Origin of the sequence: Streptomyces bauhiniae (assembly GCF_004784475.1) — a bacterium.
GTDB classification, from domain to species: domain Bacteria; phylum Actinomycetota; class Actinomycetes; order Streptomycetales; family Streptomycetaceae; genus Streptomyces; species Streptomyces seoulensis.
The window spans coordinates 1-230,686 of record NZ_SRRT01000006.1 but is presented as its reverse complement, the minus strand read 5'-3'; the positions used below and the strand labels follow the sequence as shown (position 1 = coordinate 230,686).

At 71.0% G+C, this 230,686-nt stretch carries 198 protein-coding genes, 15 tRNA genes, 1 other RNA gene and 1 riboswitch (1 of these 215 cut by a window edge); of the genes, 100 read left to right on the top strand and 114 right to left on the bottom strand.

The genetic code is table 11. The annotated features are described in order from the left end of the window. Positions 1-1,133 carry the final stretch of an nSTAND1 domain-containing NTPase gene (locus tag E5083_RS20830; protein WP_135787218.1) on the top strand. Its footprint begins 2,911 nt before the window's first position, so the window shows 1,133 of its 4,044 coding nt (coding positions 2,912-4,044); the start codon falls outside the window, past its left edge; it ends in the stop codon at positions 1,131-1,133. Between the two features lie 217 nt (positions 1,134-1,350). On the opposite strand, the gene E5083_RS20825 is transcribed toward E5083_RS20830, so the two are convergent. The 9 genes from E5083_RS20825 to dnaA all read right to left on the bottom strand — a co-directional run bounded on the left by E5083_RS20825 (position 1,351) and on the right by dnaA (position 14,753). Beyond that, positions 1,351-1,424 (bottom strand) — tRNA-Ile (locus tag E5083_RS20825). Between the two features lie 110 nt (positions 1,425-1,534). Beyond that, on the bottom strand, positions 1,535-2,236 hold the full coding sequence (locus E5083_RS20820; protein ID WP_135787217.1) for a DUF3566 domain-containing protein: 702 nt from the start codon (positions 2,234-2,236) through the stop codon (positions 1,535-1,537). 17 nt (positions 2,237-2,253) lie between these two features. Next, on the bottom strand, positions 2,254-4,866 hold the full coding sequence (gene gyrA, locus E5083_RS20815) for a DNA gyrase subunit A (RefSeq protein ID WP_425276738.1): 2,613 nt from the start codon (positions 4,864-4,866) through the stop codon (positions 2,254-2,256). Between the two features lie 43 nt (positions 4,867-4,909). Beyond that, positions 4,910-6,976: a DNA topoisomerase (ATP-hydrolyzing) subunit B gene (gene gyrB, locus E5083_RS20810; protein WP_135787216.1), complete on the bottom strand. Its 2,067-nt coding sequence runs from the start codon at positions 6,974-6,976 to the stop codon at positions 4,910-4,912. Between the two features lie 382 nt (positions 6,977-7,358). Beyond that, positions 7,359-7,895, bottom strand: a complete 537-nt coding sequence (locus E5083_RS20805; RefSeq protein ID WP_135787215.1) for a DciA family protein — start codon at positions 7,893-7,895, stop codon at positions 7,359-7,361. Next, the gene (gene recF / locus E5083_RS20800) at positions 7,892-9,013 is read right to left on the bottom strand and encodes a DNA replication/repair protein RecF (RefSeq protein ID WP_135787214.1); all 1,122 of its coding nucleotides are present in this window, start codon (positions 9,011-9,013) and stop codon (positions 7,892-7,894) included. The genes E5083_RS20805 and recF overlap by 4 nt, the downstream gene beginning before the upstream one ends. A gap of 72 nt (positions 9,014-9,085) precedes the next feature. Continuing rightward, positions 9,086-9,964, bottom strand: coding sequence for a phosphogluconate dehydrogenase (NAD(+)-dependent, decarboxylating) (gene gnd, locus E5083_RS20795; protein ID WP_086690353.1), 879 nt, complete (start codon positions 9,962-9,964; stop codon positions 9,086-9,088). 156 nt (positions 9,965-10,120) lie between these two features. Further along, the gene (gene dnaN, locus E5083_RS20790) at positions 10,121-11,251 is read right to left on the bottom strand and encodes a DNA polymerase III subunit beta (protein WP_135787213.1); all 1,131 of its coding nucleotides are present in this window, start codon (positions 11,249-11,251) and stop codon (positions 10,121-10,123) included. Between the two features lie 1,570 nt (positions 11,252-12,821). After that, positions 12,822-14,753 (bottom strand): chromosomal replication initiator protein DnaA, encoded by a 1,932-nt coding sequence (dnaA, locus tag E5083_RS20780; RefSeq protein ID WP_244317618.1) that lies wholly within the window; start codon positions 14,751-14,753, stop codon positions 12,822-12,824. A 435-nt stretch (positions 14,754-15,188) separates the two neighbouring features. Here dnaA and rpmH point away from each other — a divergent pair, with 435 nt between their 5' ends. From rpmH to E5083_RS20730, 9 genes are all read left to right on the top strand, one after another. Then, a complete protein-coding gene (gene rpmH / locus E5083_RS20770; RefSeq protein ID WP_003975051.1) occupies positions 15,189-15,326 on the top strand; it encodes a 50S ribosomal protein L34 in 138 nt (45 codons plus the stop codon). Between the two features lie 21 nt (positions 15,327-15,347). Further along, positions 15,348-15,719, top strand: coding sequence for a ribonuclease P protein component (gene rnpA / locus E5083_RS20765; RefSeq protein WP_078872991.1), 372 nt, complete (start codon positions 15,348-15,350; stop codon positions 15,717-15,719). Beyond that, a complete protein-coding gene (yidD, locus tag E5083_RS20760; protein WP_030806014.1) occupies positions 15,716-16,078 on the top strand; it encodes a membrane protein insertion efficiency factor YidD in 363 nt (120 codons plus the stop codon). The genes rnpA and yidD overlap by 4 nt, the downstream gene beginning before the upstream one ends. A 3-nt stretch (positions 16,079-16,081) precedes the next feature. Beyond that, positions 16,082-17,374 carry a membrane protein insertase YidC gene (yidC, locus tag E5083_RS20755; RefSeq protein WP_135787211.1) on the top strand — a complete coding sequence of 431 codons (1,293 nt, stop codon included), beginning with the start codon at positions 16,082-16,084 and terminating at the stop codon, positions 17,372-17,374. Between the two features lie 15 nt (positions 17,375-17,389). After that, positions 17,390-17,902, top strand: a complete 513-nt coding sequence (locus E5083_RS20750; RefSeq protein WP_086691986.1) for a Jag family protein — start codon at positions 17,390-17,392, stop codon at positions 17,900-17,902. Positions 17,903-18,019: 117 nt separating this feature from the next. Beyond that, entirely contained in the window at positions 18,020-18,736 is a 717-nt protein-coding gene (gene rsmG / locus E5083_RS20745; protein ID WP_135787210.1) for a 16S rRNA (guanine(527)-N(7))-methyltransferase RsmG, read from the top strand. Positions 18,737-19,031: 295 nt separating this feature from the next. After that, positions 19,032-20,105, top strand: coding sequence for a ParA family protein (locus tag E5083_RS20740; protein WP_135787209.1), 1,074 nt, complete (start codon positions 19,032-19,034; stop codon positions 20,103-20,105). Next, positions 20,102-21,196 carry a ParB/RepB/Spo0J family partition protein gene (locus E5083_RS20735; protein ID WP_135787208.1) on the top strand — a complete coding sequence of 365 codons (1,095 nt, stop codon included), beginning with the start codon at positions 20,102-20,104 and terminating at the stop codon, positions 21,194-21,196. The genes E5083_RS20740 and E5083_RS20735 overlap by 4 nt, the downstream gene beginning before the upstream one ends. Positions 21,197-21,358: 162 nt before the next feature. Next, positions 21,359-21,976, top strand: a complete 618-nt coding sequence (locus E5083_RS20730; RefSeq protein WP_135787207.1) for a GNAT family N-acetyltransferase — start codon at positions 21,359-21,361, stop codon at positions 21,974-21,976. Positions 21,977-22,067: 91 nt separating this feature from the next. Here E5083_RS20730 and trxA read toward each other — a convergent pair whose 3' ends face one another. The 7 genes from trxA to E5083_RS20695 all read right to left on the bottom strand — a co-directional run bounded on the left by trxA (position 22,068) and on the right by E5083_RS20695 (position 31,755). Further along, on the bottom strand, positions 22,068-22,400 hold the full coding sequence (trxA, locus tag E5083_RS20725; RefSeq protein WP_030806038.1) for a thioredoxin: 333 nt from the start codon (positions 22,398-22,400) through the stop codon (positions 22,068-22,070). Positions 22,401-22,443: 43 nt separating this feature from the next. Continuing rightward, a complete protein-coding gene (gene trxB / locus E5083_RS20720) occupies positions 22,444-23,415 on the bottom strand; it encodes a thioredoxin-disulfide reductase (protein ID WP_030806039.1) in 972 nt (323 codons plus the stop codon). Between the two features lie 171 nt (positions 23,416-23,586). Beyond that, positions 23,587-24,474, bottom strand: a complete 888-nt coding sequence (locus E5083_RS20715) for an anti-sigma factor family protein (RefSeq protein ID WP_135787206.1) — start codon at positions 24,472-24,474, stop codon at positions 23,587-23,589. Then, a complete protein-coding gene (gene sigM / locus E5083_RS20710; protein ID WP_135787205.1) occupies positions 24,471-25,199 on the bottom strand; it encodes an RNA polymerase sigma factor SigM in 729 nt (242 codons plus the stop codon). Before sigM ends, E5083_RS20715 begins: the two co-directional genes overlap by 4 nt. Before the next feature lie 26 nt (positions 25,200-25,225). Further along, positions 25,226-26,920, bottom strand: coding sequence for a protein kinase family protein (locus E5083_RS20705; RefSeq protein ID WP_135787204.1), 1,695 nt, complete (start codon positions 26,918-26,920; stop codon positions 25,226-25,228). 118 nt (positions 26,921-27,038) lie between these two features. After that, the gene (murJ, locus tag E5083_RS20700; RefSeq protein ID WP_135787203.1) at positions 27,039-29,336 is read right to left on the bottom strand and encodes a murein biosynthesis integral membrane protein MurJ; all 2,298 of its coding nucleotides are present in this window, start codon (positions 29,334-29,336) and stop codon (positions 27,039-27,041) included. A gap of 46 nt (positions 29,337-29,382) precedes the next feature. Further along, entirely contained in the window at positions 29,383-31,755 is a 2,373-nt protein-coding gene (locus E5083_RS20695; RefSeq protein ID WP_135787202.1) for a DUF6049 family protein, read from the bottom strand. A 260-nt stretch (positions 31,756-32,015) separates the two neighbouring features. On the opposite strand from E5083_RS20695, the gene E5083_RS20690 reads away from it, so the two are divergent. Beyond that, a complete protein-coding gene (locus E5083_RS20690) occupies positions 32,016-33,461 on the top strand; it encodes a CCA tRNA nucleotidyltransferase (RefSeq protein ID WP_135787201.1) in 1,446 nt (481 codons plus the stop codon). A 35-nt stretch (positions 33,462-33,496) separates the two neighbouring features. Here the strand turns inward: E5083_RS20690 and E5083_RS20685 are convergent, their stop codons facing one another. The 3 genes from E5083_RS20685 to E5083_RS20675 all read right to left on the bottom strand — a co-directional run bounded on the left by E5083_RS20685 (position 33,497) and on the right by E5083_RS20675 (position 36,710). After that, complete coding sequence (locus tag E5083_RS20685) at positions 33,497-34,807, bottom strand: MFS transporter (RefSeq protein ID WP_135787200.1); 1,311 nt, start codon at positions 34,805-34,807, stop codon at positions 33,497-33,499. A gap of 93 nt (positions 34,808-34,900) precedes the next feature. Next, a complete protein-coding gene (locus E5083_RS20680; protein ID WP_086692024.1) occupies positions 34,901-35,983 on the bottom strand; it encodes an inositol-3-phosphate synthase in 1,083 nt (360 codons plus the stop codon). A gap of 43 nt (positions 35,984-36,026) precedes the next feature. Further along, positions 36,027-36,710 carry a PadR family transcriptional regulator gene (locus E5083_RS20675; RefSeq protein WP_086692027.1) on the bottom strand — a complete coding sequence of 228 codons (684 nt, stop codon included), beginning with the start codon at positions 36,708-36,710 and terminating at the stop codon, positions 36,027-36,029. Between the two features lie 718 nt (positions 36,711-37,428). Between E5083_RS20675 and E5083_RS20670 the strand changes: the two genes are divergently transcribed. Together E5083_RS20670 and E5083_RS20665 are read left to right on the top strand one after the other, a co-directional pair. Continuing rightward, positions 37,429-39,708, top strand: coding sequence for a transglycosylase domain-containing protein (locus E5083_RS20670; protein ID WP_135787511.1), 2,280 nt, complete (start codon positions 37,429-37,431; stop codon positions 39,706-39,708). 126 nt (positions 39,709-39,834) lie between these two features. Beyond that, positions 39,835-41,340 carry a glycosyltransferase family 87 protein gene (locus tag E5083_RS20665; protein WP_208754109.1) on the top strand — a complete coding sequence of 502 codons (1,506 nt, stop codon included), beginning with the start codon at positions 39,835-39,837 and terminating at the stop codon, positions 41,338-41,340. 87 nt (positions 41,341-41,427) lie between these two features. Here E5083_RS20665 and E5083_RS20660 read toward each other — a convergent pair whose 3' ends face one another. From E5083_RS20660 to E5083_RS20650, 3 genes are all read right to left on the bottom strand, one after another. Then, positions 41,428-42,459, bottom strand: a complete 1,032-nt coding sequence (locus E5083_RS20660) for an alanine racemase (protein WP_030806068.1) — start codon at positions 42,457-42,459, stop codon at positions 41,428-41,430. A gap of 135 nt (positions 42,460-42,594) precedes the next feature. Beyond that, positions 42,595-43,716, bottom strand: coding sequence for a lipid II:glycine glycyltransferase FemX (locus E5083_RS20655; RefSeq protein ID WP_135787198.1), 1,122 nt, complete (start codon positions 43,714-43,716; stop codon positions 42,595-42,597). Positions 43,717-43,898: 182 nt separating this feature from the next. After that, positions 43,899-44,216: a hypothetical protein gene (locus tag E5083_RS20650; RefSeq protein ID WP_135787197.1), complete on the bottom strand. Its 318-nt coding sequence runs from the start codon at positions 44,214-44,216 to the stop codon at positions 43,899-43,901. A gap of 275 nt (positions 44,217-44,491) precedes the next feature. Between E5083_RS20650 and rpsF the strand changes: the two genes are divergently transcribed. The 4 genes from rpsF (at position 44,492) to rplI (ending at position 46,200) form a co-directional block, all read left to right on the top strand. Next, on the top strand, positions 44,492-44,782 hold the full coding sequence (rpsF, locus tag E5083_RS20645; RefSeq protein WP_003975025.1) for a 30S ribosomal protein S6: 291 nt from the start codon (positions 44,492-44,494) through the stop codon (positions 44,780-44,782). A gap of 77 nt (positions 44,783-44,859) precedes the next feature. Further along, positions 44,860-45,459, top strand: a complete 600-nt coding sequence (locus E5083_RS20640; RefSeq protein ID WP_135787196.1) for a single-stranded DNA-binding protein — start codon at positions 44,860-44,862, stop codon at positions 45,457-45,459. Positions 45,460-45,499: 40 nt separating this feature from the next. Beyond that, complete coding sequence (gene rpsR / locus E5083_RS20635) at positions 45,500-45,736, top strand: 30S ribosomal protein S18 (protein WP_003949403.1); 237 nt, start codon at positions 45,500-45,502, stop codon at positions 45,734-45,736. A 17-nt stretch (positions 45,737-45,753) separates the two neighbouring features. Further along, complete coding sequence (rplI, locus tag E5083_RS20630) at positions 45,754-46,200, top strand: 50S ribosomal protein L9 (RefSeq protein WP_135787195.1); 447 nt, start codon at positions 45,754-45,756, stop codon at positions 46,198-46,200. A gap of 126 nt (positions 46,201-46,326) precedes the next feature. Here rplI and E5083_RS20625 read toward each other — a convergent pair whose 3' ends face one another. Then, positions 46,327-47,664, bottom strand: a complete 1,338-nt coding sequence (locus tag E5083_RS20625) for an MATE family efflux transporter (RefSeq protein ID WP_135787194.1) — start codon at positions 47,662-47,664, stop codon at positions 46,327-46,329. A 460-nt stretch (positions 47,665-48,124) separates the two neighbouring features. On the opposite strand from E5083_RS20625, the gene dnaB reads away from it, so the two are divergent. Together dnaB and E5083_RS20615 are read left to right on the top strand one after the other, a co-directional pair. Further along, a complete protein-coding gene (gene dnaB, locus E5083_RS20620; RefSeq protein WP_135787193.1) occupies positions 48,125-49,606 on the top strand; it encodes a replicative DNA helicase in 1,482 nt (493 codons plus the stop codon). A 58-nt stretch (positions 49,607-49,664) separates the two neighbouring features. After that, entirely contained in the window at positions 49,665-51,053 is a 1,389-nt protein-coding gene (locus tag E5083_RS20615; RefSeq protein ID WP_135787192.1) for a serine hydrolase domain-containing protein, read from the top strand. Positions 51,054-51,116: 63 nt separating this feature from the next. Here E5083_RS20615 and E5083_RS20610 read toward each other — a convergent pair whose 3' ends face one another. Continuing rightward, positions 51,117-51,569, bottom strand: a complete 453-nt coding sequence (locus tag E5083_RS20610; protein ID WP_135787191.1) for a GNAT family N-acetyltransferase — start codon at positions 51,567-51,569, stop codon at positions 51,117-51,119. A 10-nt stretch (positions 51,570-51,579) separates the two neighbouring features. Then, positions 51,580-52,038 carry a MarR family winged helix-turn-helix transcriptional regulator gene (locus E5083_RS20605; RefSeq protein WP_135787190.1) on the bottom strand — a complete coding sequence of 153 codons (459 nt, stop codon included), beginning with the start codon at positions 52,036-52,038 and terminating at the stop codon, positions 51,580-51,582. A gap of 143 nt (positions 52,039-52,181) precedes the next feature. On the opposite strand from E5083_RS20605, the gene E5083_RS20600 reads away from it, so the two are divergent. Beyond that, the gene (locus E5083_RS20600) at positions 52,182-53,387 is read left to right on the top strand and encodes an MFS transporter (RefSeq protein ID WP_135787189.1); all 1,206 of its coding nucleotides are present in this window, start codon (positions 52,182-52,184) and stop codon (positions 53,385-53,387) included. Between the two features lie 90 nt (positions 53,388-53,477). Next, entirely contained in the window at positions 53,478-53,897 is a 420-nt protein-coding gene (locus E5083_RS20595; protein ID WP_135787188.1) for a GlcG/HbpS family heme-binding protein, read from the top strand. Positions 53,898-53,960: 63 nt separating this feature from the next. Here E5083_RS20595 and E5083_RS20590 read toward each other — a convergent pair whose 3' ends face one another. Next, positions 53,961-54,827 carry a GNAT family N-acetyltransferase gene (locus tag E5083_RS20590; protein WP_135787187.1) on the bottom strand — a complete coding sequence of 289 codons (867 nt, stop codon included), beginning with the start codon at positions 54,825-54,827 and terminating at the stop codon, positions 53,961-53,963. Between the two features lie 315 nt (positions 54,828-55,142). Between E5083_RS20590 and E5083_RS20585 the strand changes: the two genes are divergently transcribed. Beyond that, positions 55,143-56,348, top strand: a complete 1,206-nt coding sequence (locus E5083_RS20585) for a globin domain-containing protein (RefSeq protein WP_135787186.1) — start codon at positions 55,143-55,145, stop codon at positions 56,346-56,348. A 15-nt stretch (positions 56,349-56,363) separates the two neighbouring features. Here E5083_RS20585 and E5083_RS20580 read toward each other — a convergent pair whose 3' ends face one another. From E5083_RS20580 to E5083_RS20560, 5 genes are all read right to left on the bottom strand, one after another. Next, positions 56,364-56,846 (bottom strand): NUDIX domain-containing protein, encoded by a 483-nt coding sequence (locus E5083_RS20580; protein WP_135787185.1) that lies wholly within the window; start codon positions 56,844-56,846, stop codon positions 56,364-56,366. Positions 56,847-56,935: 89 nt separating this feature from the next. Then, complete coding sequence (locus tag E5083_RS20575; RefSeq protein ID WP_135787184.1) at positions 56,936-57,841, bottom strand: LysR family transcriptional regulator; 906 nt, start codon at positions 57,839-57,841, stop codon at positions 56,936-56,938. Between the two features lie 193 nt (positions 57,842-58,034). Then, the gene (locus tag E5083_RS20570) at positions 58,035-59,192 is read right to left on the bottom strand and encodes a cystathionine gamma-lyase (protein WP_135787183.1); all 1,158 of its coding nucleotides are present in this window, start codon (positions 59,190-59,192) and stop codon (positions 58,035-58,037) included. Continuing rightward, the gene (locus E5083_RS20565; protein ID WP_135787182.1) at positions 59,189-59,680 is read right to left on the bottom strand and encodes a low molecular weight protein-tyrosine-phosphatase; all 492 of its coding nucleotides are present in this window, start codon (positions 59,678-59,680) and stop codon (positions 59,189-59,191) included. The genes E5083_RS20570 and E5083_RS20565 overlap by 4 nt, the downstream gene beginning before the upstream one ends. A gap of 7 nt (positions 59,681-59,687) precedes the next feature. Then, entirely contained in the window at positions 59,688-60,065 is a 378-nt protein-coding gene (locus tag E5083_RS20560) for a phage holin family protein (RefSeq protein ID WP_135787181.1), read from the bottom strand. A 60-nt stretch (positions 60,066-60,125) separates the two neighbouring features. Here E5083_RS20560 and E5083_RS20555 point away from each other — a divergent pair, with 60 nt between their 5' ends. From E5083_RS20555 to E5083_RS20540, 4 genes are all read left to right on the top strand, one after another. After that, positions 60,126-60,443, top strand: coding sequence for a cupin domain-containing protein (locus E5083_RS20555; RefSeq protein ID WP_135787180.1), 318 nt, complete (start codon positions 60,126-60,128; stop codon positions 60,441-60,443). A 130-nt stretch (positions 60,444-60,573) separates the two neighbouring features. Beyond that, entirely contained in the window at positions 60,574-60,786 is a 213-nt protein-coding gene (locus tag E5083_RS20550) for a DUF5326 family protein (RefSeq protein ID WP_135787179.1), read from the top strand. A 214-nt stretch (positions 60,787-61,000) separates the two neighbouring features. Beyond that, a complete protein-coding gene (locus E5083_RS20545) occupies positions 61,001-61,858 on the top strand; it encodes an IclR family transcriptional regulator (protein ID WP_208754108.1) in 858 nt (285 codons plus the stop codon). Between the two features lie 97 nt (positions 61,859-61,955). Beyond that, positions 61,956-62,393 carry an SsgA family sporulation/cell division regulator gene (locus E5083_RS20540; protein ID WP_030806138.1) on the top strand — a complete coding sequence of 146 codons (438 nt, stop codon included), beginning with the start codon at positions 61,956-61,958 and terminating at the stop codon, positions 62,391-62,393. A gap of 117 nt (positions 62,394-62,510) precedes the next feature. Here the strand turns inward: E5083_RS20540 and E5083_RS20535 are convergent, their stop codons facing one another. Further along, positions 62,511-63,962 (bottom strand): YibE/F family protein, encoded by a 1,452-nt coding sequence (locus tag E5083_RS20535; protein ID WP_135787178.1) that lies wholly within the window; start codon positions 63,960-63,962, stop codon positions 62,511-62,513. A gap of 236 nt (positions 63,963-64,198) precedes the next feature. On the opposite strand from E5083_RS20535, the gene thiC reads away from it, so the two are divergent. Further along, positions 64,199-65,998 (top strand): phosphomethylpyrimidine synthase ThiC, encoded by a 1,800-nt coding sequence (thiC, locus tag E5083_RS20530; protein WP_135787177.1) that lies wholly within the window; start codon positions 64,199-64,201, stop codon positions 65,996-65,998. A 24-nt stretch (positions 65,999-66,022) separates the two neighbouring features. Here thiC and E5083_RS20525 read toward each other — a convergent pair whose 3' ends face one another. The 3 genes from E5083_RS20525 to E5083_RS20515 form a co-directional block, all read right to left on the bottom strand. Further along, on the bottom strand, positions 66,023-66,883 hold the full coding sequence (locus E5083_RS20525; RefSeq protein WP_135787176.1) for a hypothetical protein: 861 nt from the start codon (positions 66,881-66,883) through the stop codon (positions 66,023-66,025). 147 nt (positions 66,884-67,030) lie between these two features. Beyond that, positions 67,031-68,104 (bottom strand): metallophosphoesterase, encoded by a 1,074-nt coding sequence (locus E5083_RS20520; RefSeq protein WP_135787175.1) that lies wholly within the window; start codon positions 68,102-68,104, stop codon positions 67,031-67,033. A gap of 298 nt (positions 68,105-68,402) precedes the next feature. After that, positions 68,403-69,515, bottom strand: coding sequence for a LacI family DNA-binding transcriptional regulator (locus E5083_RS20515; RefSeq protein ID WP_135787174.1), 1,113 nt, complete (start codon positions 69,513-69,515; stop codon positions 68,403-68,405). Between the two features lie 407 nt (positions 69,516-69,922). On the opposite strand from E5083_RS20515, the gene hisC reads away from it, so the two are divergent. From hisC to cydD, 4 genes are all read left to right on the top strand, one after another. After that, a complete protein-coding gene (gene hisC, locus E5083_RS20510) occupies positions 69,923-71,008 on the top strand; it encodes a histidinol-phosphate transaminase (protein ID WP_135787173.1) in 1,086 nt (361 codons plus the stop codon). A gap of 207 nt (positions 71,009-71,215) precedes the next feature. Next, positions 71,216-72,724 (top strand): cytochrome ubiquinol oxidase subunit I, encoded by a 1,509-nt coding sequence (locus E5083_RS20505; RefSeq protein WP_135787172.1) that lies wholly within the window; start codon positions 71,216-71,218, stop codon positions 72,722-72,724. A 16-nt stretch (positions 72,725-72,740) separates the two neighbouring features. Next, entirely contained in the window at positions 72,741-73,745 is a 1,005-nt protein-coding gene (cydB, locus tag E5083_RS20500; protein ID WP_135787171.1) for a cytochrome d ubiquinol oxidase subunit II, read from the top strand. A 59-nt stretch (positions 73,746-73,804) separates the two neighbouring features. After that, positions 73,805-77,356: a thiol reductant ABC exporter subunit CydD gene (gene cydD, locus E5083_RS20495; RefSeq protein ID WP_135787170.1), complete on the top strand. Its 3,552-nt coding sequence runs from the start codon at positions 73,805-73,807 to the stop codon at positions 77,354-77,356. Positions 77,357-77,369: 13 nt separating this feature from the next. On the opposite strand, the gene E5083_RS20490 is transcribed toward cydD, so the two are convergent. Next, positions 77,370-78,293, bottom strand: a complete 924-nt coding sequence (locus E5083_RS20490) for an HAD family hydrolase (protein WP_135787169.1) — start codon at positions 78,291-78,293, stop codon at positions 77,370-77,372. 107 nt (positions 78,294-78,400) lie between these two features. Between E5083_RS20490 and E5083_RS20485 the strand changes: the two genes are divergently transcribed. Continuing rightward, positions 78,401-79,303 (top strand): LLM class flavin-dependent oxidoreductase, encoded by a 903-nt coding sequence (locus E5083_RS20485; protein WP_135787168.1) that lies wholly within the window; start codon positions 78,401-78,403, stop codon positions 79,301-79,303. Between the two features lie 14 nt (positions 79,304-79,317). Here the strand turns inward: E5083_RS20485 and E5083_RS20480 are convergent, their stop codons facing one another. Together E5083_RS20480 and E5083_RS20475 are read right to left on the bottom strand one after the other, a co-directional pair. Beyond that, the gene (locus E5083_RS20480; protein ID WP_135787167.1) at positions 79,318-79,866 is read right to left on the bottom strand and encodes an RNA 2'-phosphotransferase; all 549 of its coding nucleotides are present in this window, start codon (positions 79,864-79,866) and stop codon (positions 79,318-79,320) included. A 275-nt stretch (positions 79,867-80,141) separates the two neighbouring features. Continuing rightward, entirely contained in the window at positions 80,142-81,893 is a 1,752-nt protein-coding gene (locus tag E5083_RS20475; RefSeq protein ID WP_208754107.1) for an SDR family oxidoreductase, read from the bottom strand. Positions 81,894-82,138: 245 nt separating this feature from the next. Between E5083_RS20475 and E5083_RS20470 the strand changes: the two genes are divergently transcribed. The 5 genes from E5083_RS20470 (at position 82,139) to E5083_RS20450 (ending at position 85,968) form a co-directional block, all read left to right on the top strand. Continuing rightward, entirely contained in the window at positions 82,139-83,101 is a 963-nt protein-coding gene (locus E5083_RS20470; protein WP_135787508.1) for an ABC transporter ATP-binding protein, read from the top strand. Beyond that, positions 83,091-84,008 carry an ABC transporter permease gene (locus E5083_RS20465; RefSeq protein ID WP_135787166.1) on the top strand — a complete coding sequence of 306 codons (918 nt, stop codon included), beginning with the start codon at positions 83,091-83,093 and terminating at the stop codon, positions 84,006-84,008. The genes E5083_RS20470 and E5083_RS20465 overlap by 11 nt, the downstream gene beginning before the upstream one ends. Beyond that, on the top strand, positions 84,005-84,916 hold the full coding sequence (locus tag E5083_RS20460; protein ID WP_135787165.1) for an ABC transporter ATP-binding protein: 912 nt from the start codon (positions 84,005-84,007) through the stop codon (positions 84,914-84,916). The genes E5083_RS20465 and E5083_RS20460 overlap by 4 nt, the downstream gene beginning before the upstream one ends. Before the next feature lie 10 nt (positions 84,917-84,926). Next, positions 84,927-85,646 (top strand): ABC transporter permease subunit, encoded by a 720-nt coding sequence (locus E5083_RS20455; protein ID WP_031179129.1) that lies wholly within the window; start codon positions 84,927-84,929, stop codon positions 85,644-85,646. An 88-nt stretch (positions 85,647-85,734) separates the two neighbouring features. After that, positions 85,735-85,968, top strand: a complete 234-nt coding sequence (locus tag E5083_RS20450; protein WP_135787164.1) for an SGM_3592 family protein — start codon at positions 85,735-85,737, stop codon at positions 85,966-85,968. 286 nt (positions 85,969-86,254) lie between these two features. Here the strand turns inward: E5083_RS20450 and E5083_RS20445 are convergent, their stop codons facing one another. The 9 genes from E5083_RS20445 to E5083_RS20405 all read right to left on the bottom strand — a co-directional run bounded on the left by E5083_RS20445 (position 86,255) and on the right by E5083_RS20405 (position 96,086). Then, the gene (locus E5083_RS20445) at positions 86,255-87,058 is read right to left on the bottom strand and encodes an HAD family hydrolase (RefSeq protein WP_135787163.1); all 804 of its coding nucleotides are present in this window, start codon (positions 87,056-87,058) and stop codon (positions 86,255-86,257) included. Beyond that, positions 87,055-88,332, bottom strand: a complete 1,278-nt coding sequence (gene serS, locus E5083_RS20440; protein ID WP_135787162.1) for a serine--tRNA ligase — start codon at positions 88,330-88,332, stop codon at positions 87,055-87,057. Before serS ends, E5083_RS20445 begins: the two co-directional genes overlap by 4 nt. 381 nt (positions 88,333-88,713) lie before the next feature. Beyond that, entirely contained in the window at positions 88,714-89,646 is a 933-nt protein-coding gene (gene pheA / locus E5083_RS20435; protein WP_135787161.1) for a prephenate dehydratase, read from the bottom strand. A gap of 111 nt (positions 89,647-89,757) precedes the next feature. After that, positions 89,758-91,035 carry an iron uptake transporter deferrochelatase/peroxidase subunit gene (efeB, locus tag E5083_RS20430; RefSeq protein WP_135787160.1) on the bottom strand — a complete coding sequence of 426 codons (1,278 nt, stop codon included), beginning with the start codon at positions 91,033-91,035 and terminating at the stop codon, positions 89,758-89,760. Positions 91,036-91,043: 8 nt separating this feature from the next. Beyond that, positions 91,044-93,101, bottom strand: coding sequence for a copper resistance CopC/CopD family protein (locus E5083_RS20425; RefSeq protein ID WP_135787159.1), 2,058 nt, complete (start codon positions 93,099-93,101; stop codon positions 91,044-91,046). A 13-nt stretch (positions 93,102-93,114) separates the two neighbouring features. Beyond that, positions 93,115-93,567 (bottom strand): copper chaperone PCu(A)C, encoded by a 453-nt coding sequence (locus E5083_RS20420; RefSeq protein ID WP_208754106.1) that lies wholly within the window; start codon positions 93,565-93,567, stop codon positions 93,115-93,117. Further along, the gene (locus E5083_RS20415) at positions 93,564-94,247 is read right to left on the bottom strand and encodes an SCO family protein (protein ID WP_135787158.1); all 684 of its coding nucleotides are present in this window, start codon (positions 94,245-94,247) and stop codon (positions 93,564-93,566) included. Before E5083_RS20415 ends, E5083_RS20420 begins: the two co-directional genes overlap by 4 nt. Before the next feature lie 90 nt (positions 94,248-94,337). Then, positions 94,338-95,093: a YcnI family copper-binding membrane protein gene (locus E5083_RS20410; RefSeq protein ID WP_135787157.1), complete on the bottom strand. Its 756-nt coding sequence runs from the start codon at positions 95,091-95,093 to the stop codon at positions 94,338-94,340. A 147-nt stretch (positions 95,094-95,240) separates the two neighbouring features. Next, positions 95,241-96,086, bottom strand: coding sequence for a hypothetical protein (locus E5083_RS20405; RefSeq protein ID WP_135787156.1), 846 nt, complete (start codon positions 96,084-96,086; stop codon positions 95,241-95,243). Between the two features lie 223 nt (positions 96,087-96,309). On the opposite strand from E5083_RS20405, the gene E5083_RS20400 reads away from it, so the two are divergent. Further along, on the top strand, positions 96,310-96,759 hold the full coding sequence (locus E5083_RS20400; RefSeq protein ID WP_135787155.1) for an ATP-binding protein: 450 nt from the start codon (positions 96,310-96,312) through the stop codon (positions 96,757-96,759). 20 nt (positions 96,760-96,779) lie between these two features. Here E5083_RS20400 and E5083_RS20395 read toward each other — a convergent pair whose 3' ends face one another. After that, entirely contained in the window at positions 96,780-98,246 is a 1,467-nt protein-coding gene (locus E5083_RS20395; protein WP_135787154.1) for an aminopeptidase P family protein, read from the bottom strand. Between the two features lie 147 nt (positions 98,247-98,393). Then, positions 98,394-99,770 (bottom strand): PP2C family protein-serine/threonine phosphatase, encoded by a 1,377-nt coding sequence (locus tag E5083_RS20390; RefSeq protein ID WP_135787153.1) that lies wholly within the window; start codon positions 99,768-99,770, stop codon positions 98,394-98,396. A gap of 620 nt (positions 99,771-100,390) precedes the next feature. Here E5083_RS20390 and E5083_RS20385 point away from each other — a divergent pair. Continuing rightward, the gene (locus tag E5083_RS20385) at positions 100,391-101,056 is read left to right on the top strand and encodes a bifunctional DNA primase/polymerase (RefSeq protein ID WP_135787152.1); all 666 of its coding nucleotides are present in this window, start codon (positions 100,391-100,393) and stop codon (positions 101,054-101,056) included. 55 nt (positions 101,057-101,111) lie between these two features. Next, the gene (locus tag E5083_RS20380; RefSeq protein ID WP_135787151.1) at positions 101,112-101,621 is read left to right on the top strand and encodes a hypothetical protein; all 510 of its coding nucleotides are present in this window, start codon (positions 101,112-101,114) and stop codon (positions 101,619-101,621) included. A gap of 206 nt (positions 101,622-101,827) precedes the next feature. On the opposite strand, the gene E5083_RS20375 is transcribed toward E5083_RS20380, so the two are convergent. The 3 genes from E5083_RS20375 to E5083_RS20365 form a co-directional block, all read right to left on the bottom strand. Continuing rightward, positions 101,828-102,793 (bottom strand): DUF5926 family protein, encoded by a 966-nt coding sequence (locus E5083_RS20375; RefSeq protein ID WP_135787150.1) that lies wholly within the window; start codon positions 102,791-102,793, stop codon positions 101,828-101,830. A 137-nt stretch (positions 102,794-102,930) separates the two neighbouring features. Beyond that, on the bottom strand, positions 102,931-103,572 hold the full coding sequence (locus tag E5083_RS20370) for an ATP-binding protein (protein WP_135787149.1): 642 nt from the start codon (positions 103,570-103,572) through the stop codon (positions 102,931-102,933). 57 nt (positions 103,573-103,629) lie between these two features. Then, positions 103,630-104,448 (bottom strand): glycerophosphodiester phosphodiesterase, encoded by an 819-nt coding sequence (locus tag E5083_RS20365; protein ID WP_135787148.1) that lies wholly within the window; start codon positions 104,446-104,448, stop codon positions 103,630-103,632. Between the two features lie 413 nt (positions 104,449-104,861). Between E5083_RS20365 and E5083_RS20360 the strand changes: the two genes are divergently transcribed. Next, positions 104,862-106,283, top strand: a complete 1,422-nt coding sequence (locus tag E5083_RS20360; protein WP_135787147.1) for a S1C family serine protease — start codon at positions 104,862-104,864, stop codon at positions 106,281-106,283. 70 nt (positions 106,284-106,353) lie between these two features. Next, positions 106,354-106,440 (top strand) — tRNA-Ser (locus E5083_RS20355). A 56-nt stretch (positions 106,441-106,496) separates the two neighbouring features. Here E5083_RS20355 and E5083_RS20350 read toward each other — a convergent pair. The 6 genes from E5083_RS20350 to E5083_RS20320 form a co-directional block, all read right to left on the bottom strand. After that, positions 106,497-106,856, bottom strand: coding sequence for an ASCH domain-containing protein (locus E5083_RS20350; protein ID WP_135787146.1), 360 nt, complete (start codon positions 106,854-106,856; stop codon positions 106,497-106,499). Then, positions 106,853-107,968: a hypothetical protein gene (locus E5083_RS20345; protein ID WP_135787145.1), complete on the bottom strand. Its 1,116-nt coding sequence runs from the start codon at positions 107,966-107,968 to the stop codon at positions 106,853-106,855. Before E5083_RS20345 ends, E5083_RS20350 begins: the two co-directional genes overlap by 4 nt. 489 nt (positions 107,969-108,457) lie before the next feature. Further along, the gene (locus E5083_RS20335) at positions 108,458-108,898 is read right to left on the bottom strand and encodes a hypothetical protein (protein WP_135787143.1); all 441 of its coding nucleotides are present in this window, start codon (positions 108,896-108,898) and stop codon (positions 108,458-108,460) included. A gap of 55 nt (positions 108,899-108,953) precedes the next feature. Continuing rightward, entirely contained in the window at positions 108,954-110,183 is a 1,230-nt protein-coding gene (locus E5083_RS20330) for a helix-turn-helix domain-containing protein (RefSeq protein WP_135787142.1), read from the bottom strand. 818 nt (positions 110,184-111,001) lie between these two features. Next, positions 111,002-111,388: a VOC family protein gene (locus tag E5083_RS20325; protein ID WP_135787506.1), complete on the bottom strand. Its 387-nt coding sequence runs from the start codon at positions 111,386-111,388 to the stop codon at positions 111,002-111,004. 61 nt (positions 111,389-111,449) lie between these two features. Further along, positions 111,450-112,310: a bifunctional DNA primase/polymerase gene (locus E5083_RS20320; RefSeq protein WP_135787141.1), complete on the bottom strand. Its 861-nt coding sequence runs from the start codon at positions 112,308-112,310 to the stop codon at positions 111,450-111,452. A gap of 574 nt (positions 112,311-112,884) precedes the next feature. Between E5083_RS20320 and E5083_RS20315 the strand changes: the two genes are divergently transcribed. Together E5083_RS20315 and E5083_RS20310 are read left to right on the top strand one after the other, a co-directional pair. Beyond that, positions 112,885-113,475 carry a SigE family RNA polymerase sigma factor gene (locus E5083_RS20315; protein WP_135787140.1) on the top strand — a complete coding sequence of 197 codons (591 nt, stop codon included), beginning with the start codon at positions 112,885-112,887 and terminating at the stop codon, positions 113,473-113,475. 130 nt (positions 113,476-113,605) lie between these two features. Further along, complete coding sequence (locus tag E5083_RS20310) at positions 113,606-115,258, top strand: long-chain fatty acid--CoA ligase (RefSeq protein ID WP_167513593.1); 1,653 nt, start codon at positions 113,606-113,608, stop codon at positions 115,256-115,258. A gap of 56 nt (positions 115,259-115,314) precedes the next feature. Here the strand turns inward: E5083_RS20310 and E5083_RS20305 are convergent, their stop codons facing one another. Further along, a complete protein-coding gene (locus tag E5083_RS20305) occupies positions 115,315-119,730 on the bottom strand; it encodes a response regulator (RefSeq protein WP_135787139.1) in 4,416 nt (1,471 codons plus the stop codon). Positions 119,731-119,984: 254 nt separating this feature from the next. Then, entirely contained in the window at positions 119,985-120,800 is an 816-nt protein-coding gene (locus E5083_RS32170) for an SSI family serine proteinase inhibitor (RefSeq protein WP_135787138.1), read from the bottom strand. Between the two features lie 199 nt (positions 120,801-120,999). Here E5083_RS32170 and E5083_RS20295 point away from each other — a divergent pair. Then, positions 121,000-121,090: transfer RNA gene (locus tag E5083_RS20295), tRNA-Ser, on the top strand. A 213-nt stretch (positions 121,091-121,303) separates the two neighbouring features. Then, positions 121,304-121,376 (top strand) — tRNA-Arg (locus E5083_RS20290). A gap of 54 nt (positions 121,377-121,430) precedes the next feature. Here the strand turns inward: E5083_RS20290 and E5083_RS31510 are convergent. After that, positions 121,431-122,552, bottom strand: a complete 1,122-nt coding sequence (locus tag E5083_RS31510) for a helix-turn-helix domain-containing protein (RefSeq protein WP_135787137.1) — start codon at positions 122,550-122,552, stop codon at positions 121,431-121,433. Positions 122,553-122,685: 133 nt separating this feature from the next. On the opposite strand from E5083_RS31510, the gene E5083_RS20280 reads away from it, so the two are divergent. The 4 genes from E5083_RS20280 (at position 122,686) to E5083_RS20265 (ending at position 125,003) form a co-directional block, all read left to right on the top strand. Next, the gene (locus E5083_RS20280; RefSeq protein WP_135787136.1) at positions 122,686-123,102 is read left to right on the top strand and encodes an ATP-binding protein; all 417 of its coding nucleotides are present in this window, start codon (positions 122,686-122,688) and stop codon (positions 123,100-123,102) included. After that, complete coding sequence (locus E5083_RS20275) at positions 123,099-123,278, top strand: hypothetical protein (protein WP_135787135.1); 180 nt, start codon at positions 123,099-123,101, stop codon at positions 123,276-123,278. The genes E5083_RS20280 and E5083_RS20275 overlap by 4 nt, the downstream gene beginning before the upstream one ends. A 481-nt stretch (positions 123,279-123,759) precedes the next feature. Beyond that, entirely contained in the window at positions 123,760-124,506 is a 747-nt protein-coding gene (locus E5083_RS20270; RefSeq protein ID WP_135787134.1) for a hypothetical protein, read from the top strand. A gap of 170 nt (positions 124,507-124,676) precedes the next feature. Next, on the top strand, positions 124,677-125,003 hold the full coding sequence (locus E5083_RS20265) for a YrhB domain-containing protein (protein WP_135787133.1): 327 nt from the start codon (positions 124,677-124,679) through the stop codon (positions 125,001-125,003). Here the strand turns inward: E5083_RS20265 and E5083_RS20260 are convergent. The 3 genes from E5083_RS20260 to E5083_RS20250 form a co-directional block, all read right to left on the bottom strand. Then, positions 125,000-125,545, bottom strand: coding sequence for an Imm21 family immunity protein (locus tag E5083_RS20260; RefSeq protein WP_244317591.1), 546 nt, complete (start codon positions 125,543-125,545; stop codon positions 125,000-125,002). The genes E5083_RS20265 and E5083_RS20260 overlap by 4 nt on opposite strands. Positions 125,546-125,589: 44 nt before the next feature. Continuing rightward, complete coding sequence (locus tag E5083_RS20255) at positions 125,590-126,258, bottom strand: YdcF family protein (RefSeq protein ID WP_208754105.1); 669 nt, start codon at positions 126,256-126,258, stop codon at positions 125,590-125,592. A gap of 106 nt (positions 126,259-126,364) precedes the next feature. Then, the gene (locus tag E5083_RS20250) at positions 126,365-126,835 is read right to left on the bottom strand and encodes a MarR family transcriptional regulator (RefSeq protein WP_135787131.1); all 471 of its coding nucleotides are present in this window, start codon (positions 126,833-126,835) and stop codon (positions 126,365-126,367) included. 78 nt (positions 126,836-126,913) lie between these two features. On the opposite strand from E5083_RS20250, the gene E5083_RS31775 reads away from it, so the two are divergent. The 9 genes from E5083_RS31775 (at position 126,914) to E5083_RS20205 (ending at position 137,632) form a co-directional block, all read left to right on the top strand. Then, positions 126,914-127,261 carry an HGxxPAAW family protein gene (locus E5083_RS31775; RefSeq protein ID WP_135787130.1) on the top strand — a complete coding sequence of 116 codons (348 nt, stop codon included), beginning with the start codon at positions 126,914-126,916 and terminating at the stop codon, positions 127,259-127,261. A gap of 66 nt (positions 127,262-127,327) precedes the next feature. Further along, the gene (locus E5083_RS20240) at positions 127,328-128,299 is read left to right on the top strand and encodes a BRO-N domain-containing protein (protein WP_135787129.1); all 972 of its coding nucleotides are present in this window, start codon (positions 127,328-127,330) and stop codon (positions 128,297-128,299) included. A gap of 118 nt (positions 128,300-128,417) precedes the next feature. Further along, positions 128,418-129,293: a DUF2797 domain-containing protein gene (locus E5083_RS20235; protein ID WP_135787128.1), complete on the top strand. Its 876-nt coding sequence runs from the start codon at positions 128,418-128,420 to the stop codon at positions 129,291-129,293. 73 nt (positions 129,294-129,366) lie between these two features. Next, positions 129,367-130,107: a response regulator transcription factor gene (locus E5083_RS20230; protein ID WP_030806287.1), complete on the top strand. Its 741-nt coding sequence runs from the start codon at positions 129,367-129,369 to the stop codon at positions 130,105-130,107. Next, the gene (locus tag E5083_RS20225; protein WP_167513592.1) at positions 130,104-131,699 is read left to right on the top strand and encodes a sensor histidine kinase; all 1,596 of its coding nucleotides are present in this window, start codon (positions 130,104-130,106) and stop codon (positions 131,697-131,699) included. Before E5083_RS20230 ends, E5083_RS20225 begins: the two co-directional genes overlap by 4 nt. Before the next feature lie 14 nt (positions 131,700-131,713). After that, a complete protein-coding gene (locus tag E5083_RS20220) occupies positions 131,714-133,048 on the top strand; it encodes a bifunctional glycosyltransferase family 2/GtrA family protein (RefSeq protein WP_135787126.1) in 1,335 nt (444 codons plus the stop codon). Then, positions 133,045-135,288: an ArnT family glycosyltransferase gene (locus tag E5083_RS20215; RefSeq protein ID WP_135787125.1), complete on the top strand. Its 2,244-nt coding sequence runs from the start codon at positions 133,045-133,047 to the stop codon at positions 135,286-135,288. Before E5083_RS20220 ends, E5083_RS20215 begins: the two co-directional genes overlap by 4 nt. 64 nt (positions 135,289-135,352) lie before the next feature. Continuing rightward, positions 135,353-136,792, top strand: a complete 1,440-nt coding sequence (locus E5083_RS20210; RefSeq protein ID WP_135787124.1) for an MFS transporter — start codon at positions 135,353-135,355, stop codon at positions 136,790-136,792. Positions 136,793-136,861: 69 nt separating this feature from the next. Continuing rightward, positions 136,862-137,632, top strand: a complete 771-nt coding sequence (locus E5083_RS20205) for a TetR/AcrR family transcriptional regulator (RefSeq protein WP_244317590.1) — start codon at positions 136,862-136,864, stop codon at positions 137,630-137,632. Between the two features lie 40 nt (positions 137,633-137,672). Here E5083_RS20205 and E5083_RS20200 read toward each other — a convergent pair whose 3' ends face one another. The 4 genes from E5083_RS20200 to E5083_RS20185 all read right to left on the bottom strand — a co-directional run bounded on the left by E5083_RS20200 (position 137,673) and on the right by E5083_RS20185 (position 142,117). Further along, positions 137,673-138,143, bottom strand: a complete 471-nt coding sequence (locus E5083_RS20200) for a PPOX class F420-dependent oxidoreductase (protein WP_135787123.1) — start codon at positions 138,141-138,143, stop codon at positions 137,673-137,675. 24 nt (positions 138,144-138,167) lie between these two features. Further along, entirely contained in the window at positions 138,168-138,989 is an 822-nt protein-coding gene (locus tag E5083_RS20195; RefSeq protein WP_135787122.1) for a YceI family protein, read from the bottom strand. Between the two features lie 94 nt (positions 138,990-139,083). After that, on the bottom strand, positions 139,084-141,543 hold the full coding sequence (locus E5083_RS20190) for an MFS transporter (protein WP_167513604.1): 2,460 nt from the start codon (positions 141,541-141,543) through the stop codon (positions 139,084-139,086). An 82-nt stretch (positions 141,544-141,625) separates the two neighbouring features. After that, entirely contained in the window at positions 141,626-142,117 is a 492-nt protein-coding gene (locus tag E5083_RS20185) for a MarR family winged helix-turn-helix transcriptional regulator (protein WP_135787120.1), read from the bottom strand. 205 nt (positions 142,118-142,322) lie between these two features. On the opposite strand from E5083_RS20185, the gene E5083_RS20180 reads away from it, so the two are divergent. Then, entirely contained in the window at positions 142,323-142,517 is a 195-nt protein-coding gene (locus E5083_RS20180) for a hypothetical protein (protein ID WP_167513591.1), read from the top strand. Between the two features lie 95 nt (positions 142,518-142,612). Here E5083_RS20180 and E5083_RS20175 read toward each other — a convergent pair whose 3' ends face one another. From E5083_RS20175 to E5083_RS20140, 8 genes are all read right to left on the bottom strand, one after another. Continuing rightward, entirely contained in the window at positions 142,613-143,572 is a 960-nt protein-coding gene (locus E5083_RS20175) for an RNA polymerase sigma factor SigF (protein ID WP_135787118.1), read from the bottom strand. A gap of 314 nt (positions 143,573-143,886) precedes the next feature. Beyond that, positions 143,887-144,750, bottom strand: a complete 864-nt coding sequence (locus E5083_RS20170) for an RNA polymerase sigma factor SigF (RefSeq protein WP_031179172.1) — start codon at positions 144,748-144,750, stop codon at positions 143,887-143,889. 185 nt (positions 144,751-144,935) lie between these two features. After that, the gene (locus E5083_RS20165) at positions 144,936-145,229 is read right to left on the bottom strand and encodes a Dabb family protein (protein WP_135787117.1); all 294 of its coding nucleotides are present in this window, start codon (positions 145,227-145,229) and stop codon (positions 144,936-144,938) included. A 28-nt stretch (positions 145,230-145,257) separates the two neighbouring features. After that, entirely contained in the window at positions 145,258-145,437 is a 180-nt protein-coding gene (locus tag E5083_RS20160; protein ID WP_030806336.1) for a hypothetical protein, read from the bottom strand. 171 nt (positions 145,438-145,608) lie between these two features. Continuing rightward, a tRNA-Ser gene (locus tag E5083_RS20155) sits at positions 145,609-145,693 on the bottom strand. A 69-nt stretch (positions 145,694-145,762) separates the two neighbouring features. Then, positions 145,763-146,227, bottom strand: a complete 465-nt coding sequence (gene tadA, locus E5083_RS20150; RefSeq protein WP_135787116.1) for a tRNA adenosine(34) deaminase TadA — start codon at positions 146,225-146,227, stop codon at positions 145,763-145,765. A gap of 35 nt (positions 146,228-146,262) precedes the next feature. Continuing rightward, positions 146,263-146,799 carry a tRNA adenosine deaminase-associated protein gene (locus E5083_RS20145; protein WP_135787502.1) on the bottom strand — a complete coding sequence of 179 codons (537 nt, stop codon included), beginning with the start codon at positions 146,797-146,799 and terminating at the stop codon, positions 146,263-146,265. A gap of 283 nt (positions 146,800-147,082) precedes the next feature. After that, positions 147,083-147,298 (bottom strand): hypothetical protein, encoded by a 216-nt coding sequence (locus tag E5083_RS20140; protein ID WP_376122028.1) that lies wholly within the window; start codon positions 147,296-147,298, stop codon positions 147,083-147,085. A 105-nt stretch (positions 147,299-147,403) separates the two neighbouring features. Here E5083_RS20140 and upp point away from each other — a divergent pair, with 105 nt between their 5' ends. Next, positions 147,404-148,039, top strand: coding sequence for a uracil phosphoribosyltransferase (upp, locus tag E5083_RS20135; RefSeq protein WP_135787115.1), 636 nt, complete (start codon positions 147,404-147,406; stop codon positions 148,037-148,039). A gap of 57 nt (positions 148,040-148,096) precedes the next feature. On the opposite strand, the gene E5083_RS20130 is transcribed toward upp, so the two are convergent. Then, complete coding sequence (locus tag E5083_RS20130; RefSeq protein WP_037854853.1) at positions 148,097-148,714, bottom strand: LytR C-terminal domain-containing protein; 618 nt, start codon at positions 148,712-148,714, stop codon at positions 148,097-148,099. Between the two features lie 147 nt (positions 148,715-148,861). Next, on the bottom strand, positions 148,862-149,158 hold the full coding sequence (locus E5083_RS20125) for a type II toxin-antitoxin system VapB family antitoxin (RefSeq protein ID WP_003986294.1): 297 nt from the start codon (positions 149,156-149,158) through the stop codon (positions 148,862-148,864). A gap of 131 nt (positions 149,159-149,289) precedes the next feature. Here E5083_RS20125 and E5083_RS20120 point away from each other — a divergent pair, with 131 nt between their 5' ends. Continuing rightward, positions 149,290-150,846: a helicase HerA-like domain-containing protein gene (locus E5083_RS20120; RefSeq protein ID WP_135787114.1), complete on the top strand. Its 1,557-nt coding sequence runs from the start codon at positions 149,290-149,292 to the stop codon at positions 150,844-150,846. Between the two features lie 191 nt (positions 150,847-151,037). Here E5083_RS20120 and E5083_RS20115 read toward each other — a convergent pair whose 3' ends face one another. The 4 genes from E5083_RS20115 to E5083_RS20100 form a co-directional block, all read right to left on the bottom strand. Then, positions 151,038-151,361: a hypothetical protein gene (locus E5083_RS20115; RefSeq protein ID WP_135787113.1), complete on the bottom strand. Its 324-nt coding sequence runs from the start codon at positions 151,359-151,361 to the stop codon at positions 151,038-151,040. A gap of 117 nt (positions 151,362-151,478) precedes the next feature. Then, positions 151,479-152,096, bottom strand: coding sequence for an HdeD family acid-resistance protein (locus tag E5083_RS20110; protein WP_425276744.1), 618 nt, complete (start codon positions 152,094-152,096; stop codon positions 151,479-151,481). 164 nt (positions 152,097-152,260) lie between these two features. Continuing rightward, positions 152,261-152,860 (bottom strand): HhH-GPD-type base excision DNA repair protein, encoded by a 600-nt coding sequence (locus E5083_RS20105; RefSeq protein ID WP_135787112.1) that lies wholly within the window; start codon positions 152,858-152,860, stop codon positions 152,261-152,263. Positions 152,861-152,884: 24 nt separating this feature from the next. Then, a complete protein-coding gene (locus tag E5083_RS20100) occupies positions 152,885-153,607 on the bottom strand; it encodes a siderophore-interacting protein (RefSeq protein WP_135787111.1) in 723 nt (240 codons plus the stop codon). An 83-nt stretch (positions 153,608-153,690) separates the two neighbouring features. Here E5083_RS20100 and E5083_RS20095 point away from each other — a divergent pair, with 83 nt between their 5' ends. From E5083_RS20095 to E5083_RS20075, 5 genes are all read left to right on the top strand, one after another. Next, the gene (locus E5083_RS20095) at positions 153,691-156,192 is read left to right on the top strand and encodes a penicillin acylase family protein (protein ID WP_135787110.1); all 2,502 of its coding nucleotides are present in this window, start codon (positions 153,691-153,693) and stop codon (positions 156,190-156,192) included. Continuing rightward, positions 156,185-156,793, top strand: coding sequence for a GNAT family N-acetyltransferase (locus tag E5083_RS20090; RefSeq protein WP_135787109.1), 609 nt, complete (start codon positions 156,185-156,187; stop codon positions 156,791-156,793). The genes E5083_RS20095 and E5083_RS20090 overlap by 8 nt, the downstream gene beginning before the upstream one ends. A 67-nt stretch (positions 156,794-156,860) precedes the next feature. Continuing rightward, positions 156,861-158,534 carry a copper resistance CopC/CopD family protein gene (locus E5083_RS20085; RefSeq protein ID WP_244317589.1) on the top strand — a complete coding sequence of 558 codons (1,674 nt, stop codon included), beginning with the start codon at positions 156,861-156,863 and terminating at the stop codon, positions 158,532-158,534. Between the two features lie 6 nt (positions 158,535-158,540). Next, positions 158,541-159,137 (top strand): poly-gamma-glutamate hydrolase family protein, encoded by a 597-nt coding sequence (locus E5083_RS20080; protein ID WP_135787108.1) that lies wholly within the window; start codon positions 158,541-158,543, stop codon positions 159,135-159,137. Further along, positions 159,134-159,775 carry a hypothetical protein gene (locus E5083_RS20075; protein WP_208754104.1) on the top strand — a complete coding sequence of 214 codons (642 nt, stop codon included), beginning with the start codon at positions 159,134-159,136 and terminating at the stop codon, positions 159,773-159,775. Before E5083_RS20080 ends, E5083_RS20075 begins: the two co-directional genes overlap by 4 nt. Positions 159,776-160,129: 354 nt before the next feature. Here E5083_RS20075 and E5083_RS20070 read toward each other — a convergent pair whose 3' ends face one another. Beyond that, complete coding sequence (locus E5083_RS20070) at positions 160,130-160,552, bottom strand: PIN domain nuclease (RefSeq protein ID WP_135787107.1); 423 nt, start codon at positions 160,550-160,552, stop codon at positions 160,130-160,132. Then, on the bottom strand, positions 160,549-160,764 hold the full coding sequence (locus E5083_RS20065; protein WP_135787106.1) for a type II toxin-antitoxin system VapB family antitoxin: 216 nt from the start codon (positions 160,762-160,764) through the stop codon (positions 160,549-160,551). The genes E5083_RS20070 and E5083_RS20065 overlap by 4 nt, the downstream gene beginning before the upstream one ends. A 203-nt stretch (positions 160,765-160,967) precedes the next feature. On the opposite strand from E5083_RS20065, the gene E5083_RS31250 reads away from it, so the two are divergent. Further along, positions 160,968-161,108 carry a hypothetical protein gene (locus E5083_RS31250; RefSeq protein WP_167513589.1) on the top strand — a complete coding sequence of 47 codons (141 nt, stop codon included), beginning with the start codon at positions 160,968-160,970 and terminating at the stop codon, positions 161,106-161,108. 755 nt (positions 161,109-161,863) lie between these two features. On the opposite strand, the gene E5083_RS20060 is transcribed toward E5083_RS31250, so the two are convergent. Next, positions 161,864-162,853 carry a hypothetical protein gene (locus E5083_RS20060; RefSeq protein WP_135787105.1) on the bottom strand — a complete coding sequence of 330 codons (990 nt, stop codon included), beginning with the start codon at positions 162,851-162,853 and terminating at the stop codon, positions 161,864-161,866. 897 nt (positions 162,854-163,750) lie between these two features. On the opposite strand from E5083_RS20060, the gene E5083_RS20055 reads away from it, so the two are divergent. Next, positions 163,751-164,164 carry a hypothetical protein gene (locus tag E5083_RS20055; protein WP_135787104.1) on the top strand — a complete coding sequence of 138 codons (414 nt, stop codon included), beginning with the start codon at positions 163,751-163,753 and terminating at the stop codon, positions 164,162-164,164. Positions 164,165-165,144: 980 nt separating this feature from the next. Here E5083_RS20055 and E5083_RS20050 read toward each other — a convergent pair. After that, positions 165,145-165,232, bottom strand: a tRNA-Ser gene (locus E5083_RS20050). A gap of 73 nt (positions 165,233-165,305) precedes the next feature. On the opposite strand from E5083_RS20050, the gene ffs reads away from it, so the two are divergent. The 6 genes from ffs (at position 165,306) to E5083_RS20020 (ending at position 174,705) form a co-directional block, all read left to right on the top strand. Further along, positions 165,306-165,400, top strand: an RNA gene (gene ffs / locus E5083_RS20045) — signal recognition particle sRNA small type. 128 nt (positions 165,401-165,528) lie between these two features. Then, positions 165,529-167,694 (top strand): DNA polymerase III subunit gamma and tau, encoded by a 2,166-nt coding sequence (locus E5083_RS20040; RefSeq protein WP_135787103.1) that lies wholly within the window; start codon positions 165,529-165,531, stop codon positions 167,692-167,694. A gap of 892 nt (positions 167,695-168,586) precedes the next feature. After that, a complete protein-coding gene (purD, locus tag E5083_RS20035; protein ID WP_135787102.1) occupies positions 168,587-169,852 on the top strand; it encodes a phosphoribosylamine--glycine ligase in 1,266 nt (421 codons plus the stop codon). Positions 169,853-170,116: 264 nt separating this feature from the next. Further along, positions 170,117-171,928, top strand: a complete 1,812-nt coding sequence (locus E5083_RS20030) for a M48 family metalloprotease (RefSeq protein ID WP_135787101.1) — start codon at positions 170,117-170,119, stop codon at positions 171,926-171,928. A gap of 295 nt (positions 171,929-172,223) precedes the next feature. Continuing rightward, entirely contained in the window at positions 172,224-173,735 is a 1,512-nt protein-coding gene (locus E5083_RS20025; RefSeq protein WP_135787100.1) for a N,N-dimethylformamidase beta subunit family domain-containing protein, read from the top strand. A 70-nt stretch (positions 173,736-173,805) separates the two neighbouring features. Continuing rightward, on the top strand, positions 173,806-174,705 hold the full coding sequence (locus tag E5083_RS20020) for a phosphoribosylaminoimidazolesuccinocarboxamide synthase (protein ID WP_135787099.1): 900 nt from the start codon (positions 173,806-173,808) through the stop codon (positions 174,703-174,705). 42 nt (positions 174,706-174,747) lie between these two features. Here E5083_RS20020 and E5083_RS20015 read toward each other — a convergent pair. The 8 genes from E5083_RS20015 to E5083_RS19980 form a co-directional block, all read right to left on the bottom strand. Beyond that, positions 174,748-174,823 (bottom strand) — tRNA-Gly (locus tag E5083_RS20015). Positions 174,824-174,846: 23 nt separating this feature from the next. Further along, a complete protein-coding gene (locus E5083_RS20010; protein ID WP_244317588.1) occupies positions 174,847-175,461 on the bottom strand; it encodes a response regulator transcription factor in 615 nt (204 codons plus the stop codon). Beyond that, on the bottom strand, positions 175,458-176,723 hold the full coding sequence (locus E5083_RS20005; protein ID WP_425276743.1) for a sensor histidine kinase: 1,266 nt from the start codon (positions 176,721-176,723) through the stop codon (positions 175,458-175,460). The genes E5083_RS20010 and E5083_RS20005 overlap by 4 nt, the downstream gene beginning before the upstream one ends. A gap of 20 nt (positions 176,724-176,743) precedes the next feature. Next, positions 176,744-177,538, bottom strand: a complete 795-nt coding sequence (locus E5083_RS20000) for an ABC transporter permease (protein WP_135787098.1) — start codon at positions 177,536-177,538, stop codon at positions 176,744-176,746. Next, positions 177,535-178,473, bottom strand: a complete 939-nt coding sequence (locus tag E5083_RS19995) for an ABC transporter ATP-binding protein (protein WP_135787097.1) — start codon at positions 178,471-178,473, stop codon at positions 177,535-177,537. The genes E5083_RS20000 and E5083_RS19995 overlap by 4 nt, the downstream gene beginning before the upstream one ends. A 126-nt stretch (positions 178,474-178,599) precedes the next feature. Then, positions 178,600-178,672, bottom strand: a tRNA-Gly gene (locus E5083_RS19990). Between the two features lie 79 nt (positions 178,673-178,751). After that, positions 178,752-178,823 (bottom strand) — tRNA-Gly (locus E5083_RS19985). Between the two features lie 156 nt (positions 178,824-178,979). Then, complete coding sequence (locus tag E5083_RS19980; protein ID WP_030816899.1) at positions 178,980-179,297, bottom strand: histone-like nucleoid-structuring protein Lsr2; 318 nt, start codon at positions 179,295-179,297, stop codon at positions 178,980-178,982. 316 nt (positions 179,298-179,613) lie between these two features. Here E5083_RS19980 and purS point away from each other — a divergent pair, with 316 nt between their 5' ends. The 7 genes from purS to purM all read left to right on the top strand — a co-directional run bounded on the left by purS (position 179,614) and on the right by purM (position 186,978). Further along, positions 179,614-179,877 (top strand): phosphoribosylformylglycinamidine synthase subunit PurS, encoded by a 264-nt coding sequence (gene purS / locus E5083_RS19975; protein ID WP_135787096.1) that lies wholly within the window; start codon positions 179,614-179,616, stop codon positions 179,875-179,877. Continuing rightward, positions 179,874-180,554, top strand: coding sequence for a phosphoribosylformylglycinamidine synthase subunit PurQ (purQ, locus tag E5083_RS19970; protein ID WP_135787095.1), 681 nt, complete (start codon positions 179,874-179,876; stop codon positions 180,552-180,554). The genes purS and purQ overlap by 4 nt, the downstream gene beginning before the upstream one ends. Continuing rightward, positions 180,551-182,809 carry a phosphoribosylformylglycinamidine synthase subunit PurL gene (gene purL / locus E5083_RS19965; RefSeq protein ID WP_135787094.1) on the top strand — a complete coding sequence of 753 codons (2,259 nt, stop codon included), beginning with the start codon at positions 180,551-180,553 and terminating at the stop codon, positions 182,807-182,809. The genes purQ and purL overlap by 4 nt, the downstream gene beginning before the upstream one ends. Before the next feature lie 59 nt (positions 182,810-182,868). Continuing rightward, positions 182,869-183,624: a sterol carrier family protein gene (locus E5083_RS19960; protein WP_135787093.1), complete on the top strand. Its 756-nt coding sequence runs from the start codon at positions 182,869-182,871 to the stop codon at positions 183,622-183,624. Positions 183,625-183,682: 58 nt separating this feature from the next. Further along, entirely contained in the window at positions 183,683-184,123 is a 441-nt protein-coding gene (locus tag E5083_RS19955) for an META domain-containing protein (protein ID WP_244317586.1), read from the top strand. A 211-nt stretch (positions 184,124-184,334) separates the two neighbouring features. Continuing rightward, positions 184,335-185,864: an amidophosphoribosyltransferase gene (gene purF, locus E5083_RS19950; RefSeq protein ID WP_135787091.1), complete on the top strand. Its 1,530-nt coding sequence runs from the start codon at positions 184,335-184,337 to the stop codon at positions 185,862-185,864. 43 nt (positions 185,865-185,907) lie between these two features. Beyond that, positions 185,908-186,978 (top strand): phosphoribosylformylglycinamidine cyclo-ligase, encoded by a 1,071-nt coding sequence (gene purM, locus E5083_RS19945; RefSeq protein WP_135787090.1) that lies wholly within the window; start codon positions 185,908-185,910, stop codon positions 186,976-186,978. 132 nt (positions 186,979-187,110) lie between these two features. Here the strand turns inward: purM and E5083_RS19940 are convergent, their stop codons facing one another. Then, positions 187,111-187,362 carry a DUF3073 domain-containing protein gene (locus E5083_RS19940; protein WP_030816885.1) on the bottom strand — a complete coding sequence of 84 codons (252 nt, stop codon included), beginning with the start codon at positions 187,360-187,362 and terminating at the stop codon, positions 187,111-187,113. A 345-nt stretch (positions 187,363-187,707) separates the two neighbouring features. Further along, positions 187,708-188,802, bottom strand: a complete 1,095-nt coding sequence (locus tag E5083_RS19935; RefSeq protein ID WP_135787089.1) for a Leu/Phe/Val dehydrogenase — start codon at positions 188,800-188,802, stop codon at positions 187,708-187,710. Positions 188,803-189,051: 249 nt separating this feature from the next. Here E5083_RS19935 and E5083_RS19930 point away from each other — a divergent pair, with 249 nt between their 5' ends. Beyond that, positions 189,052-189,894: a DUF8083 family protein gene (locus tag E5083_RS19930; RefSeq protein ID WP_135787088.1), complete on the top strand. Its 843-nt coding sequence runs from the start codon at positions 189,052-189,054 to the stop codon at positions 189,892-189,894. A 531-nt stretch (positions 189,895-190,425) separates the two neighbouring features. Next, the gene (gene bldC, locus E5083_RS19925) at positions 190,426-190,632 is read left to right on the top strand and encodes a developmental transcriptional regulator BldC (RefSeq protein ID WP_003949541.1); all 207 of its coding nucleotides are present in this window, start codon (positions 190,426-190,428) and stop codon (positions 190,630-190,632) included. A 562-nt stretch (positions 190,633-191,194) separates the two neighbouring features. Here bldC and E5083_RS19920 read toward each other — a convergent pair. The 8 genes from E5083_RS19920 to E5083_RS19885 all read right to left on the bottom strand — a co-directional run bounded on the left by E5083_RS19920 (position 191,195) and on the right by E5083_RS19885 (position 198,320). Next, positions 191,195-191,269, bottom strand: a tRNA-Asp gene (locus tag E5083_RS19920). A 95-nt stretch (positions 191,270-191,364) separates the two neighbouring features. Continuing rightward, positions 191,365-195,309: an ATP-dependent RNA helicase HrpA gene (hrpA, locus tag E5083_RS19915; protein WP_135787087.1), complete on the bottom strand. Its 3,945-nt coding sequence runs from the start codon at positions 195,307-195,309 to the stop codon at positions 191,365-191,367. Positions 195,310-195,388: 79 nt separating this feature from the next. After that, a complete protein-coding gene (locus tag E5083_RS19910; RefSeq protein ID WP_135787086.1) occupies positions 195,389-195,730 on the bottom strand; it encodes a hypothetical protein in 342 nt (113 codons plus the stop codon). Positions 195,731-195,878: 148 nt separating this feature from the next. Then, positions 195,879-195,952 (bottom strand) — tRNA-Phe (locus E5083_RS19905). Between the two features lie 24 nt (positions 195,953-195,976). Next, positions 195,977-196,051, bottom strand: a tRNA-Asp gene (locus E5083_RS19900). Between the two features lie 217 nt (positions 196,052-196,268). After that, positions 196,269-196,344: transfer RNA gene (locus tag E5083_RS19895), tRNA-Glu, on the bottom strand. A gap of 113 nt (positions 196,345-196,457) precedes the next feature. Beyond that, on the bottom strand, positions 196,458-197,927 hold the full coding sequence (locus E5083_RS19890) for a metallophosphoesterase family protein (protein ID WP_135787085.1): 1,470 nt from the start codon (positions 197,925-197,927) through the stop codon (positions 196,458-196,460). 42 nt (positions 197,928-197,969) lie between these two features. Then, the gene (locus tag E5083_RS19885; protein ID WP_135787084.1) at positions 197,970-198,320 is read right to left on the bottom strand and encodes a metallopeptidase family protein; all 351 of its coding nucleotides are present in this window, start codon (positions 198,318-198,320) and stop codon (positions 197,970-197,972) included. 148 nt (positions 198,321-198,468) lie between these two features. On the opposite strand from E5083_RS19885, the gene E5083_RS19880 reads away from it, so the two are divergent. The 7 genes from E5083_RS19880 to E5083_RS19850 all read left to right on the top strand — a co-directional run bounded on the left by E5083_RS19880 (position 198,469) and on the right by E5083_RS19850 (position 205,601). Further along, a complete protein-coding gene (locus E5083_RS19880) occupies positions 198,469-198,945 on the top strand; it encodes a hypothetical protein (RefSeq protein WP_244317585.1) in 477 nt (158 codons plus the stop codon). A gap of 226 nt (positions 198,946-199,171) precedes the next feature. Beyond that, entirely contained in the window at positions 199,172-201,307 is a 2,136-nt protein-coding gene (locus E5083_RS19875; protein WP_167513587.1) for a DEAD/DEAH box helicase, read from the top strand. Between the two features lie 130 nt (positions 201,308-201,437). Continuing rightward, positions 201,438-202,925, top strand: a complete 1,488-nt coding sequence (locus E5083_RS19870; RefSeq protein ID WP_135787082.1) for an amino acid permease — start codon at positions 201,438-201,440, stop codon at positions 202,923-202,925. 77 nt (positions 202,926-203,002) lie between these two features. Continuing rightward, positions 203,003-203,075 (top strand) — tRNA-Lys (locus E5083_RS19865). Between the two features lie 355 nt (positions 203,076-203,430). Beyond that, positions 203,431-203,634: a cold-shock protein gene (locus tag E5083_RS19860; RefSeq protein ID WP_019329653.1), complete on the top strand. Its 204-nt coding sequence runs from the start codon at positions 203,431-203,433 to the stop codon at positions 203,632-203,634. A 173-nt stretch (positions 203,635-203,807) separates the two neighbouring features. Then, on the top strand, positions 203,808-205,226 hold the full coding sequence (locus E5083_RS19855) for a DEAD/DEAH box helicase (protein WP_135787081.1): 1,419 nt from the start codon (positions 203,808-203,810) through the stop codon (positions 205,224-205,226). Between the two features lie 63 nt (positions 205,227-205,289). After that, positions 205,290-205,601, top strand: coding sequence for an SCO5918 family protein (locus E5083_RS19850; protein ID WP_135787080.1), 312 nt, complete (start codon positions 205,290-205,292; stop codon positions 205,599-205,601). A gap of 96 nt (positions 205,602-205,697) precedes the next feature. Here E5083_RS19850 and E5083_RS19845 read toward each other — a convergent pair whose 3' ends face one another. Continuing rightward, a complete protein-coding gene (locus tag E5083_RS19845) occupies positions 205,698-206,057 on the bottom strand; it encodes a hypothetical protein (RefSeq protein WP_135787079.1) in 360 nt (119 codons plus the stop codon). Positions 206,058-206,535: 478 nt separating this feature from the next. Between E5083_RS19845 and E5083_RS19840 the strand changes: the two genes are divergently transcribed. Continuing rightward, positions 206,536-206,874 (top strand): MerR family transcriptional regulator, encoded by a 339-nt coding sequence (locus E5083_RS19840; RefSeq protein ID WP_030817149.1) that lies wholly within the window; start codon positions 206,536-206,538, stop codon positions 206,872-206,874. A 43-nt stretch (positions 206,875-206,917) separates the two neighbouring features. Here E5083_RS19840 and E5083_RS19835 read toward each other — a convergent pair whose 3' ends face one another. Beyond that, positions 206,918-209,200 (bottom strand): N-acetylmuramoyl-L-alanine amidase, encoded by a 2,283-nt coding sequence (locus E5083_RS19835; protein ID WP_135787078.1) that lies wholly within the window; start codon positions 209,198-209,200, stop codon positions 206,918-206,920. Positions 209,201-209,372: 172 nt separating this feature from the next. Further along, entirely contained in the window at positions 209,373-209,996 is a 624-nt protein-coding gene (locus E5083_RS19830; RefSeq protein WP_135787077.1) for an SCO4225 family membrane protein, read from the bottom strand. A gap of 179 nt (positions 209,997-210,175) precedes the next feature. On the opposite strand from E5083_RS19830, the gene E5083_RS19825 reads away from it, so the two are divergent. The 4 genes from E5083_RS19825 to E5083_RS19810 all read left to right on the top strand — a co-directional run bounded on the left by E5083_RS19825 (position 210,176) and on the right by E5083_RS19810 (position 213,967). Then, complete coding sequence (locus tag E5083_RS19825; RefSeq protein ID WP_135787076.1) at positions 210,176-211,309, top strand: dihydrofolate reductase family protein; 1,134 nt, start codon at positions 210,176-210,178, stop codon at positions 211,307-211,309. A 65-nt stretch (positions 211,310-211,374) separates the two neighbouring features. After that, positions 211,375-211,448, top strand: a tRNA-Met gene (locus E5083_RS19820). A gap of 276 nt (positions 211,449-211,724) precedes the next feature. Then, positions 211,725-211,892: riboswitch (cyclic di-AMP (ydaO/yuaA leader) on the top strand. Between the two features lie 9 nt (positions 211,893-211,901). Continuing rightward, positions 211,902-212,942 (top strand): M23 family metallopeptidase, encoded by a 1,041-nt coding sequence (locus tag E5083_RS19815; protein ID WP_135787075.1) that lies wholly within the window; start codon positions 211,902-211,904, stop codon positions 212,940-212,942. A gap of 77 nt (positions 212,943-213,019) precedes the next feature. Next, a complete protein-coding gene (locus E5083_RS19810) occupies positions 213,020-213,967 on the top strand; it encodes an aldo/keto reductase (protein WP_135787074.1) in 948 nt (315 codons plus the stop codon). Between the two features lie 91 nt (positions 213,968-214,058). Here E5083_RS19810 and E5083_RS19805 read toward each other — a convergent pair whose 3' ends face one another. From E5083_RS19805 to E5083_RS19790, 4 genes are all read right to left on the bottom strand, one after another. Next, entirely contained in the window at positions 214,059-215,339 is a 1,281-nt protein-coding gene (locus E5083_RS19805; protein ID WP_244317584.1) for a PrsW family intramembrane metalloprotease, read from the bottom strand. A 57-nt stretch (positions 215,340-215,396) separates the two neighbouring features. Then, on the bottom strand, positions 215,397-216,245 hold the full coding sequence (trmB, locus tag E5083_RS19800) for a tRNA (guanosine(46)-N7)-methyltransferase TrmB (RefSeq protein ID WP_208754103.1): 849 nt from the start codon (positions 216,243-216,245) through the stop codon (positions 215,397-215,399). 74 nt (positions 216,246-216,319) lie between these two features. Next, positions 216,320-217,537, bottom strand: a complete 1,218-nt coding sequence (gene lhgO, locus E5083_RS19795; protein ID WP_135787494.1) for an L-2-hydroxyglutarate oxidase — start codon at positions 217,535-217,537, stop codon at positions 216,320-216,322. Positions 217,538-217,607: 70 nt separating this feature from the next. Then, positions 217,608-219,032 (bottom strand): NsdA family TPR-like regulatory protein, encoded by a 1,425-nt coding sequence (locus tag E5083_RS19790; protein WP_135787073.1) that lies wholly within the window; start codon positions 219,030-219,032, stop codon positions 217,608-217,610. Between the two features lie 759 nt (positions 219,033-219,791). Between E5083_RS19790 and E5083_RS19785 the strand changes: the two genes are divergently transcribed. After that, complete coding sequence (locus tag E5083_RS19785; RefSeq protein WP_135787072.1) at positions 219,792-221,879, top strand: asparagine synthase-related protein; 2,088 nt, start codon at positions 219,792-219,794, stop codon at positions 221,877-221,879. Here E5083_RS19785 and E5083_RS19780 read toward each other — a convergent pair. Further along, positions 221,876-223,819: a sigma-70 family RNA polymerase sigma factor gene (locus E5083_RS19780; RefSeq protein WP_135787071.1), complete on the bottom strand. Its 1,944-nt coding sequence runs from the start codon at positions 223,817-223,819 to the stop codon at positions 221,876-221,878. The genes E5083_RS19785 and E5083_RS19780 overlap by 4 nt on opposite strands. A 173-nt stretch (positions 223,820-223,992) precedes the next feature. Next, on the bottom strand, positions 223,993-224,706 hold the full coding sequence (locus tag E5083_RS19775; RefSeq protein WP_135787070.1) for a TetR/AcrR family transcriptional regulator: 714 nt from the start codon (positions 224,704-224,706) through the stop codon (positions 223,993-223,995). Between the two features lie 307 nt (positions 224,707-225,013). Here E5083_RS19775 and E5083_RS19770 point away from each other — a divergent pair, with 307 nt between their 5' ends. Then, complete coding sequence (locus E5083_RS19770; protein WP_135787069.1) at positions 225,014-226,393, top strand: NAD(P)/FAD-dependent oxidoreductase; 1,380 nt, start codon at positions 225,014-225,016, stop codon at positions 226,391-226,393. A gap of 131 nt (positions 226,394-226,524) precedes the next feature. Continuing rightward, positions 226,525-228,153, top strand: a complete 1,629-nt coding sequence (locus E5083_RS19765) for an ATP-binding SpoIIE family protein phosphatase (protein WP_135787068.1) — start codon at positions 226,525-226,527, stop codon at positions 228,151-228,153. 73 nt (positions 228,154-228,226) lie between these two features. Here E5083_RS19765 and E5083_RS19760 read toward each other — a convergent pair whose 3' ends face one another. After that, the gene (locus tag E5083_RS19760; RefSeq protein WP_208754124.1) at positions 228,227-229,489 is read right to left on the bottom strand and encodes an MFS transporter; all 1,263 of its coding nucleotides are present in this window, start codon (positions 229,487-229,489) and stop codon (positions 228,227-228,229) included. A gap of 135 nt (positions 229,490-229,624) precedes the next feature. Here E5083_RS19760 and E5083_RS19755 point away from each other — a divergent pair, with 135 nt between their 5' ends. After that, a complete protein-coding gene (locus E5083_RS19755) occupies positions 229,625-230,173 on the top strand; it encodes a MarR family winged helix-turn-helix transcriptional regulator (RefSeq protein WP_135787066.1) in 549 nt (182 codons plus the stop codon). Positions 230,174-230,686: the final 513 nt, after the last annotated feature.

The following is a 230,686-nucleotide window of genomic DNA, read 5'->3' as shown; positions in this document are numbered from 1 at the left end:
GGGAGATGTACGCGCTGGGGTTCAGCCCGGACGGCCGTACCCTCGCCACCGGCAGCGGGGACGGCCGGGCCCGGCTGTGGGCGGTGCCGACCTCGGACATGACCGGGCGCAGCGCCGCGTTCCGCCAGGACGGCAAGGTGCTGGCCACGGCCGCACGCGACGGCCGGGTCCGGCTGTGGCGGGTGACGGCGCCGGGGCGGCCGGTGGCGCTGGGCGCGCCGTTCATGCCGGCGGACGGCGGGCAGCGCACCCTGATGTTCGCCCCGGACGGCCGCACGCTGGCGGTGCTGACCGGGAACCGCTCGGTGTACCTGTGGAACGTGTCCGACCCGGCCCACCCTGTGGTCGCCGGGCCCCCGCTGAAGCTGATGACCCGCTTCATGGGCTCCGACGCGCTCGACTTCAGCCCCGACGGCCGCATTCTGGCCACCCCCTACGACGACCACCGGCTCCAGTTGTGGAACGTCGCCGACCCCGCGCATCCGGCCCCCTACGGGGCGCCCCTGGCGGGACACCGGGGGTACATCAACGCGCTGGAGTTCACCCCGGACGGGCACACCCTGGCCAGCGGCAGCGCGGACGGCACGATCCGGCTGTGGAACGTGGCCGATCCGGCCAAGCCGGTCCTGCGCGGCCGCCCGCTCACCGGCCACTCGGGCCCGGTCAACGCCCTGGAGTACAGCCCGGACGGCCACACCCTGGCCAGCGGCGGGGACGACGACACGGTCCGCCTCTGGGACGTCACCGACCCCGGCTCGGCCGCGCCCGTCGGCCACACCCTGACCGGCCACACGGAATCGGTCACCTCACTGACCTTCAACGCCGACGGCCACACCCTGGCCAGCGGCGGCAACGACAACACCGTCCGCCTCTGGGACGTCACCGACCCCGGCTCGGCGGCGCCGATCGGCCAGTCGATGAGCCCGTACGCCAAGACGGGCAACTTCCTCGCCTTCAGCCCCGGCAGCCACGTCCTCGGCGTCTCCAGCGGCGCGGACACGGTACGGCTGTGGAGCCTGGACGCGGACGAGGCGGTCCGGCACATCTGCGCGGTCACCCGGGGCGTCCTCACGCCCCAGAAGTGGCACGAGTACCTCCCCCGCCTCTCCTACGACCCCCCGTGCCCCGACTGACCCACCAAGATCAGCCAACTCCCCCACCGATCAACCCCGTTGGCCCCGCAACGCCCCCAACCTTGTTACCCTTGGCCATAGCCCGATCGCTGGTGCATCCCCCGTCGCCAGCGATCGGGTCTTTTGCGCGCACCGGCCCCCAAACCTCCGCGCACCCCGAAACCTCCACGAACGCCGAAGACCCCCAGCCGGTATCGACTGGGGGTCTTCGCAAATGTGGGGCTAACAGGATTTGAACCTGTGGCCTCATCCTTATCAGGGATGCGCTCTAACCAACTGAGCTATAGCCCCGCCCGCTTCGCGGGGGGTGTCCCGCGCGCTGACTCCTGAAGATTAGCGCACGACCGGGGCAGTCCCAAAATCGGTTGTCGGGGGACCGTCAACCGAGGCGGGAGGCACCTTCACTCGTCCTCCGCGAGGGTCAGCTCGACGCCGCCCACGAAGCCCGCGGAGAGGTTGTAGATGAAGGCACCGAGGGTCGCCAGGGCCGTGGCCAGGACGACGTCGATGACCGCGATGATCGTCGCGAACATCAGGACGTGCGGCAGCGAGAGGTAGGACTGGAGGTCGAAGCCGGTCGCCTCGGTGGCCCCGGTCGCCTCCGAGATCGTGCCGCCCACGGTGGAGAAGACGCCCATCGCGTCCAGCACCATCCACAGCACCGCCGACGCCACGATCGTGCAGATGCCGAGCGCGATGGAGAGCAGGAAGCTGACCTTCATCACCGACCACGGGTCCGCCTTGGCCACCCGCAGCCGCGCCTTGCGGGTGCGCGGCGCCGTGCCGACCCCCGTGCGCGGACGGCGTACCGCGCCGGCCGGCGGCTGGGCCGCGTACGCCTGCGGCGGGTGGTAGGGCCCGGCCGGCTGCTCGGGGCCGCGCTCACCGGGCAGCGGGGAGGCCGCCATGCCCTCGGTCGCACCGGCCCTGGCCTGCGCGCCACGGGTGTCCGTCACGGTTCCCCCCTGGGAACTCGAAGAATCAGGAGTAGAAGCAGAAGAAGCATCGGCGGTGGCCGCCTGCGCGGCGGAGCCACGGCCGCCGCCGTCCGTGTCCGTACCCGTGGAGGTACCGGCCGATCCGGCGCCCGTGGCTCCGCTCACGTGATTCACTCCTCGTGCTACTCGGCCGAGGGCGCCTCACCCTCGTCCGTGGCGATCGTGGTGACCTCGACGGTCTCGTCGACGACGATCTCGCCGTCGACCTCCTCCGCCTCACGCCCCGCTTCGGCGTTGCGAGCGATACCGACCACGGCATCGCGCTTGCCCAGGTTGATCAGTTGGACGCCCATGGTGTCACGGCCCGTCTCCCTGACCCCGCTGACGCGCGTACGAATCACACCGCCGCCGAGGGTGATGGCGAGGATCTCGTCACTCTCCTCGACGATCAGCGCGCCGACGAGCGAGCCCCGGTCCTCCACGATCTTGGCAGCCTTGATGCCCAGACCGCCACGTCCCTGCACGCGGTACTCGTCCACAGGCGTCCGCTTGGCGTAACCGCCGTCGGTCGCGGTGAACACGAACGTACCCGGACGCACCACGTTCATCGACAGCAGCTCGTCGCCCTCGCGGAAGCTCATGCCCTTCACACCGGAGGTGGCACGGCCCATCGGGCGCAGCGTGTCGTCCGACGCGGTGAACCTGATGGACTGCGCCTTCCGGCTGACGAGGAGCAGGTCGTCGTCGGCGGAGACCAGCTCCGCGCCGATCAGCTCGTCGTCCGTGCCGTCCTCGCCCGCCCGCAGGTTGATGGCGATGACACCGCCGGAGCGCGGCGAGTCGTAGTCCTTCAGCGGGGTCTTCTTGACCAGGCCCGCCTTCGTGGCCAGCACCAGGTACGGCGCCGCCTCGTAGTCGCGGATCGCCAGGATCTCCGCGATCGCCTCGTCCGGCTGGAAGGCGAGCAGGTTGGCCACGTGCTGGCCGCGCGCGTCCCGGCCGGCGTCGGGGAGCTCGTACGCCTTGGCGCGGTAGACCCGGCCCTTGTTGGTGAAGAACAGCAGCCAGTGGTGCGTGGTGGAGACGAAGAAGTGGTCGACGATGTCGTCCTCCTTCAGCTTCGCGCCCCGCACCCCCTTCCCGCCGCGCTTCTGCGCCCGGTAGTCGTCCGTCTTGGTGCGCTTGATGTAGCCGCCGCGCGTAACGGTGACGACGATGTCCTCCTCGGCGATCAGGTCCTCGATGGACATGTCGCCGTCGTAGGGCACCAACGTGCTGCGCCGGTCGTCGCCGAACCGCTCGACGATGGTGGCCAGCTCGTCGTGGACGATCTGCCGCTGCAGCTCCTCGGAGGCGAGGATGCGGTTGTACTCGTTGATCTTCGCCTGGAGCTCGTCGTGCTCCTGGACGATCTTCTGGCGCTCCAGGGCGGCCAGCCGGCGCAACTGCATCTCGAGGATGGCGTTGGCCTGGATCTCGTCGATCGCGAGGAGGTCCATCAGGCCGCCGCGGGCGATCTCGACGGTCTCACTGCGCCGGATCAGCGCGATGACCTCGTCGATGGCGTCCAGGGCCTTCAGCAGACCGCGCAGGATGTGCGCGCGCTCCTCGGCCTTGCGCAGCCGGAACCGGGTCCGGCGGACGATGACCTCGATCTGGTGGGTCACCCAGTGCCGGATGAACGCGTCCAGCGACAGCGTGCGCGGCACCCCGTCGACCAGGGCCAGCATGTTGGCGCCGAAGTTCGTCTGCAGCTCGGTGTGCTTGTACAGGTTGTTCAGCACGACCTTGGCGACCGCGTCCCGCTTGAGGACGATCACCAGCCGCTGACCGGTGCGGGACGACGTCTCGTCGCGGACGTCGGCGATGCCGCCGATCTTGCCGTCCTTCACCAGGTCGGCGATCTTCTGCGCCAGGTTGTCGGGGTTCACCTGGTACGGCAGCTCGGTGACGACCAGGCACTGCCGGTTCTGGATCTCCTCGACCTCGACCACCGCGCGCATCGTGATGGAGCCGCGCCCGGTGCGGTACGCCTCCTCGATGCCCTTGCGGCCCACGACCAGCGCGCCGGTCGGGAAGTCCGGGCCCTTGATGCGCTCGATGAGGGCGTCCAGCAGCTCCTCCTGCGACGCCTCCGGGTGCTCCAGGTGCCACTGGGCGCCGGCCGCGACCTCACGGAGGTTGTGCGGCGGGATGTTGGTCGCCATGCCGACCGCGATACCGGCCGAGCCGTTGATCAGCAGGTTGGGGAAGCGGGCGGGCAGGACGGTCGGCTCCTGGGAGCGGCCGTCGTAGTTGTCCTTGAAATCGACGGTGTCCTCGTCGATGTCGCGGACCATCTCCATCGACAGGTGCGCCAGCTTGCACTCGGTGTAGCGCATGGCCGCCGCGGGGTCGTTGCCCGGCGAGCCGAAGTTGCCGTTGGAGTCGACGAGCGGCATGCGCATCGCCCACGGCTGGGCGAGGCGGACCAGGGCGTCGTAGATCGAGCTGTCGCCGTGGGGGTGGTAGTTACCCATGACGTCGCCGACGACGCGCGCGCACTTGTAGAAGCCGCGGTCGGGGCGGTAGCCGCCGTCGTACATCGCGTACAGCACACGGCGGTGGACGGGCTTGAGGCCGTCCCGGACGTCGGGCAGCGCGCGCGACACGATGACGGACATCGCGTAGTCGAGGTAGGAGCGCTGCATCTCGGCGTCGAGGCCCACCGGCTCGATCCGGAGGGTGACGGTCTCGCCCGTCTCCTCCTCCGGGGTCACCGGTTCGGGCATGAACTCGGGGGTTTCGTCGGTCATTGCTGGTGAAGATCCTTCCCTGGTGCGGTCAGCCGGGACCGACTCAGATGTCGAGGAAGCGGACGTCCTTGGCGTTGCGCTGGATGAAGAGGCGGCGCGCCTCGACGTCCTCGCCCATCAGGACCGAGAACAGGTCGTCGGCCTGCGCGGCGTCATCGAGGGTGACCTGGCCGAGGACGCGGTGCTCCGGGTCCATCGTGGTCACGCGCAGCTCCTCCGCGTTCATCTCACCCAGACCCTTGAAGCGCTGGATGGAGTCCTCGCGGATGCGCTTGCCGCGCTGGCGGCCCATCTCGATCAGCGCGTCGCGCTCGCGGTCGGAGTACGCGTACTCCACGTCGTCCCGGCCCCACTTGATCTTGTAGAGCGGGGGACGGGAGAGGTACACGAACCCGGCCTCGACCAGCGGCCGCATGAAGCGGAACAGGAAGGTCAGCAGCAGGGTGTTGATGTGCTGGCCGTCGACGTCGGCGTCCGCCATCAGGATGATCTTGTGATAGCGCAGCTTCTCGATGTCGAAGTCCTCGTGCACACCGGTGCCGAAGGCCGAGATCAGCGCCTGGATCTCCTGGTTCTGCAGGATCTTGTCGATCCGCGCCTTCTCGACGTTGAGGATCTTGCCGCGGATCGGGAGGATCGCCTGGTACTGCGGGTTGCGGCCGGACTTGGCCGAACCGCCGGCGGAGTCGCCCTCGACGATGAAGATCTCGCACTTGGACGGGTCGTTCGACTGGCAGTCGGACAGCTTGCCCGGCAGCGCGCCGGACTCCAGCAGACCCTTGCGCCGGGTGAGGTCACGGGCCTTGCGGGCCGCCACGCGCGCGGTGGCCGCCTGGATGCCCTTGCGGATGATGTCCGCGGCCTCGACCGGGTTGCGGTCCAGCCAGTCGTTGAGGTGCTCGTAGACCGCGCGCTGCACGAAGGTCTTGGCCTCGGTGTTGCCCAGCTTGGTCTTGGTCTGGCCCTCGAACTGCGGCTCGCTCAGCTTGACCGAGATGATCGCGGTCAGGCCCTCGCGGATGTCGTCACCGGTGAGGTTGTCGTCCCGCTCGCGCAGCAGCTTCTTGTCGCGCGCGTACTTGTTGATCAGGGAGGTCAGCGCCGCGCGGAAGCCCTCCTCGTGGGTGCCGCCCTCGTGGGTGTGGATGATGTTGGCGAAGGAGTAGACGCCCTCGCTGTATCCGCCGTTCCACTGCATGGCGACCTCGAGGGACAGGCTCTTGTCCTTGTCCTCCGCCTCCAGCGAGACGACCGTCGGGTGCACGACGTCGCCCTTGCGGGAGTTCAGATACGTCACGAAGTCGACGATGCCGCCGTCGTAGCGGTACGTGACCGACTTGACCTCGGCCTTCTCGTCCGCGCCCGCCTCGTCCGCGCCGCTCGTGGCCTTCGCCGACTCGCGCTCGTCCGTGAGCTTGATCGTCAGGCCCTTGTTGAGGAAGGCCATCTCCTGGAAACGCCGGGACAGCGTCTCGAAGGAGTACTCCGTGGTCTCGAAGATCTCCGGGTCGGCCCAGAAGGTGACCGACGTGCCGGTCTCCTCGGTCGCCTCGTTCTTCACCAGCGGCGCCGTGGGGACGCCCATCTTGTAGTCCTGCGTCCAGCGGTAGCCGTCCGTCTTCACCTCGACGGCGACCTTCATGGACAGCGCGTTCACCACGGACACGCCCACACCGTGCAGACCGCCGGAGACGGCGTAGCCGCCGCCGCCGAACTTGCCGCCCGCGTGCAGCACGGTCAGCACGACCTCGAGGGCCGGCTTGCCCTCGGAGGCCACGATGCCGACCGGGATGCCTCGGCCGTTGTCCACCACACGGACCCCGCCGTCGGGCAGGATCGTCACGTCGATGGTGTCCGCGTGACCGGCCAGCGCCTCGTCGACGGAGTTGTCGACGACCTCGTACACCAGGTGGTGCAGACCGCGCTCACCGGTGGAACCGATGTACATGCCGGGGCGCTTGCGGACCGCGTCCAGCCCTTCGAGCACGGTGATGGCGCTGGCGTCGTACGAGGCGGCGACTGCCTCGCCGAGGACGCCGGCGTCGGTGGAAGGAATGTTCTCGTTGGGGTTGCCGGAATCGGCCACGAAGCGCCCTTTCTGGCACAGCACGAGCGCTCCTTGCGGGTGCGCGCCCTCCGGAAGGAGGGTTGCCGGAGCGGCTGCGGCATGTTGCGTTGGTAAGCCCTGAATCAGCGTTGCTCAGCTTTTCCCGGACGGTCCCCACGATTGGGGCGGGATCGCCTTCCAGTCTACCGGTAGCACTGACAATGATGGGGGCTTGCGGGCACCTGAGTACGCATGTGCCGCCCTGAACCGGCCCCGACCGGGTCCCGATATGGGGAAGGGGGCTGCGAGGGGCTCACAGCGGCGCTCAGGGCTTCGGGCCGTCAGCCCTTGTCCATCGGGGGGTCGGCCCATGATCGGCCGGTGATCCGCACACCCGTACGGCTGTGGAGTGCCCTTGCGCCTCACTGGTCAGACGTGAGGTACGTCACCCGTAGGTGTCGCCCGGACCGGCGCTTCCGGGGGCCCTGAGAGGCCCGTAACGGCGTACCGGGGCGCCCGGACCGTTCACCTTGATCAGCCGGACCGTGCCGTGACCGAGGTCCTCGTTCAGCCGGGCCACGAGCGTCGGCGCCAGCAGCCGGAGCTGCGTCGCCCACGCGGTGGAGTCACAGGAGACCGACAGCACCCGCTCGTCCTCGTCGTACCGCTGCGGCACGCAGTGCTTCGCCAGGTCCTCGCCGACGATCTGCGGCCAGCGGCCCATGACCCCGCCGACCGCCGCCGGGGCCTCCCAGCCGCGCTCGTTCAGCAGCCGGTTGATCGCCGCGCCCAGCGCCATCGGGTCCCGGCCGTCCGCCCGCGCGCCCGAGCGCAGACCGCCGCCGCGCCGCGCCTGCTTCTTCTGCCGCGCCGCGTCCCCACGCGCGCGTGCCTGCTCCTTCGCCGCGCGCAGCGCCACGCGCGCGAGGTCGACACCGGACGGCTCCGGCGCCTTGCGGTCCTGCCCGTCCCCGTCGCTCATACCGGCTCCACCGCGCCGTCGGACACCGCGTACCGGGCGCCCGCCAGGACGTGCGGCACGTCGTCGTCGACCGCGGCCGTCACCAGCACCTGCTCGCCGGGCGCCACCAGCTCGGCCAGCCGCTCCCGGCGGCGCGCGTCCAGCTCGGCGAAGACGTCGTCCAGGATCAGCACCGGCTCATTGCCCTCGGCGCGCAGCAGGTCGTAGGAGGCCAGCCGCAGCGCGAGCGCGTAGGACCAGGACTCGCCGTGCGAGGCGTAGCCCTTGGCGGGCAGCCGGCCCAGGCGCAGCACCAGGTCGTCGCGGTGCGGGCCGACCAGGGTCACGCCCCGCTCGATCTCCTGCTTGCGCGCCTCGGCGAGCGCGGCCAGCAACTGCTCGGCCAGCTCCTCGCGGGTGTGCGCGGTGCCGGGCGCGGAGGACTTGTACTCCAGCGCGAGGGGCCCGCCGCCGGGGGCGAGCTGCTCGTACGCCTTGTCGGCGAGCGGCTGGAGCACCCCGATGAGGTCCAGCCGCTGGGCGAGCAGTTCGGCGCCCGCGCGCGCGAGGTGCTGGTCCCACACGTCGAGGGTGGAGAGGTCCATGGAGCGGCCGCCGTGCCGACGTGCGAGGGCGGCCGACTTCAGCAGGGTGTTGCGCTGCTTGAGCACCCGCTCGTAGTCGGAGCGGACGCCCGCCATGCGCGGGGCGCGCGCGGTGATCAGCTCGTCCAGGAAGCGGCGGCGCTCACCGGGGTCGCCCTTGATCAGCGCGAGGTCCTCGGGCGCGAACAGCACGGTCCGCACGATGCCCAGTACGTCACGCGGTTTGACCTGCGAGGACCGGTTGATCCGGGCCCGGTTGGCGCGGCCGGGGTTCAGCTCCAGCTCGACCAGTTGCTGCCGCTCGCCCTGGCGGACCTGCGCCCGGACGATGGCACGCTCGGCGCCCATGCGGACCAGGGGGGCGTCGGCGGAGACCCGGTGGCTGCCGAGGGTGGCCAGATAGCCGACGGCCTCGACGAGGTTGGTCTTGCCCTGCCCGTTGGGTCCCACGAAGGCGGTGACGCCCGAGCCGAGCGGAACCTCGGCCCGGGCGTACGAGCGGAAGTCGGCCAGCGAAAGATGCGTGACGTGCATGGTCGTTCGCCGACCTCCCTCAACAGCCTGTGGATCGCCGGGGCGACCCTGTGGACTACTTCTTCTGCCTGGTTACGGCTTCTTCTCCACCGCGTGGCCGCCGAACTGGTTGCGCAGCGCGGCGATCATCTTCATCTGCGGCGAGTCGTCCTGCCGCGAGGCGAACCGCGCGAACAGCGACGCGGTGATCGCGGGCAGCGGCACCGCGTTGTCGATCGCGGCCTCCACCGTCCAGCGTCCCTCACCGGAGTCCTGCGCGTAGCCGCGGAGGCCGTCCAGGTGCTCGTCGTCGTCCAGCGCGTTCACCGCGAGGTCGAGCAGCCAGGAACGGATGACCGTGCCCTCCTGCCAGGAGCGGAAGATCTCGCGGACGTTCTCCACGGAGTCGACCTTCTCCAGCAGCTCCCAGCCCTCGGCGTACGCCTGCATCATGGCGTACTCGATGCCGTTGTGGACCATCTTGGAGAAGTGGCCCGCGCCGACCTTGCCGGCGTGTACGGAGCCGAAGTCGCCCTCGGGCTTCAGCGCGTCGAGGACGGGCCGCACCTTGGCGACGTTCTCCTCGTCACCGCCGTACATCAGCGCGTAGCCGTTCGCCAGGCCGTGGACGCCGCCGGAGACGCCGCAGTCGACGAAGCCTATGCCCTTGGCCGCCAGCTCCTCGGCGTGCTTCTCGTCGTCCGTCCAGCGGGAGTTGCCGCCGTCCACGACCACGTCGCCGGGCTCCAGCAGCTCGCCGAGCCGGTCCACGGTCGCCTGCGTCGCCTCGCCCGCCGGGACCATCACCCAGACCACGCGCGGGGCGCTGAGCTTGCCCACAAGCTCTTCGAGGCTGTGGACGTCCGCGAGGTCCGCGTTGCGGTCGTATCCGATGACGGTGTGGCCTGCGCGGCGGATGCGCTCGCGCATGTTGCCGCCCATCTTGCCGAGGCCGACGAGACCGAGCTCCATCAGTTGTTCCTTAGGTCGCTGTGTGGCGTGCCGGGCACATGGGTGCCCGGCACCGAGCCTAACGGCGACCCGTCATGCACAACTGTGGGTATGGGCGCTCATACGAACGCCCCTCACCTGGGCTTTTGCCACTGGACATGACCGGGTGCGGCCGGCTCAGCCGCTCAGACGGACCGGCATGATCAGGTACTTGTAGGCGTCGTCCGCCTCCGCGTCCAGCGCGGGCCTGCCGCTGAGCAGCGCCGGCTTGGTCGAGGTGGTGAACGAGAGCTGGGCCACGGGGGAGTCGATCGCGCTCAGACCGTCCAGCAGGAAGGTCGGGTTGAAGGCGATCGAGATGTCGTCGCCGTCGAGCTGGGCGTCGACCCTTTCCACAGCCTGTGCGTCGTCGCTGGAGCCGGCCTCCAGGATCAGCACGCCTTGCTCGAAGCTGAGGCGCACGGGGGTGTTCCGCTCGGCGACCAGGGCGACGCGCTTGACGGCCTCCACGAAGGGGGCGGTCTCGATCACGGCGACCGAGTTGAACTCCGTCGGGAACAGCGTGCGGTACTTCGGCAGGTCACCCTCCAGCAGCCGCGTGGTGGTGCGGCGGCCGGCGCCCTCGAAGCCGATGAGGCCCTCGCCCGAACCGGAGCCGGAGAGCGCCAGGGTGACGCTGTCACCGGCGCCCAGCGACTTGGCGGTGTCCAGCAGCGTCTTGGCCGGGACCAGGGCGACCGCGGAGGCGTCCGGGTTCTCCGGCTTCCACAGGAACTCGCGGACCGCGAAGCGGTAGCGGTCGGTGGAGGCCAGGGTGACGGTGTCACCCTCGATCTCGATGCGCACACCGGTGAGCACGGGCAGCGTGTCGTCGCGCCCGGCGGCGATGGCCACCTGGGACGCGGCGGCCGCGAAGACCTCGCCGGGGACGGTGCCCGTGGCGGTCGGCATCTGCGGCAGCGCCGGGTACTCCTCCACCGGCAGGGTGTGGAGGGTGAACCGGGAGGAGCCGCAGACCACGGTCGCCCGTACACCGTCTGTGGAGATCTCCACCGGGCGGTTGGGCAGCGCGCGGCAGATGTCGGCGAGCAGCCGGCCGGAGACCAGGACGGTGCCCTCCTCCTCGACCTCGGCCTCGACGCCCACCCGGGCGGAGACCTCGTAGTCGAAGCCCGACAGGCTGAGCTGGCCCTCCTCGGCCTTCAGCAGCAGGCCGGCGAGGACAGGCGCCGGCGGACGGGCCGGGAGGCTGCGTGCCGCCCACGCCACTGCCTCCGCGAGTACGTCGCGTTCCACCCGGATCTTCACCGTAAGCCGCCTCCTGCTGTTGCCTTCTGAGTCCTCCGACTCGGTGTCGCCTCCCGTTGCGAGGGGAAGGACACCGGTGACCAGTCTGACGCACCGCGCTGACAGCAGGTGCCGGTCGGGGTCAAGTCGGGCCGAGCGGCAGCCGAGGGCGAAACAGCGAGTTGTGCACAGGCCCCGCTTCGAAACGGATTCCTAGCTCTCTCTAGTCGGGAGTAGTAGTAGGGCCTGTGGATACCGTGGATAACCCCGTTTTCGCAGGTCAGACCCCAAATTTTATCCACTGCCCCTGTGGGCGGGGCCCGTGGACAACTTGGCCCATCTGTGGAGAACAGAAAGTTCTGCACACACCGTCCCCAGGACAGGGCGAGTTCTCCCCAGGTGCGTCCCCAGGTTTGGCGTCGTTTCCCACAGGGGCTGTTGGCAGTTTCGTGTGACGGCTTTCACTCGACGCAGTGACCGGCCCCGTGATGTTGCCGAACAGTGGACAGTGATGTGGAGAAGCTGGCTTCTGCTGGGGACAACCGCCCCCAACCTGTGGGTCCAGCCGTGGACAACGTTACGCACAGGGTGTGGACGGAGTCTTTGTCCACACCCTGTGGAGATCGTTCGTCCACGAATCCACAGCCCTCTGAGCTGGGCAGATGCCCAACCCCCAGCCTCCCTGTGGACGCAGCTTGGGACAACTTCGCAGTCCCCAGCCTGTGGGCGGAAAAAAGTCGGGAAATCTGTGGAGGGAGGCCGTAACCGGAGGGGGAATCGAACACAAGGTTGCTGGTGGGACACGGGGGTTGGGGGCGGGGAGGGGGTTCGGAGGGGGCGTGGAGGGGGCGAGCGGCTCGGATCGGGGGGCTGGGCGAGGTCGCGGGAGCTTGGGTCGGGGGCTGGGCGGCGCCGAAGAGGGCGTACGGCGGCTCGGGGCGGGGTCTGGACGGGGGGCGGAGGCTTGGATCGGGGGTCGGGCGGGGCCTTGAGGGAGTGTGCGGCAGGTCGGATCGGGGTTCGCGGGGATTGGGAGGCTTGCATCGGAGGGGTTGGGCGGGGGTCGGGAGGCTTGGAGCGGGGGTGTCGCAGGGCTTGAACAGCCTGGATCGGGGGCTCGACGTGGGGCAGTGAGGCTGCCGGGGACTTCGGGAGCCGGTCGCGGGGGCCTGGCGGGGTGTTCCGAGGTGCCCTCCAGGAGCTGGTCCTCGGCCGGGGCCTGCGGGACGTGCCCGAGCGGCCTGGCTGCCCGGTGCCCGTATGGCCCCGCCGCGCCGGCCTGCGCGTTATTCACCTCCGGCTCGACCGGCCTGGGTGCCGGACGGCTGTTGGGGGACAGCCGACCGGGCCGGAGAGGCGGTGGAGGGCGCCCGCGAACCCCCTGGGGCGCCGCTGACACCGCCGCGCCCCGTCAGAGGCCGCCGCTCGCCCTCGCGGCGCCTGTCGATCCCCGAAGCCCCCCAAGCGCCCGCCCGGCACCTGTGGCCGAACTCCCGCCGCCCTCTTGGACAGCCCCTCGCTCCCCGCCGGAACGCCGAAGGGCGCCCCGGTGACCTCCCGGAGCGCCCTCAAGGGCCGTGCGCGGCCGACGTCAGCCGTTCTTGATGCGGTTCGTCAGTTCGGTGACCTGGTTGTAGATCGAGCGCCGTTCGGCCATCAGGGCCCGGATCTTGCGGTCCGCGTGCATGACGGTGGTGTGGTCGCGGCCGCCGAACTGCGCGCCGATCTTGGGCAGCGACAGGTCCGTCAGCTCGCGGCACAGGTACATGGCGATCTGCCGGGCGGTGACCAGCGCGCGGCCGCGCGAGGTGCCGCAGAGGTCGTCCACCGTGAGCCCGAAGTAGTCCGCGGTGGCCCCCATGATGGCCGGCGCCGTGATCTCGGGGGCGGAGTCCTCGCCGCCGGGGATCAGGTCCTTGAGGACGATCTCGGTGAGCCCGAGGTCCACCGGCTGCCGGTTGAGCGAGGCGAAGGCTGTGACCCGGATCAGCGCGCCCTCCAGCTCACGGATGTTCCGCGAGATCCGGGAGGCGATGAACTCCAGCACCTCCGGCGGGGCGTTGAGCTGCTCCTGCACCGCCTTCTTGCGCAGGATCGCGATCCGCGTCTCCAGCTCGGGCGGCTGGACGTCGGTGATCAGACCCCACTCGAAGCGGTTGCGCAGCCGGTCCTCCAGCGTGACGAGCTGCTTGGGCGGCCGGTCGGACGACAGCACGATCTGCTTGTTGGCGTTGTGCAGCGTGTTGAAGGTGTGGAAGAACTCCTCCTGCGTCGACTCCTTGTCCGCGAGGAACTGGATGTCGTCGACGAGCAGGATGTCCATCTCCCGGTACCGCTTGCGGAAGCTGTCGCCCTTGCCGTCGCGGATGGAGTTGATGAACTCGTTGGTGAACTCCTCCGAGCTGACGTACCGCACCCGAGTGCCGGGGTACAGGCTGCGCGCGTAGTGCCCGATCGCGTGCAGCAGGTGCGTCTTGCCGAGCCCCGACTCCCCATAGATGAACAGGGGGTTGTACGCCTTGGCCGGCGCCTCGGCGACCGCCACCGCGGCCGCGTGCGCGAAGCGGTTGGACGCGCCGATGACGAAGGTGTCGAAGAGGTACTTCGGGTTCAGCCGCGCGGTCGGCTCACCGGGGCCCCCGGCGCTCGGCGACGCGGAGGACGACGAGCCGGCGCCGCCGCGTCCGGTGGACGGCAGCTCGGGACGCCCGGTCCCGCCGCCGCGCCGCCCGGCACCGCTGTCGGACGGCGGCTCGGGCCGCTCGCGCCGGACCGGGTCGCGCTGGTCGTACTCGGCACGCGGCGTGCCGTACTCCGGGCGCGGGGCGTCGTAGTCGGGGCGCTGCTGCTCGTATCCCTGGCGCTCGCGGCCGGGGGCGCGGTAGTCCGGCGCGCCGTAGGAGTCCTGGGACGGGGAGGCGTAGGGGTCGCGCTCGGGGTAGCCGAGGCGGGGCTGCTGCCAGCCGTAGTCGTCCTGGCCGGAGCGCGGCCAGGCGCCCGGCTCGGGGCGCTGGTACTCGGCCGGGTAGGTGGGGCGGGCCGTCGGCATCCGCTCCTCACGCGCGGTCGGCGGGCGCTCGCCGCGGCCGGCCGGGCCGTCGCCCTGGCGCTGCTGGTCGTCGGCGCGGTGGCGGCCGTAGCCCTCGTAGGGGCCGGAGGGCAGTTCCGGCTCCTCGTAGCGCGGCGGGGCGCCCTGTTCGCGCTGGTCACGCTGGTCGCGGTCGCGGGAGTCGGGCTGCTCGTGGCCGCCGGACGGCTGGGGGGCCGGGGGGCCGCCGACGGAGTCGTCCACCGTGATGGCGATCCGGATGGGCCGGCCGCACTCACGGCTCAGGGTCTCGCTGACGACCGGGGCCAGGCGGCCCTCCAGTACGCCCTTGGCGAATTCGTTCGGCACCGCGAGCAGTGCGGTGTCCGCGACCAGGGCCAGCGGCTGGCAGCGCCTGATCCAGTGCTCGTCCTTGGTCTCGACGCCCTGGCCCCGGCCCTCGCCCAGGAGTTCCTCCAGTACGCGTGGCCACACTGCGGCAAGATCGGCAGGTACGTCAGCCACAGGGCACGCTCTCTCGCAGGTCCCACGAACGTGTGGTTGTGGGATGGGTCGGGATGAAAATCGGGTGGACGGGCCGGACTGGGCCGGGCAATCCCGGTCGTGCGGGGACAAGGGAACGAATCGGAGTCCAGCCACGGTAGTCAGGGCAACCGGTAGGGTTCAAGTTGTTGTCCCCAGCCTGTGGACAGTCTCCCCCGACGGGCGCCGGTTTGACCGGATGGCGTAGCCGCGCGTACCGTAACCAGGTCGAGTTGTCGATGGCTGCTGCCGCCTGCCTCCGATGGGCACAGATCGCTTCAGGTGATCGGGAAGCGGTGCACTCGGGCGTGACGCGAGCTACTCGTGGGCGCACGGTGACAGCCAGGACGGCACCCCGCCACTACCGATTTCTTCTGGAGCCCCCGAGTGAGCAAGCGCACCTTCCAGCCGAACAACCGTCGTCGCGCGAAGACCCACGGCTTCCGGCTGCGTATGCGTACCCGTGCCGGCCGCGCCATCCTGGCGACCCGCCGCAGCAAGGGTCGCGCCCGTCTGTCCGCCTGATCCCGATCAGGTCATGACATCGTGCTGCCCCGCGAATACCGGCTGAGGCGGCGCGAGGACTTCGCATCCGCGGTACGACGAGGACGCCGGGCCGGTCGTCCGACTCTCGTCGTCCACCTTCGTAGCGGTGCCACGGACCCGCACGCGCCTGGGGAGAGCGCTCCCCCGACGCGTGCGGGTTTCGTCGTGAGCAAGGCCGTGGGCAACGCGGTCGTCCGCAATACCGTCAAGCGCAGACTGCGTCACCTGATGCGTGACCGAGTCGCCCTGTTTCCCCCCGGTAGCCTGGTAGTCGTACGCGCGCTGCCCGGATCGGGCGACGCGGACCACGCACGGCTGGCCCAAGACCTGGACGCCGCTATCCAGCGGCTACTGGGAGGGGGCACGCGATGAAGTACCCGCTACTGGCTCTGATCAAGTTGTACCAGTGGACGATCAGTCCGCTGCTGGGGCCGGTGTGCAAGTACTACCCGTCGTGCTCCCACTACGGCTACACGGCCATCGACCGGCACGGTGCCATCAAGGGAACAGCTCTCACGGCCTGGCGCATTCTCCGCTGCAATCCGTGGTCGCTGGGCGGTGTGGACCATGTCCCGCCGCGCAAGCGCCCGCGGTGGCACGAAATGCTGCGCAACGCCTGGGGCGCACGCAAGGGCGGGAACTCCGCCGACCCGGCCACCGAGGCGAAGCTTTCTTCCGAGCCACCTTCGGGCCCGGCCGCAGAGACCTCGTCCCATGCCCAAGGAGCATGATTAGTGGACACGATTGCCAGCTTCTTCAGCTTCATCACGACACCCGTCTCCTGGGTCATCGTCCAGTTCCACACGGTGTACGGGTCCATCTTCGGCCCGGACACGGGTTGGGCCTGGGGCCTGTCCATCGTGTCCCTGGTGGTCCTGATCCGCATCTGCCTGATCCCGCTCTTCGTGAAGCAGATCAAGGCGACGCGCGCGATGCAGACGCTCCAGCCGGAGATGAAGAAGATCCAGGAGCGCTACAAGAACGACAAGCAGCGCCAGTCCGAAGAGATGATGAAGCTGTACAAGGAGTCGGGTACCAACCCGCTCTCCTCGTGCCTTCCCATCCTGGCGCAGTCGCCGTTCTTCTTCGCCCTGTACCACGTGCTCAACGGCATCGCGTCGGGCAAGACCATCGGCGTCATCAACGACTCGCTGCTGGAGAGCGCCCGTAAGGCGCACATCTTCGGTGCCCCGCTCGCGGCGAAGTTCAAGGACAACGCGGACACCCTGCACGCCCTCGGTGCCACCGTCACCGATGTGCGGGTCGTCACCGCCATCATGATCATCCTGATGTCGGCGTCGCAGTTCTACACGCAGCGCCAGCTCATGACGAAGAACGTCGACACCTCGGTGAAGACCCCGTTCATGCAGCAGCAGAAGATGCTGATGTACGTCTTCCCGATCATGTTCGCCGTCTTCGGCATCAACTTCCCGGTCGGTGTCCTCGTCTACTGGCTGACCACCAACGTGTGGACCATGGGCCAGCAGATGTACGTCATCCGCAACAACCCGACTCCGGGCTCCAAGGCGCAGGCCGCCTACCTGGAGCGCCTGACCGGTCACGTCACGCACCACGGCAAGGTCCGCAGCCGGAGCGCCCGGGTGATCGTCAAGGCGATCGTCGCCAAGGGCCGCGACCGCAACGAGGCTGAGCGGAAGTTCATCAACTCCCTCACCAAGGCCGGTCTCACCGCCCAGGCGGACGGCAACGTGGTCAAGAGCGACAGCCAGGCCGTCGCCCAGACCGAGGACGGCACGCCCACCGCGGCCGCCGGCGCCCCGCGCCGTCAGCAGCCCAAGCGGCAGAGCAAGTCCCAGCGCCAGTCGGGGATCAAGCAGCCGCACGAGGCCGAGCCGGCCGATGAGCCCTCCGCTCCTTCGCCCTCGCTGACCAAGTCCGAGGAGCCGCAGGACGCCGCGCCCGCGCCCCCCAAGCAGTCTCCGAAGCCCGGTTCCGGCACCCGCAGCAAGGCCCAGTCCGGGCAGCGCAAGGGTGGCCAGCGGCCCAAGTCCCCGTCCAAGAAGTAAGAAGGAGCCCATCCCGTGACGGAAGGCACCACCACCGCCGCCGCCGAGGGTGCAGACACCCTCACCCGCCTGGAGCAGGAGGGTGAGATCGCTGCGGACTACCTCGAGGGTCTGCTGGACATCGCCGATCTCGACGGCGACATCGACATGGACGTGGAGGCCGACCGCGCCTCCGTCTCGATCATCAGCGACGCGCCGGGCCGCGATCTGCAGAAGCTGGTCGGCCGGGACGGCGAGGTGCTGGAGGCCCTTCAGGAGCTGACGCGCCTGGCTGTGCACCGCGAGACCGGTGACCGCAGCCGGCTGATGCTGGACATCGCGGGCTACCGGGCGCAGAAGCGCACCGAGCTGGCCGAGCTGGGCGCCAAGGCGGCCGCCGAGGTCAAGAGCACCGGCGAGCCGGTCAAGCTCAAGCCGATGACCCCGTTCGAGCGCAAGGTCGTCCACGACGCGATCAAGGGCGCGGGACTGCGCAGCGAGTCCGAGGGCGAGGAGCCTCAGCGCTTCGTCGTCGTGCTGCCCGCCTGATCGGCCCCATGGTTCCATCGGCCCCGTCTGACCAACAGACGGGGCCGAACTTTGTCAGCCTGGTAGTTCTGAGGGCCGGTGCGTGAAGCACCGGCGCGGTACGGAAGGACGGTCCCCGTGACGGAGGCAGCGGAGCTTCCCCCCGCGCCCGAAGAGGCGCGGGCAGTGTTTGGCGATCGCTTCGATGACGCGGTCCGCTATGCGGAGCTGCTGGCCGAGGCAGGCGTCCAGCGTGGTCTGATCGGCCCGCGGGAGGTGCCCCGGCTGTGGGAGCGGCATCTGCTGAACTGCGCGGTGCTCTCCGAGGCCGTCCCCGAGGGGGTGACGGTGTGCGATGTCGGCTCGGGCGCGGGACTGCCCGGCATTCCGCTGGCCCTGGTCCGGGACGACCTCAACATCACCCTGCTGGAGCCCCTGCTGCGGCGCACCACGTTCCTCACCGAGGTCGTGGAGCTGCTGGGCCTGGATCACGTCACGGTGGTCCGCGGGCGCGCGGAGGAGATGCTGGGCAAGGTGCCGCCGGTTCATGTGGTGACCGCGCGCGCCGTGGCCCCGCTGGACCGCCTGGCCACCTGGGGCATCCCGCTGCTGCGGCCCTACGGGGAGATGCTGGCGCTCAAGGGCGACACCGCCGAGGAGGAGCTGAAGGCGGCGTCCACCGCGCTCAGCAAGCTCGGCGCGGTCTCCACCTCCGTCCTCCAGGTCGGCGAGGGCGTGGTGGACCCCCTGTCCACCGTGGTCCGCGTGGAGGTCGGCGAAAGCCCCGGCGGCGTCCGCTTCGCCGCGAAGCGCGCCAAGGCGGCCCGCACCAGCCGGACGCGGCGGCGTCGCTGAGGCTGATTTCTGGAGAGTGCGTCCCTGGCCGAGGCCGGGGGCGCATTTTTCTTTCCCGGCCGGGCTAGTCGGCCGGGTGGGCCGGAGTGTCGCAGAGCACCGGTCCTCGTGGCTGTGCATCGTGTTTCACGTGAAACGTCGCTCTTTGCTGCACGGCATCATCAGCCGCGGTCGTGCCGCGGCAGAACCCCTCGACCGGCGGCCTCTTGGTTCACTCGGAGGGGTACCGAAGTTGTCCACAGAGGTGGACTTCTCCACAGAAGGACAGGGCTCACTGGTTCACGCCCCCGAAGGCATGGGAGGCTCTGTCCATTGCGAGCCTGTAGTCGAGGAGAGTGAATCCTTGCGGTCCGACGCCAACATCGCGGGACCGATGACCGATCCGGTCCCCGGTCCCCGTACCGAATCGAGGGGGACGGATGTTTCACGTGAAACACCGCCTCCGATGGACGACACTCCCATCGGTCGTGCGGCCCAAGTGGCGGTCGACGCCCTGGGCCGTGCCGCGGAAGGCATGCCGAGGCCGGAGCAGACCCGAGTCATCGTGGTCGCCAACCAGAAGGGCGGCGTCGGGAAGACCACGACGACCGTCAATCTGGCGGCCTCCCTCGCCCTGCACGGCGGCCGGGTCCTGGTGATCGACCTGGACCCGCAGGGGAACGCCTCCACGGCACTGGGGATCGACCACCACGCGGAAGTCCCCTCCATCTACGACGTGCTGGTGGACAGTCGGCCCCTGGCCGAGGTCGTCCAGCCCGTCCCCGATGTCGAGGGCCTCTTCTGCGCTCCCGCCACGATCGACCTCGCGGGCGCCGAGATCGAGCTGGTCTCCCTGGTGGCCCGTGAGAGCCGGCTGGAGCGCGCCATCCAGGCGTACGAGCAGCCGTTGGACTACATCCTCATCGACTGCCCGCCGTCGCTGGGCCTGTTGACGGTCAACGCCCTCGTGGCCGGCCAGGAAGTCCTCATCCCGATCCAGTGCGAGTACTACGCGCTGGAGGGCCTGGGCCAACTTCTGCGCAACGTCGACCTGGTGCGGGGCCACCTCAACCAGTCCCTGCATGTGTCGACGATCCTGCTCACCATGTACGACGGCCGGACCCGCCTCGCTTCCCAGGTCGCGGACGAGGTGCGCACCCACTTCGGCGACGAGGTGCTGCGGACGAGCATTCCCCGCTCGGTCCGTATCTCCGAGGCGCCGAGCTACGGACAGACGGTGCTGACCTACGATCCAGGATCGAGCGGTGCGCTCTCCTATCTCGAGGCGGCCCGAGAGATCGCGCTGAGGGGCGTGGGGGTCAGCTATGACCCGACCCAGGCCCACCTCGGCACCCAGAACGACCCGAACATGGTGGAGGGGATGCAGTGAGTGATCGACGAAGGGGGCTGGGCCGAGGACTTGGCGCACTGATCCCCGCAGCACCGACCGAGAAGATCCCGGCTTCGGCCGTGCTGGGCGGCGGTTCGTCCGCCGGCTCGGCTTCGGGTACGGCTCTGTCGCCCGACCGCAGGCCCACCGGCATCGGCCGGGGCGGCGCCCTGCCGTCGGCGCCCCAGGAGCCGGTGGAGGCTCCGGCGAGCCCGGCCGACGAGCGGCCCGCACCGCCCGCCGGTGCCTACTTCGCCGAGCTGCCGCTCGAGTCCATCACGCCGAACCCACGCCAGCCGCGCGAGGTCTTCGACGAGGACGCGCTGAACGAACTGGTCATCTCCATCAAGGAGGTCGGCCTGCTCCAGCCCGTCGTCGTCCGGGAACTGGGCGACGACCGCTATGAACTGATCATGGGTGAGCGCCGGCTGCGCGCCAGCCGTGAGGCGGAGCTGGAGTCCATCCCGGCGATCGTCCGTGCCACGGACGACGAGAAGCTGCTGCTGGACGCCCTGCTGGAGAACCTGCACCGCGCGCAGTTGAACCCGCTGGAAGAGGCGCACGCCTACGACCAGTTGCTCAAGGACTTCAACTGCACGCACGACCAGTTGGCCGACCGTATCGGGCGTTCCCGGCCGCAGATCTCCAACACCCTGCGGCTGCTGAAGCTTTCGGCGACCGTGCAGAAGAGGGTCGCCGCGGGCGTGCTCTCGGCCGGTCACGCGCGGGCGCTGCTGTCGGTGGAGGACTCCGAGGAGCAGGACCGGCTGGCGCACCGCATCGTGGCCGAGGGGCTGTCGGTGCGGGCGGTCGAGGAGATCGTGACCCTGATGGGCTCGCGCCCCCAGCGGGCCCAGCGTGCCAAGGGGCCGCGGGCCGGCGCCTTGGTCTCCCCGGCGCTGAGCGATCTGGCGACGCGGCTCTCCGACCGGTTCGAGACGCGGGTGAAGGTCGACCTCGGTCAGAAGAAGGGCAAGATCACCGTCGAGTTCGCCTCGGTGGACGATCTGGAGCGCATCCTCGGCACGCTGGCTCCGGGTGAGGGGCCGATCCTGCCGAAGGGGCTCCAGGAGGAAGACTCCGAGGAGTAGCCCTCCGCCGAGGGCGCCCTGCGAAGGGCCGCAGGAGCGGGCCGTGTCCGGTGTGTACCGGAACACGGTCCGCTCTTTGCTTTGCGCCGGTATCTAGGCAATCGCATCGTGGATACGATGCGAGCGGATGTGACCCGGCGAAGGAAGCGAGGAACGTCTTTCATGGGGCGTCGGCTCGTACCGCTCACGCTGGACAACCTGCAGGATCTCCCCCAGCGGTGCCGCTCCTGCGTGTTCTGGGAACTGGACCCGGTCAGCGCCGAAGCCGCCGTGCGCGAGGGAACCGCGGAGGTGGAGAAGGAGTCCTGGATCTCCGCCGTCCTGCTGGACTGGGGCTCCTGCGGCCGGGTCGCCTATGTCGACGACGTACCGGTCGGCTTCGTGCTCTACGCCCCGGCGGCCTACGTCCCGCGTGCGACGGCGTTCCCCACGAGCCCGGTCTCGCCGGACGCCGTTCAGCTCATCACGTCGTTCATCATGCCCGGCTACCAGGGGCAGGGACTGGGCCGGATGCTGGTGCAGGCGGTCGCCAAGGACCTGCTGCGCCGGAACTTCAAGGCCATCGAGGCGTTCGGCGACACCCGCTGGAAAGAGCCCGCCTGTCTGCTGCCGGCCGACCATCTCCTCGCCGTCGGCTTCAAGACGGTGCGCCAGCACTCCCGGCACCCCCGGCTCCGTCTGGAACTGCGGTCCACGCTGTCCTGGAAGGAAGACGTCGAGATGGCCCTCGACCGGCTGCTGGGCGCGGTACACAAGGAGCCGGCGCTGCGGCCGCTGTGACGGGGTCCGCGCGGACTCCGGAGCACGGACATGACGAAGGGGCCGACCCGAGTGGGCCGGCCCCTTCGTGCGCCTTGTTTCACGTGAAACGTCAGCCGGTGATGAAGTCGTCCAGGTCGCGGACGAGCGCCGCCTTCGGCTTGGCGCCGACGATCGTCTTGACGACCTCGCCGCCCTGGTAGACGTTCAGCGTCGGGATGGACATGACGCCGTACTTGGCGGCCGTGGCCGGGTTCTCGTCGATGTTCAGCTTGACGATCTGGATCTTGTCGCCGTGCTCGGCGGCAATGGCCTCCAGGGACGGAGCGATCTGGCGGCACGGGCCGCACCACTCGGCCCAGAAGTCCACCAGAACGGGCTTGTCGCTCTTGAGGACATCCTCGTCGAAGGAGTCGTCAGTCGTTTTCTTCACGGTGCCGGCCACAGCGGGCTCCTCACTTGATCATTCGGTGGGGGAACGGGGTAAGTCAGACGGCGGTCTTCTCGGGCTCGGCGTGGCCGCCCTCGTCCAGCAGCGACGCGAGGTAGCGCTCGGCGTCCAGGGCCGAGGCACAGCCGGTGCCGGCCGCGGTGATCGCCTGGCGGTAGGTGTGGTCGACCACGTCACCCGCGGCGAAGACGCCGGGCAGGTTGGTCCGGGTGGAGGGCGCCTCGACCTTGAGGTAGCCCTCCGCGTCCAGGTCGAGCTGGCCCTTGAACAGCTCGGTGCGCGGGTCGTGGCCGATGGCGATGAACAGACCCGTGACGGGCAGGTCGGACAGCTCGCCCGTCTTGAGGTTGCGCAGCTTCAGCCCGGTGAGCTTCTGCTCGCCCAGGATCTCGACGACCTCGCTGTCCCAGGCGAACTTGATCTTCGGGTCGTTGAAGGCACGCTCCTGCATCGCCTTGGAGGCGCGCAGGGTGTCCCGGCGGTGGATGATCGTCACGGACTTGGCGAACCGGGAGAGGAAGGTCGCCTCCTCCATCGCGGTGTCGCCGCCGCCGATCACGGCGATGTCCTGGTCCCGGAAGAAGAAGCCGTCACAGGTGGCACACCACGAGACGCCACGGCCGGACAGCGCGTCCTCGTTGGGCAGCGCGAGCTTGCGGTGCTGGGAGCCGGTGGCGACGATCACGGCCTTGGCCCGGTGGACCGTGCCCGCGGTGTCGGTGACGGTCTTCACGTCTCCGGTCAGGTCGACGGAGACGATGTCGTCCGGCAGCAGCTCGGCGCCGAAGCGCTCGGCCTGCGCCCGCATGTTGTCCATCAGCTCGGGGCCCATGATGCCGTTGGGGAAGCCCGGAAAGTTCTCCACCTCGGTGGTGTTCATCAGCGCGCCACCGGCGGTGACGGCACCCTCGAACACCAGGGGCTTCAGGGACGCACGCGCGGTGTACAGCGCCGCCGTGTAGCCCGCGGGCCCGGAGCCGATGATGATCACATTACGGACGTCGCTCACGGCTTGGTTCCTCGTCTCTGGTCTGTGTCGGCCGACCGGTGGGAGCCCCTGCCGGGACTCTCACACCACCCAACCGATCCTAAGGGGCGCACATTCCCCTGATGTCCGGCCACGCGACGGCTCACACGGGCCGTGCGTAGAGAGGCGGGCGGAGACGACGCCCGCACCGATTCAGTTACGGACGAGAGTCTGCTTCAGGAGCACACTGCCGGCGGCCGCCGTCCGCTTGGATGTACAGGACGCGTCGACCACATAGGCCGTGACGCGCTTGCTGTCGGCCTTGTCGGGCACCACGACGAGGTAGGCGCTCTTGTCCGCGTAGGTGCCGCTCTTCGCCCCCAGAACCGTTTCACCGGAGTGGAGTGCACGCCGGACGCAGTCCGGCACCGGGACCTCGGTCTGGATCAACGTGTTCGCGCTCTGCGTACCCCCCGAGGGGGCGAGGTCCGTCTTCTCGTCCTGCTGCGGGCGCTGGCTGCCTCGCTGCAGCCCCTCCCGGGCAGTGAGCAGGTCCGACACCTGACTCTTCACACTGGCCCCGGAGAAGGTGCCGACGGCGGACGCGGCCGTGCTCTGCGCCCCCTTGTCGGAGGCGTTGTTACTGAGGGACTGCATAAGCAGGGAGCCGGCCCCGAGGACGGCGGCGGTGAGTACGGCGCCCAGTGCGGCTGTCCGGCGACGGTTTCGAGAGCGCTCTTTCCGGCCGGGGCCGGTGGTGGCGCGGGAGAGCTTGGCGGGGCGGTCCGGTGGGGTCGGTGTTTCACGTGAAACATGACGGCCGGAGCTTTCGGTGTCCGTCTGCTCAGTCTTCCCCGCTGCCTCGGCGGCGAGGGCGGCGTCGATCCGGTCCGCGATGTCCGTGGGCATCGGGGGCACCTCCGGGACGTCGCCCAGCAAGCCCTGGATCTCCGTCAGCGCGGCGAGGACCTCGGCGCACGCTTCGCAGCCCTCCAGGTGGCGCCGCAGCTCCGTGCTGCGGGACGGGGAGAGGAGCCCCTCGGTCAGCTCGGAGATCTCGGCGACGTCCGGGTGCCCGGTCGTGTCCGTCGAGGACGTCATGCTCGCCCACCTCCGCCCTTCACGACGGCTGAACCATTCGGCCCGGAGTCTTCGGTTCCCTCGCCCGTAGCTCCTGTCGGAGGTGGGACGGATGCCCCGTGCACCCGGTTCCGTCCCGCCACGGGTTCTTTTCCACCGTCACCGGCGGCGCCGGGCCGCAGGTGGGTGAGCAGGGGGAGGAGTCTGGCCCGGCCCCGCGCGCAGCGGCTCTTCACCGTCCCTGTGGGTACGTCCAGGACTCGGGCGGCCTCGGCGACGGGGTAGCCCTGCATGTCCACCAGGACGAGTGCGGCCCGCTGTTCGGCGGGGAGGGTGCCGAGAGCTTCCAGGAGCTGGCGGTGGAGGTCGTTGCGCTCGACCGGGGCGGAGGCCGACTCGTGCGGCTCCAGGAGCTGTTCCAGGCGCTCGGGATCGTCGACGGGCGCGGTCTTCCGCGAGGCGGCCTTGCGGATGCGGTCCAGGCAGGCGTTCACCGTGATCCGGTGCAGCCACGTCGTCACGGCCGACTGCCCCCGGAAGGTGTGCGCGGCCCGGTACGCCGACACCAGCGCGTCCTGCACCGCGTCGGCAGCCTCCTCCCGGTCCCCCAGCGTCCGCAGCGCGACCGCCCACAGCCGGTCCCGGTGCCTCCGCACGATCTCCCCGAAGGCATCGGGGTCACCCTGCACATGACGGGCGAGCAGATCCTCGTCCCGCACCTCGCCATACCGCCCAGCGCCTGCCATCGTCCCCCTCCGGTGTGGATGAGACGTCAGCCAGTGACCTTGACGTCAGTGACCCTGCCCCGCCAATGGCCCTGACCGTCCGGCGGCAGGTGGGTCAGCCACACCAGGAGATACCGGGTCTGGAGGGGCTTGCCGGGCTTGAGACTGACCGTAGTGCCCGAGCCGGAGGCCACCTTCTCGTAGGCGGACAGGCTCGTCGGCTCCGACACGGCGTCCGGGCTCGCGGCGCGCAGCTCGACCGAGGTCTGTCCGAGGAAGCCGACCGTCACCTTGCTGACGGACTGAACCTTCTTCAGGTCCAGGATGACGCCGACGCCGGACTTCAGGCGGCCGAAGTCGGAGCTCAGGTAATAGTCCGTCTGCCAGTAGGAGGACGGATCGCCGTCGTAGACGCTTCCGACGGTGGCCGGCTTCTCGGAGTTGTCACCGAGCGGGTCGAAGTCCCGGGCGCCCCCGATGGTGATCGGCTTGCTGATCACCTGCTGCTGGCCCTTGTCACCCTCGTCCTGCGTCTGCGTGGTGTTGGTGTCGTCGGAGTTCTTGCCGCGGTCCATCAGGGCGTCCGCGAGCTGCCAGCTTCCGAGGCCGAGCGCGGCGATGAGGAGGGCGGAGACCGCCCACTTCAGGGCCTTGCCGGTACGGCTCTGGAGGGGGGCCGGCGGGGGCACGACGGGCTGGGTGCCGCCCGAGTGCGCCGAGGGACGGCCGTAGGTGCCCTGCTGGTAGGTCGTGCGCTGGTACTCCGGCGGACCGCTGAACGCGGGCTCCGGCGGCCGCACGCGCGGCATCTCACCGATCGCCTTGACCAGCTCCTCCGGCGTGGTGCACGCGGCTTCGTGCCGGGAGGCGGTGGCGCCGTCGTTGACGAGCGCGCGCATCGCCAGCTCGGACAGCCCCCGGTGGATTCCGGCCCGCACCTGGTCGGGCGCGATGAGACCGATGTCCTTGGGCAGGCCGGCCAGCCCGTACGCGTCGCTCTCGTAGGGCCAGCGCTGCGTCAGCGCGGCGTACAGCAGGGCGCCGATCGCCTCGGTGTCGGTGCGCTGCGGGGTGTCGGAGCCGACGCCGCGCAGGGCGGCGTTCACGGCGAGGCCGCGGATGCGCCACTGTCCGGAGGACGTACGCAGGACAGCGTTCGGGTTCAGCCGCAGATGGGCGAGGCCCTCACGGTGGGAGGCGGCCATGGCGGCCGCGACCTGACTGACCATCTGGTAGGCGTCGTGCGGCTCCAGCGGGCCGGCCGCGAGCAGGGCGGTCAGCTCGGTGGCGTCGGGCAGCCACTCGTGAACCACGTAGACGAGGTCGTTCTCCTCGACCGCGTCGAGGACCTGGACGAAGCGCGGGTCACCGAGCAGCGCCGCCGAGCGGGCCGCGGCCAGCACGGCACGGGCGCGTACGTGGTCGGCGGGCAGGATGTGCACCCCGACGGCACGGCGCAGTTTCTCGTCGACCGCACGCCAACTGCTGAATCCGTCCAGACGGGTGACGCACTCCTCCAGGCGGTAGCGCCTGGCGAGCTTGTGACCGCTGTGCAGCTCGGTGGGCGAGGACGCCCTGCCGGACTCCTCCGCGCCGCCTCTCCCCTGCGTCTGGTCGATGTCCGTGTCCCGCTCCGGGTTCTTGGCCACCCCGTCGGCCGTGGCCTGATCCGCCTTGGCGGTCAGCGGCTCGTCACCGCTGTTGTCTGCCACGTCGACGGCAGCCGTGCTGCGTTCCGCCACCGTCGTCCCTGCCTCCCCATCCGTTGCACGCTGTCCGACGCCGAAACCAATTGTGCCCACAGTCCGCCGCTATGCACGACACGCAGAGGGGGACGATGGTTGTGCGACTACCCCCGCCTCATCGCCCCAGACGCCCGCGCACCATGCCGACGAGCGAGTTGAGCTCGTCGATCCGCATGCGGCGCGCGGCCACGAAGAAGACTCCGAGCAGTACCGCCCCACCTGCCACCAGGGCCACGAGAGAACCGAAGACGCCCTGCCCGAGGGAGTGTCCGATGCCGTAGCAGGCCGCGCCGCTGAGCAGTGCCGCCGGGACCGAGGCGATCGCCAGGCGGGCGTACGTCCGCAGCACCCGGGAGCCGTCCAGGTCGCCGCCCAGCCGCTTGCGCAGCCGGCGCCAGGCGACACCGACGCCGATGGCGTAGGAGAGGCCGTAGACGGCCGCCATGCCCGCGACCGCCCAGCGGGACGGGAGCAGGAAGTAGCAGAGCGCGGAGGCGCCCGCGTTGACCGCCGCCACGATGACCGTGTTGTAGAAGGGGGTCCGGGTGTCTTCGTACGCGTAGAAGGCGCGCAGGACGACGTACTGCACCGAGTACGGGATCAGGCCGAGGCCGAAGGCCATCAGCATGAAGCCCATGTTGGTGGCCGAACCGGTGCCGGAGGAGCCGAAGATCAGCGTGCACATCGGGATGCCGAGCGAGACGAAGCCGAAGGCGATGGGCACGATGGCGACCGCCGTGGTGCGCAGGCCCTGCGAGATGTCGTCGCGGACGGCGCCGCCGTCGCCCTCGGCGGCCGAGCGGGACAGACGCGGCAGCAGCGCGGCCATGAGGGACACGGTGATGATGGCCTGCGGCAGGCCCCAGATGAGCTGGGCGTTGGCATAGGCGGCGAAGCCGGTGCCCTTGACCCCGGAGTCCTTGCCGGCGGCGGTGGAGAGCTGGGTGACGACCATGGCGCCGGCCTGGTTGGCGAGCACGAACAGCACCGTCCACTTGGCGAGCATCGCGGCCTTGCCCAGGCCGTGGCCCCGCCAGTCGAACCGGAGCCGGATACGGAAGCCGGTCTCGCGGAGGTACGGGATCATCGCCAGGGCCTGCACGACGAGGCCGAGCAGGATGCCGATGCCGAGGAGCCGCTGGCCCTCCGGCGGGATGTTGTTCACGGTCATGTGCGAGTCGGCAGCGGAGCCGTAGACCCACAGGAACATGCCGAGCGTGACGATGATGACGATGTTGTTCAGGACCGGGGTCCACATCATCGCGCCGAACTTGCCGCGCGCGTTGAGGATCTGACCCATCACCACGTGGATGCCCATGAAGAAGATCGAGGGCAGGAAGTAGCGGGTGAAGGTGACCGCCACCTGGTTGGCCGCCGGGTCGGAGGCGATCGGGTCCGACAGCACCCGCACCAGGTACGGCGCGCCGAGCATCGTCAGCGCGGTCAGCGCGGCGAGCGCGACCATGACGACGGTCAGCAGCCGGTTGGCGAAGGATTCGCCGCCGTCCTCGTCCTCCTTCATCGACCGCACGAGCTGGGGCACGAAGACCGAGTTGAGGCCGCCGCCGACGGTCAGGATGTAGATCATCGTGGGCAGTTGGTAGGCGACCTGGAAGGAGTCGCCGAGGACGCCGAGGCCCAGCGCCGCGACGATCATCGCGGAGCGGACGAAGCCGGTGAGGCGCGACACCATCGTGCCCGCGGCCATGACGGCGCTGGAGCTGAGCAGCCCGGAGGCGCGCCCCTTCGCCGGGGCCGGAGCCGACGGGGCCGGGGTCTCCACGGGACCGGACGGACCGGCCGGGGCGGGTACGGGTGGCTGCATGGGGTTCCCGGAGGCTGCCTGGTACGGGTTTCCGCCGCCGCCGTGGTGCGCGGGGGGCTGGGCGTGGTGCGGCGGGTAGGCGCCGCCGCCCTGGGCCGTGCGGGCGGAGCCGGTGGCGCCGCTGTGCTGCTGGTCCCGCAGGAGGTGCGCGAAGGCGTCCGGCTCGTGGTACTCCTCGCCGGAGTGCGAGACCAAGTCGTCCACGCCCACGAACTGGGTGGTGCGCGGGTGGTCGCCGTACGGCAGGTGCTGGGTGGCGTCGCCCTCCGGCTCGGGCGCCGGGGTCTGGGCCCATACGCGCGGGTCGGGGGAGTACGAGGACTGCGACGGCGGGGCGTAGAGCGGCTGGCGCGGCTCGTAGCTGCCCGGAGGGGGCGGCGGGTGCGCGGCGCGGTCGTAGAGCGCCTCGGCGACCGGGTCCTGGGCGGAGAGGTCCCGCGCCCGGTAGGGGTCCTGGTCGTAGGCGTCCTGGAGGTACATGTCCGCCGCGGGCTGCGACGGCTCCTGGCCGGGCTCGGGCGGGGTCTCGGGACCGTGGCCCGAGTCGGCGGCGTCCTGGCCGCGGTCACCGTCGTATGGCGCGTTCATGGTTACCCCACCTCATCGTCCCTGGCCACACGGGCCGCGGCGTCGCTCAACGGTCCACTCTCTCACCCGTGCCGGACGGGTCGGCGCTTTCCGGTGCGGTGTCCGGTGCAGGGTCACCCGGCTGGTCCGGCCCGGCTGCCCCGGCGGGGGAACGGGCCTCTTCGGAAAGACGGTCCCCGGCGTCGTCGGGGTTCCCGGAGTCGTCGCCGGAGTCCGCCTCCGCCTCGTCCGGGCCCTCCTCCTCGGCCTGGCGGGCGGCCGCGCGCTTGCGCTGGGTGTACATCCGGAAGCCGGCGAGGACCAGCAGCAGCACCCCGCCGCCGATCACCAGCATGACGGTGGGCGTGACCTCGGTGACCTTCACGTCGAAGCTGACGGGGTCGCCGTACTCCTGACCGTCCTCGGTGTAGAGCTGGGCGAGGACCGTGGCCCGGCCGTTGGCGTTGGCCGAGGTGGTGAACTTCACCGACTGGCTGTGGCCGCCGGAGACCTCGACGGGCTGCTCGTCGTACGCCTTGCCGCCGATCTTCAACCGGGTCGGCTGGGTCGAGCTGAGCCGCAGGTAGAGGTGGCCGACGGGCTGGACCAGGTTGTTCTGCACGGTCACCGGGATGGTGGCGCTGCGCCCGGAGAGCTTGGTCTCCGACTTGTCGATCAGCTTGACCTGGCCGCCGAGGTTGTCGAGATAGCTCAGCACGTCGGCGCGGAAGCCGTCCGCCTTGGCGGCCTGACCCCGCCACGACGTGGACATCCCGCGGTTTATGGCCCGGCCGAAGGGCGTGACCACGCGGGACTGGTCGGTGAGGATCACCTGGAAGTTGTCGAGCTTGTCCTGGGTGTCCGCGATCTGCTCGAAGGCGCTCCTCGGCAGTTCCCGCTTGCGCAGCGACGACGGGTAGGCCGACGTGGAGGGGATGCGCGTGGTGGCGTCCGGGTCGGGCTTGGCGTTGGCGGCGCCGGTGAGGGTGTCGGGCTGCGACCAGTTGCCGTCCTGGAGCGCCTTCACGGCGGTGGCCATCGCCTGCGCCTGGCTGGCGGTCGGCGTGCGCTGCGGGGCGACCACGATGCTGCGCTGCTCGTCCTTCTGCACATTGGCCTCAAGGCTCTGGGCGAGGAACTGCTGCACCGCGAGCGTGGAGGAGTCCGCCCTGGTGAGGTCGCCCTCGAAGGCCGTGGACATCCGCGCGTCCGCGACCACCGCCGTGGTGCCGCCGCCGATGGGGCGGGCGGCGGACGGGGTGTAGGACAGCCCGGCGGACTCCCGGAGGCTGTCGCTGCGGGCGATCACCCGGTCGGCGCCGGCGGAGGTGGCCACCTTGATGATCGAGGGATCTACGGCGCCCTCCACCGGCCACGCGAAGTCGGTGGTCGGCGTCACGTGGAGCACGGTCTTCACCGTGAGGGCGGCGACGTCGGTGGCGTCCTTGAGGTGGCTGAGCGAGCCGGTGACGCTGGTGCCGGTGTGGGCGAGCGAGGCGATGTCCGGGTCGGCGAAGGGCAGCGCGACGACCTCCTTGCCCGTTACCGCCTTCTGGAGACCGGCCAGCCACTGCTTGGCGATGTCCTGGTTCTCGCGCGAGCCGGCCTTGCTGGTGCCGTCGGGCTGCTGGACCCGGTAACCGTTCGCCATGGCGTCCACCGCGGCCAGCAGGTCCGGGTCGATCACCCAGGTGACGTCGAGGTCCCGGCCCAGGTCCATCATCTGCGCCAGGCGGCCGCCGGGGGCGATCTCCTTGGCCAGCTCGTCGTCCTGGAAGACGGGGGTCTGCCGTTCTCCCGCACCCGTGCGGGCGGTCATGTGGACGGAGGAGATCAGCGGCCACATGAACGTCGTACGGCTCTTGGTGTCGGCCTCGGACGACTGCCAGGGCAGGAAGGTCCGCTCGATGCCGAGCATCTGGTCCCAGGGCCGCGCCGAGGTCTTGCCGGACACGGAGACGCCGAACGAGTAGACGCCGTCCTTGCCGAGGTTCAGCTCGTCCACGGGCACGGAGATGCTGAAGTGCTCGGCGACGCCCGGAACCAGCTTGCTGAACTTCTCCGTGTACTTACCGCCCAGCTCGTCGCCGGTGCCGCCGCGGAGATCGTTGGGGTGCTGGGCGATGCCGTCGACCGCGGAGCGGGTGTTCAGCAGGGGGCCCACCCGCAGGCCGACGTGGGCGCCGGTCACGGGCTGCTTGCCGTTGTTGATCACGGTGCCGGACACGGTCAGCGTGTCGTCCTGGGTGGGCGCGCTGGGCGTCATCGTGTCCAACGCCACGGACACCGAGTCGGCCGGCGCCGCCTGCGCGGGCTCGGCCGCGGTGAGCTGGAGCAGCCCGGCCAGCAGCGGTGCGCCTGCCAGCAGCGCTCCGGCGCGCCGCAGTCGGCGGCGGGCAGGAGAGGCACTGGGCCCCTGGATTTCAGCCGCGTCGGCCACGCGCTAGCCCGTCCCTCGTCGTCGTCATCAGTGGTCGTCGGAATGTGCGTCCCCGCATGGTAACGATGACCGCAGAGGTGAAGTGCCACGGACCGTTCCCCAAGATCGCCACGGAGCGGCCGCCTGTCCTCTATATCCATTAAGGAGTGGAGAGCCGGTGTCCGCCCCTAGGGGAGCCCTTGTGGGGGTATGGCAGGGAGCCTTGGCGCCGGTCAAACGGGTGCGGTCCCGGGCGGCCGGGCCACGTACCCTCTTCTGTTGTGCCGAACCCCAACGATGACAATCCCGCTGCCCTCAGCCAGGTGCAGCAGCGCGCGGTGAGCGAGCTGCTGCGGGTGGCCCCCGTGGCCGACGACCTCGCCCGCCGTTTCCAGGAGGCCGGGTTCTCGCTCGCCCTGGTCGGCGGGTCGGTCCGTGACGCGCTGCTGGGCCGGCTCGGGAACGACCTGGACTTCACGACCGACGCGCGCCCCGAGGACGTGCTGCGGATCGTCCGGCCCTGGGCGGACGCCGTCTGGGAGGTCGGGATCGCCTTCGGCACGGTGGGCGCCCAGAAGGACGGCTACCAGATCGAGGTCACCACCTACCGCTCCGAGGCGTACGACCGCACCTCCCGCAAGCCCGAGGTGTCGTACGGCGACTCCATCGAGGAGGACCTGGTACGGCGCGACTTCACGGTCAACGCGATGGCCGTCGCCCTGCCGGAGAAGGAGTTCATCGACCCGCACGGCGGTCTGGAGGACCTCGCGGCGCGGGTGCTGCGCACGCCCGGCACGCCGGAGGAGTCCTTCTCCGACGACCCGCTGCGCATGATGCGGGCCGCCCGGTTCGCCGCCCAGCTCGACTTCGAGGTGGACCCGGCGGTCGTCACCGCGATGACGGAGATGTCCGCGCGGATCGAGATCGTGTCGGCCGAGCGGGTCCGGGACGAGCTGAACAAGCTGCTGCTCTCCGCGCACCCCCGCAAGGGCCTCACCCTGCTGGTCGACACCGGGCTCGCCGCCCATGTGCTGCCCGAGCTGCCGGCGCTCCGGCTGGAGCGTGACGAGCACCACCGCCACAAGGATGTCTACGACCACTCGCTCATCGTGCTGGAGCAGGCGATCGACCTGGAGGAGAACGGCCCGGACCTCACCCTCCGGCTCGCCGCGCTGCTGCACGACATCGGCAAGCCCCGGACGCGCCGCTTCGAGCAGGACGGCCGGGTCTCCTTCCACCACCACGAGGTGGTCGGCGCCAAGATGACCAAGAAGCGCATGACCGCCCTGAAGTACTCCAACGACCTGGTGAAGGACGTCTCCCGCCTGGTCGAGCTGCACCTGCGCTTCCACGGCTACGGCACCGGCGAGTGGACGGACTCCGCCGTCCGGCGCTACGTCCGCGACGCGGGCCCGCTGCTGGACCGGCTGCACAAGCTGACCCGCTCCGACTGCACCACCCGGAACAAGCGCAAGGCGGCCACGCTGTCCCGCGCCTATGACGGGCTGGAGGCGCGTATCGCCGAGCTGCAGGAGAAGGAGGAGCTGGACTCCATCCGCCCCGACCTCGACGGCAACGAGATCATGACGATCCTCGGCGTCGGACCGGGCCCGGTCATCGGCCAGGCGTACAAGCACATGCTGGAACTGCGCCTGGAGCACGGCCCGATGGAGCATGACGCGGCGGTCGCGGCCCTCAAGGAGTGGTGGGCGCAGCAGCAGAGCTGAATGCTTCCGGGTTTGTGTTTCACGTGAAACATGACTCAGCGGCGGGGCGGTGTTTCACGTGAAACACCGCCCTTCTCGCTGTCCCGGCCCCATTCGAAGCGAGCCATGGCCACGGTGACGGCGGCGTAGAGCAGCGCCACGAGGATTACCAACAGCGCCGAGCGGCCGTCCGGCGGGAGCATCAGGGCAGCCACCCCGGCGGCGCCGACGAAGGCGACGTTGAAGAGGACGTCGTAGACGGAGAAGACCCGGCCCCGGTAGCCGTCCTCGACCGATGCCTGGACGATCGTGTCCGTGGCGATCTTGGCGCCCTGGGTGACCAGCCCCAGCAGGAAGGCCGCGATCAGCAGCGGCACCGTGGCGAACGGAAGCCCGAGCGCCGGCACCAGCAGGGCGGCGGCGCCCGAGCAGACGGCGATCCACCGCCCGGCACCCAGTCGGCCCGCGCTCCAGGGCGTCACCACGGCGGCCGCGAAGAACCCGGCGCCGGAGACCCCCAGCACCAGCCCCAGCAGACGGAGCCCTTCCTCAGGGGTGCTGGAGAGGCCGTAGCGGCACAGCATGAGCAGCAGGACGAGCAGCGCGCCGTAGCAGAAGCGCATGCAGGTCATCGCCGTGAGCGCCCAGACGGCCTCCCTGCGCCGGGGCTCCCCCAGGTACCGCACGGCCGCCAGAAGGCCGCGTGCCGTGTCGGCGAGGACGGTGCGCAGCCGGGGCAGCACCGGTGGCCGGTCGGGGCCGAGCAGCGAGGGGGCCATGGTCAGGGCGGTCAGGCCCGCGCACAGGTACAGCAGGGCGCCGAGCAGCACCACCGCCGCGTCCGAGTCCGCCGCGACGAACCGTACGCCGAAGGCCAGGGCGGCGCCGAGGGTCGCGGCCAGCGTTCCGGCGGTCGGGCAGAGGGAGTTGGCCAGCACCAGGCGCTCGGTGCCGACCACGCGGGGAAGCGCCGCGGAGAGGCCGGCGAGGACGAACCGGTTGACCGCCGTGACGCACAGCGCGGAGGCGTAGAACAGCCAGTCCGGCGCGTGCACGGCCATCAGTACGGCGGTGGCGGCCGCCAGCAGGGCGCGCAGCACATTGCCGTGGACGAAGACCTGACGCCGGCGCCAGCGGTCCAGCAGCACCCCCGCGAAGGGGCCGACCAGCGAGTACGGCAGCAGCAGGACCGCCATCGCGGAGGCGATCGCCGGGGCCGAGGTCTGCTTCTCAGGGGAGAAGACGACGTACGAGGCGAGAGCGATCTGGTAGACGCCGTCCGAGCCCTGGGAGAGCAGGCGGACGTACAGCAGGCGCCGGAAGTCCCGCTCGCGCAGTAGCAGGCGCAGATCACGGACGACGGGCATGGGCACAGCCTCACACATGCGGAGGGTCCCCGAGGTCAGCAGACCCCGGGGACCCTCACAGCCCTGGCAGGAGCGTTCTCGTGCGAGCCGCGTCTAGCGCTCGACGTCGCCGCGGATGAACTTCTCGACGTTCTCGCGGGCCTCGTCGTCGAAGTACTGAACCGGCGGGGACTTCATGAAGTACGAGGACGCCGACAGGATCGGGCCACCCACACCCCGGTCCTTGGCGATCTTCGCGGCACGCAGGGCGTCGATGATGACACCGGCGGAGTTCGGGGAGTCCCAGACCTCCAGCTTGTACTCGAGGTTCAGCGGGACGTCGCCGAACGCACGGCCCTCCAGGCGGACGTAGGCCCACTTGCGGTCGTCCAGCCAGGCCACGTAGTCGGACGGGCCGATGTGGACGTTCTTCTCGCCGAGGTCCCGGTCGGGGATCTGGGAGGTGACGGCCTGCGTCTTGGAGATCTTCTTGGACTCCAGGCGCTCGCGCTCGAGCATGTTCTTGAAGTCCATGTTGCCGCCGACGTTGAGCTGCATCGTGCGGTCCAGGATCACACCGCGGTCCTCGAACAGCTTCGCCATGACGCGGTGCGTGATGGTGGCGCCCACCTGGGACTTGATGTCGTCACCGACGATCGGCACGCCGGCCTCGGTGAACTTGTCCGCCCACTCCTTGGTGCCGGCGATGAAGACCGGGAGGGCGTTGACGAAGGCGACCTTGGCGTCGATGGCGCACTGGGCGTAGTACTTCGCCGCGTCCTCGGAACCCACGGGGAGGTAGCAGACCAGGACGTCGACCTGCTTGTCCTTGAGGGTCTGGACGATGTCGACCGGCTCGGCGTCCGACTCCTCGATGGTCTCGCGGTAGTACTTGCCGAGACCGTCGAGGGTGTGGCCGCGCTGGACGGTGACGCCGCTGGAGGGCACGTCGCAGATCTTGATGGTGTTGTTCTCGGAGGCGCCGATGGCGTCCGCGAGGTCGAGGCCGACCTTCTTGGCGTCCACGTCGAACGCGGCGACGAACTCGATGTCCCGCACGTGGTAGTCACCGAACTGCACGTGCATCAGGCCGGGTACCTTGGCCGCCGGGTCGGCGTCCTTGTAGTACTCGACTCCCTGCACCAGCGACGCGGCGCAGTTGCCGACACCGACGATGGCTACGCGAACCGAACCCATTCCGGTTGCTCCCTGTGTGTACGAGTGAGGCCCCGACGGGCCGTCACGTGGCGGTGTCGCCGGGCGTATCCGTCCCCGGAAGATCCCTGGGACGGGGCAGGCCGCCCGTCGATCCAGATGTGGTGTCCTGCTGAGCGGACCCGCCGGACTCGGGACCCTTCAGGTCCCGCCCGGCCCGCTCACTCTCGATCAGCTCGTTCAGCCAGCGCACTTCGCGCTCCACGGACTCCATTCCGTGGCGCTGAAGTTCGAGCGTGTAGTCGTCGAGGCGCTCCCGGGTGCGTGCCAGGGAGGCGCGCATCTTCTCCAGGCGCTCCTCCAGCCGGCTGCGCCGGCCCTCCAGCACACGCATGCGCACATCGCGCGAGGTCTGCCCGAAGAAGGCGAACCGGGCGGCGAAGTGCTCGTCCTCGTATGCGTCGGGGCCGGTCTGCGACAGGAGTTCCTCGAAGTGCTCCTTACCTTCGGCCGTCAGCCGGTAGACGATCTTGGCGCGGCGTCCGGTGAGAGGGGCGGCCAGAGCGTCTTCATGGGTGTTCCCCGGTTCCTCGATCAACCAGCCGTTGGTGACCAGCGTCTTGAGGCAGGGGTAGAGCGTCCCGTAGCTGAACGCCCGGAACACACCCAGGGACGTGTTGAGTCGCTTGCGCAGCTCATAGCCGTGCATCGGCGACTCGCGCAGCAGCCCGAGCACGGCGAACTCAAGGATGCCGGAACGACGGCTCATGATCGCCTCCTCTCGGCGCCCAGCGCTTTTATCTCGCTCTGATGTATCGACTCGATACATCACGACGATAGAACGCGCCCTGGCATGCGACAAGAGGGTCGACGGTGAACGGGATCACATCACCGATTCGTACGAGGCAAGTTGCCTGATTTGGGGTGAACTTCGGGGCTCGGAGGGTTTTGGCGGTGCGTAGTCTGTGCGGCATGCACAACACCGGGAACCAAGGGGCGCTTGGGGAGCGTCGTGATCCTCGGTGCAGTACGGGTGAATGCAGCAACGACCGCATCCGTACTTCGGGGGGACCGGAAACCAGCCGCTGTTTCCAGGCGCGCACGGATGCGCCTGCCCGAGGAGTAATCGTTCGATGAGCGAGCACCGTCGCAAACCGCCGCAGCCGCAGGGAGGCGGACGGGCGGCCCGACGCGGCCAGCCCGGCCCGTCCTCCGGCCGTCCCGCGGCACCGCGAGGCGCCAACGGGGCCTCCGACCACTCCTATGGGTCTCATTCCCAGGGACCGGACACCTACGGCTCTGGGGGTGATGGGCGTGAGTACGGCAGCCGTGCCGAGGCGCGCCGTGCCGCCCAGAGAGGCGGCGGCCGCCGCCGGGGCGCGGACAACGCGCCCTCGGGCCGCGGCCGGGGCCATGACCAAGGACCACCCGGTAAGCCCCGGTTCATCGACTATCCGCGCGTGGGCAAGTACGGCTGGCATCGCTGGGTGCCTTCATGGCGCCTGGTAACCGGCCTGGGCCTCGGCTTCGTGGGCAGCCTGATCGTCATGGCCGGCGTGGGTTACGCACTGGTCGGCATTCCGGACGAGAACGCCGCGGCCGAGTCCCAGAACAACGTCTACTACTGGGGCGACGGAACCCAGATGGTGGCCACGGGCACCGGTGTGAACCGGCAGAACCTCAAGATCGAGAAGATCCCCAAGGCCATGCAGTACGCGGTGATCTCCGCGGAGAACAAGAGCTTCTACCAGGACTCGGGCGTGGACCCCATGGGTATCGCGCGGGCCTTGGCCAACATGGCGCGCGGCGGACAGACCCAGGGTGGCTCCACGATCACCCAGCAGTTCGTCAAGAACACGTACCTGAGCCAGGACCAGACGCTCACCCGTAAGTTCACGGAGATGTTCATCTCCCTGAAGGTGGGCACGAAGCTCGACAAGAACGAAATCATGCGGGGTTACCTGAACACCTCGTACTACGGGCGTGGTGCCTACGGCATCCAGGCGGCCGCGCAGACGTACTACGGCAAGGACGCCCAGGACCTCACGCCCAGCCAGTGTGCCGTTCTTGCGGCCCTGCTGAAGGGCCCGACGTACTACGACCCGGCGGGCAACGCGGACCTCGACAAGACTGCCACCGAGGAAGCCAACCGGGCCCGTTCCGAGGGACGCTGGCGCTGGATTCTCGGTGAGATGCACAAGGACAAGCACCTCACCGACGCCGACTACCAGAAGGCGGTCAGCAAGTACCCCGTTCCGCAGGGGCGCAAGGCGACCAGGGGTATGAACGGCCAGATCAGCTACTTGGTGGACACGGCTAAGAAGTACGTCCTGAACCACTCCGACATCACGGAGGCGAAGTTCGACAAGGGCGGCTACCAGATCTACACGACGTTCCAGAAGGCCAAGGTCGACGCTCTGAGCGCGGCCGTGAAGAAGATCCAGAAGTCGCGGCTGAAGCCCGAGACCCAGGAGAAGGACAAGTACGTCCAGTTCGGCGCGGCCTCGGTGGTGCCCAACGACGGCGCGATCGTCGCCCTCTACGGGGGCGACGGCTACGAGAACGGCCACTTCACCAACAACGCCGACACCTCCGGTGTCCCGGTGGGATCGACCTGGAAGCCGTATGTGCTGGCCGCGGCCATGCAGGACGGCACGTACAACTCCAACGGTGAGGGCATCTCCCCGCTGAGCAAGTACAACGGCAACGACCATCTCAAGGTCCGCCGGCCCGATGGCTCGTACTACCTCAACAAGGACAACTCGTTCTTCTTCCAGGCCAATGAGAGCGACCACCCCTGGGGCTACATCACCCTGCGCAAGGCGATGGAGCAGTCGATCAACACACCGTTCGTGCAGCTCGGTGTCGATGTCGGCATGTCGAAGGTCCGGGACATGGCCCGTTCGACCGGCATCCTGGAGGGCAGCATGGCCAAGGACCTGAACCCGTCCTTCGCCATCGGTACCTCCACCCCAAGCGCGATCCGCATGGCGGACTCCTACGCGACGTTCGCCGCCTCCGGTAAGCAGGTGGACCCGTACTCGGTCACCATGGTCAAGTCGGACGGCCAGGAGCTGAGGGGCTTCACCAAGCCGAAGTCCAAGCAGGTGATGGACTCCAGCATCGCCAACAACGTCACCGACGTCCTGGAGAACGTGATCCAGAACGGCACGGGGCAGAACGCCAAGGCACTGGGCCGCACGGCCGCCGGCAAGACCGGTACCACCGACGAGAACAAGTCGGCCTGGTTCGTCGGCTACACCCAGCAGCTCGCCACCTCGGTGGCGATGTTCCGTGAGAACCCCAAGGACCACCGTCTGCTGTCGATGAACGGTACGGCCGGCACGGACTCCATCCACGGTGGTGACATCCCGACCTCGGTGTGGACCGAGTACATGATGGCCGCGCTGAAGGGCAAGAACGACCCCGGCTTCCCGGACGCGATCAAGATCGGCAAGATCCACAACGAGGCGGGCGCTCCCACGCCGACCCCGAAGCCGAGCATCACGCCCAGCGAGACGCCGACCGAGTCGTCGAGCCCGTCGCCGAGCGAGTCCACGGCATCGCCCTCGCCCACCGAGAGCGAGACCTGCCGGTTCTTCTGCAACGACGACGGCGGCACCGGACCCGGTGGTGCCGACGGCGGAGCCAGCTCCTCGCCGACCGATTCGACCTCACCCGGAACCGGTGATGTCAGGGGCAACGGCAATGCCGGAGCCAATGGGAGCGACGGCGGAGGCTTGTTCGGAGGTCAGGCCGGCCAATAGGACCACCTGCCCGATTGGCGGTCATTTCGACCCGCGCGGGTGTTTCACGTGAAACAAGGGCCGTCGCACCGACCAGGTGCGGCGGCCCTCGGCGTTTTTCCGAGCGAGTACGGCAGGATGTGCCCCATGCCCAGTGCAGAGACGACACCCGCGCGCGTGCGTGAACCGGAGACGGTACGACCGACGCGGGAGGACGAGATCGCCGCCGCCGGCAGCGAGCTGATCGGCGGCCCCCTCGGGCGACGCGCCCTGACCGGGACGTCCTGGTGGACGCCGGTCCGGGTCGTCGTGCTCGTGGCGATCGGCATGTTCGCCCTCGGGCTCGTCCAGAAGGCGCCCTGCTACGACGGCGCCTGGTTCTTCGGGGCCAGCTCGCAGTACACGCACGCCTGCTACTCGGACATCCCCCACCTCTACCAGGGGCGTGGCTTCGCCGACGGGCTTGTGCCGTACTTCGACAAGCTGCCCGGCGACATGGACTACCTCGAGTACCCGGTGCTGACCGGCGTGTTCATGGAGGTCGCCTCCTGGCTCACACCGGGCAGTGGCGGCATCCAGCGGCAGGAGCAGTGGTACTGGTTCGTCAACGCCGGGATGCTGATGGTCTGCGCGGCCGTCATCGCCGTCTGCGTCAGCCGGACCCACCGCCGGCGCCCCTGGGACGGCCTGCTGCTCGCTCTGGCCCCGGCCTTCGCGCTGACCGCCACCATCAACTGGGACCTCCTGGCGGTGGCCCTGACGGCCGCGGCGATGCTGATGTGGTCCCGCGGCCGGGCGGTCGCCTTCGGCGTGCTCCTGGGCCTCGCCACGGCCGCCAAGCTCTATCCCCTCGTCCTGCTCGGCCCCCTGCTGGTGCTGTGCTGGCGGGCGGGCAAGTGGCGGGAGTTCTTCCTGGCGGTCGGCGGCGCGGCGGGCGCGTGGCTCGTGGTGAATGTGCCGGTGATGCTGTTCGCCTTCGAGGGCTGGTCGAAGTTCTACACGTTCAGCCATGACCGGGGCATCGACTTCGGCTCGTTCTGGCTGATCTGGTCCCAGAACTCCAGCAACCCGCCGAGCATCGACTTCGTGAACACCACCGCCAGCGCCCTGGTGGTGCTGTCGTTCCTCGGCATCGCGGCGCTGACGTTCACCGCCCCGCGCCGGCCGCGCTTCGCCCAACTCGCCTTCCTGATGGTGGCGGCCTTCATCCTCACCAACAAGGTCTACTCCCCCCAGTACGTGCTGTGGCTGGTGCCGCTGGCGGTCCTCGCCCGGCCCAAGTGGCGGGACTTCCTGATCTGGCAGGCGTGCGAGGTGGCGTACTTCCTCGGCATCTGGTTCTACCTCGCGTACACGACCAGCGGAGACGCCCACAAGGGCCTGCCCACCGAGGGCTACCACTGGGCGATCGCCCTGCACCTGCTCGGCACCCTGTACCTGTGCGCCGTCGTCGTGCGCGACATCCTCCGGCCGGAGCGGGACGTGGTGCGCCGGGCCGGGGACGACGACCCTTCAGGCGGCGTACTCGACGGCGCGGCCGACCACTTCGTCCTGCGCGGGCTACGGCACCCGGAGCACGAGGTGCCCGAGGAGCCGTCGCGGACGGACTGGGGCGGCCCGGAACCCCTGCACCACGAGGGCCGTTCGCTCTGAGCGAACGGCCTCTGAGGGTCATGAGAAAGGCCGTGCACGAGATTCCGTGCACGGCCTTTCCGTCAGCTCTGGTCCGGTCCGGCGGCCCTAGCGGTCCACGATCCGGTCGAACGTCGTGGTGGTGTGCCGCAGATGGGCCACCAGCTCGTCGCCGACCTTCGGCTCGGGAGCGTCAGAGGGGACGAACAGGATCGACACCTGCATGTGCGGCGGCTCCGCGAACCAGCGCTGCTTGCCGCCCCAGACGAACGGCGCGAGGTTCCGGTTCACCGTGGCGAGGCCGGCCCGCGCCACGCCCTTGGCGCGCGGCATGACGCCGTGCAGGGCCTTCGGGGCCTCCAGGCCCACCCCGTGCGACGTACCGCCTGCCACGACCACCAGGAAGCCGTCCGAGGCCGCCTTCTGCTGCCGGTAGCCGAAGCGGTCGCCCTTGGTCACCTTCGTGACGTCCAGCACGGCGCCGCGGTACTCGGTGGCGTCGTGGTCGCCCAGCCACAGCCGGGTGCCGATCCGGGCGCGGAAGCGGGTCTGCGGGAACTGCTGCTGGAGCCGGATCAGTTCATCGGCCTTGAGGTGACTGACGAACATCGTGTGCAGCGGCAGCCGGGCCGCGCGCAGCCGGTCCATCCATCCGATGACCTCCTCGACGGCGTCCGAGCCGTCGGTGCGGTCCAAGGGCAGGTGGATGGCGAAGCCCTCCAGGCGGACGTTCTCTATGGCCTGGTGGAGCTGCGGCAGGTCCTGCTCGCTGATGCCGTGCCGCTTCATCGAGGACATCACCTCGATGACGACACGGGCCCCCACCAGGCCGTACACGCCGTCGACCGACGACACCGAGCGGACCACCCGGTCCGGCAGCGGCACCGGCTCCTCGCCGCGCCGGTACGGCGTCAGCACGAGCAGGTCGCCGCTGAACCAGTCCTTGATGCGCGCGGCCTCGTACGTGGTGCCGACGGCCAGCATGTCGGAGCCCAGCCGGGTGGCCTCCTCCGCGAGCCGTTCGTGACCGAAGCCGTATCCGTTGCCCTTGCAGACCGGGACGAGTCCCGGGAACTGCTCCTGCACGTGCTTGTGGTGCGCACGCCAGCGCGCGGTGTCGACGTAGAGCGTGAGCGCCATGGCCGGACCCGGAACCTTTCTCGTGGCTGCGGTGGATTCAGAGGGACGTCCCCGAGGGGGTGGACGGGGACGGGTGACGGTGAAGCCTTGTGAAGGCTATGGAACCAGAAGGCGGGACGGGCGGCCGCCCGCCGCTCAGCGCCGCGACATGTAGATGTCGAGCGCCTTGTGCAGCAGCTTGTTCAGCGGGAAGTCCCACTCGCCGAGGTACTCGGCCGCCTGGCCGCCGGTGCCGACCTTGAACTGGATCAGGCCGAACAGGTGGTCCGTCTCGTCCAGCGAGTCGGAGATGCCGCGCAGGTCGTAGACGGTGGCGCCGAGCGCGTAGGCGTCGCGCAGCATCCGCCACTGCATGGCGTTGGAGGGACGGACCTCACGGCCGATGTTGTCGGAGGCGCCGTAGGAATACCAGACGTGGCCGCCGACGATCAGCATGGTGGCCGCCGACAGGTTCACGCCGTTGTGGCGGGCGAAGTACAGCCGCATCCGGTTGGGGTCCTCGGTGTTGAGGGCCGTCCACATGCGCTGGAAGTACGACAGGGGGCGCGGCCGGAAGTGGTCGCGGACCGCGGTGATCTCGTACAGCCGCTGCCACTCCTCCAGGTCCTGGTAACCGCCCTGGACGACCTCGACGCCGGCCTTCTCGGCCTTCTTGATGTTGCGCCGCCAGAGCTGGTTGAACTGCTTGTGCACCTCTTCCAGCGAGCGGTTGGCCAGCGGCACCTGGAAGATGTAGCGCGGCTGGACATCGCCGAAGCCGGCGCCGCCGTCCTCACCCTGCTGCCAGCCCATGCGGCGCAGCTTGTCGGCCACCTCGAAGGCGCGCGGCTCGATGAAGTCGGCCTCCATGTCCCGCAGCCGCTTCACGTCCGGGCTCTGGATGCCCTTCTTGATGGTCTCCGCGTTCCAGCGGCGGATGATCACCGGCGGGCCCATCTTGACCGAGAATGCGCCCTGGTGCTTGAGGTGGGCCAGCATCGGCTGGAGCCAGTCCTCCAGGTTCGGCGAGAACCAGTTGATGACCGGGCCCTCGGGGAGGTAGGCGAGGTAGCGCTTGATCTTGGGAAGCTGGCGGTAGAGGACCAGACCGGCGCCGACCATCTCGCCGGTGCGCTCGTCGAACCAGCCCAGGCTCTCCGAACGCCACTCCGCCTTCACGTCGGCCCATGCGGGGACCTGCATGTGACTGGCCGACGGCAGGCTCTGGATGTATGCCAGATGCTGCTCGCGGCTGATGGTCCTCAGGGTCAGACTCATGTCGGGGCGCTCCTCGGGCTGGTGTGTCCCCATGGGATCAGGGGCTCCGGCTCTCGCGCCGAAGCCTACTGCGCCCTGCGAGCGCCCCGAATGGGGCGTACAGCACCGGTGTTCCGGCCCGCTCGCGGACCGGAACGTTCCAGGTGCTCGTGATGCCGTCGTGGACGGGCGGCCGGGTGGGGTCAGCCGCCGATGAGACCGCCGAACAGGCCGCCGTTGGCCATGCCGATGAGGAAGCCGACGCCGGAGGCGCCGAGCCCGACGATCAGGCCGAAGCGCTCCCGGGTGGTGATCGAGATCCACTGGCCGTAGGCGCCGGTGAGCATGCCGATCAGGCCGGCCCAGGAGGCCACCAGGTGGAGGCCGTCGATGAAGCAGGTGACGAAGGCGAGCACGCCCAGGACGAGCGTCACCACCGTCAGGGTGTCCTGGAGTGGATGGGGCTTTCCGTCACTGGCGAAGAGGGAGCCGGCGGTGGTCGGTCGCAATGCCTGTGTCATGAGGCACCTCCTGCGGATCGCGGCGCACTGTAGCGCCCTACACACCCGATGTGTACAGATTGCGGGCTCCCAGGGCCGGATTTCAACCGGAAGCGGGTGGGCGGGTAGTCTGCAACGTCTGCACCGGTGTCTGCCCTGGCCCGTCGCGGCCCACTGTGGGCGGTTCCTCGCGGAACCTCCGATTGTCAGTGGTGGCCGATACCGTTGCTTACGCATCACGACCCTCCTGCCACGGAACGACCGTGGCCGCTGAGTCCAAAGGAGGTGGGTTCCACATGCGTCACTACGAGGTGATGGTCATCCTCGACCCCGATCTCGAGGAGCGTTCTGTCTCCCCGCTGATCGAGAACTTCCTCTCTGTCGTCCGCGATGGCGGCGGCAAGGTGGAAAAGGTCGACACCTGGGGCCGTCGTCGTCTCTCGTACGAGATCAAGAAGAAGCCCGAGGGCATCTACTCGGTCATCGACCTGCAGGCCGAGCCTGCGGTCGTCAAGGAGCTCGACCGCCAGATGAACCTGAACGAGTCGGTCCTCCGGACCAAGGTCCTCCGCCCCGAGATGCACTGAGCTTTTCCGCTCAACTGATCTCGGGATTCGAGTAGCAGCAACCAAGCAGCCAGAGCAATCCCGCCGAGAGGTTCCCCATGGCAGGCGAGACCGTCATCACGGTCGTCGGCAATCTTGTCGACGACCCCGAGCTGCGCTTCACCCCTTCCGGTGCGGCGGTCGCAAAGTTCCGCGTCGCGTCCACTCCCCGCACCTTCGACCGTCAGACCAATGAGTGGAAGGACGGCGAGAGCCTGTTCCTGACCTGCTCGGTCTGGCGTCAGGCGGCGGAGAACGTCGCGGAGTCGCTCCAGCGAGGCATGCGCGTCATCGTGCAGGGCCGGCTGAAGCAGCGGTCGTACGAGGACCGCGAGGGTGTCAAGCGCACGGTCTACGAGCTGGACGTCGAGGAAGTCGGCCCCAGCCTGCGCAACGCGACGGCGAAGGTCACCAAGACCTCCGGCGGCGCCCGCGGCGGCCAGGGCGGTTACGGCGGCGGTGGCAACCAGGGCGGCCAGGGTGGTGGCGGCTGGGGCGGTGGCTCCGGCGGCGGCAACCAGGGCGGTTCCCAGGCCGACGACCCGTGGGCTTCCGGCGCTCCCGCCGGTGGCAACCAGGGCGGCCAGGGTGGCGGCGGCTGGGGCGGCGGTTCCGGCTCCGGCGGCGGTGGCGGCTACTCGGACGAGCCCCCCTTCTAAGGGCTCGCATCCCACTTCTTGATCACACAGGAGAAACACCATGGCGAAGCCGCCTGTGCGCAAGCCTAAGAAGAAGGTCTGCGCTTTCTGCAAGGACAAGGTCACGTACGTGGACTACAAGGACACGAACATGCTGCGGAAGTTCATTTCCGACCGCGGCAAGATCCGTGCCCGCCGCGTGACCGGCAACTGCACGCAGCACCAGCGTGACGTCGCCACGGCCGTCAAGAACAGCCGTGAGATGGCGCTGCTGCCCTACACGTCCACCGCGCGCTAAGGAAGGGTGACTTACACATGAAGATCATCCTCACCCACGAGGTCTCCGGCCTCGGTGCCGCCGGCGACGTCGTCGACGTCAAGGACGGGTACGCCCGCAACTACCTGATCCCGCGGAACTTCGCTATCCGCTGGACCAAGGGTGGCGAGCAGGACGTGGCGCAGATCCGCCGCGCCCGCAAGATCCACGAGATCCAGACCATCGAGCAGGCCAACCAGATCAAGGGCCAGCTCGAGGGTGTCAAGGTCCGTCTGGCCGTCCGCTCCGGCGACGCCGGTCGTCTCTTCGGTTCCGTCACCCCGGCCGACATCGCTTCCGCGATCAAGGCTTCCGGCGGCCCCGAGGTCGACAAGCGCCGCATCGAGCTGACCGCTCCGATCAAGACCCTGGGCGCCCACGAGACGTCCGTGCGTCTGCACCCCGAGGTTGCCGCCAAGGTGACCCTCGAGGTCGTCGCGGCCTGATCGCCGTGACCGCTCGGCTCGTGTGAGCTGGTGAGGGGCCGCATCCTTTCGAGGATGCGGCCCCTTTCTCATGCGTTCAGCGCCTGGTCCGGTGGCGGGGCGTAGGGCACGTTTCACGTGAAACGGTCAGCGGGTCGCGCCCGTCACGATCCAGCGGCCGGAGCGGGTGCGCAGCCAGAGGGTCACCATCCGGACCGTCATCATCAGCGTCATGGCCCCCCAGATCGCGGTGAGACCGCCGCCCAGCGTGGGTACGAGCAGCGCGACCGGGGTGAAGACCGCCAGGGTGACCACCATGGCCCAGGCCAGGTAGGGGCCGTCACCGGCACCCATCAGCACCCCGTCCAGCACGAAGACGATGCCGCAGATGGGCTGGGAGAGGGCGACCACCAGCAGCGCCGGCAGCGCCACGTCCTTGACCCCGGCGTCACTGGTGAACAGCGGCAGGAACAACGGCCGCGCGGCCACGACGAGCAGACCGAGGACCACCCCGGTGGCGATGCCCCACTGCACCATGCGGCGGCAGGCCGCGCGGGCGCCGGGTGCGTCGTCGGCGCCGAGGTAGCGGCCGATGATCGCCTGCCCGGCGATGGCGATCGCGTCCAGGGCGAAGGCCAGCAGGCTCCACAGGGACAGCACGATCTGGTGGGCGGCGATGTCCGCGTCTCCGAGGCGGGCCGCCATCGCGGTGGCGATCATCAGGATGGCCCGCAGGGACAGGGTGCGCACCAGCAGCGGTACGCCCGCCTGTGCCGAGGCGCGGATACCAGCGAGGTCCGGACGCAGGGAGGCCCCGTGGCGCCGCGCACCCCGGACGACCACCCAGAGATAGACCGCAGCCATGCCGCACTGGGCGATCACGGTGCCCCAGGCGGACCCCGCGATGCCGAGCCCGGCGCCGTAGACGAGTACGGCGTTGAGGGCGGCGTTGGCGATGAAGCCACCGATCGCCACGTAGAGCGGGGTCCTGGTGTTCTGGAGTCCGCGCAGCACACCGGTGGCGGCGAGGACGGCCAGCATGGCCGGGATGCCGAGGGCGGAGATGCGCAGATAGGTGGTGGCGTAGGGAGCGGCGGTGGCGGAGGCGCCGAAGAGGTCCACGATGCCGGGTGCGAGGGGCAGGACGACGGCGATGACGGCGGCGCCGATGAGCAGGGCCAGCCAGATGCCGTCCATGCCCTGGCGGATCGCGGCCCGCAGGTCGTCCGCGCCGACCCGGCGGGCGACCGCCGCGGTGGTGGCGTAGGCGAGGAAGACGAAGATGCTCACCGCGGTGGTGAGGAGCGCGGAGGCCACCCCGAGACCGGCGAGCTGGGCGGTGCCGAGATGGCCGACGATCGCGCTGTCGGCCATCACGAAGAGGGGCTCGGCGACCAGCGCGCCGAAGGCCGGCACGGCGAGTGCCACGATCTCCCGGTCATGGCGTCGCCGGGTGGCCTTGGGGATCGCGGGAGCCTGTGTCATGCGCATCAATCTAATCGTCCACAGGTAAGAGATGCAACTGGCTTGTGACCCTTACCCTTGTTTCCGGAGGGCAAGGTTTCGCGCGGCGTTCGAGGTGATCTTGGTCCGACTGGGAAAGTTTTTCTTCTGCACAGCCGGTGGACGGTAAAGATGCAGGTCAGTGCCGTACTGCCGAGGAGGGCGAGGTCTTGTTCACAGGGCTGTCCACCGGGTCGTGCACAGGTTTCGACGAGTTCTCCACAGCATATGGACCGTCGTCCACATGGCCTGTGGATAACCAGATTGGCTGACGGTGCCGGGGGGCCTACCGTGGTCCGGCGCCCGCTCCCTCTCCCGGCCGTGGAAACGTCACATATCCGACGCGCCGGAACCGGAGTTGGGCCTCTCATTTTGTCAGTGCCGTGCCGTAGAACAGAGGGCATGGCGAGGTCCGCTCCGGCGGACGGGAGGAGGTGGCTCGGTGAGCATTTCCGAGCCCTTGGACGATCCGTGGGCCGACAGCGGTCCCAGCGATCGTCTCCCCGCCTCCCGGCGCCGTGGTGACTCCGGCCGCGGCGGCCGTGACGAGCAGCACGAGCGCGGCCAGGAGAACGGCGGCTGGGAAGGCGGGGGTTCCGCCTTCGAGCGGGTGCCGCCGCAGGACCTGGACGCCGAGCAGTCCGTGCTGGGCGGCATGCTGCTGTCCAAGGACGCCATCGCCGACGTGGTCGAGATTCTCAAGGGCCACGACTTCTACAAGCCGGCGCACGAGACGATCTACACGGCGATCCTCGACATCTACGCCAAGGGCGAGCCGGCCGACCCCATCACCATCGCGGCCGAACTCACCAAGCGCGGCGAGATCAACAAGGTGGGCGGGGCCGCCTACCTGCACACCCTCGTCCAGACGGTGCCGACCGCGGCCAACGCCGAGTACTACGCGGAGATCGTCCACGAGCGTGCCGTCCTGCGCCGCCTGGTGGAGGCCGGCACCCGCATCACGCAGATGGGATACGCGGCCGACGGCGATGTCGACGAGATCGTCAACAGCGCCCAGGCCGAGATCTACGCGGTCACCGAGCAGCGCACCAGCGAGGACTACCTGCCCCTCGGCGACATCATGGAGGGCGCCCTCGACGAGATCGAGGCCATCGGCTCGCGCAGCGGCGAGATGACCGGTGTGCCCACCGGGTTCACCGACTTCGACTCGCTCACCAACGGCCTGCACCCCGGCCAGATGATCGTCATCGCGGCGCGTCCCGCCATGGGCAAGTCGACGCTGGCGCTGGACTTCGCGCGGGCCGCGTCGATCAAGCACAACCTGCCCAGCGTGGTCTTCTCGCTCGAAATGGGGCGCAACGAGATCGCCATGCGTCTGCTGTCCGCCGAGGCCCGCGTCGCCCTGCACCACATGCGCTCCGGCACGATGACCGACGAGGACTGGACGCGCCTGGCCCGCCGGATGCCGGACGTGTCGGCCGCGCCGCTCTACATCGACGACTCCCCGAACCTGTCGATGATGGAGATCCGCGCGAAGTGCCGCCGCCTCAAACAGCGCAACGACCTGAAGCTGGTCGTCATCGACTACCTCCAGCTCATGCAGTCCGGCGGCTCTAAGCGGGCCGAGAGCCGGCAGCAGGAGGTCTCGGACATGTCCCGTAACCTCAAGCTGCTCGCCAAGGAGCTGGAGATCCCGGTCATCGCGCTCTCCCAGCTCAACCGTGGTCCCGAGCAGCGCACCGACAAGAAGCCCATGGTCTCCGACCTGCGTGAGTCGGGCTCCATCGAGCAGGACGCCGACATGGTCATCCTGCTGCACCGCGAGGACGCCTACGAGAAGGAGTCTCCCCGCGCGGGCGAGGCCGACCTGATCGTGGCCAAGCACCGAAACGGCCCCACGGCCACCATTACCGTCGCCTTCCAGGGCCACTACTCCCGCTTCGTGGACATGGCCCAGACCTGACCGACGCTCTCGGCGGAATGCGCTCGACGTGGCCCGTCCCAGCGGGTGGACTGGGCACATGACGACATGGGACGAAGAGCTGCTTCCGGCGACGCGCCGGGCGTTGACGCACCGGATCGCCGTCGCGCAGGCCGAGGGGCGGGCGCCGTCGCTCGTGGCCGCGGTCGTGCGCGGGGGACGGGCGGTGTGGCACGGGGCGCGGACCTCGGTGGACGGGCACGGGCCGGACGAGGACGTGCAGTACCGGATCGGCTCCATCACCAAGACCTTCACCGCCGTCCTGGTGCTGCGCCTGCGGGACGAGGGCGTGCTCGACCTGGGTGATCCGCTGGAGAAGCATCTGCCGGGCACCGGTGCCGGTGAGGCGACCATCGCCGAACTGCTGGCGCACACCGCCGGGTTGGCCGCCGAGTCGCCCGCGCCCTGGTGGGAGCGGACACCGGGCTCGACGCGCCCCGAACTGAGCGACGTGCTCGGCGAGAAGCCCCTGCTGCACCCGGCCGGACGGCGCCACCACTACTCCAACCCCGGCTACACCCTGCTCGGCGCCTTGGTGGAGGAACTCCGGGGCGCCCCGTGGGAGCAGGTGCTGCGCGACGAGGTGCTCCAGCCCCTCGGGCTCCACCGCACCAGCGCCCAGCCCGAGGCGCCGCACGCGGGCGGCTGGGCGGTGCATCCCTGGGCCGACGCGCTGCTGCCCGAGCCGCTTGAGGACCTCGGCCTGATGGCTCCGGCCGGCCAACTCTGGTCCACGACGGGCGACCTCGCCCGCTTCGCCGCCTTCTTGGTCCAGGGGGACGACCGGGTGCTGAGCGCCGAGTCGGTACGGGAGATGCGCACGCCCGCCGCCCCCGCCGAGTCCGCCGATGTGGTGGACGGTGCCACCTACGGTCTCGGGCTGCAGATCCAGCACCGGGACGGGCGGCTGCTCGCCGGGCACTCCGGCTCGCTGCCGGGTTTCCTGGCGACCCTCACGTTCAGCGTGGCGGACGACGTGGCCGCGGTGGTGCTGGCCAACTGCACCAGCGGCCCCGCCGTCGGCGCGGTGGCCGCCGACCTCATTCGCATCGTCGCCGAGGCCGAACCGCGCATCCCCGAACCGTGGCGTCCGCTGCGTGAAGTCGATCCGTCGGTGCTGGAGTTGGCCGGGCCCTGGTACTGGGGCACCCACCCCTACGTCCTGCGGGTCCTGGCCGACGGCATCACGCTCGGGCCGCTGGCCGGGGGCGGCCGCCGTACCCGGTTCCGTTCGAACGGTGACGGCACCTGGATGGGGCTGGAGGGTTACTACGCCGGGGAGTTGCTGGAGGCCGTACGACGGCCGGACGGCGCGGTGAGCCACTTGGACCTCGGGTCGTTCGTGTTCACGCGTCAGCCGTACGAGGAGGGTGCACCGGTGCCCGGTGGGGTGGACCCGGAGGGCTGGCGGGGGATCGCCCAGCCGTAGCGAGCCGTAGACGGAGGGCTCTGTTTCACGTGAAACAGGGCCCTTCGTGACATCAACCCCCTGTCAGAGGCTCAGCTTGAAGCCCTCGTGCGAGGCGGTGAAACCCAGGCGCTCGTAGAAGCGGTGGGCGTCGGTGCGTGTCTTGTCCGAGGTGAGCTGCACCAGGTGGCAGCCGAGGCGGCGGGAGGTGTCGACAGCCCACTGGATCAGCTCGCTGCCCAGTCCGCTGCCGCGCTCGTCCGCGTGAATCCGCACGGCCTCGATGAGGGAACGGGTCGCGCCCTTGCGGGAGAGCCCCGGAATGATCGTGAGCTGGAGCGTCCCGATCACCCGGCCGTCGCGGACCGCCACGACGAGGTGCTGGTTCGGGTCGGTGTCCAGCCGCTCGAAAGCCGCCAGGTACGGCGTCAGGTCGTCGGGCGACTCGCGCTGGGCACCCAGCGGATCGTCGGCGAGCATGGCCACGATCGCCGGGATGTCGTCCGGTGCCGCGGGCCTTATGGCGAGGTCGGTCATGGCCCGCAGCCTATGCGGGGACGTGCAGCGACTCCACGGCCCTGACCAGCGGGACGAGTTCGGGATTCAGTGCCGCCGCGTCCAGCGCCTCGCGCAGCGCCGCGTCGTTGGTCGGACGCGCCTGCTCCAGCAGCTCCAGACCGGCCTCGGTGACGTTGGTGTAGATGCCCCGGCGGTCGGTGGGGCACAGATAGCGCTCCAGCAGGCCACGGTCCTCCAGGCGGGTCACCAGCCGGGTGGTGGCGCTCTGGCTGAGGACGACCGCGTCGGCGACCTGCTTCATCTGGAGGTGGCCGCCGTCACCGTCGTGCTGCCTGCTGAGCACGTCGAGGAGGGAGTACTCGCGCACGCTCAGCTCGTGCTGCGCCTGGAGAGCGCGCTCGATGTGCGCCTCGATCCTCCCGTGCAGCAGAGACAGGGCGCACCAGCCCTGCGCGAGGGCGGTGAGCGCGGGGTCCGTCGCTGTCATGGGGTGTTCCTCCGTCCCGGAGCGGCCAGCTTCCAGAGTAGAGCACGGTCGCAATAGCCAGCGATTGCATTTAACCCGCGTCTGCAACTATTGTGGGAGCACGCAAAGCGCTCCTGCAATCGTTTGGGAAGGTCTACCCCCTCATGCCTCTCGCGCTTCTGGCCCTGGCGATCGGGGCCTTCGGAATCGGGACGACCGAGTTCGTGATCATGGGTCTGCTGCCCCAGGTCGCGGGTGACTTCGGGGTCTCCATCCCCACCGCGGGCCTGCTCGTCACCGGCTACGCCCTCGGCGTGGTGATCGGCGCCCCGCTGATGACCGTGCTCGGCACCAAGGTCTCGCGCAAGCGGATGCTGATGGTGCTGATGGGCCTGTTCATCGCCGGGAACTTGCTCTCCGCCGTCGCCCCGGTCTTCGCGGTCATGCTGATCGGCCGGGTGGTCGCGTCCCTCGCCCACGGTGCCTTCTTCGGCATCGGGTCGGTCGTCGCGGCCGAGCTGGTGGCACCGCAGAAGAAGGCCGGCGCCATCGCCATGATGTTCACCGGGCTGACCGTCGCCAACGTGATCGGCGTCCCGCTGGGCACGCTCATCGGGCAGCAGATCGGCTGGCGGGTGACCTTCGGCATCGTCGCCTTCCTGGGCGTCATCGGCCTCGCGGGCATCGCCAAGCTCGTGCCCGAGGTGCCGAGGCCCGAGGGCGTGCGTCTGCGGCATGAGCTGGCCGCCTTCAAGAACGCCCAGGTCCTGCTCGCCATGGCGATGACCGTGCTCGGCTTCGGCGGAGTCTTCGCCGCCATCACCTACATCGCGCCGATGATGACCCACGTCGCCGGTTTCGCCGACGGCTCGGTCACCTGGCTGCTGGTGCTGTTCGGCCTCGGCATGGTCGGCGGCAACCTGATCGGCGGCAAGTTCGCCGACCGCGCCCTGATGCCGATGCTCTACGTCTCACTGGGCGCCCTGGCCGTCGTCCTCGCGCTCTTCACGCTCACCGCGCACAACAAGATCGCGGCTGCCGTGACCATCGCCCTCATCGGCGCCCTCGGCTTCGCCACCGTCCCGCCGCTCCAGAAGCGCGTCCTGGACCAGGCGCACGGCGCTCCGACGCTCGCCTCGGCCGTGAACATCGGCGCCTTCAACCTGGGGAACGCCCTGTCCGCCTGGCTCGGCGGCATGGTCATCGCGGCCGGGTTCGGCTACACCGCCCCCAACTGGGTCGGCGCCGTCCTCGCCGCGGCCGCCCTGCTGCTCGCCGTGCTGTCGGCCGCCCTGGAGCGCCGCGACACCAAGACCGGCGCGGCACTCGCCTCCGACGCGCCCGCCATGCCGGAGCCCGCCCGCCACTGAGGCCGGCCCGGCCCCCAGACCCCGTCCGCACCGGTGCCGCATCCCGGCCCGGACGGCCCCACCTCAGGAAACTCCAAGGAGACCCCCACCATGAGCACCACCACCTTCGCCCCGCTCACCATCGAGGACGCCGAGCTGCTCATCGCCACCGCCCGGCGCGCGGCCGAGGACGCCGGTGTCACCGTCAGCGTCACCGTCCTCGACGCCGGTGGCCACCTGCTCGCCTTCCGCCGGGACGACCGGGCGGTGCTGATCTCCGGTGAGACCAGCACCCGCAAGGCGTACACCGCGCTCCAGCTCAACGCGCCGACCGCCGATCTGGTCGAGGCCGTGCAGCCCGGCGGCCTCTTCCACACGCTGCCGACCGCGCTGGACCGCCCGCTGCTCTTCATCGCCGGTGGCGTCCCCGTCCACCGCGACGGCCGGCTGATCGGTGCGATCGGCGTCGGCGGCGGTGCGCCGGAGCAGGACCACGGCTTCGCCACCGAAGCCGTGACCGCCCTGGTCTGAGCGCGCCACGCGCACAGGACGAAGGCCCCCGCCGACTCGCGGGGGCCTTCGGCATGCGGGTATTCAGCCCGCGGCCACCGTCAGCGGTGCGAACCTGCGGGTCCAGTCCCCCGGCAGCTCGGGCGCGCCGAGCATCATGACCGCGTTCGTCATCACCGGGGCCAGCCCCCGCTCCTTCGCCCAGACCAACAACTCCTCGTGGCGCACGTCCACATCGGTGCGCAGCGGGCGCTCGGTGTGGGCCGCGAGCGACTCGACGAGGGCCTTGGCCGTCTCCGTGTCGCGGGCGATCAGGGGGCCGACGACATGGGTCCGCATGTTGGGCCACGCGGCGGCGTACCCGACGATCCGGCCGCCCTCCTCCGCCACGCGGACCTGATCGGCGAAGGCGGGCAGCCGGACGAGGATCGGGGTGCGGTCGACGCCGAAGACCTCCGCGTCGAGACGGAGGATCGAGGGGAGGTCCTCGGCGGTCGCGGCCCGTGTCAGCACCGACGGCTCTGATCCGTCCGGCGTGAAGCGCCCCATGAGCATCTCCGCCCGGCCCACGGTCTTGAAGCCGAGCTCCTCGTAGAGCGGGCGGCCCAGCGGGGTGGCGTGCAGGGTCAGCGGTGTGCCGTCCATGGCCGCCACGACGTGCCGCATCAGGCGGCGCCCCACGCCCTTGCGAGAGTGGCGCTCGGCGACCAGGACCATGCCGATCGCGCCCAGCTCCACCCGTTGTCCGGAGCCGTACTCCGTGACGACGCACGCGGCGACCAGACCACCGTCGGGGTCGTCGATGCCGTAGCCGTGGCCGGCGGTGAGCAGCAGGCTCCATTTGTGTTCCTCGCGGGGCCATCCCCGGTCCTGGGACAGATCGGCGCAGGCGGTGAGATCGCGCGGTGTCAGACGGCGGACGGGCAGCGCGGCGAGTGAAAAGATCGGCACGCCGGTCAGGCTGTCCGACCAACACCCCTCACGTCCACCGGATTCGGAGACCTCTTACCGGTTCCGGCCAGATTCTCCGCTCGGGGCAAACCACTGACGGCCGCGCTGTTTCACGTGAAACGACGGCTTGCCGTGGCGGTCAACAGCGTAATCGGACGAAGCCCGTCAAGAACCGTCTTTCCGGGTAATGGGACGCGGCACCGGCCCACGCTGCCACGCTGCGAAGCGAGTGCTGCGGTCCTCCGCCCCGGCGGGGAGCACGCGCTTCCGAGGGGGAGAGCGCAGACCGCCGCAGGAGTGCGAGCGAGGGCACACATGGAAGCTCCGGCCACCCCATCGGGGGACGACGGCACGGCGAACGGCGTCGGCCGACGGCCACGGCACGCGGCTGGGCCTCCCCGCGCGCAGGCATCCTGGGACGCGCTGCTCATCCGCCGCACGATGGCGGAGATCGCGCCCCTGGCCGACAAGGTGACCTCCTACTTCTACGCCCTGCTCTTCGTCCGCCACCCGGAGCTGCGCCCCCTGTTCCCGCCCGCGATGGACACCCAGCGGGACCGGCTGCTGCGGGCCCTGCTCACCGCCGCGGAACACATCGACAACACCCCGGTACTCGTCGACTACCTCCGCAACCTCGGCCGGGGGCACCGCAAGTACGGCACCCGGCCCGAGCACTACCCGGCCGTGGGCGCGTGCCTGATCGGCGCCCTGAGCACGTACGCCCCCCACACCTGGAACCCACAGGCGGAGGCAGCCTGGGGCCGGGTCTACGCGACCATCTCCCAGGTCATGATCGAAGCCGCCGAGATGGACGGGCGGGACGCTCCGCCCTGGTGGCACGCCGAGGTCGTGACCCACGACCTGCGGACCCCCGACGTCGCCGTGATCACGCTGCGCCCCGATCAGCCGTATCCCTTCCTGGCCGGGCAGTACGCGAGCGTCGAGACGCCCTGGTGGCCGCGCGTCTGGCGGCACTACTCCTTCGCCTCCGCGCCCCGCGCCGACGGCTTGCTCACCTTCCATGTGCGGGCGGTCCCGGCCGGCTGGGTCTCCAACGCCCTGGTGCACCGCGCCCGCCCCGGTGACGTGGTGCGCCTCGGGCCATCGGTCGGCTCGATGAGCGTCGACCACGCCACCGACAGCGGCCTGCTCTGCCTGGGTGGTGGCACTGGCATAGCCCCCATCAAGGCCATGGTCGAGGAAGTCGCCGAGCACGGCGCCCGCCGCCCGGTCGAGGTGTTCTACGGCGCCCGCAACGACCACGACCTGTACGACATCGACACCCTGCTCCGGCTGCGGCAGGCCCACCCCTGGATATCCGTCCGCTCGGTCATCGACCGGGAGGACCGCCATCTGCACGACGCCGTGCGGGCGAGCGGCCCCTGGCGGGACTACGACGCCTATCTCTCCGGCCCGCCCGGCATGATCCGCAGCGGTGTCTCCGCGTTGCAGGCGCTCGGCGTACCGGCGCCCCGCATACGCCACGACCCGGTCGAGGACCTGGTGGTCGTCGGCTCCTGAGCCGCCAGGGTCCGGTCAGCCGAGGTCGGGGGCGTGCATCGCGCGGACGCCCTCGATGTTGCCGTCCAGATAGTGCCGCAGCGACAGCGGGACGAGGTGCACGGAGGCGATGCCGACCCGGTTGAACGGGATGCGGACGATGTCGTACTCCCCGGCCGGCTCCTCCACTTCGGGGCCATGACGGAGCGAGAGGTCCATGGACTCCAGGCGGCAGACGAAGAAGTGCTGGACCTTCACGCCGGTCGCGCCGCCGTCCTCGCCGATGTGTTCCACGGTATCCACGAAGCAGGGCACGACGTCGGAGATCTTGGCGCCGAGTTCCTCGTACACCTCGCGATGCAGGGCGTCGACGACGGTCGGGTCCTCGGGCTCGACCCCGCCACCGGGGGTGACCCAGTAGGGATCGACGCCGGGCTTGGTGCGCTTGATCAGGATCAGGTCGTCACCGTCCAGCAGAACGGCACGGGCGGTGCGCTTGACCACGGGTCGGACGGTCATGGGAACAATGTGGCCCGGCCGGTTCCACGTGAAACATCGCGGGCGACCCCGGCCTCACCACGGGGAGGCATTCGCGGAGGAATGCCCGCTCAGCACCACCGCGAGGCGGCCCGCTGAAGCCACTCGTGCGCCCGCGCGACATGCGGCAGCGCCAGTGAGCCGGTGCGCACCACCAGGAAGTAGGTCCGCAGCGGCGGCACGGCAGGGTCGTGCAGCAGGACCACCTCGGCCCGGTCGAGCGCGGCGGCGCACAGATACCGGGGCAGCACCGCGAGCCCCGCCCCCGAGGCAGCACAGGCCAGCACCGCGCGCAGGTCCGGCACGATGACCGTCCCCGACGCCCCCGGACGCGTGTCGAACACGGAGGCCCAGTAGCGCGAGACGAAGGGCAGCGACTCGTGGACCTCGACCACGGGCAGGTTCTTCAGTGCGGCCGCCCCCGTCCGCCGCAGCGCGTCCGGCCCGATCCGCTCGGCCCAGCGCGGCGCAGCGACCAGCACATGCTCCTCGTCGCAGAGCGGGCTGGCACTCAGCAGGGCACCGCGCGGGCGGAGCGTACTGATGGCCAGCTCGTGATGGCCCGCCGCCAGCCCTTCCAGGACCTCCTCCGCCGTGCCGAAGGAGGCGCGGAGGGCGAAGCCCTGGCCGTCGGCGCCGGTCAGCTCCGTCAGGGCGGGCAGGGCGCGCTCGGTGGTGAACTCCGGAGGTCCGGCCAGATGCAGGGTGCGCAGCGAGGACTCGTCGTCCAGGCCGCTCTCGGCTATCTCCACCAGGGCGTCGAGATGAGGTGCGGCCTTGTGGGCCAGTTCGTCGCCGATGGTCGTGGGGGTCACCCCGCGCGCCTGCCGCAGGAAGAGGGGGCGGCCGAGCTGGCGTTCCAGCGTGCGGATCTGGGAGGTGACGGCGGGCTGGGAGAGGCCCAGCAGCGCGGCGGCGCGAGTGAAGGAACCGGCCCGGTGCACGGTGACGAAGGTCCGCAGCAGGGCCAGGTCCATGCGGGGTCCCCTTTCCCTGCCTCCTCGGGCAGGCCGGGCAGGCCCCAACTATAAATAAGTCGATAGGTCTCTGTCGTTACCGTGATTGGACACTGACGCAGAGTCAACTAGCCTTGTGCGCGCGGTTCTTCGCGCGCGGAACCGGGGACGGTCCGAGCCACGAGGGGGGAGGCTCGGACCGTCCGCACCGCTCTCAGCCGGCGGACTCGGCGGACTTCTCCAGAGCCCGCAGCACGTCCGCCACCAGGTCCTCGGCGTCCTCGGCCCCGACCGACATACGGATGAACCCGTCCGGCACCGCATCGCCGCCCCAGCGGCCGCGCCGCTCCGCCGTGGAGCGCACCCCGCCGAAACTCGTCGCGTCCTCCACCAGCCGCAACGCCTCCAGGAACCGCTCGGCGCGTTCGCGCGTGGGCAGTGTGAAGGAGACCACGCAGCCGAAGCGGCGCATCTGCCGCGCGGCGACCTCGTGCGACGGGTCGTCGGGCAGCCCCGGATACCGCAGATCGGAGACCTCGGGACGGCCGCGCAGCGCCTCGGCCACCGCGAGCGCCGTGGCGTTCTGCCGGTCGACGCGGAGCGGGAGCGTGGCGATCGAGCGGTGGGCGAGCCACGCCTCCATCGGGCCGGGGATCGCCCCGACGATCTTCCGCCAGCGGCGCACCGCGTCCATCGGCTCGCCCGCGCGGCCGACGACGTACCCCAGCAGCACGTCGCCGTGCCCGCTGAGCTGCTTGGTGCCGCTGGCCACGGCGAAGTCGGCGCCCAGCTCCAGCGGACGCTGCCCGAGCGGCGTGGCGAGGGTGTTGTCCACAGCCACCAGCGCCCCGCGAGCGTGCGCCTCCTTCACCAGCCGACGGATGTCGCACACGTCGAGCCCCGGGTTGGACGGCGACTCGATCCACAGCAGCTTCGCCCCGTCGAGCGCGTCGAGCTGGGCGTCGCCGCCGGTGGGCGCGGTGCGCACCTCGATGCCGAACGCCTCGAGCTGGGCCCGCGCCAGGGGCAGCGCCTGGTAGCCGTCCGAGGGCAGCACGACGGTGTCACCGGTCTTGAGCTGGGAGAAGAGCACGGCGGAGATCGCCGCCATGCCGGAGGCGAACACCAGCGTCTCGGCGTCGTCGGCGCCGGGCGCCTCCAGCTCGCCGATGGCCCGCTCCAGCAGGGTCCAGGTGGGGTTGCCGTCGCGGCCGTAGGAGTACGGACCGCTCACGTCGCCGGGCAGGTGGAAGTGCGCGGCGAAGACCGGCCCCGGCAGGGTCGGCTCGTGCTTCACCGGCTCGGGAAGACCGGCGCGGACGGCGCGGGTGCCGTCGCCGGGGGAGTCCGGGTGCGCGGCAGTGTCGTTCATACGGGCCGTTCCTCCAGATGTTCGCGTACGGAGTCGAGCAGACCGGCGCTCGCCGCCTCCACCATCTCAAGGCACTCCTCGAAGCCGTCGCGGCCCCCGTAATAAGGGTCCGGTACCTCGAGGTCGGCGCCGGCCGACGGGTCGTACGAGCGCAGCAGGCGCACCTTGCGGGCGTCCTCCTCGGTGGGGGCGAGGCGGCGCAGAGCCTTGAGATGGCCGGTGTCCAGGGCGATCACGAGGTCGAGCCGGCCGAACCAGGACGGCTGGAACTGCCGCGCGATGTGCTCGGTGCCGTAGCCGTGCTCGTCGAGGACCGAGACGGTGCGCGGGTCGGCGGGGTCGCCCTCGTGCCAGCCGCCGGTGCCGGCGCTGTCGGTCTGGATCAGGCCGTCGAGCCCGGCCTCGGCGACGCGCGCCCGGAAGACCGACTCGGCCATCGGGGAGCGGCAGATGTTGCCGGTGCACACGAAGCAGACGCGGTAGACCATGACCGGATCAGTCCTCGTCGGGCAGGACGAGGTTCAGCGCCCAGGAGACGATGGAGATGATCAGACCGCCGAGCACGGCCGTCCAGAACCCCTCCACGTGGAAACTGAGATTGAGCTGCCCGCACACCCACGAGGTCAGCAGCAGCATCAGCGCGTTGACGATCAGGGTGATCAGGCCGAGGGTCAGGATGAACAGCGGGAAGGTGAGCACCTTCACCACCGGCTTGACCAGAAGGTTCACCAGCCCGAAGACCAGCGCCACCACGATCAGCGTGCCGGCCTTCTCACCCGTGCTGCCACCGGTGAGGGTGATCTTGTCGAGGAGCCACACGGCGACCGCGAGGGCGCCCGCGTTGGCGATCGTCTTGACTAGGAGATTCTTCATGTGTCTGATCGTTGCAGACCAGAATCAGAGTGGCGGCGCGGCAAGGGCGGACGAACGGCGATGAAGGTATTCCGGCTGGACGATCTTGAGGCGGAGCGCGCCGCGAACGACGGCGCCTACCTCCAGTTCCTGCGGGAGCGGAACATGTCGGTCGGCCTGTACGCGCTCGACGCCGGCTCCCACGACCCCCAGAACCCCCACCCCCAGGACGAGGTGTACTTCGTGGTCAGTGGCCGGGCCTCGGTCTCGGTCGGACTGGAGACCACCGAGGTCGCGCGGGGCAGTGTGGTCTATGTGCCCGCGGGGGTGTCCCACAAGTTCCACCACATCAGCGAGGATCTGCGGGTCCTGGTGGTGTTCTCTCCCCCCGAGGGGTGAGGGTCGGATCTCAGGGTTCCCTAGGGGATGGATCAGGGGACGACAAGGGGTGCGAGACCCCCACGGAGGCCCTCGCCGGCCCTAGCATCGAAGCGGGACATCAAGAACCGCTAGCGCAAAGGACAAGGCGATGCGAGAGATCTTCACGGGCTTGCCGTGGTGGGTGAAGTGGGTCGCGGTGCCGGTCATCGCGCTGGTGGTGTTCGGCGGCCTGATAGCGACCGTGGTCGGCTTCCTGATCGGGCTGCTCTTCAAGCTGCTGCTCTTCGTCGCCCTGGTCGGCGGACTCATCTACGTGGTGCGGAAGTTCACGGCGGGCTCCTCCTCGCGCAGCGACTGGTGACGCGCGGGGGCGCCGGGGCCCGGTGACTCGGGGCGGTAACACGGAACGCCGGTTCCCTCGGGGGAGGGAAGTTTCCCCGGCAGGGCGTCCGCGCGCGGTGGTGGACGGTTAGAGTCCGGAACTCCCGTGGGGCCCCGAACCCCACGGGCGGCACGCACCCCACCCGTGTCCACCCCGCACGGGCCGCCCCCCTCCGCGCTTCGGGAGTAAATCCTTGGCCACGGTCGACACCGCCCCGGCAGGACCCCACGCACCCCCGGCTCCGGCGCGGTCCTGCGCGCCCCCGATGCAGCGGCCCCCCGCTGCCACCGCCCCCGACAAGCACTCCGCGACCCTCATCGGGTCCGTCCAGCGCGCGATGCGTCTGCTGGAGACGGTCGCCGCCCACGAGTACGGCGCCCCCGCCAAGCAACTGGCCCGCGAGACGGGCCTCGCGCTCCCCACGGCGTACCACCTGCTGCGCACCCTGGTGCACGAGGGCTATCTGCGCCGGGACAAGGGGCGGTTCTTCCTCGGCGACGCGGCGGACCGGCTCAGTAGCAGCGGAGCGCAGCAGAAACGTCGCAGCACGGTGGCCGACACCCTCGCGCACTGGCGTGATCGGATCGGCGCCCCGGTGTACTACGCGATGTACCGGGACGGTGAGATCGAGGTCATGTGCGTGGCCGACTCGCGGGAGACGCCGGCGGTCGCGGAGTGGGCCGACTTCCGCGAGACGGGACACGCCCACGCCGTGGGGAAGTGCCTGCTCTCCCAACTGGACGACGACGCCCGCCGGGACCACCTCGCGCGCTACCCGGTGCGCTCCCTCACCCCGTACACGGTCCGCGACAACGATGCCCTGCTCAGGCGGCTGGCCAGGACTCGGCGCATGGAACCGGTGGTGGAGCGGCAGGAGTACGCCCTTGGCGCGGTCTGTGCGGCGGTGCCGATCACTGTCGGTACAACAGCCGCAACGATGGCGATTTCGCTCCCAGCCCATCAGGCGGATCAACTCCCGTGCATGACAAGGAGGTTGCAGACAGAAATGGGCCGTCACATGGGTGCGCTGGCGCTCTCTATCAGCATCTGAAAACTCACTCCTTGTGATCTGCCATGCACGTTCAGCTAGATTTGACCCCAGTCAGGGATTAAACCCGGCCAGTCGATGTCTTATGACGGGGTAGGCGATGCGCGAGTCCGTACAGGCAGAAGTCATGATGAGCTTTCTCGTCTCGGAGGAGCTTTCCTTCCGTATTCCGGTGGAGTTGCGCTACGAGACGAGTGATCCCTACGCGGTGCGGCTCACCTTCCATCTGCCCGGTGACGCCCCGGTGACCTGGGTCTTCGGCCGGGAGTTGATGATCGACGGGGTCGGCCGGCCGTGCGGCGAGGGGGATGTGCACATCTCCCCCGTCGACTGCGAGGTGCTGGGCGAGGTGCTGATCCGGCTTCAGGTGGGCGGCGACCAGGCGCTGTTCCGTTCCTCCACGCCGCCGCTCGTGGCGTTCCTCGACCGCACCGACAAGCTGGTGCCGCTCGGGCAGGAGGGTGCGCTGGCCGATTTCGACACCCACCTCGACGAGGCGCTGGGCCGCATCCTGGCCGAGGAGCAGAGCGCGGGCTGAGGCGGCGGGGCCGAGGGGGGCCGAGAAGCGCTCGACCGGTCTCCGTGAACCTTTGAAGAAACGCTTCTGCATGGGTTCGGCGCTCGCCCCCGCCCGCCGGCGCCCGCGCGCCCCCGCTCAGCGCTTCCGGCGCCGCCCTCGGCCCCCCGTGGCCGCGACGGGCTGGGCGCCCGCCGGAGCCGCCGTACCGGGCGCGGGGCGGTCCGCCGAGACGACCAGGGCGGCGAGCGCGGTGGTGACCGGCACCGAGGCGACCAGACCGATCGAGCCGACCAGCGTGCGCACGATCTCCTCCGCGACCAGCTCGCTGGTGGCCACCGTGCCCACCCCGCTCTGCGCGATGGAGAACAGCAGCAGCAAGGGCAGTGCGGCGCCCGCGTAGGCGAGGACCAGGGTGTTGACGACGGACGCGATGTGATCGCGGCCGATGCGGATGCCCGCCCGGTACAGCCCGCGCCAGCCCATCGAGGGGTTGGCCTCGTGCAGCTCCCACACCGCCGAGGTCTGGGTGACCGTCACATCGTCCAGCACGCCCAGCGAGCCGATGATGACGCCCGCGAGCAGCAGGCCGCTCATGTCGATCGACGGGTAGAGCCCGTGGATCAGGCCGGTGTTGTCGTCCGTGTTGCCGGTGAGCGCGGCCCAGCCGATGAACTGCGAGCCGAGGACGCCGATCAGCAGCAGCGAGACCAGCGTGCCGAGCACCGCCACGGAGGTCCGCGCGGAGAGGCCGTGGCACATGTACAGGGCGATGAGCATGATCGCGCTCGATCCGACCACCGCCACCAGCAGCGGGTTCGAGCCCTGGAGCACCGCGGGCAGGATGAACAGGGTCAGCACCAGGAAGCTGACCGCCAGGGCCACCAGCGCCATGACACCGCGCAGCCGGCCCACCACCACGACGGCGACCGCGAAGATCCCGGCGAGCAGGGCCATGGGGAACTTGCGGTCCAGATCGGTGACCGCGTACTGGAGTTCCTTCGGTGCCTTGGGCTCGTAGGCGACCACGACCTTGTCGCCCTGGTGCAACTGCCGGGTCTGGTCGGGCTGCACCAGCTCGGTGAAGGTGCGGCCCTTGTCCTTGCCGGTGTCGACCCGGACCGTGGCCTTCTTGCAGGGGCCCTTCTTGTCCTCCTGAGCGGCCGGAGCACCGCCCGTGGCGGAGGGATCGCCGACGGGGGCCTGCCCGCCCGCGCCGCCGACCTGGCAGCTCACCGAGGTCACCGTGGTGACGGTGGCCTGCTGCGTCTGGCGGTCGAAGCCCACGCCGGTGCGCTGGTGCGGGGGCGCGCCTCCGGGCCAGAGCACCACCAGACCGACCACGACGGCCGCGCTGAACGGGATCAGGATGGCCGCGATGACCTTCCGCAGATGCTTGGAGACCGGCGCGGCGGGGCCGTGGCTGTGGGAGTGGCCGTGCCCGCCCCCCGAGCCGTGTCCACCGTGCCCGTGCCCATCGTGTCCGTGGCCGCCGTGCCCATGCCCACCCCCGTCGCCGGGGCCTGGTCCGGAGCCGGGCCGGTGGGGTGGGCCGGGAGGAGGGTAGGGAGGCTGCTGCGTCGTGGTCACTGCCCGATCATTGCAAGAACGGGGGAGGCCCACTGTTCATCCCGTCACATAGGGCGCTAGCGTGGAGGCACCTTTGCACACGCGGGAGCTCGGAGCACCGGGCTGAGAGGGCGCTGACCTCCGTCGTTGCGATGTTTCACGTGGAACGTGGTTCCCGGGAAGCATCTGCGGACGGGAATCGCTGCGTCGACCGCCGAACCTGTTACCGGGTAATGCCGGCGTAGGGAGTAGGTCTCATGACCAACAAGGACGCACGCACGCCTGCCTCCACGCAGAACGCGACGAACAGCTCGTCGGGCGAGGAGGCCGGGAAGTCCATCGGCTGGCACAAGGCATATGTCGCGGGTTCGCGCCCCGACCTGCGGGTGCCGGTCCGTCAGGTGCATCTCACCAATGGCCGGTCGGTCACGCTGTACGACACCTCCGGCCCGTACACCGATCCGGAAGCCGACACCGATGTCCGCCGGGGGCTGGCCCCGCTGCGGGAGAACTGGATCGTCGCCCGTGGCGACACCGAGGAGTACGCGGGCCGTCCGGTCCGCCCCGAGGACGACGGGCTCAAGCACACCTCGCCGCGCGGCGGGCTGCGCAACCTGGACGCCGTCTTCCCGGGACGGCCCCGCCAGCCCCGGCGCGGCCGCACGGGCCGGGCGGTCACCCAGCTCGCGTACGCCCGCCAGGGGGAGATCACGCCCGAGATGGAGTTCGTGGCGCTGAGGGAGAACGTCGCTCCCGAGGTGGTCCGCGACGAGATCGCGGCGGGCCGTGCCGTACTGCCCGCCAATGTGAACCACCCGGAGATCGAGCCGATGATCATCGGCAAGCGGTTCCTGGTGAAGGTCAACGCCAACATCGGCAACTCGGCGGTCACTTCCTCGATCGAGGAGGAGGTGGAGAAGATGACCTGGGCGACCCGCTGGGGCGCGGACACGGTCATGGACCTCTCCACCGGCCGCAACATCCACACCACCCGCGAGTGGGTGCTGCGCAACTCCCCCGTCCCCATCGGCACCGTGCCGCTCTACCAGGCGCTGGAGAAGGTCGACGGCCGGGCCGAGGAGCTGACCTGGGAGATCTACAAGGACACGGTGATCGAGCAGGCCGAACAGGGCGTGGACTACATGACGGTGCACGCCGGTGTGCGGCTGCCGTACGTCCCGCTCACGGCGAACCGGAAGACGGGCATCGTCTCGCGCGGCGGCTCGATCATGGCCGCCTGGTGCCTGGCGCACCACAAGGAGTCGTTCCTGTACGAGAACTTCGAGGAACTCTGCGAGATCCTCGCCGCCTACGACGTCACCTACTCGCTCGGTGACGGACTGCGGCCCGGTTCGATCGCGGACGCCAACGACGAGGCGCAGTTCGCGGAGTTGCGCACGCTCGGGGAACTCAACCGGATCGCCAGGCGTTTCGATGTACAGACCATGATCGAGGGCCCCGGGCACGTCCCGATGCACAAGATCAAGGAGAACATCGACCTTCAGCAGGAGATCTGCGATGAAGCTCCGTTCTATACGCTCGGCCCGCTGACCACCGACGTCGCACCGGCCTACGACCACATCACCTCCGGTATCGGCGCCGCGATGATCGCCTGGTGGGGCACCGCGATGCTCTGCTACGTCACGCCCAAGGAGCACCTGGGCCTGCCCAACCGGGACGACGTCAAGACCGGCGTCATCACCTACAAGATCGCCGCCCATGCGGCCGACCTCGCCAAGGGGCACCCCGGCGCCCAGGAGTGGGACGACGCGCTCTCGGACGCCCGCTTCGAGTTCCGGTGGGAGGACCAGTTCAACCTCGCCCTGGACCCGGACACGGCACGGGAGTTCCACGACGAGACACTGCCCGCCGAGCCCGCCAAGACGGCCCACTTCTGCTCCATGTGCGGGCCGAAGTTCTGCAGCATGAAGATCTCGCAGGACATCCGGCGCGAGCACGGCGGCAACCGGGCCGAGATCGAGGAGGGCATGGCCAGGAAGTCCCTGGAGTTCGCGGCCACGGGCAACCGGGTCTACCTGCCGATCGCGGAGGACTAGTCGTACGGGACGCCGGCCGGATGTTCAGTCCGGCTGGTGTTCCGGCCCGCCGAAGTCCGGGCTCGAGTAGTCCGGGCTGCTGAAGCGGGGCCGGTCGGTGGCGGTGCCGTCGTCGGGGCTGGTGAAGCCGGGGCGGCCGTAGCCCAGGCGGGGCATCCGGCTCGGGCCGGGGGCCGGCAGGGGCTGGGCGGTGGGGGTGCCGGGCTGGGCGAGGGCGTCGCGGAGGAAGGGCAGGATGCCGCGTTCCAGCAGGGCGTCCCGCCACTCCTCCCGTGCCCGCGCCACCGCCTCGCGGGCCTCCGCCTGGGCGGCGGCCTCGGCGGAGGAGCTGTTGCGCAGCGCGGTGAGCAGCAGCGCCACCCCGGCGACCAGGATCGCCGCCGCCGTCACGGCGCCGAAGACCCAGCCGACGGTGACCATGGTCCGGCCGAACTGCCGGCCGGGGGCGACCATCCGCAGGAGGTAGCCGACCAGCAGGAAGATCACGGCGGCCGTCCCGGCGAGCACGGGGGCGAGCACGGCGACCATCGCGCTGGCGCCCGCGCCGGCGGCCTCGGCCGTCTCCCCGAGGGCGGCGGCGAGCCCGAGGGAGCCCGATTCGCCTTCCGCCGGGGCGGTTTCCGCGACGGCCGTCTCGGGGGCCGGTGCCGGATGGCGCAGCTCCTCGCGGACCTCGACGTAGTGCTGGTACTCGGCGGCGGCGGCCGCCGCGATGAGGGCCGTGGCGCTCAGCGCCATCGTGCGCAACTGCTCGGGGTTGAGCCGCTGTCCGATGCCGGACAGCTCCGGGTGGTCCGGTGCGGAGCGCAGCGCCTCATCGAGGAGCCGCTCGAATTCCCGGCGGTCCTCGCTCAGCAGGTGCTGCGGAACGCTGTTCATGTGCATCCCCCGATGCTCCGTAGGGCTTGGGGCTCGCATGGTGACGAGCCGTCGGGCAGAAACGGAGGGGAGCCTGCTACGGATAAGCCGATGGTAGAGCTGTCATACCGCACGGAGACAGAGGGTTGCTGGAAATTGGGACCAGGCGAACCGTCAGATGTCCAGCGGGAGTTGCTGGACCAGCAGCTTTCCGGCCATGGTCACGCCGCCGTCCATGGCGATGGCGAGGCCGTCGGCGTAGACGTGCGGGCCCTCGACGTGGGACTCGCCCCGCTCCTCGCCCTCCTCGGAGCCGACCTGGCCGAGCAGATAAGGGATCGGGCTGTGGCCGTGAACGACCCGGGAGCCGCCGTACGTATCCAGGAGGGAGCGCACGGCGTCGGCGCCGCCCTCGTCGCGGAAGGAGAAGCGCTTGGTGAACTTGCGGAACAGGTCCCAGACCTCGTCCGCGTCGTTGCGGGTCAGCGCGTCGCGGACGGTGTCGTTGACCGCCTCGATCGAGTCGCCGTAGTCGAGGTAGGCGGTGGTGTCGGAGTGGAGCAGCAGATGGCCGTCGACCTCCTCGACCGCGTCGAGCCGGGCCATCCACTGGAGGTGGTGGTCCTGGAGGCGGTCCATGTCGGTCTTCTGGCCGCCGTTGAGCAGCCACGCCGCCTGGAAGGTGGCGGTGCCCGCGCCGGAGTTGACCGGGGTGTCGCCGAACCGCTTGGCGCCCAGCAGCAGCAGCTCGTGGTTGCCCATGAGCGCCTTGCAGTAGCCGCCGGCCGCCGCGGCCTCGGCGGACAGCCGCATCACGAGGTCGATGACGCCGATGCCGTCCGGGCCCCGGTCGGTGAAGTCGCCGAGGAACCACAGCCGTGCGGTGCCCGCGCACCACTGGCCCTCCTCGTCGACCAGGCCCTTCTCCCGCAGCGCGCTCAGCAGCTCCTCGATGTAGCCGTGCACGTCGCCCACGACGAACAGCGGACCGGGACCGGCCTCGGACTGCGGCGCCGGGGCGGGAGCGGGCTCGACGGGTGGCGGCGGAAGGGTGTCGCGCTGGATGACCGGCAGGTCGCGCTCGGTCGGGGTGTACCCGTCGGGGTGCTCCTCCTCGTGCGGAGGGACGACGTCACCGGGGTGCACGTCGGCGTACGGACCGGTCTCGTGGACGTACGCGGGCACCCGGAAGTCGCGCAACGTCGCCGTACGCTCCGTCTCGGGTCCCTGACCGGCCCCCTGAGTCATCAGACCCCTCCACCATCGCGCCGAAGCTGCACCGCTTCGGACTGCCTGGTCGCAGCGGCCCGCGGTGTCGTGCGCCCATCATAGGAATGCGCGTCGCGCCATGTGATGACCCAGGGGTGGTGAATCACGGTGAGGTCCCTGATCACTGGGGCTTTCGTCCCGATTGGGCAGGAGTCCGGCCGGTTGCCCGCTCGGGATCGCGTGCCCGCCGGGCGGTCGTCCGCCCCGGTTCGACGAGGCGCGGCGGACCCGCCACGCCTCGCGGACCTCTCCGGACCCCCCTCGGGCCGGTTCTCCGTCAGTCCCGTTCCGGCGTCCGCGGCGGGCTGACCGTGGTGCGCGGCGGACGGCGCTGGGAGGAGGTGCGCACGATCAGCTCCGTCGGTATCACCTGCTCGACCGGCTGGTCCGACTCGACCCCCTCGATGGCGTCGATGAGGAGCTGTACGACCGCCGTGCCGATGCGGCGCGGCTTCAGCGAGAGGGTGGTGATGGGCGGCTCGGTGGTCGCGTACACGGTGGACTCGCTGCAGCACACCAGCAGCAGGTCGTCCGGGACGCGCAGGCCGTAGCGCCGGGCGGCGGCGAGCAGGTCGGTGCCGTTGGGGTCGAAGAGGCCGTAGACGGCGTCCGGGCGGTCCGGGCGGGCGAGCAGCCGGTCGGCGGCGACGGCGCCCGCGCACGGGTCGTGCGCCGGGTACGCCTCGTAGACCGGGTCCTGGCCGACCCGCTCGCACCAGCGCAGGTAGGCGGTGGTGGACAGGTGGGTGTACGTGTCCGTGGTGGTGCCGGTGAGCAGGCCGATGCGGCGGGCCCCGGCGGCGGCGAGGTGGTCGAGGATGCCGAGGACGGCGGCCTCGTGGTCGTTATCGACCCAGGCGGTGACCGGCAGGGAGCCGGCCGGGCGGCCGTCGGAGACGACCGGTAAACCCTGCCGGACCAGTTCGCTGACGACCGGGTCCTGGTCGGAGGGGTCGATGACGACCGTGCCGTCCAGCGCGACGTTGGACCACACGTCGTGCCGGGAGGTCGCCGGCAGGATGACCAGCGCGTACCCGCGGGCGAGCGCGGCGGAGGTGGCGGCCCGCGCCATCTCGGCGAAGTAGGCGAACTCGGTGAAGGTGAAAGGTTCATCCCCGTACGTGGTCACGGTCAGGCCGATCAGGCCGGACTTGCCGGTACGGAGGGTGCGGGCGGCGGCCGAGGGCCGGTAGCCCAGTCGGTCCGCGACCTCGCGGACATGGCGGCGGGTGGCGTCCGGGAGCCGCCCCTTGCCGTTGAGGGCGTCGGAGACGGTCGTGATGGAGACCCCGGCGGCGGCGGCCACGTCTCTGATGCCGGCCCGTCCGGGCCGGCTGCCCCGCCGGGAGGTTTCCGCGCGGCTCACCTGGTGCTTCCCTGCTGCTGTCATGGCGAGCCGATAGTAGGGCTCTTGTGGTGGGGTAGGGCGGACGCATATGCATGCGTTGACAGGCACGTTTCTGCATGGTCGTCAGGCCCCAACCACCTTTGAAAGCAAGTCAGTTGGCCGGTCCGATGGCAGGACGTGTCTTGTCGACGCGCGTGGGCCTGCCAAGTACCCCATGTTTCGAAGAGGTCTCAACTCACCTTCACGGGGGATGCGCGCCACGGCGCGAGCCACCGGCGCATGGACAAATGCGCGGTGCGCCCCCTAAAGCGCAGCCAGTCGCCATGCATGCCCCCCAGGCAGGGAAGCGGGGGCGCACCGGTACGCAAGCGCGCCGAATCCTCATAAGGTGAGGAGCATTGGATGCCGGCGGCGTCGACGGTCCGCCGGTGGTCGCGAGGAGGACTGCGGTGAGCGAGACGAGCCCCAAGCTGCGCGCCGAGCTGGAGGGTATCCCCACCTACAAGCCGGGCAAGCCCGCCTCGGCCGAGGGTCCGGTCGCCTTCAAGCTGTCCTCCAACGAGAACCCCTATCCCCCGCTGCCGGGGGTCATGGAGCGGGTCGCGGCGGCCGTGGCCGAGTTCAACCGCTACCCCGACATGGCGTGCGGCGGCCTGATGGCCGAGCTGGCGGAGCGTTTCGGCGTTCCCGTCTCCCACCTCGCCACGGGCACCGGCTCGGTCGGCGTGGCCCAGCAGCTCGTGCAGGCGACCAGCGGTCCGGGCGACGAGGTGATCTACGCCTGGCGCTCCTTCGAGGCGTACCCGATCATCACCCGGATCAGCGGGGCCACGCCCGTGCAGGTGCCGCTCACGCCGGGCGATGTGCACGACCTGGACGCGATGGCGGACGCGATCACCGAGCGGACCCGGCTGATCTTCGTCTGCAACCCCAACAACCCCACCGGCACCGTGGTGCGCCGGGCCGAGCTGGAGCGGTTCCTCGACCGGGTGCCGAAGGACGTGCTGGTGGTGCTGGACGAGGCATACCGGGAGTTCATCCGGGACCCCGAGGTGCCCGACGGGGTCGAGCTGTACCGGGAGCGGCCGAACGTCTGCGTGCTGCGCACCTTCTCCAAGGCGTACGGGCTGGCCGGGCTGCGGGTCGGGTTCGCCATCGCGCACGAGCCGGTGGCGGCCGCGCTGCGCAAGACGGCGGTGCCCTTCGGCGTCAGCCATGTCGCGCAGGAGGCGGCGATCGCCTCGCTCCAGGCCGAGGACGAGCTGCTCGGCCGGGTCGGCTCGCTGGTGTGCGAGCGTGCCCGGGTGGTGGACGCGCTGCGCGCGCAGGGCTGGACGGTGCCGGAGACGCAGGCCAACTTCGTATGGCTGCGGCTGGGGGAGCGGACCATGGAGTTCGCCGCGGCGTGCGAGGACCACGGGGTGGTCGTGCGGCCGTTCGCCGGTGAGGGTGTGCGGGTGACGGTCGGCGAGAACGAGGCGAACGACATGTTCCTGAAGGCGGCGGAGGCGTTCCGCCGCGAGGTGGCCGGCTGACGCCGGTCCGCAGTCCGTAGGTGAGGGGCCCTGCCGGGAGGCGGGGCCCCTCGTCGTAGGGGCCCCCTTGTGGATGCCGAATACGTGTGCGCCATAATGGCTTGTGAATGTGAACGCTTTCACAAGCTCCGACCGGATTGCTCCATATGTGGGGGGCATAAGCGGCGAAAGCCGCACCGGAACGGCGAAGTAAGGAGGGGTGACGACGTGGAACTGGCGTTGGCGCCGGAGACCTTGGCGCGCTGGCAGTTCGGCATCACCACCGTCTATCACTTTCTGTTCGTCCCGCTGACGATCTCCCTGGCCGCCCTCACGGCCGGGCTGCAGACCGCCTGGGTGCGCACGGAGAAGGAGGTCTACCTCAGGGCCACCAAGTTCTGGGGCAAGCTCTTCCTGATCAACATCGCGATGGGCGTGGTCACCGGCATCGTGCAGGAGTTCCAGTTCGGCATGAACTGGTCGGAGTACTCGCGGTTCGTCGGGGACATCTTCGGTGCCCCGCTGGCCTTCGAGGCGCTGATCGCCTTCTTCTTCGAGTCGACCTTCATCGGACTGTGGATCTTCGGCTGGGACAAGCTGCCGAAGAAGATCCATCTGGCCTGCATATGGATGGTCTCGATCGGCACGATCCTCTCGGCGTACTTCATCCTCGCGGCCAACTCCTGGATGCAGCACCCCGTCGGCTTCCGGATCAACAAGGAGCGCGGGCGCGCCGAACTGACCGACTTCTGGGCCGTGCTGACCCAGAACACCGCGCTCGCCCAGGCGTTCCACACCCTCTCCGCGGCCTTCCTGACCGGCGGCGCCTTCATGGTGGGTCTGGCCGCCTACCACCTGGCCCGGCGCCGGCACATCAAGGTGATGCGGACCTCGCTTCGGCTCGGCCTGGTCACCGTGGTGATCGCCGGTCTGCTCACCGCCATCAGCGGCGACACCCTCGGCAAGGTGATGTTCAAGCAGCAGCCGATGAAGATGGCCGCCGCCGAAGCCCTGTGGGACGGTCAGAAGCCCGCGCCGTTCTCGGTGTTCGCCTACGGCGACGTGGACAAGGGCCACAACACCGTCGCCATCGAGGTGCCGGGCCTGCTGTCCTTCCTCGCCAACGACGACTTCACCTCGTACGTCCCCGGCATCAACGACGTCAACAAGGCCGAGCAGCAGAAGTTCGGGCCCGGTGACTACCGGCCCAACATCCCGGTCGCCTACTGGGGCTTCCGCTGGATGATCGGGTTCGGCATGGCCTCCTTCACCCTCGGGGCGCTCGGGCTCTGGCTGACCCGGAAGAAGTTCCTGCTCCCCCGGCATCTGCGTACCGGCGAGGACGAGGTGCCGCATCTGGTGCTGTTCGGGAAGCGGACGCTGGGCCCGAAGCTCACCTTCTGGTTCTGGCGCGTGGCCACCTGGACGATGGCCTTCCCGCTGATCGCCAACTCCTGGGGCTGGATCTTCACCGAGATGGGGCGCCAGCCCTGGGTCGTCTACGGCCTGTTCCAGACCCGCCAGGCGGTCTCCCCCGGTGTCTCCCAGGCCGAGGTCGCCATCTCGATGGCCGTCTTCACCGCGCTGTACGCGATCCTCGCGGTGATCGAGGTCCGGCTGCTGGTCAAGTACGCCAAGGCCGGGCCCCCGGAGCTGACCGAGGCCGACCTCAACCCGCCCACGAAGATCGGCGGCGACCACCAGGACGCCGACCGGCCGATGGCCTTCTCGTACTAGCGCTGGGGGAACAGCCATGGAATTGCATGACGTCTGGTTCGTCCTCATAGCCGTGCTGTGGACCGGCTACTTCTTCCTGGAGGGGTTCGACTTCGGGGTCGGTGTCCTGACCCGGCTGCTGGCCCGGAACCGGCCCGAGCGGCGGGTGCTGATCAACACCATCGGCCCGGTCTGGGACGGCAACGAGGTGTGGCTGCTCTCCGCGGGCGGTGCGACCTTCGCCGCCTTCCCGGAGTGGTACGCCACCCTGTTCTCCAGCTTCTATCTGCCGCTGCTGCTCATCCTGGTCTGCCTGATCGTGCGGGGCGTGGGCTTCGAGTACCGGGCCAAGCGGCCCGAGGAGAAGTGGCAGCGCAACTGGGAGTGGGCCATCTTCTGGTCCTCGCTGATCCCGGCGTTCCTCTGGGGCGTGGCCTTCGGGAACATCGTGCGGGGCGTGAAGATCGACCAGCACTTCGAGTACGTCGGCGGTCTGGTCGACCTGTTCAACCCGTACTCCCTGCTCGGCGGGGCGGTGACGCTCACCCTGTTCACCTTCCACGGGACGGTGTTCACGGCGCTCAAGACCGTCGGCGACATCCGTACACGGGCCCGGACCCTGGCCCTGCGCCTCGGCCCGGTGACCGTCGTGCTGGCGCTCGGCTTCCTGGTCTGGACGCAGCTCCACAGCGGGGACGGCGCCAGCCTGGTCGCCCTCGTCGTGGCGGCCGTCGCCCTGCTCGGTGCGCTGGGCGCTATCTGGCGGGTACGGGAGGGCTGGGCGTTCGCGCTGTCCGGGGTGACCATCGCGGCCGCCGTGGCGATGCTCTTCCTGTCGCTCTTCCCGAATGTGATGCCGTCCACCCTCGACGCGGACTGGAGCCTGACGGTGTCCAACGCCTCGTCGAGCCCGTACACCCTGAAGATCATGACCTGGTGCGCCGTCATCGCCGCCCCGTTGGTCATGCTCTACCAGGCATGGACCTACTGGGTCTTCCGCAAGCGCATCGGCACCCAGCACATCGCCGAAGCCGCACACTGACCGCCTCAAGGGTATGTTTCACGTGAAACACACTCTCGGGACTGAAGGACACGTTTCACGTGAAACCGATCGATCCCCGCCTGCTGCGCTACGCCCGTGCCACGCGCTTCTTCCTCGTGGCGGTCGTCCTCCTGGGCGGGCTCGGCGCCGGCCTGGTCATCGCTCAGGCCATGCTGATCGCCGAAATCGTGGTCGGCGCCTTCCAGCACGGCAAGTCGGCAAGTGACCTGGTCACGCCGCTTGCCCTGCTGGCCGGCGTGGCCTGCGGGCGGGCGCTGGTCTCCTGGCTCACGGAGCTGGCGGCGCACAAGGCCAGCGCGGCCGTGAAGTCCGAGCTGCGGGAGCGGCTGGTCGAGCGGGCCGCGGTGCTGGGTCCCGGCTGGCTGAGCGGCCAGCGCACCGGCTCGCTGGTCACCCTGGCCACGCGCGGCGTCGACGCCCTGGACGACTACTTCTCGCGGTACCTCCCGCAGATGGGCCTCGCCCTGGTCGTCCCGGTGGCGGTGCTGGCGCGGATCGTCACCGAGGACTGGGTCTCGGCGGCGATCATCGTCGCCACCCTCCCCCTCATCCCGGTCTTCATGATGCTGATCGGCTGGGCCACTCAGTCCCGGATGGACCGGCAGTGGTCGCTGCTGTCCCGGCTCTCCGGCCACTTCCTGGACGTGGTCGCGGGGCTGCCCACGCTGAAGGTGTTCGGCCGGGCCAAGGCGCAGGCCGAGTCCATCCGCAAGATCACCGGCGAGTACCGCCGGGCCACCATGCGGACCCTGCGGATCGCCTTCCTCTCCTCCTTCGCGCTGGAGCTGCTGGCCACGCTCTCCGTCGCGCTGGTCGCCGTCACCATCGGCATGCGGCTGGTGCACGGCGGGATGGACCTGTACATCGGCCTGGTCATCCTGATCCTGGCTCCGGAGGCGTACCTCCCGCTGCGCCAGGTGGGCGCGCAGTACCACGCGGCGGCGGAGGGTCTCGCGGCCGCCGAGGAGATCTTCGCCGTGCTCGAGACGCCGGTCCCGGCCACCGGCACCGCGCCCGTCCCGGCTGGCTCCCTGGCCTTCGACTCCGTCACCGTCCGCTACCCCGGCCGCTCGACGGACGCCGTCACCGATGTCTCCTTCTCCGTGGACCCCGGCGAGACCGTGGCCCTGATCGGGCCGAGCGGCGCGGGCAAGTCCACCCTGCTCAGCGTGCTCCTCGGCTTCGTCCGGCCCACCGAGGGCCAGGTCCGCATCGGCGGCGCCGACCTCGCCGACCTCGACCTGGAGGAATGGCGCTCCCGCATCGCCTGGGTGCCGCAGCGCCCGCACCTGTACGCCGGGACCATCGCGGAGAACGTACGCCTGGCCCGCCCCGACGCGGACGACACCGCCGTACGCCGGGCGCTGGCGGATGCCGGTGCGCTGGAGTTCGTGGACGCGCTCCCTGCGGGCGCCGACACCGTGCTCGGGGAGGACGGGGCCGGGCTCTCCGCAGGTCAGCGGCAGCGGCTCGCCCTGGCCCGCGCCTTCCTCGCCGACCGGCCGGTGCTGCTGCTGGACGAGCCCACCGCCGCGCTGGACGGCGCGACCGAGGCCGACGTCGTCGCGGCGGTACGACGGCTCGCCGTCGGCCGCACCGTGCTGCTCGTCGTGCACCGGCCCGCCCTGCTGGAGGTCGCCGACCGGGTGGTGCGGCTGGAGCTGGCCGAGCCGGCCGCCGCGCCCGAGCCGGTCATGGCCGAGGTGCTCGCCCCCGAACTCGCCGCCACCGCGCTCGACGCGCATGTGCCCGAGCCCGCCGGCGGTGAAGCCTTCTTCCCCGAGCCGGACGACACCGACGACGACCGGGACGAGCCGGCGCCCGAGCAGGCGACGGCCCGTGAGCGCGGCATCCTGGCCCGCGTCCGTTCCGTGGCCGCCGCCCGGCGCGGACGGCTGCTCTTCGCGCTGCTGCTCGGCAGCCTTGCCCTCGGCTGCGCCGTCGGTCTGATGGCGACCTCCGGCTGGCTGATCTCCCGTGCCTCGCAACAGCCGCCGGTGCTGTATCTACTGGTCGCGGTGACGGCCACCCGGTTCTTCGGCATCGGCCGTGCCGTCTTCCGGTACAGCGAGCGGCTGGTGTCGCACGACGCCGTGCTGCGCATGCTGGCCGACACCCGCGTCGCCGTCTACAAGCGGCTCGAGCGGCTGGCCCCGGCCGGCCTGCGCGGCACCCGGCGCGGCGACCTGCTCAGCCGGCTCGTCGCCGATGTGGACGCCTTCCAGGACTACTGGCTGCGCTGGCTGCTGCCCACCGGTGTGGCGGTCGTCGTCTCCGCCGCCTCGGTCGGCTTCACCGCCTGGCTGCTCCCGGAGGCGGGGGCCGCGCTCGCCGTCGGCCTGCTGCTCGCCGGAGTCGGCGTCCCGCTGATCACCGCCGCCGTGGCCCGGCGCACCGAGCGGCGGCTGGCGCCCGCCCGGGGCGTGCTGGCCACCCGTGTCACCGACCTGCTCACCGGCACCGCCGAGCTGACCGTCGCCGGGGCGCTGCCCTCACGCACGGCGGCCACCCGGAACGCCGACGGCACCCTCACCCGGATCGCGTCCCGCTCGGCCGGGGTCACCGCGCTCGGCGACGGCCTGACCGCGCTGATCTCGGGCCTGACCGTCGCCGTGGCCGCGCTGCTTGGCGCGCAGGCGGCGGCCGGGGGCCGTATCCACGGCGTGCTGGTGGCCGTGGTCGTCCTCACCCCGCTGGCCGCCTTCGAGGCGGTGCTCGGCCTCCCGCTGGCCGTCCGCTACCGCCAGCGGGTCGCCCGCAGCGCCGAGCGGGTCTACGAGGTGCTGGACGCCCCGGTGCCGGTCCACGAGCCCGAGCACCCGCGCGAGGCCCCCGCCTCGCCGTTCCCGCTCGTGGTGAAGGACCTGACCGCCCGCTACGAGGACCAGCACCGGGACGCGCTCCACGGGCTCGACCTCACCCTGGACCGGGGCCGCCGGATCGCCGTGGTCGGCCCCTCGGGCTCCGGCAAGACCACCCTCGCCCAGGTGCTGCTCCGCTTCCTGGACCCCGGCTCCGGCACGTACACGCTGGCCGGGGTGGACGCGGCCGAGATGGACGGTGACGAGGTACGGCGGCTGGTCGGGCTGTGCGCCCAGGACGCCCACCTCTTCGACAGCTCCGTCCGGGAGAACCTGCTGCTCGCCCGGAAGGACGCGACCGAGGCGGAGCTGCGGGACGTGCTGCTGCGGGCCCGGCTGCTGGACTGGGTGGACGGGCTCCCCGAGGGCCTGGACACGCACGTCGGCGAGCACGGCGCCCGGCTCTCCGGCGGTCAGCGGCAGCGCCTCGCGCTGGCCCGCGCGCTGCTCGCGGACTTCCCGGTGCTGGTGCTGGACGAGCCCGCCGAGCACCTCGACCTGCCCACGGCGGACGCTCTGACCGACGACCTGCTGGCCGCGACCGAGGGCCGCACCACGCTGCTGATCACGCACCGGCTCGCCGGTCTCGCCGCCGTCGACGAGGTGCTCGTGCTCGACGCGGGCCGTGTGGTGCAGCGCGGCCCCTACGCCGAGCTGCTCGCCGTGGACGGCCCGCTGGCCACGATGGCCCGCCGCGAGGCCGAGGCGGAGGCCCTCGTCGTGCTGTGACCTGCGGGGCCGGTCAGACCCGTCCGGCGAGCAGGTCCTCGATCACGCGGGCCACGCCGTCGTCGTTGTTGGCGTGGGTGCGGCCGGTGGCGGCGGCCAGGGTGTCGGGGTGGGCGTTGCCCATCGCGTAGGAGCGCCCCGCCCAGGTCAGCATCTCGATGTCGTTCGGCATGTCGCCGAAGGCGACGACCTCCTCGTGCGAGATGCCGCGCTCGGCACAGCACAGGGCCAGAGTGCTGGCCTTGGAGACGCCGGGTCCGCTCAGCTCCAGCAGCGCGCTGGGGCTGGACCGGGTGACGTTGGCGTGGCCGCCGATGGCGATCCGGGCGAGGGTGAGGAAGGCGTCCGGGTCGAGGTCGGGGTGGTGGGCCAGGATCTTCAGCACCGGCTGGCTCGCCGCGACCCCGTCCGGCGCGAGGAGTTCCTCGGCGGGGCGCAGGGTGTCCGGGATCTCCAGGTGCAGCTTGGGATAGGCGGGCTCCTGGTGGAAGCCGTAGGTCTGCTCCACCGCGAACAGGGTGCCGGGGGCCGCCTCGCGCAGCAGTTGGACCGACTTCAGGGCGTTCTCCCTGGCCAGTTGGCGCACCTTCACGAAGCGGTGGGCGCCGGGTCCGCCGTGCAGGTCGACCACGGCGGCGCCGTTGCCGCAGATCGCCAGGCCGTGGCCGTGCACATGCTCGCTGACGACGTCCATCCAGCGAGCGGGGCGGCCGGTGACGAAGAAGACCTCGATGCCCGCCTTCTCGGCAGCGGCCAGCGCGGCGACGGTCCGCGGGGAGACGGTCTGGTCGTCGCGCAGCAGGGTGCCGTCGAGGTCGGTGGCGATCAGGCGCGGCGGAAGAGAGCCCCCTCCTCGTCCGGACGGGGCCGACGGCTGTGCGGGGGCCGGGGTCCCCGGCTCTCTGGTCGCTGAGGTCACCCGAGCATTCTCGCGCATATGCGCGCACGATCGTGCGGCACGGGGCCCAGATGAGGGCAGGTACGCGTCAGACGCGTTCAGGATCGGGTCCCGGCCGGCCATCCGGGCGTCGTAGGCTCGTCGGCATGGCCCTTCGTCTCAGTACCGTCATCCTCCCCGTCGACCGCTGGAGCGAGGGGGGCCGGGCGAAATGGCAGCGGGCCGAGGAGCTGGGGTTCCACGCCGCCTACACCTACGACCACCTGTCGTGGCGGTCGTTCCGGGACGGGCCGTGGTTCGGGGCGCTGCCGACGCTGACGGCCGCCGCGGGCGCGACCGAGCGGCTGCGGCTGGGGACGCTGGTGACCTCGCCGAACTTCCGGCACCCGGTGACGCTGGCCAAGGAGCTGATCTCCCTGGACGACATCTCCGGCGGCCGGGTCACCCTGGGCATCGGTGCGGGCGGCTCCGGGTTCGACGCGACGGCGCTCGGGCAGGAGGCGTGGTCGCCGGGTGAGCGGGCCGACCGGTTCGCGGAGTTCGTGACGCTGCTGGACCGGCTGCTGACCGAGGACGCGGTGTCGTACACGGGTGACCACTACTCGGCGCACGAGGCCCGCAACATCCCCGGCTGCGTACAGGAGCCCCGGCTGCCGTTCGCGGTGGCGGCGACCGGGCCGCGCGGGCTGAAGCTGGCGGCGCGGTACGGGCAGGCGTGGGTGACCACGGGCGACCCGAAGCTGTTCGAGACCGGTACGCCCGAGCAGTCGGTGCTGGCGGTGGAGCGGCAGATCGGCCGGCTCACCGAGGCGTGCGCGGAGATCGGCCGGGATGTCACCGGCCTGGACAAGATCATGCTGACCGGGTTCACCCCGGACCGTGCCCGCCCGCTGGACTCCGTCGACGCGTTCGTGGACTTCGCCGGCCGGTACGCGGCGCTGGGCATCACCGAGCTGGTGATCCACTGGCCCATCGCCGACTCGGATTTCGCGGCCGACCAGGCCGTCTTCGAGAAGATCGCGACCGAGGCCGTCGCCCAGCTCGGCTGAGCCGGCGCAGGACCTCAGCGGGGCTCGGAGAACCGCAGATAGCGCGGCGGGACGGCGTCGGTCAGCCAGACGCCGTTCGCGCTGACGTGGAAGACATGGCCGTCGCGGTGCATGGCACCCGCGTCCACGGCGAGCACCACGGGCCGGCCACGGCGGGCGCCCACCCGGGTCGCGGTCTCGCGGTCGGCCGAGAGATGGACGTCGTGCCGGTTCATGGGGCGCAGCCCCTCGGCGCGGATCGCGTCCAGGCTGCGGGCGACGGTGCCGTGGTACAGGTACGGCGGAGGGGTGGCCGGGGGCAGGCCGAGCGCCACCTCGACGGTGTGGCCCTGGCTGGCGCGGATTCTGCCGCCCTCGACGGCGAAGCGCCGCTTGTCGTTGACGGCCACCACGTGGTCCAGCTCGGCGCGGCTGATGGGGAAGCCGTGGGCGGCCGCTGCGGCGAGCAGCACGTCGATCTCCACCCAGCCGGCCGGGTCCAGGGTGAGCCCGAGGCGCTCGGGCTGGTGCCGCAGGTGCTTCGAGAGGTACTTGGACACCTTCACGGTGCGTCTGTCGTCCATTACTTCTGATGTACCCATTTCTCTCATATGGCGCTTTTCGTATCTCCCTCTCTTCAGGCTGCCCCGCGTTTTCAGCCCGATTTCCGCCCCTCTCCAGCCTCCCGGAGAGACGCGGATCACGCACATGATGTACGCGGGCAGGTTTGATCCACAGCCAACGCCTGTTATCCACAGCCTTTTTGACGATTCTGTGGACAACAGGCGCCCGTTTCAGGCATGTTGATCAACTTCAGGGCGCTTCACGGCAGATGGAGCGCCCTCGGCCGATCCCCGGATCACAACTTGGGCTCCACTCGCGCCAATTTGCGCAGCGCCCCCGGCACGAACCGCGACAGCAGATACGCCCCCCGCGCCTCCGGAGTCACCGGCACCACCGCCCGGTTCTCCGCCACCGCGTCCAGGATCGCCCTGGCGACCTTCTCCGGCGGGTAGTTGCGCTTCCCGTACAGCCGCGACGACCGCTCCTGACGCCGCCGCGCCTCGGTCTCGTCCACCCCCGTGAAGCGCGTCGTCGACGTGATGTTGGTGTTGACGATGCCGGGGCAGATGGCCGTAACTCCGATGTCCTCGGCGGCCAGTTCGGCGCGCAGGCACTCCGACAGCATCAGCACCGCCGCCTTGGACGTGCTGTACGCCGGCAGCGCCCGCGAGGGCTGGAAGGCAGCGGCGGAGGCGATGTTGACGATGTGGCCGCCCTGTCCCCGCTCCGCCATGCGCGCCCCGAAGAGACGGCAACCGTGGATCACACCCCACAAGTTGACGTCCAGCACCTTGCGCCAGTCGTCCGGAGTCGTGGTGAAGAACGAGCCGGAGACGCCGATGCCCGCGTTGTTGACCAGCACGTCCACCACGCCGTACTCGCGGTGCACCCGCTCGGCCAGCTTCTCCATGGCCTGCTCGTCCGAGACGTCCACCGTCTCCGGCCAGGCACCCGACGCGCCCGCCGCTAGCGCCAGTTCGGCGGTACGGGCAGCAGTCGCGGCGTCCCGGTCGACCGCCACCACCCGCGCCCCCGCCTCCGCGAGAGCCAGCGCCGTCGCGCGCCCGATACCGCTGCCCGCACCCGTGACCAGCGCCAACTGCCCGCCGAATCGGCTGGCATGAGGGCCGCTGCCCCGCGAGGCCTCGCCCTGCTCCGCGGAGGTCACGAACTCCTCGATCCATCGCGCCAGTTGGTCGGGCCGGGTGCGCGGCACCCAGTGCTTGGCCGGGAGCGTCCGCCGGGTCAGCCTCGGCACCCACTGCTCCAGGTCGTCGTAGAGCCGCTCGGAGAGGAACGCGTCGCCCTGCGGGGTGACGAGCTGCACCGGCACGTGCGCGACGGCGTCCGGGCGGGGCCGGCGCAGCCGGGGGCGGACGTTGTCCCGGTAGAGCCAGGCGCCGTGGGCCGCGTCCGAGGGCAGCGAGGCCGTCGGGTAGTCGCCGGCCGGGACCTTCTCGGCCCGCTCCAGCAGCTTGGGCCAGCGTTTGCCCAGCGGCCCGCGCCAGGCCAGCTCCGGCAGCACCGGCGTGTGCAGCAGGTACACGTACCAGGACTTGGCGCCCTGGCCGAGGAGTTGGCCCACCCGGCGCGGAGTCGGGCGTTTCACGCGGGCGTCGATCCAGTGGCCGAAGTGGTCCAGCGAGGGCCCCGACATGGAGGTGAACGAGGCGATGCGGCCCCGGGTCCGCTCGACCGTCACGAACTCCCAGGACTGCACCGAGCCCCAGTCGTGCCCGACCAGGTGCACCGGCCGGTCCGGGCTGACCGCGTCGGCCACCGCGAGGAAGTCGTCCGTCAGCTTGGCCAGGGTGAAGCCGCCGCGCAGCGGCTTCGGCGCGGTCGAACGACCGTGGCCGCGCACGTCGTAGAGCACCACGTGGAAGTCGTCCGCCAGGCGGGCGGCCACCTCGGACCAGACCTCCTTGCTGTCCGGGTAGCCGTGCACCAGCACCACGGTGGGGCGCCCCGGATCGCCCAGTTCGGCCACGCACAGGTCGATCCCGCCGGTGCGTACCCGCCGCTCACGCGCGTCCCTCAGCGTCACTTGTCCTCCGCCCGTATCCGCACGACTCTGTCCGACTCCGTTCAGCGAATGTGGCAGTTGTTAGAGGTGGCGTCAATAGGGGAGATCCCCCAGGGGTGGATCACCGTCCCGGCGTGTCCCGTCCCCACAGGGGCCCCCTAGGGCCCATCCCCCCTAGGGCCCCGTACTACCCGAGACGGACCCCAAGACGGCTCTGTGGTCTGACGACCCGCGTGCCCCACGTCACTACCGTCGGGGACGTGACTGTGATCGTGACCGAGAGCCTGAGCAAGCGGTTCCCCCGGGTGACCGCGCTCGACCGGCTGTCCGTGGACATCGGACCCGGTGTGACGGGACTCGTCGGTGCCAACGGCGCCGGCAAGTCCACCCTGATCAAGATCCTGCTGGGTCTGTCCCCCGCCAGCGAGGGCCGCGCCGCCGTGCTCGGCCTCGACGTGGCGACCGAAGGCGCCGCCATCCGCGAGCGCGTCGGCTACATGCCGGAGCACGACTGCCTGCCGCCCGACGTCTCGGCCACCGAGTTCGTCGTGCACATGGCGCGCATGTCCGGCCTGCCGCCGACCGCCGCCCGCGAGCGCACCGCCGACACCCTGCGCCACGTGGGGCTGTACGAGGAGCGCTACCGCCCCATCGGCGGCTACTCGACCGGCATGAAACAGCGGGTCAAGCTCGCCCAGGCGCTGGTGCACGACCCCCGGCTGGTCTTCCTGGACGAGCCGACCAACGGCCTCGACCCGGTCGGCCGCGACGAGATGCTCGGCCTGATCCGCCGCATCCACACCGACTTCGGCATCTCGGTCCTGGTCACCTCCCACCTGCTGGGCGAGCTGGAGCGCACCTGCGACCACGTCGTGGTCGTCGACGGCGGCAAGCTGCTGCGGTCCAGCTCCACCACCGACTTCACCCAGAGCACCACCACGCTGGCCGTCGAGGTCACCGACAGCGACACCCACCCCGACGGCACCCGCGCCCTGCGCGAGGCGCTGCACGCGCGCGGGATCGACACCCACGACGACGGCGGCGGCCTGCCCGGCGCCGGCCACATCCTGCTGCTCACCGCACAGGGCGAGGAGACGTACGACCTGCTGCGCGACACCGTCGCCGGACTCGGCCTCGGCCTGGTCCGGATGGAACAGCGGCGCCACCACATCTCCGAGGTGTTCACCCGCGACGAGCAGCGGAAGGAGGCAGTCGGCCATGGCGGTTGACCAGCCCGTCCCCACGGCACCGGCGCCCTCGGGCGACCAGTCCCGCATCCACGACATCGGCTACCGCGGCTACGACGGCCCCCGTCTCGGCCGCGCCTACGCCCGCCGCTCGCTGTACTCGCAGTCCCTGCGCGGTGCCTACGGACTCGGCCGCTCGGCCAAGTCCAAGGTGCTGCCGATGCTGCTGTTCGCGGTGATGTGCGTGCCGGCCGCCATCATGGTCGCCGTCGCGGTGACCACCAAGGCGCACGACCTGCCGGTCCCCTACAGCCGGTACGCGATCATCATGCAGGCCGTGATCAGCCTGTTCGTCGCCTCCCAGGCACCGCAGTCCGTCTCCCGCGACCTGCGCTTCAAGACGGTCCCGCTGTACTTCTCGCGGCCCATCGAGACCGCCGACTACGTGCTCGCCAAGTTCGCGGCGCTCGCCTCGGCCCTGTTCATCCTCACCGGCGGCCCGCTGCTCGTGCTCTTCGTGGGCTCGCTGCTCGCGAAGATGGGCGTGGCCCACCAGAGCGAGAAGTTCGGCCAGGGACTGGTCACGGTGGCGCTGCTCTCCCTGCTGTTCGCCGGGATCGGCCTGGTCATCGCCGCCGTCACCCCGCGCCGCGGCTTCGGCATCGCCGCCGTCATCGCCGTCATGACCATCTCCTACGGCGCCGTCTCCACCCTCCAGGCCATCGCCGACACCCAGGGCAACAGCGGTTCGGTGCCGTGGATCGGGCTGTTCTCCCCGGTCACCCTGATCGACGGCGTCCAGTCGGCGCTGCTCGGCGGCACGTCGTCGTTCCCCGGCGGGGTCGGCCCGTCCACCGGCGAGGGCCTCGTCTACCTGATCGTCGTCCTCGGCCTGATCGCCGCGAGCTACGGCCTGCTCGTGCGCCGCTACAAGAAGGTGGGCCTGTGACCACGCTCCAGATCGACCACGTCTCCCGCTGGTTCGGCAACGTGGTCGCCGTCAACGACATCACCATGACCATCGGCCCCGGCGTCACCGGCCTCCTCGGCCCCAACGGCGCGGGCAAGTCCACCCTCATCAACATGATGGGCGGTTTCCTCGCCCCCTCCACCGGCACCGTCACGCTCGACGGGCAGCCGGTGTGGCGCAACGAGACGGTCTACCGGCACATCGGCATCGTCCCCGAGCGCGAGGCGATGTACGACTTCCTCACCGGCCGCGAATTCGTCGTCGCCAACGCCGAGTTGCACGGCCTCGGGGCCAAGGCCGCCCAGCGCGCGCTGGCCACCGTGGAGATGGAGCACGCCCAGGACCGGAAGATCTCCACCTACTCCAAGGGCATGCGCCAGCGCGTGAAGATGGCGTCCGCGCTCGTCCACGACCCCTCGCTGCTGCTGCTGGACGAGCCCTTCAACGGCATGGACCCGCGCCAGCGGCTGCAGTTGATGGAGCTGCTGCGCGCCATGGGCGACGAGGGCCGCACCGTGCTGTTCTCCTCGCACATCCTGGAGGAGGTCGAGCAGCTCGCCCGGCACATCGAGGTCGTCGTCGCCGGACGGCACGCGGCCAGTGGCGACTTCCGCAAGATCCGCCGCCTGATGACCGACCGCCCGCACCGCTATCTGGTCCGCTCCAGCGACGACCGCGCCCTCGCGGCCGCGCTGATCGCCGACCCGTCCACGGCGGGCATCGAGGTCGACGCCGTCGAGGGCGGGCTGGTCGTCCAGGCCGTCGACTTCGGCCGCTTCACCACGCTGCTGCCCAAGGTCGCCAGTGACCAGGGCATCCGGCTCCTCACGGTCTCGCCCTCGGACGAGTCCCTGGAGTCCGTCTTCTCGTATCTCGTCGCGGCGTAGGAGGCCGAAGATGTACGACCCCACAGTCGCCCGGCTCACCTACCGGGCCCTGCTCGGCCGCCGCCGGGCCCTCGTCCTCGGCGCCCTGCCCCTGCTGCTCATCGTGATCTCGGTGGCGGTACGCCTGCTCACCGGGGCCGACGACCAGGTCGCCGCCGACGTGCTCGGCGGGTTCGCGCTCGCCACCATGGTGCCGATCATCGGCGTCATCGCGGGCACCGGCGCGATCGGTCCGGAGATCGACGACGGCTCCGTGGTCTATCTGCTGTCCAAGCCGTTGAAGCGGCCCACGATCATCTTCACCAAGCTGATCGTCGCCATCGCGGTGACCATGGTGTTCTCCGCGCTGCCCACCCTGATCGCGGGCCTGATCCTCAACGGCAACGGCCAGCAGGTCGCCGTCGCCTACACGGTCGCCGCGCTGGTCGCGTCCATCGCCTACTCGGCGCTGTTCCTGCTGCTCGGCACGGTCTCGCGGCACGCGGTGGTCTTCGGCCTGGTCTACGCCCTGGTCTGGGAGGCCCTGTTCGGCTCGCTGGTCTCCGGCGCGCGCACCCTGAGCGTCCAGCAGTGGTCGCTCGCGGTCGCGCACAAGGTGGTCGGCAGCAACCTGATCACCTCCGACGTCGGCCTCCCCGCGGCCACCGCCCTCCTGGTCGTCGTCACCGTCGCCGCCACCTGGTACGCGGGCCAGCGCCTGCGCGCGCTGACCCTGGCGGGCGAGGAGTAGCAGCCGCCTTGACGGGGACCTCATCCCCGTCCGGGCACACTGGCGCCAACGGAAATATGACGAGCGCGAGTACGGCGAGGAGGACGCCATGGCCCAGGAGGAGCCGGCCGAGGACGGCGGGACCGTGCCCGACCCCTGGGACGGTGTCGAACTGGACGAGGACTTCGTCCGGGCCGCCGGCACCTCCGAGCCGTCCGCCCGTGCCCGGATGCTCGCCGCCCGCTGGCGGGCCGAGCGCCCCGAGCCCCAGCCGTGGCGGGCCGACAAGCCCCCGGCGGGCTGGTTCTTCAGCCGCTCGCGGCGCCGGCGGCGCAAGGGTTAATTCGCTGGCGCCCAGCTTCCGGGCGGGGGCACAGTGGGGGAGCCGACGCCGGGTTCAGGGAGCCCGGCGCGCCCCTGTACCGGGAGCGGAGCCGGGTGATGCCATGTCCGGCTTCCGTGAGGACGGTCCCAGGGCGGGCTCCGGTGCGTTACTCCACCGTCGAGCCCGCTCCCGCACGGGGACCGTCCGGGGCGGCCGCTTCGAGCACGCGATGTCGCTCTCGCGTGGGCCGCCCACCCGGAGATGTGGCCGAGAGGCGGGGCAGGGCTGTGCCGGGCCCCGCCTCTCAGCCGAGCAGTCGTTCCAGCACCAGCGCGATGCCGTCCTCCTCGTGGGAGGCGGTCACCTCGTCGGCCACGGCCTTGAGTTCCGGGTGGGCGTTGGCCATGGCCACGGTGTGCGCGGCCCAGGCGAACATCGGCACGTCGTTCGGCATGTCGCCGAAGGCGATCGTGTCGGCCGCCTTCAGCTTCAGCCGCCGGGCCGCCAGCGACAGACCGGTCGCCTTGGACAGCCCGAGCGGCAGCAGCTCCACGATGCCCTCGCCCGCCATGACGACGGTGACGAAACCGCCCGCCGCGCGCGAGGCCGCGTCCGCCAGCTCGTCCGTGGACAGCGTCGGATGCTGGATGTAGATCTTGTTCAGCGGGGCTTCCCACAGGTCGGCCGCGTCCGTGAACGCCGTGGCCGGCAGCCGGCCGGTGACCGCGTAGCCGGGGCCCACCATGACCTCGCCGTCCAGCCCGTCCCGGCTCGCCGCCAGGTACAGCGGGCCCACCTCGGCCTCGATCTTGGCCAGGGCCACGCCCGCAAGCTGCCGGTCCAGCGTCACCGAGGTCAGCAGCCGGTGCTGACCGGCGTCGTAGACCTGGGCGCCCTGGCCGCAGACGGCGAGGCCCTGGTAGCCGAGGTCGTCCAGGATGTGCCGGGTCCAGGGCACCGCCCGGCCGGTGACGACGATGTGCGCGGCGCCCGCGGCCGTGGCGGCGGCGAGCGCCTCACGGGTGCGCGGCGAGATCGTCTCGTCGCCGCGCAGCAGCGTGCCGTCCAGATCGGTGGCGACCAGCCCGTACGGGAAGGGGTTGCTCACTTGGCGACCGGCTCCAGGACTTCCCGTCCGCCCAGGTAGGGGCGCAGGACCTCGGGGACACGGACCGAGCCGTCGGGCTGCTGGTGGTTCTCCAGGATCGCCACGATGGTGCGCGGTACGGCGCACAGCGTGCCGTTGAGCGTGGCCAGCGGGCGGACCTGCTTGCCGTCGCGCATCCGGATCTGCAGCCGGCGGGACTGGTACTCGGTGCAGTCCGAGGTCGACGTCAGCTCGCGGTACTTGCCCTGGGTCGGAATCCACGCCTCGCAGTCGAACTTGCGGGCGGCGGAGGAGCCCAGGTCACCGGTGGCCACGTCGATCACGCGGAACGGCAGTTCCAGCGAGGTCAGCCACTGCTTCTCCCAGTCCAGCAGGCGCTGGTGCTCCGCCTCGGAGTCCTCCGGGGCGACGTAGGAGAACATCTCCACCTTGTCGAACTGGTGGACGCGGAAGATGCCGCGGGTGTCCTTGCCGTGCGAACCGGCCTCGCGGCGGAAGCAGGGGGAGAACCCGGCGTAGCGCAGCGGCAGCCGGTCCGCGTCGATGATCTCGTCCATGTGGTACGCGGCGAGCGCCACCTCGGAGGTGCCGACCAGATAGAGGTCGTCCTTGTCCAGGTGGTACACGTCCTGCGCGGCCTGGCCGAGGAAGCCGGTGCCCGCCATGGACTGGGGGCGGACCAGCGCCGGGGTCAGCATCGGGGTGAAGCCGGCCGCGGTGGCCTGTGCGATGGCCGCGTTGACCAGGGCCAGCTCCAGCAGGGCGCCGACGCCGGTGAGGAAGTAGAAGCGGGAGCCGGAGACCTTGGCGCCGCGCTCGGTGTCGATCGCGCCGAGGATCTGGCCGAGTTCGAGGTGGTCCTTGGGCGTGAAGCCCTCGGCGTCGAAGTCGCGGATCTCGCCGTGCGTCTCCAGGGTGACGAAGTCCTCCTCGCCACCGACCGGGACTGCGGGGTGGACGAGGTTGCCGAGCCCGAGCAGCAGGCGCTGGGTCTCCGCGTCGGCCTCGTCGCGCTCGGCGTCGGCCGCCTTGACGTCGGCCTTGAGCTGCTCGGCGCGGCTGAGCAGCTCGGCGCGCTCCTCCGGGGTGGCCTTGGGGATCAGCTTGCCGAGCTGCTTCTGCTCGGCGCGCAGCTCGTCGAAGCGGACACCCGATGACCTGCGCCGCTCGTCGGCAGACAGGAGGGAGTCGACTAGCGCGACGTCCTCTCCACGAGCACGCTGGGAGGCGCGCGCACGGTCAGGGTCCTCACGAAGCAGGCGAAGGTCAATCACAGGCCCCAGGCTACCGGTGTGCGCGGACCGGCCGGGACCCGTATACCCGGGGTGTGCGCAGGGCGGGCGTGTGCATCCACACCCTGGGAAAAGTTATCCACAGGCTGTGTGGAGTGACTGTGGATTTCGGAATTGATCATTCCGAGTGAGTTGTCTCCCGAGGAATTCCCGGTTCAAACTCCCTGGATAACCACTTTCGAGTGGAAAGTGGTCGTCCCAAAAGCTGAATCGATGGAAACAGGTGGACGAAGGGTGATCCGGGTTGGGCTGAATGCACCTGAGGGCTGTGAGCCGATTTGTCGACCGGATGGGCCTTGTTGTCGACTTGTCCCCAGGTAGAGAAGCGGACCTGTGGATAACTTCTGTGGATAACGCGGACCGCTAGAAACGGCCGTCCTGGCAGCGGGCCACCCAGTCGGACGCGGCGAGGAACTCCTGGTCGGACGTGCCCGCCCGAAGGGGCCGCGCCTCGCCCGGCGCGATGTCGGCACGCGGATAGGAACCCAGGAATCGCACCTGGAGACAGACCCGCTTCAGTCCCATCAGTGCCTCCGCCATCCGCCGGTCGGAGATGTGCCCCTCGGCGTCCACGCAGAAGCAGTAGTTTCCGATGCCCTCGCCGGTCGGCCGGGACTGGAGCAGCATCAGGTTGATACCGCGGGTGGCGAACTCGTCGATCAGATCGCGCAGGGCGCCGGGGTGGTCGTCCCGCTGCCACAGCACCACCGAGGTCTTGTCGGCGCCGGTCGGCGCTGCGGGCCGGGCGGGCCTGCCCACCAGGACGAACCGGGTCTGCGCGTTCTCCGCGTCGTGGATGTCGGTCTCCAGCGGCACCAGGCCGTACCGCGCCGCGGCGAACTCGCCCGCGAAGGCCGCGTCGTACCGGCCCTCCTGGACCAGGCGGGCGCCGTCCGCGTTGGAGGCGGCCGACTCCCACAGGGCGTCGGGGAGGTGGGCGCGCAGCCAGTTGCGGACCTGCGGCTGGGCGGCGGGGTGGGCGGTGACCGTCTTGATGTCGGCCAGCTCCGTGCCCGGCCGGACCAGCAGCGCGAAGGTGATCGACAGCAGCACCTCGCGGTAGATCGTGAGCGGCTCGCCCGCGACCAGCTCGTCCAGGGTGGTGGTGATCCCGCCCTCGACCGAGTTCTCGATCGGCACGAACGCGGCCTCCGCCTCGCCGGTGCGCACCGCGTCGAGCGCGGACTGCACCGAGACGTACGGGATCAGCTCGCGGGTGGCGGCCTCCGGGAGAGTACGGAGGGCGACTTCGGTGAAGGTGCCTTCGGGACCGAGATACGCGTAGCTCGCTGGCATGCCCTCACCCTAATGGCCCTGCGGCGACCCGGCCCGACCGTCTCATGCCGGCCACCCTTCCGGGTGGTTTCGATCCCGGACGCCTGCGAAAAGTGCGCCCGGAGTGCCTGGTCAGCTCTCCAGCAGCCGTTGCCCCACGTACTCGCCCTGCGCCGCGCCGCCCGGCACCGCGAACAGCCCGCTGGCCTCGTGCCGCAGATAGCGCGACAGCGCGTCGCCCCGGTCGAGCTTGCGCTGCACCGGTACGAAGCCGCGCAGTGGGTCGGCCTGCCAGCAGATGAACAGCAGCCCCGCGTCGGGGGTGCCGTCCGCGTCGTAGCCGTCGTGGAAGGAGAAGGGGCGGCGCAGCATCGCCGCCCCGCCGTTCTGGTCGGGCCGGGTGATGCGGGCGTGCGCGTTGAGCGGGACGACGTACTCGCCCTGTGCGTCCGCCTTCTCCAGGTCCATCGGCGTGGTCTCGTCGCCGCCGGACAGCGGGGCGCCGTCCGACTTGCGGCGGCCGATCACCGCCTCCTGCGCCGGGCGGGCCAGCTTCTCCCAGTCGTCCAGCAGCATGCGGATGCGGCGGACGACGGCGTAGGAGCCGTTCGCCATCCAGGCGGGCTCGCCCGAGGCGGGTACGAAGATCCGCTGGTCGAAGTCCGGCTCGGCGGGCTTGGGGTTGCGGGTGCCGTCGATCTGGCCCATCAGGTTGCGCGTGGTCAGGGCGTGCGCGGTGGTGCCCGGCGAGCGGTTGAAGCCGTTCATCTGCCAGCGGACGCGGGCCGCGTCGCCCGCCTCCTTCTGCAGGGTGCGCAGCGCGTGGAAGGCGACCAGCGCGTCATTGGCGCCGATCTGCACCCAGAGGTCGCCCTCGCCGCGCTTCTTGTCGAGGCGGTCGGCGGAGAAGTCGGGCAGCGGGTCCAGCGCGGACGGGCGCTGCTTCTCCAGGCCGGTGCGGGCGAAGAAGCTGTGCCCGAAGCCGAAGGTGACGGTCAGCGAGGAGGGGCCGGCGTCGCGGGCCACATCGGTGTCCTCGTGCGGGGCTGCCTCGCCCGCCATCAGCCGCTCGGCCGCCGCCGACCAGCGGCGTAGCAGGGCCGCTGCCTCCTTGCGGCCCGCGCCCGGCTTCAGATCGAAGGCGACGAGATGGCCGTGGGCCTGGAGTGCGTCGGTGATGCCGGGCTGATGTTTCCCGTGAAACATCGCGCGGTCCGTGCCGATCGAGGTGAGCGGCGTGGCCGGGGCGGGCGCGGCGGCATAGCCCAGGGCGCCGCCCGCCGCGCCGAGCACGAGGCCGGTGGCCCCGGCGGTGCCGAGCAGGGCGCGGCGGGAGACGCCCCGGCCCGGCTCGGGGGCGGACTGGGCGGCTTCCGGGGTACGGGCCTGGGGGACGGACGGGTCGGGCATGGTGCGGTTCAGCCGATCTGCGCGTTCTTGGAGACGGTCACCTGGTCGATGTCGGAGGTCCGTACGGTGACGGCGACCTCCCAGTCTCCCGCCATGGGGACCTGGACACCGCTCGCCGCCCAGTGGCCGGTGGTGATGTGTTCCGGGGCCACCGGGAGCGGCCCGACCTTCTTCGCCTTCAGGGTGAGGGCGACCTTCACCTCGGGGATGTCGTACGGGCGGCCGTCGGGCCGCTGGACGTACAGATGCATCTCGTTGGCGCCGACGCGGGCGGGGTCCAGGTCGATCCGGACCAGGCCCTTGCCGTTCGTGCCGCCGGTGTCGAAGGGCATGTCCAGGGTGAGGGCGCCGGAGGTGTCGGCCGGCGAGCTCGCGGCCGGCGCGGTCGCCGCCCTGGCCTCCTGCTCGGTACGCCCCGGCTCGGTCTGCGTCAGCGCGGTCGTCACCGCGAGCAGCACAACGGCGACCCCCGCCTCCGCCAACACCGACCGCCGCAGCCCGGCCCGCCCCGGATCAGCATCCCGCACCCGCTTCCGCCGCGCGGCCTCGACAGCAGCCCGCTGCCGCGCAAGCTGAGCGGCCCGACCGGGGTCGGCGGAATTGGCGCCGGCCGACCCAGCGACTCCCGCGGACTCCCCAACCTGCCCGCCAGCGACAGCGCCGGTCGACCCGGTGGCGGAGAGGGACGCCTGCTCCGGAATGTCGGCCCGCTCGGCGGGGGTGGTGGCGGAGTGGAGGGTCTGCTTCTGGGGCTTGGTTCGCAGGGCGTCCGCTGGCTCGGAGTCCGTCTCAGCTTCAGTCGTACCGCCTTCCGCCAGCCGCCCCGTCCACCGTCGGGAGATCCACGCCAGCCCGACCATGACCGCCACGAGCCCCAGCTTGATCAGCAGCAACTGGCCGTAGCGCGTGTCGGTGAAGGCCGACCATGAGCCGAGTTGGCGCCAGGACTGGTAGACGCCCGTGGCGACCAGGGCGAGGACGGAGGCGAAGGCGAGCCGGGAGAAGCGCCGGACGGCATCCGTGCCGAGCGGGGTGTCGACCGGGGCCCGGTACAGGGCGACGAGCAGTGCGGTCAGGCCGCCGAACCAGCAGGCGACGGCGAGCAGGTGGACGATGTCGACCGGCATGGCGATGCCCGGTTGGAGCCCGGTGGACGCGTGCTCGGCCATCGCCCAGCTCGCCGCGAGCCCGGCCCCGACGACGATCCCGCCGATGGCGAGCCCGAAGCCCAGGTCACGCCGCTCGGCGGCCGCGTCCTCGTTGGCGCCCGCCTCCTCTTCCCGCCGCGCGTACGCCCCGAAGAGCACCGCGACGAACAGTGCGGCGGCGGCGAGCAGCAGCAGCCGGGAGACCAGCGCCGCGCCGGTCTTGGTCTGGAGCACCTGCCCCAGCAGATCGAGGTCGAAGACGTCCCCGAGCTTGCCCGAGGAGGTGTATGAGCCCCGGAGCAGCAGCAGCCCCAGCGTGGCCGCGGTGAGCGTCAGCCACCCGCCGACCACGAGCCGCTGCAGCGCCCGTACCCCCGCGCCCTGCCGCCAGCAGGCCAGCACGAAGGCGGCCCCGCCGGCCAGCACGATGAAGCCCGCGTAGGAGAGGTACCGGCCCACGGCGTACAGCCAGCCCACGGCCCCGCCACCCACGCCCGCCCCCGCGTCGGAGGAGACGACCGTGCGCGAGGGCGCGCCGATGGAGAAGGTGTAGGCCCCGGCGACGGGGTGGCTGTCGGCCGAGACGACCTGGTAGGCGACGGTGTAGGTGCCGTCCGCCAGCCCGGCGTGCAGCCGGACCGCGTAGGTCGTGCCGCTGACGTTCGCCGGCTTGCCGGACTGGACCGGCTTGCCCTTGGGGTCGAGCACGCGCAGCGAGTCGTCGCCCATCGCCACCTGCTCGGAGAAGGTGAGCGAGATCTGGGTGGGAGCCCGGTCGACCACCACCCCCTGCGCGGGATCGCTGCCGGTCAGCGCGGCGTGCGCGGAGGCGGGCGCGGCGCCCGCGAACAGCGCACCGGTGACGGCGAGGAGCAGCAGTACCAGGGTGCGCAGCCGGGGGGTGATGGTCCGCGTCAAGGTGGTCCCTCCCTCAGTGTCCGGTCGACGGGTTGTACGTGGCGGACCGCACCGGCATCTCGACGGTGAGCGGAGCGGACCGGGCGAAGCCCAGCTTGAGCTTGACGGTCTGGCCCTGGCGCGGCTTCTGCTTGAGCTGCTCGAACATCAGGTGGTTGCCGCCGCTCCGGAAGACGAGCCGGCCGTGGGCGGGCACCGCGAAGGAGGTGCGCTCGGCCATGGTGCCGCCGCTGGTGCTGTGCATGGTGACCCGGCCGATGTCGCTGCTGACCGAGGTCAGTTCGTCCTGCTCGCCGCCCTTGTTGGTGACGGTGAGGAAGCCCGCGGCCATGTCGGCGGCCACCGGCTGGGGCATGTAGGTGGCGCTCACCGACAGCTCGGGCTCGCCGGACCCCTGTCCGGAGCCGCACCCCGCGAGGGCGAGGGCGGCGGCGAGGGCGGTGACGGGCAGCGCGGCCCGCTTCACGGCTTGGCCCCGCGGACGAGCTTGGGCAGGTCCTTGGTCCAGTCGTCGACGGTGGCCTCTTCGCCGTAGAGGACGTAACCGCCGTTCGTCTTCGGGGAGAAGGCGATGACCTGGGTGCCGTGGACGGAGACGGTCTTGCCGTTCTTGTCCTTGCTGGTCGGCTCGACCGAGATGCCGAGCGAGCGGGCGCCCGCCTGGATGGTGGAGAAGTCGCCGGTCAGGCCGGTGAAGCGGGGGTCGATGCTCTTGAGCCAGGTGCCCAGCTCGGCCGGGGTGTCGCGGCCGGGGTCGGTGGTGACGAAGACGACGCGCAGGTCGTCCTGCTCGGCCTTGGGCAGCGCCTTCATGGCGACGGCGATGTTGCTCATCGTCGTCGGGCACACGTCGGGGCAGTGGGTGTAGCCGAAGTAGACGAGCGTCGGGTGGCCCTTGGTCTCGGCCCGCAGGTCGTACTTCTTGCCGTGGGTGTCGGTGAGGACCAGGTCGGGCTTGGCGAAGGGCTGGTCGAGGACGGTGGCGGCCTTGTCGGAGCCGCCCTCCTCGGAGACCACGGAGACGGGCGAGGAGGCGGAGTCGTCACCGCTGCCGCAGGCGGACAGGGTGAAGGCGGCGGCGGCCAGCAGCGCGGCCGCGGCCAGGGTCTTCTTGCGCGAAGCAAGCGGAGAAAGCGGAGAGAGCATGGAGAGGTGTCCCAGGGGGTTCGAGAACTCCCGCGCGCACCGGGGCCGTACCGGGCGGGCACGGCCCCGGTGCGCGCGGATCAGTAGGGGTCAGGCGGTGTGGCGGCGGCCCGCGAGGACGCCGTAGGCCACGCCCGCGACGCCGATCACGATGCCGGCGATGCCCAGCACCCGGGCGGTGGTGTCGGTGCCGCCGTCGGAGTCGGCGGCCGCCTCCTGGTGGGCGTCGGCGGCATCGTCATCGGCACCACTCTTGGCGTCGTCACCGGCGGCAGCCGCCGTGCCGTGGTGGTCGTCGGTCGCGGCGGACAGCGCCAGCGTCGGGGCCGGGTTCTCCGGCTCGTCCTGGCCCTCCTGCGGCACCTCGATCCAGCGGACGACCTCCTTGTTGGAGTACGTCTGGATCGCCTTGAAGACGAGCTGGTCGGCGTCCTCGGGCAGCGCGCCCAGCGAGAGCGGGAACTTCTGGAAGTAGCCGGGCTCGATGCCCTTGCCGTCGGCGGTCCAGGTGACCTTGGTGACGGCCTCGCCGATCTTCTCGCCGTGCACGGTCAGCGGCTTGTCGATCTTGGACCTGGTCACCTTCACGCTCCAGCCCGGCACCGGCTGCGGCATGACGGAGGCCAGCGGGTGGTCGGCGGGGAGGTTGACCTCGAGCTTGGTGGTGGAGGCGTTGTCGCGCTCGTTGGGCACCTTGAAGTCGACGGTGGCGTAGCCGCCCTTGGCCGCGATGCCCTCCGGCTGCACGCTGACGTGCGCGAAGGCGGGGACCGACACGGCGAGGACGGTCGCGCCCGCCACGGCGACGGCGGCGGTGACACGGGAGGCGGTACGGGAGATCTGCATGCTGGGAAAACTCCGCTCTTGAGCGAGATCCGGTGCTGAGCCCGGTGACGGTGAGGGGTGCGCGGGGCGCGTGGAAAGAGGCGCACGCGCGCGTGCCGCGTGACGGCGGCCCCTGCCCTCCTCGTACGTACGGGAGCGGTGGTCGCGTCAGGCGGCGAGACGGAACGCGTCGGCGGGCGGGCCGCGCCGGATCACCGAGTGCTGGAGCGCGGCGGCCTGCGGGGCCGGCGCCTCGTCCCGCTCGGCACGGCGCGGGCGCGGGGCGGGTCCGGTCGCGGGCAGCAGCCCGGCGTACAGGGCGCGGGTCAGCGCGAGCGCGGCGCGCAGGGAGCGGACGAGCGCCCCCTCCGCGACCCCGTGCGTCGACAGCTCGACCAGCCGCAGCACCGCCAGGTCGCCCCGGCGCAGCAGCCAGCCCAGGGCGAGCGCCGCGAGGAGGTGGCCGAGAAGCATCGGCAGCGAGAGCAGTGAGAGCGCCGACGGCACCGAACCGGCCGAGGAGCCGGCCATGTCGGAGGCGTGCCCGCCGGTCGCCGCGTGCCCGGTGAAGCGGCCCGAGGCGTCGATCAGGCGGGCGTCGAGCAGCAGCCGGTAGGCGTGGCCGGGGGTGAGGGTGGCCGGTCCCGACCCGCACAGCAGTTGGGCGGCCCGCTGGACCATCGCGTCGTCGGCCGCACCGGAGTGCGCGGTGCCCATGGACGCCATGGGCTGCGCGGTGTGCTGGCCGAGGCCGAACAGCGTGTGCAGGGCCACCTGGCCGAGGGTGAGGAGGGCCGCGATGGCGGGCACCGAGCGGGCCCGTCCGGCGAGCGGCGCCATGACCAGCAAGGAGCCCGCGAACCCGGCGCCCAGCGTCCACAGCGGGACGTTCGCGCAGGAGGCCGCGGTGTGCCCGGCGGCGGCCAGCACGACACAGACCGCGGCGAAGACCGCGGCCCGCAGCAGCCGGACACGGGGTCCGGGTCGCGCCGTGCGCGGACGAGGGGCACTCATGGCGGGGCTCATCATCGCACTGCGCCCGCCGCACCCCCGAGGCAGGGCCGCCGGATCACGCCACGGCGGGGGGCGCGCGCTGCCGGGGCGGGCGTACCTCATACCCCGATTCGTCCCGGCGCACATCGACCATATGGGCGGCATCACGTCACTTGAGGGCTTACGGGCGCTCACGCGCGGCAATAGGTAACGGTATGTCGAGCCGCGGCCAGGAGGCTGGAGCATGAGCATCTGGTGGTCACTCCATCTGCGCCGCGATGCCGCGAGCGTCCCGCTCGCCCGGCGCCTGCTGATCGGCACCATGGAGACGGCCGGGGTCGACCCCGACGTCTCCTACGACATCTCCGTGGCCCTCACCGAGGCGTGCGCCAACGCCGTCGAGCACGGCGGGACCGCGCGCGGGGAGGACGCGGAGGCGTACCGGGTGACGGCCTATCTGGACGGCGAGAAGTGCCGTATCGAGGTGGCCGACTCGGGGCCCGGTGTCGCGACCGGCCCGGCGCTGGGCATCCGGATGGCCCGCGTGGACGCCGAGGACGGCCGGGGCCTGTGTCTGATCCGGGAGCTGGCCGACCACGTCCACATCGGCGCCCGGCCGGGCCGCACCGGCACTGTGGTCAGCTTCGACAAGATCCTGAAATGGAAGAAGGACCCCTCACTGCTCACGGCGTGAGGGGTCCTTCGTCGTGATGGTCAGCCCTTGAGCGACGCCATCCACGCCTCGACCTCGTCGGAGCGGCGCGGCAGCCCCGCCGACAGGTTCCGGTTGCCCTCGGCGGTGACCAGGATGTCGTCCTCGATCCGGACGCCGATGCCCCGGTACTCCTCCGGCACCGTCAGGTCGTCGGCCTGGAAGTACAGGCCGGGCTCGACGGTGAGGACCATGCCGGGCTCCAGCGTGCCGTCGACGTACGCCTCGGTGCGGGCGACCGCGCAGTCGTGGACGTCCATGCCGAGCATGTGGCCGGTGCCGTGCAGGGTCCAGCGGCGCTGCAGGCCCAGCTCCAGGACGCGCTCGACCGGGCCCTCGACCAGGCCCCACTCCACCAGCTTCTCGGTGAGCACGCGCTGCGAGGCGTCGTGGAAGTCGCGGAACTTGGCGCCGGGCTTCACCGCGGCGATGCCGGCCTCCTGGGCCTCGTACACCGCGTCGTAGATCTTGCGCTGGAGGTCGGTGTAGGTGCCGTCGACCGGGAGGGTGCGGGTGACGTCGGCGGTGTAGAGGGTGTGGGTCTCCACGCCGGCGTCGAGCAGCAGCAGGTCGCCGGAGCGGACCGGGCCGTCGTTGCGCACCCAGTGCAGGGTGCAGGCGTGCGCGCCGGAGGCGCAGATCGAGCCGTAGCCGATGTCGTTGCCCTCCACGCGCGCGCGGAGGAAGAAGGTGCCCTCGATGTAGCGCTCCGAGGTGGCCTCGGCCTTGTCGAGGACCTTCACCACGTCCTCGAAGCCGCGCACGGTGGAGTCGACGGCCTTCTGCAGCTCGCCGATCTCGAACTCGTCCTTGACCAGGCGGGCCTCGGAGAGGAAGACGCGCAGCTCCTCGTCGCGCTCGGCGGTGACCTTGTCGGTCAGGGCCGCCTCGATCGCGGCGTCGTGGCCGCGCACCACGCGCACCGGGCCGGTGCCCTCGCGCAGCGCGTCGGCCAGCTCGCGCACGTCGGCGGCGGGGATGCCGTACAGCGCCTCGGACTCGGTCAGCGAGTGGCGGCGGCCGACCCACAGCTCGCCCTGGCCGGAGAGCCAGAACTCGCCGTTCTCCCGGTCGGAGCGGGGCAGCAGGTAGATGGTCGCGCGGTGGCCGTCGGTGGTGGGCTCCAGGACCAGGACGCCGTCCTCGGTCTGGTTGCCGGTGAGGTAGGCGTACTCGGTGGCGGCGCGGAAGGCGTACTCGGTGTCGTTCGAGCGGGTCTTCAGGTTGCCGGCGGGGATCACCAGACGCTCGCCGGGGAAGCGGGCGGACAGCGCGGCGCGGCGGCGGGCGGTGTCGGCGGCCTGCGGGATCGGCTCCAGGTCACGCAGCTCGGTGTCGGCCCAGCCGGAGCGCATGTTCTCCGCCAGCTCGTCGGAGACACCGGGGTAGAGGCCGTTCTTGCGCTGCTTGATGGGCTCCTCGGCCTCGGTGGCCTCGTCGGGAACGGCCGGGTTGAGCTCGTCGGACACTGATCCTCCTCGGTACGGCGTGTGGTCTCCCCCAGGGGGCACGCGGCGCTCGCGTCCATGCCCGAGCAGGGGTGCCTCCATCATCGTACGTTCGTACCGAAACCGGACCGGTCGTGCCTGCCTGTGCCTGCCCGTGCCTGTCTGCGCTCAGTCGAAGCGGGCCGCCAGCAGCACCACGTCCTCGTCGCCGGCGGCGGAGTCCTCCGGCAGGAGGGTGGCGAGGACGTGGTCGGCGACGGCGCCGGGGTCGGCGCGCAGGGCGCGCGGCACGCCCGCCGCGGCCGCGTGCAGCCGGGCGAAGGCCCGGTCCATGGCCTCGCCGGTACGGCGGAGCAGCCCGTCGGTGTAGAGGAGAACCGTCCCTCCGGGCTGGACGCCGAACTCCACGCTGGGCGCCTCCCAGCAGGCCAGCATGCCGAGCGGGGCGGACAGGGAGGTCTCGACGTACTCGGTGCGGCGCTCCCCGACGAGCAGCGGCGGGCTGTGCCCGGCACCGGCCAGGGTGACCCGGCGCGCGGCGGGCTCGCAGTAGGCGAACAGGGCGGTGGCCGAGCGGGCGGGCTCGGTCAGCCGGAGCAGCAGCTCCAGGTCGGAGAGGACGGCGACCGGGTCCTCGCCCTCCATCACGGCGTACGCCCGCAGGGAGGCGCGGAGCCGGCCCATGGTGGCGACGGCGCCCGGTCCGCTGCCGGTGACGGAGCCGACGGAGAGGCCGAGGGCGGCGTCGGGCAGCGGCAGCGCGTCGTACCAGTCGCCGCCGCCGCGCGGGCCGGTGCGGTGCCGGACGGCGAGCTGGACGCCGGGGACGCGGGGGAGCCGGGAGGGGAGCAGTTCCTCGGTGAGGACGGCGGTGTCCATCCGGGCGCGCTCCACTTCCAGCAGCAGGGCGAGGTGCTCGGTGGCCTGGCGGAGATAGAGCGCGATCAGATGTCTGTGGTGTTCGTCGGGGGCAGCCGGTTCGTCGTAGAGCCAGACGGCGGCGCCGAGGTGGGCTCGGTCGGTGGCCAGCGGCAGGGCGTGGCTGGCGGCGTAGCCGAGGCGGGCGGCGACCTCGCGGTGGCGGGGGTCGAGGCCGGGCTCGGCGAGGAGGTCGGCGGTACCGGTCAGCAGGGATGCGCGCGGGACGGTCTCGATGTGGCCGAGATCGGCGCGGCCGAGGCCGAGGCCGACGGTGGTGCGGGGGCCGAGTCCGTCGCCGGGTTCCAGTACGACGAGACCGCGCCGGGCGCCCACGAGGGCGGCACCGGCGCGCAGGAGTTCGTCAAGTGCGGCTGGCAGGGCGGTTGTTCGGCTCATCCGCTCGGTCAGCTCATGGAGGGTGGTGAGGTCGGAGACCCAGCCGGCCAGCCGGTCCTGGAGCAGGCTGCCGGGGGCTTCCGGGGCGGCCACGGGGGGCGGGGTGCCTCCTGGGGCGTCCGGTGCGGGACCGGCTTCCGGGGCGGGCGGTGCGGGCGCGACAGTGTGGGCGGGAGTGGGAACCGTGGGATCGATTCCGGCCACTTTCGGAGGGTGCGGGGCGTTCATGGCGTCCGGCTCTCGGACCGGTGCGTCTTACTGAAAAGCATCGCAAACCCCCATGTGATTCTGCGCCGCCAGCAGTGTCTCCACATGTACACGCACTCGTGAGGGGATGTCCAGCATTGTCCTGCGGGGATTCCTGGTGTTGGTGGGGCGCGGGAGTGATGTCCCGGAACCCCTTGCCCTACTGGCAAGTTGGCTGGAAACTGCCTCGGGTGGAGCGTCATTGCGGTCGACTGGCCCTGCTCGACGGAGCGTCACCACGGTCGTGCGGGGTACGTACTCGAGAGAAGTCCAGGGGTGGCCACAGGCCGCCCGGAACCTGGCGAAGGACCCGGACGTCATAACCACCGACGACCGAGCCCCATCCTCCCGTGGCGGAGGCGGAGAGAAACACGCGCGACGGCAAAACGCCAGACTTCGCCACCCCCGTGCCGTGTCCGTGCTCCAGAAGAACCGCACGTCTGAAGAACCGCACGTCGGACGCGGCCGTTGTTCCATCCCTGGGGGTTCCCCCGCCGTACGCGGGGGCATGATGCGCCAACAGGTACGCACAGTGAAGTGATCCACACATGTTGTGATGTCCACGGTGTTGCCAGCGGTGCAACGGAAAGGAACGAGCGCTCATGCGCGAGATCCTCGGAAGCCGAAGCGGCCTTCCGCCCCGGCGGGGCGACGACGGCCCGGCGCTGATCGACGCGGCCTCGACCTTCGCGGCGACATGGCGATGGCCCGTACTGCCGGGCACCGCCCCCGATCCGCAGGGCCCGGCCGGCTGCTCCTGCCCCGACCCGGCCTGCACGGTTCCCGGCGCCCACCCCGGTGACCCCGATCTGCTCGCGGCGACCACCGACGCCCGCATGGTGCGCTGGTGGTGGACCAGCCGGCCGGACGCGCCGATCGTCCTCGCCACCGGCGGCCAGGCCCCCTGCGCGGTCAGCCTGCCCGCCGAGGCCGGGGCCCGCGCGCTGGCGCTGCTGGACCGGCGCGGCATGCGGCTCGGCCCGGTCGTCGCCGCCCGGCACCGCTGGGCGATCCTCGTGAAGCCCTACTCCATGGAGCAGTTGGGCGAACTGCTGTACGCCAAGGACTTCGTCCCCGGCTCGCTCCGCTTCCACGGCGAGGGCGGCTACCTCGCCCTCCCGCCCTCCGTCACCGGCCAGGGCGAGGTCCGCTGGGAGCGCGCCCCGCTGCCCGGCTCCGCCTCCCCGTGGCTGCCCGACGTGGAGGCAGTGGTGGACGCCGTGGTCGAGGCCCTCACTCGTACGGGTGTGAGCGCGCCCGAGTTGTAGGGGTGTCGGGGGCGCGCGGGCTCTTCGGGCCGCGCGCGCTCGTTATGTTCCGCCCATGCTGCGAAATCACCGGTCCCGCGCGGGCGGGCCGGGAGCCGGACCGCTCCGTACCTCCGCCCTGGCGGGCCTCGTCGCGGCGGCGCTGCTGCTGCCGCTGGGCGGGGCGTCGGCGGAACAGGTGGGAGGCGGAGGGGCGCGAGTGTCCATGCCTTCCCCCTCGCCGGAAAGCACCCGCTGCGGTCCCGAACTCGCCTCGCCCGACGGGCTGGAGGCGCAGACCTGTGTCCTGACGCGGGGCGGCGACACCTGGGCGCGGGTCTACTACCGCAACACCACCGGCGACGCCCTGGACGCGGACCTGAGCCTGCTGGGCCCGGCCGGCCGGGCGGTGCGGACGAGCTGTGTCATCGGCGCGGACGACGCGCCCGCCACCTGTGAGACCCCGCGCGAGCGCACGCGGGGCGCGGGGGCCGCATACACGGCCGTCTCCGAGTTCGCGCGCGGCGCCGAGAGTCCGCTGCTGCTCCGCTCGGCCAGCAACTCCGTTGATACAAGCGGAAGTTGAGGAGCGGCCACGGCTGACCCGGCCGGGTGCGGGCATGGAAAGGCCCGGTTGCTGGCGACGGGGGATGCACCAGCAACCGGGCTACTGGAACGGTAACAAGAGATCGGCGGTTCGCAAATTCGGTCCGGCCCATTCGGACACCGATTCGCTTGTCACACCGAGGAGTTGTGACAGGAGTCACCCGTTCCCCATGGCCCGGGCGGGGGTCAGCTCAGGGTGACCTGCCGGTTGGTGAGGCCGCCGCGCGCCCGGCGCTCCTCCGGGGTGAGCGGCTCGGTCACCGCGAGGGCCGCGGCCAGCCGCTCGGCGAACTCGGCGGCCGGCTTCTCGATCTCCTCGGCGCCGACCCCGCTCGGCAGGTCCCACACCGGCACGGTCAGCCCGTGCGCCCGGAACGAGCCGACCAGGCGGGTGCCCTCGCCCAGGCTGGAAGTCCCCGCCGCGTGCAGCCGGGCCAGGGCGTCCAGCAGGTGCTCCTCCTCGTGCGGCATGACCCAGCGCAGGTGGTTCTTCTCCGGGGTCTCGCACCAGTACGCGGCGTCCACCCCGGCCAGCTTGACCGTGGGGATCGCGGCCGAGTTGGCCCGCTCCAGGGAGGCGGCCACCTCGGGCGTCGCGTTCTCCGCGTCCGGCACCCAGAACTCGAACCCGCTGTGCACGACCGGCTCGAAGGCACCCTCGGCATCCAGCAGGTCCTGCAGACGGGGCGCGTCGGAGGGGGCGCGGCGGCCCTCCACCGGGGTGCCCGGCTCGGCCACCAGGGCCCGCTGGAGGGTGTCGGCCAGGTCGCGGCTGATGTCGCCAGAGGCCGTGTCGTTCTGCAGGCCCAGCAGCACCGAGCCGTCGTCGCGGCGCAGCGCGGGCCACGCCATCGGCAGCACGGTGGCCAGCGTGACCGAGGGGACGCCCTCGGGCAGGCCGTCCTTCAGGGTCAGTTCGACGGTGGCGGCCGGGACCAGCTCGCGCAGCGCCACCCAGTCACACTCGCCCGGCAGACCCTCGAAGGGGCGCTGCACCAGCTCCGTCACCGCGTGCGCGGCCGCGCGGCCGTGACACGCCTTGTAGCGGCGGCCGCTGCCGCAGGGGCACGCCTCGCGGGCACCGACGACCGGAACCTCGCCCCCGTGCGGCTGCGGGCGGCTGCCCTTGGTCTGGGGTCGCTTCTTGGCCATGGTGGCTGTCTCCCGGTAACGGCTGGTCTCGTACGGGCGGGAGCCTAGTCGTTCGGGCCACGGGCCACGGGAACCTGTGGACGACGCGGGCGGGGGCGGGCGGAGCCTGTGGACAACCGCCCCTTCGGGCCCTCCGTTCAGTCCAGGCTCTCGAACGCCTCCGTGAAGCCGAGTTCGGCCAGCGCGGCGACCGGCGCGGGGGTGGTGACGCGCGTAGCGAAAGATTCGAGCGGGGCGCCGGCATCGGGATCGTGCACGTCCGCGTGGACCACCACCCAGACCGTCACCTCGCCCGGCACGTCGTCCCGTACGCCCCAGTCGTCGGCGAGCGCGTCGATGATGCTCAGGCCGCGGCCGCCGTGCGCGGTGACCGAGGGGGTGGCCGGGGCGGGGCGGGTCGGGCCGCCGCCGTCGGTGACCTCCACGATGAGCCGTCCGCGCGGGTCGATCCGCCAGTCCGCGCGCACCGCGCCGTCCCCGGCCCGGGCGCCGCCCAGCGGGCGTCCGTGCCGGCACGCGTTGCTCAGCAGCTCCGACAGAATCAGCACGGCGTCGTCCACGACCGGTTCCGGGACCCCGCCGCCGCGCAGTTGCGCACGCATCCGGTGCCTCGCCTTCCCCACGCCGGCAGGGCCATGAGGTACGGCCATGCTCGACGACGCGGGCACTTCCTGTGCCACCACCAACGCCACCCCCGAGACCTCCTTCGCCCCACGCCACGGTGTGGATGCCCCATTGGCCTGAACCGGAAACCGGCCAGTCTCGTTCCGGCGACGCATTCGCCATCCGGGTGTGGGAAGTGAACGCGCCGGAGCACTCCTTGACGACGTGGGGCGTCAGCGGCCGAGGCGGCCGAGCACCTCGCGCGGGCGGTTGGTGATGATGGCGTCGACGCCCAGGTCCACACAGAGGTCCACGTCGGCGGGCTCGTTCACCGTCCACACGTGCACCTGGTGACCGGCCTCCTTGAGCCGCAGTACGTACGCCGGGTGGCTGCGGGCGATGCGGATGGAGGGGCCCGCGATGGTGACGCCCTCGGGGAGGCGTCCGTCGCGCAGGCGGGGGGTGGCGAACTGGGCGAGCAGCACCAGGGGCAGGGCCGGGGCAGCGGCGTGCACCCGGTGCAGGGAGCGGGCGGAGAAGCTCATCACGCGCACCGGGGAGGCTTCGGGGGAGGCGGGGGCGTGCAGCCCGTACCGGCGCAGCAGGGCGAGCAGCCGTTCCTCGACCTGGCCGGCCCAGCGGGTGGGGTGCTTGGTCTCGATGGCCAGCTCGACCCGGCGCCCGGCGTCGGCGACCAGTTGGAGCAGGCGTTCCAGGGTGAGGACGGACGTCTCCTCGCGGTCCTCGGGCCGGTGTTCCCAGTCGGGCTCCTCGTCCCGGCCCGCGCGGCCCTTCCAGGAGCCGAAGTCGAGGGCCGAGAGGTCGGACAGCTCCAGGGCGGAGACGGCGCCTCTGCCGTTGGAGGTGCGGTTCACCCGGCGGTCGTGGACGCAGACCAGATGTCCGTCGGCGGTGAGCCGTACATCGCACTCCAGGGCGTCCGCGCCGTCCTCGATGGCCTTGCGGTAGGCGGCGAGGGTGTGTTCGGGCGCGTCCTCGGAGGCTCCACGGTGGGCGACGACCTGGATCGTGTGGTGTGGTGCGTGGGTCACCGCGTCATGGTGCCACCGACCGGGGGTTGTGCGGGGAGCGCGAGCGGGCAGGTGACCGGGAGGAGTGCGCCACCACGCGGGCCTCCGTGCATACTTATCTCACTTATGCCCGAGAAGTCTTATATAAAGGGTCCCCGTGGTCCCACAGGGACCGCTTACGGTGCCCTGACGGCCCGTGGGAAAAGCTGAGTGCGTACAACAGGAACAGGTACGGGACCAGGTGCGGCCTTGTCGCGCCGGTCCGCGCGTCTTGGGCGACGGGCGTGCGCACGGCCACGGACATGACCGACCATGGACCGGCGCGACCGTACGCGACCCGTATACGACGTGACGCGACCGGTGGCGACCGAGCATGATCGAGTTCGACCGAGCGCGACCGACGACAATAGCCGTGGATCGAGGAGAGAAGAGCTGTGAGCACCGAGAACGAGGGCAACGCGGTACCCCCGGCCCCGTCCGCACCTCCTGTGCCGGTGGCATCTCCCGCTCCCCCGCAGGGTGACGCGGGTGCGACGGCTCAGCTTCCGCCGGTGCCTTCCGGCCCGCCGGAGCAGCACCCGTACGGGTCAGCCCCCACCCAGTCCTACGGCGCCCCCGAGGGCTCCTGGCCGCCCCCGCCGCCCCCCGGCACGCCGGGTCACGGCGAGGCGGGCGCGGGCGGCGCGGGCGGCGGCTGGGGTGCCTCGTACCAGCAGCCGGCGCCGAAGCCGGCCGGCGGCGGGCGCGGCGGGCTGATCGCGGCAGTGCTGGTGGCCGCGCTGGTCGCGGGCGGTCTGGGCGGCGGCCTCGGCTACACCCTGGCCAAGGACAACGACGGCCAGGGCTCCACCACCGTCTCCGCCGCGGACAACGGCGCCTCGCAGGTCAAGCGGGCGCCGGGCACCATCGCGGGCGTGGCCTCCAAGGCGCTGCCCAGCACGGTGACCATCGAGGCGGAGAGCAACAGCGGCGAGGGCGGCACGGGCACCGGGTTCGTCTTCGACACCCAGGGCCACATCGTCACCAACAACCACGTGGTCGCCGAGGCGGTCGACGGCGGCAAGCTGTCCGCGACCTTCCCCGACGGCCGCAAGTACGCCGCCGAGGTCGTGGGACACGCCCAGGGCTACGACGTGGCCGTCATCAAGCTGAAGAACGCGCCCTCGGACCTCAAGCCGCTCTCCCTCGGCAACTCCGACCAGGTCGCGGTGGGCGACGAGACGATCGCCATCGGCGCCCCCTTCGGGCTGTCCAACACGGTGACGACCGGCATCATCAGCGCCAAGAACCGCCCGGTGGCCTCCAGCGACGGCAGCTCCAGCAGCAAGGCGTCCTACATGAGCGCCCTGCAGACCGACGCGTCGATCAACCCGGGCAACTCCGGCGGCCCGCTGCTCAGCGCCTCCGGCGCGGTGATCGGCATCAACTCCGCGATCCAGTCCACCAGCGGCGGCAGCTTCGGCTCCGGCCAGTCCGGCTCGATCGGCCTCGGCTTCGCCATCCCGATCAACCAGGCCAAGTACGTCGCCCAGCAGCTCATCAAGAACGGCAAGCCGGTGTACGCCAAGATCGGCGCCTCGGTCTCCCTGGAGGAGTCCACCGACGGCGCGAAGATCACCGACCAGGGCACGGGCGGCGCGGACGCGGTCGAGTCGGGCGGCCCCGCCGCCAAGGCCGGCCTCAAGCCGGGCGACGTCATCACCAAGCTGGACGACTCCGTCATCGACAGCGGCCCCACCCTGATCGGCGAGATCTGGACCCACAAGCCCGGCGACAAGGTCAAGGTCACCTACACCCGCGGCGGCGCCCAGCACACCGTCGACCTCACCCTCGGCTCCCGAGTCGGCGACAGCTAAGCCACTTCCCCCGCCCGCTCCCCTCTCCCGGTACGCTGTACCCCGCTCCGCCCCAGGTGGGCGGGTGCGGGGAGGTGTGCCCGAGCGGCCTAAGGGAACGGTCTTGAAAACCGTCGTGGCAGCGATGTCACCGTGGGTTCAAATCCCACCGCCTCCGCAGAGGAAAGGGGCGTCCCCGGGCAAGGGGGCGCCCCTTCTGTGTCGGGGGCGCGTCTATCGGGGCAGTCGCTCGATTTCGATGGCGAGCGCGCCGAGTGCTTCCTTCTCCGCCGGGTAGATCTCGCGGATGTTGGCGAGCTGCTGCTCGCGGGAGGAGGCCGGGTTGACGTTCGCCGGGCCCTCCCCGTCGAGCAGGTCCTCGAACGTCTTGTACTCCGTGACCCGCTTCACCAGGACGTCACAGGTCTCGTCCGTGCCCTTGACGCGGAAGCGGATGACGTCGCCGGCGGCCAGGTCTTTGAGGTGGGGGTATTTCACCCGTACCTCGATCGTCTTCTGGCCTGCGGCGACGAGCTCGAAGTACCGGCGGTAGAGGTTCAGTTCGCGGAAGTGCGCGGCGGCTGTCTCCGTCATCGGGCGGGAACGCTCCTAGCTGGTGCGGTGGACATGAGCCGGCCTAGTTCACCGGCCGAGTACGAGCGGAAGAAGTGGCGGGGGTCGGCGAGTAACACGTCGGTCAGACCTAGCAGGCGGTCGACGTACTCAGCCAACGAGCCGGGCCATTCCCTGGTGTCGAGCATCCATGGGGCCGCACCGTCGGGCAACGGTGCGCGCCCCTCGCGGATGAGGGACTTGGAGAGCTTCGCGCCCGTGTCCGTGACCACCTGGGGGCAGAAAAGGCGGGCGGGCAACTGCCCGCGGGTGAGGCCCACAGCCTGAAGGGCACCGTCGACGAGGATGCAGCCGGGCATCCAGTCACTCCCCTTGACCATGACGTACAGAGTGCCGGCTGACCCGCTGATCATCAGTTCCTTGACCAGGTTCCGGTACAGCGTGGCCAGGTCCAGGTATCCACCGTCGCCGGGCTCGATGACTACTTCGTACTCGCCATGGTGCAGACACACGGCCGAGACGGTTGCCCGCTCGAAGCCGTCGTGACGCACGCGGGTTCGCTCGGCGTACTTCTCGGCCCACCCACAGCCGGGACGAGGGCAGGGGATACGGACGTGCGGCACGCCGGACGACGGGGACAGGTACCAGCGGGCGGCATCCATGCGAGGCAGTACCCGTAGCCAGGTGCGCCGGAAGGGCGGGGTGGCCTGCTGCTGGGTGTACGTCTCGACCGAGAACGGCACCTTCAGCCGGTCGGAGAGCGCGGTGAACAGCGGCAGGTGAAGCTTGTCGATCTGCTCGGCGATACCGGCCGCGCCGAGGGCGTGAGCGTAGGCCCGCTGGTAGCGGTGACCACTCTCGTCGTCGGTGACGACGGCGTACGGAGCGTTGTCCAACGCGCTGAAGTGCACAAGGGCCGGGACGCCGAACCGCTCCTGGACGCGCGCCGCCGTGGCGAAGGTGAGCGACTGGACCAGGGATGTGCCGATGTGCGGGGCTCCGTTGATCTGAGTTCCCACCACGAACACGATCCGCTCGGGCTCCGCCTTGACTATGTGCGGCCTGAGCAGGTCTTCCGCACTCGTGAGCGCGTTGGCGAGCACGGTGTTCGGCGATACGGGATAGGTGGTCACCGCGTCTTCCCCTCAGTAGATGGGCAGGACTGCGCCGCAGAGCGGCAGATGTGCTTCAGCGGTCGATTGACGCCCAGCGGGTGGGCAACGGGTACGCGCGGAGGGAGTACCGCGCGTCGTAGTCCGTCGCGGTGAACATGAGCGCCCGACCCGATGCGAGGGAGCGCAGCGCGTGCTCGTAGGCGCGCTCGTCATCCGCCCACGCACGCAGCTCTGCGTCAGGGCGAGGTACATCCGGACCAGCGGCCGTGAAGGGCGCGTCTCGGAGGAACAGAGCCCCAAGGGCTGGGGACAGCAGCCGGGCCAGGCGGTGAGCTTCCGCGCGGAGCCAGCGGGCGGCGAGCCGCGGGGAGCGGCCACGGTAGGTGGCGAGCAGGATTTCGCGGGAGCCGCCGAGGTCGTGCGCGGTCGCCTCACAGCGGAACGCTATGGGCGACCGTAGCGAGGCGCGTGCGGAGGCCGGCAAAGCGGGCATCGGCACGGCCGGTTTCATCGCGCGTGCCCCCGAGCCGAATCCTTCGCCTCGATCAGCGCATCGAACTGCATGTAGTACAGCTCGACTTGCATCGCGGTGAGCACGAGCAGCGTCTCGCAGATGCTGCCGTCCTCGTAGTGCACGGTGACCGGCACAGCGGCCTGCTGAGCGCGATGGTCGTAGACGGCATCCCGCTTCACAGGCGTGACGTGTGTGACTGGGACGGGCACGGGGCGGAGGGTGCTTCCGTCGGACCTGGCCCGCCAGTCGTCACCACCCTGGACAGGACGAAGTTGGTACGACGCCGAGATGTTACTCGGCAGAGCGATGACGACCCCGATCCTCCCACCCTTGGCGAGGTCGAGAGCGAGGTCGCCAAGGCGGGGCTGGAACGCTGCGCCTGGGACTAACCCCGCGCTCTTCTCCGGAAGTTGCTTTGTGATTCGTTCGGCCATGCCTCGAAGTTAGGAATGCCTCCGAGGCCCAATATGAACCGAAGGAATACGACTCTCATCCGTCGAGGTGGAAACGGTCTGACATGCGGCGCAGCTTCTCGCGGGTGCTTGCCCGTTCGGCGTACACGATGCTGCGCAGGGTTGACCGGGCGATCGGGTGATTGCGGACGAGCTGGGGAGCGATGCCCTCGGCCGTCTCCAGTTCCATCAGCGCCTTGTCACGGTTCCCGTCCCACAGCCATGCGCGAGCCAGATCCATGTGGTGATGGCCCTGACGGGAGTTGGGAAGTGATTTGATCAGCTCCTTACTCGTGCGCCGGTCTATCGACAGAGCTTCGCGCTGCTCGTGCATCTCCAGGGCAACGCTGATCGCGTGAATCTGCACGTTGCCCGGCGAGAAAGTCAGGCTGTGACGGTCGTACACCGGAGGACCAGCCGTCTCCGTCATCCGCTTGGCCGCACTGCGCGCGTGCTTGATCCGATCTATCGCTTCATCCTTGTGGCCGCCCCGCGCAGCCGCGACAGCCGCACGCAGGTGCAGTGACCCCCACGCCCGAACGGCCAGCGGCTCACCCCGGTCGTAGTCCTGCTGAACGCTGCGAAGCGCCTTGTCCGACAGGGCGATGGAATCGTCCCAGTCCGCCGTGGCCCACATGTCCCAGACGCGCATCCAGTCGGCGACAGCAGGCAATACCGGGTCACCCGACAGCCGCGCGGACCATGCGGCCCGTTCGCAGGCCATGGCGACCAGCTCCGGGTGTCCGAGAACGTGCGCGGCAGTGTGAGCGAACTTGCAGCACACCGCGTAGATCGCGTACGCCTCTTCCCGCTCATGGCCTGTGGCCACTTCGGCCAGGGCGCGTGCCTCGCGGAACAGATCGGGCAGGATCTGCACGATCGCCACGTTCGCGGCGGCGTCGCGGAGTCGGTGCAGACGGGTGGTCTCCTGCCACAGGGCCGCGGCCGGCCGGGGAGTGCCGTCGAAGACGGGAGCGAGGTCGTAACGCCGCAGTTCACGCAGGATCGCCGCGGCGGAGACTTGCCATTGATTCTCGGCGGGGGAGCTGTTGTACGGCCGCCCGATCAGGTCGTTCGGGTGTACGTGCAGCTCCGAGGCGAGCAGGTTGAGCAGGCCCACGCGGTCCAGCTCGATGTGCCCGCGCTCCATCTTGGACACCCAGCCCTGCGTCTTGCCCAGGGCGGCGGCGAGGTCGGCTTGCGTCATACCGAGCCGCAGCCGGGCACGCCGCACGCGCCGCCCGATCTCTTCGGCTTCTTCCAACATCAGCGCGCCCCCCTATAGGCGAGGCGCCGGCGGTCCAGCAGGCGGCGAGGCATCGGGCTCCATCCGTCGGGGCTTCTGCCTTCGACGTTACCCAGGTCATCTACGAAATGTGGAGTCGTATAGCGCGGGAGCGCGCGGTCTCGTCAGTCCACCGTCTCGCTGAACAGCCAACCTGCTTAGACGAATTGCGGTTGGTTCGCACTCTGTGTGGTGGCGCACTCGTATGCTTGTTGTGCTTCGCCTGCTCTTCCTCTTGAACTCGTCGACCTCTTCGCAGGGGACGGCGGCACAGCCCTGATGGTCAGGGGATTGGATGAGCAGGAGGAGCGACGGTGACGAATAACATGGGCAAGCCCCGCAAACCATGGACAGGTCCCGAAAGGTGGACCGTTGGCCTGGCGGCAGTCGGCTTGCTTGTGACGATCATCGCCACATGGGGTCAGTTCGCACGATAGGACGTGTCCCATGCGAGGCCGGCCGTATCCGGGGTTGCTCACGCAGCGAGCCCGGTCGGTTCCTAGACGACCGGGCTCGTGAACTGGGCGAAGGGCCTGACTTGGTTGCAGCCGAGTCAGGCTCTTCGTGTGATTGGCCTCAGTGGGCCTCAGCGAGTCTTATACAGTCTCGGAAAGTCCCAGTGAGTCTCGTACAAAACAGTACACCAGACGGAAAACGCGAAGGCTGTTTCCGGTGTGTGGGACGGCGCTCCAATCTGGTTGGACATTCGAGGTTGCTGGGGCGGGAAGTGCGTGAGTGGACCGCGCTTCCCACGTGAAGCCGGAGGTTGCCCAGGGGGCGCCCCTTCTGGATGCGCCGCGCTACGCCCCCGCGTCCTCCGGATACCACCGCAGCTCGATCGTGTTGCCGTCCGGGTCCTGGATGTAGATCGACGTCGCCTCGCCCCGCGCGCCCGAGCGTTGGACCGGGCCCTCCAGGACCGTGAAGTGGCCGGAGGCGATGACCTCGGTCCAGTTCAAAGGGTCTACGACCAGGCAGAAGTGGTCGACGTTGGAGTCGGCGCGGGGGCCCTCGACGATGTCGATGATCGTGGCCGGGGTGATGCGGACCGAGGGGAAGGGGGCCTTGCCGGCGCGCCATTCGTCGACGTTTTCCGGCTGGAGGCCGAGGAGGGTGGTGTAGAAGCCGAGGGAGCGGTCGACGTCGGCGACCTTGAGGACCAGGTGGTCGAATGCCTTGACGTGCAGGGCGGGCACTTTTCCTCCAAGGGGAGTGGACACCGTCCTACGATCCGCCGGTGCGGGGGCTTCAGCAAGGTCCTCCCGCCCTCCGCGCCGCCGAACCCAGCGTCGCTCGCGCCTCCCCCTCCGGCAGGCCCGTCTCCAGGGCCGCGTCCAGGAGGGGTTCCGCCAGCGTGTCCCCCATGCCTTGCTCCCAGGCCCGGCACGCCGCCCAGAAAAGGCGGGAGTTGCGTTCGCCCTCGTGGGCGGTGCGGACGAAGTGGAGCAGGGCTGCGCCCCCGGAGGCCGAGTGCGGCCGCGAGGGGCGGGGTGGTGGCGGCAGGAGGAGACGCAGCAGGGCCGGGGGACAGGGTGCCGGGCGGAGACGGGCCGTGCCCGGTGCCGTCGCGTACGTGCCGCGGGTGCCCCGTGAGCCGGGGCCGACCAGGTAGCCGCCCGCGCCCCTGATGTCGATGCCGGGCGCCAGCCGGCTCGCGGAGTTGGGGATCGCCACGTCCGGTGGCCCGGTGAGCCAGATATGGCGGCCGCCGCTCGGGGTGAGGACGACGACCGTCTCGGGGATCGTGAACTCGTGCCGTACCGCGAGGGCGCGTAGCGCGGCCGGGGAGTCGGTGCCGGGCTTGGTGTCCAGGTCGACGCCGATCAGATGGTGCGGGGGCAGCCCGCAGGCGATGCCGTAGCCGGTGGCCCAGGGTGCGGCGGCGAAGAGGGCGCGTACGCGGGCGGGGTCGGTGGAGGCGTCGTGCACGCCGTGTCCAAGCCGGCCGCACTCGCCGTGGCAGGGCGGGTGCGCGGGGTCGTCGTGGTGCGGGGAGCGCAGTGCGGGGAGCTTCCGCCGGGACAGGGGGATGACGGCCAGCCCGCGCTCGGCGGCCGACAGCGCGTGGGCGAGGGCCGGCGGCGCGGCCTGTCGCGGGGAGGTGGCCATGCCTCCATGGTCGTACAGACGTTCGATGATGGAAAGTGGGCGGGGATGGTCGGTATCGACGGCAAGGGCGAGAAATGTAGCGATGGGGGTTTATCGACTTCTCGTCACGCTTGCGTGGTAATCACGCCCCCCGAGGAGATTGGGGCGGGGTGGGCCGGGCAGTACTCCGGTGCGACGTCGCAGGAAACGAGTCGGGACGGTCGGCCAACCTCCCTGACTCAAGCCGTAGTCGGTTCTGGAGGAAGAGATGGACAGCAGTCACCGCGGACCTCTCCGGTGAGCCGGGGGCGGGGTCCCTGGGGAGGGGCTCCGCCGGGGTGTGCTTCGGGGTCATGACAGCGGCGCGGCCGGCACTTCGGTGCCCGCCGCGCCGCTGCCGTACGCCCGCCCAAGCCCAAGCCGTCCACGGGCCGCGCCCCGCTCCGGGAACCCCTCCGGGACAACCCCCAGGCCGGGTGGAGGTCCACTCCACCTTCAGGAGGTCCGGCGAACCTCACCCCTACAACCTGAGGCGGACCCGTCTTCGGGACCTCCGGCCGATCCCCCGAGCCGTACCCGCTCCTAGCGTGGAGACATGACCGCACCCGTCTGCACCAGCGCCTCGGCCGCCGCCGCACCAGCGCGGCAGACTCTCCCCCACCCCCGGCTCGCCCCGGCCGCGACCGCGCTCTACCCCTCCTTCGCCTCCTACGTCCGCGCCCGCCACCCCGCCCTGCTGCGCACCGCCCGCTCGCTCACCGCCAACCCGAGCGACGCCGAGGACCTGCTGCAGACCGCGCTGGCCAAGACGTACGTCGCCTGGGAGCGCATCGAGGACCACCGGGCGCTGGACGGCTATGTGCGCCGCGCCCTGCTCAACACCCGTACCTCGCAGTGGCGCAGACGGCGGGTGGACGAGTTCGCCTGCGACGAGCTGCCCGAGCCGGAGCCGCGTCCCGGCGGCGACGACCCGGCCGAACGGCAGGCGCTGCGCGACGCGATGTGGCGGGCGATCCTGCGCCTGCCCGCGCGCCAGCGGGCGATGGTCGTCCTGCGCTACTACGAGGACCTCAGCGAGGCCCAGACCGCCGAGCAGCTCGGGGTCTCCGTCGGCACCGTGAAGTCCGCCGTCTCCCGCGCCCTCGGCAAACTCCGCGAGGACCCCGAGCTGAGCCCGGCCCACTGAAAGACCCCGCCGCGAGGCGCACCCCACAGCGCGACTTTCCCTGCCCCTAGTGACATACCGCTCGGTATGTGCGCAGAATCAGCGCGACTCTACTTCCGTACAGGCAACGCTGCCGGGGAGGACGCCCGCCGTGCTGAGCACCATGCAGGACGTACCGCTGCTGATCTCGAGGATTCTGACCCACGGCGCGACCGTGCACGGGTCGTCGCGGATCACCACCTGGACCGGCGAGGCCGAGCCGCACCGGCGCACCTTCGCCGAGATCGGCACCCGCTCCGCCCAGCTCGCGCACGCCCTGGCCGGCCTCGGGGTCCGGGACGACGATCGCGTGGCGACCCTGATGTGGAACAACGCGGAACACGTCGAGGCGTACTTCGCCGTCCCGTCCATGGGCGCCGTGCTGCACACGCTCAACCTGCGGCTCCCCGCCGAGCAGCTCGCGTGGATCATCAACCACGCCGCCGACCGAGTGATCATCGTCAACGGCTCGCTGATCCCGCTCCTCGCGCCCCTGCTGCCCCAGCTCCCCACCGTCGAGCACATCGTGGTGTCCGGCCCCGGCGACCGCGCCCCGCTCGCGGGCGGCACCGCCCGGCTGCACGAGTACGAGGAACTGCTCGCCGGTCACCCGGAGACGTACGACTGGCCCGAGCTGGACGAGCGCCGGGCCGCGGCCATGTGTTACACCTCCGGCACCACCGGCGACCCCAAGGGCGTGGTGTACAGCCACCGTTCGGTCTACCTGCACTCCATGCAGGTCAACATGACCCAGTCGATGGGCCTGACCGACCAGGACACCTCGCTGGTGGTCGTCCCGCAGTTCCACGTCAACGCCTGGGGCCTGCCCGACGCCGCGTTCATGACCGGCGTCAACCTGCTGATGCCGGACCGGTTCCTCCAGCCCGTGCCGCTCGCCGAGATGATCGCGGCCGAGCGCCCGACGCACGCGGCCGCCGTCCCCACCATCTGGCAGGGCCTGCTCGCCGAACTCGGCGCCCACCCCCGCGACGTCTCCTCCCTCGTCCAGGTCACCATCGGCGGCGCGGCCTGCCCGCCCTCCCTGATGGAGGCGTTCGACGCGCTCGGCATGCGGGTCTGCCACGCCTGGGGCATGACGGAGACCTCCCCGCTCGGCACGGTCGCCCGGCCGCCGGCCCACGCGATCGGCACCGAGGAGGAGTTCGCCTACCGGCTCACCCAAGGCCGCTTCCCCACCTCCGTGGAGGCCCGCCTCACCGGCCCCGGCGGCGAACGCCTGCCCTGGGACGGCGAGTCGGCGGGCGAGCTGGAGGTGCGCGGCCCCTGGATCGCGGGCGCCTACTACAACGGCCCCGACGCCGAACCCCTGCGCCCCGACGACAAGTTCAGCGCGGACGGCTGGCTGAAGACCGGTGACGTCGGCACCATCTCCCCCGACGGCTTCCTCACCCTGACCGACCGCGCCAAGGACGTCATCAAGTCCGGCGGCGAGTGGATCTCCTCGGTCGCGCTGGAGAACGCCCTGATGGCCCACCCGGACGTCGCCGAGGCCGCCGTGGTCGCCGTGCCGGACGAGAAGTGGGACGAACGTCCGCTGGCCACCGTGGTGTTGAAGGAGGGCGCGGAGGTCGGCTTCGAGGCGCTGCGCGTCTTCCTCGCCGAGGAGTGCGGGATCGCCCGCTGGCAGCTCCCCGAGCGCTGGACGATCGTCGAGACGGTCCCGAAGACCAGCGTCGGCAAGTTCGACAAGAAGGTGCTGCGCAGGCGGTACGCGGACGGCGAGCTGGACGTCACGCGGCTCTGATCAGAGGTCGGGCCGGGGGTACGAACACCCCCGGCCCCCCTGTCAGTTGATGCCGATCAGTTGGTGCCGATCCGGGCCAGCAGGTCCACGATCCGCCCCTGCACCTCGTCACTGGTGGACCGCTCCGCGAGGAACAGCACCGTCTCGCCCGACGCCAGCTTCGGCAGGTCCGCCTGCTCGACCGCCGCCGTGTAGACGACCAGCGGGGTCCGGTCCAACTGCCCGTTCGCGCGCAGCCAGTCCACGATCCCGGCCTGGCGCTGCTTGGTCTGCATCAGGTCCATCACCACGAGGTTCGGCCGGAACTGCCCCGCCAGCGTCACCGCGTCGGCGTCGCTCGCGGCCCGCGCCACCTGCATCCCGCGCCGCTCCAGCGTCGCGGTGAGCGCCAGCGCGATCTCCGCGTGCTCCTCGATCAGCAGCACGCGCGGCGGATGCTGCTCGCTGTCGCGCGGCGCCAGCGCCTTCAGCAGCACGGCCGGGTCGGCGCCGTACGCCGCCTCGCGGCTCGCCTGGCCGAGGCCGGCCGTCACCAGCACCGGCACCTCGGCGGCCACCGCCGCCTGGCGGAGCGACTGCAGCGCGGTCCGGGTGATCGGGCCGGTCAGCGGGTCCACGAACAGCGCGGCGGGGAACGCCGCGATCTGCGCGTCGACCTCCTCGCGCGAGTGCACGACCACCGGCCGGTAGCCACGGGTGCTCAGCGCCTCCGAGGTCGTCACGTCCGGCGCGGGCCACACCAGCAGCCGGCGCGGGTTGTCCAGCGGCTCCGGGGGCAGCTCGTCGTCCATCGGCTGCGGACGCGGGGTGTCCGCGACCTCCACCGCGCCACCGGGACCGTCCAGCGGCTCGGGCCCCTCGGCGGCGTTCGCGTCCGGCGCCCCTATGGCGTACGACCGCCCGACGCCCTCGGTGCCCGGCGCGCGGCGCGGCTGCGCGGGCGCCGGCGTGGCCTCGGGGTGCGGACGGGCACCCGCCTCGGGCTGCGCCTCCGGGCGCGGGGGCGGGGTGCCCAGCTTGCGGCGCCGCCCGCTGCCGTTGGTCGCGTGCGGGGGCGGGGTCGCGGTCGGCTGCTGCACCTGCGCGGCCTGCCGTACGAACGGCACGCCCTGGCCCAGCGTGCGCACGCTGATCGCGCGGCCCTGGGTGGCGTCGGGCGCCTCGGCGGGCAGCGGCTGCGCGGCCCGCGCCTGCGGCGTGAACTGCGGCGGCAGCGAGGCGCCGGGCAGACCCGCGCCCGCCGTGTCGTCGTCCTCGTCATCGGGCCACGGCTGCGGAACGGGTCCGGGGGCGGCGGGTGCGGCCTCGGCGGGCAGCGGCTGCGCGGGTACGGCCGCCTCGGGAGCGGTCGCCTGCGCCGGTACGGGGAGGGGCTGGGCCGGAGGCGTCGCCTGGGCCGGGATCGCCGCCTCCTGCTGCGCCGGCTGGGCCACGGCCCGGCGGCGCCTGCCGGTGGGCGCGGTGGTCGGATGCGGCTGCGGCGGCGTGTGGTCCTCGGACTGGTCCACGGGCACGGCATCGTGCCGCCCGCCGTCGGCGGGGTCACCCTCGGCGGGGGGCTGCGGGGGTACGGGGGCGGACTGGGCGGGGGGCTGGGCTGCGGCGGGGGCCGTGCCCTGGGCGGTGGTGGTGGTGGTGGCGGCGGGGGCGGGGCCCTGTGCGGGAGCGGCACCCTGGGCCGGGACGGGGGCCACGCCCGGAGCAGCACCTTGTGCCGGGACCGGGCCAACGCCCGCAGCGGCACCCGGCATCGGAGCCGGACCCTGTGCCGGGACGGGACCCACACCGGGAGCAGGAGCAGCACCCTGTGCCGGGAGGGCGCCTACGCCCGGAGCAGCACCCGGCATCGGAGCCGGACCCTGTGCCGGGACGGGACCCACACCGGGAGCAGGCCCCTGCACCGGGCCACCCCCCGCAGCGCCACCCGGCATCGGAGCAGCACCCTGAGCCGGGACCGGTCCCACACCCGGCATCGGAGCCGGAGCAGCACCCTCCCCCGGAACCGGCCCCACACCCTGACCAAGCCCGCGCACCGGAACCGGCCCGGCGTTCACAGTCATCCCCGGAGCAACCCCGGCCCCCGCGGCCGTACCCGCACCGGGAACCGGACCGCCCGCCAGCGGACCGACCCGCACGCCCGGCGTCTCCGTCTCCGGCGTCCGGTCGGCCTCGGCCGGCGGCAGCGCGAAGACCGTACGCGCCCCCGTGTCCTGCGCGGCCGCACGCTCGGCCGCGGCGGCCAGCGCACGGCGCCGCCGCCCGGTCGGCTGGGCGTCCTCGGACGCACCCTCCGCACTCGGCGCGGGCAGCGCGGGCGGCAGCGCGGCCTGCTCGCCACCACCCTGCGGAGCCCGCTGCCCGGCAGGCACCGGCATGCCCTGCGGCGGCACCGCGCCACCAAGTCCCGTATTCGACGCGGCGGTTCCGGCAGCGTGCTCCGCCGCCGTCATCACGGCACCCTCGGCCGCCACCCCGTCCCCGACCTCGGCGGGACGCCCCCGCCGCCGGCCGGTGCCGCCGGAAGCCGTCTCCGCGCTCTCGATCGCGGCCGGTGCCAGTTCCTCGGCCGCCGGGGCACCGCGCCTGCGGCGCCGCCCGGTGGGCGCGGAGGCACCCGGCCCCTCGGCCGCCTGGACCTCGCTCTCCAGGAACGCGTCGGTCGACGACCGCCGCGCCCGCCGCCGCCCGCCCTGCTCGCCCGCGTCACCTACGAGCGCGACCTCGGCGCCGCTCGACACGGCCTCGCGCGGGTCGGGGACGCGCGCGGCGACCGTACCGGCGCCACCGCCCAGCGGCACTTCGAGGACGTAGGCACGCCCACTCATGCCCGGTACTTCATGTGTCTGGAGCACACCTCCATGTGCCCGGACGATGCCCCGCACGATCGGCTCGTGCACCGGGTCGCCCCCGGCGTACGGCCCGCGCACCTCGATGCGCGCGACCTCGCCGCGCTGGGCGGCCGCGACGACCACGGTGTTGTCCAGGTAACCGGCCGACGACACAGGGGCGTTGCCGGTGGCGTCCACGCCCGCGACGTCCGCCACGAGGTGGGCCAGCGCGGTGGCGAGCCGCTGCGGGTCGACCTCGGCCTCGATGGGCGGCGCGTGCACGGCGAACTGCACGCGTCCCGGCCCGATCAGCTCCACGGCACCGTCGACCCCGGCCGCGACGACCGCGTCCAGCATCACCTTGGTGCGGGCGATGTCGTCGGTGCCGGAGTCCAGGCGCTGGAAGCCGAGGACGTTGTCGATGAGGGCGGTGATGCGGGCGTACCCGGCCGAGAGGTGGTGCAGCACCTGGTTGGCCTCGGGCCAGAGCTGGCCCGCGTCGTCGGCGGCGAGGGCGGCCAGTTCGCGGCGCAGTTCGTCCAGCGGGCCGCGCAGGGAGGAGGCGAGGAGGGTGAGCAACTGCTCGTGGCGCCCGGCGAGGGCGTCGTACCGGTCCTTCTCGCGCTCGCCGAGGGCGGCGTACCGCTCCTCGCCCGCGGCCAGTTCCTCCTGGAGCTTCTCGCGCAGCTCGGTCAGCTCGGCCGCGCCGCGCTCGGTCAGCTCCTCGACCTCGCCCGCGTGCTTCTGGCGCAGCGCGGTGAGGTCGGCGGCGTGCTCCTCGGCGAGCCGCTCCAGCTCCTTCGCGTGCGCCTGCTCCAGCGCCTCCTTCTCGTCGGCGAGGGTCTGGTACGGGCGTCGGTCGGTGAAGGTCATGACTGCGCCGACGAGCTGGTCGCCGTCGCGCACCGGTGCGGTGGTGAGGTCGACGGAAACCTCGTCCCCGCTCTTGGACCACAGCACCTGCCCGCGCACCCGGTGCTTGCGCCCGGAGCGCAGGGTGTCGGCGAGCGGCGACTCGTCGTACGGGAAGGGGGAGCCGTCGGCGCGGGAGTGCAGGACGAGGGTGTGCAGTTCGCGGCCGCCCAGCTCACCGGCGCGGTAGCCGAGGATCTGCGCGGCGGCGGGGTTGACCAGCACGATCCGGCCGTCGGTGTCCGTGCCGACGACGCCCTCGGAGGCGGCGCGCAGGATCATCTCGGTCTGCCGCTGCGAACGGGCGAGTTCGGCCTCGGTGTCGACGGTGCCGGAGAGGTCCCGTACGACGAGCATCAGCAGTTCGTCGCCGGTGTACGCCGAACCGTCGTACGCCTGCTGGGGGTTCTCCAGGTTGGCGCTGGTGACCTCGACCGGGAACTCGGTGCCGTCGGTGCGCCGGGCGACCATCCGCGTCGGCTTGGTGCGGCCGGCCGGGTCCATGTGGTCGGGGCGGCGCATCGAGCCGGGGATCAGCTTGGAGTCGAACTGCGGGAGCAGATCGAGCAGGCCCCGCCCCACGAGCGCCGTACCGGGTGCCTCGAACGCCTCCAGGGCGATGGTGTTGGCGTTGACGACCGTGCCGTTGGCGTTGACCAGGAGCAACGCGTCGGGCAGGGCGTCGAGTATGGCTGCGAGGCGAGCAGCGCCTCGGGATGGCCTGCTGCTCACAAGACGCTTCCTCCCTGTCACCGCACCTTGCCGACCGCTCGGGCCATCTTGCCAAGCGGCCCGCGGGGTGTCACGCGAGGGAGTCTAAGGGCTCCGCCCGCGCGCACGCCGCCGGATGGGAGGGAGGTACCACGACGAAGTGACGCCGAACATATGCCCGCATCCCACCACGGGTCGCCTTTCCGCGCCCACGACTTGCCCCTGACGTGGCCTCCTCGGGCACGTGACCACTCCCTGAGACCTTCGCGGGACCTTTACGGGGATTTCTCCGCCCCGGCCTCCGGCAGAAACGGCACCAGCCGGTCCCAACGGGCGATCTCGCACCCGTTGCCGCGGCTGAAGGTTGCGTCCACGGGGCGGCCGGCCCAGTAGCCGGTGACGTGAGCGGTGGCGGGGCCGCCGTCGATCATCGTGCAGAGGCTGTCCGGGGGGACGGGGGCGAAGGCGTCCCGCCCCCAGCGGGTGTTCTCGTCGAGTACGCGACAGGCGGCGACGGGGTCGGGGTGATCACCGGCTTCCGGATGACAGAAGAGCTGCCGTACGCCGTCCCGGCCGGGTCCGGCGCCGTGGACTACGAGGGTGAGGTGGTCGCCGGTGCGGTCTTCGGGGAGTGGGGGTGGGGGGAGGGCGGGGGTGGTTACGCGGTGGGCGTTCGCCAGGGTGGCGGGGATTGCGCGGGTCGGGGTCGCGTGGCCTGGGGCTGCGGACGAGGTGGGGGTGAGGGCCGTGCGGACCGGGACGGTGGGGAGGGCGTGGGCCGGGGCGAGGGGGGTCGTGCGGGTCGGTCCGGCGGAGGACGGGCGGGCCGGGGCGAGGGAGGTCGCGCGGGTCGGGTTGGCGGAGGTCGGGTTGCCCGAGGTCGCGCGGGTCGGAGCGGACGCGAGGGCGGGGGCCGTGCGTGCCGGGACGGTGTGGACAGTGCGGGCCGGGGCGGCGGAGTACGCGTGCGTCGGAATGGAGCCGGGGGTGAGGGCGGGAGCCGCGTCGGCCGGGTCGGCGGCGAGGCCGCAGAGGAGCGAGACGGCGGAGACGGCGAGGGACGCGATGCCGCGCCGCGGGAGTGCACTCATACCCACCCAACGCGCACCCCCGCCGTACGTTGCGCCCCACCTGCGGTACCGCTCGCGGAACCGGCTCGCGCCTCGCCGGGAGAAGCCCTTTGCCCTGCGGGCCAGGTGCCTAGTACCGTGGGGGGCGATTGGTGACACCGCGCTTACCTGTGTCATCATCTGCACGCACCATTCGCGCGCTCGCGGGACTGGTTGTGCTGGAGGCGTCGCCTAGTCCGGTCTATGGCGCCGCACTGCTAATGCGGTTTGGGTCTTAAAGCCCATCGAGGGTTCAAATCCCTCCGCCTCCGCCCTGATCCGAAGCCCCGGTCCACCTGGACCGGGGCTTCGGCGTTACGACGCTCGCGGCAGGCCCCTGCGTTCGATCTAGGTTTCGACGTTTCCGCAGGTCAGGCAGGGTGCGGGGAACGGATTTCACATGACGGCGGCAGTCATGTAATGTTCTTCCTGTCGCCGGGACAGGCCGAAAGGCCAGGGAAACGGAGACAAAAACAAAAGAACAAGCACTCGTAGCTTAACGGATAGAGCATCTGACTACGGATCAGAAGGTTGCAGGTTCGAATCCTGCCGAGTGCACAGTAAAGAGGCCCCGGAGAAATCCGGGGCCTCTTGCGTTTGCGGTGAACATGCCTACCGGGCGATCTCGTGCGCGGTATCCGCGAGCCAGGCCGGCCCGTCCCGGTCGATGGCATGCAGGGTGGACCGGAGCCGGACGCGGGTCCGGGACGAGGTGACCGTCCGCAGAATCGGATCAAGCCGGACCAGGGGGGCCTCGGCCTCCCGCCACGCCCCCAGCCGGACCAGTGCGGTCAGCTCGGCGAGGACATTGCCGAACTCCCGCCGCCCCCCGTCGCGGGGGGCATCGGAACTCCGCTGGAGATGCGGCAGCGCGGCACGGGGGTCCCCGAGGCTCAACAGGGCCTCACCGGTGTGCAGCGCGACTTCGGTGGCGTTGATCCACCAGGTGAACGCGGGGTCGTCGGCATGTACGGAATCCTGGAGCCCCCCGGCTGCCCGCCTCAGCTCGTCCAGGGCGCGAGCCCTGTCCCCGGCTTGGGCGAGGCTGCGGGCACGGCGTAATCGGGCCATGAGCGCTACCCGCCCCGGCACTTGGTGCCTGGTCAGCATTTCGTCCGTGATCGCGAGGGCTTCTCCGACGCGGCCGGTATGCACGTCGACCATCGCGATCAGATCGAGGATGAACCACTCCAGCGGACCGTCCCCGGCGAGCCGGGCGAGGGTGTGCGCCTCGGCGAGGGTGGCACGGGCCTCTGGGAACCGGGCGGCGTCGTGCAGCAGCCAGCCCGCCACCTCCCCGATCTCGGCCACCTGGGCAAGGCGCTGCTTGTCGTCCCCCTTGATCCGCCCCCGCTCGACCTCCCAGACCTGCACGGCGGCGTCGGCCACATGATCCCCACCATGACGGTCGTCATGGGCGAGCAGCCAGCCGACGGCATCCCTCACGTAGGCGTCCGGCTCCCGACGGGTGTCCGGTACGGAGCCATTCCGAGCCCGCTCAGCCTGTCCCGCCAACTCCTCCAAGGGCACGTCGAGCACCTGCGCGAGCGAAGGCAGCCAGGCATCCGGGATGCGGCCACCGCGCTCCCACCGGGACACCTCGTGGCGAGTCAGGGTGGTGATGCCGGAGGCGACGCATAACCGGGTGGCCAGGTCGCGCTGAGAGAGGCGGGCGCGCTTCCGCAGCCCCGCCAAGTAGCTGCCGAACTGAACGCGTCGCGCCCGGTCGTCCATGGTTCAGCCCTCCTCCCTCCCAAGCTACTTCCGCAGGTCCCTCCCTTGGCCCCCTTCGCGGCCCCTCCCCTCGAACGAGGACCCCGCTTACCTGATCCCAGACGCCCCGCCCGATCAGGAAAGGCAGCCCGCGATGCCCCAACCGGCCACTCGCCCCCGCCGAACCGGCCACCCCGGCTACACCGAGACGCTCCCCCGCCAACCCGAAAGCGCCGCACTCGCCCGACGCTTAGCCCGCATCGCCCTCAGCACCTGGAGCCTGACCCACCTGACCGACGACGCAGCCCTGCTCGTCTCCGAGTTGGTGGCCAACGCCGTACGCCACGCCCAACGCGGCTCCATCCACGTAGCGGTGGAACGCGTCGCCCCCGCCACGGTCCGCGTATCCGTCGCGGACTTCTCCCACACCCTGCCCAATCCGTGCACCCCGACGACCAACGACGAGAACGGCCGCGGCCTGCCCTTCATCGCGGCCCTCGCCACGAACTGGGGCACGGACGAACGGCGTTGGAGAAAGGTCGTGTGGGCGGAGCTGGAGGACCACAGGTGACCACCAACGAGCCCCCGAGGCGCAGCGCAGCCCGCGCCCACTTGTCGCAGTTGATCGACATGTTCGGCACGGACGGCTGCCTGCGGGTCAGCACGACCTCTGCCGCCGGCACAGACGACCTGGCCTCCGACGACGGACCCGGCGGGGACGAGGCGGATCACGAAGAGAAGACCTGAGTTCTCCCCGAGGCATCTGGCGATGAGGCGCTGACCATCCGAATTCGCGCCGCCTGCAAGCTCACCTCAGTCGAAGTACAGCGACATACGGGGAGTTGAGTGTTACAGCTATCTCTACTTCATCAAGCCCCGGCTGCGCCTCCGCGCGCCCACATGTGTATGACCGGTGGCCATGAGTCGATCACCGCATCGAACGGGGCGCGGTCAAGGCGATGCCTCCGGTGGGGGATCGGCTGGCACTGGGATGGAAGGGACACCGTTGTCGACTGCGGGCACGTGAGGGCGTGCGTGGGGTGCTCCCATTCCGTCCACCGTCGACCCAGGCAGAGCCGAGTAGACGCGGCCCATGGCGTCCAGGTCGTTCGTACAGCGGCGCGCTCCACCTGGACGCAATGAACCACGCAAGCACGCAGCTTGCATGGCGAAGGCAGGCAGTGACCTGTCGTATCGTTCTTCGTCACTGTGCAGACCAGGGGGGATCATGAGCAGGACCATCGGGCGAAGGCACCTTGCGGCTATGGCTTTGATGGCCATCAGTGTGGCGGCCTGTGGCAGCGAGCAAGACGGGGACCCCCCGACGGCGAAGGCGACGGCCGGTCGGGACACGGAGCAGAAGTCGAGTGTGCTGTCTCAGCAGCAGCTCGAGGACGCCGTCGTGGACGCACACGATCTTCCCGGAGTCCAAGTGGATGAGATCGGGATGGGCACGAAAGGCGTCGGCAATGGCGTCATCCATGCCGTACGCCGGACGAACACCAACCCCTCCCTGTGTGCGCCGGTCAGTGCCGCAGTGGACGGGGCCAGCGGTTACGCACCCGTTAGCAGCGTGCAGCGCTCCGTGGACAGCAAGGAGGGGCACGGTGCGATCGTCACCCTGGCGTCGTACCACCCGGCGGATACCGCTCGGGTGATCAGTGAGCTACGCACGGCCTTGAAGTCCTGCGAGGGGTACACGGCAGGCCCCATGAAGGCGACCTACGAAGACGTTGAAGCCATCAACGACCCACCGCAGGGCGACGACGGGGTCGCATTCCAGCTCAAGCTGGTCATGGAACCCGGTCAGGACGCCCTTAAACTCCCCGTCAGCGTGATCGTCATACGTCACGGTTCCGCCTTGGCCATCTACAAGGCGGCTTCCGATGCGCCGGGAACGGCGGCGAGGATCCCGAGCGATCTCGTCAACGCTCAGTCGAAGGTGCTGGACGCCGCCGTTCACAGCACTCCGTAGGCCGTGCCTGTTGCGTGCCACGACTACGGCCGCGAGCTGTATCGGACGTTCTCGCCCAGCCGCGTGCGGTACAGCAACCACAACAACCGGCCCTGTCCAGCAGTGCTACGGATCAGAAGCGATCGACTGCGGGCCGCCCCCCTCCGGAGGGGCCGTGTCAGCATGGGCCGATGCTGACCGAGGAGGACGCGCGCCGACTGGTGCTGGCCGAGATCGATGACATACGGGACCGCGGGGAGTACGACCTTCAGATCCAGCGGGTGGAAGCATTGTCGTTCGGCTGGATCTTCTACTGGGGCGCGGTCCGGGACGGTCGGAGCGGGCAGCGTCCTCGGTTGGGCGGTAACGGTCCCATCCTGGTGGACCGTGAGAACGAGCGGTTGATCGGTCTACCCACCTGCACCCCCGTGGCCCGTCAGATCGCCGACTACGAACGCCGCCTACGACGCGAAGCCCACGCCCGGAACCTGGCAGCGAAGCAAGCCAAGCGCCCCTAGTGACCGTCCTCGGCGATGAGCTGCACCAAGCCGACCCACGGGAACTCGCTGTCCTTATGGACCGCGCGTACCCTCCACCGGCCGGCCGGGAGCTGTACCGGAGCCTCGTCAGGCCGGCCGCCGTCGGGGTAGTCCACCCCTAGATCGGCGCCCGCTTCGGCCGAATCCATCAACACCGCCAGGCCCTCGGTGACCCACAGTCCGCCGTCTTCCCAAGCGGTGTCCGGATCGGCCAGTACCGCCTCGGCTGCCGCGAGCAACTCGGCCTCGGAGCTCGCCGCCAGCCACCGCACGAACAGCAGCTTCTCCGGCAGGAAGCACGTCCTCGCAGGTTCATCCGCCAGGACAAGCGCAGTGGCGGCCCCCACGGCGATCACACCGGCCAAGTCCTCCACCTCACAGGCGCGGTCATAGTCGTCACGGCCACCGTCATCACCGAGAACGGAGCCCTCCTCCGTACATCCACCCCAGGCGTTCACCGAGGACTGCGGAACGACGATCAGGGGGCCACCCATCGACCGCACCCACACCAAAGCATCCATGCGCGCAGTCTGCCGCCACCCACTGGCACCGCTCGGCGGCCACTTCAACCAGCGATGAGGCGGCTGGTGAAGCCGGCCCGGATGAGGGATTCGTACGCGTCCCGTACGTCCTCCGGGATCTCCTGTTCGATGGCGAAGCCGAGCTTCGGGTACTCGGTGATTCGCTGGAGGTCGCCGACGAGCATGTCCAGGACGAGCTTCTCGTCGCCGATGGACTTCAGGTAGTCGTCGAACTGCAGGGGCTCCGACGCGCAGAGGAACTCGATGCCGGGCCACAGCTTGCGGGCGGTCGCGTACGACCGGCGTTCCATGTAGGGCTTGCAGATGAGCATCACCGTGGACGGGGTGATCCCGGCGGCGGCCAGTACCTCGCGGGAGAGGGTGATGTTCTGCCCGGTGTTGGCGGCGTTCGGTTCCGGCAGGATCGCTTCGGTGGGGACGCCGAGACCGACCGCGTGTTCGCGGAAGTGGAGGGCCTCGCCGCGTGGGAAGACTCCGACGGTGGTGGGGCTGTTGCCGCCGGTGAAGACCAGGGTCGGGAAGAGCCCGGCGTGGTACAGCCCGGCGGTGTGGGTGGCGACGCCGAGGTCGTGGCTGCCCAGGCCGATCGCCACGTCGACGGGGCGCGGCTGGTGGTGCATCTGGTGGTAGTCCCAGATGCGCGCGGCCTGCTGCCACTGGTGCTCGGTGATGCCCTGCTGGGTCTCGCTCACGTAAAGGGCTCTCGCCGCGGTCGGCTCGGGTCGTAAGGTCCCGGTGCTGGATCTTCGAGGGGGCGGGGCCATGGAGAGACGGTTGCGGTGGGGCTTCGGGCTTGCGTCAGGGCGACTGTTCCGCTCTCGACTCGTGGGCCAGGGCTGTCGCTCGGGTGAACCAGTCTGTGATGACTGCCAGTTCGGTGGGGGTGTAGTCCGCGAACAGGGTCATCAGGCGGGTGTAGTGGGGGCCGTAGGCCGCCTCTACGCGGGCTACCGCAGAAGGGACCGCTGCGACTCGGACCCTGCGGCGGTCCGTGGGGTCCGGGCGGCGGGTGACGAAGCCGGCGCGTTCCAGGCGGTTCAGGATGCCTGTCACCGCGCCCGTCGTGACCTGGATGCGGGAGGCGAGATCGCCTGCGGTCAGGAGGTCCGGGCCTGCCTGGAGGACGTAGCCGAAGCAGGTGAGGTCGGTGACGGTCAGGTTCAGCCGCCGGGCCATCTCCTGCTGGCCGATCAGGTGCGCGGCGATGAGGTCGTCCATCGCGGTCAGCGCCTGCGCGGGGGTCGCGGGCGGGCGGGACTTGCCGTCCATCTTCCTTGATTCCTTAGTTCGTGAGATATTCGAGAGGTAAATCTCTTAGAACGCGAGAGACCTGTAGGAGGCCGTTCCATGAGTCTGTACGACGAGGGTCACACGATCGCCGGGTGGACCGGGTGCGCCGTCGCCACCCTCGGCAGTGGTGTCGTGGGGGCGGGAGTGTGTACGGGGTCCGCGCCGGCGCTCGTGGGTGGGGCGGTGCTCGTCGCGGCCAGTGTGCTGGTCACCTGGGTGCTGCACCTCAGTGGGTGGGGGAAGCCGCCGGGCGTCCGGCCGCGGGGGGAGTGGCGGCTGTCGGCGCGGGACACGGAGGCCCGTGGCGGGCACCCTGGGTGCGTGGGCTGCGCTCTGGCGGGCCGACGCGCCTCCGCCCCCGTGGTCACCCGTGCCGAATCGATACCTCTGTCTCCTATCGAGTGAACGTGCCCTCCACAGCCCTTACTTGCTGATCAGCCTCCCTAGCTTCCGGGGTGGAGGTGATGCTCGATGTACGAGCACAACGACACGACCCGGCTGCCCGAGCGCGGCGCCATCGACGTTGACGACTTCGTGTTCGCGGCCACTGGAGCTCGCGTACGGAGGCTGACCACTCCGGACGGTGAGCACTGGTTCCCGGCTGTGGACGTGGCGACGAGGCTCGGGTACGTGAACACGCGACAGGCTCTGCTGCACCATGTCCCGACGCATGGCCATCAGACTCTCGAAGATCTGGCACGAAGCGTCTATGGAGCGACTACTTCGCGCAGAATTGCAGGTCACGGGCTCAAGAAGTCGATGCAGATGGTGAATCTGCGGTCTCTGATCCTCCTCGTGAACGGGTGCACCAAGCCCGAGAGTGCCCCGTTCAAAACCTGGGTTGCCGAGGTGATCGCCACTATCCAGCAGAGCGGCACCTACAGCCTCGACCCCGCCCCCCTCCAGACCACCCCCGGCACCTCCTACGTCATGCCCCCACAGGTAGCCGACGCCATCGTCCGCCTTGAGGAACGCAACCTCCGCGCCGACGAAGCCCTCGCCGCCGCCCAGGAAGAACACCTCGCCGAACTCCGACGAGCGAACGACGAGCGCAGCAAGGTCGGCGAACAGCTAGGCACCCTCACCCACCAAGTAACCGGCGTCCAACACGTCCTCACCCGCATCGCCGACGCCCTCGACCAGATCGTCGACCGCATGCGCCCCGCCCCGACGCCCCAAAACCCCCCGCTCACGCCCCAGCACCTCCTCGCCACCTGGCGCGACCGCAACCTCGTCGTCACCGAGGACGTGCACGCCGTCGCCGCCCACCTCGCCCCCGCCCTGGTCCACGGCCCCGTCGCCTGCCGGCTCGAGGACGTCGCCGCCCGCACCGGCCTCACGGTCGCCCGCGTCCACGACTGCGTGCGCATGCTGATCAAGCGGGGCTGTGTACGGCAGAGCGGCAGCGTGGCGGACGGGGTGCCCGTCTACACGCTGCCGTAGCGCACAACACAGAGCCCGAAGTCGCACTCAGAGGATGCGGCTTCGGGCTCTTCACGTACCGTACCCGCCCCCGCCGCCCCGCAGGCGATGTCGGCGGCATCTCCTACCCTCACGAGTGATGGCAGCACAGATGTGGACGTGTACGGGACTGCGCTGGTCCCCGGAGGGGCCGGAGCTGGTCTGGTCCGGTGGCAGGCGCAGCGCGCTGACGTGGGGGAAGCGGGTCGCCTTCGGCGTACGGGAGGACACCGCCCGGCGCTGCGTGGGCGCGCGGGGGAACGCGTGCCCCGCCCACACCCCCGTACCCGCGCGCAGCACCGGCGCCCGCTGCGACGACTGCGCCCGCCTGGACCGCGCGCACTCCGTGGCCGCCGACACGATCGCCGACGACCCGCGCCCGTACCGCGTCTACCTCGCCTGGTTCGGCCCCGGCCTGGTCAAGGTCGGCATCACCGCCGAAGAGCGCGGGCCGGCCCGGCTGCTGGAGCAGGGCGCCGTCTGTTTCACCTGGCTCGGCACCGGCCCCCTGATGGCCGCCCGCCGCACCGAGGAACTGCTGCGGGCCGCGCTCGGCGTCCCGGACCGCATCCCGTACGCCCAGAAGCGCACCGTACGCGCCGTCCTCCCGGCCGGAGCCGAGGAGCGGGCGGCGGAGGTGCGGGAGCTGCACGCACGGGCCGTCTCGCTCGGGAACTGGCCGGAGTCCGTCGCACGACAGCCCTGCCACGTCACGGACCACCTGGCCGACTTCAACCTCCAGCACGCCGCCCCCGCCACCGGCGCCGTCACCGAGCTGGTCGCCGGCGGACACGTGGCCGGGGAACTCGTCGCCGCCGCAGGCCCCGACCTGCACCTGGACACCGGCGGCCCCAGAGGCGTACTGGTGCTCGACACCCGTCTGCTCCCCGGCTGGGAACTGATCCCGGTTCAGGGAAAGGGCGAAATCACCGTCCCTGTAAAGGACTTCGCCGCCCGCCAGGACGGCCTCTTCTGACCCTCATCCCTTTCTCAGCGAAATCACAGACTGCCGAAAGGGCTCTCTCAGAGCGGGCGGACAAGGTCTCACCATGACCACGACCTCGCCCCAGGGGCGCACCGAACTGCTGAGGCCGGACGGCAGCCCCGTCCGCGTGCTGGTGGTGGACGACGAGCTGTCGATCACCGAACTGCTGAGCATGGCGCTGCGCTACGAGGGCTGGCGGATAAGGAGCGCGGGGGACGGACAGGGCGCGCTGCGCGCGGCGCGCGAGTTCCGGCCCGACGCCGTGGTGCTGGACATGATGCTGCCGGACATGGACGGCCTGACCGTGCTGAGCCGGCTGCGCCGCGAACTCCCGGACGTACCCGTGCTGTTCCTCACCGCCAAGGACGCGGTGGAGGACCGTATCGCCGGGCTCACCGCGGGCGGGGACGACTACGTCACCAAGCCGTTCAGCCTGGAGGAGGTCGTGGCCCGGCTGCGCGGGCTGATCCGGCGTTCCGGCGCCACCGACCGGCGCCCGGACTCCGTGCTGGTGGTGGGCGACCTCAGTCTGGACGAGGACAGCCACGAGGTCTGGCGGGGCGAGGAGTCCATCCACCTGACCGCGACCGAGTTCGAGCTGCTCCGCTTCCTGATGCGCAACCCGCGCCGGGTGCTGAGCAAGGCGCAGATACTGGACCGGGTCTGGTCGTACGACTTCGGCGGGCAGGCGAACGTCGTGGAGCTGTACATCTCCTATCTGCGCCGGAAGATCGACGCCGGCCGGGAGCCGATGATCCACACCCGTCGGGGGGCGGGCTATCTGATCAAGCCCGCCGTGTCGTGAGGTTCGTGCGCCGCGCCGGCACCCCGCGCACCCTGCGGACGCGGCTGGTGGTCGCGTCCGTCGTGCTGATCGCCGTGGTCTGCGCGGTGATCGGTACGGTCACCACGCTCGCCCTGCACGAGCACCTGTACCAGCAACTCGACGGCAAGGTGCGGGAGATGGCCGAGCGGGCGGTCGGCCGCCCGCGCCCGAACCTCGGTGCGCCGGACCCGGCCGCCGCCGCGCTCGCCGCGGGGGTGGCCACCGAGAGCCCCGCCGAACGGGTCACCACCCTGCTCACCCGGGGGCCCACCCAGAAACAGACCGTCGCCGCCTACGTGCGCGACGGCTCGATCGTCTCCGGGGCCGTCTCCGACGAGCAGAAGGACGGCAGCGGCGTCTTCCGGCGCATGCGCGCGGCCCAGCTCAGCCAGGCCCAGACCGACGCCCTCGCCACCGTCCCCCAGGACGGCGGCGCCCACACCGTCCACCTCCCCGGCCTCGGCGACTACCTCGTCCGGTACGCGGAGAGCCACGACAGCGCCGACCGGTACTACGTCGCCCTCCCCACCGCCGACATGGACGGTGTCGTCGACACCCTGATCCTGGTCGAGGTCTGCGTCACCGTCGCCGGGCTGATCGCGGCCTCGCTGGCCGGCACGGTCATCGTCGGCGTCGCCACCCGCCCCCTGCGCCGGGTCGCCCGCACCGCCACCCGCGTCTCCGAACTCCCCCTGCACTCGGGCGAGGTGAACCTCCACGAGCGGGTCCCGGAGTCCGAGTGCGACCCGCACACCGAGGTCGGCCGGGTCGGCGCCGCGCTCAACCGGATGCTCGACCACGTCAACGGCGCCCTGCACGCCCGCCAGGAGAGCGAGACGAGGGTCCGGCGCTTCGTCGCCGACGCCAGCCACGAGCTGCGCACCCCGCTCGCCTCGATACGCGGCTACGCCGAGCTGACCCGGCGCGGCAGGGAGCAGGTCGGTCCGGACACCCGGCACGCGCTGGCGCGGATCGAGTCCGAGGCCGGCCGGATGACCCTGCTGGTGGAGGACCTGCTGCTGCTGGCCCGGCTGGACGCGGGGCGCCCGCTCCAGTTCGACCGCACCGACCTGGTCCCGCTGGTCGTGGACACGGTCAGCGACGCCCGCGCGGCCGGGCTCGACCACATCTGGCGGCTGGACCTGCCCGACGAACCGGCGCCGGTGACCGCCGACGCGGCCCGGCTCCAGCAGATCCTGGTCAACCTGCTGGGCAACGCCCGCCGCCACACCCCGCCGGGCACCACGGTGACCGCGCGGGTGCGCAGGCAGGGCGACCGGATGTGCGTCCAGGTCGAGGACGACGGTCCGGGCATCCCGGCCGCGCTGCTGCCGCACGTCTTCGAACGGTTCGCGCGCGGCGACTCCGCGCGCACCCGCGCCACCGGCTCCACCGGGCTCGGCCTCGCCATCGTGCGGGCCGTCGTCACCGCGCACGGCGGCACCGTGGACGTCGAGAGCGCGCCGGGCCGGACCGTGTTCACCGTACGGCTGCCCGCCGCCGGACCCGAGCCGGTCCCGCACTCACAGCCGGGCCACAGCGTCGCCACACGGGCGCGACAGGGGAGTTGAGAAGAGTCGGTCCCATGCGAACCGACTCTTCTCCCGGCACCCTCCCGGCACGGGAGCACCTCCCGGCCACGGCCGCCGGCACCCCGGTGCTGGACGTGGTGATCCCCGTCTACAACGAGGAGAAGGACCTGCGCCGGTGTGTGCTCAGACTGCGGGAGCACCTGGCGCGCACCTTCCCCTACGCCTTCCGGGTGACCATCGCGGACAACGCCTCCACCGACGCCACCCCGCTCATCGCCGCCGAACTCGCCGCCAACCACCCGGACGTGACCAACTTCCGGCTGGAGCGCAAGGGCCGGGGACGCGCCCTGCGCACCGTGTGGTCCGCCTCCGACGCGCCGGTCCTCGCGTACATGGACGTCGACCTCTCCACCGACCTCAACGCCCTGCTCCCGCTGGTCGCCCCGCTGATCTCGGGCCACTCCGACCTGGCGATCGGCTCCCGGCTCAGCCGGACCTCGCGGGTGGTGCGCGGGCCGAAGCGGGAGTTCATCAGCCGGGCCTACAACCTGATCCTGCGCGGCTCGCTGCAGGCGCGGTTCTCCGACGCCCAGTGCGGCTTCAAGGCGATCCGGCGCGAGGTGGCCCAGGTGCTGCTGCCGCTGGTGGAGGACACCGGCTGGTTCTTCGACACCGAGATGCTGGTGCTGGCCGAGCGGGCGGGCCTGCGCATCCACGAGGTGCCGGTCGACTGGGTCGACGACCCGGACTCCACCGTGCACATCGTGCGCACCGCGACCGACGACCTGAAGGGCGTGTGGCGGGTGGGGCGGGCGCTGACCACCGGTTCGCTGCCGCTGGACCGGCTGGCCCGGCCGTTCGGCGACGACCCCCGCGACCGCGAGATCACCGACGTGCCCAAGGGACTGGCCCGCCAGCTCGTCGGGTTCTGCGTGGTCGGCGGTCTCTCGACCCTCTTCTACCTGCTGCTGTACAGCGGCTTCCGGCAGTTCGGCGGCTCCCAGACGGCCAACGCGCTCGCCCTGCTGCTCTCCGCGCTCGCCAACACGGCCGCCAACCGGCGCCTCACCTTCGGGGTGCGCGGCCGGGGCGGAGCGGTACGGCACCAGGCGCAGGGCCTGGTCGTCTTCGCCATCGGCCTCGCCCTGACCAGCGGCTCGCTGGCCGCCCTGAACGCGGCCACCACCAGCCCCGCGCACACCACCGAGATCGCCGTCCTGGTCGTCGCCAACCTCGCCGCGACCGTCCTGCGCTTCCTGCTCTTCCGCGCCTGGGTCTTCCCGGACCGCCGGGACGCGGCGCCCGTACCCACGCCATCCGTACCCGAGTACGCCGAACCCGCCGTCCTCTCCGAACCCACCACCATCTCTACGGGGGACCCCCGATGACCACCCAGTACGACCAGCCCCCGCAGACCGCCGAGACGCCGCCACCCGCGCCGGCCGCCGCTGGGAAAGCCCCCTTCGCCCGCCGGCTCTGGCGCGGCCGCCCCGAGGACCCGAGCTGGGCCCGCCCCGCGTTCTGGGCGCTGCTCGCCGCGACCTTCGTGCTGTACCTCTACAACCTGAGCGCCTCCGGCTTCGCCAACTCCTTCTACTCGGCGGCCGTACAGGCAGGCAGCACCTCCTGGAAAGCCTTCTTCTTCGGCTCGCTGGACGGCGGCAACGCCATCACGGTCGACAAGCCCTCGGCGTTCCTGTGGCCCATGGAGCTGTCGGTCCGGATCTTCGGCCTGAACTCCTGGGCGGTCCTGGTCCCGCAGGTCCTCATGGGCGTCGGCTCGGTGGCGGTCGTGTACGCGGCCGTACGGCGCCGGTTCAGCGCGGTGGGCGGACTGGTCGCGGGCGCGGTGCTGGCGCTGACCCCGGTCGCGGCGATGATGTTCCGGTTCAACAACCCGGACGCGATGCTGGCCCTGCTGATGGCGCTGGCCTGCTACTTCACCGTCCGCGGCATCGAGGACGGCCGGACCCGCTGGCTGGTCTGGGCGGGCGTCGCGATCGGCTTCGCCTTCCTCGCCAAGACCCTCCAGGCGTTCCTGATCCTGCCCCCGCTGGCGATCGTCTACGCGGTCTGCGCGCCGGTGCGGTTCGGCAGGCGGCTGGGCCAGCTCGGGCTGGCCACACTCGCGCTGGTGGTGTCCGGCGGCTGGTGGGTCGCGCTGGTCGAGCTGTGGCCGGCCTCCTCCCGTCCCTACATCGGCGGTTCGCAGCACAACAGCTTCCTGGAGCTGACCTTCGGCTACAACGGGCTCGGCCGGATCAACGGCGACGAGACCGGCAGCGTCGGCGGCGGAGGCGGCCGGGGCGGTATGGGCGGCGGCGGTGCCTGGGGCTCGACCGGCTGGGACCGGATGTTCAACGCCGAGGTGGGCGGCCAGGTCTCCTGGCTGCTCCCGGCCGCGCTGATCCTGCTGATCGCGGGCCTGTGGGCCACCCGCAAGCTGGCCCGCACCTCGGTCACCCGCGCGTCGTTCCTGGTCTGGGGCGGCTCGCTGCTGATGACCATGGTGGTCTTCAGCTACATGGCCGGCATCTTCCACCAGTACTACACGATCGCCCTCGCCCCGTACCTCGCCGCCGTGGTCGGCATGGGTGCCGGGCTGCTGTGGGAGCGCCGCAAGGAGACCTGGGCCGGTGCCGCGCTCGCGGCGGCGACCGTGGCCTCGGCGGCGTGGGGGTACGTGCTGCTCAACCGCACCTCCGACTACCTGCCCTGGCTGAAGTGGCTGGTGCTGGTCGGCGGTCTGCTGGCCGCGCTCGGCCTGCTGTTCCTCGGCCGCGCGCCCCGGAACCTGGCGCTCGGCGCGGCCGCGCTGGGCCTGGTCGCGGCACTGGCCGGGCCGACGGCGTACACGCTGAGCACCGTGAACTCCGCTCACACCGGCTCGATTCCGACGGCCGGACCGGCGGGCGCGAGCATGATGGGCTTCGGCCGTCCGGGCGGCCGGGGCGAGGGCATGCGCGGCGGCTTCCCCGGCGGGATGCCGGGCGGACAGAACCAGCAGGGTCAGGGCCAGACCCCGCCCGGCGGCACGGGCGGCCAGGGCTTCCCCGGCGGTGGCTTCCCCGGCCAGGGCGGTCAGGGCAACGGCCAGAGCAAGGGCCAGGGCGGGCAGAACGGCCAGGGCTTCCCCGGCGGCGGCTTCCCGGGCGGCCAGGGCTTCCCCGGCGGCACCGGCGAGACCGGCCGCATGGGCGGCGCCGGAGGCGCGGGCGGCCTGCTGAACGGCGCCAACGTCTCCGCCGAGGCCAAGAAGCTCCTCCTGGCCGACGCCGACTCCTACACCTGGGTCGCCGCCTCCACCGGCTCGCAGAACGCGGCCAGCTACCAACTCGCCACCAACAAGGCGGTGATGGCGATCGGCGGCTTCAACGGCACCGACCCGTCCCCGACTCTCGCCCAGTTCAAGCAGTACGTCGCCGACGGCAAGATCCACTACTACATCTCCGGCGGCGGCATGGGCGGCGGCATGGGCCGCACCGGCGAGGCCCGCGGCGGCTTCGGCGGCATGGGCGGCGGCAGTGGCACCGCCTCCTCCATCAGCACCTGGGTCGAGGCCAACTTCAAGAAGGTGACGGTCGGTTCGGCCACCTTCTACGACCTCACCCAGAAGAAGGCGGGCTGACCGGAAACACTCTCGGCCGATAATGCCGTACACCGTATAGGGAAATCGCTATACGGTGTACGGCATGTCCGCTCCCGACGTCTCGGCACCCCCGCTCCCGAAGGCCCCCGAGGGCCACCCGCGCCGCTGGCTGATCCTCGGCGTGATCTGCCTGGCTCAGCTCACCGTGCTGCTCGACAACACCGTGCTGAACGTGGCGATCCCCTCGCTCACCCACCGGCTGCACGCGGCCACCTCCGACATCCAGTGGATGATCAACGCGTACTCCCTGGTCCAGTCCGGCCTGCTGCTCACCGCGGGCAGCGCCGCCGACCGGTACGGCCGCAAGAAGATGCTGATCGCGGGCCTCGCGGTGTTCGGCCTCGGCTCGCTGGCCGCCGGCCTCTCCACCACCACGGCCCAGTTGATCGGCGCCCGCGCGGGCATGGGCATCGGCGGCGCGCTGCTGCTGACCACCACGCTCGCGGTCGCCATGCAGATCTTCGCGCCCGCGGAGCAGCCGAAGGCGATCGGCATCTGGGCCGCGGTCAACTCGCTCGGCTTCGCGGCCGGCCCACTGATCGGCGGCTTCGTGCTCGACCACTTCTGGTGGGGCGCGATCTTCCTGATCAACCTGCCCGTGGCCGCCCTCGGCCTGGTCGCCGTGGCGGCCCTCGTCCCCGAGTCCAAGGCCACCCGCGCCGTCGGCGCCACGGGCGAGCCCGCCCGTCCCGACCTGCTGGGCGCGCTGCTCTCCACGATCGGCATGACCGCCCTGGTCTTCGCGGTCATCTCCGGCCCGCACCACGGCTGGACCTCGGCCCGCGTGCTCGGCTCGGCGGCCGTGGCGGTGGCCGTGCTGGCACTGTTCGCGTACTGGGAGAGCCGGGTCGAGGACCCGATGCTCGACCTCGCCTTCTTCCGGGACCGCAGGTTCACCGGCGCGGTCGCGGGTGCGGTGCTCATCACCTTCGGCATGGGCGGCGCGCTGTTCCTGCTCACCCAGCACCTCCAACTGGTCCTCGGCTACGGCCCCCTGGAGGCGGGCGCGCGCACCGCACCGCTGGCGCTCACCGTGGTCCTGCTCAACTTCAGCGGGCTCTCCGCCAAGTGGGCGGCCAAGCTGGGCACGCCGGTGGCGATCGCGCTGGGCATGGCACTGATGGCGGGCGGCCTGGTCTCCATCGCCGAGCTGGCCTCCTCCGGGTACGCCGGCACGCTGCTCGGTCTGGTGCTGATCGGCGCCGGGTGCGCGCTGGCCAACCCGGCCATGGCGCACGCCATCATGAGCGCCATCCCGCCGGAGAAGGCCGGGGTCGGCGCCGGGATCAACGGCACGCTGGCCGAGTTCGGCAACGGGCTGGGGGTCGCCGTGCTGGGCGCGGTGCTCAGCTCGTTCCTGGCCAACGGCCGCACCCTTTCGGCCGGACTCAGCGCCGGGCAACTGGTCGGCTCCGTCTCCGTGCTGGCCGGTGGCCTGGTCGCGGCGGCCCTGCTGAAGCGGGCCCAGCGCGATGCCGGCTGAGCCGGGGTGGTTGAGCCGCCCGGACCTGGCAAGGTGTGCGGTGAGCGACGGCCCACGGAGGGAAGCCCGGTGGTGAAGGAAGACGGCCCCCCTGAGGACCGCCCCAAGGCCCGCGGCAGCGTCTGGCTGACCGGCAAGGAGCGGCGCGGCCGGGGCGGCCAGCCCTCCGGCCTGGACCGGGACCGGATCACCGCGACCTCGGTCGCCCTGCTGGACGCCGAGGGCCTGGACCGCTTCTCCATGCGCCGCCTGGCGGGCGAGCTGAACGTCACCGCGATGTCCCTGTACTGGTACGTCGACACCAAGGACGACCTGCTCGAACTCGCCCTGGACACCGTTTTCGGAGAGCTTCTGCTGCCCGATCCGGAGGACACGGCGGCCGACTGGCGCGAGCAGCTACGTACCCTCGCGACCGAGTACCGGGCGATGATGGTCCGCCACCCCTGGCTGTCCCCGATCGCCGGCCGCTTCCTCAACATCGGCCCGCACTCCCTGGCCTTCTCCCGCGCGGTGCAGCGGGTGGTCGGCCGGGCCGGGCTGCCCGCGCACGGGGTGACGGGCGCGATCTCGGCCGTCTTCCAGTTCGTGTACGGCTACGGCACGATCGAGGGCCACTTCCACGCCCGCATCGCCGACACCGGGCTGAGCGCGGAGGAATACTTCCAGCAGTCCCTCACCGTCGCCTCCGAGGTGCCCGGCACCTCCGAGGTCATGAAGGAGTCCTACGCGCTGATGGCCGCGCGCGGCGGCGACACCGTCCAGGAGATGCTCGACCGGGACTTCGCCTTCGCGCTGGACCTGCTGGTCGCGGGCATCGAAGCGATGGTGGCCCGCGGCTGACCCCTTTCGGAGGTCGGCCACGGGCCACCAGAGTGTTGCTCTACGAGTCGGACGCCCGCCGCGCCGGGAACCCGCCCGTCGCCACCGGCCCCCACCGCTCCGGCGTCACCCGGATGAGGGACTTGCCCTGCTCGGCCATGGCCTTGCGATACTCGTCCCAGTCCGGGTGCTCACCGGCGATGTTCCGGTAGTACTCGACCAGCGGCTCGACGGAGTCCGGGGTGTCCAGCACCTCGGCCGTACCGTCGATCTGGACCCAGGGCCCGTTCCACTCGTCGCTCAGCACGATCAGGCTGACCCGCTCGTCCCTCTTGGCGTTCCGGGTCTTGGCCCGCTCCGGATAGGTGGAGGCCACGATCCGCCCGGAGTCGTCCACCCCGCAGGTCAACGGGGACCCCTGCGGGGAGCCGTCGGAGCGCCGGGTCAGCAGGATGGCGCGATGGCGGGGGCGTACGAAGTCCAGCAGTTCCGGCAGGGTCACTTTGGTGTTCGTAGCGATGTTGGGTGCCATGCGCCGAGCCTAGGACGCGTTCCGTCAGAGGGACGGCAGCGCGTCGCCCTGGACCGCCTGGATGTCCAGCTCGATCCGCAGGGTGGTGCCGATGGCGGCGATGCCGGCCTGGAGGACCTGGTTGTAGTTCATGGCGAAGTCGTCCCGGTGCAGCTCGGCCGTCGCGCGGAACGCGGCCCGCGTGCCGCCCCAGGGGTCGGCGCCGGTGCCGAGGTAGGCGAGGTCCAGGTCGACCGGGCGGACGATCCCGCGCATCGACAGCTCGCCGTGCACGGTCCACCGGTCGGGGCCGGCCTGGGTCAGCCCGGCCGAGCGGTAGGTCAGCTCCGGGTACTGCGCCACGTCCAGGAAGTCGGCCGAGCGCAGGTGGGTGTCCCGCATCCCGTTGCCCGTGTCGATGGACTCGGCCCGGATGACCGCCTCCACGCGGGACTTGGTGATGTCGTCGGGCGCGATCTCGATGCCCCCGCCGAACTCGGTGAACCGGCCCCGCACGCTGGAGATGCCCAGGTGCTGCGCGACCGCGCCGACCGAGGAGTGCACCGGGTCGATGGTCCACGGTCCGGGCGGCGGCAGCTCGCTGCCGCCCTGCCGGGCCAGGGTGACCGCGCCGACCTCGGCCCGGCCGCTCGCGGTGACCAGCGCGCTGGAGGCGACGGGCGCGTACCCGACGGCGGTCACGATCACCGTGTACGCCCCCGGAGCCAGCGCGGTGTCGTCGCGCACCACGCCCTCGGCGTCGGCCTCGGCCCGCAGCACCTGCGTACCGGTCATGTCGGCCACCGTGACCACCGCGTGCGAGACGGCCCAGCCGTCACGGGTGCGGATTCTCGCGGTCAGTGCCATGGCGTTCTTCTCCCTGCGCGGCTGAGCGCGCGTCGATCAGGGGACCGGCCCGTGGCCCGCTCGGAGAAGGCGGGCCACGGGCCGGTCGGGTGAACTACTCGCCGGGGTGGGCGAGTTCGATGTCGTGACCGTCCGTGCCGGTACCGGCGACGGTCAGCGCGGTGGCCACCGGCGGGTAACCCGTGGCGATCACGGTGTACTCGCCGCCGTCCAGGTCGGTGAAGGCGTACGCGCCGTCCGCACCGGTGGTGGCGGTGCCGACCACGTTGCCCGCCTGGTCGACCAGGGTGACGCGGGCGTCGGCCAGCGGACCGTGCGGGGCCCGGACGACACCGCTGAGCAGCGCGCCGGTGTCCAGGTCGACCTCCACGCGGGTGACCCCGGTGGTGGCGACCTCCACGGGCAGCGCGCGCGGCCGGTAGCCGGCGGCGTTGACCGCGATCGTCACGGTGCCGGGCACCAGCTCGGTGAACCCGAACTCGCCCTGCTCGCCGGTCTGCGCGGCGGCCAGCAGATCACCGCGCACATCGGTGACGACGACCATCGCGTCCTTCACCGGCAGCGCGTTCCCGGCCGCCCGGACCACACCGGTCAGCCCGCTGGTGCCGCTGAGCAGGATGTCGAACGACAGCGCCTCCTCACCCACCACGACGGTGGACGCCTGCGGCTGGAAACCGTCCGCGGAGGCGATCAGCACGTACGAGCCGGTGCCGGGGGCGGCCAGCGCGTAGGAGCCGTCGGCCTGGGCGACCGCGCGGCCGAGCTGGCGGCCGGCCAGCGAGATCAGCGTGACCGCGGCGCCCGGGACCGGGGCGCTCTCGGCGCCGCGCACGAAGCCGTGCACCGGGGTGCCGCCGGCCGGCGGGGTGTCCCCGGCCATGGCGACGGCCGTCATCTGCGGGGCGGTCGCGGCCGCGGTGGCCGTGCCGTCGGCCGAGGGGGCGCCCTCGGTGGTGGCGAAGGCCATGGCCGGGACCTGCTGGGCCTCGGCGACCGCGGGGGCGGCGGCCGGGTCCGTGACGGGGGCCTCGGACTCGGAGGACTGCGCGAGCCCGCCCTTCGTCTTCAGCGGGACCTCCTTGATGAACAGCGTGATCAGGAAGGCGACGGCGGCGAGGCAGCCCGCGATGAGGAAGACATCGGCGATGCCGTGGCCGTAGGCGCTCTCCATCAGGGTCCGGATCGGACCCGGCAGCGTGTCCATGTCCGGGATGGTGTCGGTCGAGCCGGACTGGGCCATCGCGGCCTGGTACTTCGGGCTCAGCGAACCGATGCCGTCCGTGACGTAGTGCGTGATCCGGTGGGCCATCACCGCGCCGAGCGCCGAGACGCCCACCGCGCCGCCCAGGGAGCGGAAGAAGGTGACCGTGGAGCTGGCCGAGCCGAGGTCGGAGGGCGCCACCTGGTTCTGCGTGGCGAGCACCAGGTTCTGCATCATCATGCCGATGCCGAGACCCAGCAGGGCCATGAAGATGGCCATCTTCCAGTAGTCCGTGTCGTACCGGATGCCGCCCAGCAGCAGGAGTCCGGCGGTGACCAGGACGCCACCGCTGACCAGCCACGCCTTCCAGCGGCCGGTACGGGTGATGAACTGGCCCGAGACGGTCGAGGAGATGAACAGACCACCGATCATCGGGATGGTCAGGATGCCGGACATCGTCGGCGACTTGTCGCGGGCGAGCTGGAAGTACTGGCTGAAGAACACGGTGCCGCTGAACATGGCCACGCCGACGAACAGCGAGGCGAGCGAGGCGAGCGTGATGGTGCGGTTCTTGAACAGGCGCAGCGGGATGATCGGCTCGCTGGCCTTGGCCTCGACGAGCACGAACAGCGCGCCGAGCACGATCGAGCCGGCCACCATCGCGTAGGTCTGCCAGGACAGCCAGTCGTACTTGTCACCGGCGAAGGTGACCCAGACCAGCAGCAGCGAGACGGCCGCGGAGATCAGGGCGGCGCCGCCCCAGTCGACCTTCACCTCACGCTTGACCACGGGCAGGTGCAGGGTCTTCTGCAGGACGATCAGCGCGATGATCGCGAAGGGGACACCGACGTAGAAGCACCAGCGCCAGCCGAGCCACGAGGTGTCGGTGATGACACCGCCGAGCAGCGGGCCGCCGACGGTGGCGACGGCGAAGGTCGCGCCGAGGTAGCCGGAGTAACGGCCGCGCTCACGCGGGGAGATCATCGCCGCCATGACGATCTGCGCCAGGGCGGACAGACCGCCGACGCCGATGCCCTGGACGACACGGCAGGCGATCAGCATGCCGGGGTTCTGCGACAGACCGGCCGCCATCGAGCCGACGACGTAGATGATCAGGGCTATCTGGACGAGCGCCTTCTTGCTGTACAGGTCGGCGAGCTTGCCCCACAGGGGGGTGGCGGCCGTCATCGACAGCAGGGCCGCGGTGACGACCCAGGTGTAGGCGGACTGGCCGCCGCCGAGGTCACCGATGATGTGCGGGAGGGCGTTGGAGACGATCGTGGACGACAGGATCGCCACGAACATGCCGAGCAGCAGCCCGGAGAGCGCCTCCATGATCTGCCGGTGGGTCATCGGGGCCTCGTCGGCCCCGCCCCCGTGCTTGGCGTGAGCCCGCACACCGGATGGTGTGGTCGTTGCCATGGGCTTCCTTTACTTACGTGATCGCGGGTGTACGGGTTTCTGCGGAAACGGGGGCGGCCGGTCTCGGCACGCTGGAGCGGCAGTCGCCGAACGACGCGCGCAGCCGGGTCATGAGCTGGATGAGCTGGGCGACCTCGTCGTCGGTCCAGTCGCTCAGCCGCTCTTCGAGCAGCCGGCTGGTGCGCAGCGACAGCTCCACGAGCTGGTCGTTGCCCGCGGGCGTCAGGCGCAGGATGCGCGAGCGCTTGTCCGCCGGGTCCGGCGACCGCTCGATCCAGCCGCGCGCGGCCACGTGGGCGACATGCCTGCTGGTCACCGACAGGTCGACGGCGAGCAGCTCGGCGAGCTTGCTCATGCGCATCTCCTCGTGTCGGCCGAGCAGGGTCAGCACGGCGGCCGAACCGGCCGGGCAGTCGGGCGGGAGTATCCGCCCGATGTCGCGCTTCACGGCGCCGACGGCACTGAGCTGACGTGCCAGCTCCTCGAACTGCGCCTGCTCGGCCATCACACCTCCCCTATTCGTTGCTTTGGGCAACCATACGGATGCTTGGTTGCTGTAGGCAAATAAATCGGGGGCGGGTGGCGCAAAAACTTGGCAAAGGCAAGTATTGCGATCGTAAACGTGCAGGTGGACGCGGGTGACCTGCCCGCCTCTGTCCCCATGGCCCCGCACTTGGGGTGGGCACCCGGATTCGCTAGTGTCTCGGCCCATGGCTAACACCCAGGGCCCCCAGGGCAATTACGACCCCGCAGGCAGCACTCAGATGTTCCGCGCGTTCGTCGACGAGACTCCCCCGGCTCGCCAGCAGGAGGCCGCTTCCTCCGGTCCCCGCGTCGGCCTGATCATCGGCGTCATCGTGGCCGTGGCCGTCGTGGCGGCCGTCGCCTGGCTCGCGCTGAGCTGACCCCCCGGCTCCCTCGTGGAGCCCCCTTCAAAGGCCGCGGCCCGCGTCCGCGCCGAAGCGCGTGACACGGGCCGGGCAGATCTTCCTCAGGTTTGTCAGTCGGAGACAAGACCCTCGCGGAGCTGGGACAGCGTGCGGGTCAGCAGCCGCGAGACGTGCATCTGCGAGATGCCGACCTCCTCGCCGATCTGCGACTGGGTCATGTTGGCGAAGAAGCGCAGCATGATGATCCGGCGCTCGCGCGGCGGCAGCTTGGCCAGCAGCGGCTTGAGCGACTCCCGGTACTCCACGCCCTCCAGCGCCGTGTCCTCGTAGCCGAGGCGGTCGGCCAGCGAGCCCTCGCCGCCGTCGTCCTCGGGGGCCGGGGAGTCGAGCGAGGAGGCGGTGTAGGCGTTGCCCACCGCCAGACCGTCGACCACGTCCTCCTCGGAGACACCGAGCGCGGCCGCCAGCTCCGGCACGGTCGGGGAGCGGTCGAGCCGCTGGGACAGCTCGTCGCTCGCCTTGGTCAGCGCCAGGCGCAGCTCCTGCAGCCGGCGCGGCACCCGCACCGACCACGAGGTGTCGCGGAAGAACCGCTTGATCTCGCCCACGACCGTCGGCATCGCGAACGTCGGGAACTCCACGCCCCGTTCGCAGTCGAAGCGGTCGATCGCCTTGATCAGCCCGATGGTGCCGACCTGGACGATGTCCTCCATCGGCTCGTTGCGCGAGCGGAAACGGGCGGCGGCGTACCGCACCAGCGGGAGGTTCAGCTCGATCAGGGTGTCCCGGACGTAACCCCGCTCGGGGCTGTCCTCACCGAGCGCGGCGAGCCGCAGGAACAGGGAACGGGACAGCGTGCGGGTGTCGATGTCCCCCGAGGGCACCGGCAGTTGGACGGCCTCCTCGGCGGCCGGGGCCGCGTCGGGCGCCGGTGCCGGGACGGCGGGGGCGGGCGCGGCGTCGAGGGCCTCAGCGCCCTCGAAGCCGTCGAGGACGTCGAGAGCGTCGAGCTTCTGCGGCGCTGCCACGGTCTTCGTGAGCACCTTCGAGCTGCCCTGTTCTGCGGACATGCCACCCCCTTTGGGTCGCGGGACGGTCGCGGCGCGCTGTCCTGATCGAACAGCGCGGCCTTCACCTGAATTACCGGCGCCGAAGCCCCGGCAAACGCGCTTCCCGCAGAATGTCACATGTCGGCAACGCGCTGTAGTGACATGTCGACACGTGAGACGCCAAGAAGCCCTGGCAGACCGGGGTTTGACGGGCTTTCGGCGCACAATTGCCGACACTGCCGACGTGCCGTGATTCGCTCCTGACGGTGATCATTCGATCCCGCATACGAACGGCCGCTACCTGCGGTTTTCCGTTCCGTGCTCCCGTGCGCCGGTCATGCCTCGATCCGGTTGGCCGATCTGAGCCGCTGGAAGCTCCGGGCGAGCAGCCGGGAGACATGCATCTGGGAGACACCGAGTTCGGCGCTGATCTGCGACTGGGTCAGGTTGCTGTAGTAGCGGAGCAGCAGGATGCGCTGCTCGCGCTCGGGGAGCTGGACCAGCAGGTGCCGGACCAGGTCGCGGTGCTCGACGCCGTCCAGCGCCGGGTCCTCGTACCCGATGCGGTCCAGCAGTCCGGGCAGCCCGTCGCCCTCCTGCGCGGCCTCCAGCGAGGTGGCGTGGTACGAGCGTCCCGCCTCGATGCAGGACAGCACCTCCTCCTCGCTGATCCTGAGGCGCTCGGCGATCTCGGCGGTGGAGGGGGATCTGCCGAGCGCGGTGGTGAGGTCCTCGGTGGCCCCGTTCACCTGCACCCACAGCTCGTGCAGCCGGCGCGGTACGTGCACGGTGCGGACGTTGTCCCGGAAGTACCGCTTGATCTCGCCGACCACGGTCGGCATGGCGAAGGTCGGGAACTGCACGCCCCGGTCGGGGTCGAAGCGGTCGATGGCGTTGATCAGCCCGATGGTGCCGACCTGGACCACGTCCTCCATCGGCTCGTTGCGGGAGCGGAAGCGGGCGGCGGCGTAGCGCACCAGCGGGAGGTTGGCCTCGATGAGCGCCCCGCGGACCCGGTTGTGCTCCGGGGTGCCCGGGGTGAGGTTCTTCAGCTCGCCGAAGAGCACCTGGGTCAGGGCGCGGGTGTCGGCGCCCCGGCGCTTCTCGGGAGGGGGTGCGGCGGCGGGCTCGGCGGAGGGCTCGGGGAGGGTCGCGGGCGCCTCCGCCTGGGGCGGCGCAGTACTGGCCGACACGGTCAACGCCACCTCTTCATCGGTCAATCATCCGTCAAAAGCGGTCATAGCATCACAAGACATGTGCACTGTGTGCAAGCACCGCATAACTCCGTGTTGGGCCTCAAACGACGCCAATGGATGGATCGCCGGACACGGAAAAGCCCCCCGCCGTAACGGCGGAGGGCACGCTGTCCGGGCCTGCCCGGCCCTCAGAACTCGTAGTCGGCGATCACCCACGTGGCGAACTCCCGCCACAGCGCGACGCCCGCCTGATGGGCGGGGTGGTCGAGGTAGCGCTGGAGGGCGCCCGCGTCCTCGACGGAGGAGTTGATGGCGAAGTCGTAGGCGATGGGGCGGTCGGTGACGTTCCAGCCGCACTCCCAGGAGCGCAGCTCGCCGATCTGCCCGCCGAGCGCGCGGAAGGCGGCCACGCCCTCCTGGACGCGCGGGTCGTCGCGCCCGACACCCTCATCGAGCTTGAACAGGACCAGGTGCCGGATCATGCGGCGTACCTCTTGCTCTTTCGGCCGGTCAGTTCTTCGCGCCGTCCACGACCCAGGTCATGAAGTCCCCGATGGCCCCGGCGGCGTCCGATATGCCCTCGAAGGCTATCTGGACGTAGTCGGCCGCCTTGGCCGGGTCCGTGATGATCACGTACATGGCGAAGACCACGAGCGCGAACACGACGATCTTCTTGGCGTTCACCGCCACCGCGGCCTCCCCTGTCCCATCGGCCCCACTGACCTGCCTGCGGCGGCGAGTGTAACCGCCACGGGCCTGCGCGCACCCAACAGGACGGCCACGATTGTCAATTGAGGGGCCCCTGAGGGCCAACGCCGGGACGCACGAAGGGCCCCGTCCGAAGACGGGGCCCTTCTCAAGCGGTAGCGGAGGGATTTGAACCCTCGGTGACTTGCGCCACACTCGCTTTCGAGGCGAGCTCCTTCGGCCGCTCGGACACGCTACCGAGGGAGACCTTACAGCAAGGTGCCCCATCGGCAGAAATCGATACCCGGAGCCCCTCCCAGCAGGTATTTCAGCGCCCTCTGAAGAACTCCGTCAGCGGCCGGGCGCACTCCTCGGCGAGCACGCCCTGAACGACCTCGGGCCGGTGGTTGAGCCGCCGGTCGCGTACGACGTCCCAGAGCGAGCCGGCCGCGCCCGCCTTGTCGTCGCGGGCGCCGTAGACGACCCGGTCGACGCGGGACTGGACCAGCGCGCCCGCGCACATCGTGCACGGCTCCAGCGTCACCACCAGCGTGCAGCCGGTCAGCCGCCACTCGCCGAGCGCGGCGGCGGCCCGGCGCAGCGCCAGCACCTCGGCGTGGGCGGTCGGATCACCGGTCGCCTCACGCTCGTTGTGCCCGGCGCCCAGCACGGTGGTGCCGTCCGGGCCGAGCACGACGGCGCCCACCGGGACGTCACCGCCGAGCGCGGCCCGCCCGGCCTCGGCCAGGGCGAGCCGCATCGCGGGGCGCCAGGGGTCGCGCACCGGGTCCATGTTCCTCGGGGGCCTCGGGATCTCGTGCGGCGCGGTCAGCGGACGGTCTCCAGTACTTCCGAGGCGCCCAGCACCTCGGCGATCGTGCCCAGGGCGTCGTCCGCGTCCAGGGCGCGCAGCTCCTTCTCGCCGATCCCGAGATCGCCGAGGATCTCGCGGTCGCCGACCGGGCTGTGCGGGACGGCGTCGGCGTCCGGCGACTCCTCGCCGTCCTCCGTCTCCTCGGACTCGCCGTCCTCGGTGCCGTCGAGATCCAGGGCGTCCAGGTCGGGCCCGTCGTCCGCGCCGGGCTCGCGGCCCAGCAGCTCATCGGTGAGGAGCAGTTCCCCGTAGGCGCTGCGGGCGGCGGCGGCCGCGTCGGAGACATAGATACGGGGGTCCTCCTCCCCGTCCACCCGGACGACCCCGAACCAGGAGTCCTCCTGCTCGATCAGGACGAGCACCGTGTCCTCCTCCGGCGACGCCTCGCGGGCGAGGTCGGCCAGATCGGACAGGGTCTCCACATCGTCGAGCTCCGTGTCGCTCGCTTCCCACCCGTCTTCGGTGCGCGCGAGCAGTGCGGCGAAGTACACCGTGACTCTCCCACTGGTCATAGGTGTGCCGGTCGGGGGGTCCCCCCGGCGGAGGTCCGGGCGGGGGAGCAGGTGCGCTCCGGGGTCCGCCCACTGGGAATCGTGGCAGAAACAAGTCGCTCAGGGGACGTCTTCGGCTCCCTGTGTCCGGCTGTTTCGGTCGTCCGTCACCGAACGGCCGACGGCGGGTCCGGGAAGGGCTCACCAGCGCACCCGTCGCCGCCACCTGCGGATCGTACGCGGCGTCGCGAGCGCCGATGACAGGACCGTACGACGGCCGGGGCTACCAGCGGAACGTTCGCATGCGCATGGCGTGGCGCAGCCGGGCCGCCTTGGCGCGGCGCGGCTGGACCCGGTCGCGCAGTTGCCGGGCCTCGGCCAGGTCGCGGAGGAACTGGGCCCGGCGGCGCCTGCGTTCGGCGTCCGTCTCGGGCTGCGGGGGCCTGAAGGGCCCGATCTCCCCGGTCGTCGCCGGGCCGTTGTTCGGCAGGTTCGGCAGGTCAGCCACGGTTTCACCACCCCGGTCGGTCTTGTGCGCATTCCCCCGGACGGGCGGTTTGATGCCGAGACGAGGCACAGGGCGGGCACGGTTACTGTTGAAGACATGCGTCTCCACGTCGTCGACCACCCCCTGGTCGCTCACAAGCTCACCACGCTGCGCGACCAGCGCACCGACTCCGCGACCTTCCGCCGTCTCGCCGACGAGCTGGTCACCCTGCTCGCCTACGAGGCCACGCGCGACGTGCGCACCGAGGCCGTCGACATCCAGACCCCGGTCGCCCGGACCACCGGCGTCAAGCTCGCCCGCCCGCGCCCGCTGGTGGTGCCGATCCTCCGGGCCGGTCTCGGCATGCTGGACGGCATGGTCCGGCTGCTGCCGACCGCCGAGGTGGGCTTCCTGGGCATGATCCGCAACGAGGAGACGCTCCAGGCGGAGACCTATGCCTCCCGCATGCCGGACGACCTCTCCGGCCGCCAGGTGTACGTCCTGGACCCGATGCTGGCCACCGGCGGCACCCTGGTCGCGGCCATCCGCGAGCTGATCCACCGCGGCGCCGACGACGTGACCGCCGTGGTCCTGCTGGCCTCTCCCGAGGGCGTCGAGGTCCTGGAGCGTGACCTGGCCGGCACCCCGGTCACCGTGGTCACCGCCGCGGTGGACGAGCGCCTGAACGAGCAGGGCTACATCGTGCCGGGCCTGGGCGACGCGGGCGACCGCCTGTACGGCGCGGCCGAGTAGGTACCAAGAAAAGGGGGGCCGCCCGGTTGGGTGGCCCCCCTTTTTTTGCTCTGCGGTTCAGCAGGTCTTCTTCTTGGTGGTCGTGACCGCCGCCACCTGTTCCGGCGCGGTCAGCTTGGTCACCGCGCTGTCGGCCGCCGGCCGCTGGGTCAGCGCCTTGAACCTGTCCCCGATGACGAGGTCCAGCTCGGTGCCCTTGCGGGCCGCGTCGGTACGCCGCTCGGCGTCCGTGAGCTGGGTGCTCAGCACCGGCAGTGTGGTGTCGAGGGCGGTGGCGGGACCGATGAGCATCCCGGTGCCCTTGACCTTCTTGTCGAACTGCTTGTCCGCGTTGCCCACGTCGCCGATCTTGAAGCCGCGCTTCTTCAGCTCGTCCGCCGTCTGCTTGGCGAGCCCGGAACGCGTGGTGGCGTTGTAGACGTTCACGGTGATGGTGCCGGGCTTGGGCAGGGCCTTGACCGGAGCCGCCTTGGCGACCTTGGTGCGGCAGTCCGCCGCGTGACCGGACACCGAGCCGTCGCCGCCGGTGAAGACGTCGATGAGCTGCAGCGTGCCCCAGCCGGCGACGCCCAGCGCGGCCACGGAGGCCACGACGGCGGCGACGAGCCTGCCGCGTCGCCGGGGCGGGCGCATCCGAGGGTAGGTGTCCCCTGTGATCCGGTATTTACCGCCCATGCCGGGGGGAGTCAGCATGCTCATGAGCGCAGCGTAGTGCGCCGAGGCCGCGATGCCTATTAGATGATCAGTCCATCCGGCGTAGCCGAACCCGAAAGGGGTAACCGGCGCCCCGTACGGGCCAGTCGGGCTTGCCCCGACAGCCGGTCAGCCCAGTTCGAGGACGCGGGCGTGCAGCACCTGGCGCTGCTGGAGCGCGGCGCGGACCGCGCGGTGCAGCCCGTCCTCCAGATAGAGGTCGCCCTGCCACTTCACGACATGGGCGAAGAGGTCGCCGTAGAACGTGGAGTCCTCGGCGAGCAGCGTCTCGAGGTCGAGCTGCTGCTTGGTGGTCACGAGCTGATCGAGGCGGACCGGGCGCGGCGCGACGTCCGCCCACTGCCGGGTGCTCTCCCGGCCGTGGTCGGGGTACGGCCGGCCGTTTCCGATGCGCTTGAAGATCACACGGAAAGCCTACCGGCCCAGACGTTCCGGGCGCAGCCATGGCGGCGGAGTGCGACGCTGAAAAAGACACGGCAAAGCGGGCATTACGGCGACTACCGGCAGTGGCGGTCACCGGGACGAGGGGCCTTGAGATGAGCGACAGCGCGACCACGCCCGCCCCCGACGGCTCCGGCCCGGCCCAACTGCCCGACGCGGCCCGCCCGATCGCGGCCGGCTACGCCTTCACCGGCCCGGCGCTCGACCTCGGCGCGCTGCTGTGGGACGGGGTGTGCCACCCGGAGGCGCAGGTACGGGTGCCGCTGCCGATGCTGAACCGGCATGGACTCGTCGCGGGCGCCACCGGCACCGGCAAGACCAAGACGCTCCAGCTCATCGCCGAGCAACTCTCCGCGCAGGGCGTCCCGGTGTTCCTCGCGGACGTCAAGGGCGACCTCTCCGGCATCGCCCGGCCCGGCCAGGGCGGGGCCCGGGTGAGCACCCGCGCGGCGGAGACCGGACAGAGCTGGTCGGCGGAGGGCTTCCCGGTGGAGTTCCTGGCGCTCGGCGGGATCGGCCACGGCATCCCGGTGCGGGCCACCGTCACCAGCTTCGGGCCGGTGCTGCTGTCCAAGGTGCTGGGCCTGAACCGCACTCAGGAGCAGTCCCTCGGCCTGATCTTCCACTACGCCGACACCAAGGGCCTGGAGCTGATCGACCTCAAGGACCTCCGCGCGGTCGTCGCCTTCCTCACCTCCGACGAGGGCAAGCCCGAACTGAAGGGCATCGGCGGGCTGTCCACCGCCACGGCCGGGGTGATCCTGCGCTCGCTGACCGCGTTCGAGGCGCAGGGCATGGCGGACTTCTTCGGCGAGCCCGAGTTCGACACGGCCGACCTGCTGCGCCTCGCGCCGGACGGGCGGGGCCTGGTCTCCGTACTGGAGCTGCCCGCGGTGCAGGACAAGCCGCAGTTGTTCTCCACGTTCCTGATGTGGCTGCTGGCCGACCTCTTCCACGACCTGCCCGAGGTGGGGGACGCCGACAAGCCGAAGCTGGTGTTCTTCTTCGACGAGGCGCATCTGCTCTTCCACGACGCCTCGGACGCCTTCCTGGACGCCATCACCCAGACCGTGCGGCTGATCCGGTCCAAGGGCGTCGGCGTCTTCTTCGTGACCCAGACCCCGAAGGACGTCCCCTCCGACGTGCTCGGCCAGCTCGGCAACCGCGTCCAGCACGCCCTGCGCGCCTTCACCCCGGACGACCAGAAGGCGCTGAAGGCGACCGTGAAGACCTTCCCCGACTCGCCCTACGACCTGGCGGAACTCCTCACCGGCCTCGGCACCGGCGAGGCCGTCATCACCGTGCTCAGCGAGAACGGCGCCCCCACCCCGGTCGCCGCCACCCGGCTGCGCGCCCCGGAGTCCTTGATGGGCCCGGTGGACCCGGCCGAGCTGGACCGGGCGGTACGGGAGTCGCCGCTGTACGGACGTTATGCACAGGCTGTGGACCGCGAGTCGGCGTACGAGAAGCTGACGGCGGCCCAGGCTCAAGCCCCCGCTGAGGGACCCAGGACCAAGCGGGAGGACGAGCCCTCGCTGGTGGAACAGGTCATCGGCAGCGGGATGTTCAAGTCGCTGGCCCGCTCGGTGGGTACGCAGCTCGGCCGCGAGATCACCCGCTCCCTGTTCGGCACGGCCCGGCGGGGGAGGTAGTCCGCCCCCGCCGGTGCGTCAGCGGCGCTTCTCCTCGGGCGGCCGCTGAGCCTTCTTGTCCCGCTGGGCGGGTGCGTTGCGGCGGGCCTCGGCGCGCAGCAGGGCGCGCAGGACCGCGTAAGGGTCGGTGGGCATGGCTGTGGTCCTCCTGCATCCGAGCTGATGTGAGCGGTGCCGACTGCTCGGTCCGCTCAGCAGCGCAGGACGACCGTGCTGAGGAGGGGTGCGGGGTACGGGGGCCGCGTGCGTTCCGGGTCCGGTGCCGCGCCGGCCGGGGCGGACGCGGGGGCGGGCGGGGGAGCGGTGCGGTCGGGGAGGCCGGCGTGGTGGCGGGTGCGGGCGCCGGGGCGGGCCGGGGTGGCGTGCAGGTCGTGCTCGTATTCCTGGGCCATGCCCGGCACCGGGCCGGTCTGCGCGAGGGCCACATGGCCGCCGGGCACCGACAGGGCGAGCAGCAGCACGAGCGCCCGGAACCAGCTCCGGGCGCGCGAGGCACGAGGACGCGCGGTGCTCACGCGGGTCCTCTCCCCGCCGAAGCCCCCCGCTGCGCCTCCGGCCGCCGAAGTCCGCCCGCACGGCGTACGACGGCGGCGGGAGGTTGACGACCGGAGGAGAGCGACGGGGGCCGCGGGTCAGACCGTCTGCGGGATGTCCTTGGCGCGGCCCTTGATCCGGAAGGAGGTGATGATCTCGACGATGCCGACGACGATCAGCCACCAGCCGCCGACCAGGGTCAGCACGGCCACCGACTCGAAGGGGGAGTCGATCAGCACGATGCCGGCGATGAAGGTGACGATGCCGAGGAAGATGTGCCAGCCGCGCGCGGGCATCCCCTTGTCGGAGACGGCGGCCATGGTCTGGGTGACGCCCCGGATCAGCCAGCCGATGCCGATCCACAGCGCCAGCAGCAGGATCGACTGCATCGGCCCCCGGAAGCAGAGCAGGCCCAGCAGGATCGACAGACCGCCGCTGAGGAAGGCCAGCACCCGCAGCGAGGTCTTCTTGTGCGTGCCGAAGGCCGAGACGAGCTGGAAGACACCGCTGACCAGCAGATAGAGGCCGAACAGCACGCCGACCGCGACCAGGGTGGCCCCCGGCCAGATCAGTACCAGGATGCCGAGGATCAGCGAGGCGATGCCGGTGAGCAGCACGACCTGCCAGGCCGCCTGGGACAGCATGTGCAGCGGTCCCTCGAACGGCTCCTCGTAGTCGTGACGCTCCCGCTCCGCGCGCTCACGGTCCTTGTCCATCCGGACCGCGTCGGGCCCGGTGGCGCTGCCGGGCGGGGCCTGGCCCGCGCCGGGGTTCGGTTCGTACGGGCCGCCCTGCGTGGGGCCGCCGATGGGAGGCTCGGTCATGTTCCATGCTTGGACCGAACGGGGACATTCCGCCACTCGGGGGCGGCCGACGGGTGCTACTCCTTCGCCTTGGCGGCCTTCGCCGCCTTGGCCGCCGCCTTCATCTCCTGCTTGTGCGCCCGCACCTTGGCCAGCGACTCCGGCCCGGTGATGTCGGCGACGGAGCGGTACGACGTGGTCTCGCCGTACGCCCCGGCCGCCTCCCGCCACCCCTTCGGCGTCACCCCGAGCTGCTTGCCGAGCAGGGCGAGGAAGATCTGCGCCTTCTGCTTGCCGAACCCCGGCAGCGCCTCCAGCCGCTTCAGCAGCTCAGGCCCGCTGCCGGCGTCCCGCCACACCGCCTCGGCGTCCCCGTCGTAGTGCTCGACCAGGTACTGGCACAGCGTCTGCACCCGCTTGGCCATCGACCCCGGATAGCGGTGCACGGCCGGCTTCTCGGAGAGCAGCGCGGCGAACTCCTCGGGGTCGCGGGCGGCGATGTCGTGCGCGTCCAGGTCGTCGGCGCCCATGCGGCGCGCGATCGTCTCCGGGCCCTTGAACGCCCACTCCATCGGGATCTGCTGGTCCAGCAGCATCCCGGTGAGCGCGGCGAGCGGGCTGCGGCCGAGCAGCGCGTCGGCGTCGGGGTCCTGGGCGAGGTGCAGGGTGACGTCCATGCGTCCATGATCCCGCGCGCGGGATCAGTCCGCCCGCCAGTACCCCAGCGCGTGCACCCGCTGCTTGGGCACGCCGAGTTCCTTGCGGACGTACGAGCCGAGGGCGCGGGTGGTCGCGGTGTCGCAGGCGATCCACACGTACGGGTGCTCGGTGCCGGACAGGATCTCGGGCAGCTCGGCGCGGACCCGCTCGACCAGGTGCTTCCCGGCCTCCTGGCGCGGTACCTCGCGGATCTCGTGCCGCTCGGGGTCGGCGCCGGACGGGAGTCCGTCGAGGGTGCCCTCGAACCAGACGGTCGCCGGGGCCGAACCCAGCTCTTTGAAAAGGGAGTTGATCGCGGGCAGCGAGGCGGTGTCGCCGACCACCAGGACGTGCGAGGGGTCGGGCTCGGGGCGCTGGAAGCCGGTGCCCTGGACGGTCGCCTCGACGGTGTCGCCCTCCTTGGCCGCGCGGGCCCAGTCCGAGGCGCACCCCTCGTGCAGGGCGAACTCCAGGGCGAAGGTGCCGGTCTCCGGGTCGGGGTCGACCAGGGTGTAGGCGCGCTGGTGGGGGCGGCCGTCGTCGGAGAACCACAGGCGGACCCACATCGTGGGGTGCACGCCGGTCGCCGCGAGCAGCCCGCCGTCGGTCATCCGCAGCCGGCGGTAGTGCGGGGTGACGTCCTCGGCGCCGGTCACCGTGAACGTGAAGTCCTTCGCCCGCAGCAGTTTGAGTACCGCACCCTCCCAGCCCCGACCCTGACCCATCGTGTCTCCACCCCTCGCGTACGATTCCTTCACTTGGCTGTGAAGTTAGGCAAGGCTAACCTAAAACGGAAGGGTGCTCCAGGGTGACCACCGAGACCTACCGCGACGCCTGGGGCATCCCCCATCTGCGCGCCACCAGTGCCCGTGAACTCGCCCGCGCCCAGGGCCGGGTGACCGCCATCGACCGCGCCTGGCAACTGGAGGTCGAACGGCATCGCGCGCAGGGCACCTCGGCGTCCTTCCTCGGCGCCTCCGCGCTCCCCTGGGACATCTTCGCCCGCCGCGCCCGCCTCGACGACACCGCGAGACGGTGCTTCGCCGCGCTGGAGAGACGGGACCCGGAGACGGCGGACTGGGTCCGCGCCTACGTCGACGGCGTCAACGCGGGCCTCGCCGAAGGGGCCGCCCGCACACCGGAGTTCGCGCGAGTGGGCCTGGCTCCCGGCCGCTGGGAACCCTGGACCCCCCTCGGCGTCTGGCTCGGCACGCACATCCTGTTCGCCGGCTTCCCGGCCAAGCTCTGGCGCGAGGAGGCGATACGGCACCTCGGTCCCGACGCGGTCGGCCTCTTCGCCACCGACGGCCCCGGCACCGCGGGCAGCAACGGCTGGCTCCTCGCCGGCACCCGCACCACCACCGGCCTCCCCCTCCTGGCCGGCGACCCCCACCGCTTCCTGGAGGACCCCGGCGTCTACCAGCAAATCCGCCTCTCCTGCCCCGAGTTCGACGTAGTCGGCCTCGCCGTCCCCGGCGTCCCCGGCATCGCCCACTTCGCCCACACCGGCCCCGTCGCCTGGTCCATCACCAACGCCATGGCCGACTACCAGGACCTCTACCACGAACGCCTCCGCCGAACGGGCGCGGGCGTGGAGGCGCTGTCCCCGGAGGGGGTCTGGCAACGGGCGGTCCGGTGCGTGGAGGTTGTCGAGGTCGCGGAGGAGGGGGCGGTGGAGATCGAGGTCATCGAGACTGAGCGGGGGCCGGTGATCGCCGGGGGGCCTGAGGGGCTGGGCGGTCTGGAGGGGGTGGTGAAGGCGGAGGATGCATCCGCCGAGGAGGGCGTGCCCAGCGGGCCAGAGGCTTTCGCCGACTCCGCCGACCCCGTCGAGTCCGCCGCTCCGGCCAAGTCCCTCGACTCCGCCGACCCCGCCGAGCCCTCGGCCCCGGCTGCCTCGGCGGAGTCGGCCGAGTTCAGCGCGTCCCGCTCGTCGACCAGTGGGCAGCGCCGTGCCGATGCGAGTGGTTCGTCCGGCGGGGCCGTCAGCTTGGGCTCACTCGATGCGCCCGTCCCTTCCCCCATCCCCCTCCCGACGGCCGCCGACGGCGGGTCCGCCCCACAGGGGCCACCCGCACCCGACGACGAAAGTTGTACGGGTGGTGCGGGTGGGAACCAATTCCCCGCCGAAGGCGAAGCCGAGGCGGAAGCGCCCGCTACCGCACTGGCCCTCCGTTACCCACCCCGCGTCACAGAAGACCTCGGCTTCAGCGCCCTCCTCCCCCTCCTGAGGGCCCGCACAGTCGCCGACGTGGACAGGGCTCTGGACGCCTGGACCGAGCCCGTCAATGTCGTACAGGCCGCCGACACCACAGGCGCCGTACTCCACAGACTCGCCGGCCGAGTCCCCGTACGCCCCCGTACCAACAGCCTCCGCGTGGTCTCCGCCTGGGAGAAGGGCCACGAATGGCAGGGCTGGCACACACCCCCGTACGCCCCGCTGGACAACGGCATAGCCGTGATGGCGAACCAGCGCGGCCCCGCCACCCCCCTCGGCATCGAGTTCGCCCCACCCCACCGGGCCAACCGCATCCGCACCCTCCTGGAACAACGACCCACCTGGTCCGCCACCGACCTCCCCGCCATCCACACCGACACCCACCTGGCCTCGGCGGCTCCCCTCCTGACCCGCCTCGCGCAACTCAAGACCCTCACCCCGGAAGCCACCCGCCTCCGCGACACCCTGCTGTCCTGGAACCGCCACATGGACGCGGACAGCGTGGAGGCAGCCGTATACGCGGCCCTCCGCACAGCAGTCGTCCGCCGCCTGGCCGCCCACCCCGCATTCGCACCCCTCACCGAACCCCCGGCCTACCCCGAAGTCCTCCTCCCCTGGATGTCCCTCACGGCCCGCATCGGCTTCGCCCTCGAACACCTCCTGAACGCAGAGGGGTTGTACGGAATCGACCGCCAAGAGACCGTACGGGAAGCCCTGGAGGAGATCGCGGAAGCACCCCCCACCACCCCCTGGTCCGCCACCCACCGAGTGGCCCCCTGGCGCGCCCTCCCCGAACCCCCGTACACAGAACCGGGCTTGGCCGGCGACCACGACTGCGTCAACTGCACCACCGCCGTCCCCGGCATCACCGACCTCGCCGCCCGAGGCCCCGCCGCCCGCTACGTCTGGGACCTCAACGACCGCGACAACAGCCGCTGGATCGTCCCCTTCGGCGCGGACGGCGTACCCGGCAACCCCCACCACCGCGACCAACTCCCCCTGTGGCTCAAGGGAGATCTCGCAGAGGTCGTCACCGACTGGACCCAACTCACCCTCGAACACACCGACATAGCCGAGGAAGCACATGCCTGAGACCGCCCACCACGAACAGCACATCCCCGACTTCGGCACCGTAGCCATCCGTCCCCTCAACCCCGCCACGGACGCCCGAGTCATCCACACCTGGGTCAGCCAGGAGAGAGCCGCCTTCTGGGGAATGACGAACCTCACCGAGGCCCAAGTGGCGGAGATCTACGCCCACATGGCCACCCTCGACACCCACCACGCCCACCTCGTCACCAAGGACGGCGACCCCGCGGCTCTCCTCCAGACCTACGACCCCGCAGCCGACCGCGTGAGCGAGTGCTACGAGGTCCGTCCGGGAGACATAGGCGTCCACCTCCTCCTCGCCCCCGCCGCCCCCGACGCCCACAGCCCCGGCTGGACCTCGGCCCTGCTGACCGTGGTCGCGGACTACGTCCTGCGCGTACTGGACCGCACCCGCGTCGTCGTCGACCCGGACGTCCGCAACACCAAGGCCATCACCCGCTTCGAACGCCAGGGCTTCACCACCGGCCCCGAGGTCGTCCTCCCCGAGATCGACCTCCCGGACGTGTACCTGCCGGAGAAGCGCGCCCGTCTCGCCTTCCTCACCCGCGAGACCGCCTTCGCGGAGGCCACCGGTACGGTTTGAGCGCCCCGCCGCCGGCATCCGTACAGGCGGGGGACAGGGCGGGGTCCGAAGACGGAGGCGGGACGACGTGCGCGACCGTAAAAGAGCGCTGCGGCGCGTGCTGTTGGCGGTCGCGAGCCTCCTCCTGCTCGTCCTCGGCACCGCGTCCCCCGCCTCCGCGCACGCGGCCCTGCGCGCGACGAACCCCGAAGACGGAACGATCCTCCAGCGCGCTCCGCGCACGCTGACCCTGACCTACACCGAGTCGGTCGGCCTGCTCACCGACTCCTTCCGCGTCTACGACCCCGAGAACCACCGCCTGCGCACCGGCCAGGCCGACCACGCCCCCGGCCGGGCCGACACGGTCCGCGTCCCGCTGCCGGCGCGGATGGCGAAGGGCACGTACGTGGTGGCGTGGCGCGTGGTCTCCGCCGACAGCCACCCCGTCTCCGGCGCGCTCACCTTCTCGGTGGGCGAGCGGACGGTGACGAGGGCGACGGCTCCTGGCGCGGCGGAGAACGGTACGACCACCAGCCTGTACAACATCGCCCGCTACTTGGCGTATCTCGCGGTGGCGCTGGTGCTGGGGGCGGCCGCGTTCGTGGCGTACTGCCGTCCGCCCCAACGCCTTCTGCTGCGGCCGCTGTTCGTCGTCGGCGCCGCCACTCTGCTCGTCTCCACGCTGGCCCTGTTCCTGTTGCGAGGCCCGTACGAGGAGGGCACGGCACCGGAGTTGGCGTCTTTTGGCCGCGCGCTTACCACGCGTCCCGGTGAACTCTTGCTCGCGCGCCTGGCGTTGCTCCTGCTGGCCGTAGTTTTTGGCCTGGTCCTGCGCCGCCGTCCCGTACCGCGCGCTTTCGCGGTGACCGTGGGCGCGATCCTGGCCGTGGCTCTCGCCCTGACCTGGTCGGCCGCCGAACACGCCTCGGCCGGCATCCAGGTCCCGCTCGCCATCGCCTCCACCACCCTCCACCTCCTGGCGACGGCGGCCTGGCTGGGCGGCCTGGCGGCCCTGCTCCTCACCCTGCGCGCCCCGGCCGTCCCGCCGCAGGTCGTGACCCGCTTCTCCCGCCTCGCCCTGACCTCGGTGATCGTCCTGGTCGTGACCGGCGTCTACCAGTCCTGGCGCGGCCTCGGCACCTGGCAGGCGCTGACGGACACGACGTACGGCCGCGTACTGCTGGCGAAGCTGGTGGCGGTGGGGGTGCTGCTGGGGGCGGCGGCGTGGTCGCGGAGGTGGACGGGACGGTTGCCGAAGACGGCGGAGGCGCCGGTGCCGGACCTCCCTGTAGGACAGTTGCGCCGCACGGTACTGGCGGAGGCGGCCGTAGGCGTGGTGGTCCTGGTCCTGACGACCCTGCTGACCAGCACGTTGCCGGGCCGAGCGGCAGAGGAGGCGGCCACGGCGGAGACGGGCATCCCGGCGGCCTCGGTCACGACGGTCCCGTTCACGGTGGGCGAGAACGGCCGAGGCAAGGTCCAGATCACCTTCGACCCCGGCCGGGTGGGCCCGAACTCCGTCCAGGCAGTGGTCTACGGCGCGAACGGCGCCCTGGCGGCCGTCCCCGAACTCCGCATCACCATGACCCTCCCCGCCCAGCGCCTGGGCCCCCTCGACACGGGTGTCACCGACCGAGGCGGCTACTGGGCCACGAACTCCTTCAACCTCCCGATCCCCGGCACCTGGACCATGAAGGTGACGGTACGGGTATCGGAGTTGGACCAGGTGACGGTCTCCCGCGCGATACGGGTGGCACGCTGACGGTTGATGCACACGGAACGAGTGACGATCGAGGGCGCGACCTTCCTGACCACGCTGCACCTGGGAGGCCCCATCGGCCTACTGGCCCTGCACGGCGCGGTGGAGGGCGGCACAGCGGAACTGGCGCGCGAGGTGGCGACCCGTACGGGAGCCACTTTCCTGACCTTCACCCAGCCGACGGGCCCCCCGACCCACATCCCCTCCACCCGCATGTCCCCCTGCACCCCCCTGACCACCTTCCTCACCCACGCAACCCTGACCATCTCCCTCCACGGCCACAACCGCCGCACCACCCCCCGAACGATCTACGCAGGCGGCTCCAACCGCCCAGCGGCCCGACTCGTGGCGGCCGCCCTTTCCCACTGGGCCCCAGCTTTCGTTCCGATCACGACCCTCTCCGAAATCCCCCACCCCCTACGGGGCCTCCACCCGGACAACCCGGTGAACCAGACCCGGTATGGCGGCGTCCAACTCGAACTCCCGGTGCAGGCCCGCACGACCCACCCGATGCCGACGGACCCGGAAGTCCCACCGCAATCGGTCGTGGACGGACTCGTGGCAGGGGTACGCAAGCTGATGGAAAGAGAGGGAGCCCGTTGGTGATCCCCCGAAGCGCCCTGTTCACGGCCCTGGCAGTGCTGACCCTGACGATCCCCGTCTCGGCCGCAGCCCTCTGGGCCACGGAAACCCAGCCCACGGACGCTCACTGGACCAAGGGCATCACCCCGGAGTGGATGAGCACCCACATGGGCCTGGAACTCCCCGCCTCCACCCACTCGGCCCAGGCGGCATACGAGACGACATCCCGCTTCGACACCGGCATCCTCACCTTCACCCTGACGCGGTCGGAAGCGGAGAAGTACCTGGCGAAGTACCCCCCGGACGGCAAGTGGCTGACCCCGCCGCCCTCCCAGCCGGCCAAGGCCCCGCACGACTTCGCCCAGCTGGGCCTCCCCGAACCCGAAACGCTCACCACCGGCATGCGCTACGGCGACGTCTGCCCCGACACCACGGACGCCCCGCACCCGACCTCCGACCCGCAGTGCGTGAACCTCTACGCCCACGCCTACACCCCGACCCGCACCCGCATCTACGTACGCGCCCACTACGAACCGGGCATCAGCCCGACCGCCCTGCCCACGACCTTCTCGTCGAGCGCCCACACGAGCGCACGCAGCTCCCGAGCACTCTTCTTCGGCAAGGCGTGCAGCACGACCTCGAGATGCTCCCGGAAGCCGTAGCTGTAACACCCGCACGTGAGAACACCGCAGCAATCCGTCCCGTCGAAGGCGTACTCGAGCTGCCGAAGCGACCCATGAGCCAGAGCCTTCCAGTGCCAGAACGCCGCTTCCGTGTCCTCCCCCCAGGCCCGCTCCCGCTCCAGCCGCCGAAGACCGGCCACACAGGCCCCGGACAGCCCGTCAATAACGGGGAACCGCCGCCTACAGCGCCGCCCCACCCATTCGCCCCGCAGGGCCGAAGGCCGCCTACGCGGCATTGCCCCTTTGCATGTCAGTCATGAGCGGCAAGTTACAACGCAACTCGCCACCCACCTACCGAATTTCCCCGGCCGGCCTGGGGCCCAGCCCTGTCGATCACTTGCCTGGCTCTGGGCCGTACCACTGGAGTGCTTGGCCTGTGACGGCGGCGATGCAGTCGAAGTCACGGTCGCGGTGCAAGAGAGTCAGGCCCTGAAGTTCCGCCGTCGCGGCCACTACCAGGTCCACCGCCCCCGCGCTGCGATGCCGGCCTCGCTCGGTCAGGGCGTCCTGTACCTGCCAGGCGCGGGCGTACGCGCGATCGTCGACCGGAACCCAGCCGAAGATCATGCGCAGGTCCTCGATGCCACGCGCCCGGTCTTCGGCGGAACGGGCACTGTAGAAGAACTCGAGCTCGGTGATGGGACAGGTGGCGATCAGCCCGGCAGCGGCGGCCTGGTCCCACCCGTACTGTTCCGCGTCGCCGCGCATGAACCGGGCGAGCGCGCTGGTGTCGATCAGGAACTGGGCCGCGTTCACCGGCGGTAGTTCCCCTTGTCCTCGAAGAGGTCCAGATCGAAGGCACCCTCACCGGCCGCAGCACGCAACCGCGTGAGCGCGAGCGCCCGCCGGCGGTTCTCCAGCACCTCACGAAGAGCGGTGTTCACCGTCTCCTTCTTGGTGCCGGTACCGAGCGCCTTGGCCACATCGGCCAAAAGGTCGTCATCGAGATCGATCACGGTACGACTCATGCGTACACCTCCCCGGATATCAAAGCTGCCATTGAGTATATCGCGCACCATGCTTCATTGGTCGGTACGACGGCCACCGAGCCCGACCCCACCAACTCCTGCAGCTCGGTTGAACTCCAGGTCGGTGAGGGTGCGCCGCTAACCCGCCGAACCCGCACTGTGTGCCGCACTCGTCCGTGATCCCTCGACTTGCTGGAGCACACATGACCGCCGAGCACACTGCGATCGCCGTATTGGGCGCAACCCTGGCTGCCTTTATTGCTGTCACCCATCCCGCCCTGATTCCGGCCATGACGATGGCAGGTGTCGCTTGGGGAGCGCTCGCGCTCTATCTGAAGTCTTGACACGTCTGTTCAGTCGCGCAGCCAAGGGAGAGGCCCTATAGAACCGGGATCAGTAGCGACGCAGGATGGGGCATGGAGGGAAGGCGATGCCCCCGCGGCTCTCCAGGCCGTGGCGCTGCCGGCCGGGTGGGCGGCGGACGACAACGTACCGTCCGCCTTTGCCATCCTCGATTTGGTCGAGGACGGGTGAAAGGACTTGCGCCGCAGGTCGAACCCGCTGCACGGCCCTGCGGCACAAGCCGGTGACGATGCGCAGGCCCTGTCACGGGTGGCGACCAAGGTCGCTGCGGGCTTCCGGCTGATCCGCGCTCCGGTGCTGCCGGGTTCGCAACCTGCCGTGGCTGCTCGCCCGTGCGGATAGCCGTGGAACGTGCACACGTCGAAGGGCCCCGCTGCGCACAGTGGGGCCCTTCGACTTCGTGCCTGGTGAGGCACTGGCGGAGGATACGAGATTCGAACTCCTGAGGGCTTGCTCCCAACACGCTTTCCAAATGTTCGTATGGCGGTCCGGTGGAGTCCGTCGCTATTCCTGCTTCGGGCCGAGTGAGGCCAGCGGGCGTGTGACTAGTCACCCGATCGATTTCGAACACTTGGGGTGACGGCGACGTTCAGTGGCACGCTAACCTCGATGAGATTTTCTAAGTCGAGGGCGGAAAACAGTTCTGATCGCTCGACGGAAATGTCACGAAGCTCGGACTGATGCCGCTTCCGTGCGAGTCCAGGATGGCAAAGTTTTATGATCTTCCGATCTCGATCTACTCACGGGCAACGTGAGAAGCTCCATTCTCCACATCGTCGGGATGTACGAGGGAATCCTGGATATCTAAGATGTGCATAAGTGATTTGACTGATACGACCCGGCTGTTGCCAATCCAGAATACCCTGAAGGGGAGGGTGCCTTTCCTGGCCATCTTCGACGCCTGCGATTCTGAGAGGCCAACAATGTTGGCGGCCTCGCCGAAGCTAACATATTGAGGCAGGAGATCGGAAAGTCGATAGTACAGATTCTTTCCATCCACCCAGGATCTCCCCACTTGCGCCGGAGTAATGACGGGAGCATCCGCCTCGCTGCGGCATCCGCTGCGGATTTTATCGTGAAGGATCTTGGCGTGATTCATGGCTCCCATTCGTTGCAGTAGGGATCCCGTACGCTCCCCTCGAATCCTCTCGTTGGCATCCGGATCGCGCACCGCGCTGGCATCAATGATTGAGGATGCCTGAAGCTCAAAATCTTCTTCGTGCGTGGCATCAGAGATTGCATCTCCTTCGCTCACTGCACATGTTTCCGCGCTTCCGGCTTCCACGAGGCCACGACCGCTGGCGAACGCTCGAGTCATCATGGTGTCCAGGAGTTCCTTGGATGGTATGCCGCTTCCCTTGTAGAACCATGCCGATAGGGCGCCTTCTACCATGGCCGACCTGATGTCGGAGACCTCGTAATGCCATTTGCGTGCTAACTCTTGCGACCACCCCCCAAAATATGGAGTCAGCAGGTCTAGTAGGATGATCAGCCACTTCTCTCGCTCCTGTTGGTCGCCCTCTCTCGCCAAAGTGCCCACCGATTCCCAGAGGCGCATGCTGGCTGTGGATTTTGATCGACCCAGTCGGACTTTTTTGCGCAATGCTTGATATGTGGGATGGTTCTTTACTGTGCACGACTGGATATCGCCGACATGCGCACAGATGGGCTCTCCGTTGGAGTCGCGTAGAACTCGTTCGGTGAGGATGGTGAAGATGTCTTTCATGATTTCCTCTCGTGCCACTGGATTGGGTCTACGGGAAATCATGGAGCCCAACCTTTACGGTACGGGTAATTTTGCGAATATTCACCCAATCGGGTGAATCACGCTTAGTTGGCGCGACAAAGTGAGAGCGCATGAGTAGCGGAACTCGGCAGGTGGCGCTCGGTGTGCTTTCCCGGGACGTCGCAACGCATGGTTGGTCCCGGTCTGGGCAGGGATGCCGCCTCCGTGGCTGGCTGGTGGTCAGTGCAGGCGCGCGTCGAGAGGGAAGGCAGGGTGTGGTTGTTGCCGGATGACCTGGCGCGGAACCGGCGGGCGATGCGGCGTAAGGCCCCGACTCGATCATGGGCTGAGAGCCTCGGGGAGTGGCGCGAATGTAGGCGCGGAGTATGCATGTGACGAGGACCACGTTCCCCAACGTCGCAGAGCGGGACGAGGACGCGCTCTGGATGCCGTCCGGTGCCGACGAAGAAGTGGACTGCGACGTTAGTGCCCGGTGAGAGGCACTGACGGAGGATACGAAATTCATGAGGGGTTGCCCCCAACACGCTTTCCAACTGTTCGTATGGGGGCCCGGGTGGGTTGGCAGACGTTCTGACCTGCGGAGCCGTGGTGTCGGATCGGTCGCACGGACCGGCCCGAACGACCGCGAACGCAACCCGAACTGCAACCCTCCGCACCCTGTTCCCAGGGTCGCGACTCTGGGCGAGACCGGAGTTGCGGCACCGTTGGTGAGGCGTTCGGTGGAGCGGAAGAACCGCCGGGCAGAACACTGCATCGTCAGGCTTACTGGTCGGCGCTTCGTAGGCGACTGTGTGTGCGGATTCTCCTCCCAGGGTGTCGGTGGTGCCGGGTAGGTTTGCTGCGGCAGGCAACCACAAACGGGGAGAAATTTCGATCATGTACGACGCCGAGTTAATGGCCGTTGCCACGGGGGCGGCCGGCACACTTGTTGCAGCTATAACCACCTCGGGCGTTGACAAGATGCGTCTGAAGGTTGCGCATTTCTTCCGCCGGGGCACCCCGGAACAGCAGAGAGCTGCTGCCCAAGCAGTGGACGACATCGCAGCAACGCTCACCTCGCCGTCGGCAGAGGCTCGGGAGCTAGCAGCGAACATTTGGACGCGACTTATCGTCCAATACCTTGCCGAACACTGTGACGCCATAAGTGAGGTAGGCGAACTCGCGGTACCCACTCCACCGGCCTCTAGGGTCTGGAACCAGCACAACACCGGGACAGGAACGTTCATCGGTGGTGACGTGCACGGTGGCCTCACCTTCAACTACGGCGGTGTGCCTGATGGCGGACGCTGAGCAGCGCGAGCAGCACAATCACGGCTCGGGCACGTTCGTGGGCGGTGACGTCCGTGGTGGCTTCTGGCAGATCTTCGTTCCGCCCAACGGCAAGAACACGTCCAGCCAGTCGACACAGTCGGAGCGATGGCCTGAACTGGATGACGAAGAGAGGGATGACTACGAAGGCCGCATAGCGGCTCTGCTCGTATCTGCATGGCTTGCTGCTACGGCTGGATCGGCTGTCATTCTTGCGCTGTCGGGGCGACCTTGGGGCGATCAGGGGCCTGCTCCTGGCGTAGCAGCACGCGTCGTCGGAGGATTCTTTTTTTCCTACCTCTGCTTGGCGGCGGCCGCCGCCCTCTTCGCCCGCGTCTCTCAGGTCTTCGAGGTCTGGTCGGAGCAGTGTGCCATCACAGCCATGCAGAGCCGGGGCCGGTTGGTTGCTAGACCCCCGGCGTCCATGTCACGGGCTATGGCGGGCTTGACGGCGGGGTCAGCCCTCGCCGCCGAACTCCTGGCGTCCTTGTACGGATGGTCCTCCTATGGGGGCTCAGTCTCCCGTCGTGCGCATCAAGCCAGGCTGAACGCGGCTGCCAACGCCAGATCGGCCCTGGCGGCAGCGAGGAGGCCGCAGGCCTGAAGGGGTGGTCGGCGGGTGCGAAGGCCGGCCCGCCTCACGCCGAAGACCTAATTTGCTAGACATGAGGTCCTGCCCTCGGAGAGGGCGAGGGCGCGGACAGCGACCACGGCCTGACTCGCGCCGAAGCCGACTTGGTTGAGGCCGCGGGGTACCCGCCCGAGTCCAGCAGCAAGCACGCAGTCAGGCACGGCGGCGGGTATACAGCCAAACGCGCCGGATCGATCAAGGAACGCCAAGCTGGGCGCCGGGGCCCCGTAGATGCCTGATTGCGACAACTGCAAGCCAAACTGCCACCCGCAACGTCGAAGGGCCCCGCTGCAAGCAGCGGGGCCCTTCGACTTCGTGCCCGGTGAGGCACTGGCGGAGGATACGAGATTCGAACTCGTGAGGGGTTGCCCCCAACACGCTTTCCAAGCGTGCGCCCTAGGCCTCTAGGCGAATCCTCCGAGGGAGACATTACATGACCGGAAGGAGTGGTCGCGAACTCGTCCCCACGTCCCCGGATCAGGTACTCTTTGCGCAGCCCCTCACGCGGCGCTATCTGACTGAACTCCCCCAGGGCCGGAAGGCAGCAAGGGTAGGTTGGCTCTGGCGGGTGCGTGGGGGGCCCTTGTGTTTCCGGGGGTGGCAGGATCGCGGCCGGTTCGGGTGACCCGGGTGGGTGTACGGCCGAAGAGGAGTCGCGCACCCCTCTGACCTGCGCCGAGTCCGGATGTCGGTGGGCGCCTATAACCTCGTATGCGTGTCGTCTCTCGCCTTGTACCGCCGCTATCGCCCGGAGACCTTTGCCGAGGTCATCGGGCAGGAGCACGTAACCGACCCGCTGCAGCAGGCGCTGCGGAACAACCGGGTCAATCACGCGTACCTGTTCAGCGGGCCGCGCGGCTGTGGCAAGACGACCAGTGCCCGCATCCTGGCCCGCTGTCTCAACTGTGAGCAGGGTCCCACCCCCACCCCCTGCGGCGAGTGCCAGTCCTGCCGCGACCTCGCGCGCAACGGCCCCGGCTCGATCGACGTCATCGAGATCGACGCCGCTTCCCACGGTGGTGTGGACGACGCCCGTGAGCTGCGTGAGAAGGCGTTCTTCGGGCCCGCCGGCAGCCGGTACAAGATCTACATCATCGACGAGGCCCACATGGTCACGTCGGCCGGCTTCAACGCGTTGCTGAAGGTCGTCGAGGAGCCGCCGGAGCACCTCAAGTTCATCTTCGCCACCACCGAGCCCGAGAAGGTCATCGGGACCATCCGGTCGCGTACGCACCACTATCCGTTCCGGCTCGTTCCGCCCGGCACTCTGCGCGAGTACCTCGGTGAGGTGTGCCAGAAGGAGGACATCCCGGTCGCGGAGGGGGTGCTGCCGCTCGTCGTGCGCGCGGGTCAGGGGTCCGTGCGTGACTCCATGTCCGTCATGGACCAGCTCCTCGCGGGGGCCGGTGCGGACGGTGTGACGTACCCCATGGCCACCTCCCTCCTCGGCTACACCGACGGGTCCCTCCTCGACTCCGTCGTCGAAGCCTTCGCCACGGGGGACGGGGCCGCCGCCTTCGAGGTCGTGGACCATGTCATCGAGGGGGGCAACGATCCCCGTCGTTTCGTCGCCGACCTGCTGGAGCGGCTGCGTGACCTGGTGATCCTCGCGGCCGTGCCCGACGCCGCGGAGAAGGGGCTCATCGACGCGCCGGCCGACGTGCTGGAGCGCATGCAGGCCCAGGCGGAGATCTTCGGTGCGGCCGAGCTGAGCCGTGCCGCCGACCTCGTCAACGAGGGGCTCACGGAGATGCGTGGCGCCAACTCGCCGCGCCTTCAGCTCGAACTCATCTGTGCGCGTGTGATGCTGCCCGCCGCGTATGGGGACGAGCGGTCCGTCATGGCACGGCTCGACCGTATCGAGCGGGGGGTGAACTTCTCGGCGGGTACGAGTGCTCCGCCCATGCAGTACGTGCCCGCGCCGGATGCACACCCCGGCGCGGTGGCCCCGGCCGAGGCGCCTGTGCCGCCCGGTGGGGGGCCGGCTGCCGCGCGTGCGGCTGTACGGAATCCCGGTGGGCCGGGGGCGGGTACGGCACCTGCGCCTGCTCCTGCCCCGGCGGCGCAGGCCCCCGCGCCGACTCCGCCGCCCGCTCCGGCTCCGGTTCCGGTTCCTGAGGCCGCGCCCGCCGCTCCGGCTGCTCCGGCTGCTCCCGGTGCCTGGCCCACCGCTGCTTCCGCCGGGGGCGGTCGGCGCTCCGGTGCGTGGCCGACCGCCACCCCGGCGGGGCAGGGCCAGTCGCAGCCGCAGCAGCAGACGCCGCCCAGCCGGCCGCAGGCCCCGAGCCAGCCCCAGCAGCCCGCGGCTCCCGCGGCCGCCCCCTCCGGTGGGCTCGACCCCCGCATGCTCTGGCCGAACATCCTGGAGGCCGTCAAGAACCGTCGCCGCTTCACCTGGATTCTGCTCAGTCAGAACGCCCAGGTGACCGGGTTCGACGGCACGACCCTCCAGCTCGGCTTCGCCAGTGCCGGTGCGCGTGACAACTTCTCCGCGAGTGGCAGCGAGGACGTGCTGCGGCAGGCGTTGGCCGAGCAGTTCAACGTCCAGTGGAAGATCGAGGCGGTCATCGACCCGTCCGGCGGTGGCTCGGCTCCCCCGCCCTCGGGTGGCGCGCCCAGCTTCGGCGGAGGCGGTGGCGGTGGTTACGGCGCCCAGGCTCCGTCCCGCCCCGCTGCCCCCCAGCAGAGCGCCCCCTCCCAGAGCTCCCAGCCGGCCCCGGCCCCGAGACCTCCGGCCCCCGAGCCACCCTCCGTCTCCCTCGAGGACGACACCCCCGCGGACGACGATCCCGACCTCGACGAATCCGCCCTCTCCGGCCGCGACCTGATCGTCCGCGAGCTGGGCGCCACGGTCCTGGACGAGTTCTCCCACGACCAGTAAGAAGCGCGTGGGCAGCCGCGGGCCCGTCGTGGCTTGTCGCGCAGTTCCCCGCGCCCCTGGGGTGGGTGCGGCGGGGGTCGGCCGGACCGCTCTGCCCGTATGCCTCGCGGCTGTGTGGGGCGCGTGGTCGGCTGCGGGCCCGTCGTGGCTTGTCGCGCAGTTCCCCGCGCCCCTGGGGTGGGTGCAGCGGAAGTTGGTCAGGACTACTGCCCGTTCAATCGCCGGGGGGGCGGGTCATGGGTGGGCTGCTGCCGGTCCGTCGGGGCTGGTCGCGCAGTTCCCCGCGCCCCTGAGGTGGGTGCGGCGGGCGTCGGCCGGACCGCTCTGCTTGTACGCCTCGCGGCTGTGCGGCTGCCGGTCCGTCGTGGCTGATCGCGCAGTTCCCCGCGCCCCTAGGTGGGTGCGGCACAGGTCGGTCACGAGGCCCTAGCCGCCAACTCGCCAACCGCACGCCCCCCCGGCGAGTGAGCCGACAAACCGTCTTGACCCAGCCCAGCCATCCCAACTCAGGGGCGCGGGGAACTGCGCGACAAGCCACGACGCACCCGCAGCCGCCCACCCGCAAGGCGTGCCTCGGCGAGTGCACGGGCCCGGCCATCCCGCCCACTCCCACCGCACGCACCCCAGGGGCGCGGGGAACGGCGCGACAAGCCACGACGCACCCGCAGCCGCCCACCCGCAAGGCGCGCCTCGGCGAGGAACCGGGCCCAGCCATCCCGCCCACTCCCACCGCACCCACCCCAGGGGCGCGGGGAACTGCGCGAGCAGCCACCGCACACCCGCAGCCGTCAACGCACCCCAGGCCCCCGAACCTCACACGCCCCCGCCCTGTAGATTCCTCCAACTTCCCCACCCCCCAACCTTCGGCAACCCAGCCGATAAGCTGACCCCCGTGAAGGTCCTCGTCATCGGCGGCGGCGCCCGCGAACACGCCCTGTGCCGCTCCCTGTCCCTCGACCCCGACGTCACCGAACTGCACTGCGCGCCAGGGAACGCGGGCATCGCCGAGGTGGCCCAGCAGCACCAGGTGGACGCGCTGGACGGCAAGGCTGTCGCGGCGCTCGCCGCGGAGCTGGAGGCCGGTCTGGTGGTGATCGGCCCGGAGGCCCCGCTGGTGGCGGGCGTGGCCGACGCCGTGCGCGAGGCGGGGTTCCCGGTGTTCGGCCCGTCCCGCGAGGCGGCCGTGCTGGAGGGCTCGAAGGCGTTCGCGAAGGACGTCATGGCCACGGCCGGAGTGCCCACCGCACGCTCGTACGTCTGCACCACCCCCGCCGAGGTCGCCGAGGCGCTCGCCGCGTTCGGTGCGCCGTACGTCGTCAAGGACGACGGGCTGGCCGCGGGCAAGGGCGTCGTCGTCACCTCGGACGTCGAGGAGGCGAAGGCGCACGCGGCGGCCTGCGAGCGGGTGGTGATCGAGGAGTTCCTCGACGGCCCCGAGGTCTCGCTCTTCGCGGTGACGGACGGCGAGACGGTCGTACCGCTCCAGCCCGCCCAGGACTTCAAGCGCGCGCTCGACGGCGACGAGGGCCCCAACACCGGTGGCATGGGCGCGTACTCCCCGCTGCCGTGGGCCGACCCGGAGCTGGTGGACGACGTGCTGCGCACCGTCCTCCAGCCGACCGTGGACGAGCTGCGCCGGCGCGGCACCCCGTTCTCCGGCCTGCTGTACGCGGGGCTCGCGATCACCTCGCGCGGGGTACGGGTCATCGAGTTCAACGCCCGCTTCGGCGACCCCGAGACCCAGGTCGTGCTGGCCCGCCTGAAGACCCCGCTCGCCTCCCTCCTGCTCGCCTCCGCCAACGGCACCCTTGCCGACCTGGAGCCGCTGCGCTGGAGCGAGGACGCGGCCGTCACCGTGGTCGTGGCCTCGCACAACTACCCCGGCACCCCGCGCACCGGCGACCCGATCACCGGCCTGGCCGAGGTGGCCGCCGAGGACGCCCCGCACGCCTACGTCCTGCACGCCGGGACCAGGCAGGACGGGGACGCGGTCGTCAGCGCGGGCGGCCGCGTGCTGTCCGTCACGGCGACCGGCGAGGACCTCGCCGAGGCCCGCGAGCGGGCGTACCGCGCGGTGGCCCGGATCGGCCTCGACGGCTCGCACCACCGTACGGACATCGCGGCGAAGGCGGCTGACACGGCGACAACCGTGGCATAAAAGCCCTCGCTCCACCCCAGGCCCCGGACCCCGAAATCCGGGGCCTGACCTTTGCCGTCCGTCACCCAGCTCTGACCAAGGCCATTCCATCGAGTGAGCAATGCGCTATCCGGCTGACGGGGGCCGGGGCCCCAACTATGGTGCGGCGCATGCGGTCCGGCACTTGGCCCACCGGCATTGCGATGTCAGTGGCGGGTGCCACAGTGGGGGAGTGGGCACCGCCAGGACAGCACGCGATCGGCAGGCAGGGGGTGAGCGTCGCGCATGACCGGAACCGGTGGGGAGCTGGGCGCCAGGGCCGCGCGTTCGCGCGCGCTGGCCGTGCTGCGGGTGCGCAGCCGGGCGCTGGCCGTGGCGCTGCTGCCCGCGGCCGCCGAGGTGATCCTGCTGACCGGTGCGGCCACCGGCCAGTTCACCGGCGAGGGCTGGGACACCGCCCGCTGGGTGGTGGGCGTCCTCGCGGTGCTGGTGCTGCTGGCCGCCGCCGGCATCGCCCTGGTCGTGGCCCGCGCGCGCCCCGCCGCGAGCCCCACGGTCCCGGTGTCCGAGCGCTCCGCCCCCGACCTGTACCGGATGGTGCGCGACCTGGCCGACCGGCTGGAGGTGCCCGCGCCCTCCGCGATAGCCCTCACCCCGGACTGCGACAGTTGGCTCGAGGACCGTACGCACCCGGCCCACGCCCCGCCCATCACACGGGCGCACGACGAGCCGGTGGTCCCCGGCGCCCGCCCCGAGCGGCGGCCCGCCGTCCCGGCGCCGGTGCTGGTGATCGGCTCCCCCTTCCTGTGGTGGATGCGGGTCGAGGAACTGCGCGCGGTGCTCGCCCCGGTCGTCGCGGGTACGGGCCCGTCCGCGCAGCCCGACATAGCCGCCGCCCGCCGCTTCGTGCGCGGTCTGGACGCCGCCGTGGCGGTCGCCGACGCGCCGGGCCGTGGCCCGCTGACCCGCTGGGTGTACGCGGCCCTCGGCCGGGTCGCCCGGCTGCTGCTGCGGGGCTGCCGTGAGCATGCCGCGCTGATGGAGCGCGGGGTCGCCACGGCCGCCGCCGAGCGCGCCCACGCGGTGGACTACGGCCCCCGGATCGCCGCCCAGGAGCAGGTCGGCCTGGCGTACGCGGGCTGGGACCGGCTGCTGACCAAGGTGGCGCTGCCCGCCTGGCGGATGGGCCGCTGGCCGTCCCGGCTGGACGTGGGTGTGGCCGCCGCGCTGACCGAGCTGTCCCGGCGCGACCGGCTGGCCGACGGCTTCGCCGCCCGGCTCGGCGAGCGCCCGGCGTGCGACCTGCTGGAGGAGCCCGGCGCGGTGGACGAGGCGGTGTCCCTGCTCACCGCCCGCCTCTTCCACGGCGGCCCGGCGGAGTCGGGCCCGAGCTGGGCGCCGGTGGACTGGCAGGCGTATCCCGAGGAGGTCGTGGACCGCACCTGGCGCGCGGAGGCGGCCCGGCTGCACCGGGTCCTGGACTCCCTGGGCGTCAGCCCCAGCCTGGACCCGGCCACCCCGGACCCCGGCGGCCCGACCCTGGCCCGCGTCCTGGACCACCTCACCGAGCCCCTCGCCGACGGCACCCCCACGGTCCCGGCCCCCACCGCACCCCTCGACGACAACGAAGACAGCGTGGACACCCCCGACAGCGCAGACCCCGACCCCGACCCCGCCACCGAACGCAGCGCCCTCCTCGCCGCCGGCCTCACCGCGGCCCTCGCCCGTGAGGAGCGCGAGGAGAACGCGGAGAACGAGGAGAACGCCGTACCGCAGGGCGCGCGGGCGCAAGGCCCCGACAGCGCGCTGTGGGAGGACGGCGACCTCCCCCTCTTCCCCCTCCAGCCCCCGCGCACCGGCCGCGAACTCCTCGCCGCGCACATCACCGCGATGATCTGCTGCGCGGCCGTCGACACCGCCGGAGCCGCCCCCGGTCTGGACTGGCTGGACGGCCCCACCCTGCTGCTGGACGGCGAGCGCGCCGCCGACCTCACGCCGAAGGTGCTCAGCCTGATCGAGGAGGGCGATCCGGCCCCGCTGCGCGCCTGGCTGGCCGAGTCCGGGATACGCCCGGAGAAGCCGGTCCGGCTGGTCTGAGCCAGGCGGCACAGAAGCCGTCACCGGGCCCCTGGAGCCCCGGCAGTCCACCGGTGTAACGGAGCAGCCTCTTCCACTTCAGGCCAATTCACAACGAACAGTGACCGGAGTCATGCGTTATGTGATGTGCTGGGAGCGACACGCACATGGCACGGGCATACGACACACGCCCACATGGCCGAGCGATCCGGTGCACCGAGCACACCCGAGAGCGCAAGCGATGACACCGGGTTCCGGTCCTGGCACCACAGACAACGCCATCATGGCAACGGGGGACACGAGGGAGGGGGCGTCCATGACCTCGGAACACATCCGCCGGTGGGAGTCGGGAGCGCTCGCGCACGCCGTCACCGACCCCTTCGGCCTGGGCCCGGTGCCCTGGCTGCGCGGCAGTGAGACCTACTTCGACGACACCGGACACGTGGTGCCCTGGTACGTCGACCCCATCCAGCCGGCCCCGGCCGGCAGCCGGTACGGCCGTCCCGGCGCGCGTGTCCCGGCGCCGCGGTCGGAGGGCCCCGGCCCGCGCTCGGCCGACGACGTGGGCCGCCAGATCAAGGGGTTCGCGTCCACCGGCGCGGTGGCGCCCGGCGAGGCGATCGACTTCCACATCACGGTCGACCCGCCTCAGGAGTTCAGCGTCGACATCTACCGGATCGGCCACTACGCCGGGCACGGCGCCGCGAAGATCACCACCAGCCCCCGGCTCTCCGGCATCGTCCAGTCCGCGCCGCTGGCCGCCGACCGTACGGTCTCCTGCCACCACTGGTGGCTGTCCTGGCGCCTCCAGGTGCCCGCCGAGTGGCGGGTCGGGGCGTACGTGGCGGTCCTCACCACCGCCGACGGCTACCGCTCCCACGTGCCCTTCACGGTCCGCGACGACGAGCCCGCCGACCTGCTCCTGCTGCTCCCGGACATCACCTGGCAGGCGTACAACCTCTACCCGGAGGACGGCCGCACCGGCGCCAGCCTCTACCACGCCTGGGACGAGAAGGGCTCCCTGCTCGGCGAGGCCGACGCCGCCACCACCGTCTCCTTCGACCGTCCCTACGCCGGCGCGGGCCTGCCCCTGCACGTGGGCCACGCCTACGACTTCATCCGCTGGGCCGAGCGCTACGGCTACGACCTCGCCTACGCCGACGCCCGCGATCTGCACGCCGGCCGGATCGACCCCACCCGGTACCGGGGCCTGGTCTTCCCCGGCCATGACGAGTACTGGTCGGTGCCGATGCGGCGGGCGGTGGAGGAGGCCCGCGACCGGGGGACCTCGCTGGTCTTCCTGTCCGCCAACACCATGTACTGGCAGGTGGAGTTGTCGCCCTCCGCGTCCGGGGTGCCGGACCGGCTGCTGACCTGCCGCAAGCGCAAGGGCCCCGGAAAGCCGGTGCTGTGGCGGGAGATCGACCGCCCCGAGCAGCAGGTGATCGGCATCCAGTACGCGGGGAGAGTGCCCGAGCCGCATCCGCTGATCGTCCGCAACGCCGGGCACTGGCTGTGGGACGCCACCGGTGCCCGCGAGGGCGACGAGATCGCGGGCCTGGTCGCGGGCGAGGCCGACCGGTACTTCCCGCGCACCGCCCTGCCCGAGCACGAGGAGCGCGTGCTGCTCGCGCACTCCCCCTACACCGACGGCGAGGGCGTCCGGCGCCACCAGGAGACCTCGCTGTACCGGGCCCCCTCCGGCGCCTGGGTCTTCGCCTCCGGCACCTTCGCCTGGTCCCCGGCGCTGGACCGGCCCGGCCATGTGGACGCCCGTGTCCAGCGCGCCACCGCCAATCTGCTGGACCGTATCTGCAAGCGGGACTGACCCTGCCACCAGCCCCGTCCCCGGCATACGGGAGAATCGAGGCAGTTGGACAGAACCACGGGGAGGAACCGTGTCCGGATTCGTAGAAAAGCCCGAGCCGATCCAGGTTCCGGGTCTGGTGCACCTGCACACCGGCAAGGTGCGCGAGCTGTACCGCGACGAGGCGGGCGACCTCGTGATGGTCGCCAGCGACCGCATCTCCGCGTACGACTGGGTGCTGCCCACCGAGATCCCCGACAAGGGCCGGGTGCTGACCCAGTTGTCCCTGTGGTGGTTCGACAAGCTCCGTGACCTGGCCCCGAGCCATGTCATCAGCACCGAGCTGCCCAACGGCGCCCCGGCCGACTGGGCGGGCCGCACCCTGGTCTGCAAGTCGCTGGACATGGTCCCGGTGGAGTGCGTGGCGCGCGGCTATCTGACCGGCTCGGGCCTCGCGGAGTACCGGGAGTCGCGTACGGTCTGCGGGCTCGCGCTGCCCGAGGGGCTGGTGGACGGCTCGGAGCTGCCCGGACCGATCTTCACCCCGGCCACCAAGGCCGAGGTCGGCGAGCACGACGAGAACGTGTCGTACGAGGAGGTGGCCCGCCAGGTCGGCGCGGAGACCGCCGCCCAGCTCCGCCAGCTCACCCTCGCGGTGTACGCCCGTGCCCGGGACATCGCCCGGGAGCGGGGGATCGTGCTGGCGGACACCAAGTTCGAGTTCGGCTTCGACGGCGACGCCCTGGTCCTCGCGGACGAGGTGCTCACCCCCGACTCGTCCCGCTTCTGGCCGGCCGAGACGTGGGAGCCGGGGCACGCCCAGCCGTCGTACGACAAGCAGTTCGTGCGGGACTGGCTGACCGGCCCCGAGTCCGGCTGGGACCGCACGAGCGAGCAGCCGCCGCCCGCGCTGCCCGAGCAGGTGGTGGAGGCGACCCGCGCCAAGTACATCGAGGCGTACGAGCGCCTGACCGGCACCCGCTGGAGCTAGGACGAGAGAAGCCCCCCGGTTGAGAACCGGGGGGCTTCTTCATGGAGCGGACGACGAGGCTCGAACTCGCGACCTCAACCTTGGCAAGGTTGCGCTCTACCAACTGAGCTACGTCCGCAGTGCGCCGTGGCGCGGAGCCAACTATACCCAACCCCGGTCGCGTGCGAGACGCACCGCGGTGTGCCGGTTCTCCGCGCCCAGCTTGGTGACGGCCGAGGAGAGATAGTTCCGCACCGTCCCCGGGGAGAGCGCGGCCCGCTCGGCGATCTCCGTGACCGGCGCCCCGTCGGCCGCCAGTTCCAGCACCTCGGCCTCGCGCGCGGTCAGCGGGGAGTCACCGGCGGAGATCGCATCGGCGGCCAACTCGGGGTCGACGTAGCGGTTTCCGGCGTGCACGGTACGGATGATCTCGGCGAGCCGTCCGGCGCTGACCGTCTTCGGTACGAACCCCCGCACCCCGGCCGCGAGCGCCCGCTTCAGGTGCCCCGGGCGCCCGTGCCCGGTCACGATCAGCACCTGGCAGCCGGGCAGTTCGGCCCGCAGGGCTGTGGCGACCCTCACACCGTCGGCGCCCGGCATCTGGAGGTCCAGTACCGCCACGTCGGGGGTGTGGGCCCGCGCCATCGCCAGCGCCTCGGGTCCGCTCGCCGCCTCCGCGACGACCAGCAGATCGTCCTCCAGGGAGAGCAGGGCAGCCAGCGCGCCCCGGATCAGATGCTCGTCGTCGGCGAGCAGCAACCGCACCACCCCGCTCACGCGGTCACCTCACCCATCGGTACCCGCGCCTGGAGCCGGAACCGGTCCTCGTCGGCCGGGCCCGCCGTCAGCGTGCCCCCGACGGCGGCCAGCCGCTCGCGCAGTCCGGCCAGACCGGAGCCGCCGCTCCCGACCGGTCCGCCCGCGCCGTCGTTCTCCACCGTCAGCACCACATGGTCCTTCCCCGTCGCCAGTTCCACCGCGCAGTGCCGGGCGTCCCCGTGCCGCAGCACATTGGTGGCCGCCTCGCGCACCACCCACGCCAGCGCGGACTGCACCGGCACCGGCAGTACCGCGTCGTCGGCACGCACCGCGCACTCGATCCCGGCGGCGCCCAACACACCCTTCGCACCCGCCAGTTCGGCCGTCAGGTCGGCGTCCCGGTAGCCGCGGACGACCTCGCGGACCTCGCGCTGCGACTCCTGGGCGATGCGCTGGACCTCGATCATCTGCTCCACCGCCTCCGGCCGGCCGCGCCGGGCAAGCTGGACGGCCAGCTCGCTCTTCAGCGAGATCACCGACAGGTTCCGGCCCAGCACGTCATGCAGGTCCCGCCCGAACCGCAGCCGTTCCTCGGCGACCGCGAGCCGCGCCTCCACCTCCCGCGCCCGCTCCGCCTCCCACAGCACGGAGAGGGTCCAGGCGCCGCTGCGGCCGGCACCCAGCGCGATCAGGACGCCGAAGGCGAGGGTGAGCCCGACGCCCAGCACCCCGGCGCCGTCGTCCGGCCGGGCCAGCCCGAGCGCGGCGACCAGCACCAGGGTGAGCGCCCCGGCGCGCCGCAGGTAGACCGCCATCGGCACCAGCAGCGCGTACGGCTGCCCGAACGGCACCAGCACCGCGCCCACGGCGAGCCGGGCCGTCCAGCTCTCCACCCCGCCCAGCGCGGTCAGCGCCACGATCAGTGCGAGGGCCGTACCGAGCAGCGCCGCCGGTGTCCACAGGGCCCGGCCGGGCAGCGGGGCCCGGCCGAGGTACGCGTCGAGCGCGGGCCGGGTGAGCCGGCCGGCCGCCACGCACTGCGCGGCGCCCGCCAGGAGCAGCAGCGCGCCGAGCGCCAGCGGCACCGGCCGGTGGCGCAGGCCGCCGATCAGGGGCATCAGCAGCCAGCTCACCGTGAGCAGCCACGGCGACAGATGCCACATGCCGAGGGTGGTCAGCTCGACCCGCTCCGCCTTGCTCCGCGCCCGCCAGTGCCGCTCGCGCAGCGCGCGTATCCGGCCCAGGCCGCGGGTTCCCGCGGGGCTCGCGGTCTCCTCCAGCACCCGGCTCCTCCTCCGTGTCAGCGGCGCGGTTCCCAGCGGAACCAGCGCTTCGCGGCGAACACTGCCACGGCCGCCCAGGCCAGCGCGGTCGCCGTGGCGCCCAGGGCCTCGTACGCGCTCAGGTGGCCGGTCCAGGCGCCCCGGACCAGGCGGACGGCCGGGGAGAGCGGGAGGGACTCGCAGATCAGGGCGAGCCGGTGGGGCATGGCCTCGGTCGGGACCATGATGCCGGAGCCGAGCATCGAGGCGAACACCACCGGCAGCGCGGTCACCTGGGCGCTCTCCGCGCTCCGGGTGAAGGTGGAGGTCAGCGCGGCCAGGGCGGCGCTGGTGACCAGCCCGGTGAGCAGTCCGAGCAGCGCCAGGTGCGGTGCCTTCGGCGGGCCGAGGTGCAGCAGGGCCGCGCAGCCCACGCAGAGCAGCAGCGCCTGGGCGAGCCCGAGGCCCAGGGCGGGCAGCGCGGTGCCGGTGAGGATCTCGGGGTCGGAGAGTTCGCCGGTGCGCAGCCGCTTGAGGACCAGTTCCTCGCGGCGGGCCACGTAGGCGTTGACCAGGGAGGTGTACACGGCGAAGAGGAAGGTGAAGCCGACGGCGGCCGGGAGCATCACCGTGCCGACGCTCAGGCCGAGTTTCTCCAGCTCCAGTCGGCCGATGGCCTGCCGTGCGGTGAAGGGCAGGGTGAGCGGCACGATCAGCGCCGTGAACACCACGCCCTTGTTCCGCCCCAGCAGGGTGAGTTCGGCGCGGGCCAGCGCCCGCAGCCGCCGCAGCGATCCGCTCGCCGCTCCCGCTGGCATGGTCAGCGCGCTCATGCCGCCACCTCCCGCTCCCCGGCGATCTGGAGGAACGCCTCCTCCAGTGACGCCGACCGCATGTCCAGGCCGTGCAGTTCGACGCCGGCCCGCTCCGCCCAGGTCAGCAGCCCGGTGGCCGTGCGCTGGAGTTCGCGGGTGCTGAGGTGGACGGTGCGGCCGGTGATCTCGTGGGCGCAGACGCCGAGTTGGGCCAGCGGGGGCAGGTCGCCGGGGAAGTAGCCCGAGGGCAGCCGGAAGGTGATGCCGGCCGGGCGGTCGGCGGTGACCTCGACGGGGGTGCCGGAGGCGGCGATGCGGCCCTCGTGCAGGATCGCCAGCCGGTCGGCCAGGTCCTCCGCCTCCTCCAGATAGTGCGTGGTGAGCAGCACGGTGGTGCCCGCGTCGCGCAGCGAGCGCACCAACTCCCAGGTGTCCCGGCGCCCTTCGGCGTCGAGACCGGTCGTCGGCTCGTCCAGGAACAGCACTTCGGGGTCGCCGAGCAGCGCGAGCGCCAGGTCGAGCCGCCGCCGTTCACCGCCGGACAACTGCTTGACGCGTACGCCGCTCCGCCTGGTGAGCCCGACCCGGTCCAGGGCCTCCGCCTCGGGCCGGGCGCCGCTGACGCACCCCGCCCACATGCGGGCGGTCTCCGCGACGGTCAGGTCGGAGGGGAAGCCGCCCTCCTGGAGCATGACGCCGGTGCGCGGCCGTACGGCGGCCCGCTCGGCGTGGGGATCGTGCCCGAGCACCCGCACCCGGCCCCCGGCCGGTGCCGCGAGGCCCTCCAGCAGTTCGACGGTGGAGGTCTTGCCCGCGCCGTTGGTGCCGAGCAGGGCAAAGATCTCGGCGCGGGCGACGGAGAAGGTGATGCCGCGTACGGCCTCGAATCCGGAGCCGTAGACCCGCCGCAGTCCGGTGACCTCGATCACGGGGTCGTGTGGGTTGCTGTCCATGAGTTCAGCGTCCCGGCGTGACGGGCGAACCGGCAGTGCGTGATGTCATCGGCCGGCATGACAAATGTCAGCCTCGTGATGGCATACAAAAAGGCCCCGGTCCGAAGACCGGGGCCCTTTTCGCTGAGCGGACGACGAGGCTCGAACTCGCGACCTCAACCTTGGCAAGGTTGCGCTCTACCAACTGAGCTACGTCCGCACTGCTCCCGACCGGCTCCCACCGATCGGTGCGAGCACCAGCCTACCTGATCCAAAAGGATGGTCATGACCGGTGCCAGAGCGGGTGACAGGAATCGCACACTGCGCCTCCCCCCTGGAAGGGGGGTGTTCTACTACTGAACTACACCCGCACGCTCCGTGGGTTTCGGCCTTTCGGCCTCGCCCCTCGGCGTGAGCCAGACATTAGCCGATCAGCAGGGGGGTTGCGCAAGTCGGTTCCCCGCGGGGACAGGTGAGCGAGTCTCAGGGCCCGCGCTCCGGGGCCCTGAGGGTGAAGCCCGTACGGGTCAGCGGGCCTCGCTGAACGCCTCGTAGACCTTCTTGGGGATGCGGCCGCGCGCCGGCACGTCCATCTTGTTGGCCTGGGCCCAGGCGCGGATGGCCGACGGGTCGGGGGCGACCTCGGTCTGCCGGTACGCCTTGCCGGACCGGGCGCGCTTGCGGCCGGCCTCCACGTAGGGCGCGAGCGCCTTGCGCAGTTTCTTGGCGTTGGTTTCGTTCAGGTCGATCTCGTACGACTTGCCGTCGAGTCCGAAGGCGATCGTTTCCGCCGCTTCCGAGCCGTCGATGTCGTCGAAGAGCGTGACCACGACCTTTTGCGCCACGGATATCGGTCCCTTCGTGCGGCACGCCGGTTCACCGGTCTTGAACCGGCAATGACGTGCCGAGTATCGGCTATTGCCAATTCATTTGTACAGTGCCCGCCAATGAAATGGGAAGCCCTACTGAATACCTCCGCGTGTCCGGACTCAATAGGCATCACCGACGGCCCGCAGAACTTTCCCAGAAATTTTCACCGGGGCCGGTGTTCGACACCCGATCGTGATGCGGGTCACGTAGAAACCTCCAACTCTACCCGCGTAGAAATTTTGTACGGGTAGTCTGAAGGAACCTGCTCAGCACCACACACCGGGAGTGCCAGTGGCACGCGTCGTAGTCGACGTCATGCTCAAGCCGGAGATCCTCGACCCCCAGGGCCAGGCGGTCCAGCGTGCGCTGCCGCGCCTGGGTTTCAGCGGGATCTCGGACGTCCGCCAGGGAAAGCGATTCGAGCTGGAAGTGGAGGGTCCGGTCGACGAGGTCGCGCTCGCCCGCATCCATGATCTGGCGGAATCCTTCCTCGCCAACACCGTGATCGAAGACTTCACCGTGAAGGTGGAGGAAGTAGCGGGGGCCGCCGAGTGACCGCTCGTATTGGTGTCGTCACATTTCCGGGAAGTCTCGACGACCGTGACACCCGGCGCGCGATCACCCTCGCCGGCGCCGAACCCGTAGCCCTGTGGCACAAGGACAAGGACCTCAAGCAGGTCGACGCCGTGGTGCTGCCCGGCGGTTTCTCCTACGGCGACTATCTGCGCGCCGGGGCGATCTCCCGCTTCTCGCCGGTGATGGAGTCCGTCATCGAGCAGGCGAAGGCCGGCCTTCCGGTCCTCGGTATCTGCAACGGCTTCCAGGTCCTCACCGAGGCGCACCTGCTGCCCGGCGGGATGCTCGGCAACGACCACCTCCACTTCATCTGCCGCGACCAGAAGCTGCGGGTGGAGAACGCGGAGACCTCCTGGACCGGCGACTACCGCCAGGGCCAGGAGATCCACATCCCGCTGAAGAACATGGACGGCCGGTACGTCGCCGACGCGTACACGCTCGACAAGCTGGAGGCGGAGGGCCGGGTGGTCTTCCGCTACCTGGACCTGAACCCCAACGGCTCGCTGCGCGACATCGCCGGCATCACCAACGAGGCCGGAAACGTGGTCGGCCTCATGCCGCATCCCGAGCACGCCGTCGAGCCGCTGATCGGAACCGGCCGCACCGACGGCCTCCCGTTCTTCACCTCGATCCTGAAGAAGCTGGTCAACGCATGAGCCGGACGCCTCTGGACACGGTCGAACACGCGGCCGCCACCCCTGACGTCGAGCTGCCCTGGGCCGAACTCGGCCTCAAGAAGGACGAGTACGAGCGCGTGGTCGAGATCCTCGGCCGCCGCCCGACCGGCGCCGAACTCGCCATGTACTCGGTGATGTGGTCCGAGCACTGCTCGTACAAGTCCTCCAAGGTCCACCTGCGCCAGTTCGGCGAGAAGGCGCCCCAGTCGGACGCCATGCTCGTCGGCATCGGCGAGAACGCCGGTGTGGTGGACGTCGGCCAGGGCTACGCGGTCACCTTCAAGGTCGAGTCGCACAACCACCCCTCCTACGTCGAGCCCTACCAGGGCGCGGCCACCGGCGTCGGCGGCATCGTGCGCGACATCATCGCCATGGGCGCCCGTCCGGTCGCGGTCGTGGACCCGCTGCGCTTCGGCGCCGCCGACCATCCCGACACCAAGCGCGTGCTGCCCGGCGTCGTCGCCGGCATCGGCGGCTACGGCAACTGTCTGGGCCTGCCCAACATCGGCGGCGAGGTCGTCTTCGACGCCTGCTACCAGGGCAACCCGCTGGTCAACGCCGGTGCCATCGGCGTCATGCGGCACGAGGACATCCACCTCGCCAAGGCGTCCGGCGCCGGCAACAAGGTCATCCTCTACGGCGCCCGCACCGGCGGCGACGGCATCGGCGGCGCGTCGATCCTGGCCTCCGAGACCTTCGACGACGCCAAGCCGTCGAAGCGTCCCGCCGTCCAGGTCGGCGACCCCTTCCAGGAGAAGCTCCTCATCGAGTGCACCCTGGAGGCGTTCCAGGAGAAGCTCGTCGTCGGCATCCAGGACCTCGGCGCGGCGGGCCTGTCCTGCGCGACGAGCGAGCTGGCCTCCAACGGCTCCGGCGGCATGCGCGTCACCCTGGACGACGTACCGCTGCGCGACTCCACGCTCTCGCCCGAGGAGATCCTCATGAGCGAGTCGCAGGAACGCATGTGCGCGGTGGTCGAGCCGGAGAAGGTCGACCGCTTCCTCGAGATCTGCGAGAAGTGGGACGTCATCGCCACCGTCATCGGTGAGGTCACCGACGGCGACCGGCTGGAGATCTTCTGGCACGGCGGCAAGATCGTCGACGTCGACCCGCGCACCGTCGCCCACGACGGCCCGGTCTACGAGCGGCCCTACGCCCGTCCCGACTGGCAGGACGCCCTCCAGGCCGACGACGCGAACAAGCTGCCCCGCCCGGCCACGTCCGAGGAGCTGCGCGCGCAGGTCCTGAAGCTGGTCGCGTCGCCCAACCAGGCGTCGAAGAAGTGGATCACCTCGCAGTACGACCACTTCGTGCAGGGCAACACCGTCCTCGCGCAGCCGGAGGACTCCGGCATGATCCGCGTGGACGAGGAGACCGGCCTCGGCGTCGCCATCGCCACCGACGGCAACGGCCGCTACGCCAAGCTCGACCCGTACACCGGCGCGCAGCTCGCGCTGGCGGAGGCGTACCGGAACGTGGCGACGACCGGCGCGAAGCCGCTCGCCGTCTCCGACTGCCTGAACTTCGGCTCGCCCGAGGATCCGGCCGTGATGTGGCAGTTCGCGGAGGCCGTGCGCGGTCTGGCGGACGGCTGCCTCCAGCTCGGCACGCCGGTGACCGGCGGCAACGTCTCGCTGTACAACCAGACCGGCGAGGCGGCGATCCACCCGACCCCGGTGGTCGCGGTCCTCGGCGTCATCGACGACGTGGCCCGGCGCACCCCGGTCGCCTTCCAGGAGGAGGGCCAGCTCCTGTACCTGCTGGGCGACACCGCCGAGGAGTTCGGCGGCTCGGCCTGGTCCCAGGTCGTCCACGACCACCTCGGCGGGCTGCCGCCGAAGGTCGACCTGGAGCGGGAGCGGCTGCTGGCCGAGATCCTGATCTCCGCCTCCCGCGACGGCATGATCGACTCCGCGCACGACCTCTCCGACGGCGGCCTGATCCAGGCCGTGGTCGAGTCGGCGCTGCTCGGCGAGAAGGGCGCGCGGCTGATCGTCCCGGACGGTCTGGACGCGTTCACCTTCCTGCTGTCCGAGTCCGCGGGCCGCGCCCTGGTGGCCGTCCCGCGCTCGGAGGAGCTGCGTTTCACCGACATGTGCGGCGCGCGCGGCCTCCCGGCCACCCGCATCGGTGTCGTCGACGGTGACTCCGTCGACATCCAGGGCGAGTTCACCCTCTCCCTGGCCGAGCTGCGCGAGGCCCACGAGAACACGATCCCGGCACTGCTGGCGTGACGACCGCGGACGGCCCCTGTCCCACCCGGGCGGGGGCCGTCCCGGCATAGGGTCGCTCCATGCCTCCGGCCCAGAAGCGCCCCCGTAAGTACGACCCCCTTCGGACCCGTACCGCCGTGCTCGCGCAGCTCGGTGAGGTGAGGAAGGCGGTGGAGGGGCTTGATCCCGGTCAACTCGCGCTGCCCACGCGGCGGGAGGGGATGACCGTGCGGGAGCTGGCCGCGCAGGTCGCCGCGTCCGTCGTGGCCGTGCGGCAGGCGGTGGAGCGGCCGGCGCAGTTCAAGCAGACGCTGCCGCTCGCGGAGTGGCCGTTGCGCAGGGCCGTCGCCTTCACGCCCGTAGCGCTCGATCTGGCCGGCGCCGAGGACGATCTGCGGGCCCTGCTGGACGACCATCCGGGCAGCCCGCTCGTGGACACCGGTGCCGGGGTGCTGCCGCTCAACGAGTTCCTGGTGACCCGTGCCATCGAACTGGTCCTCGCCGCCGACGACCTCTCCGACGCGGTACCCGGACTCGAGGTGCCGCAGGACCGGCACGCGCTGGCCGCCGCGACCCGGCTGCTCGCCGACGCCCTCGCGGTGAAGGCGCCCGGTGGGTCCACCGAGGTGCGGGTGCCGCCGTACGCGGTCGTGCAGTGCGTCGAGGGGCTCAGACACACCCGGGGGACCCCACCCAACGTGGTCGAAACCGGCCCGCTCACCTGGGTCCGCCTCGCCACCGGCCGCCTGACCTGGGCGGACGCCCTCGCGCGGGCCGAGGTGAGCGCCAGCGGGGAGCGCGCCGACCTCTCCGGGCTGCTGCCACTCGGCGGATAGCGGGGAACCGAGGCCGCGCCGCGCACGTCGAACCGGCATGGACCGGCACACGCAGCGCATGACACTGACCGTGGCCGCCGCGCTCGTACCGCTCGCGGTGGCCTGTGGGAACGACACCGCCGACACCGGCAGCGGCTCGGTGGCCCCGCCGCCGAAGCTCACCGGCACCGACTGGCGGGTGGACAGCGTCACCGAGGGCGACACCACGCACCGCGCCCCCAAGGCCGCCCGCATCCGCATCGACGACGAGGGCCGCGCGACCGGCAACCTCGGGTGCAACACCTTCTCCGCGCCCACCACCATCGACGGCGGCCGGATCGACTTCGGCACCCTGCGCACGACCCGGATGGCCTGCGACGAACCCCGGATGACCTTCGAACGCGCGCTGACCCGCGCCCTCAACTCCGGTGCCCTGACCGCCCGTACCGACGACGGGGCGCTCACCCTCACCACGGGCAAGGGCGGACGTGTCCAGCTCACGCCGAGCGCGTCCGAATGATGTGCGAATGATGTGCGACAACTCACTCAGGACGGCTCCCCAGGGCCCCGGGAGCGCTCACCTGAGCCCCGGCCGCCCCTGACCCGGCGCGCGGTCACCGCTCTGACCTGCGGAAACGCAGAATCAACCAAAGTGATCGCGAGTCCGGGTTCGGCGGGGGCCACATATCCCTGATTCGGCCCAGCGGTCGGCCTCGCCTACACTCGGGAACGTGCCACGTGGTGACGGTCGACTCAATCACGATCTGCTTCCCGGCGAAAAAGGCCCCCAGGACGCTTGCGGCGTCTTCGGTGTCTGGGCGCCGGGTGAAGAGGTCGCAAAGCTCACGTACTTCGGGCTCTACGCCCTCCAGCACCGGGGTCAGGAATCCGCGGGAATCGCGGTCAGCAATGGCTCCCAGATCCTCGTCTTCAAGGACATGGGCCTGGTCTCCCAGGTCTTCGACGAAACCTCGCTCGGTTCGCTCCAGGGTCATATCGCGGTCGGTCACGCCCGCTACTCGACCACCGGAGCCTCCGTGTGGGAGAACGCCCAGCCGACGTTCCGCGCCACCGCGCACGGTTCGATCGCGCTCGGCCACAACGGCAACCTGGTCAACACCGCGCAGCTCGCGGAGATGGTCGCCGACCTGCCCAAGGACACCAACGGCCGCTCCACCCGGGTCGCGGCCACCAACGACACCGACCTGCTGACGGCACTGCTCGCCGCGCAGGTCGACGAGGACGGCAAGCCGCTGACCATCGAGGAGGGCGCCCACGCGGTGCTCCCCAAGGTCAAGGGCGCCTTCAGCCTCGTCTTCATGGACGAGCACACCCTCTACGCCGCCCGTGACCCGCAGGGCATCCGCCCGCTGGTCCTCGGCCGCCTGGAGCGCGGCTGGGTGGTCGCCTCCGAGTCCGCCGCGCTCGACATCTGCGGCGCGTCCTACGTCCGGGAGATCGAGCCGGGCGAGTTCATCGCCATCGACGAGAACGGTCTGCGCACCTCCCGGTTCGCGGAAGCGAAGCCCAAGGGCTGTGTCTTCGAGTACGTGTACCTGGCCCGCCCGGACACCGACATCGCCGGCCGGAACGTGTATCTGTCCCGCGTCGAGATGGGCCGCCGGCTGGCCAAGGAGGCGCCCGCCGAGGCCGACCTGGTCATAGCGACGCCGGAGTCCGGCACCCCGGCCGCGATCGGGTACGCCGAGGCGTCCGGCATCCCCTTCGGCAACGGCCTGGTGAAGAACGCCTACGTCGGCCGGACCTTCATCCAGCCCTCGCAGACGATCCGCCAGCTCGGCATCCGGCTGAAGCTGAACCCGCTCAAGGAAGTCATCAAGGGCAAGCGCCTGGTCGTCGTGGACGACTCCATCGTGCGCGGCAACACCCAGCGGGCCCTGGTCCGCATGCTGCGCGAGGCGGGCGCCGCCGAGGTCCACATCCGGATCTCCTCGCCCCCGGTGAAGTGGCCCTGCTTCTTCGGCATCGACTTCGCCACCCGCGCCGAGCTGATCGCCAACGGCATGACGATCGAGGAGATCGGCACCAGCCTGGGCGCCGACTCGCTCGCGTACATCTCCATCGACGGCATGATCGAGGCCACCACCATCGCCAAGCCGGACCTGTGCCGCGCCTGCTTCGACGGTGAGTACCCGATGGACCTGCCCGATCCCGAGCTGCTCGGCAAGCAGTTGCTGGAGACCGAGCTGGCGGCCGGGCCCGCCACCACCGCCGCGGCCGACGCCATCCGGCGTCCCTGAGCCGCGCCGTCCTTGCCGTACGACAGGAAAGTTCTCTCAACTCATGTCCTCTGAGACCACGGGTGCCAGCTACGCGAGCGCGGGCGTCGACATCGAGGCGGGCGACCGCGCCGTCGAGCTGATGAAGGAGTGGGTGAGGAAGACCCGCCGCCCCGAGGTCCTCGGCGGCATCGGCGGCTTCGCCGGTCTCTTCGACGCCTCGGCTCTCAAGCGCTACGAGCGCCCGCTGCTGGCCTCCGCCACGGACGGGGTCGGCACCAAGGTCGACATCGCGCGCCGCCTCGGCGTGTACGACACCATCGGGCACGACCTGGTCGCCATGGTCATGGACGACATCGTGGTGTGCGGCGCCGAGCCGCTGTTCATGACCGACTACATCTGTGTCGGCAAGGTCCACCCCGAGCGGGTCGCCGCGATCGTCAAGGGCATCGCGGAGGGCTGTGTGCTCGCCGGGTGCGCCCTGGTGGGCGGCGAGACCGCCGAGCACCCCGGACTGCTCGGCCCGGACGACTTCGACGTGGCCGGCGCCGGCACCGGTGTGGTGGAGGCCGACCGGCTGCTGGGCCCCGACCGCATCCGCTCCGGTGACGTGGTGATCGCCATGGCGTCCTCCGGGCTTCACTCCAACGGGTACTCCCTGGTCCGCCACGTCCTGCTGGAGCGGGCCGGGCTGGCGCTGGAGAGCGAGGTCGCGGAGCTGGGCCGGACGCTCGGCGAGGAGCTGCTGGAGCCTACGAAGATCTACTCGCTGGACTGCCTGGCGCTGACCCGCACCACCGAGGTGCACGCCTTCTCGCACATCACCGGCGGCGGCCTCGCGGCCAACCTGGCGCGGGTGATCCCGGACGGGCTGTACGCCACCGTGGACCGCTCCACCTGGACGCCGGGCCCGGTCTTCGACCTGGTCGGCCGCAGCGGTGACGTGGCCCGGCTGGAGCTGGAGAAGACGCTGAACATGGGCGTCGGCATGATGGCCGTCGTCCCGGCGGAGTCCGCCGAGGCGGCGCTGACCACGCTGGCCGACCGGGGTGTCGAAGCCTGGGTGGCCGGCACGATCACCGAGCGCGGCGAGCAGGAGAGCGCGGCCGGGCTCGTCGGCGACTACGCGGTCTAGGCGGAGCGGGCGGCCTGAGCGGCTTGAGCGGTCTCTCGGGGCCGCGGCCGCCGGCCGGTTCCCGGACAGCACAGAAGCCGGTCGGTGGCAGTGCCACCGACCGGTCTTCCGCTGTTCATGCTCAGTGCAAGGTCAAGCGCCGCGACGGTGCTGTGAGGGACCGTCGTCCTCGTCCTCGTCGTCGTCCTCATAGAGGTCGGCGTAACGGGAGTAGAGGTCTTCCTCGTCGTCCTCATCGTCCTCGAACGGCTCGCTGTTCGGCGGCTGGTTCGAAGTTGATGCGCCCAGTTCACTGGCCAGACGCGACAGATCAGTCCCACCGCTGTTGTACTTCAGCTGGCGGGCGACCTTCGTCTGCTTGGCCTTGGCCCGGCCGCGCCCCATGGCTCGACCCCCTCGGTGACGGGGCTCAACGGCCCCAGAGTCTGACACGCGTTCATGATCCGAAACGGACTCCCCGCAGAGAGGCCGGTCCGTAGGGCTTCCACGGTACCTGAGCCCGCGCCCATACGGTACGTCGCCCGCAGCACGCGCGTGTGCACAGGACCCACGAGGAGCCCTGTCCTCGCTGGTCAATGCCGATTTTAACCACTTATCGGGGTACGACCCGCCGACGGAAGTGACAGTTCTCTCCAAGTTGCCCCCGGCGGGTACCGCCGGGGGCAACGGGTGTTCACCCGGATGCGGATGACACAAGATCGCCGGGTTCGCGTTCCCCCGGCGTGTCGGTCAGCGCGCGGCGCGCGCGTCGGCCATCCGCTGCTCGGCGATCCGGTCGGCCGCGGCGGCCGGCGGAACCCCGTCCGCCTTCGCACGTGCGAAGATCGCCAGCGTGGTGTCGAAGATCTTCGCGGCCTTCGCCCGGCACCGCTCGAAGTCGAAGCCGTGCAGCTCGTCGGCGACCTGGATGACCCCGCCCGCGTTCACCACGTAGTCCGGCGCGTAGAGGATGCCCCGGTCCTGGAGGTCTTTCTCCACACCGGGATGCGCGAGCTGGTTGTTGGCCGCGCCGCACACCACGGACGCGGTCAGCACTGGCACCGTGTGGTCGTCCAGCGCCCCGCCGAGCGCGCAGGGGGCGTAGATGTCGAGCCCCTCGAGCCGGATCAGCGCCTCGGTGTCCGCGACCCGGCGCACGGCGGGGTGGGCCGCGACGATCGCGTCCACGGCCTCGGCGCGCACGTCAGTCACCACGACCCGGGCGCCCTCCGCGAGCAGATGCCCGACCAGATGCCGCCCGACCTTGCCCACGCCCGCGATACCGACCACCCGGTCCCGCAGCGAGGGGTCGCCCCACAGGTGCTGGGCGGAGGCGCGCATGCCCTGGTAGACGCCGAACGCGGTGAGCACCGAGGAGTCGCCGGCGCCGCCCTGCTCGGGGGAGCGGCCGGTGGTCCAGCGGCACTCGCGGGCCACCACGTCCATGTCGGCGACATAGGTGCCGACGTCGCACGCGGTGACGTAGCGGCCGCCGAGCGAGGCGACCATGCGGCCGTAGGCGAGCAGCAGCTCCTCCGTGCGGTCCCGCGCGGGGTCACCGATGATCACGGCCTTGCCGCCTCCGTGGTCGAGCCCGGCCATGGCGTTCTTGTACGACATCCCGCGTGCGAGCTGGAGCGCGTCGGCCACGGCCGCCGCCTCGTTCGGGTACGGGTGGAAGCGGGTGCCGCCGAGCGCGGGGCCCAGGGCGGTGGAGTGGATGGCGATGACGGCCTTCAGGCCGGTGGCGCGGTCCTGGCAGAGCACGACCTGCTCATGGCCGCCCTGGTCCGAGTGGAACAGGGTGTGCAGGACATCTGCGGTGACGCCGGTTACCTCGGTCACTGTGGTGACTCCTGTGGAAGAAGCGGCGGGCGGGGCCGAAGCCCCTGGGGGTTCCCCCACACTTTTGGTGGCGGGGGAGGCGGCGGGGTGCTGCCACGCGGCGGTTGGGCCGCACGGCTGAGGGTAGAGCCTGCGCCCGGCCCGCGACCGGCCTCCGGGGAGGATCACCCGCAGGTGCGACGGCCCGGCGCCGGCGTGGCACGATTTGCAGTGGTTTCGAGGTGACCCCGACGGGGAGAGGGAGCAGGCGTGGCCAAGGTGTCCTCGGTGGTCGTCCCCTACGCCGCCTACCTGCGCGTGTACGAGCCGCTGGCCGCCTTCCCGGAGCCGGAGCGCGATCACTGGGCCCGCTACGCCCGCCGCGCCGACCGCCCCACCTACCAGGACGAGCTGCGCCGCTCGCTGGCCGACCTGCTGCCCACCCCGCCCGTCGCGGTGCCGGTGCACGAGAGCGCCGACGCGTTCGTGCTGGAGCGGGACGGCGTGGTCTGCGTCTGCCCCTGGCGCACCCGGCTGCGCGGCTGGCAGGCGCTGGCGAGCCTCGGCGAGGAGCTGCCCACCCCGGTGCTGGACGCGGTGCTGCCGCCCCTGGTGCGCGACCAGGCGGCCCAGGACTACGAGCGCTGGCTGGAGCGCAATCCCGAGGCCCGCCCCTGGATTCGCGGGGCGACCTGGCAGATCCCGCTGAACTGGTTCGTGGTGGTCGCCGACGAGGAGCGCCGCTTCGAGCCGCGCGACGGCGAGACCCCGGCCCTGCTGCGCTACCGCACCCCGATGGTGCAGGCCCGGCGCCGGGTCGCGCGGGCGCTGCGCACGCTGAGGGACACCGTGCAGGAGAGCCCGCTGATCGACGGCGTGCTGGACGTGGGCCGCTGGCTGGAGGAGTTCCACCCGCGCTCGGTGGTGGAGCTGGACTACGGCGGCCTGGTGCACGCGGTGCCGGGCGGGACGCTGGAGGACGACCACTCGGCGGCGGACGTGGCCGCCGGCATCGACGCGCTGCGCCGGGGCGACGAGAGCGCCGCGACCCGCGCCTACACCCGTCTCGCCACCCGCTGGCGGTCGATCCGGGACCTGCGCTCGGCGAACTGAGCCCGCCCGGAGTGACGCACGTCACGGTCGAAATAGGCTCGAACAGCGTACGGTCTACGGAACTTGGACCGTTTGACGGGGCGTTGGCCTCGAACCGGGCTTTTGCCTCATTGGGTGATGGACGGCACTTACACGGCCCTTGCGTCTCTTGCCACTCCTCGTGCCAAAATAGGACAAGGAGTCCGGGGAGGACTCTGTCTGCCCATCTGTGCTCCACTATGGGCGGATTCTCCGCATTGCTAGCTTTGGGGGGTCTTGTGACTCCCGAGCGCCATGTGACTGATCGTCACGTCGGCGTGACTGTCCGCTATGGCATGGTCCATCGGCTTCCGTCGTGGATGAACACCTGGGAGGGCAATTCCATCGGTTTGGCCGACGCGGCTGGACAGATGGTGTAGTTGTAGTGCCGAGGACAAGCCGTTCGTCCTATAACCGACTCGACTCGCGTCCGCCATTTCGGGCAACGCGGGTCAAGGTGCAGAATTTAGAGGAAAGAACCGAGAAGGTTCGGTTCTCCCGAGGAGGCCGCTCATGACCGCTCGCACCCCTGATGCCGAGCCGCTGCTGACCCCGGCTGAGGTCGCCACCATGTTCCGTGTCGACCCCAAGACGGTCACGCGGTGGGCGAAGGCCGGCAAGCTCACGTCGATCCGCACGCTCGGCGGGCATCGGCGCTACCGCGAGGCGGAGGTCCGCGCCCTGCTCGCGGGCATCCCGCAGCAGCGCAGCGAGGCATAACAACTGAACAACCGGGCAAAACGACCGGCCCCCCAACCGGCCGAGGCGCCCGAACACTGGCTACACAACGACGCGGGCCTGCCCCAACAGGCCCCACGCCCACGCCGGACGAACTCCGGACGCACGTGGCACCGAGAGCGTCATAGGTCGCGCTGGACTCCGCCGGGTCCAGCGCGATCTTTTTTGTGCGCTCACGGGCGCCCCAGGGCCCCTGCGTGAGCGGCCTTGTCGGAGTCTGGGGAGCGCTGTGGGAAGGCCCCCGTACCTGCTCCGGAAGCGCCGTGGGGCGCCCTCGGGGAGAGTGCAATTGCACATATTAAATTGACCTGTTGTAGGGCAGCAGTAAAAACCTGGGTTTCAAAAACTCATGCCGTGACTCCCGTCACACGCCGAGATGCTTGTTGTCCCGTGCACGGGTGCGCTATTGGCGCCCTCCCGTCCCATCGTCCCCTGGGGGAACGGGTGTTGGGGCGTCCCCCAGGTGTCCAGGTGGGTGCGCACCTGCGCGTGTCCCGGAACGGCGGAAGGGCCCCCGGAAATCCGGGGGCCCTTCTCGTTACTGCGGTCCTGACGGGATTTGAACCCGCGGCCTCCACCTTGACAGGGTGGCGAGCACTCCAAACTGCTCCACAGGACCATCTGGTGCGGCGCTTCACTTCTGCGTTGCGCTGCGAGAAGGACTGTACAGGAGTCCGGGGGCCCGGGTCGAACTCACCCGGTGCGACCGCGCGATTACGGTACGGCCGCGTCGATCGCCTTCACGATCCGCTTGTCGGAGATGGCGTACGCGGTGCCCAGGGCGTGGGCGAAGTAGCTGACCCGCAGCTCCTCCAGCATCCAGCGGATGTCCAGCACCTGCCGGGGCACCGGCCGGCCCTGGGGGAGCTGCTCCAGCAGCCAGGCGTACTCGTCCCGCATCTCGTGGACCTTCTGCATCCGGGTGGTGTCCCGCTGCACGTTGCCCGGCATCTGCTGCAGACGCCGGTCGGCGGCCACCAGGTAGCGCATCAGGTCCGGCAGCCGCGCGATCCCCGCCCAGGTCACGAAGCCGGGCTTCACCAGCGCGTCCAACTGCTGCCGTACGTCGGTGAGGTTGGCCAGCAGCGCGGGGCTGGAGACGGCCTTCAGGCGCCGTTCGCACGCCTGCCAGGCGGCCAGCACCTGCTGCACCTGGCCCACCGCACGCACGGTGGTGTCCACGATGTCGGCCCGCACCTTGTCGTAGAGCTTCCGGTACGACTCCTCGTCCCACACCGGGCCGCCGAAGTCCGCGATCAGCTTGTCGGCCGCCGCCATGGCACAGTCGTCGAACAGCGCCTGCACCGAGCCGTGCGGATTGGCGGACAGCGCGAGCTTCTGCGCGTTGGTCAGCTTGTCCGACGCGAACTTCGCCGGATTCACCGGGATGTTGCGCAGGATCAGCCGGCGCACGCCCTTCCACATCGCCTCGGCCTGCTCCTCCTCGGTGTCGAAGAGGCGGACCGAGACGGTGTCGCCGTCGTCCACCAGCGCCGGGTACGCCTTCACCGGCTGGCCGGCCCGACGGGTCTCGAAGACCCGGCTGAGCGTGCCGATCGACCAGTCGGTCAGGCCCGAGCGCTCCAGCGAGGGTCCGCCCTGCCGGGACGCGGTGGCGGCGGCCGCCTGCGAGATCGCCTGGCGGGCCTTGGGGCGCAGCTTGAGCTTGAGCGCCTCCAGGTCCTTGTCCTCGGCCAGCTTGCGGCGCCGCTCGTCCACGATCCGGAAAGTGACCTTCAGATGGTCCGGCACCTTCGCCCAGTCGAAGTCCTCGGCGTCGAAGGGCACGCCCACCATGCGCTTCAGCTCGCGCGCCATGGTCGTCGCCAGCGGCTCCTGGAGCGGGACCGCCCGCTCCAGGAACTTTTTCGCGTAGTTCGGCGCCGGGACGTAGTTGCGGCGGATCGGCTTGGGCAGCGAGCGGATCAGCTCGGTGACCACGTCCTCGCGCAGACCCGGGATCTGCCAGTCGAAGCCCTCGTCGGTGACCTGGTTGAGCACCTGGAGCGGGATGTGCACGGTCACACCGTCCGCGTCCGCGCCCGGCTCGAACTGGTAGGTCACCCGGAACTTCAGTTCGCCCTGGCGCCAACTGTCGGGATAGTCGGCCTTGGTGACCGCCTCCGCCGACTCCCGGATGAGCATCGCCCGCTCGAAGTCCAGGAATTCGGGCTGCTCGTGCCGCTTCCGCTTCCACCAGGAGTCGAAGTGGGCGCCGGAGACGACGTGTTCGGGCACCCGCTGGTCGTAGAAGTCGAACAGCGTCTCGTCGTCCACGACGATGTCCCGGCGCCGCGCCCGGTGCTCCAGCTCCTCGACCTCGCTGAGCAGCTTGCGGTTGTCGGCGAAGAACTTGTGGTGGGTGCGCCAGTCGCCCTCGACCAGGGCATTGCGGATGAACAGCTCGCGGGAGATCTCCGGGTCGATCCGCCCGTAGTTCACCTTGCGCTGGGCGACGATCGGCACGCCGTACAGCGTCACCTTCTCGTACGCCATCACGGCCGCCTGGTCCTTCTCCCAGTGCGGTTCGCTGTACGTGCGCTTCAGCAGGTGGCCGGCGAGCGGCTCGACCCACTCCGGCTCGATCTTGGCGTTGACGCGGGCCCAGAGCCGGGAGGTCTCCACCAGCTCGGCGGACATCAGGAACTTGGGCTGCTTCTTGAACAGCGAGGAGCCGGGGAACACCGCGAACTTGGCGTTGCGGGCGCCCAGGTACTCGTTCTTGTTGCCGTCCTTCACGTCCTTCATCCCGACGTGGGACAGCAGGCCCGCCAGCAGCGAGACATGGACGCGGTCGGCGGGGGCGTCGTCCTCGTTGAGATGGATGTCCATCTGCTTGGCGACCGTGCGGAGCTGGAGGTAGATGTCCTGCCACTCCCGCACGCGCAGGAAGTTCAGGTACTCCTGCTTGCACATCCGGCGGAACGAGGAGGAGCCGCGCTCCTTCTGCTGCTCGCGCAGATACCGCCACAGGTTGAGGTAGGCCAGGAAGTCGCTGGTCTCGTCGCGGAAGCGGGCGTGCTGCTGGTCGGCCTGGGTCTGCTTGTCGGCCGGGCGCTCGCGCGGGTCCTGGATCGACAGGGCGGCGGCGATGACCATGACCTCGCGGACACAGCCGTTCTTCGCGGCCTCCAGCACCATCCGCGCCAGGCGCGGGTCGACCGGCAACTGGGCCAGCTTGCGGCCGGTGTCGGTGATCCGCTTGCGCGGGTCCTTCTGCGCCGGATCGAAGGCGTGCAGCTCCTGGAGCAACTGGACGCCGTCGCGGATGTTGCGGTGGTCCGGCGGGTCGATGAAGGGGAACTTCTCGATGTCACCGAGGCCGGCCGCGGTCATCTGCAGGATGACGGAGGCGAGGTTGGTGCGCAGGATCTCGGCGTCGGTGAACTCCGGCCGCGCGAGGAAGTCGTCCTCGGAGTACAGCCGGACGCAGATGCCGTCGGAGGTACGGCCGCAGCGGCCCTTGCGCTGGTTGGCGCTGGCCTGCGACACCGGCTCGATGGGCAGCCGCTGGACCTTGGTGCGGTGGCTGTAGCGGCTGATCCGGGCGAAGCCGGGGTCGATCACGTACTTGATGCCGGGCACGGTCAGCGAGGTCTCGGCGACGTTGGTCGCCAGCACGATCCGGCGCCCGGTGTGCTGCTGGAAGACCCGGTGCTGCTCGGCGTGCGAGAGCCGCGCGTACAGCGGCAGCACCTCGGTCGAGCGGTACTTCTTCTTCTCCAGCGCGTCCGCGGTGTCCCGGATCTCCCGCTCGCCGGAGAGGAAGACGAGGATGTCACCGGGGCCCTCGGCCATCAGTTCCTCGACGGCGTCGGTGATCGCGGTGATCTGGTCCCGGTCGGCGTCGGAGGAGTCCTCCTCCAGCAGCGGCCGGTAGCGCACCTCCACGGGATACGTCCGCCCGCTGACCTCGATGATCGGGGCGTCCCCGAAGTGCCGGGAGAACCGCTCCGGGTCGATGGTCGCCGAGGTGATGACGACCTTCAGGTCCGGCCGCTTCGGCAGCAACTGGGCGAGATAGCCCAGCAGGAAGTCGATGTTGAGGGACCGCTCGTGGGCCTCGTCGATGATGATCGTGTCGTAGGCGCGCAGCTCGCGGTCGTTCTGGATCTCCGCGAGCAGGATGCCGTCGGTCATCAGCTTGATGAAGGTGGCGTCCGGGTTCACCTGGTCGGTGAAGCGGACCTTCCAGCCGACGGTCTCGCCGAGCGGGGTGTGCAGCTCGTCGGCGACGCGCTCCGCGACCGTGCGGGCGGCGATCCGGCGGGGCTGGGTGTGCCCGATCATCCCGCGCAGGCCCCGGCCCAGCTCCACGCAGATCTTGGGGATCTGCGTGGTCTTCCCGGAGCCGGTCTCGCCGGCCACGATGACGACCTGATGATCGCGGATGGCGGCCGCGATCTCGTCCTTCTTCTGGCTGACCGGAAGCTGCTCGGGATAGCTGACCGAGGGCACACGGGAGCGCCGTTCGGCCATCCGGGAGGCGGCCTTGTCGACCTCGCCCTCCAGCTCGGCCAGCACGGCGGCACGCGCCTCCGGCTTACGGATCTTGCGTGCGCCTTCGAGCCTGCGCCCGAGTCGGTGCGCGTCACGCAGCGACAGCTCGGTCAGACGGGAGGCGAGAGACCCCAAGGCGGGGGCGGGATGCGTAGACATACGCGATCCAGGATCTCACCTCGGGGAAATCCCGCGCGAATGAATTGACGCGGGGGGCCGCCGTGCAGGTGGCCGGGGGTCAGCAGGAGTTCTGGCCGAGCCGGAAGCCCGACTTGTAGCCGTTCTTGAATCCCTGCTGATAGTCGCGCTTCGGGTCCTTCAGCGACATGCCCTTGCCGTCGTGATGACCGCCGTCGTGGTGATGGCAGTGACGGCCGTCGCGGTACCCGGACTTGAACCCGTCCCGGAAGCCGCGCTGGTAGTCGCCTTGCGAGGTGGGCGCCTTGGCCGTCGTACTGACGTGAGACGGAGCGGGCGCCGCCGAGGCTGTCTGCTGGAAGCCGATCGGAGCGAGGACGACACCGGCGGCCATGAAGACCGAACACAGGGCAGCCGTCCGTTTTCTGTTCGTGGCGGGCATGGAACGCCCCCTTGGGTGATTTCCCCACGAATGGATGCTTTTTCAGCCTAGTCCTGCCCCATCCACCTGCAACCGCGCTCGCAGGGGCCCGGAAACGCAAGAACCCCCTCCAGAGACTGGAGGGGGTTCGGCCCGGATCGGGCGGTTGTGGCTGGGGCCGGGGTCGAACCGGCGACCTATCGCTTTTCAGGCGATCGCTCGTACCAACTGAGCTACCCAGCCACGAGGTTTCACGTGAAACCTCAGCGGTCCTGACGGGATTTGAACCCGCGGCCTCCACCTTGACAGGGTGGCGAGCACTCCAAACTGCTCCACAGGACCAGGCGCTGTACGACAGTGTCGCACAAGGTTGCGGGCCTTCCCAACGCGTTTCCCACCGGGGTGAGGTGCGCATCTGCTGGGCTGACGTCGCTGGAGAAGCGTATCAGAGCAGGGGCGGTGCTCCGTACCGCGCTTTTCGGGGGCGGGCAGGGCCCGGACGTGCGGAAACACGAAGGCCCGCCCTGGATCAGGGCGGGCCTTCATGACAAGTCCGCTGTGGTGCCCCCAACGGGATTCGAACCCGTGCTACCGCCTTGAAAGGGCGGCGTCCTAGGCCGCTAGACGATGAGGGCTATCGGCCCGCCTGGGCGCCGCATCGCGGCGCGTCGGGGACGTGTGCAGCATAGGGGATCGCGAGCGGTATGGGCAAAACCCTTCGCCGTGGTGAGGGCGCCGGGCCGGGGAGTCAGCGCTGCACCAGATGCCGGCTGACCTCGGCCGTGGTCCGCCCGAGCCCGCCCAGCTTGATCGCGTCCCATGCCTGGAGCCGGCGGGTGTCCCGGTCCAGATAGAGCACCGACGCCTCGATCGGCGCCGGGTACTGGCCCTCCACCGCGCGCAGTCCGCTGCCCCCGGTCGAGCCCTCGCGGCGCAGCCGGGTGCCCAGCGGGAGGACCTTGGTGCCCTGGGTGTGCAGATGCCCGCAGAGCACCAGCGGCACCGTGCCGTCGGTCTCGGCGGCGGCCACCGGTTCGTGCGCCACCGCGATGTCCACCGGGGTGCCCTTGGCCTTCTGGTCCCGCAGCGCCGAGGCGAGCCGGGCGCCCGCGAGCCGCTCCGCCGCGTCCCCACCGGTCGCCTGGGAGCGGTCGGGGGTGAACTGGGGGTCGCCGGTGCCCGCGAAGCGCACCCCGGCGATCGTCTCGGCCTCGCCCTCGTCCAGCACGTGCGCGTTCTTGATGCCCTCCAGATAGCGCTGGGTGGCCCGCGAGTCGTGGTTGCCCCGGACCCAGACGTACGGCACGCCCAGGTCCTTCACCGGGTCGAGGAAGCCGTTCTCCGCCGAGGTGCCGTGGTCCATGGTGTCGCCGGAGTCGACGATCACGTCCACCTTGTACTGGTCCACCAGCGAGCCGATGATCTTCCACGCGGCCGGGTTGAGGTGGATGTCGGAGACGTGCAGCACCCGGATCGTGGACGGGTCGGGCTGGTAGGCGGGGAGCGTGGAGGCGACGTCGTACAGCTTGGTCACGTTGGTCACCAGGCGGGCCAGTTCCTGCTGGTAGACGTCGAAGTCGCTGACGATGCTGCGGGCGTTGCCCACCACGGAGGGCGCCGAGGAGAGCAGGCCGGAGAACTTCGGCTCCAGCACCGACTTCGGATTCCAGGTGGCCCATGCCGACACCCCGGAGGCCGCGAGCAGCGCGAGCGCGAGACCGCCGGCCGCGAGCGCGGGGCGCGGGCGGCGGTAGACGACGAGGCCGAGCGCGGTCGCGCCGGTGACGACGGCCACGCAGGAGCGCAGCGCGAGATCGAGCGTGCCGCGCTCGACGTCACGGGCCACCTCGTCCTGGAGCCCGGACAGCCGCTCGGGGTGGTCGACCAGCGCCTGAGCACGGCCAGGGTCGAGCTGGTCCACGTCGACGTCCAGCCGGACCGGCGCGACATGGCTGTCCAGGGTCAGCGCGCCGAGCGGGGAGACGTTGACCTTGGTGCCGCCGCTGAGCGAGGGCCGCAGGGCCATGGTGGTGTCCATCGGGCCGACCGTGGTCCGGACGTTGCCGACGATCAGCAGGCCCAGCCAGGCCCCGAAGAGCACGACACCCATCAGGCCGAACGCCCGCAGCCACCGGCGGCCGCCCGTCCGGCGCCGTAGCCGCCACCACTTCCGGTCGGGGGACGGGTCCGAGACGCAAGCGGCGGGGACTTTGGGCATTGGTGCCGTATGCCCGTACGAACGCCCGGACATGCGGGGTGGTCAGCCCCAGCCCAGTTCGTGCAGCCGGGCGTCCTCGATGCCGAAGTGGTGGGCGACCTCGTGGACCACGGTGACGGCCACCTCGTGGACGACCTCCTCGGCGGTTTCGCAGTACCGCAGGGTGGGGCCCATGTAGATGCTGATGCGGTCCGGGAGGACCCCGGCGTACCACTCGCCGCGCTCGGTGAGCGGGGTGCCCTCGTACAGGCCGAGCAGTTCGGGGTCGTCGGCGGAGGGTTCGTCCTCCACGAAGACGGCCACGTTGTCCATGACCCGCGTCAGTTCCGGCGGGATCTGGTCCAGGGCCTCGCTCACCAGCTCTTCGAACCTGTCGCGTGTCATCTCCAGCACAGGGCCATTGTCGGCCAAGCGCGCCCGGCGCGGGGGGTGTACGCGCGGTCCGCCGTGCTTCGGCCGGCCGACGCGGTGGCGTGTCCTTGCGCGGGCGGCGGGAGTTGGGCAGGGCGTTCTGGATTCCCCGCTGTCGGAGGTGGCCGTCGTGCGCCGCTTGTACGTACCCGTCCGTCTGGTCGTCGCGGTGCTGGCCGCGGCCGCCGCCTCCGGCTGTGTGCACGTCGGTGACGACGCGGGCCCCCGCCGCACCCCGCACTCCGCCGCCCAGCGGGAGGGCGCGGACTCCGGGGGCGGGCCGGTGTCCGGTGGGGGCGGGGTCGAGGCGGACGACGAGGGCGAGGGGGACGGCAAGCACGGGCACGGCGGCAAGAAGAAGAAGCACGGGGAGTCGGCCTCCGCCTCGGCGGACGAACGGGAGCCCGGCGAGAAGGGTTCGGCGGCGCCGTCCAAGCCGGGGCAGACGGTGCGGCCCGGTGAGCCGGTGCCGACGGGGGAGCCGACGCCGCCCCCGGTGACCTCCGCGCCGCCGGAGCCGCCCGCGTCGACCCCGCCGCCGCCGGACACCGAGCCGCCGTCGGCCGAGCCGTCGTCCTCGGCCCACGAGGACCCCGCTCCGCAGTGAGCCGGAGGGGGTCGAAGTAGGGGGTTGACAAGCCGGTTTGCCTTCAGGGGTGGGGGGTGCGTATGGTGGTAGATCGTTTGATCCCATTTGCCCGGCGCCATCGCAGAGCGCGCCGTGTGGCGCGTACTCTCCTTTGCCGTGACGGACCGCATTGAGGCGGTTGTGTTGTGCGAATCACGGAGTTGACGGGCGCGTGCCGAGAGACTCCGGAAGGTTTCGCATTCGCATGTCCGTTTCCAGTACTGACCAGTTCGTCGCGCCCGAGGACGGGGAGACCCCCGTCGACGGGATGAACGAGGTCACCGCTGTCGTCGAGGCCGACGACACCACCGACACCACCCCCGAGCTGACCTTCGCCGACCTCGGTCTCCCCGAGGGCATCGTGCGCAAGCTCGCCCAGAACGGTGTCACCACCCCCTTCCCGATCCAGGCCGCGACCATCCCGGACGCCCTGGCCGGCAAGGACATCCTCGGCCGTGGCCGCACCGGCTCCGGCAAGACCCTCTCCTTCGGTCTGCCCACCCTGGCCACGCTGGCCGGCGGCCGCACCGAGAAGAAGCGTCCGCGCGCCGTCATCCTGACGCCGACCCGCGAGCTGGCGATGCAGGTCGCCGACGCCCTCCAGCCCTACGGCGACGTGCTCGGTCTGAAGATGAAGGTCGTCTGCGGCGGCACCTCGATGGGCAACCAGATCTACGCCCTCGAGCGCGGCGTCGACGTCCTCGTCGCCACTCCGGGCCGCCTGCGCGACATCATCAACCGCGGCGCCTGCTCGCTGGAGGACGTGCAGATCGCGGTCCTCGACGAGGCCGACCAGATGTCCGACCTGGGCTTCCTGCCCGAGGTCACCGAGCTGCTCGACCAGGTCCCGGCCGGCGGCCAGCGCATGCTGTTCTCGGCCACGATGGAGAACGAGATCTCCACGCTGGTCAAGCGCTACCTGAACGACCCGGTCACGCACGAGGTCGACAGCGCCCAGGGCAATGTCACGACGATGTCGCACCACATCCTCATCGTGAAGCCCAAGGACAAGGCGCCGGTCACCGCCGCGATCGCCTCCCGCAAGGGCCGCACGATCATCTTCGTGCGCACCCAGCTCGGTGCCGACCGCATCGCCGAGCAGCTCCGCGAGTCCGGTGTGAAGGCCGACGCGCTGCACGGCGGCATGACCCAGGGCGCCCGTACCCGGACGCTGGCCGACTTCAAGGACGGCTACGTCAACGCGCTCGTCGCCACCGACGTCGCCGCGCGCGGCATCCACGTCGACGGCATCGACCTGGTCCTCAACGTCGACCCGGCGGGCGACCACAAGGACTACCTGCACCGCTCCGGCCGTACCGCCCGCGCGGGCCGCTCCGGCACGGTCGTCTCGCTGTCCCTGCCGCACCAGCGCCGCCAGATCTTCCGGCTGATGGAGGACGCGGGCGTCGACGCCGCGCGCCACATCATCCAGGGGGCCGGCGCCTTCGAGCCCGAGGTCGCCGAGATCACCGGCGCCCGGTCCATGACCGAGGTGCAGGCCGAGTCCGCGGGCAACGCCGCGCAGCAGGCCGAGCGCGAGGTCGCCGGTCTGGTCAAGGAGCTGGAGCGGGCCCAGCGCCGCGCCGGTGAGCTGCGCGAGGAGGCCGACCGCCTGGTGGCGCGGGTCGCCCGCGAGCGCGGCGAGGACCCGGAGGCCGCCGTGGCCGAGGCGCAGGCGACCGCCGAGCAGGCCGTGGCCGACGCGACCGCCGAGGCGGAGCGTCCGGCCGCCCGTGAGCCCGAGCGCGACGAGCGCCCGGCGGGCCGCCGTTCCTTCGGCGACCGTGGCGAGCGCCGTGACGACCGTGGTGGCCGTGGCTTCGAGCGTCGTGACGACCGTGGTGGCCGTTCCTTCGAGCGCCGTGACGACCGTGGCGGCTTCCGCCGCGACGACCGCGGTGGCGAGCGCCGTTCCTTCAACCAGGACCGGGGCGAGCGGGGTTTCGAGCGCCGCGATGACCGCGGTGGCCGTGGCTTCGAGCGTCGTGACGACCGTGGCGGCCGTTCCTTCGAGCGTCGTGACGACCGGGGCGGCGAGCGCCGTGACGAGCGTCGTCCGTTCAACCAGGACCGGGGCGACCGGGGTTTCGAGCGCCGTGACGACCGCGGTGGCCGTTCCTTCGAGCGCCGTGACGACCGTGGCGGCTTCCGCCGCGACGACCGTGGCGGTCACCGGGGCAGCGACCGTCCGTTCAACCGTGAGCGCCGCGACGACCGTCCGGGCTTCCGCTCCGGCGGCCACGAGCGCCCCTACGGCCGCCGTGACGAGCACCGCGGCACCGGCGGCTCCTCCTCCTTCGGCCGTCGTGACGACAAGCCCCGCTGGAAGCGCAACGGCTGACCCTCAGTGAGCTGACGAAGGGCCCGTACGGATCTCCGTACGGGCCCTTCGGGTTTCCCGGTGGTGTCGCGGTGGTTTCCGGCCATCGAGTGGCGCATGTCACGTCTGCGCCCAGGGAATTGCTGGGGGCATGACAGACGACACGAAAGTCAGCGGGGAGTCCGGCGGGGGCCTGTCCGACGAGGAACGGCTCGCCCAGCTCGGCTACACCCAGGTCCTGGCCCGCCGGATGTCGGCGTTCTCCAACTACGCCGTCTCCTTCACGATCATCTCGGTGCTGTCCGGCTGCCTCACGCTGTATCTGTTCGGCATGGTGACCGGCGGCCCCGCCGTGATCACCTGGGGCTGGGTGGCCGTCGGCCTGATGACGCTGTTCGTCGGCCTGTCGATGGCCGAGATCTGTTCCGCCTACCCGACCTCGGCCGGCCTGTACTTCTGGGCGCACCGGCTCGCGCCCCCGCGCTCGGCGGCGGCCTGGGCGTGGTTCACCGGGTGGTTCAACGTGCTCGGCCAGGTGGCGGTGACGGCGGGCATCGACTTCGGCGCGGCGTCCTTCCTCGGGGCCTGGCTGAACCTCCAGTTCGGCTTCCGGGTGTCGCCCGGCCGTACGGTCCTGCTCTTCGCGGCGATCCTGCTGCTGCACGGCCTGCTGAACACCTTCGGGGTGCGGATCGTCGCCCTGCTGAACAGCGTGAGCGTGTGGTGGCACGTGGGCGGTGTCGTGGTCATCGTCGGCGCGCTCGCCTTCCTGCCCGACCACCACCAGTCGGCGTCCTTCGTCTTCACCCACTTCGTCAACGAGACGGGCTGGGGCAGCGGCTTCTACGTCGTCCTGCTCGGTCTCCTCATGGCGCAGTACACCTTCACCGGCTACGACGCCTCCGCCCACATGACCGAGGAGACCCACGACGCGGCGACCGCCGGCCCGAAGGGCATCGTCCGCTCCATCTGGACCTCCTGGATCGCGGGCTTCGTCCTGCTGCTCGGCTTCACCTTCGCCATCCAGTCCTACGACGGCGCGCTGCAGTCGCCCACGGGAGCGCCCCCGGCGCAGATCCTCCTGGACGCGCTCGGCGCCACCACCGGCAAGCTGCTCCTGCTGGTGGTGATCGGCGCCCAGCTCTTCTGCGGGATGGCCTCGGTGACGGCCAACAGCCGCATGATCTACGCCTTCTCGCGGGACGGCGCGCTGCCCTTCTCCCGCGTCTGGCACACGGTCAGCCCGCGCACCCGGACCCCGGTCGCGGCGGTCTGGCTGGCCGCCCTGGGCGCGCTCGTGCTCGGCCTGCCGTACCTCATCAACTCCACGGCGTACGCGGCCGTGACGTCCATCGCGGTGATCGGGCTCTACATCGCCTACGTCATCCCGACGCTGCTGCGGGTCCGCAAGGGCGCGGAGTTCCAGCGGGGGCCGTGGCACCTGGGCCGCTGGTCGCTGCCGATCGGCGTGGTCTCGGTCGCCTGGGTCGTCCTGATCACGGTGCTCTTCATGCTCCCCCAGGTCTCGCCGGTCACCTGGGAGACCTTCAACTACGCCCCGGTCGCCGTCCTCGTCGTCCTCGGCTTCGCCGCCACCTGGTGGCTCGCCTCCGCCCGCCACTGGTTCCTCCGCGACTGACCGACGCGGCCGTGTCCCCGATACCCGATCGGAGACACGGCCACCGCCAGCTATGCTCGGACAGGCAACACCGCCCCGGGCCCTTAGCTCAATTGGCAGAGCAGTGGACTTTTAATCCATTGGTTGTGGGTTCGAGTCCCACAGGGCCTACGCGAACGCCCCCGGCTCGACGATCCGTTGAGCCGGGGGCGCGTCCGTTTTGTCCGGTACCGGGCTGGGGGTCGCCCGTCCGGCGCCCCGGTTGGGGAGGGCCGCCCGGTGCGCAGCAATAGCTGTTCCGGCGGACTGAGTTTTCAATGGGACGCGCCGACAGATTATTTACCGCAATAGCAGAGGTGGGATTCTTCACCCGGCGTCGGCCGCTGTGGCGTGCTACTGTCGATCTCAGTTGCAGTTGTGGTTCCCGAAGTTGTATTTCCGGTCTTTTCCGGGTGGGGTAATCATCGCGGCGACACGCGGTTCGTACAGTGCGTACCGCGATGCACTGCCCCGAAGGAGAATTGACATGGCTACTGGCACCGTGAAGTGGTTCAACGCGGAAAAGGGCTTCGGCTTCATCGAGCAGGACGGCGGCGGCGCCGACGTCTTCGCCCACTACTCCAACATCGCCGCCCAGGGCTTCCGTGAGCTGCTCGAAGGCCAGAAGGTGTCCTTCGACATCGCCCAGGGCCAGAAGGGCCCGACGGCCGAGAACATCGTCGTCGCCTGACGCTCACGCGTACTTCGTAGCCGGGGCCCGCATCCTTCGGGGTGCGGGTCCCGGCTACTCGCATTTTCCGCAGCGTTTGTCCGCTGCGCTCCACCGGCTCATTCTTGCAATTACCCGTGCGGCGCAATGCTGCGGGAATTCCTTGAGATGTGCCGCATCAAGGAAGGTTCCGTATGAACCGCACACGCACGAACGACCGCTTTACCCGTACCGGTAATGGCGGCCCGCGCCGCCGTACCCCCGCGGTCCAGGGGGAGTTCGCGCTTCCCAGGACGACGACTCCCGCGCTTCCCGCCGTGGCGGAATTCGCCGATCTCGACATGCCGGCGGAACTGCTGGCCGCGCTCGGCGCGCAGGGCGTGACCGTGCCGTTCCCGATCCAGGCCGCGACCCTGCCGAACTCCCTCGCGGGCCGGGACGTGTTGGGCCGGGGCCGCACCGGCTCCGGCAAGACCCTCGCCTTCGGGCTCGCGCTGCTGGCCCGTACGGCCGGGCGGCGGGCCGAGGCCCGGCAGCCGCTGGGGCTGGTCCTCGTACCCACGCGTGAGCTGGCGCAGCAGGTCACCGACGCGCTCGCGCCGTACGCCCGCGCGGTGCGGCTGCGGCTGGCCACGGTCGTGGGCGGCATGTCGATCGGGCGGCAGGCGAGCGCGCTGCGCGGGGGCGCCGAGGTCGTCGTCGCCACTCCGGGACGCCTCAAGGACCTCATCGACCGGGGCGAATGCCGGCTGGACCAGGTCTCGGTGACCGTCCTCGACGAGGCCGACCAGATGGCCGACATGGGGTTCATGCCCCAGGTCACGGCCCTGCTCGACCAGGTATGCCCGGAGGGCCAGCGCATGCTGTTCTCCGCGACCCTGGACCGCAACGTCGACCTGCTGGTGCGCCGCTACCTCAGTGACCCCGTGGTGCACTCCGTCGACCCCTCGGCCGGCGCGGTCACGACGATGGAGCACCACGTGCTGCACGTCCACGGCGCCGACAAGCACGCGGCCACCACCCAGATCGCCGCCCGCGACGGCCGGGTGATCATGTTTCTCGACACCAAGCACGCCGTCGACCGCCTCACCGAGCACCTGCTGAACAGCGGGGTACGGGCCGCGGCCCTGCACGGCGGGAAGTCGCAGCCGCAGCGCACCCGGACGCTGGCGCAGTTCAAGACGGGCCACGTCAACGTGCTGGTGGCGACCAATGTCGCGGCGCGCGGCATCCACGTCGACAACCTCGACCTCGTCGTCAACGTCGATCCGCCGACCGACCACAAGGACTACCTGCACCGCGGTGGCAGGACCGCCCGTGCGGGCGAGTCCGGCAGTGTCGTCACCCTGGTGACCCCGAGCCAGCGCCGGGGCATGACCCGCCTCATGGCGGCGGCCGGCATCGTCCCGCACACCACCCCGGTCCGCGTCGGCGAGCAGGCCCTGCACCGCATCACCGGTGCTCAGGCGCCCTCCGGCATCCCGGTCGTCATCACCGCGCCGGTGGCCGAGCGCCCCAAGAAGCGCAGGGCCCCCGCCCGCGGCCGGCGCCGCCCGGTCCCGGCGGCCCGCCGCGCACCCGGACGGCAGTCGACCGACGGTACGGCGGCATAGGACCCTGGTGGTGCACCACGTCCCCGAGGTCCGCCCCGTCTTCCCTTCTCCCTGTGAGGCATCATGCGCTGTGTCATCGCACGTTTCCCGTTCGAGCTGACCAAGAACGGCGTGCTGGAATCGATGAAGGGCGTCAAGCCCGAGCCGGTCACCGCCGAGTCGGTGATCATCGGCCGCCGCCACTACCCGGCCAAGCAGGTCGGCGAGGTCGTCACCCGTCAGGACCGCCGCGATTTCAGCGCCGGTGAGGTGCTGCGGGCCATGACCCGGCTCGGCTTCACCTGCCGTACGGCTCCCGAGGCCGTCCCCGCGCCCGCCGGGGAGACCCCGCTGGAGCGGGCGTCCGCGATGCTCGGCACCTCCCTGACCGGCTGACCACGCGGTACAGAGCACAGAGGGCCCGACCGGCACACGCCGGTCGGGCCCTCTGGGCGTTCCGTGCCGTTCCCGGCGCGGGGGCGGGTCGGTGGGTCAGTTGTCGGAGTAGCTGAAGTCACCCATCGTCCAGGCGGTGACATCCTCGATCGCGACGCGGTACATCCCGCCCGTCATCGGGATGCCCACGGTGCCCTGGAGGATGCGGGCGACGTGGAAGTGAAGGTGTGTGGGGGTCCCGTCCTGGGTGGCGGGGGCGTCGAAGACGGCGCAGAACTCGCCCAGATGGGTGGAATCCCGCAGTACTTCGGACACCCTGCGCCGCCACATGGCTTCGGGAGCCAGTCGACCGGTGATGACAGCACCACTGGTGACCACGGTGAGGGACATCTGATTGCTCTGCCCGGACTCCACGAGGGCGGCGATGTCAACGATCAGCTCGTCAGGCTTCGGCATGACGTCGGATTCTATGCGGCGGCCCCGGCGGGGCGGCACGGACCGTCACAGAGACCACCGGAGGCGAATACCTCTCCATCGGACACGCGAAAATCTATCCCGGCCACAGTAGACATTCGCGATGTGCTTGGTTACGGTTTCTCTCGTAGCCGAGATCGATCAAGGCCCGGCAGACACGAACTGCCGGGCAGCAGCACAGGTATGACAAGCGATCGGTTCAGAGGGAAGAACGGAGGAGTCGAGCGCCATCAGGATCGCCCGGACCGGCAGGACATGAGTCCGGGTACCGCAGGACATCGATAGGCAGGTGGTCTCCGGTCACGCATCCGCGATCCCCGCACCCCCGTCGGCGTATCGGGCGGCTGTGCGGACACAGAAGGCCGACGCGGTATTAGGGTCGGCAGATGGTTGCAGTTCCTTCGGGGCCTTGGTGCTGTACGGCACCAAGGCCCCTCCACGCGTTCCACAGAGAGGTGAGATGACAGCAGACGAGTCGCTGGGCCGTCTTGACGACGACGATTACCCCGCCTACACGATGGGCCGGGCCGCCGAACTGATCGGTACCACGCCCGGCTTCCTCCGTGCCCTCGGCGAAGCACGACTGATCACACCCCTGCGCTCCGGGGGTGGACACCGCCGCTACTCCCGCTATCAACTGCGGATCGCGGCGCGCGCGCGTGAACTCGTGGACCAGGGCACGCCGATCGAGGCCGCGTGCCGGATCATCATCCTCGAGGACCAGCTCGAGGAAGCCCAGCGGATCAACGCCGAGTACCGCCGTGCCGGCGCCTCGCTCGGCCCGTCTGCCGACGCCTGAAGTGAGCGGGCCCGCCGGCTCCGGCGGGCCCTCAGGCGGCGGGCTACTTCAGGTACACGATTCCGTCCGTGGTGACGGCCGGGCGGCCTGACGTGGCACGGACCACGATCTTCAGGGTGTGCTTGGCGCTCGTGGACCAGGTCTTGGTCCACAGGGCGCTGCGGTAGGCCGTGGTGGAGGACTTCAGGTCGGCGGTGGTGACCTTGGTGCCGTCGACGTAGATGTCCGCCTGCCCGGAGGCCGACGCGCGGGAGACCACCCACGCGACCGAGCGACCCGTGAAGGTCCAGGTCAGCGAGGCGTTCTTGGCGCTGCTGCTCAGGGACCTGCCGCCCAGGTAGCTAGTGGAGGACTTGGTGGTCCAGGCGCCGGACTTGGTCGCCGAGGTCTCCTGGAGGATCACCGGGGTGCCCGAGACGGAGGCGCTCGCGGAGTTGCCGGGGGTGTCGTACGCCCGCAGCGACCAGGCCGTCGCCGCGCCGGACTTGGCGGTCTGGGCCGCGCTGGTGACCGTCGGGCCGTAGGTCCTGGCGAGCGGCGCGGTGAGGCGGGTCTCCTTCAGGGAGACGTTGTCCGCGGCCTTCCAGCCGAGGGTGAGCGGGACGGCGGTGGTGTTGACCGTGCCGGTCCGCAGCGAGAGGTTCGGCTTGGTGGTGAAGGTGGGCGCGGTGGTGTCGGCGACGACCGTCCGCGTCGCGCTGGTCGCCGTACGGCCCGACTGGTGCACCGCCTTGACCTGCACCTTGTGCGTCCCCGCCGCGAGCGTCAGCTTGGCGGAGCTGGCCGAACCGGCGACCGTCGCCGCCGCCTTGCCGTCGACCAGGACCTGGAACGACGAGATCAGCGAGGCCGGGGTGGTCGTGGACCAGCTCACCGTGAGCGGGCCGTTGGTGTACGGGGTCGTGCCGACCGTCCCCGTACCGGTGACCGTGCCGAGGGTGAGGCCCGTGACGGGGCCCGCGGCCAATGTGCGGACGGTGCCGAGCGCGGCGTAGAAGGCGTCACCGGGGCACACCGTGTTGTACCCGTCGCGGTGGCCGTGGATCGCGGGGAGGGTCATCTCCTCGCCCGGCTCCCAGGTCCGGCCCGCGAGGTTCTGCCCGCTGAGCGCGGTGGTGAGGGTGACCGTCGCGTCCGGCTGCACCCCGTACTGGCCCAGCTTCCACGCGGCCAGGCGCGCCACCGAGGCCATCGCGGCCATCGGGGGCGGGGAGTCGACGTACGTGCCGAGGACCGCGATGCCGGTCGTCTGCGAGTTGAAGCCGTACGCGTGTGCGCCCACCACCGGGAGGTCGACCCCGCCCTTGCGGCCCTCGTAGATCGTCCCGCACTTGTCGACGACGAAGTTGTAGCCGAGGTCCTTCCAGCCGAGGCCGGTCACGTCGTACGTGTAGACCGCGTTGATGATCGACGGCGCCTCGGCGCAGGAGTAGTCGTTGGTCGAGGCGGTGTGGTGGACCACCACCGCCTTGATCTTTCCGTCGATGTACGTCGGCGCCTCGGGGCTGATGGATTCGTCGGCCTTCCACCCCGAGCGAGGGGTGATCGGTGGCCGGGGAACCGTGGAGCGCGGCGCGGTCGGGACGGACGTGGAGGGGGAGGGGGAGGGGGAGGGCGAGGCGGAGGGCGGGGCCGACTCGCTCTCCGACTCCGAGGGCGACTCGACAGGCGGTTCCGTCGACTGCTCCGGCGAGGACTCACCGGCCGACGGCTCGGCGGTGGTCTCCTCCGGTGGCGCGGGCTCGGTGGTGGGGACGTCGGTGGGTTCAGGTGTCTCGGTAGCCACGGGCTCCCCGGTGTCGTCCGGCCCGTCCGCGACGTAGGCCGCGGGCTCGGCGTCACCCCCGGTGCTCTTCCCGCCCGCCGTGATCATGTCGAGCCGGAGCCCGGCGGGCAGCTTCGCGGTGGCCCTGCCGTCGATCCGCGCCTCGACGCCGTCCGACAGCCCGACCCACGCGGGCTCGGTGCCGCCGCGCGAGGCGTTCTGCTCGCCCGCGCCCCGGTCGCTGTCCAGCAGCAGCCAGTTCGACCACTTCCCGGACCCCACGGCCCGCGACCGCACCTCGACCTTGCCGGCAAGCCTGGCGGAAGGTTTCTCCCAGCTCACCCCGATCATGCTGAACGGCTTGGCGTCCCGTCGCGCGAGCGTCGCACCCGTGCCGTCCCCCCGGACGGCCAGCGCGGCCGACCGCACCCCGTCCCGTACCGGGGCGGCGGCGGCCTTCCCGGCGTGCCCGGAGTCCCCGCCGCTCACCCCCTGCACGACCAACGTCCCGCACACGGCCGCCGCGACAGCCGCGCCCGTCCCCCACCAACGTGCTCTCATACCGGTACTGATGCCTTTCCCTACGGTGACTGGTCGCCGGAGCCTTCACGACTCCCCCCTCCCCAGGGGAATTCGGTGAAGAAGGTGACCAAAGGTGAGACCGTAACTGATGAGGTCATGCCATCCGTTGGCTTATACAGTTTTTTCCCTGGTCCATACCTGACCGTGGGTCTCAGCGCCGCAGCGCACGCGCGAGCCTGCCGAGCAGCACGGCGTTGCCAAGGCCGGCCAGGGCGGTGCCGACGGTGAAGACGACCAGGCTCAGCGAGCCGTCCCCCAGGGGCCCGGACACCGTGATGGCGACGATGCTGAGGGGCGCCGTGGCCATGAGCGGCCAGATTCCGGCGAAACCGGGGTCGGGGGAGAGGCACACGGCGTAGAGGAAGAACCCGATCGCCGCAGCGACCACGGCGAGGTACCCGCGCGAAAGCCAGTTGTCCACGGCGGGCGCCAGCAGTCCCCGCACCCGGTGCCGGGGAGGCACGTCGGCGGATCTGGAGGCGAGGGCGCCGAGCGCGGCCGCGTTCCCGAGGGCGCCCAGCAGGAGCAGTCCGACCCAGAACCCGGTGGCCAGCACCTCCACCGCCAGGCTGCCCTCGGTACCGGGACCGAAGGGGAAGGCCATGCCCAGGAAGGAGAGCGGCGCCGTGAGTGTCATCGGGTCCAGGCCCACTGCGCTCTCCGGGAAGGCGAACATGGCCACCACGGAGAGGGCGAGCACCGCGAGATAGCCCCGCGAGAGCCAGTTGCCGGTGGCGAGGGTGAAGAGGCGGCGGGGGCGGATGGCGTGCGGCATCGGGATCTCCTTCTGTTCGGTGATCCCACAGTGGGGCCGGGCCGCGCGCCGGGGATGAGTAGCCGTACTCATCCCTGCCCGGGCAAGCCGCACACCGGTACGGAGTACAAAGGGGTGCACGCCCCTAGAGCCCATCCGTAGAGCCCATCCGTAGAGCCCAGAGTCCGGAGAGCGCGTCGATGCCCTACCCCCATGTCCTGCTGTCCGCCGCCGTCTCGCTCGACGGATACCTGGACGACACCGGCCCCGAGCGGCTGCTGCTCTCCAGCCCCGCCGACTTCGACCGGGTGGACGAGGTACGGGCCTCGGTGGACGCGATCCTCGTCGGCGCCGGGACCATCCGCGCCGACAACCCCCGGCTGCTGGTCAACTCGCCCGAGCGCAGGGCCGCGCGGGTGGCCGAGGGGCGGGCGGAGTACCCGCTGAAGGTGACCGTCTCCGGGTCCGGCGATCTCGACCCGAGTGCCAATTTCTGGCACTCCGGCGGGGAGAAGCTCCTCTACACGACCGACGCGGGGGCGAAGCGGGCCACCGGCCTCCTCGGGGACACCGCCGACGTGGTCCCGCTCGGCCCCGCGCTCGACTGGCGGGCGCTGCTCGCGCACCTGCACGACGTACGCGGGGTGCGCCGGCTGATGGTGGAGGGCGGCGGCACCGTGCACACCCAGCTCCTCCAGCAGGGCCTCGCCGACGAACTCCAGCTCGTCCTCGCCCCGCTCTTCGTCGGCGACCCGGCCGCCCCCCGCCTCTTCGGCCCCGGCGCGTACCAGGGCGGCCGGCTGCGGCTGACCGACACCCGCCGGATCGAGGACGTCGTCCTGATGCGGTACGAGCCCACCGCCCCCGGCACCGGCCCGCTGGACACCGCCGCCGACCGGCACTGGCTGCGCACCGCCTGCGAGCTGGCCGCGCTCTGCCCGCCCTCGGCCACTGCCTTCAGCGTCGGCGCGGTGATCGTCGCGGCGGACGGCACCGAGCTGGCGCGCGGCCACTCCCGCGAGGGCGGCGACCCGGTGGTGCACGCCGAGGAGGCCGCGCTCGCCAAGCTGGACCCGGCCGACCCGCGCCTGCCCGGCGCCACCGTCTACAGCAGCCTGGAGCCCTGCGCCCACCGCGCCTCCCGGCCCGTCCCGTGCGCCGGGCTGATCCTGGACGCGGGGGTACGCCGGGTGGTCACCGCCTGGCGGGAGCCGGACACCTTCGTCACCGCGGCCGACGGCTCGGGCGTACTGGCCGCCGGGGGCGTGGAGGTGGTGACGGTGCCCGAGTACGCCGCTCTCGCACAGCGGCCGAACGCTCACCTTCCGCACTGAGGCCCACGTCACGGCCACGTGTGTGCGCCGGACCCCGCGGATGACGTATGCTTGAGACACAACGACGCGGGGTGGAGCAGCTCGGTAGCTCGCTGGGCTCATAACCCAGAGGTCGCAGGTTCAAATCCTGTCCCCGCTACTGAAGGCTCAGGGCCGGAATCCAGTAAATGGATTCCGGCCCTGAGTGTTTTCCGGACCGAGTTTTCTCCGGGGCGGCTGGTGTTTTTGAGTCACCAGTAAAACTCCTGTGACTCCTGAAGCGCAGTCAACTCGCCCTGTTCGTGACAGTCCTGACCGATTTACACCCCGTCAGAACGTCAAACGATCAAGCTGAACGGGCTTGGAATCCGGTGCGCGTGTCTATTAACGTTCGATAACGCAGCACGGTCGTTACAGCCGTCAGCAGAGACGGCGCCGTGCGCACACGCCGAATCCCGCGAGGGAACCGGGGACCCACCACTTTGGGGTGAATCGCGCCCGACCCACCGTGCACCGCCCTCGGAGCACGCCGGGTTTACGCGCGTAGGAGACCTTCCTGCTCCGAACCCGTCAGCTAACCCGGTAGGCGGAGGAGGGAAAGGAGTGCGCCCGCGTGGCGTCCAACCGGCCTGCCCCACAAGCCCCGTTCGCGCCGGACGCGAGTGAGCCCTTTGCCTACGGCGCCCCCCGTGCCGAGGACGGCGCGTGGGAGGAGTGGAACCCCACCGAGGAGTCCGTTTCCCTCGGGCCCGCCGCACGCGGCCGTCACCGCGTGGCCAAGCAGCGCGGCGGCGGACTCGCCCGCAGCTCCACCGTCCTCGGCGTCGGTGTCATCGCCGCCGTCGGCGCCGGTGGCATGGCGAGCGCCAACACCGGCAAGCCGCCCGTGTCCCTCGCGCTGCCCGACCTGCCCTCCGTGGACTCCCTGATCGACGGGCACCACCACACGGAGACGCCCGCCGCCTCCCTCGCCGGTGTCGCCACCGCGACGGCCACTGCCGCGAGCGACGACTCCACCGCCGACGCGGGCGAGGCGCTGCGCAGCCGGATCATGGCCCAGGCCGAGCGGCAGCAGAGCAAGGCCGACAGCCGGGCCACCGCGGCCGCCGTCGCCAAGGCCGACCAGCAGGCCGCCGACGCCGCCGCCAAGGCCGCGAAGGAAGCCTCCGAGAAGGCCGCCGCGGCCAAGGAGAAGGCGGAGGCCGACGCCGAGAAGAAGGCGGAGGCCGCCCGGCTCGCCGCGCTGGCCAAGCAGTACACGCTGCCGACCTCGTCGTACACGATCACCTCGACCTTCGGGCAGGCCGGCTCGATGTGGTCCTCCGGGTACCACACCGGGCTCGACTTCGCCGCGCCCACCGGCACGCTGATCAAGGCGATCCACAGCGGCACGATCACCGAGGCCGGCTGGGCCGGGGCGTACGGCTACCGCACGATCCTCACCCTGGACGACGGCACCGAGCTGTGGTTCTGCCACCAGTCCTCGATCAGCGTCAGCGCCGGGCAGAAGGTGTCCACCGGCGAGGTCATCGGGCGGGTCGGCGCGACCGGCAATGTCACCGGGCCGCATCTCCACCTGGAGGTCCACCCCGGCGGGCAGCCCACCGGTATCGACCCCGGTGCGTGGCTGCGGGGCAAGGGGCTCAACCCCTGAGGGGTCCTGCCGGGGCTTGACCGGGTCCTTGCCCGGAACCGGAATGGACGGGGCCCGAGTGATCGTTGAGAAGAGGTATGACTGCTTCTCTGCGCAAGCTCGGTTCCTCCTCCCTCGAGGTCTTCCCGCTCGCCCTCGGCGGCAACGTGTTCGGCTGGACCGCCGACCGGGACACGTCCTTCGCCGTCCTCGACGCGTATCGCTCCGCGGGCGGCAACTTCATCGACACCGCGGACTCCTACTCGGCCTGGATCGAGGGCAACCAGGGCGGGGAGTCCGAGACGATCATCGGTGAGTGGGTGCGGGCCCGGGGGGTCCGCGATCAGGTCGTCATCGCGACCAAGGTCAGCCAGCATCCCGAGTTCAAGGGGCTGAAGGCCGCCAACATCAAGGCCGCGGCCGATGCTTCCCTGCGGCGGCTCGGGACCGATCACATCGATCTCTACTACACCCACTTCGACCAGCCCGACGTGCCCGTCGAGGAGATCATCGGGGCGCTGGACGAGCTGGTGCGGGCGGGGAAGGTGCGGTACATCGGGGCGTCCAACATCAGTGCGGAGCGGCTGAAGGAGTCGCTGGAGTTCTCCGAGCGCTCGGGTCTGGCGCGGTATGTGGCTCTCCAGCCGCACTACAACCTTGTCTCGCGTGACACGTACGAGGGGCCGTTGCAGGATGTGGCCGCTCGTGAGGGGCTTTCGGCTGTGCCGTACTTCGCGCTGGCCTCCGGGTTCCTGACCGGGAAGTACCGGGCGGGGGCGACTGTGGACAGCGCGCGGGCGAGTTCTGCGGCCAAGCATCTCGACTCCGAGCGGGGGCAGAGGGTGCTGGCCGCGCTGGATGAGGTGGCCTCTGCTCATGACACCGCTGTGGCTACGGTTGCGCTGGCCTGGCTTGCTGCTCAGCCGACTGTCGCCGCGCCTATCGCTTCCGCGCGGACCGTGGATCAGCTTCCGGCGTTGGTGGATGTGGCGGAGCTGACGTTGTCTGCGGCGGAGTTGGATCGGTTGACGGAGGCGTCTGCATAAGGGTGAGCGGGTGCGGGTTCGTTGTGGCTGGTCGCGCAGTTCCCCGCGCCCCTTTAGGTAGGCACTCGCCCCCGCGCCTTAATGGTTCCCCCTACGTGCGGTACGGGTTGTAGCCCGCGTAGGGCGGGGCCGGGTGGCCGTAGCGCTGCCAGTACGTGATGGGGGACGGGGGTGGGGCCGTTGCGTGGGCCGCGTATTCCAGGGCTGGGCGGGAGGGGGCTCGGTGTTGCCACAGGGTGGCCAGGAGTGCGTGCTCTCGGGTGGTGAAGTCCGGGCCCATGCGGCCGGCGCGGGCTCGGTGGCGGAGGAGGGCCAGTTCGGTGGCGGTGGTTTCGTAGTGGACGACTGCTCGGGCGGCCGGGCGGCCGCCCAGGTGGCGGCGGGCGTGGTCGCGGGCCAGGCGGCGGGCGCGTAGGGAGCCGAGGGCGAAGGGTTCGGCGGGGGCGAGCCAGCCGGCGTAGACGTAGACGGGGAGTTCCTCGCGGGCCACGCGGAGTTCGCGTTGCCGGGAGCGGATCAGCAGCCAGGCCAGCAGGCCGAACGCCGGGGCCATGAAGCCGCCGTAGACGACGAGGAAGCCGAACTGGCCGAAGGCGGCCGAGCCGTTCCACAGGGCGTGCATGCTCATGGCGAGCAGGAGGCCGCCCACCGGGAAGAGCCAGCGCAGCCGGTGCCTGCGGGGCAGCGCGGCCAGGCCGAAGCCGATGCCGGTGAACACGGTGAACAGGGGATGCGCGAACGGCGACATCACCCCGCGTACGAAGAACGTCGCAGCGGTCACGGAGACGATGCCCGAGGTGCCGATGGACTGGTCGGTGCCGAAGGCGTTGCCCAGGTAGAGGATGTTCTCGGTGAACGCGAACCCCGTCGCGGTCACCCCGGCTATCGCCGCGCCCCCGACCGGCCCGGTGAAGTCCCGTCTGCGGAAGACGAACACCAGCAGGACGGCGGCGGCCTTCGCGGACTCCTCCACGACCGGCGCGATCACGGTCGCGCCGAGCGTGTCCGCGCCGGACGGGTCGGCGGTCGCGGTGGCGATCCAGTGGGTGGCGAAGCTGTTGGCGACGATGGCGATGAGCGCCGCCGCGCAGGCTCCCCACGCGAAGGCGAACAGCAGGTTCCGCCAGGGTCCGGGCCGTACCCGGTCCAGCCAGCGGAACGCGGCTATCAGCCAGGGCACGGGCACCACGGCCAGCCCCAGCCCGACGAGGAACCCCTCGGTGCCGGTCTGCCGCCGCACCAGCGCCAGGATCACCAGCCCGGACAGCGCCAGCAGCCCGCCCAGCGCCCCGTGCCGCACCCACTCCCGCCGCCACCAGACCGGCCGGGGGCCGTCGGGGTGGGGCGGGTACGACGGAGAACTGATGGCCACGCCATCGACCTTAACGGTCAGCGGACCGTACGGCCTGGGGCTTTACGGCCCGGTGGGCTACGGGTGCGGGTGCGGTACGCGGTGGAAGAGGAGGTCGTTCACCACGTGGCCCTTGTCCAGGCCCTGGCCCTCGAAGCGGGTCAGGGGGCGGAACGCGGGGCGCGGGGCGTAGCCGCCCTCGGCGCGGGTGTTCTCGAAGTCGGGGTGCGCGTCCAGCACCTCCAGCATCTGCTCGGCGTACGGCTCCCAGTCCGTCGCGCAGTGCACGGTCGCGCCGGGTGCCAGCCGGGTCGCGGCCAGGGTGAGGAACTCGGGCTGGATCAGGCGCCGCTTGTGGTGCCGCTTCTTCGGCCAGGGGTCGGGGAAGTAGACGCGGAGCCCGTCGAGGGAGTCGGGGGTGAGCATCTCCCGCAGCAGGATGATCGCGTCGCCGTTGCCGACCCGGACGTTGGTCAAGCCGCCCTGCTCGGCGAGGTTCAGCAGGTTGCCCTGGCCGGGGGTGTGCACGTCGACGGCGAGGATGTTGGTGTCCGGAGCGGCCGCCGCCATCTGCGCGGTGGCCTCACCCATGCCGAAGCCGATCTCCAGCACGACGGGGTTGGCGTTGCCGAACAGCTCCGCGAGGTCGATCACCCGCTGCCCGTCGATGTCCAGCCCCCACTGCGGCCACAGCCGGGCCAACGCGTCGGCCTGCCCGGTCGTGACCCGGCTCCGCCGGGGCTGGAAGCTGCGGATACGCCGCTCGAAGTGCGATCCGGCGGGATCGGGCTGCGGCCCGTCCGGAAACCGGGGCTCGCCCTTGCTCCGCGAGGTCCGCGCGGACGGCCCGGGCGTCGAGGGCAGCGCGTTGCGCGGCTCGGCGTCGGCGGGCCGGATGGCTTCGGGGGTGTTCACGGAGTCAGACACAGTGCCTCCGATTTTAGGCGCTCCCCGGACCCGCCCCCGGCCGCCGACGGCCGTGCGGTCGGTCACGGAACCCCTCACAGCGCCCGCAGCATCTCCAGTGTCCGGCGGCTCACCTCCCGGCCGATCGGCAAAGACGCCGTTGCCGCCGGGGACGGGGCGTTGAGTACATGCACCGCGCGGGCGCCCTCGCGGATGAGGAAGTCGTCGACCAGGGTGCCGTCGCGGGTGACCGCCTGGGCGCGGACGCCGGCCGGGGCGCGGACCAGGTCGCGTTCCTCGACGCCGGGGACCAGGCGGCGGACCGCGTCCAGGAAGGCGGGCCTGGAGAGGGAGCGGCGCAGTTCGCCCGCGCCGTAGCGCCAGTGTCTGCGGGCCAGGGCCCAGGCGCCGGGCCAGCCCGCGGTGGCGGCCAGTTCGCGCGGGCGTACGACGCCCCAGCCGTATCCCTCGCGGGCGAGCGCGGGGACGGCGTTGGGGCCGACGTGGACCCCGCCGTCGAGCCCCTTGGTCAGGTGGACGCCGAGGAAGGGGAACGCCGGGTCGGGCACCGGGTAGACCAGGCCGCGCACCAGCTCCGGGCGGGCCAGCTCGTAGTACTCGCCCCGGAACGGCACGATCCGCACCCCCGGCTCGTCCCCGGTGAGGCGGGCCAGCTCGTCGCAGTACAGGCCCGCGCAGTTGACCAGGACGCGGGCGCGGACCACCTGGCCGGCCGAGGTCAGCACCGCCACGCCCCGGTCGGGGCGCCGGTCCACCCGGACGACCCGCGAGCCGTACCGGATCTCGGCGCCGGAGGCACGGGCGAGCTGCCGGGCGACGGCGGTGAAGTCGCAGACGCCGGTCGTGCCGACGTGGATCGCGGCCAGGCCGCGCACCTCGGGCTCGTACTCGGCGATCTGGGCGGCGCCCAGCTCGCGGACCGGGATGCCGTTCTCCCGGCCGCGCTGCACCAGGGCGTGCAGCCGGGGCAGCTCGGCGCGGTCGGTGGCGACGATCAGCTTGCCGGTGACGGAGTGGTCGATGCCGTACTCCGCGCAGAACTTGATCATCTCGGCGGCGCCGCGCACCGCGTACCGCGCCTTGAGCGAGCCCGGCCGGTAGTAGATGCCGCTGTGCACGACCCCGCTGTTGCGGCCGGTCTGGTGGCGGGCCGGTCCCGGCTCCTTCTCCAGCACGGTGACCCGCGTACCCGGCGCGGCGCGCGTCAGGGCGTACGCCGTCGACAGCCCGACGATGCCGCCACCGACCACCAGCACATCGCAGTCGTACGCGTCCGCCCGCACCTGCACCACCTCCCGGCCTCGATAGTGCACTGCGCCACTGACAACGCCTTCAAACCGCGCCACAGCAGCCTTGTGCCGGCTACGCGGGAGCCATCAGCAGGGGGCGGGCCCGTTCGCGGAGTTCCACCACGCGGGGTTCGTCGCCGTAGGGCTCCAGGCGGTGGAGGAGGTCCTTGACGTACTCGGTGGTGCGGGCGGAGGAGATGCGGCCGGCCACCTCGACCGCGCGGACGCCCTGCTCGCAGGCCGCGTCCAGGTTGCCCGACTCCAGTTCGGCCACGGCGGAGACCACGAGGCGCAGCCCGTGCGAGCGGACGAACTCCTCGGTCGGCTGGGACAGCGCCTGCTCGGTGAAGCGCCGCACCTGGCGGGGTGCCTTGAGGTCGCGGTAGCACTCGGCGGCGTCGGCGGCGAAGCGGTCGTAGCCGTAGAAGCCGAGCCAGGTCGGGTCGCTGTCGCCCTCGCGGGACCGCTCCAGCCAGCCCTCGGACGACTTCAGAGCGGCCCCGGCCGCGTGCGCGTCGCCCGCGCGCGCGTGGGCCCGCGCCTCGACCAGCCGGAAGAAGCTCATCGTGCGCGCGGTGGCCAGCCCCCGGTTCCGCTCCAGGGCGGCCTGCGCGAGGTCCACGCCCTCGTCACCGAAGCCCCGGTAGGTCGCCTGGAGGGACATGGAGGCGAGCACGTAGCCGCCGAGCGGGACGTCGGCCGCCGCGCGGGCGAGGCGCAGCGCCTGGATGTAGTACCGCTGGGCCGCCTCCTGCTGGCCGGTGTCGAAGGCCATCCACCCCGCCAGCCGGGTCAGTTCGGCCCCCGCGCCGAACAGCGCGCGGCCCACCTCGTCGGAGTACGAGCCGAGCAGCAGCGGAGCCGCCTCCACCCTCAGGCACTCCGGCACCATCGAGGAACGCCAGTCACCGCCGCCGTACTTGGAGTCCCAGCGCCTGGCGTCCTCGGCGGCCTCCCGGAGCTTCTGCACATCGCTGTGGCCGACTTTGATCGGTGCGGAGGCGCCGCTCTCGGGGTGCGCCTCCCGTTCGACCGAGCTGTCGGCGGGGGTTATCAGCCATCGGGAAGCGGGCGTCGCGTAGGCGCTCACGGCGAACGAACCGGCCAGCGACTGCCAGATCCCGCCCGACCCGGCACGGCGTCCGGCCAGGTCCAGGCGGTACAGGTCGGTCGCCGAGCGCACCGCCTGCCCCACGTCGCGCGGGAAGGCGAGGCCCACCTCGGGCGCGGGGTCGGCGTCGGCGAGACCGATCTCGTGCAGCGGCACCGGCCGGCCGAGCTTCTGCCCGATCGCGGCCGCGATCAGATGCGGCGCCGCACCCTGCGGCACCATCCCCTTCGACACCCAGCGCGCGACCGAGGTCTTGTCGTACCGGAGCGTCAGACCCCGTTGCGCACCCAGGTCGTTGACCCGGCGGGCGAGGCCCGCGTTGCTGATTCCCGCGAGGGCGAGAACGGTGCCGAGTTTCTCGTTCGGCCCGCGTTGCTCCCTGGACATGCGCCACCCCTCGACACAGACGGCTGCCCCGCTGGCATAACCACGCGGCATTCGTAAACACAGCGTAGTTCGCCGCATCCCAAGCGTTAAGGGGCATTGTTCCGGATGGCGCGATTGCGGTCCGTACGGGAGTACGGCCCTGTACGCACCGTGCACGGAACGTCGCGGCGTGCCCCCGCGCGTGTGGCCGTGCGCCTGTCCGTGCGCTCTGGTCCGGCCACCGGGGGAGCGGTTCCATGGCTCTGCGTGGGTCGGCCCGCTGTACTTGCGTCCAGTGGGCTGGGGGACGCCGCCGCCTACATCCCCGCGGGCGGCGGACCGGTCCGGGAGGCGACGCCCGCCTCCCGGGCCGTGCGCGCCCGCCGGGCCGCCGTGCGCTCCGCAGGGCCTGTACGGAGCGTGCTCACATCCCGTGCCCTGGCGCCAAATTGGCCGAAAACAGCCGTCGTTCCGTCGCCCGTATTTCCGTTCCCACCACGGCACTTGAGGGCGCGAAGGGCGTTGTGGGGGAGTGAACCGGGGCGCATTCGCATCGCTCTCCCCGCCCCCTCCTCCCGCCAACCCGCGCAGGCAGGACGCGAGTTCATCCTGCCCGCCGCGCCCCGCCGTGTCCCGGCCGCGCGCCGGGCCCCGCCGTGTTTCCTGGTGATTTCCCTCGCTCGAAGGCGGCGCCACCACCCTTCCCCGGCGCGTTCTTCATGGCAGCATGGGGTCCGGTTCGTGCGGTGCTCTGGTGGTCCACAGCCTGTGGAGGCGTCGATGCGGTGGTTGGTGGGTTGGAGCAGCACCGCCGCGCGCGCTCTCGGCGCCGAGACCGCGGGAGCCACCGGGTACGACGGCGAGACCCTGCGCCCCGTCGGCTCCCACCTGCTGTGGGGCGACCCCGATCCGCTGTGGGCCGTGGGCGACTGGCGCCCCGACGAGGTCCGCGTGGTGCACGCCGACGCCGAGAACCGCATCGCCGTCCTCGGCATCTGCGGCGCCTCCGACGAGGAGCTGCGGCGCGGCCTGTTCACCGCGCGCGGCGGCGCCCTGCGCCACCTCACCGCATGGCCGGGCAGCTACACCGCCGTCGTCCAGGCCGGCCGGCGCATCACCGTCTGCGGCGACCTCGCGGGCGCCCGCCCGGTGTTCCACGCCCCCTGGGAGGGCGGCACCGCCTACGCCACCGCGGCCCTCCCGCTCGCCGACCTCACCGAGGCCAACCTCGACTTCGGCCACCTCGCCGCCCTCCTCGCCGCCCCCGAGGTACCAGCCGCCCTGCGCGACACCACTCCCTACGAGGGCGTACGCCGCGTCGCGCCGGGCCACGCGCTGGTGCTGCGCGCCGGAGCGCGCGACATCGTCGGCTACGAGCCGGTCGCCTCCCTCGCCGTCGCCGCGCCCCCCGCAGACCCCGACCGCGCGGTGGACGCCGTACGGGACGCCCTGGTGGAAGCCGTACGGGTCCGGCTCGCCGCACCCCGGCACGTCCCCGGACTCGACCCCGGCCCGGTGCCCGGCATGGGCCCGGCCGAACGGCGGGCGGCCCGCGGCATGCCGGTGCCCGGCATCGGCGCCGACCTCTCCGGCGGCCCCGCCTCCGGCACCCTGGCCCTCCTCGCCGCCGGGCTCCCCGGCCGGCCCGGCACCCTCCTCGGCCACGGCACCGGCGCGGGCGAGCGCCTCCTCGCCGTCACCTTCAACGACCTGGCCGTCGGCGGCCGCGAGGCCGAACTCGAGCGCGCCGGAGCCCTCGCCGCCAACCCCCGCCTGCACCACGTGGTGGTCACCGGCGCCGAGGACACCCTCCCCTACGCCGACCTCGACGGCCCCCTCACCGACGAGCCCGGCCCCTCCCTGGTCACCGCCGCCCGGCACCGCGCCCGGCTGGCGGCGGGCAGCGCCGACCACTTCACCGGCCACGGCGCCCGCCAGGTGCTCGACGCCCACCCCGCCCGCCTCGCCGACCTGCTGCTCGACCGCCAGCGGCGCCATCTGGTCCGCCCGGTCGCCGCCCTCACCCGCGCCGACGGCTCGGTCCTGGTCCCCGCCCGGGTGTACGGCGCCGCCCGGCGGCTGTCCCGTACCCCGTACCGCACCGGTCTGGAGGCGCTGGCCGAGCGGCTGATGCGGCGGCGGTTCGACGAGCCCAAGGGGGCGGTCGGTGCCTCGCTCGCCGCGCTGACCTGGGCGAGACCCGGTCCGGCCGCCCGGTGGCTCACCGGGGAAGCACTGGCCGAAGTATCGGTTCTCCTGCAGACCGGCGCCGACCGGGCGGCCGGCGGGCCCGGACAGAGACCCGGCGAGTTCCGCGCCCGTACCGTCCTCGCCCGGCACGCGGCCGATCTCCGCGTCCTCGAACAGGCCGCCGAGGTCCGCTCGCAGCGGCTGCACGCGCCCTTCCTCGACAACCAGGTCGTCCGCGCCTGCCGCGACCTCCCCGAGGCCCTGCGGGTCAAGCCCGGTGCCCGCGCCGCCGTGCTGCGCACGGTGCTGGAGGGTGCCGGGGTCACCGAACTGCCGCCCGGCTGGGGCACCCCGTCCCACGCCTCCTCGGCCGCCGCCGCCCGCACGGGTCTGCGGCTGGCCGCCGACTCCCTGGTCGACCTCTTCGACACCCCGCTGCTCGCGGACGCCGGGCTGGTCGAGGCCCGCGTGGTCCGCAAGGCCGTCCGGGAGGCCGCCGCCGGCGAACCCCTCCCACTGGACGGCCTCGCCGACCTCGTCTCCCTGGAACTCTGGCTGGGCCGCCTGCTGTCCCGCCGGGGCACCTGCTGGACCGGCACCCCGGCCCGCGCCCGCGCGGTACCGGCCGGCATCGCTCCGCAGCGCGGGGCTCTGAGGGCGGGAGCCCGGCCGAGCTAGCCGCAGGAGAACCGGGACTTGGCCCAGTCCGCCAGGGCCGCCTGGTCGAAGTGCGTGCCGCGGGGCTCCACCACCAGCCGTACCGTCTTGCGCCCTGCCAGGTTGACGTGGACCGGTACCGCCGGGTCGCCGCCGGAGAGCGTGCCGGACTGCCAGAGGCGGGCGCCGTCCGCGTACACCGCGAAGGCGACCTTGCCGAGGCCGAGCGTCATGTCGTCCACCCCGACCACCGCGTCATAGGCGCTGCACTCGCGGTTGAGGTCGACGGTCACCGAGGAGTCGCCGCGCACCGTGACACCGGGGGAGTAGCGCTCGCCGCCGATCGACATGCCGTACCGCTGCCACACCCAACTGCTGTCGCCGAGCCGCACCTCGGGCTCGGAGCCGTCGCCGGTGAGGTCGTAGCTGAGTTCGCTCAGCTCGTAGGACCGGGGCGGGGGCGGCGGAGGGGTGGGGGTCGGGGTGGGCGTGGGCGTCGGCTTCGGGGGCGTGGGGGTGGGCGTCGGGGTCGGCTTCGGCTTGGGCGTCGGCTTCGGGGCGGGTTTCGGGGTGGGCGTGGGCTTCGGCTTCGGGGTGGGCTTCGGCTCCGGCTTCTCCGCCACCGGGACGACGGGGGCGGGGGCGGGCGGCTTCGGCGCGGGCTCCTTCTTCTTCGCCGGCGGCGGGGGCGGCGCGGGCGGCGGGGTCTGCTGGACCACCGGCGCGGAGGGCGACGGCTTGGCGATCTCCTTGGCGGGCTGGCTGTCGTTCACCAGCGCCAGGGCCACGGCGGCGGCCGCCACCGCGACCACACCGGTGGCGATGCCGGCCTTCACCGGCGCGCCCAGCCCTTCCGAGGCCGCGCCGCCGCCCGCCGCCCCGCCACCGGTGGACCCGGTCGCGGCTGCGGCGGCACCCGCGGCGCCCACGCCCGCGCCACCGGCGATGACACCGAGCGCCTTGGCGTACCCGGCGGCGCCGAACCAGCCGATGACCGCGATCGGGACGACGGCCGGGATGCCCCCGGCCACTTCCTCGATCTGCGCGGCCGCCAGCCGGCACTTGGCGCACTCCTCCAGGTGCTTGCGCAGCCCGCGCTCGGCCCGGATGCGCAGCTTTCGACGCGCGTAGCCACCGAGCTGGTCGGCGTAGCGCGCGCACTCCTCGTCGTTCACCAGGGTCGCGCTGACGTGCGCCTGGAGGTACGCCTGCTTGAGCCCCTCACGGGCCCGACTGGCAAGCACCCGCGTGCCGTTGGCGTCCAGCCCGAACAGCACGGCCACCTCGCTGGGCGACTCGTCCTCCACCTCGGTGTGCCAGAGCACCGCCTGCCAGCGCTCGGGCAGCGAGCGGAACGCCTGCATGGCCAGGGTCTGTTCGGCCTCGTGCATCGCCCGTACGTCGGCCCCCAGATCGGCGCCGAAGGCACCCAGGGCCCCGGTGTCGTCGGCCACCTCGGCGGCCCTGGACGCCTGTTGGGCGAACACCGCGAAGTCGTCCACGAGTTGCTCGCGCTTGGCGGACTGCGTCCAGTGCGCGGCGACCCGGCGCACCGAGGTCAGCAGATAGGCGCGTACCGCGTACTCGGGGCCCGAACCGCCGCGCACCGCCTGCAGCATGCGGGCGAACACCTCGGCCGTGAGGTCGTCCGCGGTGTGCCCGTCCCGGCAGCAGGTACGCGCGTAGCGTCGCACCGCGTCCGCGTGCCGCCGGTACAGCTCCTCGTACGCCGAGTCGTCCCCGGCGCGCATCCGCTCGATCAGCTCGCCGTCGGCGGGAGGGGCGTCGGGCGGGGGCGGCAGCGCGCTGCCCTCGCGCTGGGCCGGGAGACTCGCCCGCTCGCCGCCGCCCGAGGCGGCCCGGCCGCCCTGGCTCGGCACCTGCGGCGAGGTCAGCCCCCCGGCCTCCGCGTCACCACTACTACCGTCGGCGCGCGCGCCGTCCCACCCGTCAACGCCCATCGCGTAAAGCCCCCGACACCGGCACAGCCCAATCCTTTACGGGCTCAGCGTGCCATAGCCGCATTCGGCACCGGTCCACTCGTCCGACCCGTCACTCATCCGAGCGGAAGTTTCACCAACCACCCGCAAAGAGTTCCGAACAAGCGCCCCCGGCGCGGGGGTTCGGCGCGCCGCTACGCGGGCCGGGACCGCAGTCCCTCCAGCAGGATGTCGAGCAGCCGCGCGGAGGCGGCCGCCTGCTGCGCCGCGTCCGGCAGCGAGGGCGCCGCCGTGGCGATCACCAGGAGTACATCGGACACGGACACGTCGGCCCGCAGCTCCCCGGCCGTCCGGGCGCGCTCCACGAGCCGGCCGACCACGTCCAGCAGCGCTGCCGTACCCGGCTCGCCGCCGCCGTCCACCAGCCGCAGCTCACCGGCGCCGGCCTGGGACCGCTGCTGCGGGACCCGCGCCTCGTCGGCCGCCGGAGCACCGCCCTCCTCGGCGACCCCGACCCGCAGCACCTGCGGCGGCAGCAGCCGGCCCGCGCCGGACGCCACCGAGGTGCGCAGGAAGCGGGAGAGCGCCGACCACGGCTCGTCCTCCTGGCCCAGCGCGGTCCGCGCCTGCTCGGTCAGCCGCGCGGTCTCCTCCTCGGCGATCCGCCGCACCAGCACGTCCTTGCTGGGGAACCGCCGGTACACCGTGCCCACACCGACCCGCGCCCGCCGCGCCACGTCCTCCATCGGCGCGCCGTACCCCAGCTCGCCGAACACCTCACGCGCGGCCCTCAGCACGTGCTCCAGATTGCGCTGCGCGTCCACCCGCAGCGGCGCCGCACGCCCGCCGCCCGTCCGTCCCGCCGACGCGAGGGGCGCCGCCGACCAGTGCGTGTCCTGAACATGCATGTCTTCCCCCGGTAATGACGTCTCCCCCCGGAGACTCCCCGCCACTGATTTCCGAAAGCGCGGAAAACTGGCGCCGGTCCTGAGCGGGCCCGCACCCGGCGACCCCCTCGACGACCCTCCCGCACCCCGTCGACACAGCAACATAGTTGAGCGGGAGTCAATTCAGAAGGGGTAGGTTCCGCACAGTGCGCCCCTCGATCGGAGTACGAGCCATTTATGTCCGGATTCCGTACCCCCGCACATCCGGCCGCCGGGCACACACCTTGCCAAGGCTGTGGACAAACACCAGCGCCGGGTGCGTCATGGGATGGTGAAGGAACGCGCGCGCATTCTGGTCGTCGGCGGTGGCTACGTCGGCATGTACACCGCCCTGCGTCTCCAGCGGAAACTGAAACGGCAGCTCAGACGCGGTGACATCGAGATCACCGTGGTCAGCCCCGACCCCTATATGACGTACCAGCCGTTCCTCCCCGAGGCGGCCGCCGGCTCGATCTCCCCGCGCCATGTCGTCGTCCCCCTGCGCCGCGTGCTGCCCGAGTGCCGCGTGGTCATCGGCGAGGTCACCGCCGTCGACCACGCCGTACGCACCGCCGCCGTCACCACCCTCGCCGCCGAGCAGCACGGCCGCGCCGCCGAACTCTTCGGGTACGACGAACTCGTCCTCGCCCCCGGCTCCGTCTCCCGCACCCTGCCCGTCCCCGGCCTCGCCGAGCACGCCATCGGCTTCAAGACCGTCGAGGAGGCCATCGGGCTGCGCAACCACGTCATCGAGCAGATGGACATCGCCTCCTCCACCCGCGACCCCGCCCTGCGCGACGCCGCCCTCACCTTCGTCTTCGTCGGCGGCGGCTACGCCGGGGTGGAGGCCCTCGGCGAACTCCAGGACATGGCCCGCTACGCCGCCCGGTACTACGCCAACCTCCGCCCCGAGGACATGAAATGGGTCCTGGTGGAGGCCACCGGCCGGGTCCTGCCCGAGGTCGGCCCCGAACTGGGCCGCCACACCGTCACCCAGCTCCGCCGCCGCAACATCCAGGTGCTGCTGAACACCCGCCTCGAATCCTGCGCCGACCGGGTCGCCGTCCTCAGCGACGGCCGCCGCTTCCCCACCCGCACCGTCGTCTGGACCGCCGGCGTCAAACCCCACCCGGTGCTCGCCGCCACCGACCTCCCCCTCGACCCGCGCGGCAGGCTGCGCTGCACCGCCCAGCTCGCCGTCGAGGGCACCGAGCACGCCTGGGCCGCGGGCGACGCCGCCGCCGTACCCGACGTCACCGCCACGGAGCCCGGCGCCACCACCGCGCCCAACGCCCAGCACGCGCTGCGCCAGGCCAGGGTCCTCGGCGACAACATCGTGCACACCCTGCGCGGCGAACCCCTGCGCACCTACTCCCACCGGCAGCTCGGCTCCGTCGCCTCCCTCGGCCTGCACAAGGGCGTCGCCCAGGTGTACGGCCGCAGGCTCACCGGCCGCCCCGCCTGGCTCCTGCACCGGGCGTACCACCTCAGCCGCGTGCCCACCTTCAACCGCAAGGCCCGCGTGCTCGCCGAATGGGCCCTCGCGGGCCTCTTCAAACGCGAGATCGTCTCCCTCGGCTCACTCGAACACCCGCGGGCCGAGTTCGAACGCGCGGCCGGTGGAAAACCCCCACGGCGGCACCCCGACCCCCCGAAGGGGTCGTCCTGACCGGAGCCGGGAACTCCCCGGCCCGTACGGCCGTCTGACGGATGTCGCCGCGGACGGCCACCTGCCAGACTGCTCCACATCCTCGGACGGGCAACAGCCCGCCCCTCTGCACACGCGAGGCTTTCCCCACTGTGAACTTCACGCGCTGGAGCGCCCGGCTCCCCGGAACGCAGCGCCGCGCCGCAGCGCGGACCGAGCAGACGGTCCCCCCGGACCGGCGGAGCGAGAGCCCGGTGCCCGCCGCCCGCGCCGGACACCCCGCCTCCGCCGTCGACGGACTGCCCGCCCGCGAGGTCCTCGACCGCGTCCCGGCCCTCGTCGCCCTGGTCCACGGCCCCGACCACCGCCTCGCCCACGTCAACACCGCCTACGCCGCCGCCTTCGGCCCCCGCGCCCCCGGCACCCCGGCCCGCGACACCCTCCCCGAACTCGCCGAGCTGGGCCTCCTCCCCCTCCTCGACCAGGTGCTGCGCAGCGGCAGACCCCGCACCCTGAAGTCCCGCAAGGCCGTCGACGGCCGCTCCTACACGTTCACCTGCACCCCGGTCACCGGACACGGCGAACGGGACGCCGGCGTCCTCGTCTTCGCCACCGACGTCACCGACCACGCCGAGGCCGCCGAACGCCTGCGCGCCAGCGAGCGCACCCAGCGCCAGACCGCCGTCACCCTCCAGCGCTCCCTGCTCCCGCAGGACCTCGAGGAACCCGACGACCTGCGCGTGGCCGCCACCTACCAGCCCGGCGGCACCGAGGCCGCGGTCGGCGGCGACTGGTACGACGTCATCACCCTCGGCGGCGGCCGCACCGCCCTCGTCATCGGCGACGTCATGGGCCGGGGCGTGCGCGCCGCCGCCGTCATGGGCCAGCTCCGCACCGCCGTCCGCGCCTACGCCCGCCTTGACCTCCCCCCGCACGAGGTCCTCCAGCTCCTCGACGGCCTCGCCGTGGAGATCGACGCCAACCAGATCGCCACCTGCGTCTACGCCGTCCACGACCCCAACGAGGGCCGCCTGGTCTACGCCTCCGCCGGCCACCTGCCGATCCTGGTCCGCGACGAGAACGGCGAGGTCCTGCGCGCCGACGAACCCACCGGCCCCCCGCTGGGCACCGGCGGCTGGGTCCACTCCTCCGGCTCCGTCCCCCTCGGCCCCGGCGCCACCGCCGTCCTCTACACCGACGGCCTGGTCGAACGGCGCGACCAGGATCTCGACGAGGGCATCGCCGCGCTGGCCCGCGCCCTCTCCGGCGCCACCGGCACGCCCCAGGTCGTCTGCGACCGCCTGGTCCGCTCGGCCGGCGTCACCGCCGACCACGACGACGACGTGGCCGTCCTCGTCCTCCAGCACCCGCACCGCACCGGCCCCGCCGCCGACCTCTTCCGCAACGCGGCTCTGGACCTCCTCGGCGGCGTCGAGGCCGCCCCGCGCGCCCGCGCCTTCGCCTCCGGCGTCCTTACGAGTTGGCGCTTCCCCACCGAACTCCACGACCTCGGCGTCCTCGCCACCAGCGAACTCGTCGCCAACTCCCTCCAGCACGGCACCCCGCCCATGCGCCTGAGACTGCGCCGCACCGACCGCCGCCTGATCATCGAGGTCACCGACGGCGACGACCACCTCCCGCGCCGCCGCCGCGCCGAACCGGCCGACGAGTCCGGGCGCGGCATCGACATCGTCGCCACCATCGCCTCGGGCTGGGGCTCCCGCCGCACCCCGGGCGGCGGCAAGGCGGTCTGGTGCGAGTTCCTGCTCCCCAAGCGCTAGCGCTCTGCGTATATGCGGAAGGGCCGGAAGCACGTGATGTGCTCCCGGCCCTTCCGTCGTATCTACGTACTGCTTATGCGCTGACCGACTCCGCCGGCGCGCCGCCCCGCGCCACGACCCGGCTCTTCGCATGCGCGGCCCACGGATGGTCCTGCGCGGGCGTGAGCCGTCGGCCCAGCCGCACCGCCAGCACACTGATCGCCACCGAGAACAGCGCGAACGTCACGATGTACGGCGCGTGCAGCGAGGCACCCAGCGGCCCGCCGATGGCCGGCCCGACCGCCAGCGCCAACTGCTTGACCAGCGCGAACGCCGAGTTGTACTGCCCGGCCATGCCCTCCGGCGCCAGATCGGCGACCAGCGGCGCCACCGTCGGCGACAGCATCGCCTCACCGAGCCCGAACAGCGCGTACGTCGAGACGAACGCGGCCGTGGCCATCTCCTGGCTGCCGTGCCCGAGACCGGCGTACCCCGCCGCGAGCCAGGCCACGGTCCAGATCAGACCGACCACCGCGATCACTCGCGACCGGCGCCGCCGCTCCACCAGCTTCAGTACGGCGAACTGCGCGACGACGATCATCAGCGTGTTGGCGGCGAGCGCGGTGCCCAGCGTGGACGTGGATATCCCGGCGGCCTCGACGCCGTAGGCGCTCAGACCGGACTCGAACTGGCCGTAGCAGGCGAAGAACAGCACGAAGCCCAGCACGCAGAGCTGCACCATCGCCCGGTTCCGCACAAGCTGCCGCCAGCCGCCCCCGGTCGAGCCGGAGGGCAGGTCGGTGAGGCGCGGCGCACGTGGCATCCGCACCGTCGCCATCAGTACGGCGAGCAGCAGGAAGATCGTGGCCTCGATGGTGAACAGCACGGTGAAGGACGAGGCGCGGCTCGTGTCGACCAGGTGGCCGCCTATGAGGCCGCCGACGCCCAGACCGAGGTTCTGGAGGAAGAACTGCATGGCGAACGCCCGCGACCGGGTCGCGGTGGTCGAGCAGTCCACGATCATCGTCGCCAGCGCGGGCTGCATCACCGCCTGCCCGGCACCGAGCGCGGCCGCGGTCAGCAGTACGGACACCGCACTGCCCGCCAGCCCCAGGCCCAGGGCGCCGAGCGCGGACAGGACCAGGGCAGCGAGCAGGACGGGCAACGGACCGCGCCGGACGATCGCCCGCCCGGCGAACGGCAGCGCGATCAGCGCCGCCACGGCGAAGACGGCGAGCACCAGCCCGGCCGTCATGGCCCCCAGTCCTCGCACCTGCGCCACATAGACGTACAGATACGGGACCGTGAAGCCGAGTCCGAACGCGCTGAGCGCGTTGCCCACGTGGATGCGGGGCATCGCCGCCCCCATCGCCCTGGTCACGTTCACCTCTTCCACAAGTTAGGAGTGAAGACTTCAAAGCTAAAGTTCGAAGCTAAAGACTACATGCCGAAGGACTTCAAAGCAAAGAGCCCCCGTGCCATACTCCTTGCCATGGCCGACACCGCCGGCGTCCCGGAGCCGACACTCGAAGAACAGATCGCCGCCTACCAGCGCGAGTTCCAGGACCTCGACCCCCAGGTCGAGGCGATCGTGTCGGCACTGTCCCGGCTGAACCGCCGGATGAACGTGGCGTACGGCCGCCAGACCTCCGAGCTGGGCATCAGCAACGCGGAGTGGGAAGTACTGAAGGCACTGGTGCTCTCCGGCGCCCCGTACCGGCTGGGCCCCGGCGAGCTGGCCAAGCGGCTCGGGCTCACCCCGGCCGCCATGACCCACCGGATCGACCGGATGGTCACGGAGGGCCTGGTCACCCGCGAGCGCGACGAGTCCAACCGCGTCCGGGTCATCGTGGAGCTGACCACCGAGGGCCGCGAGAAGTGGCTCGAGGCGATGCGCATGGCGACGGTCTTCGAGGAGGACCTGCTCCAGGACCTCACCGCCGGGGAGCGCTCCGTATTGGGAGAGGTCCTCACCCGGCTCCTCCGCCGCGTGGAGCACGCCCAGCCCGACGCCGAAGGCCGGCTCTCCGACCTGGACTGACGGCCCGACCAGGGCCGGCAACAGGTGCGGCAGAAAAAATCTTGACAGGGGGGCTTGACCCGTCCCCCGGCGAGTCCGTAGAGTTCTTCGGGTTGCACGGAGCCGTAACGGTTCCCCGCGACACCTCGCCGCCTGGAGCGGCAACCTCACACCAACCAGTACGACCATCCCCCTGGGATTGCTTTCGGCGCGTCCGAATTCAATTCGAATGGGAACCGGCGGCCCGATTAGGAACTGCCGGGGATGATCCGCTAAGGTTTGAGACGTCGGAACGGCCCAGCGGGCCGGGAAGACAACCCCCTCTGACTGGGAATCAGACGCCGAAAGGATCTGATAGAGTCGGAACCGCCGGAAAGGGAAACGCGAAAGCGAAAACCTGGAAAGCGCCGAGGAAATCGGATCGGAAAAAGATCTGATAGAGTCGGAAACACCGAAGGGAAGCCCGGAGGAAAGCCCGAGAGGGTGAGTACAAAGGAAGCGACCGTTCCTTGAGAACTCAACAGCGTGCTAAAA

Bases quoted from the DNA above. Each gene is read 5' to 3' on its own strand.
- gyrA (WP_425276738.1), bottom strand. From the start codon at position 4,866: ATGACCGACGAAACCCCCGAGTTCATGCCCGAACCGGTGACCCCGGAG.
- E5083_RS20805 (WP_135787215.1), bottom strand. From the start codon at position 7,895: ATGAGCGACGGGGACGGGCAGGACCGCAAGGCGCCGGAGCCGTCCGGT.
- recF (WP_135787214.1), bottom strand. From the start codon at position 9,013: ATGCACGTCACGCATCTTTCGCTGGCCGACTTCCGCTCGTACGCCCGG.
- gnd (WP_086690353.1), bottom strand. From the start codon at position 9,964: ATGGAGCTCGGTCTCGTCGGCCTCGGCAAGATGGGCGGCAACATGCGC.
- yidD (WP_030806014.1), top strand. From the start codon at position 15,716: ATGAAGTACCCGCTACTGGCTCTGATCAAGTTGTACCAGTGGACGATC.
- E5083_RS20740 (WP_135787209.1), top strand. From the start codon at position 19,032: ATGGGAGGCTCTGTCCATTGCGAGCCTGTAGTCGAGGAGAGTGAATCC.
- E5083_RS20730 (WP_135787207.1), top strand. From the start codon at position 21,359: ATGGGGCGTCGGCTCGTACCGCTCACGCTGGACAACCTGCAGGATCTC.
- E5083_RS20715 (WP_135787206.1), bottom strand. From the start codon at position 24,474: ATGACGTCCTCGACGGACACGACCGGGCACCCGGACGTCGCCGAGATC.
- sigM (WP_135787205.1), bottom strand. From the start codon at position 25,199: ATGGCAGGCGCTGGGCGGTATGGCGAGGTGCGGGACGAGGATCTGCTC.
- murJ (WP_135787203.1), bottom strand. From the start codon at position 29,336: ATGAACGCGCCATACGACGGTGACCGCGGCCAGGACGCCGCCGACTCG.
- E5083_RS20685 (WP_135787200.1), bottom strand. From the start codon at position 34,807: ATGCCCGTCGTCCGTGATCTGCGCCTGCTACTGCGCGAGCGGGACTTC.
- E5083_RS20680 (WP_086692024.1), bottom strand. From the start codon at position 35,983: ATGGGTTCGGTTCGCGTAGCCATCGTCGGTGTCGGCAACTGCGCCGCG.
- E5083_RS20675 (WP_086692027.1), bottom strand. From the start codon at position 36,710: ATGAGCCGTCGTTCCGGCATCCTTGAGTTCGCCGTGCTCGGGCTGCTG.
- E5083_RS20665 (WP_208754109.1), top strand. From the start codon at position 39,835: ATGCCCAGTGCAGAGACGACACCCGCGCGCGTGCGTGAACCGGAGACG.
- E5083_RS20660 (WP_030806068.1), bottom strand. From the start codon at position 42,459: ATGGCGCTCACGCTCTACGTCGACACCGCGCGCTGGCGTGCGCACCAC.
- E5083_RS20655 (WP_135787198.1), bottom strand. From the start codon at position 43,716: ATGAGTCTGACCCTGAGGACCATCAGCCGCGAGCAGCATCTGGCATAC.
- E5083_RS20650 (WP_135787197.1), bottom strand. From the start codon at position 44,216: ATGACACAGGCATTGCGACCGACCACCGCCGGCTCCCTCTTCGCCAGT.
- rpsF (WP_003975025.1), top strand. From the start codon at position 44,492: ATGCGTCACTACGAGGTGATGGTCATCCTCGACCCCGATCTCGAGGAG.
- E5083_RS20640 (WP_135787196.1), top strand. From the start codon at position 44,860: ATGGCAGGCGAGACCGTCATCACGGTCGTCGGCAATCTTGTCGACGAC.
- rpsR (WP_003949403.1), top strand. From the start codon at position 45,500: ATGGCGAAGCCGCCTGTGCGCAAGCCTAAGAAGAAGGTCTGCGCTTTC.
- rplI (WP_135787195.1), top strand. From the start codon at position 45,754: ATGAAGATCATCCTCACCCACGAGGTCTCCGGCCTCGGTGCCGCCGGC.
- E5083_RS20625 (WP_135787194.1), bottom strand. From the start codon at position 47,664: ATGACACAGGCTCCCGCGATCCCCAAGGCCACCCGGCGACGCCATGAC.
- E5083_RS20615 (WP_135787192.1), top strand. From the start codon at position 49,665: ATGACGACATGGGACGAAGAGCTGCTTCCGGCGACGCGCCGGGCGTTG.
- E5083_RS20610 (WP_135787191.1), bottom strand. From the start codon at position 51,569: ATGACCGACCTCGCCATAAGGCCCGCGGCACCGGACGACATCCCGGCG.
- E5083_RS20605 (WP_135787190.1), bottom strand. From the start codon at position 52,038: ATGACAGCGACGGACCCCGCGCTCACCGCCCTCGCGCAGGGCTGGTGC.
- E5083_RS20600 (WP_135787189.1), top strand. From the start codon at position 52,182: ATGCCTCTCGCGCTTCTGGCCCTGGCGATCGGGGCCTTCGGAATCGGG.
- E5083_RS20595 (WP_135787188.1), top strand. From the start codon at position 53,478: ATGAGCACCACCACCTTCGCCCCGCTCACCATCGAGGACGCCGAGCTG.
- E5083_RS20585 (WP_135787186.1), top strand. From the start codon at position 55,143: ATGGAAGCTCCGGCCACCCCATCGGGGGACGACGGCACGGCGAACGGC.
- E5083_RS20580 (WP_135787185.1), bottom strand. From the start codon at position 56,846: ATGACCGTCCGACCCGTGGTCAAGCGCACCGCCCGTGCCGTTCTGCTG.
- E5083_RS20575 (WP_135787184.1), bottom strand. From the start codon at position 57,841: ATGGACCTGGCCCTGCTGCGGACCTTCGTCACCGTGCACCGGGCCGGT.
- E5083_RS20570 (WP_135787183.1), bottom strand. From the start codon at position 59,192: ATGAACGACACTGCCGCGCACCCGGACTCCCCCGGCGACGGCACCCGC.
- E5083_RS20565 (WP_135787182.1), bottom strand. From the start codon at position 59,680: ATGGTCTACCGCGTCTGCTTCGTGTGCACCGGCAACATCTGCCGCTCC.
- E5083_RS20560 (WP_135787181.1), bottom strand. From the start codon at position 60,065: ATGAAGAATCTCCTAGTCAAGACGATCGCCAACGCGGGCGCCCTCGCG.
- E5083_RS20555 (WP_135787180.1), top strand. From the start codon at position 60,126: ATGAAGGTATTCCGGCTGGACGATCTTGAGGCGGAGCGCGCCGCGAAC.
- E5083_RS20550 (WP_135787179.1), top strand. From the start codon at position 60,574: ATGCGAGAGATCTTCACGGGCTTGCCGTGGTGGGTGAAGTGGGTCGCG.
- E5083_RS20540 (WP_030806138.1), top strand. From the start codon at position 61,956: ATGCGCGAGTCCGTACAGGCAGAAGTCATGATGAGCTTTCTCGTCTCG.
- thiC (WP_135787177.1), top strand. From the start codon at position 64,199: ATGACCAACAAGGACGCACGCACGCCTGCCTCCACGCAGAACGCGACG.
- E5083_RS20525 (WP_135787176.1), bottom strand. From the start codon at position 66,883: ATGCACATGAACAGCGTTCCGCAGCACCTGCTGAGCGAGGACCGCCGG.
- E5083_RS20520 (WP_135787175.1), bottom strand. From the start codon at position 68,104: ATGACTCAGGGGGCCGGTCAGGGACCCGAGACGGAGCGTACGGCGACG.
- E5083_RS20515 (WP_135787174.1), bottom strand. From the start codon at position 69,515: ATGACAGCAGCAGGGAAGCACCAGGTGAGCCGCGCGGAAACCTCCCGG.
- cydB (WP_135787171.1), top strand. From the start codon at position 72,741: ATGGAATTGCATGACGTCTGGTTCGTCCTCATAGCCGTGCTGTGGACC.
- E5083_RS20490 (WP_135787169.1), bottom strand. From the start codon at position 78,293: ATGCGCGAGAATGCTCGGGTGACCTCAGCGACCAGAGAGCCGGGGACC.
- E5083_RS20485 (WP_135787168.1), top strand. From the start codon at position 78,401: ATGGCCCTTCGTCTCAGTACCGTCATCCTCCCCGTCGACCGCTGGAGC.
- E5083_RS20480 (WP_135787167.1), bottom strand. From the start codon at position 79,866: ATGGACGACAGACGCACCGTGAAGGTGTCCAAGTACCTCTCGAAGCAC.
- E5083_RS20465 (WP_135787166.1), top strand. From the start codon at position 83,091: ATGGCGGTTGACCAGCCCGTCCCCACGGCACCGGCGCCCTCGGGCGAC.
- E5083_RS20455 (WP_031179129.1), top strand. From the start codon at position 84,927: ATGTACGACCCCACAGTCGCCCGGCTCACCTACCGGGCCCTGCTCGGC.
- E5083_RS20450 (WP_135787164.1), top strand. From the start codon at position 85,735: ATGGCCCAGGAGGAGCCGGCCGAGGACGGCGGGACCGTGCCCGACCCC.
- pheA (WP_135787161.1), bottom strand. From the start codon at position 89,646: ATGCCAGCGAGCTACGCGTATCTCGGTCCCGAAGGCACCTTCACCGAA.
- efeB (WP_135787160.1), bottom strand. From the start codon at position 91,035: ATGCCCGACCCGTCCGTCCCCCAGGCCCGTACCCCGGAAGCCGCCCAG.
- E5083_RS20415 (WP_135787158.1), bottom strand. From the start codon at position 94,247: ATGCTCTCTCCGCTTTCTCCGCTTGCTTCGCGCAAGAAGACCCTGGCC.
- E5083_RS20410 (WP_135787157.1), bottom strand. From the start codon at position 95,093: ATGCAGATCTCCCGTACCGCCTCCCGTGTCACCGCCGCCGTCGCCGTG.
- E5083_RS20405 (WP_135787156.1), bottom strand. From the start codon at position 96,086: ATGAGTGCCCCTCGTCCGCGCACGGCGCGACCCGGACCCCGTGTCCGG.
- E5083_RS20400 (WP_135787155.1), top strand. From the start codon at position 96,310: ATGAGCATCTGGTGGTCACTCCATCTGCGCCGCGATGCCGCGAGCGTC.
- E5083_RS20390 (WP_135787153.1), bottom strand. From the start codon at position 99,770: ATGAACGCCCCGCACCCTCCGAAAGTGGCCGGAATCGATCCCACGGTT.
- E5083_RS20385 (WP_135787152.1), top strand. From the start codon at position 100,391: ATGCGCGAGATCCTCGGAAGCCGAAGCGGCCTTCCGCCCCGGCGGGGC.
- E5083_RS20380 (WP_135787151.1), top strand. From the start codon at position 101,112: ATGCTGCGAAATCACCGGTCCCGCGCGGGCGGGCCGGGAGCCGGACCG.
- E5083_RS20375 (WP_135787150.1), bottom strand. From the start codon at position 102,793: ATGGCCAAGAAGCGACCCCAGACCAAGGGCAGCCGCCCGCAGCCGCAC.
- E5083_RS20370 (WP_135787149.1), bottom strand. From the start codon at position 103,572: ATGCGTCGCCGGAACGAGACTGGCCGGTTTCCGGTTCAGGCCAATGGG.
- E5083_RS20350 (WP_135787146.1), bottom strand. From the start codon at position 106,856: ATGACGGAGACAGCCGCCGCGCACTTCCGCGAACTGAACCTCTACCGC.
- E5083_RS20335 (WP_135787143.1), bottom strand. From the start codon at position 108,898: ATGGCCGAACGAATCACAAAGCAACTTCCGGAGAAGAGCGCGGGGTTA.
- E5083_RS20330 (WP_135787142.1), bottom strand. From the start codon at position 110,183: ATGTTGGAAGAAGCCGAAGAGATCGGGCGGCGCGTGCGGCGTGCCCGG.
- E5083_RS20320 (WP_135787141.1), bottom strand. From the start codon at position 112,310: ATGGCCACCTCCCCGCGACAGGCCGCGCCGCCGGCCCTCGCCCACGCG.
- E5083_RS20315 (WP_135787140.1), top strand. From the start codon at position 112,885: ATGACCGCACCCGTCTGCACCAGCGCCTCGGCCGCCGCCGCACCAGCG.
- E5083_RS32170 (WP_135787138.1), bottom strand. From the start codon at position 120,800: ATGAGTGCACTCCCGCGGCGCGGCATCGCGTCCCTCGCCGTCTCCGCC.
- E5083_RS31510 (WP_135787137.1), bottom strand. From the start codon at position 122,552: ATGGACGACCGGGCGCGACGCGTTCAGTTCGGCAGCTACTTGGCGGGG.
- E5083_RS20280 (WP_135787136.1), top strand. From the start codon at position 122,686: ATGCCCCAACCGGCCACTCGCCCCCGCCGAACCGGCCACCCCGGCTAC.
- E5083_RS20270 (WP_135787134.1), top strand. From the start codon at position 123,760: ATGAGCAGGACCATCGGGCGAAGGCACCTTGCGGCTATGGCTTTGATG.
- E5083_RS20265 (WP_135787133.1), top strand. From the start codon at position 124,677: ATGCTGACCGAGGAGGACGCGCGCCGACTGGTGCTGGCCGAGATCGAT.
- E5083_RS20260 (WP_244317591.1), bottom strand. From the start codon at position 125,545: ATGGATGCTTTGGTGTGGGTGCGGTCGATGGGTGGCCCCCTGATCGTC.
- E5083_RS20250 (WP_135787131.1), bottom strand. From the start codon at position 126,835: ATGGACGGCAAGTCCCGCCCGCCCGCGACCCCCGCGCAGGCGCTGACC.
- E5083_RS31775 (WP_135787130.1), top strand. From the start codon at position 126,914: ATGAGTCTGTACGACGAGGGTCACACGATCGCCGGGTGGACCGGGTGC.
- E5083_RS20240 (WP_135787129.1), top strand. From the start codon at position 127,328: ATGTACGAGCACAACGACACGACCCGGCTGCCCGAGCGCGGCGCCATC.
- E5083_RS20235 (WP_135787128.1), top strand. From the start codon at position 128,418: ATGGCAGCACAGATGTGGACGTGTACGGGACTGCGCTGGTCCCCGGAG.
- E5083_RS20230 (WP_030806287.1), top strand. From the start codon at position 129,367: ATGACCACGACCTCGCCCCAGGGGCGCACCGAACTGCTGAGGCCGGAC.
- E5083_RS20220 (WP_135787126.1), top strand. From the start codon at position 131,714: ATGCGAACCGACTCTTCTCCCGGCACCCTCCCGGCACGGGAGCACCTC.
- E5083_RS20215 (WP_135787125.1), top strand. From the start codon at position 133,045: ATGACCACCCAGTACGACCAGCCCCCGCAGACCGCCGAGACGCCGCCA.
- E5083_RS20210 (WP_135787124.1), top strand. From the start codon at position 135,353: ATGTCCGCTCCCGACGTCTCGGCACCCCCGCTCCCGAAGGCCCCCGAG.
- E5083_RS20200 (WP_135787123.1), bottom strand. From the start codon at position 138,143: ATGGCACCCAACATCGCTACGAACACCAAAGTGACCCTGCCGGAACTG.
- E5083_RS20195 (WP_135787122.1), bottom strand. From the start codon at position 138,989: ATGGCACTGACCGCGAGAATCCGCACCCGTGACGGCTGGGCCGTCTCG.
- E5083_RS20190 (WP_167513604.1), bottom strand. From the start codon at position 141,543: ATGACCCACCGGCAGATCATGGAGGCGCTCTCCGGGCTGCTGCTCGGC.
- E5083_RS20185 (WP_135787120.1), bottom strand. From the start codon at position 142,117: ATGGCCGAGCAGGCGCAGTTCGAGGAGCTGGCACGTCAGCTCAGTGCC.
- E5083_RS20180 (WP_167513591.1), top strand. From the start codon at position 142,323: ATGGCTAACACCCAGGGCCCCCAGGGCAATTACGACCCCGCAGGCAGC.
- E5083_RS20175 (WP_135787118.1), bottom strand. From the start codon at position 143,572: ATGTCCGCAGAACAGGGCAGCTCGAAGGTGCTCACGAAGACCGTGGCA.
- E5083_RS20165 (WP_135787117.1), bottom strand. From the start codon at position 145,229: ATGATCCGGCACCTGGTCCTGTTCAAGCTCGATGAGGGTGTCGGGCGC.
- tadA (WP_135787116.1), bottom strand. From the start codon at position 146,227: ATGGACCCGGTGCGCGACCCCTGGCGCCCCGCGATGCGGCTCGCCCTG.
- upp (WP_135787115.1), top strand. From the start codon at position 147,404: ATGCGTCTCCACGTCGTCGACCACCCCCTGGTCGCTCACAAGCTCACC.
- E5083_RS20130 (WP_037854853.1), bottom strand. From the start codon at position 148,714: ATGGGCGGTAAATACCGGATCACAGGGGACACCTACCCTCGGATGCGC.
- E5083_RS20120 (WP_135787114.1), top strand. From the start codon at position 149,290: ATGAGCGACAGCGCGACCACGCCCGCCCCCGACGGCTCCGGCCCGGCC.
- E5083_RS20110 (WP_425276744.1), bottom strand. From the start codon at position 152,096: ATGGACAAGGACCGTGAGCGCGCGGAGCGGGAGCGTCACGACTACGAG.
- E5083_RS20105 (WP_135787112.1), bottom strand. From the start codon at position 152,860: ATGGACGTCACCCTGCACCTCGCCCAGGACCCCGACGCCGACGCGCTG.
- E5083_RS20100 (WP_135787111.1), bottom strand. From the start codon at position 153,607: ATGGGTCAGGGTCGGGGCTGGGAGGGTGCGGTACTCAAACTGCTGCGG.
- E5083_RS20090 (WP_135787109.1), top strand. From the start codon at position 156,185: ATGCCTGAGACCGCCCACCACGAACAGCACATCCCCGACTTCGGCACC.
- E5083_RS20080 (WP_135787108.1), top strand. From the start codon at position 158,541: ATGCACACGGAACGAGTGACGATCGAGGGCGCGACCTTCCTGACCACG.
- E5083_RS20065 (WP_135787106.1), bottom strand. From the start codon at position 160,764: ATGAGTCGTACCGTGATCGATCTCGATGACGACCTTTTGGCCGATGTG.
- E5083_RS31250 (WP_167513589.1), top strand. From the start codon at position 160,968: ATGACCGCCGAGCACACTGCGATCGCCGTATTGGGCGCAACCCTGGCT.
- E5083_RS20060 (WP_135787105.1), bottom strand. From the start codon at position 162,853: ATGAAAGACATCTTCACCATCCTCACCGAACGAGTTCTACGCGACTCC.
- E5083_RS20055 (WP_135787104.1), top strand. From the start codon at position 163,751: ATGTACGACGCCGAGTTAATGGCCGTTGCCACGGGGGCGGCCGGCACA.
- E5083_RS20030 (WP_135787101.1), top strand. From the start codon at position 170,117: ATGACCGGAACCGGTGGGGAGCTGGGCGCCAGGGCCGCGCGTTCGCGC.
- E5083_RS20025 (WP_135787100.1), top strand. From the start codon at position 172,224: ATGACCTCGGAACACATCCGCCGGTGGGAGTCGGGAGCGCTCGCGCAC.
- E5083_RS20000 (WP_135787098.1), bottom strand. From the start codon at position 177,538: ATGAGCGCGCTGACCATGCCAGCGGGAGCGGCGAGCGGATCGCTGCGG.
- E5083_RS19995 (WP_135787097.1), bottom strand. From the start codon at position 178,473: ATGGACAGCAACCCACACGACCCCGTGATCGAGGTCACCGGACTGCGG.
- purL (WP_135787094.1), top strand. From the start codon at position 180,551: ATGAGCCGGACGCCTCTGGACACGGTCGAACACGCGGCCGCCACCCCT.
- E5083_RS19960 (WP_135787093.1), top strand. From the start codon at position 182,869: ATGCCTCCGGCCCAGAAGCGCCCCCGTAAGTACGACCCCCTTCGGACC.
- E5083_RS19955 (WP_244317586.1), top strand. From the start codon at position 183,683: ATGACACTGACCGTGGCCGCCGCGCTCGTACCGCTCGCGGTGGCCTGT.
- purM (WP_135787090.1), top strand. From the start codon at position 185,908: ATGTCCTCTGAGACCACGGGTGCCAGCTACGCGAGCGCGGGCGTCGAC.
- E5083_RS19940 (WP_030816885.1), bottom strand. From the start codon at position 187,362: ATGGGGCGCGGCCGGGCCAAGGCCAAGCAGACGAAGGTCGCCCGCCAG.
- bldC (WP_003949541.1), top strand. From the start codon at position 190,426: ATGACCGCTCGCACCCCTGATGCCGAGCCGCTGCTGACCCCGGCTGAG.
- hrpA (WP_135787087.1), bottom strand. From the start codon at position 195,309: ATGTCTACGCATCCCGCCCCCGCCTTGGGGTCTCTCGCCTCCCGTCTG.
- E5083_RS19910 (WP_135787086.1), bottom strand. From the start codon at position 195,730: ATGCCCGCCACGAACAGAAAACGGACGGCTGCCCTGTGTTCGGTCTTC.
- E5083_RS19890 (WP_135787085.1), bottom strand. From the start codon at position 197,927: ATGCCCAAAGTCCCCGCCGCTTGCGTCTCGGACCCGTCCCCCGACCGG.
- E5083_RS19875 (WP_167513587.1), top strand. From the start codon at position 199,172: ATGTCCGTTTCCAGTACTGACCAGTTCGTCGCGCCCGAGGACGGGGAG.
- E5083_RS19870 (WP_135787082.1), top strand. From the start codon at position 201,438: ATGACAGACGACACGAAAGTCAGCGGGGAGTCCGGCGGGGGCCTGTCC.
- E5083_RS19860 (WP_019329653.1), top strand. From the start codon at position 203,431: ATGGCTACTGGCACCGTGAAGTGGTTCAACGCGGAAAAGGGCTTCGGC.
- E5083_RS19855 (WP_135787081.1), top strand. From the start codon at position 203,808: ATGAACCGCACACGCACGAACGACCGCTTTACCCGTACCGGTAATGGC.
- E5083_RS19850 (WP_135787080.1), top strand. From the start codon at position 205,290: ATGCGCTGTGTCATCGCACGTTTCCCGTTCGAGCTGACCAAGAACGGC.
- E5083_RS19845 (WP_135787079.1), bottom strand. From the start codon at position 206,057: ATGCCGAAGCCTGACGAGCTGATCGTTGACATCGCCGCCCTCGTGGAG.
- E5083_RS19840 (WP_030817149.1), top strand. From the start codon at position 206,536: ATGACAGCAGACGAGTCGCTGGGCCGTCTTGACGACGACGATTACCCC.
- E5083_RS19835 (WP_135787078.1), bottom strand. From the start codon at position 209,200: ATGAGAGCACGTTGGTGGGGGACGGGCGCGGCTGTCGCGGCGGCCGTG.
- E5083_RS19830 (WP_135787077.1), bottom strand. From the start codon at position 209,996: ATGCCGCACGCCATCCGCCCCCGCCGCCTCTTCACCCTCGCCACCGGC.
- E5083_RS19825 (WP_135787076.1), top strand. From the start codon at position 210,176: ATGCCCTACCCCCATGTCCTGCTGTCCGCCGCCGTCTCGCTCGACGGA.
- E5083_RS19810 (WP_135787074.1), top strand. From the start codon at position 213,020: ATGACTGCTTCTCTGCGCAAGCTCGGTTCCTCCTCCCTCGAGGTCTTC.
- E5083_RS19790 (WP_135787073.1), bottom strand. From the start codon at position 219,032: ATGTCCAGGGAGCAACGCGGGCCGAACGAGAAACTCGGCACCGTTCTC.
- E5083_RS19785 (WP_135787072.1), top strand. From the start codon at position 219,792: ATGCGGTGGTTGGTGGGTTGGAGCAGCACCGCCGCGCGCGCTCTCGGC.
- E5083_RS19780 (WP_135787071.1), bottom strand. From the start codon at position 223,819: ATGGGCGTTGACGGGTGGGACGGCGCGCGCGCCGACGGTAGTAGTGGT.
- E5083_RS19775 (WP_135787070.1), bottom strand. From the start codon at position 224,706: ATGCATGTTCAGGACACGCACTGGTCGGCGGCGCCCCTCGCGTCGGCG.
- E5083_RS19770 (WP_135787069.1), top strand. From the start codon at position 225,014: ATGGTGAAGGAACGCGCGCGCATTCTGGTCGTCGGCGGTGGCTACGTC.
- E5083_RS19760 (WP_208754124.1), bottom strand. From the start codon at position 229,489: ATGCCCCGCATCCACGTGGGCAACGCGCTCAGCGCGTTCGGACTCGGC.
- E5083_RS19755 (WP_135787066.1), top strand. From the start codon at position 229,625: ATGGCCGACACCGCCGGCGTCCCGGAGCCGACACTCGAAGAACAGATC.